The 228,460-nt window shown below is 72.4% G+C and carries 199 protein-coding genes, 1 tRNA gene, 3 rRNA genes, 1 pseudogene and 1 riboswitch (1 of these 205 running past the window's edge); of the genes and pseudogenes, 44 read left to right on the forward strand and 160 right to left on the reverse strand.

The features are described 5' to 3' along the window. The 30 genes and pseudogenes from ACF3NS_RS13440 to infC all read right to left on the reverse strand — a co-directional run. A protein-coding gene (locus tag ACF3NS_RS13440) for a hypothetical protein (RefSeq protein ID WP_392466613.1) crosses the window boundary here: on the reverse strand, nt 1-666 show its 5' portion. 213 nt of this gene lie to the left of the window's left edge; the window shows 666 of its 879 coding nt (coding positions 1-666); it begins with the start codon at nt 664-666; its stop codon lies off the left edge, out of view. Nucleotides 667-671: 5 nt separating this feature from the next. Further along, complete coding sequence (locus tag ACF3NS_RS13445) at nt 672-1,271, reverse strand: copper transporter (protein WP_392466615.1); 600 nt, start codon at nt 1,269-1,271, stop codon at nt 672-674. 38 nt (nt 1,272-1,309) lie between these two features. Further along, nucleotides 1,310-1,591 (reverse strand): annotated as a pseudogene (locus tag ACF3NS_RS13450) (copper transporter); the annotation flags it as partial. A gap of 41 nt (nt 1,592-1,632) precedes the next feature. Then, nucleotides 1,633-2,814 (reverse strand): putative cytokinetic ring protein SteA, encoded by a 1,182-nt coding sequence (steA, locus tag ACF3NS_RS13455; protein ID WP_392466617.1) that lies wholly within the window; start codon nt 2,812-2,814, stop codon nt 1,633-1,635. Nucleotides 2,815-2,851: 37 nt separating this feature from the next. Beyond that, nucleotides 2,852-4,606: a DNA repair protein RecN gene (recN, locus tag ACF3NS_RS13460; protein WP_392466620.1), complete on the reverse strand. Its 1,755-nt coding sequence runs from the start codon at nt 4,604-4,606 to the stop codon at nt 2,852-2,854. Between the two features lie 3 nt (nt 4,607-4,609). After that, nucleotides 4,610-5,515 (reverse strand): NAD kinase, encoded by a 906-nt coding sequence (locus ACF3NS_RS13465; protein ID WP_288798257.1) that lies wholly within the window; start codon nt 5,513-5,515, stop codon nt 4,610-4,612. Continuing rightward, the gene (locus tag ACF3NS_RS13470; RefSeq protein WP_392466623.1) at nt 5,512-6,405 is read right to left on the reverse strand and encodes a TlyA family RNA methyltransferase; all 894 of its coding nucleotides are present in this window, start codon (nt 6,403-6,405) and stop codon (nt 5,512-5,514) included. Before ACF3NS_RS13470 ends, ACF3NS_RS13465 begins: the two co-directional genes overlap by 4 nt. 2 nt (nt 6,406-6,407) lie before the next feature. Then, the gene (locus ACF3NS_RS13475; protein WP_154593107.1) at nt 6,408-6,602 is read right to left on the reverse strand and encodes a hypothetical protein; all 195 of its coding nucleotides are present in this window, start codon (nt 6,600-6,602) and stop codon (nt 6,408-6,410) included. Between the two features lie 68 nt (nt 6,603-6,670). Beyond that, nucleotides 6,671-7,732 (reverse strand): HAD-IIA family hydrolase, encoded by a 1,062-nt coding sequence (locus ACF3NS_RS13480; protein WP_392466625.1) that lies wholly within the window; start codon nt 7,730-7,732, stop codon nt 6,671-6,673. After that, entirely contained in the window at nt 7,725-8,456 is a 732-nt protein-coding gene (locus ACF3NS_RS13485) for a hypothetical protein (protein ID WP_392466627.1), read from the reverse strand. The genes ACF3NS_RS13480 and ACF3NS_RS13485 overlap by 8 nt, the downstream gene beginning before the upstream one ends. A gap of 551 nt (nt 8,457-9,007) precedes the next feature. After that, nucleotides 9,008-9,124: ribosomal RNA gene (gene rrf / locus ACF3NS_RS13490) — 5S ribosomal RNA — on the reverse strand. A gap of 71 nt (nt 9,125-9,195) precedes the next feature. Further along, nucleotides 9,196-12,300 (reverse strand): 23S ribosomal RNA (locus tag ACF3NS_RS13495). A gap of 355 nt (nt 12,301-12,655) precedes the next feature. Next, a 16S ribosomal RNA gene (locus tag ACF3NS_RS13500) occupies nt 12,656-14,176 on the reverse strand. The 16S, 23S and 5S rRNA genes sit together here, the layout of an rRNA operon. Before the next feature lie 538 nt (nt 14,177-14,714). Next, entirely contained in the window at nt 14,715-15,980 is a 1,266-nt protein-coding gene (tyrS, locus tag ACF3NS_RS13505) for a tyrosine--tRNA ligase (RefSeq protein ID WP_392466629.1), read from the reverse strand. Nucleotides 15,981-16,041: 61 nt separating this feature from the next. Then, nucleotides 16,042-16,599 carry a GNAT family N-acetyltransferase gene (locus ACF3NS_RS13510; protein ID WP_154593067.1) on the reverse strand — a complete coding sequence of 186 codons (558 nt, stop codon included), beginning with the start codon at nt 16,597-16,599 and terminating at the stop codon, nt 16,042-16,044. A 40-nt stretch (nt 16,600-16,639) separates the two neighbouring features. Continuing rightward, nucleotides 16,640-17,257, reverse strand: coding sequence for a DNA-3-methyladenine glycosylase (locus tag ACF3NS_RS13515; RefSeq protein WP_392466631.1), 618 nt, complete (start codon nt 17,255-17,257; stop codon nt 16,640-16,642). Continuing rightward, nucleotides 17,257-18,687, reverse strand: a complete 1,431-nt coding sequence (gene argH / locus ACF3NS_RS13520; protein ID WP_392466634.1) for an argininosuccinate lyase — start codon at nt 18,685-18,687, stop codon at nt 17,257-17,259. Before argH ends, ACF3NS_RS13515 begins: the two co-directional genes overlap by 1 nt. A gap of 69 nt (nt 18,688-18,756) precedes the next feature. Then, a complete protein-coding gene (gene argR / locus ACF3NS_RS13525; protein WP_154593064.1) occupies nt 18,757-19,257 on the reverse strand; it encodes an arginine repressor in 501 nt (166 codons plus the stop codon). Then, nucleotides 19,254-20,459, reverse strand: a complete 1,206-nt coding sequence (locus ACF3NS_RS13530) for an acetylornithine transaminase (protein WP_392466636.1) — start codon at nt 20,457-20,459, stop codon at nt 19,254-19,256. The genes argR and ACF3NS_RS13530 overlap by 4 nt, the downstream gene beginning before the upstream one ends. Beyond that, a complete protein-coding gene (gene argB, locus ACF3NS_RS13535) occupies nt 20,456-21,424 on the reverse strand; it encodes an acetylglutamate kinase (protein ID WP_154593062.1) in 969 nt (322 codons plus the stop codon). Before argB ends, ACF3NS_RS13530 begins: the two co-directional genes overlap by 4 nt. After that, on the reverse strand, nt 21,421-22,572 hold the full coding sequence (gene argJ / locus ACF3NS_RS13540; RefSeq protein ID WP_392466639.1) for a bifunctional glutamate N-acetyltransferase/amino-acid acetyltransferase ArgJ: 1,152 nt from the start codon (nt 22,570-22,572) through the stop codon (nt 21,421-21,423). The genes argB and argJ overlap by 4 nt, the downstream gene beginning before the upstream one ends. Continuing rightward, nucleotides 22,569-23,615, reverse strand: a complete 1,047-nt coding sequence (gene argC, locus ACF3NS_RS13545; RefSeq protein WP_154593061.1) for an N-acetyl-gamma-glutamyl-phosphate reductase — start codon at nt 23,613-23,615, stop codon at nt 22,569-22,571. The genes argJ and argC overlap by 4 nt, the downstream gene beginning before the upstream one ends. A gap of 68 nt (nt 23,616-23,683) precedes the next feature. Continuing rightward, nucleotides 23,684-24,481, reverse strand: a complete 798-nt coding sequence (locus tag ACF3NS_RS13550; protein WP_288797700.1) for an SDR family NAD(P)-dependent oxidoreductase — start codon at nt 24,479-24,481, stop codon at nt 23,684-23,686. A 1-nt stretch (nt 24,482) separates the two neighbouring features. Further along, nucleotides 24,483-27,050: a phenylalanine--tRNA ligase subunit beta gene (pheT, locus tag ACF3NS_RS13555; protein WP_154593060.1), complete on the reverse strand. Its 2,568-nt coding sequence runs from the start codon at nt 27,048-27,050 to the stop codon at nt 24,483-24,485. Continuing rightward, on the reverse strand, nt 27,050-28,144 hold the full coding sequence (gene pheS, locus ACF3NS_RS13560; RefSeq protein WP_154593059.1) for a phenylalanine--tRNA ligase subunit alpha: 1,095 nt from the start codon (nt 28,142-28,144) through the stop codon (nt 27,050-27,052). The genes pheT and pheS overlap by 1 nt, the downstream gene beginning before the upstream one ends. Nucleotides 28,145-28,218: 74 nt before the next feature. Beyond that, nucleotides 28,219-29,325: an ATP-binding protein gene (locus tag ACF3NS_RS13565; protein WP_392466643.1), complete on the reverse strand. Its 1,107-nt coding sequence runs from the start codon at nt 29,323-29,325 to the stop codon at nt 28,219-28,221. Nucleotides 29,326-29,369: 44 nt separating this feature from the next. Continuing rightward, entirely contained in the window at nt 29,370-30,185 is an 816-nt protein-coding gene (locus tag ACF3NS_RS13570; protein ID WP_392466646.1) for a TrmH family RNA methyltransferase, read from the reverse strand. Between the two features lie 107 nt (nt 30,186-30,292). Next, a complete protein-coding gene (rplT, locus tag ACF3NS_RS13575) occupies nt 30,293-30,673 on the reverse strand; it encodes a 50S ribosomal protein L20 (RefSeq protein ID WP_311966494.1) in 381 nt (126 codons plus the stop codon). Nucleotides 30,674-30,713: 40 nt separating this feature from the next. Continuing rightward, nucleotides 30,714-30,908, reverse strand: a complete 195-nt coding sequence (rpmI, locus tag ACF3NS_RS13580; protein ID WP_019287233.1) for a 50S ribosomal protein L35 — start codon at nt 30,906-30,908, stop codon at nt 30,714-30,716. A gap of 64 nt (nt 30,909-30,972) precedes the next feature. Beyond that, nucleotides 30,973-31,605: a translation initiation factor IF-3 gene (infC, locus tag ACF3NS_RS13585; protein ID WP_289032440.1), complete on the reverse strand. Its 633-nt coding sequence runs from the start codon at nt 31,603-31,605 to the stop codon at nt 30,973-30,975. A gap of 457 nt (nt 31,606-32,062) precedes the next feature. Between infC and ACF3NS_RS13590 the strand changes: the two genes are divergently transcribed. Then, nucleotides 32,063-34,546 carry a phosphoketolase gene (locus tag ACF3NS_RS13590; RefSeq protein ID WP_154593056.1) on the forward strand — a complete coding sequence of 828 codons (2,484 nt, stop codon included), beginning with the start codon at nt 32,063-32,065 and terminating at the stop codon, nt 34,544-34,546. Between the two features lie 108 nt (nt 34,547-34,654). Here the strand turns inward: ACF3NS_RS13590 and ACF3NS_RS13595 are convergent, their stop codons facing one another. After that, nucleotides 34,655-35,161: a pentapeptide repeat-containing protein gene (locus ACF3NS_RS13595; protein WP_392466649.1), complete on the reverse strand. Its 507-nt coding sequence runs from the start codon at nt 35,159-35,161 to the stop codon at nt 34,655-34,657. Between the two features lie 187 nt (nt 35,162-35,348). Here ACF3NS_RS13595 and ACF3NS_RS13600 point away from each other — a divergent pair, with 187 nt between their 5' ends. From ACF3NS_RS13600 to ACF3NS_RS13610, 3 genes are read left to right on the forward strand one after another with little or no spacing between them, the layout of a single operon-like run. Further along, a complete protein-coding gene (locus ACF3NS_RS13600; protein ID WP_239265818.1) occupies nt 35,349-35,894 on the forward strand; it encodes an SRPBCC domain-containing protein in 546 nt (181 codons plus the stop codon). Between the two features lie 55 nt (nt 35,895-35,949). Continuing rightward, a complete protein-coding gene (locus tag ACF3NS_RS13605) occupies nt 35,950-36,462 on the forward strand; it encodes a TetR/AcrR family transcriptional regulator (protein WP_392466652.1) in 513 nt (170 codons plus the stop codon). Continuing rightward, nucleotides 36,459-38,036: an amidohydrolase gene (locus ACF3NS_RS13610; RefSeq protein ID WP_392466654.1), complete on the forward strand. Its 1,578-nt coding sequence runs from the start codon at nt 36,459-36,461 to the stop codon at nt 38,034-38,036. Before ACF3NS_RS13605 ends, ACF3NS_RS13610 begins: the two co-directional genes overlap by 4 nt. Nucleotides 38,037-38,040: 4 nt before the next feature. Here ACF3NS_RS13610 and ACF3NS_RS13615 read toward each other — a convergent pair whose 3' ends face one another. The 10 genes from ACF3NS_RS13615 to hisD form a co-directional block, all read right to left on the reverse strand. Beyond that, a complete protein-coding gene (locus tag ACF3NS_RS13615) occupies nt 38,041-38,652 on the reverse strand; it encodes a serine O-acetyltransferase (protein ID WP_392466656.1) in 612 nt (203 codons plus the stop codon). Between the two features lie 94 nt (nt 38,653-38,746). After that, a complete protein-coding gene (locus tag ACF3NS_RS13620; RefSeq protein WP_239264879.1) occupies nt 38,747-39,562 on the reverse strand; it encodes an SseB family protein in 816 nt (271 codons plus the stop codon). Nucleotides 39,563-39,567: 5 nt separating this feature from the next. Further along, a complete protein-coding gene (gene priA, locus ACF3NS_RS13625; RefSeq protein ID WP_029211419.1) occupies nt 39,568-40,308 on the reverse strand; it encodes a bifunctional 1-(5-phosphoribosyl)-5-((5-phosphoribosylamino)methylideneamino)imidazole-4-carboxamide isomerase/phosphoribosylanthranilate isomerase PriA in 741 nt (246 codons plus the stop codon). Between the two features lie 44 nt (nt 40,309-40,352). Beyond that, entirely contained in the window at nt 40,353-41,690 is a 1,338-nt protein-coding gene (locus ACF3NS_RS13630) for an esterase-like activity of phytase family protein (RefSeq protein ID WP_392466660.1), read from the reverse strand. 128 nt (nt 41,691-41,818) lie between these two features. Continuing rightward, a complete protein-coding gene (locus tag ACF3NS_RS13635; RefSeq protein ID WP_392466663.1) occupies nt 41,819-43,021 on the reverse strand; it encodes a cysteine desulfurase-like protein in 1,203 nt (400 codons plus the stop codon). Between the two features lie 52 nt (nt 43,022-43,073). Further along, complete coding sequence (gene hisH / locus ACF3NS_RS13640; protein WP_392466665.1) at nt 43,074-43,721, reverse strand: imidazole glycerol phosphate synthase subunit HisH; 648 nt, start codon at nt 43,719-43,721, stop codon at nt 43,074-43,076. Continuing rightward, entirely contained in the window at nt 43,718-44,278 is a 561-nt protein-coding gene (locus ACF3NS_RS13645; protein ID WP_154593048.1) for a hypothetical protein, read from the reverse strand. Before ACF3NS_RS13645 ends, hisH begins: the two co-directional genes overlap by 4 nt. Before the next feature lie 59 nt (nt 44,279-44,337). After that, complete coding sequence (gene hisB, locus ACF3NS_RS13650) at nt 44,338-44,964, reverse strand: imidazoleglycerol-phosphate dehydratase HisB (RefSeq protein ID WP_288797689.1); 627 nt, start codon at nt 44,962-44,964, stop codon at nt 44,338-44,340. Then, nucleotides 44,964-46,115, reverse strand: a complete 1,152-nt coding sequence (locus ACF3NS_RS13655; protein ID WP_239264863.1) for a histidinol-phosphate transaminase — start codon at nt 46,113-46,115, stop codon at nt 44,964-44,966. Before ACF3NS_RS13655 ends, hisB begins: the two co-directional genes overlap by 1 nt. Beyond that, nucleotides 46,112-47,479: a histidinol dehydrogenase gene (gene hisD, locus ACF3NS_RS13660; RefSeq protein ID WP_392466670.1), complete on the reverse strand. Its 1,368-nt coding sequence runs from the start codon at nt 47,477-47,479 to the stop codon at nt 46,112-46,114. The genes ACF3NS_RS13655 and hisD overlap by 4 nt, the downstream gene beginning before the upstream one ends. A 74-nt stretch (nt 47,480-47,553) precedes the next feature. Here hisD and ACF3NS_RS13665 point away from each other — a divergent pair, with 74 nt between their 5' ends. Together ACF3NS_RS13665 and ACF3NS_RS13670 are read left to right on the forward strand one after the other, a co-directional pair. Further along, complete coding sequence (locus ACF3NS_RS13665; protein ID WP_392466673.1) at nt 47,554-48,630, forward strand: CPBP family intramembrane glutamic endopeptidase; 1,077 nt, start codon at nt 47,554-47,556, stop codon at nt 48,628-48,630. Nucleotides 48,631-48,637: 7 nt separating this feature from the next. Beyond that, nucleotides 48,638-49,429, forward strand: coding sequence for an ABC transporter permease (locus tag ACF3NS_RS13670; protein ID WP_286960513.1), 792 nt, complete (start codon nt 48,638-48,640; stop codon nt 49,427-49,429). Between the two features lie 2 nt (nt 49,430-49,431). On the opposite strand, the gene ACF3NS_RS13675 is transcribed toward ACF3NS_RS13670, so the two are convergent. From ACF3NS_RS13675 to ACF3NS_RS13710, 8 genes are all read right to left on the reverse strand, one after another. Beyond that, nucleotides 49,432-49,998 (reverse strand): hypothetical protein, encoded by a 567-nt coding sequence (locus ACF3NS_RS13675; RefSeq protein WP_392466676.1) that lies wholly within the window; start codon nt 49,996-49,998, stop codon nt 49,432-49,434. Then, on the reverse strand, nt 49,995-51,071 hold the full coding sequence (locus tag ACF3NS_RS13680) for a site-specific integrase (RefSeq protein WP_392466679.1): 1,077 nt from the start codon (nt 51,069-51,071) through the stop codon (nt 49,995-49,997). Before ACF3NS_RS13680 ends, ACF3NS_RS13675 begins: the two co-directional genes overlap by 4 nt. A gap of 12 nt (nt 51,072-51,083) precedes the next feature. After that, nucleotides 51,084-52,136 carry an FRG domain-containing protein gene (locus ACF3NS_RS13685; protein WP_392466682.1) on the reverse strand — a complete coding sequence of 351 codons (1,053 nt, stop codon included), beginning with the start codon at nt 52,134-52,136 and terminating at the stop codon, nt 51,084-51,086. A gap of 624 nt (nt 52,137-52,760) precedes the next feature. Continuing rightward, nucleotides 52,761-53,339: a hypothetical protein gene (locus tag ACF3NS_RS13690; protein ID WP_392466685.1), complete on the reverse strand. Its 579-nt coding sequence runs from the start codon at nt 53,337-53,339 to the stop codon at nt 52,761-52,763. A 10-nt stretch (nt 53,340-53,349) separates the two neighbouring features. Continuing rightward, nucleotides 53,350-53,604, reverse strand: coding sequence for a hypothetical protein (locus ACF3NS_RS13695; RefSeq protein ID WP_239264848.1), 255 nt, complete (start codon nt 53,602-53,604; stop codon nt 53,350-53,352). Beyond that, a complete protein-coding gene (locus ACF3NS_RS13700) occupies nt 53,601-54,578 on the reverse strand; it encodes an SPFH domain-containing protein (RefSeq protein ID WP_288797712.1) in 978 nt (325 codons plus the stop codon). The genes ACF3NS_RS13695 and ACF3NS_RS13700 overlap by 4 nt, the downstream gene beginning before the upstream one ends. Nucleotides 54,579-54,831: 253 nt before the next feature. Further along, nucleotides 54,832-55,656, reverse strand: a complete 825-nt coding sequence (locus tag ACF3NS_RS13705; protein ID WP_392466689.1) for a shikimate 5-dehydrogenase — start codon at nt 55,654-55,656, stop codon at nt 54,832-54,834. Beyond that, nucleotides 55,653-57,809, reverse strand: a complete 2,157-nt coding sequence (locus ACF3NS_RS13710; RefSeq protein WP_392466691.1) for a S9 family peptidase — start codon at nt 57,807-57,809, stop codon at nt 55,653-55,655. Before ACF3NS_RS13710 ends, ACF3NS_RS13705 begins: the two co-directional genes overlap by 4 nt. A gap of 29 nt (nt 57,810-57,838) precedes the next feature. Here ACF3NS_RS13710 and ACF3NS_RS13715 point away from each other — a divergent pair, with 29 nt between their 5' ends. Next, nucleotides 57,839-58,093 (forward strand): hypothetical protein, encoded by a 255-nt coding sequence (locus ACF3NS_RS13715; RefSeq protein WP_392466693.1) that lies wholly within the window; start codon nt 57,839-57,841, stop codon nt 58,091-58,093. A gap of 11 nt (nt 58,094-58,104) precedes the next feature. Here ACF3NS_RS13715 and dnaE read toward each other — a convergent pair whose 3' ends face one another. The 21 genes from dnaE to mraZ form a co-directional block, all read right to left on the reverse strand. Continuing rightward, nucleotides 58,105-61,665, reverse strand: a complete 3,561-nt coding sequence (dnaE, locus tag ACF3NS_RS13720) for a DNA polymerase III subunit alpha (protein ID WP_392466695.1) — start codon at nt 61,663-61,665, stop codon at nt 58,105-58,107. Between the two features lie 93 nt (nt 61,666-61,758). Next, nucleotides 61,759-62,691, reverse strand: coding sequence for an RluA family pseudouridine synthase (locus ACF3NS_RS13725; protein ID WP_392466697.1), 933 nt, complete (start codon nt 62,689-62,691; stop codon nt 61,759-61,761). Then, on the reverse strand, nt 62,684-63,253 hold the full coding sequence (locus ACF3NS_RS13730; RefSeq protein ID WP_392466699.1) for a signal peptidase II: 570 nt from the start codon (nt 63,251-63,253) through the stop codon (nt 62,684-62,686). The genes ACF3NS_RS13725 and ACF3NS_RS13730 overlap by 8 nt, the downstream gene beginning before the upstream one ends. Next, entirely contained in the window at nt 63,250-63,675 is a 426-nt protein-coding gene (locus ACF3NS_RS13735; protein ID WP_392466701.1) for a TraR/DksA family transcriptional regulator, read from the reverse strand. The genes ACF3NS_RS13730 and ACF3NS_RS13735 overlap by 4 nt, the downstream gene beginning before the upstream one ends. A 127-nt stretch (nt 63,676-63,802) precedes the next feature. Further along, a complete protein-coding gene (locus ACF3NS_RS13740; RefSeq protein WP_392466703.1) occupies nt 63,803-64,714 on the reverse strand; it encodes a DivIVA domain-containing protein in 912 nt (303 codons plus the stop codon). Between the two features lie 72 nt (nt 64,715-64,786). Next, nucleotides 64,787-65,068, reverse strand: a complete 282-nt coding sequence (locus ACF3NS_RS13745) for a YggT family protein (RefSeq protein WP_392466705.1) — start codon at nt 65,066-65,068, stop codon at nt 64,787-64,789. A gap of 139 nt (nt 65,069-65,207) precedes the next feature. After that, nucleotides 65,208-65,783, reverse strand: a complete 576-nt coding sequence (locus ACF3NS_RS13750) for a cell division protein SepF (RefSeq protein WP_392466707.1) — start codon at nt 65,781-65,783, stop codon at nt 65,208-65,210. A gap of 43 nt (nt 65,784-65,826) precedes the next feature. Further along, nucleotides 65,827-66,606, reverse strand: coding sequence for a YggS family pyridoxal phosphate-dependent enzyme (locus ACF3NS_RS13755; RefSeq protein WP_392466710.1), 780 nt, complete (start codon nt 66,604-66,606; stop codon nt 65,827-65,829). Then, nucleotides 66,606-67,352 carry a peptidoglycan editing factor PgeF gene (pgeF, locus tag ACF3NS_RS13760; protein ID WP_392466712.1) on the reverse strand — a complete coding sequence of 249 codons (747 nt, stop codon included), beginning with the start codon at nt 67,350-67,352 and terminating at the stop codon, nt 66,606-66,608. Before pgeF ends, ACF3NS_RS13755 begins: the two co-directional genes overlap by 1 nt. Before the next feature lie 134 nt (nt 67,353-67,486). After that, complete coding sequence (ftsZ, locus tag ACF3NS_RS13765) at nt 67,487-68,785, reverse strand: cell division protein FtsZ (RefSeq protein ID WP_392466714.1); 1,299 nt, start codon at nt 68,783-68,785, stop codon at nt 67,487-67,489. 184 nt (nt 68,786-68,969) lie between these two features. Continuing rightward, on the reverse strand, nt 68,970-69,707 hold the full coding sequence (locus tag ACF3NS_RS13770; protein WP_392466715.1) for a cell division protein FtsQ/DivIB: 738 nt from the start codon (nt 69,705-69,707) through the stop codon (nt 68,970-68,972). Then, on the reverse strand, nt 69,704-71,164 hold the full coding sequence (murC, locus tag ACF3NS_RS13775) for a UDP-N-acetylmuramate--L-alanine ligase (RefSeq protein ID WP_392466716.1): 1,461 nt from the start codon (nt 71,162-71,164) through the stop codon (nt 69,704-69,706). The genes ACF3NS_RS13770 and murC overlap by 4 nt, the downstream gene beginning before the upstream one ends. 4 nt (nt 71,165-71,168) lie before the next feature. Further along, a complete protein-coding gene (murG, locus tag ACF3NS_RS13780; protein WP_392466718.1) occupies nt 71,169-72,302 on the reverse strand; it encodes an undecaprenyldiphospho-muramoylpentapeptide beta-N-acetylglucosaminyltransferase in 1,134 nt (377 codons plus the stop codon). Next, nucleotides 72,299-73,543, reverse strand: a complete 1,245-nt coding sequence (locus ACF3NS_RS13785; RefSeq protein WP_392466720.1) for a putative peptidoglycan glycosyltransferase FtsW — start codon at nt 73,541-73,543, stop codon at nt 72,299-72,301. The genes murG and ACF3NS_RS13785 overlap by 4 nt, the downstream gene beginning before the upstream one ends. Beyond that, a complete protein-coding gene (gene murD / locus ACF3NS_RS13790) occupies nt 73,540-75,048 on the reverse strand; it encodes a UDP-N-acetylmuramoyl-L-alanine--D-glutamate ligase (RefSeq protein WP_392469134.1) in 1,509 nt (502 codons plus the stop codon). The genes ACF3NS_RS13785 and murD overlap by 4 nt, the downstream gene beginning before the upstream one ends. A gap of 5 nt (nt 75,049-75,053) precedes the next feature. Continuing rightward, on the reverse strand, nt 75,054-76,139 hold the full coding sequence (mraY, locus tag ACF3NS_RS13795; protein WP_392466722.1) for a phospho-N-acetylmuramoyl-pentapeptide-transferase: 1,086 nt from the start codon (nt 76,137-76,139) through the stop codon (nt 75,054-75,056). After that, the gene (locus ACF3NS_RS13800; protein WP_392466723.1) at nt 76,136-77,752 is read right to left on the reverse strand and encodes a UDP-N-acetylmuramoyl-L-alanyl-D-glutamate--2,6-diaminopimelate ligase; all 1,617 of its coding nucleotides are present in this window, start codon (nt 77,750-77,752) and stop codon (nt 76,136-76,138) included. Before ACF3NS_RS13800 ends, mraY begins: the two co-directional genes overlap by 4 nt. Nucleotides 77,753-77,763: 11 nt before the next feature. After that, nucleotides 77,764-79,653 (reverse strand): peptidoglycan D,D-transpeptidase FtsI family protein, encoded by a 1,890-nt coding sequence (locus ACF3NS_RS13805; RefSeq protein WP_392466725.1) that lies wholly within the window; start codon nt 79,651-79,653, stop codon nt 77,764-77,766. Between the two features lie 126 nt (nt 79,654-79,779). Beyond that, entirely contained in the window at nt 79,780-80,346 is a 567-nt protein-coding gene (locus tag ACF3NS_RS13810; RefSeq protein WP_154593026.1) for a hypothetical protein, read from the reverse strand. After that, nucleotides 80,343-81,398, reverse strand: a complete 1,056-nt coding sequence (rsmH, locus tag ACF3NS_RS13815) for a 16S rRNA (cytosine(1402)-N(4))-methyltransferase RsmH (RefSeq protein ID WP_392466728.1) — start codon at nt 81,396-81,398, stop codon at nt 80,343-80,345. Before rsmH ends, ACF3NS_RS13810 begins: the two co-directional genes overlap by 4 nt. Nucleotides 81,399-81,602: 204 nt before the next feature. Beyond that, nucleotides 81,603-82,034: a division/cell wall cluster transcriptional repressor MraZ gene (mraZ, locus tag ACF3NS_RS13820; RefSeq protein WP_154593025.1), complete on the reverse strand. Its 432-nt coding sequence runs from the start codon at nt 82,032-82,034 to the stop codon at nt 81,603-81,605. A 355-nt stretch (nt 82,035-82,389) separates the two neighbouring features. Between mraZ and ACF3NS_RS13825 the strand changes: the two genes are divergently transcribed. The 3 genes from ACF3NS_RS13825 to ACF3NS_RS13835 are packed head-to-tail and all read left to right on the forward strand — an operon-like array spanning nt 82,390 to nt 87,056. After that, complete coding sequence (locus ACF3NS_RS13825) at nt 82,390-83,394, forward strand: AAA family ATPase (RefSeq protein ID WP_392469135.1); 1,005 nt, start codon at nt 82,390-82,392, stop codon at nt 83,392-83,394. A gap of 15 nt (nt 83,395-83,409) precedes the next feature. Beyond that, nucleotides 83,410-84,723, forward strand: a complete 1,314-nt coding sequence (locus ACF3NS_RS13830; RefSeq protein WP_392466730.1) for a DUF58 domain-containing protein — start codon at nt 83,410-83,412, stop codon at nt 84,721-84,723. Then, the gene (locus ACF3NS_RS13835; RefSeq protein ID WP_392466732.1) at nt 84,720-87,056 is read left to right on the forward strand and encodes a transglutaminaseTgpA domain-containing protein; all 2,337 of its coding nucleotides are present in this window, start codon (nt 84,720-84,722) and stop codon (nt 87,054-87,056) included. Before ACF3NS_RS13830 ends, ACF3NS_RS13835 begins: the two co-directional genes overlap by 4 nt. Before the next feature lie 86 nt (nt 87,057-87,142). On the opposite strand, the gene ACF3NS_RS13840 is transcribed toward ACF3NS_RS13835, so the two are convergent. The 5 genes from ACF3NS_RS13840 to ACF3NS_RS13860 form a co-directional block, all read right to left on the reverse strand. Further along, on the reverse strand, nt 87,143-88,771 hold the full coding sequence (locus ACF3NS_RS13840; protein WP_392466734.1) for an RNA polymerase sigma factor: 1,629 nt from the start codon (nt 88,769-88,771) through the stop codon (nt 87,143-87,145). Nucleotides 88,772-89,077: 306 nt separating this feature from the next. Further along, entirely contained in the window at nt 89,078-89,473 is a 396-nt protein-coding gene (locus ACF3NS_RS13845; protein ID WP_288798139.1) for a universal stress protein, read from the reverse strand. A gap of 45 nt (nt 89,474-89,518) precedes the next feature. Then, a complete protein-coding gene (locus ACF3NS_RS13850; RefSeq protein WP_392466737.1) occupies nt 89,519-90,742 on the reverse strand; it encodes a DUF4192 domain-containing protein in 1,224 nt (407 codons plus the stop codon). A gap of 109 nt (nt 90,743-90,851) precedes the next feature. Next, nucleotides 90,852-91,262, reverse strand: coding sequence for a YkvA family protein (locus ACF3NS_RS13855; RefSeq protein ID WP_288800144.1), 411 nt, complete (start codon nt 91,260-91,262; stop codon nt 90,852-90,854). Between the two features lie 146 nt (nt 91,263-91,408). Beyond that, entirely contained in the window at nt 91,409-92,116 is a 708-nt protein-coding gene (locus ACF3NS_RS13860; protein WP_392466740.1) for an EcsC family protein, read from the reverse strand. Nucleotides 92,117-92,199: 83 nt separating this feature from the next. Between ACF3NS_RS13860 and ACF3NS_RS13865 the strand changes: the two genes are divergently transcribed. Both ACF3NS_RS13865 and ACF3NS_RS13870 read left to right on the forward strand, forming a co-directional pair. Beyond that, nucleotides 92,200-92,652, forward strand: coding sequence for a SufE family protein (locus ACF3NS_RS13865; RefSeq protein ID WP_288800140.1), 453 nt, complete (start codon nt 92,200-92,202; stop codon nt 92,650-92,652). Between the two features lie 2 nt (nt 92,653-92,654). Beyond that, nucleotides 92,655-94,379, forward strand: a complete 1,725-nt coding sequence (locus ACF3NS_RS13870; RefSeq protein WP_392466742.1) for a DNA polymerase — start codon at nt 92,655-92,657, stop codon at nt 94,377-94,379. Between the two features lie 15 nt (nt 94,380-94,394). Here the strand turns inward: ACF3NS_RS13870 and ACF3NS_RS13875 are convergent, their stop codons facing one another. Next, nucleotides 94,395-95,309, reverse strand: coding sequence for a PAC2 family protein (locus tag ACF3NS_RS13875; protein WP_392466744.1), 915 nt, complete (start codon nt 95,307-95,309; stop codon nt 94,395-94,397). A gap of 176 nt (nt 95,310-95,485) precedes the next feature. Between ACF3NS_RS13875 and ACF3NS_RS13880 the strand changes: the two genes are divergently transcribed. Then, nucleotides 95,486-98,164: a multicopper oxidase domain-containing protein gene (locus tag ACF3NS_RS13880; RefSeq protein WP_392466746.1), complete on the forward strand. Its 2,679-nt coding sequence runs from the start codon at nt 95,486-95,488 to the stop codon at nt 98,162-98,164. 128 nt (nt 98,165-98,292) lie between these two features. Here ACF3NS_RS13880 and hrpA read toward each other — a convergent pair whose 3' ends face one another. From hrpA to ACF3NS_RS13895, 3 genes are read right to left on the reverse strand one after another with little or no spacing between them, the layout of a single operon-like run. Beyond that, nucleotides 98,293-102,285 carry an ATP-dependent RNA helicase HrpA gene (hrpA, locus tag ACF3NS_RS13885; RefSeq protein WP_392466748.1) on the reverse strand — a complete coding sequence of 1,331 codons (3,993 nt, stop codon included), beginning with the start codon at nt 102,283-102,285 and terminating at the stop codon, nt 98,293-98,295. A gap of 38 nt (nt 102,286-102,323) precedes the next feature. After that, the gene (locus tag ACF3NS_RS13890; RefSeq protein ID WP_392466751.1) at nt 102,324-104,339 is read right to left on the reverse strand and encodes a DUF6541 family protein; all 2,016 of its coding nucleotides are present in this window, start codon (nt 104,337-104,339) and stop codon (nt 102,324-102,326) included. 5 nt (nt 104,340-104,344) lie between these two features. Continuing rightward, a complete protein-coding gene (locus ACF3NS_RS13895) occupies nt 104,345-105,037 on the reverse strand; it encodes a hemerythrin domain-containing protein (RefSeq protein ID WP_392466752.1) in 693 nt (230 codons plus the stop codon). A gap of 111 nt (nt 105,038-105,148) precedes the next feature. On the opposite strand from ACF3NS_RS13895, the gene ACF3NS_RS13900 reads away from it, so the two are divergent. The 4 genes from ACF3NS_RS13900 to ACF3NS_RS13915 all read left to right on the forward strand — a co-directional run bounded on the left by ACF3NS_RS13900 (nt 105,149) and on the right by ACF3NS_RS13915 (nt 110,591). Further along, a complete protein-coding gene (locus tag ACF3NS_RS13900) occupies nt 105,149-105,838 on the forward strand; it encodes a helix-turn-helix transcriptional regulator (protein ID WP_392469136.1) in 690 nt (229 codons plus the stop codon). Nucleotides 105,839-105,905: 67 nt separating this feature from the next. Then, a complete protein-coding gene (locus ACF3NS_RS13905; RefSeq protein ID WP_392466754.1) occupies nt 105,906-106,772 on the forward strand; it encodes an alpha/beta fold hydrolase in 867 nt (288 codons plus the stop codon). Nucleotides 106,773-106,824: 52 nt separating this feature from the next. Then, nucleotides 106,825-108,702 carry an AMP-dependent synthetase/ligase gene (locus ACF3NS_RS13910; protein ID WP_392466756.1) on the forward strand — a complete coding sequence of 626 codons (1,878 nt, stop codon included), beginning with the start codon at nt 106,825-106,827 and terminating at the stop codon, nt 108,700-108,702. A 95-nt stretch (nt 108,703-108,797) separates the two neighbouring features. After that, a complete protein-coding gene (locus ACF3NS_RS13915; protein ID WP_392466758.1) occupies nt 108,798-110,591 on the forward strand; it encodes an AMP-dependent synthetase/ligase in 1,794 nt (597 codons plus the stop codon). Here ACF3NS_RS13915 and ACF3NS_RS13920 read toward each other — a convergent pair. The 11 genes from ACF3NS_RS13920 to ACF3NS_RS13970 form a co-directional block, all read right to left on the reverse strand. Continuing rightward, nucleotides 110,577-111,374: a peptidyl-tRNA hydrolase gene (locus ACF3NS_RS13920; protein ID WP_392466760.1), complete on the reverse strand. Its 798-nt coding sequence runs from the start codon at nt 111,372-111,374 to the stop codon at nt 110,577-110,579. The two genes, ACF3NS_RS13915 and ACF3NS_RS13920, sit on opposite strands and share 15 nt — an antisense overlap. Before the next feature lie 31 nt (nt 111,375-111,405). Next, nucleotides 111,406-112,293: a hypothetical protein gene (locus ACF3NS_RS13925; protein ID WP_392466763.1), complete on the reverse strand. Its 888-nt coding sequence runs from the start codon at nt 112,291-112,293 to the stop codon at nt 111,406-111,408. Between the two features lie 187 nt (nt 112,294-112,480). Further along, nucleotides 112,481-112,957 (reverse strand): hypothetical protein, encoded by a 477-nt coding sequence (locus ACF3NS_RS13930; protein ID WP_392466766.1) that lies wholly within the window; start codon nt 112,955-112,957, stop codon nt 112,481-112,483. 70 nt (nt 112,958-113,027) lie between these two features. Beyond that, nucleotides 113,028-113,162, reverse strand: a complete 135-nt coding sequence (locus ACF3NS_RS13935) for a hypothetical protein (RefSeq protein ID WP_392466769.1) — start codon at nt 113,160-113,162, stop codon at nt 113,028-113,030. Nucleotides 113,163-113,329: 167 nt separating this feature from the next. Further along, entirely contained in the window at nt 113,330-114,172 is an 843-nt protein-coding gene (locus ACF3NS_RS13940) for an ATP-binding cassette domain-containing protein (protein WP_353889930.1), read from the reverse strand. Beyond that, nucleotides 114,169-115,173, reverse strand: a complete 1,005-nt coding sequence (locus tag ACF3NS_RS13945; protein WP_154593006.1) for an ABC transporter ATP-binding protein — start codon at nt 115,171-115,173, stop codon at nt 114,169-114,171. The genes ACF3NS_RS13940 and ACF3NS_RS13945 overlap by 4 nt, the downstream gene beginning before the upstream one ends. Further along, nucleotides 115,170-116,006, reverse strand: a complete 837-nt coding sequence (locus tag ACF3NS_RS13950; RefSeq protein ID WP_392466772.1) for an ABC transporter permease — start codon at nt 116,004-116,006, stop codon at nt 115,170-115,172. The genes ACF3NS_RS13945 and ACF3NS_RS13950 overlap by 4 nt, the downstream gene beginning before the upstream one ends. Beyond that, on the reverse strand, nt 116,003-116,953 hold the full coding sequence (locus ACF3NS_RS13955; protein WP_392466773.1) for an ABC transporter permease: 951 nt from the start codon (nt 116,951-116,953) through the stop codon (nt 116,003-116,005). The genes ACF3NS_RS13950 and ACF3NS_RS13955 overlap by 4 nt, the downstream gene beginning before the upstream one ends. A 25-nt stretch (nt 116,954-116,978) precedes the next feature. Then, a complete protein-coding gene (locus ACF3NS_RS13960) occupies nt 116,979-118,514 on the reverse strand; it encodes an ABC transporter substrate-binding protein (protein WP_392466776.1) in 1,536 nt (511 codons plus the stop codon). Between the two features lie 97 nt (nt 118,515-118,611). After that, nucleotides 118,612-119,808 carry a phosphoglycerate dehydrogenase gene (gene serA / locus ACF3NS_RS13965; RefSeq protein ID WP_154593002.1) on the reverse strand — a complete coding sequence of 399 codons (1,197 nt, stop codon included), beginning with the start codon at nt 119,806-119,808 and terminating at the stop codon, nt 118,612-118,614. 92 nt (nt 119,809-119,900) lie between these two features. Continuing rightward, nucleotides 119,901-121,034: an ROK family protein gene (locus tag ACF3NS_RS13970; protein WP_392466778.1), complete on the reverse strand. Its 1,134-nt coding sequence runs from the start codon at nt 121,032-121,034 to the stop codon at nt 119,901-119,903. Nucleotides 121,035-121,156: 122 nt separating this feature from the next. On the opposite strand from ACF3NS_RS13970, the gene ACF3NS_RS13975 reads away from it, so the two are divergent. Continuing rightward, nucleotides 121,157-122,440, forward strand: coding sequence for a DUF1479 domain-containing protein (locus ACF3NS_RS13975; RefSeq protein WP_392466781.1), 1,284 nt, complete (start codon nt 121,157-121,159; stop codon nt 122,438-122,440). 10 nt (nt 122,441-122,450) lie between these two features. Here the strand turns inward: ACF3NS_RS13975 and ACF3NS_RS13980 are convergent, their stop codons facing one another. The 5 genes from ACF3NS_RS13980 to ACF3NS_RS14000 all read right to left on the reverse strand — a co-directional run bounded on the left by ACF3NS_RS13980 (nt 122,451) and on the right by ACF3NS_RS14000 (nt 129,458). After that, a complete protein-coding gene (locus ACF3NS_RS13980; RefSeq protein ID WP_392466783.1) occupies nt 122,451-123,554 on the reverse strand; it encodes a GNAT family N-acetyltransferase in 1,104 nt (367 codons plus the stop codon). 101 nt (nt 123,555-123,655) lie between these two features. Then, the gene (locus ACF3NS_RS13985; RefSeq protein WP_392466786.1) at nt 123,656-125,329 is read right to left on the reverse strand and encodes a S8 family serine peptidase; all 1,674 of its coding nucleotides are present in this window, start codon (nt 125,327-125,329) and stop codon (nt 123,656-123,658) included. A 121-nt stretch (nt 125,330-125,450) separates the two neighbouring features. Further along, on the reverse strand, nt 125,451-126,404 hold the full coding sequence (locus ACF3NS_RS13990) for an oxygenase MpaB family protein (protein WP_392466788.1): 954 nt from the start codon (nt 126,402-126,404) through the stop codon (nt 125,451-125,453). A 215-nt stretch (nt 126,405-126,619) separates the two neighbouring features. Continuing rightward, nucleotides 126,620-127,570, reverse strand: coding sequence for a homoserine O-succinyltransferase (gene metA / locus ACF3NS_RS13995; RefSeq protein ID WP_392466790.1), 951 nt, complete (start codon nt 127,568-127,570; stop codon nt 126,620-126,622). Nucleotides 127,571-127,727: 157 nt separating this feature from the next. Beyond that, a complete protein-coding gene (locus ACF3NS_RS14000; protein WP_392466791.1) occupies nt 127,728-129,458 on the reverse strand; it encodes a GMC oxidoreductase in 1,731 nt (576 codons plus the stop codon). Nucleotides 129,459-129,669: 211 nt separating this feature from the next. On the opposite strand from ACF3NS_RS14000, the gene ACF3NS_RS14005 reads away from it, so the two are divergent. The 4 genes from ACF3NS_RS14005 to ACF3NS_RS14020 are packed head-to-tail and all read left to right on the forward strand — an operon-like array spanning nt 129,670 to nt 134,297. Beyond that, nucleotides 129,670-131,064: an extracellular solute-binding protein gene (locus ACF3NS_RS14005; protein WP_392466793.1), complete on the forward strand. Its 1,395-nt coding sequence runs from the start codon at nt 129,670-129,672 to the stop codon at nt 131,062-131,064. Next, nucleotides 131,061-132,011: a carbohydrate ABC transporter permease gene (locus ACF3NS_RS14010; protein ID WP_392466796.1), complete on the forward strand. Its 951-nt coding sequence runs from the start codon at nt 131,061-131,063 to the stop codon at nt 132,009-132,011. Before ACF3NS_RS14005 ends, ACF3NS_RS14010 begins: the two co-directional genes overlap by 4 nt. A 10-nt stretch (nt 132,012-132,021) precedes the next feature. Then, complete coding sequence (locus ACF3NS_RS14015; RefSeq protein WP_392466799.1) at nt 132,022-132,936, forward strand: carbohydrate ABC transporter permease; 915 nt, start codon at nt 132,022-132,024, stop codon at nt 132,934-132,936. Nucleotides 132,937-132,989: 53 nt separating this feature from the next. Further along, on the forward strand, nt 132,990-134,297 hold the full coding sequence (locus tag ACF3NS_RS14020) for a glycoside hydrolase family 32 protein (protein WP_392466802.1): 1,308 nt from the start codon (nt 132,990-132,992) through the stop codon (nt 134,295-134,297). A 32-nt stretch (nt 134,298-134,329) separates the two neighbouring features. Here ACF3NS_RS14020 and ACF3NS_RS14025 read toward each other — a convergent pair whose 3' ends face one another. The 7 genes from ACF3NS_RS14025 to ACF3NS_RS14055 all read right to left on the reverse strand — a co-directional run bounded on the left by ACF3NS_RS14025 (nt 134,330) and on the right by ACF3NS_RS14055 (nt 142,117). Further along, nucleotides 134,330-135,406: a LacI family DNA-binding transcriptional regulator gene (locus ACF3NS_RS14025; protein ID WP_392466803.1), complete on the reverse strand. Its 1,077-nt coding sequence runs from the start codon at nt 135,404-135,406 to the stop codon at nt 134,330-134,332. Nucleotides 135,407-135,513: 107 nt separating this feature from the next. Beyond that, nucleotides 135,514-136,782: an alcohol dehydrogenase catalytic domain-containing protein gene (locus ACF3NS_RS14030; protein ID WP_392466805.1), complete on the reverse strand. Its 1,269-nt coding sequence runs from the start codon at nt 136,780-136,782 to the stop codon at nt 135,514-135,516. Nucleotides 136,783-137,085: 303 nt separating this feature from the next. Continuing rightward, on the reverse strand, nt 137,086-137,979 hold the full coding sequence (locus ACF3NS_RS14035) for an ROK family protein (protein WP_392466807.1): 894 nt from the start codon (nt 137,977-137,979) through the stop codon (nt 137,086-137,088). Between the two features lie 353 nt (nt 137,980-138,332). Next, nucleotides 138,333-139,136 (reverse strand): ABC transporter ATP-binding protein, encoded by an 804-nt coding sequence (locus ACF3NS_RS14040; RefSeq protein WP_392466809.1) that lies wholly within the window; start codon nt 139,134-139,136, stop codon nt 138,333-138,335. Further along, nucleotides 139,133-140,152 (reverse strand): iron chelate uptake ABC transporter family permease subunit, encoded by a 1,020-nt coding sequence (locus tag ACF3NS_RS14045; protein ID WP_392466811.1) that lies wholly within the window; start codon nt 140,150-140,152, stop codon nt 139,133-139,135. The genes ACF3NS_RS14040 and ACF3NS_RS14045 overlap by 4 nt, the downstream gene beginning before the upstream one ends. Beyond that, nucleotides 140,142-141,149 (reverse strand): ABC transporter permease, encoded by a 1,008-nt coding sequence (locus ACF3NS_RS14050; protein WP_288799461.1) that lies wholly within the window; start codon nt 141,147-141,149, stop codon nt 140,142-140,144. The genes ACF3NS_RS14045 and ACF3NS_RS14050 overlap by 11 nt, the downstream gene beginning before the upstream one ends. After that, entirely contained in the window at nt 141,146-142,117 is a 972-nt protein-coding gene (locus tag ACF3NS_RS14055) for a siderophore ABC transporter substrate-binding protein (protein ID WP_392466814.1), read from the reverse strand. The genes ACF3NS_RS14050 and ACF3NS_RS14055 overlap by 4 nt, the downstream gene beginning before the upstream one ends. A gap of 262 nt (nt 142,118-142,379) precedes the next feature. Between ACF3NS_RS14055 and ACF3NS_RS14060 the strand changes: the two genes are divergently transcribed. Beyond that, nucleotides 142,380-142,634: a hypothetical protein gene (locus ACF3NS_RS14060; protein ID WP_392466817.1), complete on the forward strand. Its 255-nt coding sequence runs from the start codon at nt 142,380-142,382 to the stop codon at nt 142,632-142,634. 4 nt (nt 142,635-142,638) lie between these two features. After that, nucleotides 142,639-143,118, forward strand: coding sequence for a hypothetical protein (locus ACF3NS_RS14065; protein ID WP_392466818.1), 480 nt, complete (start codon nt 142,639-142,641; stop codon nt 143,116-143,118). Nucleotides 143,119-143,348: 230 nt separating this feature from the next. On the opposite strand, the gene ACF3NS_RS14070 is transcribed toward ACF3NS_RS14065, so the two are convergent. Next, nucleotides 143,349-143,567: a GTP-binding protein gene (locus tag ACF3NS_RS14070; protein ID WP_392466821.1), complete on the reverse strand. Its 219-nt coding sequence runs from the start codon at nt 143,565-143,567 to the stop codon at nt 143,349-143,351. Between the two features lie 134 nt (nt 143,568-143,701). On the opposite strand from ACF3NS_RS14070, the gene ACF3NS_RS14075 reads away from it, so the two are divergent. After that, a complete protein-coding gene (locus ACF3NS_RS14075) occupies nt 143,702-144,904 on the forward strand; it encodes a Fic family protein (RefSeq protein WP_392466823.1) in 1,203 nt (400 codons plus the stop codon). A 366-nt stretch (nt 144,905-145,270) separates the two neighbouring features. Here ACF3NS_RS14075 and ACF3NS_RS14080 read toward each other — a convergent pair whose 3' ends face one another. From ACF3NS_RS14080 to nrdR, 6 genes are all read right to left on the reverse strand, one after another. After that, nucleotides 145,271-146,119, reverse strand: a complete 849-nt coding sequence (locus ACF3NS_RS14080; RefSeq protein ID WP_392466825.1) for a siderophore-interacting protein — start codon at nt 146,117-146,119, stop codon at nt 145,271-145,273. 763 nt (nt 146,120-146,882) lie between these two features. Beyond that, nucleotides 146,883-147,467 (reverse strand): hypothetical protein, encoded by a 585-nt coding sequence (locus ACF3NS_RS14085; RefSeq protein WP_392466827.1) that lies wholly within the window; start codon nt 147,465-147,467, stop codon nt 146,883-146,885. Then, nucleotides 147,455-147,979 (reverse strand): hypothetical protein, encoded by a 525-nt coding sequence (locus ACF3NS_RS14090; protein WP_392466829.1) that lies wholly within the window; start codon nt 147,977-147,979, stop codon nt 147,455-147,457. Before ACF3NS_RS14090 ends, ACF3NS_RS14085 begins: the two co-directional genes overlap by 13 nt. Further along, nucleotides 147,976-149,028, reverse strand: a complete 1,053-nt coding sequence (locus ACF3NS_RS14095) for a hypothetical protein (protein WP_392466831.1) — start codon at nt 149,026-149,028, stop codon at nt 147,976-147,978. The genes ACF3NS_RS14090 and ACF3NS_RS14095 overlap by 4 nt, the downstream gene beginning before the upstream one ends. Before the next feature lie 662 nt (nt 149,029-149,690). Next, nucleotides 149,691-152,627: a vitamin B12-dependent ribonucleotide reductase gene (locus tag ACF3NS_RS14100; RefSeq protein ID WP_392466833.1), complete on the reverse strand. Its 2,937-nt coding sequence runs from the start codon at nt 152,625-152,627 to the stop codon at nt 149,691-149,693. Nucleotides 152,628-152,784: 157 nt separating this feature from the next. Continuing rightward, nucleotides 152,785-153,288 carry a transcriptional regulator NrdR gene (gene nrdR, locus ACF3NS_RS14105; protein ID WP_288799863.1) on the reverse strand — a complete coding sequence of 168 codons (504 nt, stop codon included), beginning with the start codon at nt 153,286-153,288 and terminating at the stop codon, nt 152,785-152,787. A gap of 320 nt (nt 153,289-153,608) precedes the next feature. Between nrdR and ACF3NS_RS14110 the strand changes: the two genes are divergently transcribed. From ACF3NS_RS14110 to ACF3NS_RS14125, 4 genes are all read left to right on the forward strand, one after another. Beyond that, on the forward strand, nt 153,609-153,767 hold the full coding sequence (locus tag ACF3NS_RS14110) for a hypothetical protein (RefSeq protein ID WP_154592977.1): 159 nt from the start codon (nt 153,609-153,611) through the stop codon (nt 153,765-153,767). A 69-nt stretch (nt 153,768-153,836) separates the two neighbouring features. Next, nucleotides 153,837-154,460, forward strand: coding sequence for a DUF6318 family protein (locus ACF3NS_RS14115; RefSeq protein WP_392466836.1), 624 nt, complete (start codon nt 153,837-153,839; stop codon nt 154,458-154,460). A gap of 262 nt (nt 154,461-154,722) precedes the next feature. Continuing rightward, the gene (locus tag ACF3NS_RS14120; RefSeq protein WP_392466838.1) at nt 154,723-155,340 is read left to right on the forward strand and encodes a hypothetical protein; all 618 of its coding nucleotides are present in this window, start codon (nt 154,723-154,725) and stop codon (nt 155,338-155,340) included. 98 nt (nt 155,341-155,438) lie between these two features. Continuing rightward, complete coding sequence (locus tag ACF3NS_RS14125; protein ID WP_288798311.1) at nt 155,439-156,110, forward strand: TetR/AcrR family transcriptional regulator; 672 nt, start codon at nt 155,439-155,441, stop codon at nt 156,108-156,110. A gap of 280 nt (nt 156,111-156,390) precedes the next feature. Here the strand turns inward: ACF3NS_RS14125 and ACF3NS_RS14130 are convergent, their stop codons facing one another. Further along, the gene (locus ACF3NS_RS14130; protein WP_195849144.1) at nt 156,391-156,786 is read right to left on the reverse strand and encodes a LysM peptidoglycan-binding domain-containing protein; all 396 of its coding nucleotides are present in this window, start codon (nt 156,784-156,786) and stop codon (nt 156,391-156,393) included. Between the two features lie 255 nt (nt 156,787-157,041). Between ACF3NS_RS14130 and lexA the strand changes: the two genes are divergently transcribed. Next, complete coding sequence (gene lexA / locus ACF3NS_RS14135; protein ID WP_154593076.1) at nt 157,042-157,740, forward strand: transcriptional repressor LexA; 699 nt, start codon at nt 157,042-157,044, stop codon at nt 157,738-157,740. A gap of 44 nt (nt 157,741-157,784) precedes the next feature. On the opposite strand, the gene ACF3NS_RS14140 is transcribed toward lexA, so the two are convergent. Then, nucleotides 157,785-158,423, reverse strand: coding sequence for an alpha/beta hydrolase family protein (locus tag ACF3NS_RS14140; protein ID WP_392466841.1), 639 nt, complete (start codon nt 158,421-158,423; stop codon nt 157,785-157,787). A 93-nt stretch (nt 158,424-158,516) separates the two neighbouring features. Continuing rightward, nucleotides 158,517-158,927, reverse strand: a complete 411-nt coding sequence (locus ACF3NS_RS14145; protein WP_311966482.1) for a MarR family transcriptional regulator — start codon at nt 158,925-158,927, stop codon at nt 158,517-158,519. A gap of 160 nt (nt 158,928-159,087) precedes the next feature. On the opposite strand from ACF3NS_RS14145, the gene ACF3NS_RS14150 reads away from it, so the two are divergent. Genes ACF3NS_RS14150 through ACF3NS_RS14160 form a run of 3 tightly spaced genes read left to right on the forward strand, consistent with a single transcriptional unit; the run spans nt 159,088 to nt 162,759 of the window. Then, entirely contained in the window at nt 159,088-160,068 is a 981-nt protein-coding gene (locus tag ACF3NS_RS14150) for a crotonase/enoyl-CoA hydratase family protein (RefSeq protein WP_392466843.1), read from the forward strand. A gap of 34 nt (nt 160,069-160,102) precedes the next feature. Then, complete coding sequence (locus tag ACF3NS_RS14155; RefSeq protein ID WP_392466845.1) at nt 160,103-161,293, forward strand: 4-hydroxybenzoate 3-monooxygenase; 1,191 nt, start codon at nt 160,103-160,105, stop codon at nt 161,291-161,293. A gap of 8 nt (nt 161,294-161,301) precedes the next feature. After that, nucleotides 161,302-162,759 (forward strand): aldehyde dehydrogenase family protein, encoded by a 1,458-nt coding sequence (locus tag ACF3NS_RS14160; RefSeq protein WP_392466847.1) that lies wholly within the window; start codon nt 161,302-161,304, stop codon nt 162,757-162,759. Nucleotides 162,760-162,856: 97 nt separating this feature from the next. Here ACF3NS_RS14160 and ACF3NS_RS14165 read toward each other — a convergent pair whose 3' ends face one another. Together ACF3NS_RS14165 and ACF3NS_RS14170 are read right to left on the reverse strand one after the other, a co-directional pair. Next, nucleotides 162,857-164,185 carry a patatin-like phospholipase family protein gene (locus ACF3NS_RS14165; RefSeq protein WP_392466850.1) on the reverse strand — a complete coding sequence of 443 codons (1,329 nt, stop codon included), beginning with the start codon at nt 164,183-164,185 and terminating at the stop codon, nt 162,857-162,859. 76 nt (nt 164,186-164,261) lie between these two features. Continuing rightward, nucleotides 164,262-165,143 carry an NAD-dependent protein deacetylase gene (locus ACF3NS_RS14170; RefSeq protein WP_392469137.1) on the reverse strand — a complete coding sequence of 294 codons (882 nt, stop codon included), beginning with the start codon at nt 165,141-165,143 and terminating at the stop codon, nt 164,262-164,264. 101 nt (nt 165,144-165,244) lie between these two features. Here ACF3NS_RS14170 and ACF3NS_RS14175 point away from each other — a divergent pair, with 101 nt between their 5' ends. Further along, nucleotides 165,245-166,162, forward strand: a complete 918-nt coding sequence (locus ACF3NS_RS14175) for a LysR family transcriptional regulator (RefSeq protein WP_154592966.1) — start codon at nt 165,245-165,247, stop codon at nt 166,160-166,162. A 32-nt stretch (nt 166,163-166,194) separates the two neighbouring features. Here the strand turns inward: ACF3NS_RS14175 and ACF3NS_RS14180 are convergent, their stop codons facing one another. The 4 genes from ACF3NS_RS14180 to leuS all read right to left on the reverse strand — a co-directional run bounded on the left by ACF3NS_RS14180 (nt 166,195) and on the right by leuS (nt 173,864). After that, nucleotides 166,195-168,360, reverse strand: a complete 2,166-nt coding sequence (locus ACF3NS_RS14180; RefSeq protein ID WP_392466854.1) for a ComEC/Rec2 family competence protein — start codon at nt 168,358-168,360, stop codon at nt 166,195-166,197. A gap of 497 nt (nt 168,361-168,857) precedes the next feature. Continuing rightward, nucleotides 168,858-169,865 (reverse strand): ComEA family DNA-binding protein, encoded by a 1,008-nt coding sequence (locus tag ACF3NS_RS14185; protein WP_392466856.1) that lies wholly within the window; start codon nt 169,863-169,865, stop codon nt 168,858-168,860. Nucleotides 169,866-170,063: 198 nt separating this feature from the next. Further along, on the reverse strand, nt 170,064-170,927 hold the full coding sequence (locus ACF3NS_RS14190) for a DegV family protein (protein WP_154592965.1): 864 nt from the start codon (nt 170,925-170,927) through the stop codon (nt 170,064-170,066). A 3-nt stretch (nt 170,928-170,930) separates the two neighbouring features. Next, nucleotides 170,931-173,864: a leucine--tRNA ligase gene (leuS, locus tag ACF3NS_RS14195; RefSeq protein WP_392466860.1), complete on the reverse strand. Its 2,934-nt coding sequence runs from the start codon at nt 173,862-173,864 to the stop codon at nt 170,931-170,933. Nucleotides 173,865-174,168: 304 nt separating this feature from the next. On the opposite strand from leuS, the gene ACF3NS_RS14200 reads away from it, so the two are divergent. Further along, nucleotides 174,169-175,005, forward strand: coding sequence for a Cof-type HAD-IIB family hydrolase (locus ACF3NS_RS14200; protein ID WP_154592963.1), 837 nt, complete (start codon nt 174,169-174,171; stop codon nt 175,003-175,005). A gap of 219 nt (nt 175,006-175,224) precedes the next feature. Here the strand turns inward: ACF3NS_RS14200 and ACF3NS_RS14205 are convergent. The 5 genes from ACF3NS_RS14205 to ACF3NS_RS14225 form a co-directional block, all read right to left on the reverse strand. Continuing rightward, a tRNA-Ala gene (locus ACF3NS_RS14205) sits at nt 175,225-175,297 on the reverse strand. 129 nt (nt 175,298-175,426) lie between these two features. Further along, nucleotides 175,427-176,077 carry a histidine phosphatase family protein gene (locus ACF3NS_RS14210; RefSeq protein WP_392466862.1) on the reverse strand — a complete coding sequence of 217 codons (651 nt, stop codon included), beginning with the start codon at nt 176,075-176,077 and terminating at the stop codon, nt 175,427-175,429. A 5-nt stretch (nt 176,078-176,082) separates the two neighbouring features. After that, nucleotides 176,083-176,523, reverse strand: coding sequence for a ribosome silencing factor (gene rsfS / locus ACF3NS_RS14215; RefSeq protein WP_311966480.1), 441 nt, complete (start codon nt 176,521-176,523; stop codon nt 176,083-176,085). Continuing rightward, on the reverse strand, nt 176,520-177,233 hold the full coding sequence (nadD, locus tag ACF3NS_RS14220; protein ID WP_154592961.1) for a nicotinate-nucleotide adenylyltransferase: 714 nt from the start codon (nt 177,231-177,233) through the stop codon (nt 176,520-176,522). The genes rsfS and nadD overlap by 4 nt, the downstream gene beginning before the upstream one ends. 17 nt (nt 177,234-177,250) lie before the next feature. Then, a complete protein-coding gene (locus ACF3NS_RS14225) occupies nt 177,251-177,472 on the reverse strand; it encodes a hypothetical protein (protein WP_392466864.1) in 222 nt (73 codons plus the stop codon). Nucleotides 177,473-177,595: 123 nt separating this feature from the next. Here ACF3NS_RS14225 and ACF3NS_RS14230 point away from each other — a divergent pair, with 123 nt between their 5' ends. Beyond that, nucleotides 177,596-178,741 (forward strand): glycosyltransferase family 2 protein, encoded by a 1,146-nt coding sequence (locus ACF3NS_RS14230; protein WP_392466867.1) that lies wholly within the window; start codon nt 177,596-177,598, stop codon nt 178,739-178,741. A 169-nt stretch (nt 178,742-178,910) separates the two neighbouring features. Here the strand turns inward: ACF3NS_RS14230 and ACF3NS_RS14235 are convergent, their stop codons facing one another. The 8 genes from ACF3NS_RS14235 to ACF3NS_RS14270 all read right to left on the reverse strand — a co-directional run bounded on the left by ACF3NS_RS14235 (nt 178,911) and on the right by ACF3NS_RS14270 (nt 189,864). Continuing rightward, nucleotides 178,911-179,612, reverse strand: coding sequence for a class I SAM-dependent methyltransferase (locus ACF3NS_RS14235; RefSeq protein ID WP_392466869.1), 702 nt, complete (start codon nt 179,610-179,612; stop codon nt 178,911-178,913). Nucleotides 179,613-179,678: 66 nt separating this feature from the next. Further along, entirely contained in the window at nt 179,679-180,977 is a 1,299-nt protein-coding gene (locus ACF3NS_RS14240) for a glutamate-5-semialdehyde dehydrogenase (protein WP_392466872.1), read from the reverse strand. A 252-nt stretch (nt 180,978-181,229) separates the two neighbouring features. After that, nucleotides 181,230-182,372, reverse strand: a complete 1,143-nt coding sequence (gene proB / locus ACF3NS_RS14245) for a glutamate 5-kinase (RefSeq protein ID WP_392466874.1) — start codon at nt 182,370-182,372, stop codon at nt 181,230-181,232. 6 nt (nt 182,373-182,378) lie between these two features. After that, nucleotides 182,379-183,902 (reverse strand): GTPase ObgE, encoded by a 1,524-nt coding sequence (obgE, locus tag ACF3NS_RS14250; protein WP_392466876.1) that lies wholly within the window; start codon nt 183,900-183,902, stop codon nt 182,379-182,381. A gap of 102 nt (nt 183,903-184,004) precedes the next feature. Next, nucleotides 184,005-184,259, reverse strand: a complete 255-nt coding sequence (gene rpmA, locus ACF3NS_RS14255; RefSeq protein WP_019284283.1) for a 50S ribosomal protein L27 — start codon at nt 184,257-184,259, stop codon at nt 184,005-184,007. Nucleotides 184,260-184,306: 47 nt separating this feature from the next. Then, nucleotides 184,307-184,615 (reverse strand): 50S ribosomal protein L21, encoded by a 309-nt coding sequence (gene rplU / locus ACF3NS_RS14260; protein ID WP_288800096.1) that lies wholly within the window; start codon nt 184,613-184,615, stop codon nt 184,307-184,309. 220 nt (nt 184,616-184,835) lie between these two features. Beyond that, nucleotides 184,836-188,690: a ribonuclease E/G gene (locus ACF3NS_RS14265; protein WP_392466879.1), complete on the reverse strand. Its 3,855-nt coding sequence runs from the start codon at nt 188,688-188,690 to the stop codon at nt 184,836-184,838. A 406-nt stretch (nt 188,691-189,096) separates the two neighbouring features. Beyond that, nucleotides 189,097-189,864, reverse strand: a complete 768-nt coding sequence (locus ACF3NS_RS14270) for a TIGR03936 family radical SAM-associated protein (protein WP_392466882.1) — start codon at nt 189,862-189,864, stop codon at nt 189,097-189,099. 288 nt (nt 189,865-190,152) lie between these two features. On the opposite strand from ACF3NS_RS14270, the gene ACF3NS_RS14275 reads away from it, so the two are divergent. After that, entirely contained in the window at nt 190,153-191,070 is a 918-nt protein-coding gene (locus ACF3NS_RS14275) for a sulfite exporter TauE/SafE family protein (protein WP_392466884.1), read from the forward strand. 63 nt (nt 191,071-191,133) lie between these two features. Here ACF3NS_RS14275 and ACF3NS_RS14280 read toward each other — a convergent pair whose 3' ends face one another. Beyond that, nucleotides 191,134-194,007 carry an FAD-binding and (Fe-S)-binding domain-containing protein gene (locus tag ACF3NS_RS14280; RefSeq protein WP_392466887.1) on the reverse strand — a complete coding sequence of 958 codons (2,874 nt, stop codon included), beginning with the start codon at nt 194,005-194,007 and terminating at the stop codon, nt 191,134-191,136. A 72-nt stretch (nt 194,008-194,079) separates the two neighbouring features. Here ACF3NS_RS14280 and ACF3NS_RS14285 point away from each other — a divergent pair, with 72 nt between their 5' ends. Then, the gene (locus ACF3NS_RS14285) at nt 194,080-194,616 is read left to right on the forward strand and encodes a YbaK/EbsC family protein (RefSeq protein WP_154592954.1); all 537 of its coding nucleotides are present in this window, start codon (nt 194,080-194,082) and stop codon (nt 194,614-194,616) included. A gap of 147 nt (nt 194,617-194,763) precedes the next feature. Here the strand turns inward: ACF3NS_RS14285 and ACF3NS_RS14290 are convergent, their stop codons facing one another. Continuing rightward, nucleotides 194,764-194,898: a hypothetical protein gene (locus ACF3NS_RS14290; protein ID WP_288799398.1), complete on the reverse strand. Its 135-nt coding sequence runs from the start codon at nt 194,896-194,898 to the stop codon at nt 194,764-194,766. A gap of 35 nt (nt 194,899-194,933) precedes the next feature. Next, on the reverse strand, nt 194,934-197,030 hold the full coding sequence (locus tag ACF3NS_RS14295; RefSeq protein ID WP_392466891.1) for a TIGR03960 family B12-binding radical SAM protein: 2,097 nt from the start codon (nt 197,028-197,030) through the stop codon (nt 194,934-194,936). A 94-nt stretch (nt 197,031-197,124) separates the two neighbouring features. Here ACF3NS_RS14295 and ACF3NS_RS14300 point away from each other — a divergent pair, with 94 nt between their 5' ends. Continuing rightward, the gene (locus ACF3NS_RS14300; protein ID WP_288799400.1) at nt 197,125-198,345 is read left to right on the forward strand and encodes a toxic anion resistance protein; all 1,221 of its coding nucleotides are present in this window, start codon (nt 197,125-197,127) and stop codon (nt 198,343-198,345) included. Further along, a complete protein-coding gene (locus ACF3NS_RS14305; protein WP_392466895.1) occupies nt 198,342-199,934 on the forward strand; it encodes an AAA family ATPase in 1,593 nt (530 codons plus the stop codon). Before ACF3NS_RS14300 ends, ACF3NS_RS14305 begins: the two co-directional genes overlap by 4 nt. A 325-nt stretch (nt 199,935-200,259) precedes the next feature. Here ACF3NS_RS14305 and ACF3NS_RS14310 read toward each other — a convergent pair whose 3' ends face one another. The 15 genes from ACF3NS_RS14310 to rimP all read right to left on the reverse strand — a co-directional run bounded on the left by ACF3NS_RS14310 (nt 200,260) and on the right by rimP (nt 216,813). Then, the gene (locus ACF3NS_RS14310) at nt 200,260-200,778 is read right to left on the reverse strand and encodes a DUF4442 domain-containing protein (protein ID WP_392466898.1); all 519 of its coding nucleotides are present in this window, start codon (nt 200,776-200,778) and stop codon (nt 200,260-200,262) included. Nucleotides 200,779-200,858: 80 nt separating this feature from the next. Then, nucleotides 200,859-201,815, reverse strand: coding sequence for a bifunctional riboflavin kinase/FAD synthetase (locus ACF3NS_RS14315; RefSeq protein ID WP_288800190.1), 957 nt, complete (start codon nt 201,813-201,815; stop codon nt 200,859-200,861). A 238-nt stretch (nt 201,816-202,053) separates the two neighbouring features. Continuing rightward, entirely contained in the window at nt 202,054-203,898 is a 1,845-nt protein-coding gene (locus tag ACF3NS_RS14320; protein ID WP_154592951.1) for a long-chain fatty acid--CoA ligase, read from the reverse strand. A 371-nt stretch (nt 203,899-204,269) separates the two neighbouring features. Continuing rightward, nucleotides 204,270-205,082 (reverse strand): ABC transporter permease, encoded by an 813-nt coding sequence (locus tag ACF3NS_RS14325; RefSeq protein ID WP_154592950.1) that lies wholly within the window; start codon nt 205,080-205,082, stop codon nt 204,270-204,272. Beyond that, nucleotides 205,079-206,275, reverse strand: a complete 1,197-nt coding sequence (locus ACF3NS_RS14330; protein WP_154592949.1) for an ABC transporter substrate-binding protein — start codon at nt 206,273-206,275, stop codon at nt 205,079-205,081. The genes ACF3NS_RS14325 and ACF3NS_RS14330 overlap by 4 nt, the downstream gene beginning before the upstream one ends. Beyond that, nucleotides 206,268-207,047, reverse strand: a complete 780-nt coding sequence (locus tag ACF3NS_RS14335) for an ABC transporter ATP-binding protein (RefSeq protein WP_288799205.1) — start codon at nt 207,045-207,047, stop codon at nt 206,268-206,270. Before ACF3NS_RS14335 ends, ACF3NS_RS14330 begins: the two co-directional genes overlap by 8 nt. After that, nucleotides 207,023-208,096, reverse strand: a complete 1,074-nt coding sequence (locus ACF3NS_RS14340; RefSeq protein ID WP_230082763.1) for an acyl-CoA dehydrogenase family protein — start codon at nt 208,094-208,096, stop codon at nt 207,023-207,025. Before ACF3NS_RS14340 ends, ACF3NS_RS14335 begins: the two co-directional genes overlap by 25 nt. Nucleotides 208,097-208,106: 10 nt before the next feature. Then, on the reverse strand, nt 208,107-208,628 hold the full coding sequence (locus ACF3NS_RS14345; RefSeq protein WP_154592947.1) for a DUF4242 domain-containing protein: 522 nt from the start codon (nt 208,626-208,628) through the stop codon (nt 208,107-208,109). A gap of 127 nt (nt 208,629-208,755) precedes the next feature. After that, nucleotides 208,756-209,736 (reverse strand): tRNA pseudouridine(55) synthase TruB, encoded by a 981-nt coding sequence (gene truB, locus ACF3NS_RS14350; protein WP_154592946.1) that lies wholly within the window; start codon nt 209,734-209,736, stop codon nt 208,756-208,758. After that, nucleotides 209,729-210,364 (reverse strand): 30S ribosome-binding factor RbfA, encoded by a 636-nt coding sequence (rbfA, locus tag ACF3NS_RS14355; protein ID WP_154592945.1) that lies wholly within the window; start codon nt 210,362-210,364, stop codon nt 209,729-209,731. The genes truB and rbfA overlap by 8 nt, the downstream gene beginning before the upstream one ends. A gap of 68 nt (nt 210,365-210,432) precedes the next feature. Beyond that, the gene (locus tag ACF3NS_RS14360; RefSeq protein ID WP_288799206.1) at nt 210,433-211,455 is read right to left on the reverse strand and encodes a TRM11 family methyltransferase; all 1,023 of its coding nucleotides are present in this window, start codon (nt 211,453-211,455) and stop codon (nt 210,433-210,435) included. Nucleotides 211,456-211,650: 195 nt separating this feature from the next. Next, the gene (gene infB, locus ACF3NS_RS14365) at nt 211,651-214,635 is read right to left on the reverse strand and encodes a translation initiation factor IF-2 (protein ID WP_392466905.1); all 2,985 of its coding nucleotides are present in this window, start codon (nt 214,633-214,635) and stop codon (nt 211,651-211,653) included. 171 nt (nt 214,636-214,806) lie between these two features. Beyond that, entirely contained in the window at nt 214,807-215,256 is a 450-nt protein-coding gene (locus ACF3NS_RS14370) for a YlxR family protein (protein ID WP_392466908.1), read from the reverse strand. Further along, complete coding sequence (gene nusA, locus ACF3NS_RS14375) at nt 215,195-216,289, reverse strand: transcription termination factor NusA (RefSeq protein WP_154592551.1); 1,095 nt, start codon at nt 216,287-216,289, stop codon at nt 215,195-215,197. Before nusA ends, ACF3NS_RS14370 begins: the two co-directional genes overlap by 62 nt. Beyond that, the gene (gene rimP, locus ACF3NS_RS14380) at nt 216,289-216,813 is read right to left on the reverse strand and encodes a ribosome maturation factor RimP (protein ID WP_154592552.1); all 525 of its coding nucleotides are present in this window, start codon (nt 216,811-216,813) and stop codon (nt 216,289-216,291) included. The genes nusA and rimP overlap by 1 nt, the downstream gene beginning before the upstream one ends. A 194-nt stretch (nt 216,814-217,007) precedes the next feature. On the opposite strand from rimP, the gene ACF3NS_RS14385 reads away from it, so the two are divergent. Further along, complete coding sequence (locus ACF3NS_RS14385) at nt 217,008-218,036, forward strand: hypothetical protein (RefSeq protein WP_392466910.1); 1,029 nt, start codon at nt 217,008-217,010, stop codon at nt 218,034-218,036. Further along, the gene (locus tag ACF3NS_RS14390) at nt 218,033-218,989 is read left to right on the forward strand and encodes an aminoglycoside phosphotransferase family protein (protein WP_392466916.1); all 957 of its coding nucleotides are present in this window, start codon (nt 218,033-218,035) and stop codon (nt 218,987-218,989) included. The genes ACF3NS_RS14385 and ACF3NS_RS14390 overlap by 4 nt, the downstream gene beginning before the upstream one ends. Before the next feature lie 38 nt (nt 218,990-219,027). Here ACF3NS_RS14390 and ACF3NS_RS14395 read toward each other — a convergent pair whose 3' ends face one another. From ACF3NS_RS14395 to ACF3NS_RS14410, 4 genes are read right to left on the reverse strand one after another with little or no spacing between them, the layout of a single operon-like run. Beyond that, on the reverse strand, nt 219,028-219,912 hold the full coding sequence (locus ACF3NS_RS14395; RefSeq protein ID WP_154592555.1) for an energy-coupling factor ABC transporter ATP-binding protein: 885 nt from the start codon (nt 219,910-219,912) through the stop codon (nt 219,028-219,030). Then, complete coding sequence (gene cbiQ / locus ACF3NS_RS14400; protein ID WP_311966409.1) at nt 219,909-220,712, reverse strand: cobalt ECF transporter T component CbiQ; 804 nt, start codon at nt 220,710-220,712, stop codon at nt 219,909-219,911. The genes ACF3NS_RS14395 and cbiQ overlap by 4 nt, the downstream gene beginning before the upstream one ends. 1 nt (nt 220,713) lies before the next feature. After that, complete coding sequence (locus tag ACF3NS_RS14405) at nt 220,714-221,028, reverse strand: energy-coupling factor ABC transporter substrate-binding protein (protein WP_154592556.1); 315 nt, start codon at nt 221,026-221,028, stop codon at nt 220,714-220,716. A 2-nt stretch (nt 221,029-221,030) separates the two neighbouring features. Further along, entirely contained in the window at nt 221,031-221,783 is a 753-nt protein-coding gene (locus tag ACF3NS_RS14410; RefSeq protein ID WP_154592557.1) for an energy-coupling factor ABC transporter permease, read from the reverse strand. Between the two features lie 56 nt (nt 221,784-221,839). Continuing rightward, nucleotides 221,840-221,916: riboswitch (cobalamin riboswitch) on the reverse strand. Between the two features lie 90 nt (nt 221,917-222,006). Here ACF3NS_RS14410 and ACF3NS_RS14415 point away from each other — a divergent pair. After that, a complete protein-coding gene (locus ACF3NS_RS14415; protein ID WP_392466920.1) occupies nt 222,007-222,684 on the forward strand; it encodes a GNAT family N-acetyltransferase in 678 nt (225 codons plus the stop codon). A 19-nt stretch (nt 222,685-222,703) separates the two neighbouring features. Here ACF3NS_RS14415 and ACF3NS_RS14420 read toward each other — a convergent pair whose 3' ends face one another. From ACF3NS_RS14420 to paaA, 6 genes are read right to left on the reverse strand one after another with little or no spacing between them, the layout of a single operon-like run. Then, complete coding sequence (locus tag ACF3NS_RS14420; protein WP_392466923.1) at nt 222,704-223,546, reverse strand: hypothetical protein; 843 nt, start codon at nt 223,544-223,546, stop codon at nt 222,704-222,706. Continuing rightward, nucleotides 223,543-224,664, reverse strand: coding sequence for a 1,2-phenylacetyl-CoA epoxidase subunit PaaE (gene paaE, locus ACF3NS_RS14425; protein WP_392466925.1), 1,122 nt, complete (start codon nt 224,662-224,664; stop codon nt 223,543-223,545). The genes ACF3NS_RS14420 and paaE overlap by 4 nt, the downstream gene beginning before the upstream one ends. Continuing rightward, nucleotides 224,664-225,212 (reverse strand): 1,2-phenylacetyl-CoA epoxidase subunit PaaD, encoded by a 549-nt coding sequence (gene paaD / locus ACF3NS_RS14430; RefSeq protein ID WP_311966410.1) that lies wholly within the window; start codon nt 225,210-225,212, stop codon nt 224,664-224,666. Before paaD ends, paaE begins: the two co-directional genes overlap by 1 nt. Further along, nucleotides 225,209-226,012: a 1,2-phenylacetyl-CoA epoxidase subunit PaaC gene (gene paaC / locus ACF3NS_RS14435; protein ID WP_154592561.1), complete on the reverse strand. Its 804-nt coding sequence runs from the start codon at nt 226,010-226,012 to the stop codon at nt 225,209-225,211. The genes paaD and paaC overlap by 4 nt, the downstream gene beginning before the upstream one ends. Continuing rightward, nucleotides 226,009-226,296, reverse strand: a complete 288-nt coding sequence (paaB, locus tag ACF3NS_RS14440) for a 1,2-phenylacetyl-CoA epoxidase subunit PaaB (RefSeq protein ID WP_154592562.1) — start codon at nt 226,294-226,296, stop codon at nt 226,009-226,011. Before paaB ends, paaC begins: the two co-directional genes overlap by 4 nt. Beyond that, on the reverse strand, nt 226,293-227,345 hold the full coding sequence (paaA, locus tag ACF3NS_RS14445) for a 1,2-phenylacetyl-CoA epoxidase subunit PaaA (RefSeq protein WP_288799298.1): 1,053 nt from the start codon (nt 227,343-227,345) through the stop codon (nt 226,293-226,295). The genes paaB and paaA overlap by 4 nt, the downstream gene beginning before the upstream one ends. 114 nt (nt 227,346-227,459) lie before the next feature. Here paaA and ACF3NS_RS14450 point away from each other — a divergent pair, with 114 nt between their 5' ends. Next, nucleotides 227,460-228,077 (forward strand): N-acetyltransferase, encoded by a 618-nt coding sequence (locus tag ACF3NS_RS14450; protein WP_311966411.1) that lies wholly within the window; start codon nt 227,460-227,462, stop codon nt 228,075-228,077. On the opposite strand, the gene ACF3NS_RS14455 is transcribed toward ACF3NS_RS14450, so the two are convergent. Beyond that, nucleotides 228,074-228,442: an FCD domain-containing protein gene (locus ACF3NS_RS14455; RefSeq protein WP_154592564.1), complete on the reverse strand. Its 369-nt coding sequence runs from the start codon at nt 228,440-228,442 to the stop codon at nt 228,074-228,076. The two genes, ACF3NS_RS14450 and ACF3NS_RS14455, sit on opposite strands and share 4 nt — an antisense overlap. Between the last annotated feature and the right edge of the window lie 18 nt (nt 228,443-228,460).

Raw genomic sequence — 228,460 nt, forward strand, 5'->3', positions numbered from 1 at the left:
CAGGTCGTCCGGCAGCATGCCCAGCGAGGCTCCGGCGGCAGCGGCGGCGAGCGTCGCGGGGCCGGGACCGAGGACCGCGGTGATCGGAGCCGTGAGCAGGACGACCTTGAGGGCCCTGCCGGGCCGCAGGTCGAACAGGTTGGCGAGGTTGGCCGAGGCCGCCACGACGCCCGCCCCCACGACCGCCTCCACCAGCTCGGTCGTCCCACCCCGTGTGGAGCGGTGCCGTCGGGGCCTGTCGATCACTGCGGTGGCGAGGGCCCCGGCGGCGGCCAGGCCTACGATCTTGACCGCGCCCGTGGTGATCTCGCCGCGACGGAGGGCGCCGAGGTGGCCGCGCAGCCCCTTGACGGAGGTCGTGCCGGCGTGGTCGTCCAGGGCGCCGAGGGCGGCGGCGGCGGCGGTGGCGAGCAGCCCTGCGCATGCGGCGCGGGACGGGTCGAGGGCGAGGGGCACAGCGGCTCCCAGCGCCCAGGCGGGCCCCTCGAGGAGGGTGACCGCGCGCCCCGCGTGGTTGGTGCGCTCCCAGACCGCGTGGCCGAGCGGGGGGTGGCGGCGCGCGACGGCGGCGGCGCACCGCGCCGTGACGGCGGACAGTCCGGCCGCGACGATCGGTCCCGGTCGTGGCGAGGCGGGCAGGGACGGCCGGGCGGGCAGGGCGGGCACGCCGGTCACCGACCGAGGTCGGGGACGACGGACTCGGCGTCCGAGCCGGTGCCGTACCGACCGGCACCACCTTGCTGCTGGGCCGCGAGCGCGACGGCGGTCGCGACCTGCCCGACGGCGCGGTCCGCGTCGTCGACGGTGGAGACAGCGGCCGCCGCGGCCCGGTCCGCGCGGACGCCGCTCACCACTGCGGCGGCGCTGAGGTTGTCGGGGTCATCGGTGGGGCGCGTCGGCGACACGAGGACGGAGCCGTTGGACACGGCGTCCGCGCCCCGGACGAGCCGGGCATAGGCCCGCACCTGCGGGCCGGTGCCCGTCGCGGTGCTGGCCACCATGGGGGCGGCCACCGTCACCATGAGGGTGGCTTCCGTCGGGTCCTCGCCGCGCACGCTGACCAGACCCTTGCCGCGGAGCACCTCGAGGGCCTGGCGGGCGCGGGCGGCGTCGCCCTGGCCTCGGCCCTGGGTCGTCCCGGTGAGGGTGGCCCGCCCGAGGACCGTCCCGGGCAGCAGGCCCTCACCGACGGTGCGCGCGTCGATCTGCAGGACCTCGGCGGCCTGACGCACGGAGTCGGTGAGCTCCCCGAGGAGTCCGGGCGCGTCCACGCGTCGCTGAGCCGCACGACGGAGGCCACGGCAGCGCCCGACTCGGTCAGGGCCGTCTGCACCCCGCTGACGACCTGCTCGTCCGCACCCGCGGCGGCGACCACGACGACCCGGCGGTCGGCGAGCCGGCCAGCGAGCAGCTGCGGGCGGCTGGCCGTGGCGTAGCTCTCGCCCGCCGCGACGGATCGGCGGGCGGCGGTGAGCTCCTGGTTGAGGGCGGTCTTGTCCTCCCGGAGCTTGGTGATCTCGGAGGTCAGCGTGGTGCCGATGTCCTCCTTGAGAGGGCCCGCGCCCAGCACGATGCCCACGGCCAAGGCCATGAAGATCGCGATGACGGACACGAGGTGGTAGCGGAAGTCGATCACGTGGGGAGCCCCCCGAGCCAGGAGATGAGGTCGTCCCACCGTGCCATGACCGCCTGCAGCATCGCCTGGCCGCCGGGCGTGACCGACAGGGCGACGCCGAGCGCCAGCAGGCCGGCGAGGACGAGCAGGACGAGCGACGCGCTCGAGATGCGCGTGCGGTAGAGCCGCGACACCCCCTTGGCGTCGACGAGCTTGCCGCCGACCCGCAGGCGGGTGAGGAAGGTGCTGGCCATCCCCTCGCGCCCCTTGTCCAGGAACTCGACGAGCGTCGCATGCGTGCCGACGGCCACGATCAGCGTGGCCCCGGCGTCGTCGGCGAGGAGCATGGCGATGTCCTCGCTGGTGCCGGTGGCGGGGAAGACGACGGGGGCCAGGCCCAGCGCGCGGACCCGGTCGAGGCCCGGTGCGCGACCGTCGCGATAGGCGTGGACGACGATCTCCGCCCCGCTGGTCAGGGCCTGGTCGCTGACGGAGTCCATGTCGCCGACGATCAGGTCGGGCCGGTGCCCCAGCTCGAGCAGGGCGTCGGCGCCGCCGTCGACCCCGATGAGCACGGGGCGGTACTCCTTGACGTAGTGCTGCAGGGCCCGCAGGTCCTCCTTGTAGTGGTAGCCGCGCACGACCACCAGCACGTGCCGACCGGCGATGGCCGTGTCGATGTCGGGGATCCCGACTCCGTCGAGGAGCAGCGCGCGCTCCTTCTTGAGGTACTCCATCGTGTTGGCCGCGAAGGCCTCGAGCTGGTTGGACAAGCCGATGCGCGCGAGGGTCTGGGCGGCCTCGATGCTCTCGGCCGACTGCCGGTGACCGGTCACCACGCTGCGCCCGTCGACGACCAGGGTCGCGTCCACGAGCTCGGCGACCGTCCCCTCCTTGACCTGCATGACCTCCGGGCCGAGACCGTCGACGTGCGGTATGCCGGCGTCGAGCAGGATCTGCGGACCGAGGTTGGGGTAGCGCCCGGTGGTGGAGCGTGCGGCGTTGAGCACGGCGGCGGGCCGGCAGGCCACGAGCGCCTCGGCGCTGACCCGGTCGATGTCCGCGTGGTCGATGACCGCGATGTCCCCGGGCCGCAGGCGCTTCGTGAGGTCCTTGGTGCGACGGTCGACACGGACCGTGTGCGTGCCGGCCGTCGGATCCTCGGGGAGGGATCGACGGAAGTGGGGAAGCTGGGACATCGTCATCCATCGTGCCACGGTGTGCTGCGGGCCATGATCAGGTGCCCTCCCGCGGCTCGTTGACGCGCTCCTGTGCGCTCGCCAGGAGCTGCTGGGCGTGCTCGACCGCGGCGCCGCTCTCGTCCCCGCTCATCATCCGCGCCAGCTCGCGCACCCGCTCGTCGCCGGCGACCTCCACGACGCCGCTCGCTGCCACCTGACCGTCGTCCGCCTTGCGGACGACGAGGTGCCGGTCGGCATAGGCCGCGACCTGCGCAAGGTGGGTCACGACGATGACCTGGGCCTCGCGCGCCAGCTCGGCGAGCCGGGCGCCCACCTCGACCCCGGCCTTGCCGCCGATGCCGGCGTCGACCTCGTCGAAGACGAAGGTCGGCACGGTGGAGGAGCCGCCGTGGGTCACGACCTCGATGGCGAGCATGACGCGGGACAGCTCGCCCCCGGAGGCGGCCCGCGTCACCGTGCGCGGCGGCGCTCCGGCGTTGGCCGCGAGCGCGATGTCTACCTCGTCGATCCCGTTGCGAGAGTAGCGGACGCGTTCGCCGGACGGCAGCTCCAGACCGCGCTCGTGGGCCTGGGTGGTCACCCCCACGACCAGGTGGGCGCGGGGCATGGACAGTCGTCGCAGCTCGGCCGTGACCGCGGCGCCGAGTCGCTCGGCCGCGGCGGCTCGGGCGTCGTGCAGGGCCGCGCCGGCGGCACCGAGCCGGGGCGTGAGCTGGGCCAGCCGGGCCTCGATCTCCTCGATGCGGGCGTCGTCCCCCTCGAGCGTCAGCAGGGTGCGGCTGGCATCCCGGGACCAGGCCAGGACCTCCTCCACGGTGTCGCCGTACTTGCGCTGGAGACGGGTGAGCTCGGCCCGGCGCTCCTGCACCCACGACAGTCGCCCCGGGTCGACCTCGACGTCCGTGAGGTAGCCCGCGACGTCGGTCGTCAGGTCGGACGCGACGTAGGTCAGCTCGGCGAGCCGACGGTGCAGGTCCGCCAGCGCCGGGTCGTGCCCGGTCCACGGCTCGAGCGCCGAGACGGCCTCGCCGAGGGCGGCCAGCGCTCCGCCCGAGGCACCGTCCCAGGCGCTGTCGTCGCCCGCCAGCAGGGCGTGCGCGCGGGACGCGCCGTCGCGCAGGGCGTCGGCGTGGGACAGGCGGTCGTCCTCGCCCCGCAGCTCCTCGTCCTCACCCGGCTGCGGGTCGACGGCCTCGATCTCCTCGAGGGCCACGCGGAGCCCTTCGGCCTCTCGGGCGCGCTCGCGGGCCGCCGACCGCAGCCGGTCCGCCTCCGCCGCCAGGGCGTGGTGCTCGTCATACCGCCGCTGGAAGTCCTCGAGGAGCCGACCGACCTCGGGCTCGAAGCCGTCGAGCACCACGCGGTGCTCCTCGGCGCTGCGCAGCCGCCACTGGTCGGCCTGGCCGTGCACCGCCACGAGCCGCTCCCCCACCTCGGAGAGGGTGCTGATGGGCACGGACCGGCCGCCGAGGTGCGCCCGCGAGCGCCCCTGGGCCGCGACGCTTCGGGCCAGGATGAGCCCGTCGGTGACGTCAGCGCCGGCCTCCGCGGCTCGGACGAGCGCCGGGTGGTCGGCCTCCAGGTCGGCGAAGCCCTCGACGCTGGTGCGGTCGGCGCCGGTACGCACGAGCTCGCTGTCAGCGCGACCGCCGAGCAGGAGCCCGAGACCGGTGACGACCATCGTCTTGCCCGCGCCCGTCTCGCCCGTGACGACGTTGAGGCCGGGCGCGAGGTCCAGCACGGCCTCGTCGATCACCCCGAGACCGCGGATCGTGATGTCGCGCAGCATCGCTCACTGCTCCCGCACGCGGCCCTGGCCGCGCCAGCCGACGATGGACAGGTCGAACTTGCGCACCAGGCGGTCGGTGAAGGGCGCGGTCGCGAGACGGGCGAGGCGCACGGGTGTCTGCCCCCGGCACACCTCCACCCGGGCCCCGCGCGGCAGGTCCACGGTCCGGCGCCCGTCGCACCACAGGACGCCCGTGCCCTCCTGGTCCGGCAGCAGCTCCACGGCGACCTGGGCCGACGGGTCCAGCACCAGGGGCCGGGCGAACAACGCGTGGGCGGACAGCGGCACCACGAGGATCGCCGCGACGGTGGGCCACACGACCGGGCCACCCGCGGAGAAGGCGTAGGCCGTCGACCCGGTGGGGGTGGCCATGACGACGCCGTCGCAGCCCCAGGTCGACAGCGGGCGTCCGTCGATCTCCATGGCCAGCTCGAGCATCCGTTGGCGCGAGGCCTTCTCGACGGTGGCCTCGTTGAGCGCCCAGGTGCGCTGCACCTCGTCCTCGCCCTGCCGCACCACCACGTCCAAGGTCATGCGCTCCTCCACGACGTAGTCGCGGTGCACGATGCGCTCCACCACGTCCGGGAAGTGCTCGCGCTCCGCCTCCGCGAGGAAGCCCACGTGGCCGAGGTTGACCCCGAGCACCGGGGTGCCGTGCTCGCGAGCCAGCTCGGCGCCCCGCAGGATCGTGCCGTCGCCGCCCAGCACGCACACGAGCTCGCACCCGGCCGCCTCGTCGTGGCCCGCCGCCTCCACGACGTCGTCCAGCCGCCGCGCGAAGCCGCGCAGGTCCGCGGCGTTGATCACCGAGGTGACCCCCGCCTCGCGCAGCCGCTCGGCGAGCGCGCGCGCCAGGTCGAGCGCCTCGGGGCGGCGGTGGTGGACGACCAGCAGGACTCGGCGGCTCACGGATGCTCTCCTCGATAGGTCTGCGGCGTGTGGTCGACGTGCGCGGCCGCGACGGGCGGCGGGGGCCCGGCCGGTGACGGCGCCGCGTCGTCCGCCCCGCGTCCGGTGGTCAGGACCTCGGCGCGGGCCCGCCAGGGCGCCAGGGGTGGCGCCGGCCCGTCCGACCGCACGCACCACAGAAGGTACTCGTCGTTGCCGTCCGTCCCGCGCAGCGGGCTCGCGGCGAGGCCTCGGGGATGGAGCCCGGCGCCCGCCAACGACTCCAGCACCGCCACCACGGCGTCGCCGCGGTGACCGGCGTCGCGCACGACGCCACGCTTGCCGCGGCGGGTGCGTCCCACCTCGAACTGTGGCTTGACCAGCGCCACGGCCTCGCCTCCCACCTGCACCAGGTCGGCGAGGCGACCGCTCACGAGGGTCAAGGAGATGAAGCTCAGGTCCGTGACCAGCAGCTCGAAGGGGCCGGCGAGGTCCTGCGCACCGACGTCGCGCACAGACGTGCCGCTGCGCTCGTCCACGCGCGGATCACGGGCGAGGGAGGGGTCCAGCTGGCCGTGCCCGACGTCGAGCGCGCACACCGACGCGGCGCCGCGGTCGAGCAGCACCTGGGTGAAGCCCCCGGTGCTGGCGCCGACGTCGATGCACCGTCGGCCGCGCACCTGCACCGCCGGGAAGGCCTCCAGCGCACCCAGCAGCTTGTGCGCCGCCCGGCTGACCCACGGGTCGATCTGCCCGGCGACCTCCACCGCGTCGTGCACCTCGACGGGATGCGAGGCCTTGCGCACCTCGCGCCCGCCCACGCTGACGCGACCGGCGTCGACCAGCTCCCGGGCCTGGCCCCGTGACCGTGCCAGTCCGCGGCGCACGAGCTCCGCGTCCAACCGGGCCACGCTCACGCCCCGCTGACCCCGGAGAGGCGACCCTGCAGGACGTCATGGACGTGCTGGGCCGCCGCGATCTGGGCTTGGGGGTCGTCCCCGCCGGCCGCCTCCTCCAGGGCACGCAGGGCGGCCTCGACGGTCGGGTCGCGCCCGTCGGGGCCGGCACCCATCGCCGCCGGGGTGGCGCTCCCAGGGGACTCGGTCATGGCGCTCCTTCGGTGGTCGTCATGGCCACCCTAGCCGCGGGGTCGGACAGCCTCGGGGATGACGGTGGTCACCGGGGGTCGAGCGCGTCCAGGACCGCGGTCAGGGACGAGGACAGAGGTATGCCGACCCGCCCGTGGTCGCGGGCCGCCCAGACCGCGGCGACCGCCGCGCGGGCCCGCTCGACGACCGCGCCGTCGTCGACCGCCAAGGACGCCTCGTCCCCGCTGCCGGAGACGGTTGCCTGCGTGTCGCCGCAACGCGCCGTCACCTGCTCCGCGGCCACCTCGACCCGCGCTGCGACATACGGCTCCCGCAGGGCGCGCAGGTCCAGCCCGAGATAGGTCGGCCGGAGCTGCTCGTCGGCACCGGCCAGGGCCACGAGCCCGTCGACCCCCGTCAGCACGTGCAGGCTCTGCATGCCGGCGGCGTTCGCGCCCTCGATGTCCGTGTCGAGCCGGTCGCCGATCGCGAGCATGCTCGTGACGTCCCCGCCCGCTCGCTCGGCACACATGAGGTACAGCGGCGGGTGCGGCTTGCCCGCAACCTGCGGGTCGCGCCCCACGGCGTTGACGACGGCTTGCACGGCAGAGCCGTTGCCTGGGGCGATCCCCCGGTCCGTGGGGATGGTGAGGTCGACGTTGGTGGCCATCCAGACCGCGCCCGCCGCCACGGCGTACGCCGTCTCCTTGAGGTCGGACCAGCTGAGCTCGGTGCCGTAACCCTGGAGGACGGCCGCAACCCGTCCCGCGACGGCGGGATCGTCGATCCGGTCCTGAGGGCTGACTGGGGTCAGGCCCACCTGCCGCAGGGCCGTCGCCACGCCCGGGCCCCCGACGGCGAGGACCGTGGAGCCGGGCTCCACCTGCCGCGCCAGGAGCGCCGCTCCTGCCTGGGCGCTCGTCACCACGTGCTCGGGGTCGGTGCGGACGCCGAGCTCGTGCAGGTGCTGCGCGACCGCGTCCGCTGGGCGCCCGGCGTTGTTGGTCGCGTACATCACCTGCAGGCCGTCGGCCACCGCCGCGCCCAGCGCGTCCGCGGCGTGAGGCACGGGGTGGGGTCCGCGGTAGACGACGCCGTCGAGGTCGACCACCAGGCCACGAAAGCCCTCGATCAGGGCGCGGTCAGACACGAGGACCCTCCGTAGAGCCGTCGGTCCGGGCGTCGGCTTCAGCCTCCGGATCGTCGTCCTCACCCTCCAGCAGGTCGGTGAAGGTGAAGCCCTCGAGCTCGGCGATCCGCTCGTCGGCGTCGGTCTCGGCCTCGTGGTCGGTCGACGCGGAGCGGTGGAACCACTCGAGGGCGCCCGCTTCGTCCCCGAGGGCCAGCAGAGCATCCGCGTACGCGTAGGCGAGCCTCGGATACCACGGCTTGGTCGTCCCCTGCCGCAGGGCCGGGACCTCCAGCTCCACCTTGGCGGCATCGAGCTGACCAAGGTCGCGGCGGATGCCGGAGATGACGATGAGCAGCTCGATGCGGTCCTCCTGCGGCAGCGCCCCCGCCTGGGGGCTCTGCGCCAGCTCGAGGGCCTTGTCCGGCCGGCCGAGGGCGCGCTCGCAGTCGACCATGAACGGCAGCAGGTGGTTCGAGCCCGAGAGGCGACGTGCGGTGCGGAACTCGTTGAGCGCCTTGGCCCACTCCTGCCGTCGGTAGTGCACGAGGCCGAGGGCCTCACGCGCGGCCGCGACCCGCCCGGCGCGGCGCACCGCGGTCTCCGCGTGGGCCAAGGCGCCGTCCTCGTCCACGTCGAGCAGTCGCGCCGCCATCACCAGGTGCTGACCGACGCCCTCGGCATTCTCCTTGCTGAGCGTCCGCAGCTGGTTCTTGACGGCACGGTCCAGCTCGAAGCCCGTCACGTCCTCGTGGATGGCCGGCTCGGGCAGCCGCCCCTGGGTGGGGACGAGACGTGAACCACCCCGCTGCTCGGGCGCCGCGGCCTGGCCCTCCCGCCGACGGTCGCGGCTGCCCTGACCGCCGCGCGGGGCATGACCACGGCGTTCACCACCATCACGCTGTTGGTAGGGACGCCGCTCTCCACCCTCACGCTCGGGCCGGCCAGCCCCGCCACCATCACGCCGCCGATAGGGACGACGCTCTCCACCCTCACGCTCGGGCCGGCCAGCCCCGCCACCTTCGCGCCGCTGGTAAGGGCGACGCTCCCCCCCGCGCGGACCTGACGGTCGACGCGCACGGTCCCGGTCGCTCTGGTGGGCGTTGTCCGTCACGGTCCTTCTCCTCCACGTCGCCGGCGCGTGCCGGGCAGGTCACTATGCAGGTCGTCGTGCTCCAGTATGCCGCAGCCGCGGGGCGCCGCCGGAGCTCAGAGCCAGGCACGACCGAAAAGCAGAGCGGATCGGAACGCAGAAAAGCCCCGGACCTGGTGGTCCGGGGCTTCCCCACAATGGTTGTCCGGCGGCGTCCTACTCTCCCACACCGTCTCCAGTGCAGTACCATCGGCGCTGTCAGGCTTAGCTTCCGGGTTCGGAATGGGACCGGGCGTTTCCCTGACGCTATGACCGCCGTAACTCTATCGACTTGTCAAACCACCTGAATGGTTTGTGTGTCGGGAACTACACAGTGGACGCGAGCAATCTTCGGGTCAAGTCATCGGCTTATTAGTACCGGTCAGCTCCACACATTGCTGTGCTTCCACATCCGGCCTATCAACCCAGTAGTCTAGCTGGGAGCCTCTCACCCACAAGGGGCATGGAAACCTCATCTTGAAGCGTGCTTCCCGCTTAGATGCTTTCAGCGGTTATCACTTCCGAACGTAGCTAATCAGCGGTGCCCTTGGCAGAACAACTGACACACCAGAGGTTCGTCCATCCCGGTCCTCTCGTACTAGGGACAGCCCTTCTCAAGTTTCCTACGCGCACAGCGGATAGGGACCGAACTGTCTCACGACGTTCTAAACCCAGCTCGCGTACCGCTTTAATGGGCGAACAGCCCAACCCTTGGGACCTACTCCAGCCCCAGGATGCGACGAGCCGACATCGAGGTGCCAAACCATGCCGTCGATATGAACTCTTGGGCAAGATCAGCCTGTTATCCCCGGGGTACCTTTTATCCGTTGAGCGACGGCGCTTCCACAAGCCACCGCCGGGTCACTAGTCCCGACTTTCGTCCCTGCTCGACATGTCTGTCTCACAGTCAAGCTCCCTTGTGCACTTACACTCGAAACCTGATTGCCAACCAGGCTGAGGGAACCTTTGGGCGCCTCCGTTACCCTTTAGGAGGCAACCGCCCCAGTTAAACTACCCACCAGGCACTGTCCCTGATCCGGATCACGGACCGAGGTTAGATATCCAGAACGACCAGAGTGGTATTTCAACGATGACTCCACACACACTGGCGTGCATGCTTCACAGTCTCCCACCTATCCTACACAAGCCGTACCGAACACCAATACCAAGCTATAGTAAAGGTCCCGGGGTCTTTCCGTCCTGCTGCGCGTAACGAGCATCTTTACTCGTAATGCAATTTCGCCGAGTTCGCGGTTGAGACAGTGGGGAAGTCGTTACGCCATTCGTGCAGGTCGGAACTTACCCGACAAGGAATTTCGCTACCTTAGGATGGTTATAGTTACCACCGCCGTTTACTGGCGCTTAAGTTCTCAGCTTCGCCGTAAGGCTAACCGGTCCCCTTAACGTTCCAGCACCGGGCAGGCGTCAGTCCGTATACATCGAATTACTTCTTCGCACGGACCTGTGTTTTTAGTAAACAGTCGCTTCCCCCTGGTCTCTGCGGCCACTCACGCTCAACACGCAAGGTGCGTCACGATCATGGCCCCCCTTCTCCCGAAGTTACGGGGGCATTTTGCCGAATTCCTTAACCACGATTCACTCGATCGCCTTGGTATTCTCTACCTAACCACCTGAGTCGGTTTGGGGTACGGGCGGCTCAGTCCCTCGCTAGAAGCTTTTCTCGGCAGCATAGGATCACCCTCTTCCCGCATACGCGGTCACTATCAGATCTCACCCGTACAGTGTGCGGATTTACCTACACACAGGGCTACATCCTTGGACGTGGACAACCATCGCCACGCGGAGGCTACCTTCCTGCGTCACTCCATCGCTTAACTACTACTGGCTCAGGTCACCTCATCCACTCCTCACCCACCCGAAGGCGGTTAAGAGAAGCTTCACCAGGTTTAGTATCACCAGCCTCGCTAGGGGCGGTACTGCGCCGGTTCCGGAATATCAACCGGATGTCCATCGACTACGCCTGTCGGCCTCGCCTTAGGTCCCGACTTACCCAGGGCAGATTAACTTGACCCTGGAACCCTTGGTTATTCGGCGGACGGGTTTCTCACCCGTCATTCGCTACTCATGCCTGCATTCTCACTCGCGTAGCGTCCACGGCTGGATCACTCCGCCGCTTCACTCGCCACACGACGCTCCCCTACCCATCGACACGCCTGAACCACAAAGGCTTGGCAATGTGTCAATGCCACAGCTTCGGCGGTGTGCTTGAGCCCCGCTACATTGTCGGCGCAAAATCACTTGACCAGTGAGCTATTACGCACTCTTTAAAGGGTGGCTGCTTCTAAGCCAACCTCCTGGTTGTCACAGCAACTTCACATCCTTTTCCACTTAGCACACGCTTAGGGGCCTTAGCTGGTGATCTGGGCTGTTTCCCTCTCGACTACGGAGCTTATCCCCCGCAGTCTCACTGCCACGCTCTCACTTACCGGCATTCGGAGTTTGGCTGACGTCAGTAACCTGGTGAGGCCCATTAGCCATCCAGTAGCTCTACCTCCGGTAAGAAACACGTGACGCTGCACCTAAATGCATTTCGGGGAGAACCAGCTATCACGAAGTTTGATTGGCCTTTCACCCCTACCCACAGCTCATCCCCCCAGTTTTCAACCTAGGTGGGTTCGGTCCTCCACGCGGTCTTACCCGCGCTTCAACCTGGCCATGGGTAGATCACTTCGCTTCGGGTCTAGACCCAGCGACTCTGACGCCCTATTCGGACTCGCTTTCGCTACGGCTTCCCCACACGGGTTAACCTCGCCACTGAGCACTAACTCGCAGGCTCATTCTTCAAAAGGCACGCTGTCACCCCACAAAGAGGCTCCAACGGATTGTAAGCGCACGGTTTCAGGATCTATTTCACTCCCCTCCCGGGGTACTTTTCACCTTTCCCTCACGGTACTAGTCCGCTATCGGTCACCAGGGAATATTTAGGCTTAGCGGGTGGTCCCGCCAGATTCACACGGGATTTCTCGGGCCCCGTGCTACTTGGGATACTCATCCACAGTCTCGAACGTTTCGGCTACGGGGGTAACACCCTCTATGCCCGGCCTTTCAAGACCGTTCGCCTACGAACAAGATTTCTCACTGTGCGCCCGCATGTCAGTACGGGCAGACAAGTCCCACAACCCCGACCGTGCAACCCCTGACAGGTATCACACACGACCGGTTTAGCCTCTTCCGCGTTCGCTCGCCACTACTGACGGAATCACTGTTGTTTTCTCTTCCTGTGGGTACTGAGATGTTTCACTTCCCCACGTTCCCTCCACACACCCTATATATTCAGGTGCAGGTGACTGGACATAAACTCCAGCCGGGTTTCCCCATTCGGAAATCCTCGGATCACAGTCTGGTTATCGACTCCCCGAGGCTTATCGCAGATTCCTACGTCCTTCATCGGTTCCTGGTGCCAAGGCATCCACCGTGCGCCCTTAAAAACTTGGCCACAAAGATGCTCGCGTCCACTGTGTAGTTCTCAAAACACAAACCCCAACCACCTACACACCCAAGCACACGCTCGAGCTATCAGCAGTCCAGGCACAACCAAGACAACCAGTCCCACCACCAGCACGACCCCCACACAGGAGACCCCACCAGCAGCCGGCCCGATGTCTCAGGACCCAACAGCGCGCCACCACACCCAGCCAACACCACCAACTTTCCCCACCACCACACTCCCCACCAGGAGAAGCATGACAGCCGTACTCGCCAGCAGCGCCAACCAGACGCGACCCATTCGATGTTCCACCCTTGAGCACCCCCACCACACGAACGGTGGTGCAGAGGCATATGCTCCTTAGAAAGGAGGTGATCCAGCCGCACCTTCCGGTACGGCTACCTTGTTACGACTTAGTCCCAATCGCCAGTCCCACCTTCGACGGCTCCCCCCACAAGGGTTAGGCCACCGGCTTCGGGTGTTACCGACTTTCGTGACTTGACGGGCGGTGTGTACAAGGCCCGGGAACGTATTCACCGCAGCGTTGCTGATCTGCGATTACTAGCGACTCCGACTTCATGGGGTCGAGTTGCAGACCCCAATCCGAACTGAGACCGGTTTTTTGGGATTCGCTCCACCTCGCGGTATCGCAGCCCTTTGTACCAGCCATTGTAGCATGCGTGAAGCCCAAGACATAAGGGGCATGATGATTTGACGTCATCCCCACCTTCCTCCGAGTTGACCCCGGCAGTCTCCTATGAGTCCCCGCCATCACGCGCTGGCAACATAGAACGAGGGTTGCGCTCGTTGCGGGACTTAACCCAACATCTCACGACACGAGCTGACGACAACCATGCACCACCTGTACACCGACCTTGCGGGGCACCCATCTCTGAGTGTTTCCGGTGTATGTCAAGCCTTGGTAAGGTTCTTCGCGTTGCATCGAATTAATCCGCATGCTCCGCCGCTTGTGCGGGCCCCCGTCAATTCCTTTGAGTTTTAGCCTTGCGGCCGTACTCCCCAGGCGGGGCGCTTAATGCGTTAGCTGCGGCACGGAACTCGTGGAATGAGCCCCACACCTAGCGCCCAACGTTTACGGCATGGACTACCAGGGTATCTAATCCTGTTCGCTCCCCATGCTTTCGCTTCTCAGTGTCAGTTATGGCCCAGAGACCTGCCTTCGCCATCGGTGTTCCTCCTGATATCTGCGCATTTCACCGCTACACCAGGAATTCCAGTCTCCCCTACCACACTCTAGTCTGCCCGTACCCACGGCAAGCCCAACGTTAAGCGTTGGGATTTCACCGCAGACGCGACAAACCACCTACAAGCTCTTTACGCCCAATAATTCCGGACAACGCTCGCACCCTACGTATTACCGCGGCTGCTGGCACGTAGTTAGCCGGTGCTTCTTCTGCTCCTACCGTCACTTTCGCTTCTTCAGAGCTGAAAGAGGTTTACAACCCGAAGGCCTTCATCCCTCACGCGGCGTCGCTGCATCAGGCTTTCGCCCATTGTGCAATATTCCCCACTGCTGCCTCCCGTAGGAGTCTGGGCCGTGTCTCAGTCCCAGTGTGGCCGGTCGCCCTCTCAGGCCGGCTACCCGTCGTCGCCTTGGTGAGCCACTACCTCACCAACAAGCTGATAGGCCGCGAGTCCATCCTCCACCACAAAAGCTTTCCACTCCCACCCCATGCGAGGAGGAGTCATATCCAGTATTAGCCCCGGTTTCCCGGAGTTATCCCAGAGTGAAGGGCAGGTTACTCACGTGTTACTCACCCGTTCGCCACTAATCCACCCAGCAAGCTGGGCTTCATCGTTCGACTTGCATGTGTTAAGCACGCCGCCAGCGTTCGTCCTGAGCCAGGATCAAACTCTCCGTAGAAAAATTTGCAACCCCAGCAAAAAGACAAAACAACATGACGTTGAATCGTCCATCTACCAAAGGAACCTCAAACGAGGTCAAAAACTTGGCATCGAATTTCGGCACGCTGTTGAGTTCTCAAACATCGGACGCTCACGACATCCCGAACCACATGTGTGGGCCTTCGTGCCGAGGCTGTCAGTTTCCGAATCACATCTTGGGCTTCTCGGACCAGATCAGTGACCTGCGGAGCGCGCTTGGCGTGTTCGGTTCCTCTACTGTAGCAGGTGTTTCTCCCGCTTCCTAATCGGGCGTTTCCGCTCATCAGGACATACCGAAGTACCTTCTCGGTAGAGGTTGTCATCCGCGGGACCGGCCTACTTCGCTGCGAGGTTTCCCTGCTAGCAGTGGTGTCCGTTCCTCCCTGTCCGGGCGACATCGAGAACATTACGTGAAGGTGTCCGGGGAGACAAATCCGCTGGTCAGCACGCCGATGGCCCCGGCCAGCCACCCTCGGGGATGTGACTGGCCGGGGCCATCGGGCCGGCACGCTCGCGGGTCAGGCCTCCGGCATACGACCAGCAGCCATGGACTTGCGGCCCCGCTTGAGCAGGACCACCCGGCCGTGGAGGAAGTCCTGCTCCCCCAGCACGGCCTCGGGGTCGGACACCTTGGCGTTGTTGACCGAGGCGCCGCCTTCCTTCAGCGCGCGCCGAGCCTCGTTGCGGGACGCCACCAGACCCACCGACACCAGCGCGTCGACCACGGTGTCCCCGGGGGACAGCTCTCCCCCGGGCAGCTCCGCCGTCGCGTCCAGCAGGGTCTGCCGGTCCAGGGCCGCGATGTCCCCCTTGCCGAAGAGCGCCTCGGACGCGGCCTGCACGGCCGCGGTCGCCTCGGGTCCGTGCACGAGCGTGGTCACGTCGGCCGCCAACGTCCTTTGAGCCGTGCGCCGGAAGGGCTCCTCGGCGACCTGACGCTCCAGCCCGACGATCTCGTCGCGCGTGCGGTCGGTGAAGACCTTGAGCAGCTTGACCACCGAGGCGTCCTCGACGTTGATCCAGTACTGGTAGAAGGCGTAGGGCGAGGTCATGCTGGGGTCCAGCCACACGGCGTTGCCCGCGGACTTGCCGAACTTCTCCCCGGAGGAGTCGGTCAGCAGGGGGGTGGTGAGCACGTGCACGGACGCGCCCTCGACGCGACCGATGAGGTCCACGCCGGCCGTGAGGTTGCCCCACTGGTCTTGGCCACCGGTCTGCAGGGTGCAGCCGTACTGCCGGTAGAGCTCGAGGTAGTCCAACGCCTGCAGGATCTGGTAGCTGAACTCCGTGTAGGAGATGCCCTGGTCGGAGTTCAGGCGCGCGGCGACCGCGTCCTTCTTGATCATCTGGTTGACCCGGAAGTGCTTGCCGTAGTCGCGCAGGAAGTCCAGGGCCGAGATCGGGGCCGTCCAGTCGAGGTTGTTGACGAAGATCGGCGGGTTGCCGGAGTCGTCCGACAGGATCGCCCGCACCTGCACGGCGATCCGCTCGACATCGGCGGCGGTCTGCTCCTTGCTCTTGAGGACGCGCTCGCTCCACGGGCGCGGGTCGCCCACCAGCCCGGTCGACCCACCCACCAGGCCGATGACCCGATGACCGGCGCGCTGCAGGTGCCGTAGGGCGATCAGCTGCACGAGGTTGCCGAAGTGCAGGGACGGCGCGGTCGGGTCGAAGCCGCAATACACGGTGATGGGTCCGTCCTCGAGGGCCTGGCGCAGCTCGGCCTCGTCGGTGGTCTGCGCCACCAGGCCGCGCCACTGCAGCTCGTCGAGGATGTCGGTCACGGTGGATCACTCCTTGCGTCGGGTGCCCGCCGCCGGACGGGCGAGCCGGGACCAGCCTGCCCTATCCCCGGCGGTCGGCGTAGTCCGTGTCGAGCACCGAGTAGTAGTACTCGTCGAGCCAGCGGTCCTCGTGCCGCGTCGACTTGCGCAGGACGGCCTCGCGCGTCATGCCGAGCGTGGCCATGAGCCGGCACGCCGCGTCGTTGCCCTCGACCGTGGTCGCGAACACCCGGTGGGCGCCCAGGTCACGGAAGGCGTGGTCCAGCAGCGCCCGCCCCACCTCGGTGGCATAGCCACGACGGTGGTACTTGGGGTGCAGCACCCAGGAGATCTCGTAGACGTCGGGGTGCTCGTACCGGTGGAAGACGACGTGCCCCACGACCTTGTCCTTGCCCCGCCTGACCAGCGCCAGCACCGGCGGGTCGTCCCCCACCCAGCGGGACAGGAAGCGCCTGACCTGCTTGTCGGAGTAGGGATCGTCGACGTAGCGCATCACCTGCGGGTCGCTGAGGTAGCTGCGCACGGCCTTGAAGTCGTCCTCGCCGAAGGGGCGCAGCGCCAGCCGCTCGGTGCGCACGGACGCGCTGACCTGCCTGCTCCCCCGGTGGTCCCTGCTCACGGTGTCGTGCTCCTGCCCGGGGCGAGCCCCGCTTTGCCGATCAGAGGCGCGGCGGCCGTCGCCGCACCACGGCTGGACGATACGCCGAGACGGTGGGCTCGTTCGCCAGCCAGTAGCGCCAGGGGAACCTGTCGCCGTCTCCACCGGGGCCCGACACACCGACCCGGGGGCCGGTGCGGATCATACCCGCCTCGGGATCCAGTGTGCCCGGCACGAGGCGCACCGCGGCGGCGGGGTCCAGCAGGTCCAGCCCGTGGTGCCCGAGGTCCAGGCCGAGGGCCTTGGTCAGTCGCCCCGGGCCCCGGGCCAGGTCGCGGGGCCGTATGCCGGAGCGTCGCTCCGCGACCTGGTCGTGGCCGGCGACCACCTCGCCGGCGCGCAGCAGCACCGCCGAGGCCTCGCCGATGGGGCCGCACACGACGTTGACGGCGTGGTGCATTCCGTAGGACAGGTAGACGTAGAGGTGCCCCGCCTCGCCGAACATGACCTCGGTGCGCGGTGTGGGGCCACGGAAGGCGTGCGAGCCGGGGTCCCGCTGACCGGCATACGCCTCGACCTCGGTGAGCCGTAGACCGACCGGGCCGTGCCACAGGACGCACCCGAGCAGGTCGGGGGCGACCTCGAGCACCGGGCGCGCGAAGAACTCGCGCGTGAGCATCAGGCGCGCACGTCCAGGGCGGAGCCGGCGAACTCCCGGAGGCGATCGGCCCGCTCGGCGACGCGGGCGCGCTGCTCGGTCACACGCTCCGGGGCGGTGCCGCCCTTGGCCGACCGGGACGCCAGGGATCCCTCGACCGACAGGACCGACCGGACGTCGGGCGTGAGGTGCTCCGAGACGCGCCGCAGGTCGTCGTCGTCGAGGTCCCACAGCTCCATCCCGCGCTCCTCGCACACGCGAACGCAGGCGCCGGCGACCTGGTGGGCGACGCGGAAGGGCACGCCCTCGCGCACGAGCCACTCGGCGACGTCGGTGGCGAGGGAGAAGCCCTGCGGCGCCAGGGACTCCAGCCGGTCGTCGTGGAAGGTCAGGGTCGCGACCATGCCGCTGAAGGCGGGGAGCAGCACCTCGAGGGTGTCGACGGCGTCGAACACCGGCTCCTTGTCCTCCTGCAGGTCGCGGTTGTAGGCGAGCGGCAGGCTCTTGAGCGTGGTGAGCAGGCCCGCGAGGTCACCGACCAGTCGGCCGGCCTTGCCACGTGCGAGCTCGGCGACGTCGGGGTTCTTCTTCTGCGGCATGATGCTCGACCCCGTCGAGTAGGCGTCGTCGAGCGTGACGAAGCTGAACTCCTTGGTGGCCCACAGGACGACCTCTTCGGCCAGCCGGGACACGTCGACCGCCGTCATCGCGCACACGAAGGCGAACTCGGCCACGACGTCTCGCGAGGCCGTGCCGTCGATGGAGTTCTCCACGCTCGTCGCGAAGCCCAGGTCGGCCGCGACCGCCTCCGGGTCCAGGCCGAGGGACGAGCCGGCCAGGGCGCCGGCGCCGTAGGGCGAGACCGCGGCCCGGACGTCCCAGTCGACGAACCGCTCGACGTCGCGCAGCAGGGCCCAGGCGTGGGCGAGCAGGTGGTGGGCCAGCAGGACGGGCTGCGCGTGCTGCAGGTGCGTGCGCCCGGGCATGGCGGTGGTGGCGTGCCCCTCGGCCTGGGCGACCAGCGCGTCGACCACGTCGAGGACGAGGCCGGCCACCGAGCGCGCGTGGTCGCGCAGGTACATCCGGAAGAGGGTCGCGACCTGGTCGTTGCGCGAGCGGCCGGCCCGCAGGCGTCCCCCGACGTCGGCGCCGGCGCGCTCGATGAGCCCCCGCTCGAGGGCGGTGTGGACGTCCTCGTCGTCCTCGGCGGGCGCGAACGCCCCGGACTCCACGTCCTCGCGCAACCGCCCCAGGGCCTCGAGCATCGCGTCGAGCGTGGCGTCGTCCAGCAGCCCGGCGCGGTGCAGGACGCGGGCGTGGGCCCGCGAGCCGGCCAGGTCGTAGGGGGCGAGCCGCCAGTCGAAGTGGGTCGACTTCGACAGTGCTGCGAGGGCGTCGGCCGGTCCACCGGCGAAGCGACCGCCCCACAGGCTGGTGCGCTCGGAGGTCATGCGGGTCCTTTCGGAGGGGAGGAGGGGGACGGTGCGGCCGGCGGGCCCGGCGGCTGCGGAGGGGTGGGGTCAGTCGTCGTTGACGCCGGCGAGCCCGAGGAGCTTGGCGGCGACGGCCTCGCCGCCGTCGGGGGCGGCCGTGATCACCAGGATCGTGTCGTCGCCGGCGATGGTACCGACGATGTCGCCCTCGCGGGCCATGTCGATCGCCGACGCCAGGAAGCTCGCCGCCCCCGGGGGCGTGCGCACGATCACGAGGTTGGCCGACGCGCGCGCGGAGACGAGCAGCTCCTCGCACACCTTGCGCAGCCGGCCCGACACCTCGGCCATGTCGGGAGCGATGCGGGGCGTCTGGTCCCCGCCGAGGCCGGGAAGTGCGTAGACGAGCGTGCGCCCCTGGCGCACCTTGACGGCCCCGAGGTCCACGAGGTCGCGCGAGAGCGTCGCCTGCGTGATCTCCACGCCCTCGGCCGCCAGGAGCTCGAGCAGCTCGTTCTGCGAACGCACCGTCGTCCGGGCGAGGATGTCGGCGATCAGCTGGTGCCGGGCCCCGCGGGTCTGGGCGATCATGGGTTTCCTCCCTCGGAGGCGACGATCCCGTCGAGGACGACGGACAGGTCCGTCACGAACTCGTCGACCTCGTCCGTGGTGAGCACGAGCGGCGGCGCGAGCCGGACGGCATCCGGGCGTACCGGGTTGACGATAGGCCCTCGGGCCTCGAGGGCTGCGGTGACCTGGGCGGACACGTCCCGGGTGAGGGCGATCGCCCGCAGCAGCCCGGCGCCACGCACGTCGCGGACCAGCGGGTGCCGCAGGCCCTCCACGGCCGCGACGAGGTGCTCACCGGTGGTCTTGACCTGCTCGAGCAGGTCGTCCTCCTCGATGGTGCCGAGGACCGCGAGCGCCGCCGCGCACGCGAGCGGGTTGCCGCCGAAGGTCGTGCCGTGCTGCCCCGGCCCCAGCAGGCCGCTCACCCGCTCGCCGAAGGTCACGACGGCCCCGATCGGCACTCCCCCGGCGAGCCCCTTGGCCAGGGTCATGACATCGGGCCTGACGCCGTGGGCCTGGTGGGCGAACCACGTCCCCGTGCGCCCCACCCCGGTCTGGATCTCGTCGAGGACGAGCAGCGCCCCGGCGGCGGTCGTCGCCTCGCGGGCGGCCCGCAGATAGTCGGTCGACGCCGGTATGACGCCCGCCTCCCCCTGGATGGGCTCGAGCACCACCGCGGCGACCGTGTCGTCGACCGCCGCACGCAGGGCGTCGACGTCGTCGTAGGGCACGAACGTGACGTCCCCGATCAGCGGCTCGAACGGCGCGCGGTAGGCCTCCTTGTGAGTGAGGGCCAGGGCACCGGTGGTGCGCCCGTGGAAGGCGCCCTCGGCGGCCACGATGCGGGTGCGCCCCGTCCGACGGGACAGCTTGACGACCGCCTCGATCGCCTCGGTCCCGCTGTTGCACAGGAAGACTCGCGACCCGGACGGGGCGTCGGACAGCTGCAGCAGGCGCTCCCCCAGGCGCACCTGGTCGGGGGTCACGAAGAAGTTGGAGACGTGGACGAGCTCGCGGGCTGCCCGGCTGACGGCCTCGACCAGGGCCGGGTGGCCGTGCCCGAGGCTGCTGACGGCGATGCCCCCGAGCAGGTCCAGGTGACGACCCCCGTCGGCGTCGTACACGTAGCAGCCCTCCCCCCGGACCAGGGTGAGCCGTGGTCGCCCGAAGACCCCGAGCAGGACCTCCTGGGAGCGGTCGAGCGTGGTGGCGCCGGTCGTCATACGGCCTCCTCGGCAGGGTCAGCTGGATCAGCAGGGGCATCGTCGGAAGGCGCCGTGATCATCGTGCCGACCCCCTCGCTGGTGAAGACCTCCAGCAGCAGGGAGTGGGCCACGCGGCCGTCGATCATGTGGGCCTGGGGCACGCCACCGCGGACGGCGGCGACGCAGGCCTCGAGCTTGGGGATCATGCCGGCGTCGACCCGGGTGGCCAGCTCCGCGGCCTCGTCCACCCCCATCCGCGACACGATCGAGGCGGGGTCCGGGTAGTCGAGGTAGACGCCCTCGACGTCGGTCAGGACGACGAGCTTGGTGGCGCCCAGGGCAGCCGCCAGGGCGCCCGCGGCCGTGTCGGCGTTGACGTTGAGGACCTGCCCGTCGACGTCCAGGTCGGGCGCGACGGTGGATACGACCGGGATACGCCCGGCGTCCAGGATGTCCTGCACCGCGGCGGGATTGACCACCTCGACGTCGCCGACGAGGCCGAGGTCGACGTCCTCGCCATCGACGACGGTGCCCCGGCGACGGGCTCCGAACAGGTGGGCGTCCTCGCCGGACAGTCCGACGGCCAGGGGGCCGTGCTGGTTGAGCAGGCCGACGAGCTCGCGCCCGACCTGGCCGGTCAGCACCATCCGCACGACGTCCATGACCTCGGGGGTCGTGACCCGCAGGCCGCCGCGGAACTCGCTGGCGAGGCCCAGCCGGTCGAGCATGGCCGCGATCTGGGGGCCCCCGCCGTGGACGACCACGGGACGCAGGCCCGCGTAGCGCAGGAACGCGACGTCCTGCGCGAAGGCGGCCTTGAGCTCGTCGTCGATCATGGCGTTGCCGCCGTACTTGACGACGACGAGGGCTCCCCGGAAGCGCTCCATCCAGGGCAGCGCCTCGACGAGGACGGACGCCTTGGCCAGGGTCCGCGGGTGGGACTCGTGCAGGCGCGGGGTGCGGGCGGCGGGTCGGGTCGTCATGTGCTGTAGGCCGAGTTCTCGTGGACGTAGTCGTGGGTGAGGTCGTTGGTCCAGATCGTGGCCGCGGCGTCCCCGGCGTGCAGGTCGACCAGGACGTGCACCTCGCGCGGGGTGAGGTCGACGAGCTCGCGGGGCTCCCCCACCCCCATGGCGCGGCAGACCTGGACGCCGTTGATCGCGACGTCGAGCCGATAGGGGTCGAAGGTCGCCGCGGTGGTGCCGACGGCGGCCAGGACGCGACCCCAGTTGGGGTCGTTGCCGAAGACCGCGCACTTGAACAGGTTGTTGCGGGCGACGGACCGGCCGACCTCGAGGGCGTCGTCCTCGTCGGCGGCGCCCACGACCTCGATCCGGATGTCGTGGTGGGCGCCCTCCGCGTCGCCGATCAGCTGGCGGGCGAGGTCCTGGCAGACCTGCGTGAGGGCGGCGGCGAGCTCGTCCTCGCCGGGAGCGACCTCGCTCGCCCCGTTGGCCAGGAGCACGACGGTGTCGTTGGTGGACTGGCAGCCGTCGGAGTCGATCCGGTCGAAGGACTGCGCCGTCGCCGCGCGCAGGGCCCGGTCCAGGACGTCGGCCTCGACCCTTGCGTCGGTGGTGAGGACGACGAGCATCGTGGCGAGGGCCGGCGCCAGCATGCCGGCGCCCTTGGCCATGCCGCCGACCGTCCAGCCGTCGCGCGTGACCGCCGCCTGCTTGCTGCGGGTGTCCGTGGTCATGATCGCCTCGGCCGCGAGGGCTCCCCCGTCGGCCGAGAGCCGCCCGGCGGCGTCGTCGATCCCGGCGCCCAGCCGGTCCATGGGCAGGCGCTCGCCGATGAGCCCGGTCGAGCAGACGACCACGTCGCCGGCGCTGACGTCGAGCCGGTCCGCGACCTGCTCGGCCGTGCGGTGCGTGTCGAGGAAGCCCTCGGGGCCGGTGCACGCGTTGGCGCCGCCGGAGTTGAGCACCACGGCATCGACCCGGCCGTCGGCCAGCACCTGCCGGCTCCAGGTGACGGGGGCGGCCTCGACGCGGTTGCTGGTGAAGACGGCGGCCGCAGCGTGCTCGGGACCGTCGTTGACGACCAGCGCCACGTCCGGTCGGCCGCTGGCCTTGAGACCAGCGGTGACGCCGGCGGCCCGGAAGCCCCGGGCGGCGGTGACGCTCACGGGGCCACCCCCACCGTCGGCAGGCCCGTCGACTCGGGCAGGCCGAGCGCGAGGTTGATCGACTGCACCGCGGCGCCGGCCGTGCCCTTGGTGAGGTTGTCGATCGCGGCGACGGCGACGACCCGGCGGGTCCGCTCGTCCAGGGCCACCTGCACGTGCACCTGGTTGGAGCCGACGACGTCACTGGTGCGGGGCCACTGCCCCGGCGGCAGCAGGTGCACGAAGTCCTCGCCGGCGTAGCAGGACTCCCAGGCATCCCGCACCTCCTCCGCGGTCGCCGAGGCCACGGCACGGGCGGTGCACGTGGCGAGGATGCCGCGAGACATGGGGGCGAGCGTGGGGGTGAAGGAGACGGTGACCGCGGCGCCGGCGACGCGGGAGAGGTTCTGCTCGATCTCGGGCGTATGACGATGGACGCCGCCCACGCCGTAGGGGGACATCGCCCCCATGACCTCGGCCCCCAGCAGATGGGGCTTCAGCCCCTTGCCGGCTCCGCTGGTGCCGCTCGCCGCGACGATCACGACGTCCTCGGGCTCCAGCAGCCCGGCCGCGTGGCCGGGAGCGAGGGCGAGGGTCGTCGCCGTCGGGTAGCAGCCGGGGACGGCGATGCGCCTGGCCCCCACGAGGCCGTCGCGACCCCGCGCCGACCCCGCCTCGAGCGGCAGCTCGGGCAGGCCGTAGGCCCAGGTGCCGGCGTGCGGGGTGTCGTAGAAGGCCTCCCAGGCGGTCGGGTCCTCGAGGCGGAAGTCCGCCCCGCAGTCCACGACGACGACGTCGTCCGGCAGGTGGGCGGCCACCTCGGCCGATGCACCGTGGGGCAGGGCGAGCACCACGACGTCGTGGCGGGCGAGCACCGCGGGGTCGGTCGGCTCGAGCCGACGGTCGGCGAGGGGGACGAGGTGCGGGTGGACGGTGCCGAGCAGGGCGCCGGCCTGCGACGCGGCGCACACGGCCCCGACCTCGAGCTCGGGGTGGCCGAGGAGCAGCCGGAGCAGCTCACCTCCGGCATACCCGCTGGCCCCAGCGACGGCGACGGACTTCATTGCATGAGCATACGACAAACTGGGTGTTCATGCATGTGGGTCCAGGCGCCGAGAGGAGCCGGCCGAGGTCAGGCGACCGGGTCGTCGTCGCCGTAGGGCAGCAGCCCGATCGTGCGTGCCTCGTCCGGCAGCCCGGCGTCGGCCGCCGCACGCAGGGACCCGGCGGTGTCGACGCCGGCGCGGACCATCCGACCGGACCAGGCGTCGAGCTCACCGGACGCCAGGGCGAGGGCGAGGGCCACCACCTCGCCCGGCTCGGTCCACTCGGTGCGCCCGACGTGCTGCGGCATGGCCGCGGTCATGTCGGTGCGGACCACCCCGGGGGCGAGGTCGAAGGCGCGCACCCCGTGCTCGACGCCGGCGAGATGCAGCCCACCGGTGATGCGGGCGAGGGCCGACTTGGAGGCGTGGTAGGCGCTCTGCTCCGCGTCGGCGCGGGTGCCCGACCCGCTGTTGAGGTTGATGACCCGCCCACCGCCCGCGGCGACCATCCGCGGCACCAGCGCGCGGCACAGCAGGAAGGGCCCGAGGACGTTGGCGCGCTGCACGCCCCACCAGGCGTCGACGTCGGCCTCCCACAGCGGAGCGGGAGGCTCGATCACCCCGGCGTTGTTGACCAGCACGTCGACCTGGGCATGGCGCTGCAGCACCTGGTCGGCGAAGACCTGCACGAGGTCGGGCTCGGTCACGTCGAGCGCGCTGCCCAGGGCGTCCAGACCCTCGCGCGACAGCTCGTCGGCCACCCGACGCGCGCCCTCGCCGTCGCGGGAGGTGAGCTCCACGGCATACCCGGCCTCGGCGAAGCCGCGGGCGAGGTGGGCCCCGATGCCGCGCGACCCGCCGGTGACGACGACGACCGGTCGCACCTCAGGCACCCCGCTGGGTCGCGCCGGTGGCCTGCGCCGCCGCCGAGATCGCGCGGTCGCGCACGGCGCTGACCTCCTCGGTGGTGAGGGTGCGGTCGGCGGCCCGGACCGTGAGGCGGTAGGCCAGCGACTTCTTGCCGGGCCCGAGCTGGTCGCTGCGGAAGACGTCGAAGAGCGCGAGGTGCTCCAGCTCCGCACCGGCGCCGTCGCGCAGCGCCCGCTCGAGCACCGCGGCGGGCACCTGCTCGTCGACGACGAGGGCGACGTCGCTGTGCGCAACCGGGTAGGTGGACAGCTTGCGCGCCTCTGCCACGGCCTCGCCGGCGGCCGTGGCGAGCAGGTCCACGTCGATCTCCGCAGCGCAGGTGCGGGCCGGCAGCTCGAGCGCCGCGAGGACCCGGGGGTGCAGCTCGCCGGCGTGCCCGAGGGTCGGGCCGTCGGGCAGGACGAGCCGGGCGCACCGGCCCGGGTGCCAGGGAGCCTGCTCGTCCTGGACGACCTCGAGGCTCACGCCGAGAGCCCGGGCCGCCTCGACGACCACCGCGACCGCGTCGGTCGCCGTCACGGGTCGGGCCGGGCCCCAGGGACCGGCCGGGGCGCTGTCGCCGGTGAGGACCAGCGCGGCGTGCCACGGCTGGGCGGGCACCGCCTCGTCGATGCGCCGCAGCGTCTCGTCGTCGGGCCGCCGCCCGAGCGGCGGGATGGGCGCCTTGCGGTCGCGGCCGTCGGTGCGGGTCACCAGACCCAGCTCGTAGATCGCGAGGTCCTTGGAGCCGCGCGACACGTTGCGCCGCAGCACGTCCAGCAGGGTGTCGAGCAGGGTCGTGCGCAGCAGCGGCTGCTCGTCGTTGATGGGGTTGGCGAGCCGCACCGTGCGGCGCCGCTCGTCGTCGGGGCCGTAGCCGAAGGCATCGAACCGGTCCGCGGCCACGAAGGGGCTGCTCAGCACCTCGACGAGACCCTGCTGAGCCAGGGTGGCCGTGAGGAGTCGTCGAGACCGCTGCGCCGGCGTCAGGCCACGGCCCCCGGGTGCCTGGGGCAGCTCGGAGGGGATCTGGGCGTAGCCCCGCACCCGGGCGACCTCCTCCACGAGGTCGGGCCCGTTGCGCAGGTCGGGACGCCAGCTCGGCGGGGTCACCTGCACCTGGTCACCGTCGAGATCCTCGATGGTGCAGCCGATCTCGCGCAGCACCTCCAGGACCTCCGGGCGCTCGAAGGTGAGCCCCACGAGTCGGGTGGGCAGGGTCACGTCGAAGCTGAAGGGCTCAGGCAGGGCCACCGAGCCCACGTCGGTGACGCCGGGATCAGGGGTGCCGCCGCCGAGCTCCTCGAGCAGCTGGACGACGAGCTCGGCCGCAGCGGCGGTGAGCTCGGGGTCCACGCCCCGCTCGAAGCGCTTGGCCGCCTCGCTCGGCAGCTTGTGGCGGCGCGCCGACCGGGCGACGCTCACCGGGTCGAAGTGGGCGGCCTCGACCAGGACGTCGGTCGTGGTGCCGGTGACCTCGCAGTCCTCGCCGCCCATGACGCCGGCGATGACGAGCGGGGTCTCGCCGCCGTCGGTGATGAGCAGGTCCTGCGGGTCGAGCGCGCGCTCGACCCCGTCGAGCGTGGTGAGCCGCTCCCCCGGCCGCGCCCGCCGGACCTCGATGGAGCCGGAGAGGCGGTCGAGGTCGAAGGCGTGCAGCGGCTGGCCGAGCAGCAGCATGACGTAGTTGGTCACGTCGACCGTGAGCGAGATCGGGCGCATCCCGAGCTGGGTGAGGCGGGTCGCCATCCACGGCGGCGTCGTGGCCTGGACGTCGACGCCCCGGACCACGCGGGCGACATACCGGTCGCAGCCGGGGCGCCCGTCGAGGGGCGCGTCGTCCGCGAGGCGCACCGGGTAGCCCGAGCCGTCGCCGGCCGGCGCGGTACGGGCCGGCTCGGCAGCGGGGTCCGTGAAGGGGGCGCCGAGGGACAGGGCGAGGTCGCGGGCGATCCCCCGCATGCTGAAGGCGTAGCCGCGGTCCGGGGTGATGTTGACCTCCACGACCTCGTCGCCCAGGCCGAGCAGCTCGACGGCGTCGGCGCCGGGGACGGCCCGCGCCAGGCGCTCAGGGTCGTCGGCCAGGTAGTCGCCCAGCACGATGACGCCGCTGTGGTCCTCGCCGAGCCCGAGCTCGTCGACGGCACACATCATGCCGTTGGAGACGTGGCCGTAGGTCTTGCGGGCGCTGATCCGGAAGCCGCCGGGCAGGGTGGCGCCGGGAAGCGCCACGACGACCAGGTCGCCGACGGCGAAGTTGTGTGCGCCGCAGATGATCTCCTGGTGCTTGCCCTCGGTGACCATCTGGCCGTGCCGGCCCACGTCGACCGTGCACCAGCGGATGACCTTGCCGTTGCGCTGCGGCTCGTCGGTGAAGTCCAGGACGCGCCCGACGACGAGCGGTCCGGTGACGTCGCCGCCGTGCAGGCCCTCCTCCTCGAGGCCGACCTTGACCAGGGCGGCGGCCACCTCCACGCCCGTCGCCGTGACGGGCAGGACATCCTCCCCGACCAGCTCTCGCAACCAGGACACGGGTGCGCGCATCAGATCTCCATCCCGAACTGCGTGCTGAAACGGACGTCGCCCTCGACGATGTCGAACATGTCGGGCACCCCGTGGCGCAGCATGATGGCGCGCTCGATGCCCATGCCGAAGGCGAACCCGGTGAAGCGCTCGGGGTCGACGCCCGCCGCCGACAGGACGTTGCGGTTGACCATGCCGCAGCCACCCCACTCGATCCAGCCGGTCCCGCCGCACACCCGGCAGGCCGGGTCCTTGCCGAGGCAGATGGGGCACTGGAAGTCCATCTCGGCGCTCGGCTCGGTGAACGGGAAGAAGGCGGGCCGCAGCCGCGTGGTCACGTGCGGGCCGAAGAGCTCGGCGGCGAACCGGTCGAGCGTGCCCTTGAGGTGCGCCATGGTCAGACCCTCCGCGACCGCGAGCCCCTCGACCTGGTGGAAGACGGGGGTGTGGGTGGCGTCGAGGTCGTCGGTGCGAAAGACCTTGCCGGGGCACACGATGAACAACGGCAGGTCGCGGGTCAGCATCGCTCGCATCTGGACGGGCGAGGTGTGGGTCCGCAGCACCAGGCCGGCGTCGCCGGGCTCGACGAAGAAGGTGTCCTGCATGGCCCGGGCCGGGTGGTCGGGGCCGAAGTTGAGGGCGTCGAAGTTGAACCACTCGGCCTCGACCTCGGGGCCCTCGGCGACCTCCCAACCGAGCCCGGTGAAGATGTCCTCGACCCGCTCGATGGTGGTCGAGATCGGGTGGCGGGCACCGAGCGGGCGACGGGGTGCCACGACGGTCATGTCGAGGCGCTCGTCCACGAGCATGCGCTCGTCCCGCTCGGCCTCCAGCGCCTCCTGGCGCGCCCGCAGGGCCGCCCCTACCCGGCCGCGGGCCTCACCGACCCGCCTGCCCGCCTCGGCCTTGGCCGACGGCGGCAGCGCCCCGATCTCGCGGTTGGCGAGGGCCAGCGGCGACCGGTCCCCCGCGTGCGCGAGCCGCACGGCCTTGAGCGCATCGAGGTCCGTCGCGGCCTCGATGGCGGCCAGTGCGTCGGCGACGTTGGCGTCGACGGCGGCGGGGTCGAGGGCGCTGACCTCCACCGGGTCGTACTGCGTGTTGGGTCCTGACATCGCTCTCACTCGGATCGGGTCGGTGGCTGCGGCGGCCATCCTAGTGGGCCGCTGCCGAGGCTCGCCCCGACGGCTCAGGCCACGTGGTCGGGTGCCCCGGCGGGCAGGGTGAATCGGAACCGCGCGCCACCGGAGGGCGCCCGGCCCACGGTGATGTCCCCGCCGTGCGCCTCGACCAGGCCGCGCACCACGTAGAGCCCGAGGCCGGTGCCGCCGCGGCGGGTCGTGTGCCAGAACCTCGTGAACACCATGGGGTAGTTCTCCTCCGGGATGCCGTCGCCCTCGTCCGACACCGTGACGACCAGCTCGGGACGCTCCTCGCCGGGGGCGAGGTCGACGGTGACCGTGCCGGCGCCGTGGCGAAGGGCGTTCTCCACGAGGTTGGCCATCACCTGCTCGACGCGGTCGGGGTCTGCCCAGACCTCCGGGAGGGTCCCGTGGACCCGGACCTCGAACCTCTCGTGCGGGTGGCCGGCCGCGATCAGCCCGTCGACGTGACGGTCGAGCAGGCGCGGGAGGTCCACCGGCTGGCGCCTCAGCTCGAGCCGGCCGCTGTCGATGCGGGAGACGTCCAGCAGCTCGGCCACGAGGCGGGTGATGCGGTCGGTGTCGGCCTCGATCGTCTCGAGCATGAGGCGCTTCTGGTCGTCGGAGAAGCGGTCCCAGCGGCGCAGCAGCGTGGAGGTGAACCCCTTGACGCTCGTCAGCGGGGACCGCAGCTCGTGCGCCACGGTGGAGATGAGCGCGGAGGACTTCTGCTCGGCCCGACGCCGGGCCTTGGCGTCGCGCAGCGTGATGATCACCTGCTGCACCGGGCCCCGGGGCACGAAGCGCACCAGCGAGGCCGTCAGGAAGACCTCGTGCCCGCCGGGGAGCACGAGCAGTGACTCCGAGATGCGGGTCCGCGTCACCAGTCCGCCGAAGGGGTCGGCGCAGGTCCACCAGCTGCGCCCCTCGAGGTCCTGCAGCGGCACGGCCTGGCGGGCATCCACGCCGGCCAGCGTGCCGGCCGAGGCGCCGAGGAGGCTCGCGGCCCGGGTGTTGAAGGACAGCACCCGGCCGTCGGCGTCGACCACGACGACTCCGTCGGGCAGCGCGTCGAGGTCGCAGCCGCACCGGCAGTCACCGATCCGGGGCTCCGCGGGGCGCGAGTCATCCCGTCGCGCGATCTCCGTGGTCATGGGAGAACCATAGTCAGCGCGTGACAGCTCTCCACCCGAACGGCCTAGTGGGCTGTGCTTGGGTGGAGCATCCGCGCCGAGGAGTAGAGGCAAACCGTTGCAGCCATGGCGAGGTTGAGCGACTCGGCGTGCCCGTGGATGGGGACCCGCACCACGTCGTCGCACAGGGCGCGCGTCTGCGGGGGCATCCCCCAGGCCTCGTTGCCCATCACCCAGGCGTGCGGCCGGGCGAGCCTCGCCTCGACCGCGGCATCGGTCAGCAGCTGGTCCCCGTGCCCGTCGGCGGCGATCAGCCGTATGCCGCTCCCCCGCACCGCCTCGAGGGCCTCCGCCACGTCCACCCCCGTCACGACGGGCAGGTGGAACAACGAGCCCACCGTGGACCGGACCACCTTGGGGTTGTAGACGTCGACGCTGGCCTCGCTCACGACGACGGCGTCGGCCCCCACCGCGTCCGCGCCGCGCAGGACGGTGCCTGCGTTGCCGGGGTCGCGCACGTGGGTGAGGACGCACAGCAGGCGCGGCCCTTCGGCCAGGACCGAGTCGAGCGAGACGTCGAGCCGGCGGCAGACGGCCACCATCCCCTGCGGGGCCCGGGTGTCGCCCATCGCCGCGAGCACCTCGTCGGTGACCTCGTGGACGGGCAGGCCGGCGTCACCGGCGTCCTGGAGGATCTGCTCGTGCCGCTCGCGGGCGGTGGCCGTCGCGTAGACCTCGCGGACGACGTCCGGGCGGTGGGCCACGGCCTCCCGCACGGCCTGCGGGCCCTCGGCGAGGAAGGCCTGCTCCCGCTCGCGCACCGACCGGCGGGTGAGCGCCCGCACGGCTCTGACCCGCTCGGACCGCACGTTGCTCAGCACGACATGCCCGTGGGGGCGACCACGGTGGTGGTCGCCCCCACGGGAGCGGAGCTCGTCAGGCCCGGAGGACGGCATACGAGCGGGTGCTGTCGCAGGATCCGGGCGGATCAGGCGGCGTCGGTCGCGGCCTGGGCCGGGACGTTGGCCTTGGCGATCTCGACGAGCGCGGTGAACGCAGCGGCGTCGTTGACGGCCAGCTCGGCCAGCATGCGACGGTCGACCTCGACGCCAGCGGCCTTGAGGCCCTGGACGAAGCGGTTGTAGGTCATACCGTTGGCGCGGGCCGCGGCGTTGATGCGCTGGATCCACAGACGACGGAAGTCACCCTTGCGGGCGCGGCGGTCGCGGTAGGCGTACCCGAGGGAGTGGGTCACCTGCTCCTTGGCCTTGCGGTAGAGACGGGACCGCTGACCGCGGTAACCGCTCGCGCGCTCGAGGACGACCCGGCGCTTCTTCTGGGCGTTGACTGCCCGCTTCACGCGTGCCACGTGAGTACTCCTTAGCTAAGACTGAACAGGGGAAAGGGGCTCACTTGCCCAGGAGACGCTTGATCTTCTTCTCGTCGGCCTTGGCGACGACGACGTCAGGCACCAGGCGGCGCGTCTGACGCTTGGCGCGCTCCTCGAACTTGTGCACGTGGTGCGCACGCTCGCGCATGACCTTGCCGGAGCCGGTCAGGCGGAACCGCTTCTTGGCACCGGAGTGCGTCTTGTTCTTCGGCATGGTGGCCGATCTCCTCTAACTCGTTGTGCGGGCGGGGAAAAAAGATGGGTGGAGGCGAGGCGCCTCACTCAGGACGGGCAGCCTCTGCGACCTCGGCCACGGGCGCCTGAGCCTCGGCCTCGTGCGGCTCGTCGTCGTGGCGGGAGGCGTCCTCGCGGCGCTTGCGCTGCTCCGCCTTGGCGTCCGCCTTCTTCTTGGTCGGGCCCAGCACCATGACCATGTTGCGGCCGTCCTGCTTGGGTGCGGACTCGACGAAGCCGAGCTCGGACACGTCCTCCGCGAGGCGCTGCAGCAGCCGGAAGCCCAGCTCGGGCTTGGACTGCTCGCGACCGCGGAACATGATGGTCACCTTGACCTTGTCACCGCCGTTGAGGAACCGGACGACGTGGCCCTTCTTGGTGCCGTAGTCGTGCGGGTCGATCTTGGGACGGAGCTTGATCTCCTTGATGACCGTGTTGACCTGGTTCTTGCGGGCTTCACGGGCCTTCTGCGCCGCTTCGTACTTGAACTTGCCGAAGTCCATGAGCTTGGCGACCGGAGGCTTGGCCATGGGTGCCACCTCGACGAGGTCGAGGTCCGCCTCGGCTGCCAGGCGCAGGGCATCCTCCACGCGGACGATGCCGACCTGCTCGCCGTTGGGTCCAACCAAGCGCACCTCGGGGACCCGGATGCGCTCATTGATACGAGGCTCGCTGATGTGATGCTCCTTAAGTCGTCCGTACCGGGACCGCGGCCGGAGATGCCGAAAGGCCCCTCGCGACCAGCACGAGGAGCCTTGGGTTTCCGCACAGACACCTGGGCAGGACGTCACCCTGGTGGGAGACGCACCGACGGTCGACGAGGACACCTCGACGACTGCCGCACCTGCGACAGGACCTGGGACCCGGCTGCCTGCTGCTCGACTGGCGTCGATCGGTCGGCTGCCTGGGTGGAAGCGGGGCTTCTCTTGCACGTGGCATCCACGAGGGTGCCACCGGTCAGGGATCAAGGCTACCAGGTGGGCCGCACCGACCCTAATCGCGGGCGGGCGAGGGTCGCCGGGAGCGAGAACCCGCCCATGTGAACATCGCGTGACGGGAGCCGTCCCGCCTTGCCTGCCGCTGGTGGCCGGGCAGAGGGTGGACGGAGCGACGCTACGAGGAGGACGAGAGACGATGACGACCCACCCGACCCAGCCGAGCCCGGGGGTATGCCCCGAGCTCACCCCCGCCGCCCCGCTGACGGAGGAGGTCCGCGACCGGCTCGCCCACCCGGACGAGGCTGAGCTCGCCGCCCTGGACGCCTGGTGGCGCGCCGACAACTACCTCACGGTGGGCCAGATCTACCTCCAGGCCAATCCCCTGCTGCGGGAGCCGCTCTCCCCCGAGCACATCAAGCCGCGGCTCCTCGGTCACTGGGGCACCTCCCCCGGGCTCGCGTTCGTCTACGCCCACGCGTCCCGGCTCGTGCGGCACACCGGCCAGCAGCTGATCTACCTCGCCGGCCCCGGCCACGGTGGTCCCGCGCTCGTGGGCGCCGCCTACCTCGAGGGCGAGTACACCGAGACCTTCCCGGAGATCACGCAGGACGTCGACGGGCTGCGGCGGTTCTTCCGGCAGTTCTCCGCTCCCGGCGGCATCCCCTCGCACGCCTCCGTGACGACGCCGGGCTCGATCCACGAGGGTGGAGAGCTCGGCTACGCCCTCATCCACGCGTTCGGCGCGGTCATGGACAACCCGGACCTGGTGGCGCTGACGGTCGTCGGTGACGGCGAGGCCGAGACCGGTCCGCTCGAGGGCTCCTGGAAGGGCATCTCCTTCCTCAATCCCGCCCGGGACGGCGCCGTGCTGCCGGTCCTGCACCTCAACGGCGCCAAGATCGCCGGCCCGACGGTGCTCGCCCGCAAGGACCCGGAGGAGGTCAGGCAGCTCTTCCGTGGGCACGGCTACGAGGTCCTGGAGGTCGAGGGCGACGACCTCCCCGGCATGCACCAGCGGTTCGCCGAGACGTTGGCGACGGCATACGGCCTGATCAGGGACATCCAGGACCGGGCGCGCGCGGGAGAGGCCCCGACGACCAGGCCGCGCTGGCCCATGATCGTCCTGCGCTCCCCCAAGGGCTGGACCGGTCCGCACGAGGTCGACGGCACGCTGATCGAGGGCACCTGGCGGGCCCACCAGGTGCCGCTGTCCGGAGTCAAGGACGACCCGGACCACCTGCGGCTGCTCGAGGAGTGGCTGCGCAGCTATCGCCCCGAGGAGCTCTTCGACGAGGCTGGGGCGCCCACGGAGCTGGTGACGCGCAACAACCCCGCGGGGCCGCTGCGGATGAGCGCGAGCCCCCACGCCAACGGCGGCCTGCTCACGCAGGACCTGGACCTGCCCGACGTGCGCGACTTCGAGATCGACGTGCCGGCGCCCGCGGTCGTGCGGCACGAGTCGACGCGGGTCCTCGGCGAGCTCATGAAGGCGCTCTACGAGCGCAACCCCCGCACGTTCCGGCTGTTCTGCCCCGACGAGACCAACAGCAACCGGATCGGCGCCGTCTTCGACGTCTCGGACCGGATGACGATGGAGCGGGTCACCGAGGACGACGTGAAGCTCTCGGCCGACGGGCGCGTGATGGAGGTGCTGTCCGAGCACAACTGCCACGGGTGGCTGGAGGGCTACACGCTCACCGGGCGGCACGGGCTCTTCGCGACCTATGAGGCGTTCGCGATGGTCAGCGCCTCGCAGACGATCCAGCACTGCAAGTGGCTCGAGGAGGCGCACCACCTGGACTGGCGGGCCGACATCCCCAGCCTCAACATCCTGCTGAGCTCGACCGCGTGGCGCAACGACCACAACGGCTTCAGCCACCAGGGACCCGGCCTGATCCAGAACGTCCTGCAGATGCGCGGGGACGTCGCCCGGATCTATCTGCCCGCCGACGCCAACACCCTCCTGGCCGTCTCGGACCACTGCTTCCGCTCGCGGTCGCACGTCAACCTGATCGTGCAGGACAAGCAGCCGCAGCTGCAGTACCTCACCCTCGACGAGGCCCGGGAGCACTGCGAGCGCGGCGCCTCGATCTGGGACTGGGCGGGCAACGAGCTCGACTCGCGCGAGGAGCCGGACGTCGTGCTCGCCTGCGCCGGCGACGTCGTCACCATGGAGACGGTCGCCGCCGCGCAGATCCTGCGCGAGCGGCTGCCCGAGCTGTCGGTGCGCGTCGTCAACGTCGTCAACCTCATGACGCTGGCGCGGCGCAAGGACCACCCCAACGGGATGTCGGACATGTTCTTCGAGGAGCTGTTCACCACCTGGCAGGACGTGGTCTTCAGCTTCCACGGCTACCCGGGGGCCATCCACCAGCTCGTGCACGGCCGCAACGACGCCGACAGGTTCCACGTGCGCGGGTTCATCGAGCAGGGCACGACCACCACGCCGTTCGACATGGTCGTGCGCAACCAGGCGTCGCGATACCACCTCGTGATGGACGCGCTCAACAACTCCCAGCGGCACCCGCGCGGCTCCGCCGAGCTCAAGGCCTGGTGCGAGGCGCAGCTGGACCGGCACGAGGAGTACATCCGCGAGCACCTGCAGGACATGCCCGAGGTGCGCGACTGGGTGGCCCAGGACCCGGGCTCGGAGGTCAGCGGGCGGCCGGTCGAGGCCTGAGGACGGTCGTCGCGACGGACCCGAGGCACCCCGAGCGCGCGAGGCGCCCGACCCCGCCCGGCGGCTGCGCTAGCCGCCCTCGGCGCGGACCTCAGACCCGACGCCACCTCACACGACCGTGGCGCCACGGGACTGCGCGACCAGGGCCGCCTGCGCCAGGTCGATCGTCACGCCGCGCAGGTCGACCTCGTCGAGCCGCACCCCCGCCAGGTCGCTGCCGACGAGGGAGGCGCCTCGCAGGAGGGCGCCCCGGAGCACGGCGCGCGCCATAAGGCAGGAGTGGAGCGAGGCGCCGGTCAGGTCCGCCTCGGTGAGGTCGGCCTCCTCGAGGTTGAGCCCGGTCAGCTCGACCCGGCGCAGGTCGGCCTGCCGCAGCGAGACGTAGGACCAGTCGCCGCCCTCGACCGTGAGCGGCAGCAGCGTGCAGGCGACGAGCTCGGAGCCGGTCAGCTTGCAGCCGACCAGGGTCGCGTCGAAGAACGAGGTCCGCTCGAAGGTGCAGCCGGTGAGCCGGGTGCGCTCGAGGCGCGCCGCGTTGAGCCGGACGTTGCGGAAGCGGGTCCCCTCGAACGCGCAGTCCGTGATGGTCGCCTCGGTCAGGTCGACGTCGACCATCTCGCAGTCGACGTAGCGCCGGCCCACTAGCTCGCGGGCAGTCCTCGCCCGCGAAGCGTCGACCGAGCACGTCGGTGGTCATGGCGCCAGTGTGGCAGGGCGGTGGGCCGGGGGTTGACACCGTGGAGCTAACATAGTTAGCCTCAAATAACGGCTAATGTCGTTAGCCCCTGGAGAGGAGCAGCCCATGTCCGTCCGACCGATCGTCACCGTTGCCGGGTCCGTCGCGCTCGCCGCCGTGCTGGTCGCCGGGGCGTCCTACCTCTGGTCCCGCCACCGGCCGCACGTCATCGAGGCCGTCAGCGAGATCCACGCCACGCCCGCCGAGGTGTGGCAGGTCCTCGCCGCCAACGACCGCTACCCCGAGTGGAACCCCTCGATCATCCGCAGCGACGGCCGCTTCGAGGTCGGCGGCCACGTCACCAACACCGTGCGCTTCGGCGACGGCACGATGACCTTCACGCCCGAGATCCTGGCCGTCGAGCCCGGTCGCGAGCTGCGCTGGGTCGGGCGCACCTACCTGCCGCTGGTCGCGGACGGCGAGCACGGCTTCGTGCTGGAGGAGGTGCGCCCGGGGGTCACGCGGCTCGTGCAGCGGGAGGAGTTCACCGGCGTCATCGTGCCGTTCGCGTCGGGCCTGCTGGCCGGCATGGACCAGGAGTTCGCCGCCCTCAACGACGCCCTCGCGCGCCGCGTCGAGGCGGTCCGGGGGTCCGTCGTGGCCGGCGGCTAGCGTCGACCTCGTGACCACGCCTCCCCCCGCTCCCCCGGCCCCCCCGGCTCCCCCCGTGCCGAGCCGCACGGCCCGCCAGACGCAGATCGTCGCGGCGGCCCGAGCGCTGCTCGACCACGGGGGGTGGTCGGCGGTCACGGCCCGCGCCGTGGCCGACCAGCTGGGGATCAAGGCCCCCTCGCTCTACAAGCACGTCGGCGGCCTGGACGACATCCGCGTCGCCCTGCTCACCGACGCGTTGGTCGAGTCCGGGACCCGGCTGCACGCGGCGGTGGCGCAGGACCCCTCGGTCGCCTCGGTCGCGCGGGCCTACCGCGACCTGGCGCGGAGCGCGCCCCACCTCTACCGCCTCGCCACCGTGGAGCCGCTCGCCCGCGACGCCCTGCCGGACGGCCTCGAGCAGTGGGCCGGATCGCCGTTCTGGCTCGTCAGCGGCGACCCCGTGCGCGCCCAGGCCCTGTGGGCGTGGTGCCACGGCATGGCGATCCTCGAGATTGACGACCGGTTCCCGCCGGGGTCTCCCCTCGACCAGACCTGGGCCGTCGGGGCGGCGGCGTTCGCGTCATGACGCGGACCCTGTGGATCGACGCGACCTTCCGGACGCTCGACCCCGACCGGCCCACGGCGACCGCGCTGCTGACCGAGGACGAGCACGTCCTGGCCGCAGGAGACGTGGCCGAGCTGCGCGCCCACACCACCGGCATCACCAGCACGATCGGGCTGGGTGGCGCGACGGTGACCCCGGGCCTGGTGGACGCCCACATCCACACGGCGGGCTACGCGCGCGACCTGACCACGGTCGACCTGCGGGGCTGCACCACCCAGCGGGAGGCGCTCGCCGAGATCGCGCGGTTCGTGGCGGGGCTCGAGCCCGGGCGGTGGCTCTTCGGTGGACGCTGGGACGCCAACGACTGGCCCGAGGGACTGCCGGACCGCGACGTCCTCGACCGGGTCTGCCCCGACCGACCGGCCATCCTGCCGTCCATCGACGGCCACACCCACTGGGTCAGCTCCCTTGCCCTGCAGCAGCTCTCGATCGACGACCACACCCCCGACCCGCCCGGCGGCACCATCGAGCGCGATGCCGTGGGCCGGGCGACGGGGATCCTGCGCGAGTCCGCCACCCAGGCCGGCGAGCACCTCATGACGCTCCACTCCGGCGACCTCACCGACCAGCTGCGGGTGGCCCAGCAGCGCCTGCTCGCCGTGGGCCTCACCGGCGTCCACTGCTTCGACGGCGAGGACGCCAGGGCGGCATACGAGACCCTGCGAGCCGCATTCGAGCTCGCGATCCGGGTCCACAAGTCCGTCCCGCTGACCGCCCTGGCCCAGGCGATCGACGAGGGCCGCCGCACCGGCGACGGGGACGCCTGGCTGTCCACGGGGCCGGTCAAGGTGTTCAGCGACGGTGCCCTCGGGTCGCACACGTGCCACATGGGCGAGCCGTTCCCGGGCGGCGGGCACGGGATGGAGGTCATGAGCGTGCCCGACCTCGTGGACGTCGTCGTCCGGGCGACGCGCGCCGGCCTCGGCGTCGCCACGCACGCCATCGGCGACGAGGCCAACCATCGGGTGCTGACGGCGTATGCCGAGGCCCGGCGCCTCGCGGGGCCGCCGGCCGTGCGCCACCGGGTCGAGCACACCCAGCACCTGCGGCCGGGCGACGTGGCACGGCTCGCGGCCCTCGACGTGGTCGCGAGCATGCAGCCGACCCACTGCACCAGCGACCTCCGGCTCGTGGAGCGGCTGCTGGCGGGCCGGGACCTGCGGTCCTATGCCTGGGCGAGCCTGCTACGGGCCGGGGCCCTGGTGGCGCTCGGGTCCGACGCGCCGGTCGAGGAGCCCGACCCGATGGCGGGGATCCAGGCAGCGGTGACCCGTCAGGAGCCCGAGACGGGCCACCCCGCAGGGGGATTCGAGCCGCACGAGACACTCACGATCGACCAGGCGGTGCACGGGTTCACCGTCGCCCCGGCCCGGGCGGCCGGTCTGGCGGCACCTACGGGGACGCTGCGCCCGGGAGCGCCCGCCGATCTCGTGGCCTGGAGCGGAGACCCCTGGCGGGTGCCGGCCACCGAGCTGGGTGCGCTGCGCGCCCTGACGACGGCGGTCGGCGGCGTGGTGCGTCGCACCACGGCATGACGGGTCAGGCCCCGGACGCCCCGACGCGCTCGACGTTGCTCGACAGCCCCTGGATGACGCGCGGCTTGGGCGCGATCACCGTGGCGGCCGGCGGGACGTCGCGCAGGACGGCGACGTTGGGCCCGATGGCGGCATGGTCGCCCACGGTGACCTTGCCGGCCACGACCGCGTTGACGCCGATGCTGACGCCGTCGCCCACGACAGGAGCCTGGTCGCCGAAGGTCTCGCCGCCGGTCGTCCCCCCGATCGTGCAGCCCTTGCGCAGCACGCAGTCGTCGCCGATGACCGATCCCGGGTGGATGCCGATGGCGGCTTCCTGGACGACGACGCGCCGACCGATGCTGGCGGTGCGCGGGATGTCGATGCCGTAGACGTTGACCGAGACGCGATGGCCGACGGTGTAGGCCAGCTCGGCGCCGCGACGCCTCCAGGTCGGCTCGTGGTCGGAGTCGAGGGCCCACCGACCGAGGCGATAGGCGGCCAGGGCGTGGAAGCCGGGCTCGAGCCACCCGAGGTTGGTCTGGCGGTCCTCTCGGATGGTCCTCAGCAGCTCGGAGCCGGCAAGCAGGCGCGCCTTGATGGGATTGGCCGGCCGTGCGGCGTCGTGCTGCGTCATCGATGCTCCTTCGCGTGCCGCGGCCCGGCTCGTGACGTCACGATCGCGATTACGCCGCGTGATGGGGTGGCGACATCCACACCTGGGGTTCACCCTAACGGGGAACCTGGGCGGATCCGGGACCCGCCACGACCGAGAACGTCAAACCGTCGATGCGCGTCCGCAGCTCGGCGTCCTCGGACAGCTGGCGACCCACCTCGGCGAGCACCAGGTGCAGGGTCTCGCGGTCCAGCCCCCGCGGCACGACCACGTCGACCCGCAGCTCGCCGGAGGGGGTGAGCCCTCCGACTCGGACGTCCTGGACGAGACCCGCCAGCCGCTCCTCGGCGAGCACCACCCGACGACCGCCGTCGATCGACTCCTGCACCACCACGTCGCGGTCGGCCGGCACCCAGGCCCGCCCCTGGGCGAGGGCGTAGACCATGGACGGCCGCAGGACCCGGTGCTGGTCCGACCCCAGGTCGAGCACGAGCAGGTCGCAGCGCTCCTGGACGGCAGCCTGGCCGAGGGTCTGAGCGGTCACGGGGACGGGTCGGGCCGAGGGATCCCATGCGGCCAGGGTCGCGAGACCGGTGAACGCCGGCAGGGCTCGCTCACCATCGGGGCTGGTCAGGACGACGGTGGCCATGTCCGCCACGGAGTCGGTGCCCACAGCCGCCCCCTCGCCCGGCGCCGCGACGACGGGCACGAAGAACCGGGCCGCCGACACCGCGCTCATGAGGGACTCGTCGTCCACGTCGCGGTCCAGCGCCGCGGCGAGCCGCGGGTCGACCTCGCCCCGGTCGTCGCTGAACGGGTTGTCGGTCAGCTCGCGGTCGTGCCACGGCACCCCACCCGTGTCGTGGCCGTGGGAGGCGTCGTGGCCCGCCATACGGCGCTCGATCCGTGGGTCGCGCTCTCGGTCGCTCATCGCCGTCAGCTCGGCCGGCCGGCCGCGTCGAGGGCCTCGGGGAGCGTGAACGCGCCCTTGTAGAGCGCGGACCCGACGATCGCGCCCTCGACCCCCTCGGCCACGAGACCCCGGATGGCCACGATGTCGTCGAGGGTGGAGACGCCCCCGGAGGCGACGACGGGGCGGTCGGTCGCGGCGCAGACCTGACGCAGCAGGTCGACGTTGGCGCCCGCCATCATGCCGTCCTTGTTGACGTCCGTGACGACGTAGCGGGCGCAGCCCTCGGCGTCCAGGCGCGCCAGCGTCTCCCACAGGTCGCCGCCGTCCTTGGTCCAGCCGCGGGCCGCCAGGGTCGTGCCGCGGACGTCGAGGCCGATCGCGACCCGGTCACCGACCTCGGCGATCGCGCGCCGCGTCCACTCGGGGTCCTCGAGCGCGGCCGTGCCGATGTTGACCCGGCGGCAGCCGGTCGCGAGCGCCCGCTCGAGGCTCGCCTGGTCGCGGATGCCACCGCTGAGCTCGACCTTGAGGTCCAGCCGCCCGACGATGTCCGCCAGCAGCTCGTGGTTGGACCCGCGCCCGAAGGCGGCGTCCAGGTCGACGAGGTGGAGCCACTCGGCGCCCTGGTCCTGCCACGCCTTGGCGGCCTCCCAGGGATCGCCGAACTCGCCCCCGGAGCCGGCCACTCCCTGGACCAGCTGGACGGCCCGGCCGTCCACGACGTCGACGGCGGGCAGGAGCTCGAGGCGGGGTGCGTCAGTCACGTGACCGACGCTATCGCGCTCGCCCGGCGTGGCGCCGCGGGCGGTCACCGGGTGGGCAGCAGCCGCTTGTCGACGTCGAGGCGACCACCGAGGCGGATCTCGAGGTACTCGTTGCGGTCCGGCTGGGTCGCCGAGCGGCCGCCGGTGCCCGGGAAGTTGTTGTCGTTCATCACGGCGATCGTGCGTGCGTCGAGGATCTCGACGTCCTCGATCGTGACGAACGGGAAGGTGAACGGGTCGCCGGCACCGCCCAGCTGCCGAGGGTTGGCGAGGTCCATGAGGTCGACCAGCAGGTGCTTCTCGACGTAGCCGTCGTTGTCGCGGTCCCGCAGGTCGACGAGGTAGACGCGCTTGACCTGCGCGGTCGGTCCGGCCCCGCCGTCGCGTTCGATGACCATGCCCTGGTGGTCGTTGATCATCGCGAAGTCACCGATGGCGTGGGCCTGGTCCTCCATGCGGTAGCGCACGACCTCTCCGGTGTAGCGGGCGCCGGCACGGCCGCCGAGGCGGACGGTGTGGATGCGCAGGTCCTCCGGGTGCCCGGCGGCCTTGTCCTCGGCCGTCGCCCCCTCGAGCAGCGGGTAGAGGGTGAGCCCGTCGGGGCTGATCGCCATGCCCTCGTAGCCCTTGGAGTCGGGGACCTGCGGCGCCTCGCCCGGCTTCAGCGTGGGATTGGACGGGGACTTCACGCCTGGCGTGGGGATGGGCGCCTGGAGCAGCCGGCCGCGCGCGTCGGTGTGCAGGAGATAGGGGCCGAACTCGTCGCCGAACCAGAAGGTGCCGTCGGGGGCGATCTGCATCGACTCCGGGTCGAAGTCCCAGCCGGTGAGGCGGCGGTCGGGCGTCGGGCACGTGTAGCCCTGGGGCAGGGACGTGGCTGCGAGGCAGGCGCCGTCGCGCCAGATGGGCCACGGGACGAGGCGGCCGGGGTCGGACAGCTGCATCGGGGTGCCGAGGTAGCGGGTGCGCCCCGTCCGGGTGTCGGGCTTGATGCGGTGCACCGCGAGCAGCGCGTCGGCGGAGTTGGCCTTGGTGCCGAAGCCGTTGTCGCTCATCACGAGGTAGGACCCGTCCGTGGACCGGTGAGTCGCGGAGAAGCCCTGGACCGGCTGGCCCTTGAAGGGTGCCGGGACGGCGGCGTTGCCCGTGACCCAGCGACCGCTCGGCTCGCTGCCGGGGACATAGGTCTCGGTGGGGAGCACCGACCAGCCGGTGAGCTGCGCGGCCGAGGCGTGGGGCAGCGGGCGATCGTGGGACGGGCCCCTCCCCTTGCCGCGGTGGTCGGGTCCCGCGCTGTCGGGACCCGCGGTGGCCGCGGTGGCAGGGAGGGCCGCGGCTGCGGCGAGAGCGAGGGCGAGGACGGTGGTGGCGAGGCGGCGCATGGCGACTCCTGTGGCGCGGTCGGGTCCGGGTGGGTCTGCTCCCCCATCCCAGCCGCCGTCCGCGACCTGCGCGTCGCGCCCGGTCGACGACGGGGCGACGAGCAGGTGACGGGCACGCGTCGCGACGGTCAGCGCCCCAGGGCGCCCAGCGCCTCGACGAGCCGGTGGACGTCCTCGTCCGAGGTGTATGGCGCCAGGCCCACCCGCACGCCGACGTCGGGCTCGAGGCCCAGCCGCCGCCAGGCCTCGTAGGCGTAGAAGTGCCCGGCCGGCGCAAGGACGCCCCGCTCGAGGAGGCCGCGGCTGACCTCGTCGCCGGGCACGCCGTCGACGACGAGGTAGGACGTGGGTGTGCGCTCCGGCGCGCGGGACAGGACACGCACGCGAGGCAGCTCGACCAGGCTGTCCTCGAGGAGGCGGTGGAGGCGGTGCTCGTGCTCGTGGACCGCCTCCCACGAGGCGCGGAGCCGGGCCCGTCGGGTGGGGGCGTCGCCGGGTGCCAGCCCCGCGATCAGGTCGACCGTGGCCGTGACCCCGGCCAGCAGCTCATAGGGGAGGGTGCCCAGCTCGAAGCGCTCGGGGACCTCGTCGGTCGACGGGAGCATCTTGTCGGGGTGCAGCTCGTCCAGCAGCGCCGGGTCGGCGGCGAGGACGCCGCAGTGCGGCCCGAGGAACTTGTAGGGAGAGCACACCAGCGAGTCGGCGCCGAGGGCCTCGCGGTCGACCAGGCGGTGCGCCGCGAGGTGGACGGCGTCGACGTGCAGGAGGGCGCCGGCGTCGTGGGTGATCTCGGCGGCCCCGACCACGTCGGGGATCGTGCCGAGCAGGTTGGACGCGCCGGTCATGGCCACCAGGCGCGTCCGCTCCCCCACGACCTCGCGGAGCGCGGCGAGGGGCAGCTCTCCCGTGGCCGGGTCGAGCTCCCACCACCGTATGACGGCGCCGACGCGCTCGGCGGCCTGGACCCAGGGCCGGACGTTGCTGTCATGGTCGAGGCTCGTCACGACGACCTCGTCGCCCGGCTGCCAGGTCGCCGCGAGCGCGCGGGCCAGGTCGTAGGTCAGGGCCGTCGCGCTGCGCCCGTGCACGACGCCGCGCGGGTCGCTGCCGAGCAGGTCGGCGCCCGCGGTGCGGAACTGCTCCACGTGCCGCTCGGCGTTGCGCTGCGACGCGGCGCCGGTGCCGCGGTTGGACAGCGGCGCGCACAGCGCCTCGGCGATCGCGTCGCCGATCTCGCGCGGCGTCTGCGTGCCGCCGGGCCCGTCGAAGTAGGCCGTGCCCTCCTCGAGGGCGGGGATGCGCGCGCGGAGGGCGGCCACGTCATGGGTCATGGCGCCATCCTGCCCCTCGGACGCGCCGGCCGCGCAGTGATCCCCGGCGCGGTCAGCGGAGGGTGGCGACCCAGTTGGCGAGCAGCTGCTTCCCGGCGTCGCCGGACTTCTCCGGGTGGAACTGGGTCGCGGACAGGGGGCCGTTCTCGACGGCAGCCACGAAGCGCGTGCCGTGCTCGGCCCAGGTCACGCGGGGGGCGACGACCTCGAACGGCCCGTGCGGGTCGAGGGTCCAGTCCTGCACGCCGTAGGAGTGGACGAAGTAGAACCGCTCGTCCTGGACCCCGTCGAACAGGACGGTGCCCTCGGGCGCCTCGACCCGGGACCAGCCCATGTGCGGCACGACCTCGGCCGGCAGGCGGTCCACGGTGCCGGGCCACTGGTCCAGGCCGGGGACGGCGCCCTGCACGGACGGCTCGCTGGACCCCTCGAACATCGCCTGCATGCCCACGCAGATGCCGAGCACGGGCCGGGACCCGGAGAGGCGGACGTCGATGAGCCGGTGACCATCGACCGCCCGCAGCCCCCGCAGGCAGGCGTGGAAGTTGCCCACCCCGGGGACGAACAGCCCGTCGGCGTCCAGCACGCTTCGCTCGTCGGCGGTCAGCGTCACGTGCGCGCCCACGCGCTCCAGAGCGCGCACGGCCGAGCGGACGTTGCCGCTGCCGTAGTCGAGCACGACCACCTCGGGTGCGGTCACAGACCCTCCTCCACCTCGGCGTCCAGACGCTGCTCGTCGGACACCACCTTGTCGAACCGTCGGACGGACTCGTCCTTGGGCGTCACCAGCTCGGCGCCTGGCAGGTCGGCGGCGGACACGCCGCGAACCAGCTCGGCGCCTGGCAGCCCCAGCAGGACCGCCAGGTCGATCAGCACCTCCTCGGCCGTGCCCCCCGGGTCGGCGAGCACGTCATGGATGGCGCCCGGCGCGCCCTGGTCCCGGGAGAATCCCGCGGCCCGGGCGAGGTCGGTCGGGCGCGCCAGGGGGAAGCCGGGCACGGGGCCGGGCCCCTCGCCCGGGGTCCACAGGACCCAGCGCGCTCCCCCGCGCCAGCGGCTCGGCCAGCACGTGACCACCGCTCGGCCGTCGTCGACGAAGAGCCCCACGGCGGGGCGCAGGTCGTGCCGGACGGGGTGCGCTGCGAGCATGGCGACGCCGTCGCGGTAGGGGGCCATGGCTCGGCTGGGGCCGGCTGCGGCGAGGGCGGTCCAGGGGGTGCCCGCAAGGACGTGCACCGGCAGGGTGCCGCGTCGCACCCACCGGATCACGCGATCGCGTCGGCCCCTGACCAGGAGCACCCCGTGCTCCATGACCGTCAGAGGGCTCCCTTGGCGCTGGGGATGCCCTGGACCCGAGGATCGGCCTGGCACGCGAAGCGCAGCGCGCGGGCGAAGGCCTTGATCTGCGCCTCGACCACGTGGTGGGGATCGCGGCCGGACAGGACGCGCACGTGCACGGCGATCTGGGCGTTGTGCGCGATGGACTCGAAGACGTGGCGCGTGAGCGAGCCGACGTACTGCCCGCCGATGATGACGTACTCCTGGCCGGCGGGCTCGCCCTCGTGCACGACGTAGGCGCGGCCCGCGACGTCGACGACGGCCTGGGCGAGCGCCTCGTCGAGCGGGACCATGGCGTCGCCGAAGCGGGAGATGCCGCGCTTGTCGCCGAGCGCCTCGCGCAGCGCCTGGCCGAGGCAGATGGCGACGTCCTCGACGGTGTGGTGGGCGTCGACGTCGACGTCGCCCTCCGCGCGGACGGTGAGGTCCATCAGCGAGTGCTTGGCGAGCGACTCGAGCATGTGGTCGTAGAAGCGGACGCCGGTCGACACGTCGCCGCGGCCGGTGCCGTCGAGGTCGAGGGTGAGCTCGATGCGCGACTCGGACGTCGCGCGCGTGACGGTGGCGGTGCGGTGGGTCGTGCTCGGTGCCTGCAGGTCGGTCATCAGGACTCCAGTCGGTGGGTCGGGGCGAGCTCGCGCAGGGCGTCGAGGAAGGCATCGGTCTCGGCCGGTGTGCCCGCCGTCACCCGAAGGTAGTGCGGGATGCCGACGTCGCGGACGAGGACACCCCGGTCGAGCAGGGACTGCCAGGTGCCGTGGGCGTCCGCGACGTTGCCGAAGAAGACGAAGTTGGCGTCGCTGGCCACGGGGGTGAAGCCCATCGCGGACAGCTCGATGACCATGCGGTCGCGCTGCTGCTTGATGGCCTCGACGGTGCCGAGCATGAGGTCGGCGTGCTCGAGGGCGGCCCGTGCGACGGCCTGCGTGACAGACGACAGGTGGTAGGGCATGCGGACCAGGCGCAGCGCGTCGACCAGCGCCGGGTCGGCGACCAGGTAGCCGAGACGTCCCCCGGCGAGCGCGAAGGCCTTGCTCATGGTGCGGGTGACCACGAGTCGCGGACGGCCGGCCAGCAGCGTCAGGGCCGACGGGGTGCCGGGGCGGGCGAACTCGGCATACGCCTCGTCGACGATCACGACGGCGCGGGGGGCCGCGTCGTGGACGGCCACGACCGTGTCGAGGTCGAGGGCGGTGCCGGTCGGGTTGTTGGGCGAGCAGAGAAAGACCAGGTGCGGGTCGACCTCGCGGACCTGCGCGACCGCGGACGCCGTGGACAGGTCGAACCGGTGCGCCACGTCGTCGAAGCCCTCGCCGCGGCGACCGTGCACGAAGGCCGTGCCGGTCGTCTCGGTGATGATCGGATGCATGGAGTAGGCCGGGGTGAAGCCGAGGGCGCGGCGGTCGGGGCCGCCGAAGGCCTGCACCAGGTGCAGCAGCACCTCGTTGGAGCCGTTGCCGGCCCACACCTGCGCCGCCTCGACCGCGACCCCGGACGTGCGGGTCAGGTAGCCGGCGAGCGCCTCGCGCAGCGCGGTGAACTCGCGGTCGGGATAGCGGTTGAGGTCGGGGACGACCTTGGTGACCGCCTCGGCCACCGCGTCCACGACGACCTGCGGCACGGGGTAGGAGGACTCGTTGGTGTTGAGCTGGACCGGGACGTCGAGCTGCGGCGCGCCGTAGGCCGTGCGACCGCGCAGGTCCGGGCGCAGCAGCCCCTCGATCTGGACGGCCGCGCGAGAAGCGCTGTCGCTCATGCGCGCTCCCCCGCCGGCGCCGGGACCTCGTCGCCGAAGCGCGCCGTGACCGCCTGCCCGTGGCCGGGCAGGTCCTCGGACTGGGCGAGCGTGACCACGTGCCGGGCGACGTCGCGCAGCGCCGCCTCCGAGTAGTCGACGACGTGGATCCCGCGCAGGAAGGACTGGACCGACAGGCCGCTGGAGTAGGCCGCGGACCCTCCGGTGGGCAGCACGTGGTTGGATCCCGCCGCGTAGTCGCCGAGGCTCACCGGCGAGTAGGGGCCGACGAAGATCGCGCCGGCGTTGCGGATGCGAGCGGCAACCGCGGCGGCGTCACGGGTCTGGATCTCCAGGTGCTCGGCGGCGTAGGCGTCGACCACGCGCACCCCCTCGTCGAGGTCGTCGACCAGGACGATGCCGGACTGGGTGCCGGTCAGCGCGGTGCGGACCCGCTCGGCGTGCTTGGTCTCGGGGACGCGCCGCTCCACGGCCGCGACGACGGCCCGGGCGAGCTCCTCGGAGTCGGTGACCAGCACGGACCCCGCGAGCGGGTCGTGCTCGGCCTGGCTGATCAGGTCCGCCGCGACGTGCTCGGGGTCGGCCGAGTCGTCGGCGAGCACGGCGATCTCGGTCGGCCCGGCCTCGGCGTCGATGCCGATGACGCCCTGCAGCAGCCGCTTGGCCGAGGCGACGTAGACGTTGCCCGGCCCGGTGACCAGATCGGCGGGCTCGATCGCGGGGGTGCCGGTCGCGTCGTCGGCGGCCACGCCGTAGGCGAACATCGCGACGGCCTGGGCCCCGCCCACGGCATACACCTCGTCCACCCCGAGGAGGGCGCACGCGGCGAGGATCGTCGGGTGCGGGTAGCCCGCGAACACCCCGGAGCTCTCGCGCTGGGGCGGGCTGGTCACCGCGAGGGAGCCGACGCCGGCCTCCTGGGCGGGCACGACGTTCATCACCACGCTGGAGGGATAGACGGCCAGACCGCCGGGGACGTAGAGCCCCACGCGCTCGACCGGCACCCACCGCTCGGTGACCGTCCCGCCCGGCACGACCTGGGTGGTGACGTCCTCGCGACGCTGGGCGCGGTGGACCCGGCGAGCCCGCTCGATGGAGACCTCGAGGGCGGCCCGCACGTCGGGGTCGAGCCGCTCGACGGACGCCGCGAGCACCTCGGCCGGGACCCGCAGGCTCGGGGGACGGACCCCGTCGAAGCGCTCCCCCAGCTCCAGCAGGGCCTGCGCCCCACGATGACGCACGTCGTCGCAGATCGGACGGACGACGTCGAGGGCGGCCTCCACGTCGAGCTCGGCCCGGGGCAACGCGTCGCGCAGCGCGCGTGCGTCGAGCACGCGACCGCGCAGGTCATCGATCGAGAGCATGCGGGCCAGTCTAGGTGGTGGGTCGGACAGGCCCGCCGCCCGTCTCACCCGGGTCGGTCGGTCACAATGAGCCTATGACCTACCCCTACGCCACGGCTCCGCCACGGCCGCGGATCCCGGACCTGCCCCCGCGCGCGACGGAGTACCACCAGCTCCTGCGCGGGCCGAGGCACCGCTGGTGGCGGCCGTTGCTGTCGGTCGTCATCGTGGTCGCGTCCCTGCTCATGGTGGTCATCGCCGTCTCCGGGATCGCGGCCGCCGTGGTGGTCGGGTCCGGTGGCGACCTCGAGGAATGGATGGACTCGGCGGCGTCCGGCCGGATGTCGCCGTCGGCCTTCCTGTCCACCAACCTCATGCTGGCGGCGCTGATCCCGGTCTCGCTCTTTGCCATCTGGGTCGGGCACACCGTCAACCCCCGGTGGGTGCAGTCCGTGACCGGGCGCTTCCGGTGGGGCTGGTTCGCGCGCTGCCTGGCGGTCCTCACCCCGCTCTGGCTCGCCTACCTCGCCGTCGGGACCCTGGTCGACGGCCTGCCGGACGGCGGCCGCTCCGCGGACTGGGTCGCCCTGCTCGCCATCATGCTGCTCACCACGCCGCTGCAGTGCGCGGGCGAGGAGCTGCTCTTTCGCGGATGGGTGCTGCAAAGCCTCGGGTCGTGGTTCTCCCACCGCTGGGTCGCGCTCGCGGTGCCGACGGTGGTCTCCTGCCTGGCCTTCGGTGCGGCGCACGGCAGCTCGGACCCCTGGACCTTCGCCGACCTGGCGGTGTTCGCCGTCACGGCGTGCCTGCTGACCTGGCGGACCGGCGGCCTGGAAGCGGCTATCGCCCTGCACGTCGTCAACAACATGCTGGTGATGGCGCTGTCGCTCGCGCTCGGCGGCTTCGACGAGGGCTTCATCGACGGCGACACCAAGGGCTCGCCGCTCGCCGTCCTGACCTCCGTCGTGATCATGGCCATCGCCTACGCCCTGGTCGCCTGGCAGGCGCGACGCGTGGACCTGCAGCGCCGCAGCACCCCGCAGATCCCGCCACCACCCGTCGTGCCCCTCGCCCCGGGCCCGGTGCCCCCGGTGCCCCCGGTGCACCCGGTGCCGCAGCCGGGGCTGGACGGCGGCCACGCCGGCGGGTGGCACCCGCCATACGGCAGCTGAGTCAGGCATGGGTCCTGCAACGGGCTCCGGCTCCTCGCTCGTCTCGGTCGGGAGCACCGCCGACGTCGTCCGCCTCGTCCTCGTCGTCGCGCTGCTCGCGCTCGCGGCCGCGGGCGTCCACCGGTGGGGCGGCCTGGGTCACTCGGGCGCGACCCTCACCGCTGCGGGCCGGGCAACGGTCCAGCTCGCCGTCGTGGGCCTGCTCATCGCCGCGGTGCTCGAGAGCTGGTGGCTCACCCTGGGCTTCGTCGCGCTCATGCTGGGCGTGGCGTCCGTGACCGCCGGCCGACGGGTGCTGCCCGGCCGCGGGACCTGGTGGGCGGCGCTGCCGGTGTGCCTCGGCGCCGTCCCGGTCGGGCTCGCGCTCGCCGTCTCCGGCGTGATCCCCCTGCGGCCCGTGGCCCTGGTCCCGATCCTCGGCATCCTGATCGGCAACGCCATGACGGCCACCACGCTGGCCGGCAAGCGCACCCTCGACGCGCTGGCGACCCGGCACGGGGAGTTCGAGGCCGGCCAGTCGATCGGCCTCGTCGACCGCGACGCGGCCCTGCTCGTCGCCCGGGAGGACGCCGCCCTCGCGCTCGTCCCCGGCATGGACCAGACCCGCACCGTGGGTCTCGTGACGCTGCCCGGGGCGTTCGTCGGGACGCTGCTCGGTGGGGCGACGCCGCTCGAGGCCGCCGCCGTCCAGCTCGTCGTCCTGGCGGCGCTGCTGCTCGTGCAGGCGCTCGCCGTCGTGACCATGCTCGAGCTGGTCGCGCGTGGCCGCATCGGCGACTACGGCCGCCGCACCGACTGAGGTCAGGCGCTCCAGGCGATCCTGTCCACGAGCATCGAGAGCGGCTCGGGCAGCTCGTCGCGCGACAGCTCGGCGGCGAGCACCCCGGCGACCTGCTCCTTACGCCCGGACGCGACGCCGCAGAAGCGATGGAGCTGCTCGGCCAGCGGACGGTCGGCCCACGCCGGCTGGATCTGCAGCGCCTCGAGCTTGCCGCCGAGCCCCGCGCTCTGGATCGCCTCGACGGCGCGACTCGTCCCGAGGGCGCGGATCAGCTCGTCCTCCAGGTCCGCCTCGCACACGAAGAAGCCGTACGCCGGCAGGTCGCTCGCGTCGCTGACCGGGCAGCCGTCGGCGACGAGCGCCCGCTCGACGAACCTCACCTCGGCCGCGTCGCACATCCCCACCACGTCGGCGTCGGGCTGGAGCTGCCGGATCTCGGGGAGCACACGCCCGACGTTGGTCACTCCCTGCAGGTTGCGCAGCTCGACGTGGTCGCCGCCGATCTCGTTGCGGCGCATGATCGCTCGCACGGCGGCGACGTCGCTAGGGCCTTCGAGCAGGGCGATGAGGGATGGCGTGGCACTCATGCGGCCACCCTAGACTCACCCCTCCCCCGGCATGAGCCCGTATGACGTCCGCCCGCTGGCGGGTCGGCCGGCAGCAGCGCGTCATACGTGCAGGCCTCGGTCCTCACGCGAGCCTGCGTCAGCCCACCGCAGCACTCGCAGGGCGCGCAGGGTGTTCCACCGGCTGGGGCGGCCGTCGCCGTACTCCATCTCGAGGTGCACCAGCCCCGGGGTGGGTGTCCTCCAGCAGCCATCGCCCGTCGGACTGGCGCTTCGACCGCAGCACCTCGATCGCCTCCGCGGCGCGCGGGTCCGGCCGGGCGCCGCCACGACGGGTCGGTGACCCCCGCGAGGGTCAGCCACGCTTCGAGTGCGGTGACGGGGCACCGGTCGGTCCTGGAGGCGCGGGGGAGGACCACGAGCTCCGGCCGGTCGCCAGTCTGGTTGGTCTTGGAGCGGGGGAGGGTCAGGACCAGCCCGTTGGCGTGCGCGCCCACGTCACGGACCCGCAGGCCCGCGAGTTCGCTGCGGCGTAGTGCGCCGACGAACCCGACGAGTAGGAGCGCTCGGTCGCGGGCACCGGCCAGGTCCGGCTCGGGTGGGCGGCCTTTGGTCTTCCAGGTCTTGGTGACCGGGCAGGCCTCGAGGATGTCGAACAGCTCGGGTGGCATCAATGGGCGGGCTTGGTCCGGGGGAGCGGCGTGGGTGCGCCGGATGCCTTCCCACACCGTCATGACGCGGGCGTTCGAGGTCGGGTCGGGAAGGCCGCGGCCGGCGTGGACGAACTTCAGCGCTGACAGTCGGCGGGACATAGTGCCGACCTTGGCTCCTGCGGCGGCCAGGTCTGACAGGTATGCCGTCACGGTCGAGGCGGCCGCCGGCAACGGGGCACGGTCGTGCTGGGCGCACCACGCGGTGAACTCTCGCCAGTCCGAGGCGTACACACGCATCGTGTTCTGGGCCCGAGCGGCCGCGACGTATGCGGCTTCCTCGGCCGACAGGGGCTCGCCGGCTGCTAGCTCTTCGACCACTCGGCCCGGGTCCGAGACGGGGGGGCGGTCGGGGTTGCGAGTGGACGGGAGATGAGGGTGCACGGACGTGGTCTCCTACAGCGGGCCGATGGCACGCATCTGTTCATCGACCCGGTCATCAAGCTTCTTCATGAAGCCGTCAGAGACCGTAGGCCCGTGCCGGGGGGCCCACTGCGGCAGGCGGACAGCCTGCTGACGCACGGCATCGGCCAGGCCGGCGGGGTCGGGCAGCAGCGCCCGGTAGGTCTTGTCGTACTGGTCCAGGACCACCTCGCAGACCTCGCGGACGAGCGCTCGGGGGATGACCACGGCGGCGAACGGGATGTGCACTGGCTCGCTCGGTTTCTCGTGCTCCAGCAGCGCCCTCAAACTCGGTCCGCTTGACGACGCCTCGACCTGGTCGTAGGTAACGGCGCGCAGGCCGGGGATCGGGTTCACGCAGCGCTCATCGTCCGCGGCCCCCTCCGGTGCCTGCGAGGCGGGCTGTCCGATGAGGAACCGCCCGGACTGGGCGAGCATCCGCGCGTCAGGAAACGCGGGCCGGACCAGGACCGGACGCGAGGCACCAGCGCTCAGCGCCTGGTTCAGGGACCATGCCAACCCATCGTCGAGCTCGCTAACGGTCCCTTCCGGGACGGTCATGGTGAGCTCTTCCTCTCCTGCTGTGGCGAACGCGAACAGGGCGGCGTCCTCGCTCTCATCTTCGCCCCTCGACGGTGGGAAGGCGCAGGCGAACCACAGCGCAGTCACCGGGTCGGTGGTCACATCCAAGAGGCGGGTCGGGACGCCGTGGTGCTGCAGGGTGGCCAGGACCTGAAGGTCGGTGTGGAAGGCGCCGTTGTTGGCTCCGATGCCCCAGTCCCTGGCCAGCGTGATCAAGGAGCGCTCAGCCTGTCGCAGCAGGTCGGGCCCGCGTTCGTGGCGTGCCGCCTCGTAGTAATCCGGATCGGTGCGGATGGCGCGCTGCAGGGACGACTCGATCCGCCAGGACGCGCACCGCACCCCACGCCAGACGATCCGTTCGCCCAGAACGCGGGTCAGTGTCAGCCGAGAGACGAGGCGCATGAGCTCGTCGACCGAGCTGATGCGCAGCCCCCAGCCCGAACTCTCCCAGTCGATCGTGGTCATGCGACCCAGTGTGCCCTGCGAGACGCCAGGCAGTCGTTATGACACGGGATTCCATGCATTATCCCGGGCAATAGGACTGCACGACTGGACCGGAGCGGCCAGGGTAGCGGCTGCTCTGATTGCCGACTTGGACGCTGTGCGTCAGCTCTCGAACACAGTCCACACTAGCCATTTCTCCAGCCCGCCCCGGGCGCATCCGCCCGGCCGTACGGGCACCCTTTCGATAGCCCGATACATATCGGAGCCCTATTCCAGAAAAACCGAAAGTCGCGAGGCGGTGAGATCGATTTCGGAGGCCTCTAAGAGAACCGTGAAGGAGAGACTATCTGCGTTTTCTCTTGTCAATAAGGCGGCGAAGAAGCGCAGATTATGCCCGTAGGAAAGACACTCTATGGACAACTTATGAACTTTCGCGCCGATCCACACAAGCTTGATTCGTGTGGGGCCGTCTACTCCACGTGGAGAAGTGAGTATGATCTCAAAGGACTCACCATCGTATAGGACGGTGTCCGTGGCGTAGTCGTTCTTTAAGTCAAGAGGGATGGGATGGAAAGGCACCTCGATCTCATCGTAGTTGAGTCTCCAATCGCCCAGGTTACCGGGACTCGCCGACGTAATCATTAGCTACCTCCGGTAGTGTAAATGGATTCGGACGCGTGCCAGGTCAAACCAGCCCATGGGAGTGGTGGGTGAGCGGAAGTTCGGCTGACCCTTCCCGTTGAATCGAATATGATATTTGTGGGGAGTATGAATATACCTCTGGGTCGACTTCTCGAAGTGTGCGTCGCCCGCCACGTCGTAATGGTATTGACGCCCGCGGAGGTGGTCCAGCCCCCACAGCACGTCGTAGTGCCACTGCGCCGGGAACGAGAACAGCAGGAAGGACGGGTCGACCACCTCCCCGGTCGACAACCGCCGGAACAGGCGCCGCCCCAGCAGGTAGTCCTCGCCCCACCGCAGGGCGTCGCTCACGTCCAGCGCGCCGGTGGCGCGCTCATACACCGCGAGTCCGTCCAGCACGCAGATCGTCGAGTGGTATGACGACCGCACCGACCCACGCTCGGCCCCGCAGTTCCACCCGCCGTCAGCCAGCTGCTCGCCCAGCAGACGCTCGACCACGCCGTCGACCGGCACACCGAAGTAGGCCCCCAGCGCCACCGTGCCGCCGTTGATGCACGGCTCGACCTCGCCGTCGACGATCATGCTCGCCACGCTACGAGGGGTTGCGGACGTCGTCCTTCCGGTTGTCGCCGGCAGGGGGACGCCCGCGCCGAGGCAGCGGCCCCGCGTCCTTCGGCATACGGCCCGATCTCTTGAGGGCGTCGCGCAGGACCACCTCGACCTGGGCGTTGACGCTGCGCAGCTCGTCACCCGCCCAGCGGGTGAGGGCGTCGTGGACGGCGGGATCGAGGCGCAGCAGCACCTGCCTGCGCTCGGCCCCGCCGCGACGCTCCCGGGGAGGGGTCACTGGTAGAGCGATCCCGTGTTGACGATCGGGGTGGCCTTGGACTCGCCGCACAGGACCACGAGCAGGTTTGACACCATGGCAGCCTTGCGCTCGTCGTCGAGGGCCACGATGTCCTGCTCCTCGAGCCGGGCCAGGGCCATGTCGACCATCCCGACGGCACCCTCGACGATCCGGGACCGGGCCGCGACGATGGCCGACGCCTGCTGGCGCTGCAGCATCGCCTGGGCGATCTCGGGGGCGTAGGCGAGGTGGGAGATGCGCACCTCGACGACCTCGACGCCGGCGACCACGACCCGCTCGGCGACCTCGCGGGCCAGCTCGCCGGACACGACGTCGGTGGACCCGCGCAGCGACTCGACGTCCTCGAGGTCGCTGTCGTAGGGGTGGGAGATCGCCACGTGCCGCAGCGCCGACTCGGACTGGGCGCGCACGAAGTTCTCGTAGTGCTCGACCGAGAAGCTCGCGCGGGCCGTGTCGGCGACCTGCCAGACGACGATGGCGGCGATCTCGACCGGGTTGCCGTCGGCGTCGTTGACCTTGAGGACGTTGGTCTCGAAGTTGTTGACGCGCACGGAGACTCCGCGCTTGGAGGTGAACGGCATCACCATCGTCAGGCCCGTGCGGCGAGCCGTCCCGACATACCGTCCGAAGAACTGGATGACCTTGGTCTGGCCGGGCTGGATGATGACGACGGCGCTGGCCACGACGGCGGCGAGGAGGATGACGACGGCGCCGCCGACGAAGCGACCGATGGGCGGCTGGCCCGTCTCGTTGGCCGCGAGGGCGCCGCTGACGATCAGCCAGACGCCGCCGACGAACAGCAGCAGCGACAGGGCCAGCGCCAGGAAACCGTCGACCGCGAAGGCCGGTCGCTCGCTGACGTCGACGCGCGTGCCCTGGTGACCGACAGGCCGGGCCGAGGGCGGCGCGGCCTGCGGGTCGATGGTCTCGTCGTGCGTCTGCTGCGTGCTCATGGTCTCCCCCTGGGGGTTCGTCGTGTGACATCTTTTTGATATCACTTAAACCTGAGACGCGGCTAGGGAGCGGGGGGTTCCGGGCACGTTTCTTGACCCGGCTCCCGCTCGGACGTCGAGGCACGATGACGGCGTGCCCCCGGACGAGCTGCGAGCGGTCGGACAGACCACGTCGAGGTCACCGCCGACGACGCTCGGTCGACCGCCGAGCTGGTCCGCACCCCCGACGAACCCCCCTGCTGAGTCGTGTCGACTAGACGGTCTCGCGTGAGTAGGCGGACGCCCGGGCGACCTGCTCGTCGCTCGGGCGCACCCCGGTGTAGAGCACGAACTGCTCGGCCGCCTGCAGCGCGATCACCTCGGCTCCGGTGATGACCTGCCGGTCCAGCTCACGCGCAAGGCGGATCAGCGGGGTCTCGGCGGGGAAGGCCACCACGTCGAACACCGTCCGCGCTGCCTCCACGGCGGGCCGTGGCACCGGCAGCTCCTCGGCCTGGGGCCCGCCCGCCATACCGACGGGAGTCGCGTTGAGGATCAAGGCCGGTCGCAGGTCACCCAGTGAGTCCGCCCACCGGTGGCCGTACTTCGCGGCGAGGGCGGGTCCGGTCCGCGAGTTCCGCGCCACGACATGGCCGTTGGTGAAGCCCGCGTCGGTCAGGGCGGCGACCGCGGCCTTCGCCATACCGCCGGAGCCGAGGACGGCGAAGTCGTCCGACGGCGAGACCCCGTGGGACGCAAGGAGGTTGCGGATGGCGAGGTAGTCGGTGTTGTAGGCGACGAGGCGGCCGTCGTCGTTGACGATCGTGTTGACCGACTCGATCGCCGCCGCGGACTCGGTCATCTGGTCGACCAGAGGTATGACGTCCTCCTTCCACGGCATCGAGATCGCGCAGCCGCGGATCCCGAGGGCGCGCACGCCACCGATCGCCGCCGTGATGTCCGAGGTCGTGAACGCCTTGTAGACGTAGTCCAGCCCCAGCTCGCGATAGAGGTAGTTGTGAAATCGCGTGCCGATGTTGGACGGTCGCGCCGACAGCGACATGCACAGCTGCGTGTCCTTGGTGATCCGCTCCGTCATGCCGACGCTCCCGCCTGGTCGATGAGCCACGCGTACTCGAAGGCCGCCTGGCGCCAGGCGTGGTAACGGCCGCTGACGCCGCCGTGCCCGGCCACCATCTCGGTCTTGAGCAGGATGGGCCGCGTCGCCAGGTCGTCGGTGGCGCGCTCGCGCAGCCGCGCCACCCACTTCGCGGGCTCGACGTAGTAGACGCGGCTGTCGTTGAGCGAGGTCGTCGCCAGGATCGCCGGGTAGGGGCGCGCCGCGACGTTGTCGTAGGGCGAGTAGCCCTTCATGTAGGCGTAGACCTCGGGGTCGGCGAGGGGGTTGCCCCACTCCTCCCACTCCCCCACGGTCAGCGGCAGGCTCGGGTCCAGGATCGTCGTCAGCGCGTCGACGAACGGCACCTGCGCGTGGATCGCCCGGAACCGCTCGGGGGCGAGGTTGGCGACCGCCCCCATAAGCAGCCCGCCCGCCGAACCGCCCTCGGCGACCAGCCGATCCGGCGCCACCCAGCCGGTGTCGACGAGGTGCTCGGCGCACGCCATGAAGTCCGTGAAGGTGTTGCGCTTGTGCAGCCTCCGACCCTGGAGATACCACTGGCGGCCCATCTCGCCGCCGCCGCGCACGTGCGCCAGCGCCCACACGAAGCCACGGTCCAGCAGCGACAGTCTCGCCACCGAGAACCACGGGTCCATGCTCGCCTCGTAGGACCCGTAGCCGTAGATCAGACCGGGGGCCGTGCCGTCGGCGACCACGTCCTTGCGGTGCACCACCGAGATCGGGATGCGCGTGCCGTCGGCCGCCGTCGCCCACTCCCGGTGCTGGACGTAGTCATCGAGGTCGACCCCGCCGAGCACGGGCGTCTGCCGCAGCAGGGTGCGATCGCCGGTGACGAGGTCCACGTCGTAGACGCTGCGCGGCGTCACCAGCGACGTGAAGCCGATCCGCAGCACGTGCGATCCGTAGTCCGGGGTGTCGCCCACGCCGATGGTGCCGAGCTCCTCGTCCAGGCCGATCGGCCGCATCGGCCCGAACCCGCTGCCGTCCGGCCCGACCGGGTCGCCGGTCCGGTCCATGACGGCGAGCGCGGTCAGGCCGTCACGTCGCAACGAGACGACCACGTGCGCCTCGAACGCGTCGACCCCCACGACGCGCTCGCCCGGCGCAGCGGCATACAGGCTCTGCCAGTCGTCCGCCGAGGTGCTGCCCAGGGGAGCCTGGGCCAGCTCGAAGTCCTCGTGGGTGGCGTTGTGGGTGATCAGCAGCCGGTCGCCGGCGGGCTCGGCGTCGTACTCGACGCCCTCGCGGCGCGGCGCCACGCAGCGTGGCTCGCCGCAGGGGTCGTCGGCCGGTAGCAGCCAGGTCTCCGAGGTGTCCTTGGAGCCGGCCGCGATGATGATCCACGCGTCGTCGCGGCTGGACCCGACACCCACCCAGAAGCGCTCGTCGGTCTCCTCGTGGACGAGCACGTCCTGCTCCGCGGGAGTGCCGATCTCGTGCCGCCAGACCTGGAACTGACGCCACGCGTCGTCGTTGCGGGAGTAGAAGATGTGCCTCCCGTCGCGGGAGAAGGCCAGGCCGTAGCCCACCTTGCGGACCGCGTCGTCAATCACCTCGCCCACCGGGCCGGTGCGGGTGGGGTCATCGCCCACCCGCGTGACGACCAGGTCGTAGATCTCGTCGCCGGCCGTGTCGACGGCGTAGGCGTAGCAGGTGCCGTCGTGGCTGATCTCGCTGGACCCGACGGCGAAGAAGTCCGCATCCGCCGCGAGCGCCTCGGCGTCGAGCAGGACCTGCTCCCCCACGGGCGGGGCGCCGTCGGTGAGCGCGGGCGGCTGCTCGCCGGGCCGCACCGGCACCCGGCACTCGCGGCCGTACTGCTCCCCGGCGGTGATGCGCGAGTAGTACCACCAGCCGCGGTAGGCCGAGGGGACGCTGAGGTCCGTCTCCTGAGTGCGGGTGCGGATCTCGTCGTAGACCTGCTCGGTCAGCGGCGCGAGGTGGGCGGTCATCGCCTCGGTGTAGGCGTTCTCCGCCTCGAGGTGGGCGAGCACCTCGGGGGACGTCTTGTCGCGCAACCACTCGTAGTGGTCGACCACGCGATCGCCGTGGTGCTCGCGGATGGTCTCGACGCGACGCGCGACGGGGGGCTCGGGGGAGGCAGTGGTCACCTGCGCACGGTAGCCGATAGGAACGGGGCATGACCGTGACCGAGCTGACCGACGGCGTGGTGCTGCTGCGGGCCCACACCGAGGGCGACGTCCCGGCGATCGTCGAGCAGTGCACCGACCCCGAGAGCCTGCGGTGGACGACCGTCCCGCGACCCTATGACACGGGCGCCGCCGCGAGCCGGAATCCTGCGCCCGCGACGACGGGTCGCACGACGACCTGCGGCACTGGGTGCTGCTGCGCGACGACTGACCGGACGGACACCCTGGTGCGCGGACAATCTTGATGCGCACCGGCTCAGCCCGTCAGGCAGGCCGGGCCGAGCAGGGCCTTGAGGTCGCCGAACAGCGCCGACGTCGCGTCCACCCGGAAGTTGTCCTCCAGCCGCATCAGCACGGACCGGCCCGGCTGGGTGAGCTTGACGTGAACCTCCGTGGTGCCGGGGTGGTTGAGCAGGACGTCCTTGAGCGCCTCGGCCATGCCGTTCGTCGCCCGCGTCATCGGCAGGTTGAGCACGACCGGTCCACGTGGCCCCTCGTGCAGGTCGGGCAGCGTGAGGTCCTGGGCATAGACGGAGGTCGTCTCGTCGCGCTTGTTGACCCGGCCGCGCACGACCACGACGGTGTCCGGGGACAGCATCGTCGCGACGGTCATGTAGGTGGAGGGGAAGAACAGGCACTCCACCGCGCCGTCGAGGTCCTCGACCGTGGCGATGGCCCACAGGTCGCCCTTCTTGGTGCGCTTCAGCTGCAGCCCGGTGATCAGGCCCGCGATCGTCACGGTCGCCCCGTCGGGCTTGCCGTCCTCGGCGTTGAGCGACGCGATGGACGTGTCCGCCGCCTGGTGCAGGATGTGCTCGATCCCGAAGAGCGGGTGGTCGGAGACGTAGAGCCCGAGCATCTCGCGCTCGTACTGCAGCGTGACCTGCTTGTCCCACGAGTGCGTCGGGACCGGCGGCATGCCGGCGAACGCGTCGGCGCCACCGGCGTCGTCGTCGTCCGCCATCGCGAACGCCGCGAACAACGAGTCCTGGCCGGCCGCCTCGCGGCGCTTGACGTCCACCAGTGCCTCGACATACGGCTCGTGCACCTCGGCGAGGCCGCGGCGGGACTCCCCGAGGGAGTCGAACGCGCCGGCCTTGACCAGGGACTCGATGGTGCGCTTGTTGCACACGACGGCGGGGACCTTGTGCAGGAAGTCCTTGAAGGAGGTGAAGTCGCCCTTGTCCTCGCGGGCCTTGATGATCTCGACGACGACGTTGGCGCCGACGTTGCGGACCGCCTCCAGGCCGAAGCGGATGTCCTCGCCGACGGCGGCGAAGAAGCCGATCGAGTCATTGACGTCGGGCGGGAGCACCTTGATGCCCATGTGGCGGCACTCGTTGAGGTAGAGCGCGGACTTGTCCTTGTCGTCGCGCACGCTCGTGAGCAGCGCGGCCATGTACTCGGCGCGGTAGTTGGCCTTGAGGTAGCCCGTCCAGTAGGACACGACGCCGTACGCCGCGGTGTGGGCCTTGTTGAAGGCATAGTCCGAGAAGGGCAGCAGGATGCTCCAGAGCTTCTCGACGGCATCCTTGGAGTAGCCGTTGTCGAGCATGCCCTTCTCGAAGTTGGCGTACTCGGCGTCCAGCACCTCCTTCTTCTTCTTGCCCATGGCGCGACGCAGCAGGTCGGCGTTGCCAAGGGTGTAGCCCGCGAGCTTCTGCGCGATCTCCATGACCTGCTCCTGATAGATGATCAGGCCGTAGGTCATGGACAGGATCGGCTCGAGCGCCTCGGTCAGCTCGGGGTGGATGTAGTCCACCTCCTGCTTGCCGTTCTTGCGCAGCGCGAAGTTGGTGTGCGCGTTGGCGCCCATGGGGCCGGGGCGGTAGAGCGCGAGGGCCGCGGAGATGTCCTCGAAGTTGTCCGGCTGCATCAGCCGCAGCAGCGAGCGCATGCCGCCGCCGTCGAGCTGGAAGACGCCGAGGGTGTCGCCGCGGGCCAGCAGGTCATAGGTCGCCGGGTCGGTCATGTCCTTGGACAGGGCGTCCAGGTCGATGGTCTCCCCGCGGTTCATCTCGACGTTCTTGATGGCGTCGTCGAGGATCGTCAGGTTGCGCAGGCCGAGGAAGTCCATCTTGACCAGGCCGAGCGTCTCGCAGCTCGGGTAGTCGAACTGCGTGATGATCTGCCCGTCGGCCTCGCGGCGCATGATCGGGATGAGGTCGATCAGCGGCTCGCTGGACATGATGACGCCGGCGGCGTGCACGCCCCACTGGCGCTTCAGCCCCTCGAGGCCGCGCGCGGTGGCGACGACCTCCTGGGCCACGGGGTCGGAGTCGTGCATCGCGCGGAAGTCCGCGGCCTCGGCATACCGCTTGTGCGCGGGGTCGAAGATCCCCGACAGCGGGATGCCCTTGCCCATGACGTCCGGCGGCATGGCCTTGGTCAGCTTCTCGCCGACGGCGAAGGGGTGGCCGAGCACGCGTCCGGCGTCCTTGACGGCCTGCTTGGCCTTGATCGTGCCGTAGGTGACGATCTGGGCGACGCGCTCCTCGCCGTACTTGTCCGTGACGTACTTGATGACCTCGCCGCGGCGGCGCTCGTCGAAGTCGACGTCGAAGTCGGGCATGGACTGGCGCTCGGGGTTGAGGAAGCGCTCGAAGATCAGACCGTGCGGCACGGGGTCCAGGTCGGTGATGCGCATGGCATAGGCGCACATCGAGCCGGCACCGGAGCCACGGCCCGGGCCCACCCGGATGCCGTTCTCCTTGGCCCAGTTGATGAAGTCGGCGACGACGAGGAAGTAGCCGGGGTAGCCCTTGCCGATGATGACCTCGGTCTCGAAGGCCGCCTGCTTGCGGGCGTAGTCCGGGATGCCCTCGGGGAAGCGGGCGTGCAGGCCGCGCTCGACCTCCTTGACGAACCAGCTGGTCTCGTCCTCGCCCTCGGGGCAGGGGAAGCGGGGCATGTACTGCCCCTCGCCCTCGCTGAAGGAGATGTCGCACATGTCGGCGATGAGCAGGGTGTTGTCGCACGCCTGCGGCAGCTCGCGCCACAGGTGGCGCATCTCCTCGGGGCTCTTGAGGTAGAAGTCGTCGGCGTCGAACTTGAACCGGTTGGGGTCCATCAGCGTCGAGCCGGACTGCACGCACAGCAGGGCGGCGTGGGCCTTGGCGTCCGCGGCGTCGGTGTAGTGGAGGTCGTTGGTGGCGACCAGCGGCAGGTCGAGCTCCTTGGCCAGGCGCAGCAGGTCCTTGTGGACACGCCGCTCGATGTCCAGGCCGTGGTCCATCAGCTCGCAGAAGAAGTTCTCGGCGCCGAAGATGTCGCGGTAGTCGCTGGCCGCCTGGCGGGCCTCGGCGTACTGCCCGAGGCGCAGCCGGGTCTGGACCTCGCCCGAGGGGCAGCCGGTGGTGGCGATCAGGCCCTTGCCGTAGGTCTGGAGCAGCTCGCGGTCCATGCGCGGCTTGAAGTAGTAGCCCTCGAGGCTGGCCAGCGAGCACAGCCGGAAGAGGTTGTGCATGCCCTCGTTGTTGCGCGCCCACATCGTCATGTGGGTGTAGGCGCCGGAGCCCGAGACGTCGTCGCGACCGCCGTCGCCGAATCTCACCCGCGTCTTGTCGGTGCGGTGCGTCCCCGGCGTGAGGTAGGCCTCGATCCCGACGATCGGCTTGACCCCGTGCCGGGTCGACTTCTTCCAGAACTCGTAGGCCCCGAAGATGAAGCCGTGGTCGGTGGTCGCGACCGCCGGCATCCCCATCTCGGCGGACCGGGCGAAGAGGTCGTCGATGCGGGCGGCACCGTCGAGCATGGAGTACTCGGTGTGGTTGTGCAGGTGCACGAAGGACTTGCTGGAGGCTGCTGGCGAGGACATCGGCGGCAGTCTATGCCCGCGGTCCGACAGACCCCTCCCGGACATCCCGTATGCCGTCCCGGCGCCTCGACAGGTCGCCGCCAGGCGCCTCGGTCACCCCTCGCGGAGCAGGTCCAGCGACCGCTGCAGGTCCGCCGGGTAGGGGCTCTCGTAGGTCACCCACTCCCCGCTGCCGGGGTGGGTGAACCCCAGCTCGCGGGCGTGCAGCCACTGCCGGTCGAGCCCGACCCGCCGCGCGAGAACGGGGTCGGCGCCATACAGCGGGTCGCCGACGCAGGGGTGCCGCAGGGCGCTGAAGTGGACCCGGATCTGGTGGGTGCGGCCGGTCTCGAGGTGGATCTCCAGCAGCGACGCGTGCCGCATCGCCTCGAGCACCTCGTAGTGCGTGACGGAGTGGCGCCCCTCCTGGCGGACGGCGAACTTCCAGTCGTGGTTGGGGTGCCGCCCGATCGGCGCCTCGATGGTGCCCACCATGGGGTCCGGCAGTCCCTGCACCACCGCGTGATAGGTCTTGGAGACGGTCCGGTCACGGAACGCCTGCTTGAGCACGGTGTAGGCCCGCTCGGACTTGGCCACCACCATCAGACCGGTGGTGCCGACGTCGAGGCGCTGGACGATGCCCTGGCGCTCGGCCGCGCCGGAGGTGGAGATGCGGTAGCCCTCGGCGGCGAGCCCGGACACGACGTCCGGCCCGTCCCAGCCGACGCTCGGGTGGGCCGCGCAGCCAGCGGGCTTGTCCACGACGACGATCTCGGTGTCGTCGTGCACGATCGCGAGGCCCGGCACCTCGCGCGGGACGACGGCCGGCGCGTCGTCGAGCACGGGGTCGGGCAGGGTGGCCTCGAGCCAGGCGCCGGCCGTGACCCGGTCGGACTTGCCGGCGCCCCTGCCGTCGAGCTGGATGTGGCCGTCCGCGGCGAGCTCGGCCGCCTTGGTGCGGGAGACCCCGAAGAGCCGGGAGACGGCGGCGTCGACCCGCTCGCCCTCCAGTCCGTCGGGGACGGGGAGCATCCGGACGTCAGGCATGGGTGTCCTCCTCGGAGGGGGCGTGGTCGGGGGCCCGGGTGCCGTCGTAGGAGATCCCGACGAAGGACAGCAGCGCCACGAGGATCGCCGCGGAAACGATCGCGATGTCGGCGACATTGCCGATGAAGAACCCGCTGTAGTCGAGGAAGTCCACGACATGACCCTGCCCGAAGGAGGGCGGCCGGAACAGCCGGTCGTAGAGGTTGCCGAGCAGGCCCCCCATCACCAGCCCGCCGGCGACGGCCCACGGGACGCTGACGATGCGGCGGGCGTGCCAGGCGACGAGCACCCCGATGACAACGGCGACGATGGTCAGCAGCCAGGTCGTGCCGGCGCCCAGCGAGAACGCGGCGCCGGAGTTGAAGATGAGGTTGAGCCGCAGGACCGAGCCGACCAGGTCTCGTGGAGCCCCCGGCACGAGGGCGTCCAGGGCCCAGACCTTGCTGGCCTGGTCGGCCGCGAAGGTCACGACCGTGAGCAGGACCAGCAGGGGCCAGACGCGACGCCGCGACGCTCGGGTCGCCCCGGCGTCGCGTGCGTCGTCGTCGACGGGTGAGGTCACCGCTTCTGCGCGGACTTGCACGCCACGCACAGCGTGGCGCGGGGGAAGGCCTGGACCCTCAGCTTGGGGATGACCCCTCCGCAGCTCTCGCACACGCCGTGCAGGTCGGCGTCGACCCGCTCGAGCGCGTGCTGGTACTGCGCCAGGACGTCACGAGTGTTGGCCGCCATCGCGGCCTCGTGCTCGCGCTCGATCGCCTTGGACCCCACGTCGGCCTGGTCGTCGCCCACGATGTCCTGGGTGTCCTGCACCAGGTCGACCAGGTCGATCTGCGCCTCGGCGAGCTCGCGCGTCAGCCGGTCGATCTCACCCTGCAGGGTCTGCCGCAGCTCGGCCACCTCGGCCGTCGACCAGGTGCCGTCGTCAGCGCTGCCCTTGGTCGAGGTCGCGGTCGTCGACTGCCCTCCGGACTTGCCAGCCATGATGCCCTCACTTGCTCGTGGTGAGGTCGACGCCCCCCGGCGTCGACCGGCTCGACACGCCGACGGCGCGCGAGGTCTGCACAGGGTAGCCGGTCGGCTCCCTGCACGACAGACATGCCTCGATGTCTCAGTGCTGCTGCTGGTGCTGCGGCGGAGCGAGGCGTGCCTGCTCCACCTCCTGCAGCTGAGTCCTGAGGAAGGTCTTGATGCTCTCGCGGTAGGAGGCCTCGTAGGCCTGCAGGGAGGCGACCGCCTGCTCCAGCGTGGCCTTCTCGGCCACCATGTCGGACAGGATGCCCTCCCGCTGCCGGGTCGCCTCGCCCACCATGGTCTCGTGCTTGGCGGTGCCGTCCGCGATGAGCTTCTTGTGACGCTCCTGCCCCTCGGCGATGAGCTCGTCGTGGCGGCGCTGCGCCGTCGTGACGAGCTCGTCGCGCTTGCGGGTGCCCTCGCCGATCAGCGTCTCGCGCTGCTGCCGCGCCTCGGTCAGGAGCCGCTCGTGCTCCGCCTTGCCCTTGGCGACGTGCTCGTCGTGCAGCCGCTGGGCCAGGGCGATCAGGCCGGCGGCCTCGTCGGCGTCGCCCGACTTCTCGGCGGCCTTGGCCTGCTGCGCCTGCGCGGAGCGCGCCTTGGTCAGCTCGGCGCGGGTCGACTCGAGGTCCTTCTCGACGGCCTGCAGACGCTGGCGCAGCTGGGTGACCTCGGTGCGGGCCGCCGCGCTGGTGGCCCCCTCGTCCGTGGCGGACCTGCGGGTCGCCTCGTCCGCGCGCTTGTTGGCGGCTGCCACCTCGGCCCGGAGCTTGTCCAGCTCGGCGGACGGGGCGGTTGCCGCCCGACCGGCGGCCGGCACCGGCGTCTGGCCCTTGCCGCGGGCGGTCTCTTCGTACTTGCGCTTGTAGTCGTCGCGCTCCGCGATCAGGTCGCGCAGCTCGCTGACCACCTCGTCCAGGAAGTCGTCGACCTCGCGCTCGTCGTAGCCCCGTCGGAACTGGGTCGCCCCGAAGCTCTTCTTGAGCACGTCATCAGGCGTGAGCGCCATGAGTCCACCTCTTCGTTCGTCGTGCGGTCGGGCCCGGAACCGTCGGGGTCCCGGGTCCATTCGTCGGAAAACCTACACCCTGGCCACGACCTGCATGAGGACGATCACGATGAGGAACAGCACCATGAACGCCAGGTCCAGCGCCATGCCTCCCAGCCGCAGCGGGGGGATGACCTTGCGCAGCGCGCGCAGCGGCGGGTCGGTCAGGGTGTACACGCCTTCGACCAGCACCAGCACCACACCGCGCGGTCGCCAGTCACGGGCCAGCATCACGACATAGCTGAGGACGAGCCGGGCCATCAGCACCAGCCAGTAGAGCCACAGGAGGTTCAGCAGCAGGCCACGCAGGCTCATGTCTCAAGGATCCTTTGCACCGGCCGGGTCACCGGGCGGTCGTCGTCGGGTGCGGGTTGCTTCCAGCACAACGGCGCAGGTCCCCTGGGCGTTCCCGTGGGGACCTGCGCCGTCTCCCGGCTGGGGCCGAGCGGTGCGATCAGCTCTGGTTGAAGAAGCCGCGGGTCGACTGGGGCGCCTCGGACTCCTCGGAGGACACCTCGACGTGCTGCGGCGTGAGCAGGAAGACCTTGCTCGTGACGCGCTCGATGGCCCCGTTGAGCCCGAAGACCAGGCCGGCCGCGAAGTCGACGAGGCGCTTGGCGTCGTCGTCGGCCATGTCGCCGAGGTTCATGATGACCGGGGTGCCCTCACGGAAGGACTCGCCGATCGTCTTGGCCTCGTTGTAGGTGCGGGGGTGGATCGTCGTGATGCGGTTCATCGGGCCGACCTCCGGGTCGCGGACGACGCGCGCCACAGGGGTGCGCTGGGGCAGGTGGGCGACGGAGGCGCGGTGCTCCCCGCGGACCGACGTCGCTCCCGCTCGGACTTCGGCCTCGGCCCCGGCCTCGGAGCGGGCCTCGACCAGGTGCGGCTCGCGACGCGACGGCTCGGCCGTGCGCGCCTCGGCGGGTCGCGTCTCGCGCGCCACGGCGTCCTGGCGGTCGTAGGTGTCGTACTCGTCGTCCTCGGCCAACCCGAGGTAGACCATGGTCTTGCGCAGCGCCCCAGCCATCGCGCATCTCCTGCTCAGTCGTCGATCGTCGTCGCGTCGAACGCTACCGGGGCGCCGGTCGAGGTCCGAGGATTGCGGAGCCGACACGCAGGTGTGTCGCGCCGTGCGCGATCGCCTGCTCGAGGTCGCCGCTCATGCCGGCCGAGACCATGGTCGCCCGGGGGTGGGCGGACCGCACCTGGTCGGCCAGCCGGGCCAGCTCGGCGAAGGCGACCGCCGCGGTCGAGGAGGGGCCGGCGTCGTCGGCGGACCGGCTCAGGGGGGCGACGGCCATCACGCCACGCAGGTGCAGGTGCGCCGCTCGCCCGACCTCGTCGGCCAGGGCCGGTATGCCGTCCGCCGGCGCACCTCCGCGCGACCCGCTCGCGCGGGGTCGCCCGGAGCGTGGGGCGTCGGCCAGATCCACGTGGTCGTCCAGATCCACCTGCAGCAGCACGTCGAGGTCGCGGCCCGCCTGCTCGGCGCCCCGGTCGAGAGCGGTGACCAGACGGCTCCGGTCGACGGTGTGGACGACGTCGGCCCAGGAGGCCACCTGGCGGGCCTTGTTGGTCTGCAGCTGCCCGACGAAGTGCACGGTGAGAGCCTCGCGCTCGTCGTCATCGAGCCCGGCGAGCTTGGCGGCGGCCTCCTGCGCCTTGTTCTCCCCCACTTCGGTGACCCCGAGACCGATCAGCCGCCGCACGTCCTCGAGGGGAAAGAACTTGGTGACCACGACGAGGTGGACGTCGTCACGGTCCCGGCCCGACGCGGCGCAGGCCGCGACGATGCGCTCCTCGACCCGGGCCAGAGACTCGGCCAGCGCCGCGGTGCGGACCTCGCCCATCACGCCACCTCTCGCCGCAGCACGACTCCCCCGAACCGTCCCGTGGTGCCGGACCGGCGGTAGGAGTAGAAGCGGTCGTCCTCGTAGGTGCAGCCGGGCACCCAGGTCACCACGACCCCCAGGTCGGCGAGCTGAGCGACGACACCGGTGGCGACGTCGATGGCGGGCGTGCCGCCCCAGGAGCGGGCCAGGCACTCCGGGACCAACCTGCCCGCCGCCTGCTGCATGTCGGCCGGCACCTCGTAGCAGCGGCCGCACACCGAGGGACCCACGACGGCGCTGATCACGCGGGCACCGAGGTCGCGCATGGCGGACACGGTCGCGGGCACGACCCCGGCGAGCATCCCGGGGCGCCCTGCGTGGGCCGCCCCGAGGACCCCGGCCTCCGGGTCGGCGAGGAGCACCGGCGTGCAGTCGGCCACGAGCACGGCGAGCGCCAGCCCGGTCCGCGTCGTGACCATGGCGTCGGCCACGCCGGCCGGCCCGCGGCACGGCCCGTCGACCTGGACCACGTCGGCGCCGTGCACCTGGTCGACGAGCACGAGGGCGTCGGGGGCGACGCCGGCCGCCTCGGCGACCCGACGACGGTTGGCGGCCACGGCGGCGGGGTCGTCACCGACGTGGCTCCCGAGGTTGAGGCCGCCGGCGGCGCCCCGGCCGCCGGCGTAGGGCGCGTCGCTGACGCCGCCGCGGGCATCGGTGAAGGCCCGCCACACGGACCCGTCCTGCTGCTGGTGGGCGAACACCCCACGAGGGTAACGGCACGAGGGCGCACGATCGGGGCGGTAGCGCGAGAGGCCCCCGCCTCGGTGGCGGGGGCCTCACGTGGCGGCGGCTCGTCGAGCGATCGGGAGACCGTCGCGCCGCAGGGTCGACGGACCTACTTGAGGAAGTCCGGGACGTCGAGGTCGGCCGCGTCGTCGAAGGTCACCTGTCGCGGCGGTCGCTGCTGCGACTGCTGCTCCTGCTCCGCGGGCCGGACCTGACCCGGGGTGCCCTGCTGCTGCGGCTGACCCTGCTGCTGCACCGGCTGAGGCTGGCCCTGCCCCTGGGCCGGCTGCTGCGGCCGGCCCTGCTGCTGCGCCTGCTGGGGCTGCTGCTGTTGGGGCTGCTGCGGTGCCGGACGCTGCTGCACCGGCTGCTGCACCGGTCGCTGGGGCTGCTGCTGGGCGGGACGCTGCGGCTGGGACTGAGGGGCCTGGCGCTGCGGCTCCTCGCGGCGGGGCTGCGGGTCCCCGCCGTCGAAGCCGGCGGCGATGACGGTCACGCGGACCTCGTCGCCCAGGGCGTCGTCGATGACCGAGCCGAAGATGATGTTGGCCTCGGGGTGCGCGGCCTCCTGCACCAGGCGGGCCGCCTCGTTGATCTCGAAGAGCCCGAGGTCCGAGCCACCCTGGATGGACAGCAGGACGCCGTAGGCGCCGTCGATGCTGGCCTCCAGCAGCGGGGAGGAGATGGCGAGCTCGGCGGCCTGCACCGCCCGGTCCTCGCCGCGCGCCGAGCCGATACCCATGAGCGCCGACCCGGCGCCCTGCATGACGGACTTGACGTCGGCGAAGTCGAGGTTGATCAGGCCCGGCGTCGTGATGAGGTCGGTGATGCCCTGCACACCGGACAGCAGCACCTGGTCGGCGCTGCGGAAGGCGTCGAGCATCGAGACGTTGCGGTCACTGATCGACAGCAGCCGGTCGTTGGGGATGACGATCAGGGTGTCGACCTCCTCACGAAGGTTGCCGATGCCGGACTCGGCCTGGTTGGCGCGACGGCGGCCCTCGAAAGTGAACGGGCGGGTCACGACGCCGATGGTCAGGGCGCCGAGACCGCGGGCGATCTTGGCGACGACGGGGGCGCCGCCGGTGCCGGTGCCGCCGCCCTCGCCGGCGGTGACGAAGACCATGTCGGCCCCCTGCAGGACCTCCTCGATCTCCTGCGCATGGTCCTCGGCGGCCTTCTTGCCGACCTCGGGGTCGGCGCCGGCCCCCAGCCCGCGGGTCAGCTCGCGCCCCACGTCGAGCTTGACGTCCGCGTCGCTCATCAGGAGGGCCTGGGCGTCCGTGTTGATCGCGATGAACTCGACCCCCTTGAGGCCGACGTCGATCATGCGGTTGATCGCGTTGACACCGCCGCCGCCGATACCGACGACCTTGATGACGGCCAGGTAGTTCTGTGGTGCTGCCACGGTGGGGCCTCTCCTGCTGGGGGCAACCAACCCTTAACCCTAAAGGTTGAGTGCAAGGTTATGGTTCTGTTATGGAACGTCGAGAGAAAGGTACGTCCTGCCCGAGGCGCGGGGCAACCTCCGACCAGGCGTGTTGCTACCCGCATGGACCGGCCGACGAGCGCTCCTGCCGACGTCCCGCGCGTCAGGTGGTCGCCGGTGCGTGCGGCGCGCTCACGTTGACCGTGGCGGGACCCGACTTCAGCAGCGCGGTCAAGACCTTGACCTTCAGCTGAGGTTCAGTGCTGTCCCCCCAGAGGACCTTGGTTCTGCCGGCCTGGAAGGTCACCATGCTCGGCCCCTCGAGCCGCACGGCGGACACGGTGGAGCGCAGCTCCTGCGGGAGCGCGGACAGCACGGAGATGGCGGTCGTCAGCCCATCCGGGGTCGCCGCGCCCTGACTGGTCACGACGGGCACCCCCTTGGGCGCCTCGGGCGCGGTGAGGTAGGCGACGCCCGACGCGTCGACCAGCTGCACGTCGCCGCCGCGGTCGAGCGCCAGGACCGGTCGGCGCGGCTCGACGCGCACGAGCACGGTGCTCGGCCACTTCCGGGCCACGTCGACGGAGGCGTAGAGCGGGGATCGCGTCACGCGCTGCCCCGGCCCCGCCAGGTCGACCCGGGCGAGCGGCACCCCGAGGGGGATGTCGGCGGCCCGCCGGACCGCCTCGGCCTGCGACCCCTGCACGCCCTCGACGACGACGGAGCGAACGGCCAGCACCGGGCTGAACCACACGAGGTAGACGAGGCCGCCCACCAGGGCCGCCGCCAGGACGGCGAGCAGGATCGGGCGCCAGCGCAGCCGCCGGGCGGTGCGTGCCCGGTCCTCGAACCGCGCCCGGGTCGACCCGCCCTCGCCGCGGCCAGGACGTCGGGACCTCACGACCGGACGCCCTCCCCCAGCGCCGCGAGGATCCGCGGGCCCAGCTGGGTCACGTCGCCGGCGCCGACCGTCAGGACCAGGTCGCCGGGCCGTGCGAGGTCCGCCGCGAGCGGGGCGGCGTCGGACCAGCCCGGCACGTAGTGCACCTCGCACGCGGGGCCGCCGTCGGTCGCCGCCAGCGCGCGCACCGCATCGGCCACGAGCGCGCCCGACACCCCGGTCACCGGGTCCTCCCGCGCGGCGTACACGTCCATCACGATGACGACGTCGGCCGCCCGCAGGCCCGCAGCCAGCTCGGCCGCGAAGTCGCGCGTGCGGGAGTAGAGGTGGGGCTGGAAGATCACGACGAGCCGCGAGGGCCGGTGCACGAGGGACGCGGCGGTGCCCACGACGGCCGCGACCTTGCCCGGGTTGTGGGCGTAGTCGTCCACCAGGGTGACCCCGCCTGCCTCCCCCTTGAGCTCGAACCGCCGGCGGGTGCCGGTGTAGGCGCCCAGCCCCCGGGCGGCCAGGTCGGGGTCGAGGCCGAGACCGTGGCGGGCCGCGGCATACGCGGCGGTGGCGTTGAGGATGTTGTGCGAGCCCGGTATGGCGATCCCCAGACGCACCTCGTGGTCCCCGTCCAGGACACGGGCCACGGTGCGGAAGCCGTCCACCTCGTGACCGAGCACCCGCACGTCGGCGGCGGAGCCCGTGCCGTAGGTGACCACGCGCACCCCGCTCGCGCAGGCGCGGCGGGCGAGCGCGGCGGACCCCGCGTCGTCCGCGCAGGCCACCAGCAGGCCGCCGGGACGGATGCTGCCGGCGAAGGCGAGGTAGGCGTCCTGCACGGCCTCGAAGGTGCCGTAGTGGTCGAGGTGGTCGGGCTGCACGTTGGTCACGATCGCGACCTCGGGGTGGTAAACGAGGAAGGAGCCGTCCGACTCGTCGGCCTCGATCACGAAGGCCTCTCCCCGGCCGGCGTGCGCGTTGGTGCCCAGCCCGGCCAGCTCGCCCCCGATGGCGAACGACGGGTCGGCGCCCGCGTCGAGCAGCAGGGCGGTGAGCATGGACGTCGTCGTGGTCTTGCCGTTGGCGCCGGCGACGGCCAGCACCCGACGGGCGTCGGCGGCGCTCGCCAGCGCCTGGGACCGGTGCAGCACCCGCTTGCCCAGCGCGCGCGCCCGGGCCAGCTCGGGATCGGTCTCGCGGGTGGCCGACGAGACCACGACGGTGTCGACCTGATCCACCGACTCCGGACGGGCGCCGACGTGCACGTCCGCACCGGCCTCGCGCAGGGCATCCAGGATGGGCAGGTCCTTGGGGTCGGAACCGCTGACGACGACGTCCCGGCCGAGCAGCACCCGGGCCACGGCCGACATGCCCGCGCCGCCCACGTTGGTGACGTGGACCCGCCCCAGCTCGGAGAGCGGGACGACGGGGGCCCTGAAGTCGAACCGGTCCTGGTGGACGCTCATCGACTCACCGACCCTCTCTGGACGTGGCGGCGAGGGCCTCCTCGACCAGGTCCGCGAGCCGGCGGTCGCCGTCGCGGGTCCCGACGTGGGAGGCGGCGGCCGCCATACGGTCCAGTCGCTCGCGGTCCCGGACCAGGGGCACCAGGACGCTGTCGACCCAGCCGGGGAGCAGCTCGGCGTCGTCCACGACCAGGCCGCCGCCGGCGGCCACGACCTCGGCGACGTTGAACCGTTGCTCGCCGTTGCCGATGGGCAGGGGGACGTAGACCGCGGCCAGGCCCACGGCAGTCAGCTCGCAGACCATCCCCGCCCCGGCCCGGGAGACGACCAGGTCGGCGGCGGCGAAGGCCAGGTCCATGCGGTCGGAGTACTCGCGGACGACGTAGGGCGCACCGTCCCCGACAAGCACGGGCTCGAAGGCCTTGCCGACGCCGGTGACGTGCAGGACCTGGATCCCCGCGTCGGACAGCTCGCGCACCCGCGCGGCGAAGGTGTCGTTGAGGCGCTTGGCCCCGCTCGAGCCGCCCGTCACGAGCAGGACTGGGCCGCCGCCGACGTCGAGCCCGAAGTGCTCGAGGGCCTCGGCGCGCCGGGCGCCGCGGTCGAGGCCGGAGATCTCGGTGCGCAGCGGCATCCCGAGGTGGCGGGCACCCGCGAGCCGCGTGGCGGCGAAGGTCGTCGCGACGAAGCGGGTGAGGCGGGCGCCGAGGCGGTTGGCCAGACCGGGGCGGACGTTCTGCTCGTGGACGACGATGGGCAGACCCCGGCGGCGGGCCGCGAGGTAGGCGGGGGTGGACACGTAGCCCCCGAACCCGACGACCACGTCCGCGTCGACCTCGTCGAGGATCGACCCGGCGGCGTCGACCGCCCCCTTGAGGGACTGCGGCAGCCGCAGGAGCGCTGCCGATGGCCTGCGGGGGAAGGCGACCTTGGGAATGGTGCGCAGCGGGTAGCCGCGCTGGGGGACGAGTCGCGTCTCGAGCCCGGTCGCCGTCCCGAGGACGGTGATGCGGACGTCGGGGTCGCGTCTTTGGAGCTCGTCGGCGAGGGCGAGCAGCGGCGAGACGTGCCCTGCCGTGCCGCCGCCGGCGAGGACGACGGACGTCGCACGGTGACGGGGCGAGGGGGTCGAGGTCATCGGTCGATCCTAGGTCGTGCGTCGCGGGCGGGCCGGGACCGGCGCAGGCTGCGGGCCTCGCGGGCGCCGGGCTCCTCGCGCGCGAAGGCCATGAGCATGCCCAGCGCCGTGAGGGTGGAGATCAGGGCGGTGCCGCCGCCGGAGATGAGCGGCAGGGGGACGCCGATGACGGGCAGGAGCCCGGTGACGGCGCCGATGTTGATGCTGGCCTGCACCACCAACCAGGTCAGGACGCCGGCCGAGGCGATCCGGACGAAGAAGTCCGACGACCGGAAGACCAGGCGGTAGCAGGCATAGGCCAGCAGGGCGAGCAGCAGCAGGACCGTGAGGGTGCCGGGCAGCCCGAGCTCCTCGCCGATGATGGCGAAGATGAAGTCGTTGCGGGACTCCGACAGCCACCCCCACTTCTCGGCGCTCTCCCCCAGCCCCTTGCCCCACCAGCCCCCCTCGGCGAGGGCGTACTTGCCGTTGACGACCTGGCGGCACAGGTCGAAGTTGGTGGCGCACCCGTCGCCGATCCAGGCGTCGATGCGGCCGAGCCGGTTGCGGCTGGTGAACGTCATGACGGTGACGGCGGCCACCCCCAGCAGCCCCGCGATGCCGAAGAACCGGGCCGACACGCCCGCGGCGAAGAGCATGCCCGCCACGATGGCGAGCAGCACCAGGCCGGTGCCCAGGTCGTTGCCGGCGAGCTGCAGGCCGAGGAGCAGGACGGCGACCGGGCCGAGCGGGATGACCGCGTGCCAGAAGTCCGCGAGGCGGTCCTTCTTGCGGTCGAGGATCGCGGCGCCGAAGACGACGATGGCGATCTTGGCGAACTCCGAGGGCTGCAGCTGCACCCCGGCCACCTGGATCCAGTTGCGGTTGCCCTGGAACTCCTGGCCCAGACCGGGGACGAAGATCAGCCCCTGCAGGGTGATGGACAGCAGGATCCCCGGCCAGGCCAGCCGCTTCCACAGCCGGACCGGCAGGCGCGAGGCGATGACGCACAGGACCAGGCCGATGCCCGCGAAGAGGAGCTGGCGCAGGAACAGGTCGTAGCTGCGGATGCTCGAGGCCGAGAGGTACATGACCAGACCGACGATGGTCAGCGCCGCGGTCACCGACGCCAGCAGGTGGTAGGTCGTCAGCGGGGTGTCGATGCTGTCGAGGAAGTCCACCACCCGGTCGGGCAGCGTCTCACGCCCCGTGCGTCGCGCGCGGGACGCACCCGTCGGCGAGGCTCCGGGGCGGGTCGTCATACAGTGCTCCCTCCGAGCCGGCGCACCGCCTCGGCGAAGGCGTCGCCGCGGGCTCCGTAGTTGGTGAACATGTCCATCGAGGCCGCAGCCGGAGCGAGGAGCACCACGTCCCCCGGCTGGGCGAGGGTGGTGGCCTCGCGGACGACGCGCGCCATGGCACCAGTGTCGGTGCTGTCCACGTCGACCACGGGCACATCGGGTGCGTGTCGAGCCAGGGCCTGCGCGATGCGGGCGCGGTCACGGCCCATGAGCACGACGCCCACCAGCCGGTCCGCGCGCGACCGGACCAGCTCCTCGACGTCGGCCCCCTTGAGCAGCCCGCCCGCGATCCACACGACGCGTCCGAAGGCGGCCAGCGAGGCCGACGCGGCGTGCGGGTTGGTGGCCTTGGAGTCGTCGACGTAGCGGACCCCGTCGACCGTGCCGACCTCGGCGATGCGGTGCGCCTCGGGACGGTAGGCCCGCAGCCCGTCGCGCACGGCCATCGGGCCCACGCCGAAGGCCCGCGCGAGGGCCGCGGCGGCCAGCGCGTTGGCGACGTAGTGCGGCGCCACGTCCGGCGCGTCCCCCTGCAGGTCGGCGAGGGTGCCCAGCTCGGCGGCGCTGGAGTGGCGCTGCTCCACGAAGGCACGGTCCGCGAGGACGTCGTCCACCAGGCCGACCATGCCGGGGGCGGGGACCCCGATGGTGAAGCCGACGGCCCGGCACCCCTCGACGACGTCCGCCTCCATGACCAGCAGCTCGGTCTGCGGGTCCTGCACGTTGTAGACGCACGCCACCTGAGTCTTGTCGTAGACGCTGCCCTTGGCGCGAAGGTAGTCGTCGTAGGAGCCGTGCCAGTCGAGGTGGTCCGGGGCGACGTTGAGGCACGCGGACGCGAGCGGCGACAGTGACCTCTGCCAGTGCAGCTGGAAGGAGCTGAGCTCGACCGCGATCACGTCGTACGGCGTCGGGTCGAGCATCACCTCCATGATGGGCGTCCCGACGTTGCCGGCGGCGACCGCCCGGGCCCCCGAGTGCCGCAGGATCGACTCGAGCATCGTGACCGTCGTGGTCTTGCCGTTGGTGCCGGTGACCACGAGCCAGGGCGCCGCGCCCTCGCGGGGGCGCATGCGCCAGGCCAGCTCGACCTCGCCCCACACGGGGATGCCGGCCTCCGCAGCGCGCGCGAGGAGGGGGTTGTGGGGCGGCACGCCCGGCGAGGTCACGACCAGCTCGGTGCCCTCGGGGATCTCGTCGGTCGCCTGGTCCCCCAGGCGGATGTCGACCCCGAGGATGTCGAGGATGCGCGCGTGCTCCTCGATCTGCGGGGTCACGTCCGGGCTGTATGCCGTCACCACCGCGAGGCGCTCGCGCAGCGCGTCGGCCGCGGCGAAGCCGGAGCGGCCGAGGCCGACGACCAGGACGCGCAGCCCTGCCCAGTCGGCGTCCTTGTGGGTGAGGCCCGGCCGCGGCTCGTAGCTCGCGTCGGCGACGCCCTCGTGCCCCTCGTCGTTACCCTGCACGTCCGTCACGCTCCCACGACCCACTCTGCGTAGAACAACCCGATGCCGAGCGCGACGAAGAGCCCGGCGATGATCCAGAACCTGATGACGACGGTGATCTCGGCCCAGCCGAGCAGCTCGAAGTGGTGGTGCAGCGGCGCCATGCGGAACACCCGCTTGCGGGTGGTCTTGAACGAGCCGACCTGGATGATGACCGACAGCGCCTCGAGGACGAACAGTCCTCCGAGGACCACCACGAGCAGCTCGGTGCGGGTGCAGATGGCCAGGCCCGCCAGGGCGCCACCGAGGGCGAGGGACCCGGTGTCGCCCATGAAGATCTTGGCGGGCGAGCCGTTCCACCACAAGAACCCGAAGCACGCGCCCATCAGGCAGGCCGCGACCACCGCGAGGTCGCGGGGGTCACGCACCTCGTAGCAGCCGGCGCTGGGGGTGATGGCGCAGCTCTGGTTGGTCTGCCAGGTGCCGATGATCACGTAGGCGGCGAAGACCATCGTGCTGGCCCCGGTCGCCAGCCCGTCGAGGCCGTCGGTGAGGTTCACCCCGTTGCTGGTGCCCGCGATCATGAGGTTGGCCCACAGGACGAACAGCAGGACACCCACCCAGGGCAGGGTCGAGCTCACGTCGAGGTCGAGGTTCGTATCCCGCACCGACGAGATGACCGTCGAGGCGGGGGTGAGACCTCGGGAGTTCGGGAACTGCAGCACGAGCCAGGAGAAGACCAGCCCGACGATGCCCTGCCCGGCGAGCTTCTGCCAGGATCGCAGGCCGAGGCTGCGCTGCTTGGAGATCTTGATGTAGTCGTCGAGGAAGCCGACCAGGCCCAGGCCCGCCATGAGGAACATCACGAGCAGGCCCGACGCCGACGGGGGCCACCAGGTGAGCAGGTGAGCGAGGGCGTAGGCACCGAGGGAGGCGAGGATGATGACGGCACCGCCCATGGTCGGGGTGCCGCGCTTGGTGTGGTGGCTCGTCGGTCCGTCGTCCCGGACGAACTGGCCGTAGTGCTTGCGCACCAAGAAGTTGATGTAGGCGGGCGTGCCCAGCAGGGCGATCAGCAGCGAGACACCGGCGGCGATCAGGACGGCCTTCACGAGCTGGTCTCCTCGGTGGTCGAGATCTCATCCTGCACGTGCGGTGCACGCTCCTTCAGGTCGGTGCCGGCTCGGTGCTCCCGGAGCGCCGCGGCCAGCTCCTCCCGGTCGTCGAAGGGGTGGGTCTGGCCGGCGATCTCCTGGCCCTGCTCGTGGCCCTTGCCGAGCACCACCACGGTGTCCTCGGCGCCGGGAGCGGCCGCCGCCGCAGCACGGATGGCCGCGGCGCGACCCGGCACGACCTGCACCCGGACCTGCAGGTCCTCGGGGACCCCGCCGGCGACCGCCGCGCGGATGTCCGCCGGGTCCTCCGAGCGGGGGTTGTCGTCCGTCACCACCACGAGGTCGGCGGTCGCGGCAGCGGCGGCGCCCATGTGGGGTCGCTTGCCCGGGTCGCGGTCACCGCCCGCCCCGAGCACGACGACGAGCCGTCCTCGGGTCTGGGGACGCAACGCACGCAGTGCGGCCCCCACGGCCTCGGGGGTGTGGGCGAAGTCGACCACGGCGAGGGGCTGGTCGGGCAGCCCGGTCTCGACCCGCTCCATCCGGCCGGGCACGTGGGGGTCCTCGCAGACCGCGCGCGCGGCCCGGGCGAGCTCCTCGCCACCGAGGTGCAGCAGGATGGCGGCCACGGCGGTGTTGACCTGGTTGAAGTCGCCGGGCAGGGGGCAGACAAGCTCCAGGCTGGTCTCGTCCCCGTCGGTGAGCACGAACGCCCGGCCACCGAGGTCGCGCACCTGCCAGTCGGCCTCCGCGCCGGTCGCCGACACCGTGACGACCGGGATCGTCGCCTGCTCGGCCAGCCTCCTGCCCCACGGGTCGTCCACGACCACGACGCCACGTCGCGCGCGCTGCGGGGTGAACAGCGAGGCCTTGGCGGCGAAGTAGTCCTCCATCGTCCCGTGGAAGTCCAGGTGGTCCTGGGACAGGTTGGTGAAGGCCGCGACGTCGTAGACGACGCCGTCGACCCGATGCATCACGAGGGCGTGGCTGGAGACCTCCATCGTGCAGCGCTGCACACCCCGCTCGGCCATGACGGCGAGCAGCGCCTGCAGGTCGCTGGCCTCGGGCGTCGTGCGGGTGCTGCGCAGTCGCTCGTCGCCGACGCGGGTCTCGACCGTGCCGACCAGACCGGTGCGCAGGCCGAGGGAGCGCAGCCCGCCGTCGACCAGGTAGGCCGTGGTGGTCTTGCCGTTGGTGCCCGTGATGCCGTAGACCGCGATCTGCGTCCCGTCCGGCCGGGCGTAGACCTCGGCGGCGGCGCGGCCCAGAGCCGCCCGGGCGTCTGCTGCGACCAGCAGCGGCAGGTCGGCGGCGGCGGGTCCCAGCTCCTCCCCCACGACGGCCGCGCCGGCCTCATCGGTGAGCACCGCCACCGCCCCGGAGTCCAGGGCCTGCGCCAGGAACCTGGCGCCGTGCACGTTGGCTCCCGGCAGGGCGGCATACAGGTCACCGTCGCGGACCGACCGCGAGTCGAGGGTGACGCCGAGGATCGCCGGGTCGGCGCAGGGTGCGCCGGAGACGGTGCGCAGGACGACTCCGTCGAGCCGGCGCGCGAGATCGGTCGCGGCGAGGGCTCGCACGTGCGAGGGGCGGGGGAAGGGGGTTGCCACGAGCACCGAACCTATCGCGTCCCAGTGCTGGAGCGGGCCCGCGAGGGGTTCGCGGTGGTCGACGACGAGGTCTTGTCCTCGTGCAGCCGGAAGCCGCCCCAGGTCGCGGGCAGGTGCGGCGCGGGGCTGCCGCTCGGCGGGACCTGGTACTTCTCCAGCGCGGACTTCATCACCTCGGTGAAGACCGGCCCGCAGGTCTGGCCGCCGTAGTGGCCCCTGATGGGACGTTGGAGGGTGCAGGCCACCACGAACCTCGGCTCGTCCGCCGGCGCGAACCCGATGAACGAGGCCGTGTGACCGACGTAGCCGCCCGCCTGCTCGTCGTAGCGGTCGGCGGTCCCTGTCTTGCCGGCGACCCGGTAGCCCGGGATGGAGGCATAGGCGCCGGCGGTGCCCTCGTCGGAGACGACCGACTCCATCATCTCCCCGAGCGTCTTGGCGACGGGCCCCGAGATGACCTGCTGCCGCTCCGGGGCCTTGGCCGGCGTGAAGGTGCCGTCCGGCTCGGTCTGGCCGTTGATCAGGGTCGGCGGGATGCGCACGCCGCCGTTGGCGATCGTCTGGAAGACGCTGGCCGACTGGACCGCGTTGAGGCTCATGCCCTGACCGAACATCACGGTGTAGCGCTGCGACCCCGTGGGGTTCTTGGGGACGATGCCCGCCTGCTCGCCGGGATAGCCGATCCCGGTGAGGTGGCCGAGCCCGAACCTGCCGAAGTAGTCCATCACCTTTGCCACCGGGAGCTTCTCGCCGGCGAGGATGGTGCCCATGTTGGACGAGGTCGCGAGGACGCCGCTGAGGGTGAGCTGCTGCACGCCGTGCTCAGAGGAGTCCTTGAAGACCCTGTCGGAGCGGGGGAGCTCGGACGGCACCGTGACGGGGGTGTCCGCCGTGGCGACGCCCTCCTGCAGCACGGCCGCCATGGTCATGACCTTGGCGGTCGACCCCGGCTCGAAGTTCTCCTGGAAGGCCTTGTTGGAGACGGTGCCCCCACGGTTGAGGCTGCTGAGGTCGGCCGGGTCGAAGGTCGGGTAGCTGGCGACGGCCAGCAGCTTGCCGGTGCGGACGTCCTGCACCACGACGTAGCCGTTGAGCGCCTCGCGCTGCGTGACGGCGCGCGCGAGGGCGTTCTGCGCCACGAACTGCAGGTCGGCGTCGATGGTGGTCTGCACGTTGCGGCCCGGGACGGCCGGCGTGTGGGACTCGGTGCCGGTCGGGATCTTGAGCCCGCTCGGGGTGGTCTCGTAGCGCTGCTCGCCCGGCTTGCCGGCGAGCACGGAGTTCATGAGCTGCTCGACGCCGCCGACGGGCGCCCCGGCGTTGGTCATGGCGCCGACCAGCGAGGCGGCCCCTGTGCCGGCGGGATAGACGCGCTTGGTCGTCAGCTCGGCGGTGAGGCCGCCGATGCCGAGCTTCTTGATCTGCCGCCAGGCGACCGGCGTCATGTCGGTGGCCACGGGGTACCACCGACGCTCGCCGGTCAGCCGCGCCTGCACGTCGGCGACGGGCAGGCCGAGCAGCGGGGCGATGTCGGCGGCCGCGCCCTGCGCGCCCACCTTGGTGCGTGGCCCCTTGGGGGTGAGGCGCTTCTGGTACTCCTTGACGGCCTGCTGGTCGACGATCAGGGTGTAGCGCTCGATCGACTCGGCGAGGACGGTGCCGTTGCTGTCGGTGATCTGCCCTCGCGCGGCGGGGAGGGTGCGCTTGGCACTGCGCTGCTCGAGCGCCTTGGCGGACATCGCCGCCGCGTCGAACCCCTGGAGTCGCACGAGCTGGGCGGCGAAGACCGTCAGCACGAGCAGGGAGACGATGAACATCGAGCGGACCCGACGCCGGGGGTGCATCCGCGCCCGGGACCCCGTGACCGGCTGTCCCTGACGGGTGGGTCGCGTCGCGGTCACGCGCTCACCTCGATCCTTCGTGCGCCCGGGGCGCGTCGGTTGTCCGTGGGTCTGGTCGTGCTTCTGGCGGTGCCCACCGCCTCCATCATCGACCGTGAGTCGCCGATCGGCCGGTTGCGACGCGGCTCAGCGGGTCGCGGCCGGGGCGGCGAGAGCGGCGAGCCCGCCCACCAGACCGTTGCCGAGCCCGAGGCCGGAGACGGCGGACGCGGCGGCCAGGGTGGAGTCGTCGGGTCGGGCCTGGGGGGCGACCGCCTGGCTGCCGGTCATCACCGTGAAGTCGCCCGTCCGGGTCGCGGGCCTCGCCAGGCCGGAGACCTTGCCGGTGGCCGGGTCGAGGAAGGCCGGGGAGTCTGCCGGGCCCATGCCCAGCTCCTGGGCCTTGGTCGCGAGGTGGTTGGGCGACGACACCGCGTTGATGTCCTGGCGCAGCGCCGCCGACTGGTCCCGCAGCGTCGCGGACCGGTCCTGCAGGTCGTTGAGGGCGTAGGAGCCCTGCGACAGCGTGATGTTGAGCAGCAGCGCGGCGAGCAGGCCCAGCGTCAGGAGCACGGCACCGAGGACCACGAAGGGGACCTGGGAGGCTCGGCGGCCAGCCATGCGCACGACCTCCAGGTGGGGACGCTGCCCGACGGCACGATCGTAGGTGCGGGTCGGCCCTGGGCGCGGGCTGACGGTCTGCAGCAGGCTCATGAACGGTGTCCCTTCCGGTGGGCTGGCCGGGTGGTGCGGTGCGGGCGGGCGGTCGGCGTGGTGGGCGGGGACGTGCGGACGCGCTCGGCGGCCCGGAGCCGGGCCGAGGCGGCGCGGGGGTTGGCGGCCGTCTCCTCGGCGTCGGGCTCCTCACCACCGCGGGTGAGCAGTCGCAGGTAGGGGGCATGCTCGGGCAGCTCGACCGGCAGGTCGGGTGGCGAGGTGCTGCGCGCACCCGCGGCGAGGACCTGCTTGGTGAGCCGGTCCTCGAGGGAGTGGTAGGACAGGACGGCCAGGCGACCCCCCACGGCGAGCGCGTCGACGGCTGCGGGCAGGGCCGCCTCCAGCGAGGCGAGCTCGCCGTTGACCTCGATGCGCAGGGCCTGGAAGGTGCGCTTGCCCGGGTGGCCGCTCTGCCGCTGGGAGGCGGCCGGGATGGTGCGGCGCAGCAGCTCGACCAGGCGTCCCGACGAGCTGAACGGCTCGATCTCGCGCTCACGGACCACGGCCGAGGCGATCTGCTTGGCGAACCGCTCCTCGCCGTAGGTCCGCAGGACGCGAGCGAGGTCGCCGTGGGCGTAGGTGTTGAGGACGTCGGCGGCTGTGCGGCCGGTCGACTGGTCCATGCGCATGTCGAGAGGTGCGTCGACGCGGTAGGCGAAGCCGCGGTCCTCCTCGTCGAGCTGCAGGGAGGACACCCCGAGGTCGAGCAGGACGCCCTGGACGCCGTCGACGCCGAGGTCGGCCAGCACCTCGCCGATCTCGTCGTAGCGGGCGTGCACCAGGTCGACCCGGTCCCCGAAGGCGGCGAGCCGCTCCCCCGCCAGCCGCAGGGCCTCGGTGTCCCGGTCGATGCCGACCAGACGAGCGCGGGGGCAGCCTGTGAGCACCGCCTCGGCGTGCCCGCCCATGCCGAGCGTCCCGTCGACGTACACCGGCCGGGCGCCGTCGACGTCCTCGGCGAGGGCCGGGGAGAGCAGGCCCACGATGCGGTCGCGCAGGACCGGGACGTGACGGCCCGCGGCACCCGTGCGCGCGTCGTCCTGCTGCACGTCGGCCCCTCTCTGTGCGTGACTGCGTCGTGCTGGTGGGTGGGTCGTGGTGGTGGGTGGGTCGTGGTGGCGGGTGGTGAGTGGTAGTGGGCCCTCGGACGAGGGGCCCTGGCGTCCGGTCCCCAACCGCTCCGCTCGAGGTGTCCCGAGACCGGGGAAGGTGCCGCGGGGCACGAGGAGCGGGTGGAGGCCGGGCGCCAGGGATCACAGCAGTCCAGGGACCACCTCCTCGGCCTGGTCGGAAAAGGCCTGCTCGGTGGAGGACAGGTAGCGCTCCCACGCCTCGGTGTCCCAGACCTCGACGCGCTCGCCCGCACCGATGACGGTGCAGTCGCGGCTCAGCCCGGCGTACTGCCGCAGGGCCGCCGGGATCGTGATGCGGCCCTGCTTGTCGGGGACCTCGTCCGAGGCCCCCGACAGGAAGACGCGCAGGTAGTCCCGCACGGCCTTGCTGGTCATCGGCGCGGCGCGCAGCTGCTGGGACACGCGGACGAACTCGTCCATGGGGAACACGTAGAGGCACCGCTCCTGGCCGCGGGTCACGACCAACCCCTCGGCCATGCGCTCGCGGAACCTGGCGGGGAGGAAGAGCCGGCCCTTGTCGTCCAGGCGCGGGTTGTGGGTGCCGAGAAACATCGTGGCCCCTCCCCCGTGGCTCGCCGCGTGCTCTGATGTCCCCCACTTTACTCCACCACTCACCACGGTCAATCGTGGATCGCGCGGTTTGCCGTTATTTTTTCGTCATACATGCTGGTCAGAGGACGTGGTAGGAAGTGGAGGGCGGCGGGAGCCCCGGGGCCGCCACAGGCGGCCCAAGCGGCACAAAGCGCCCTACTCCCGTCCCTTCACCCCCCGCGGCACCCGTCGGTGGACCAGGGGTGGTGGGAAGTGGGGAACGAGCGGTCCGCCTTGGCAGCGGGCGCGATGTCCATAGAGTTGCCCTGACGTCCCGGTGGACCCGGCACCGGACCGCACAGACGGGGGCACCGTGATCCATCGCACCGAGACGCACCGCGCGAGAACGTCGACGGAGGTCGCCGAGACCGCCGAGGCCGTATGCCGCGCCGTCGCCACCGTCATCGCGGGCAAGGACGAGCAGGTCCGCACCGCCGTCACCGTCCTGCTGGCCGGGGGCCACCTCCTGCTCGAGGACGTGCCGGGCGTGGGCAAGACGATGCTCGCCAAGGCGCTGGCGGGCGCCATCGATGCCACGGTGCGTCGCGTGCAGTTCACCCCCGACCTGCTGCCGAGCGACATCACCGGCATCTCGGTCTTCAACCAGGAGAACCGCACCTTCGAGTTCCGGCCGGGGGCCGTGTTCACCAACCTCGTCATCGGCGACGAGATCAATCGCGCGTCCCCCAAGACGCAGTCCGCCCTGCTGGAGGCCATGGAGGAGGGGCAGGTCACGACGGACGGGGTGAGCCGCCCCCTCCCGCGGCCGTTCATGGTGCTGGCGACCCAGAACCCGCTCGAGATGGAGGGCACCTACCCCCTGCCCGAGGCCCAGCGCGACCGCTTCATGGCCCGACTGTCCATGGGCTACCCCACGGCCGACGCCGAGACCGCCATGCTGGCCGCGCACGGTGAGCACCGTCCGCTGCGGGACCTGTCCCCCGTGACCGACGCCACCACGGTCGAGCAGCTCGTGGAGTCCGTGCGGCACCTGCACGCGGGCGAGGCGGTCCAGCGCTACGTCGTCGAGCTCGTCCGCGCCACCCGCACCTCCTCGGGCCTGCGTCTCGGCGCCAGCCCGCGGGCCGGGCTCCACCTGCTGCGCGCGGCCCGGGCCCGCGCCGCGATGTCCGGGCGCGACCACGTGCTGCCCGACGACGTGCAGCAGCTGGCCGTCCCCGTCCTGGCCCACCGCGTCCTGCCCGCCGGGGGCGCGGGCGGCCTGGGCGGCGCCCACGGTGCTGCGGTGGACGTCATCGAGACCCTGCTCGCGCAGGTGCCCGTGGTCGGCGTCACCGGTCGCCGACCCGGCTCGCGCTGAGCCCACCGCCGGCTCATGCCCCGACACGATGCCGCCCTCACGACCCGAGGCCAGTCCTTCCTGGCCTCGGGGGTGGTGCTGCTCGGCGCCGGTGCCGCCCTCGGGCTGGGCGACCTGCTGCGCATCGGGACGGTCCTGGTCATCCTCGCCGTCGGTGCCTGGGCGCTGTCGCGCCGTCCTGCGAGCTGGCTGCACGTCGAGCGCGAGGTCGAGCCCGGCCGGCTCGCGGTCGACGAGCTCGGCACCGTCACCCTGACCCTGCGCAACACGGGACGCCGACGCTCCCCTCTCGTCCTCGCGCAGGAGCACGTGTCCTACCCGCTGGGTGACCGGCCACGGTTCGTCGTGCCCTCCCTGCGCCCTGGTGCGCACCAGGTCGTGCACTACCCGATCGGCTCGGTCGTGCGGGGTGAGCACGTGCTCGGCCCCCTCTCGGTCCGGGTGCGCGACGGGTTCGGGCTGACCAGCCGGCTGACCCGGCTGACCGGGTCCCGCACCGTGCTGGTGGTCCCCCAGGTGCTCCCCCTGGAGGCGTCGGCGCTCCCGGGGTCGGGACCCGGCCAGGACGACGACGTCGCCGACACCGTCGCCCTGCACGGAGAGGACGACGTCACCATCCGCCAGTACCGCCAGGGCGACGAGCTGCGCCGCATCCACTGGCCCGCCAGCGCCCACACCGGGTCGCTCATGGTGCGCCAGGAGGAGCAACCGTCCCGGCGCCGGGCCGCCGTGCTCCTCGACCGCCGGGTCACGGCGCACGCGGGCGACGGGCCGCACAGCTCCTTCGAGTGGGCCGTCACGACGGCCGCCTCCGTCGTGGGCCACCTGCAGGACCACGGCTACGACGTCGACCTGGTGACCGACCCGGTCAGCGGGCACGAGCGCCCCGCGACCCTCGACGAGGCGCTGACCACCCTCGCCCGCGTCGTCCCGGTCGAGCAGGACGGGCTCGCCGGTGCGGCCGACGTCCTGGCCCGCGGCACGGCGGGCCTCGTTGTGGCCGTCGTCGGGCCCGGCAGCCGGGCCGACCTCGAGGCCCTCACGGCGAGCCACCGCACCGGCACGACCTCGCTGGCCGTCGTGGTGGACAGCCCGACCTTCGGTCGAGCTGCCGACGGTCGAGCTGCCGAGGCCCCACCGGAGGGCCTGCGCCCCGCCTCCCGTCCGGACGACGCCCCGCACGCCGGGCCGCGCCCCGGGCGTCTGTCGGCAGCCGCGAGCGTCGAGCTGCTGCGGCGCTACGGCTGGCGCGCCGTGGTCGCCGGCCACGGCACCACCCCCGCCCAGGCCTGGCGAGAGATCGCGTCCACCCGCAGGAGCGTCCGATGACGCGGGCCCACCTGCGCGAGACCGCCCTGTCCTCGCTGGCCGTGGTGGTCGCAGCCTGGCCCATCGGCACGCTCCTGCGTGACTCCAGCTGGACCGGCCCCATGCTGCTCGTCGTGGGCCTGGTCGCGCTCGTCGGCGCCGGCCTGCGCTCGATGCGCGCGCCGGCGTGGGGCGTGGTCCTGGCACAGCTGCTCGCCGTGAGCCTCGCCGTGTGCCTGCTCCACGACCTCGGCAGCGGCCCTGGCGGACTGCCGTGGACGGACGTGGGGTCCCGGCTCGTCGACCGCCTCGAGGAGGCGGGACGCACCATCCGCTCCTACGCCGCCCCGGCCCCGGCCACCCGGGGCCTGGTCACGCTGATCTCGCTGCTGACGGGACTGGTCGCCATCCTCGTGGACCACCTCGTCGTCGCGCGGCGCGCCGCGACCGTGGCGGGGTTCCCGCTCCTGGTCGTCTACCTCGTCTCCGTCGTCAACACCCCCGTGGCTCTGCCGGCGGTGTACTTCCTCCCCCTGGCGCTCCTGTGGCTGCTCCTGCTCGTCGAGCAGCACGGCTCGCAGCTGCGCCGGTGGGCCACGCTCGCCGCAGCCCCGTCGCGCAGCTCCGACGTGGACGACGCCGCCACCGTCGTCAGCAGGTTCTCCGGGCGGTCCCGGGCCGTGGCGGTGGCCGTCGTCCTCGCGGCCGTCGGCATACAGGCCCTGCTGCCCGACCTCCCGACCCGGTTCCTCAGCGAGGGGCTCGGTCGTCAGGAGCAGGCGGGTCGAGGCACCCTCAGCTTCACCTCGGACGTGGACATCACGCGCAGCCTGGGCTCCCGCGACCCTCGCCCGGTGCTCACCCTCCGCACCAGCGACGGGAGCGAGCCGCCGCCGCTCGCGGTCACGATGGCCAAGCAGTATGTCGACGGCCACTGGCGCATGATCCCCACACCGCCCCCCGCGGACCAGGCCCAGCCTGCTCCCGGCCGCACCCTGGGCCTGCCGGACGGCATCGCGCCCGATCTGCCGCATCGCTCGGTCACGGCGCGCGTCAGCGACAACACCGTGATGCGGCCACCACAGCTGGCGGCACCCGTCCCGGCGCTGTCCGTGGGAGCGGACGTGCCGTGGCGCCGGGATGCGACGACCGGCCTCGTCTCCGTCGGCCGCGCGGCCGAGGACTACTCCGTGTCCTATGCCGTGCCCACGCTCACCCCCGCGCAGCTGGGCGGCGGGACCAGGGGGTCTGCCTCGCAGCAGCCGTACGCCACCTCGGCCTACGACGACACCGACTACCTCGACGTCGACCCCGCCTCCCGCGAGCTCGTCGACCGCACGGCGCAGGAGGTCCTGTCGTTGGCCGAGGTCGAGCGCTACGGCACGCCGGACGGCGCCTACGCCAAGGCCATGGCCATCCAGCAGTACCTCCGATCCCCGTCCTTCGTCTACAGCCTCACCCTCGCCCCCCTCACCGAGGACGAGCGTCGCCGCGGCGTCGAGCCCGACGCGGTGAGCCACTTCCTCCGGACGCGCCGGGGATACTGCACCCAGTTCTCGACGGCCATGGTCATGATGGCGCGCTCGCAGGGGATCCCCGCACGTGTCGTGTTCGGCTTCCTGCCGGGCTCTCTGCAGCCTGACGGGACCCGCGTTGTGCGGGCCGCCGACGCTCACGCCTGGCCCGAGCTGTTCATCGACGGGGTGGGGTGGACCCGCTTCGAGCCCACGCCGGGCGGCCGTGCGGGTCTGCCCCCGGCCTGGGCGACCCCTCCGACCGCTCCCACCGCGTCGACGTCCACCGCCGCCCCGACGACCACCTCCACCGCCCGGCCGCGACCCACCGAGACGGATACCACCCCCGCCGCGGAGGCCGAGCCCGGTGCGCTGGACCGGCTGCGGGGCTGGTTCACCCCCGCACGCACCCTCACGCTCGGGCTGCTGCTGGTCGCGGCCATCGCCCTGGCGGTCGCTCCGCTGCGCGCCGCCCGGGCGCGCCGGCGGAGGCTGGCGCGGGCGGGCACCCCCGCAGCAGCCGTGGAGGCGCACTGGACGAGCCTGGCGGAGCAGCTGCACGACCTCGGGCTGGGCCCGCCCACCGGGCTCACACCCCGGGCGCTCGCCGGCCACTACGACCGCTACGCGCTGCTGCCGGACGACGGGAAGCGCGCCCTCACCCGCGTGCTGTCGGCGGTCGAGCGCGCCCGTTATGCCCCGCCCGGGGCGTCGGCGTCACCTCGCCAGGTGGCGGCGGACGTCCAGGTGGTGCGGCGCACCTTTGCCCGCACGCGGTCCTGGCCACAACGGCTGCGGGCGGTCCTGCTGCCCACCGCGGGTCGGGGTCGAGCAGACTGACGACGCGGGGATGACGAGGCAGGCAGGACTCAGCGAGGCCGGCACCCGACGGGGTGCCGGCCTCGGCCGTCTGGTCGCGGGAGCCGTCAGTCGAGGTAGTCCCGCAGCACCTGGCTGCGGCTGGGGTGCCGCAGCTTGGACATGGTCTTGGACTCGATCTGCCGGATCCGCTCTCGCGTGACGCCGTAGACCTTGCCGATCTCGTCCAGGGTCTTGGGCTGGCCATCGGTGAGGCCGAACCGCATCGACACCACGCCCGCCTCGCGCTCGGACAGGGTGTCGAGCACCGAGTGGAGCTGCTCCTGCAGCAGGGTGAAGCTCACGGCGTCGGCCGGCACCACGGCCTCGGAGTCCTCGATGAGGTCGCCGAACTCGCTGTCGCCGTCCTCACCGAGGGGGGTGTGCAGCGAGATGGGCTCGCGTCCGTACTTCTGGACCTCGACGACCTTCTCGGGGGTCATGTCGAGCTCCTTGGCGAGCTCCTCCGGGGTGGGCTCGCGCCCGAGGTCCTGCAGCATCTGCCGCTGCACGCGAGCCAGCTTGTTGATGACCTCGACCATGTGCACGGGGATGCGGATGGTGCGCGCCTGGTCGGCCATGGCCCGCGTGATGGCCTGACGGATCCACCACGTCGCGTAGGTCGAGAACTTGTAGCCCTTGGTGTAGTCGAACTTCTCGACCGCGCGGATCAGACCGAGGTTGCCCTCCTGGATCAGGTCCAGGAACAGCATGCCGCGGCCGGTGTAGCGCTTGGCGAGCGAGACCACGAGGCGCAGGTTGGCCTCGAGCAGGTGGTTCTTGGCCCGCTTGCCGTCCTGCGCGACCCACCACAGCTCGCGCTTGAGCTTCATGTCGATCTTGTCGCCGGAGTTGAGCCGCTCCTCGGCGAACAGGCCGGCCTCGATGCGCTTGGCGAGCTCGACCTCCTGCTCGGCGTTGAGGAGCGCGACCTTGCCGATCTGCTTGAGGTAGTCCTTGACCGGGTCGGCGGTGGCCCCCGCCGTCACGACCTGCTGCGGCGGAGCGTCGTCCTCGTCGTCCTCGCGGTAGACGAAGCCGCCGTCGGTCTCCTCCTCGTCGTCCTTCTTGACCCCCTTGGACCGGGCCGCGCCCGCGTCGCCCTGGGGCGCCTTGGGGTCGACGACGCTCTCGTCGTCGTCCGCGTCCTCGGTGCTCGCGGCGTCGTCCTCAACCACGACGTCCTCGACGTCGTCCAACGTGGCCGGGCCGTCGTCCGACACGTCCACGTCACCGGTGGGCTCCTCGGGCTCCGTCGCCTCGGGATCCGTGCCCGCGGCGACCTTGCCCGCCGCCTTGGCGGCCGCGCCCTTGGCGGCCGCAGCGGTCTTGGCGGTGGACTTCTTGGCCGGCGCGGCGGCGTCAGCGGCGGCACGCGTCGTGGCGGCCTTCTTGGCGGGGGCCTTCTTGGCAGGAGCCTTCTTGGCGGTGGCCTTGCGCGTGGAGCTCGAGCGACCACCGGCGGAGGCTGCGACGGCCCGCGCGTGGTCGGGGTCCAGGGTGACCGTGATGCCCGCAGCATCGATGGCCCGCAGGACGGCCTTCATCCGACGGGGCTCCAGGGCGACCTCGCTGAGGGCGGCCCCCAGCTGCTGGGAGTCGATCGAGCCGTGGGTGGCGCCGAGCTGGAGCAGCGCCTGCAGGGAGGGGTGCGCGAACTCCGGAGGAAGGGAGGCGGCATTGGGTACAGTGGTCACAACAACCTTTCGTCGCATGACGTGGGCGCGTGGAACCATCGATCGTCGCAGGACGAGACGCAGGAGCCACGGGACGGCGGGTGCGCTGTGGGCTGGTGCAGCCTGTCGTGGCAGGGTCTGCGGGGGGCTGACCATGGCCTCCGGTGCGCTTCCCCACCATTATAAGTCGACCGGAGTAGTCGGGGCGACGAAAGCACGGGGAAGGCGCACCCAGCCTGCCCCCCGGCGACACGGCCCGAGCAGTCGACCAGCGCGGCGAATTGGCGGCGCAGAGACTCAGCGACTGCGACTCAGCGACTCAGAGACTCAGCGACTCGGTGGCTTGACGGTCAGCACCGGGCAGGTGGCGTCGAGCAGGATCCGCTGCGCGCTCGACCCGAGGATGAGCTTGCCGACCGGCGAACGCCGCCGCAGTCCGATGACCAGGCAGCTGGCGTCGACCTCCTCGGCCACCCCGACCAGCTGCTCGGCGAGGTCCTTGCCGCCGGGGGCCCGGCGCTCCAGGCCCAGGCCCGCCGCGGACACCTCCGCCGTGACCTCCGCCACCACCGCCTCCATCGCCGCGCTGCTCTCGGCGTCCGGTGCGGCGCGACCCGTCTCGACGAGGACCAGGGGCACGGAACGGATGACGGCCTCCTGCGCGGCACGGGCCAGAGCGGCGCGACCCTCGGGCGTGGCGACCAGGCCGACGACGATGGTCATGACAGTCCTCCGAGCAGGTGGGGGCGAACGATGATCGCCCCGAACCTATCCCATCGGCTCGACGGCGCGCGCGCCCCGCCCCCGACCGTCGTGGTCGTCCCCGCGGCGACCGACCACCTCGGAGTACACCGCGAGGGACTCGACGGCGGGCAGGACGAGTCGCGCCATCGTCTGCCCGGGGTCCACGGCGAGTGCCCGTCGCAGCGCCGCGACGGCGATCATGTGGTCGCCCAGGGACCACGCGACGACCCCCGCGACGGTCAACGACCCCCCGGCGTGCTCCGGCGGGACGACGCGGCCGACCAGCAGCAGACGCTCGAGCAGCGCCTCACGCCGCCCACGGTCGGCCGACCCCCACCGCACGGGGCGGCCGAGGTGGCGTCGGCAGAGGTCCAGCAGCTCCTGAGGCAGCAGGGCCCCCGGGGCCAGGCCGGGCGAGCACCAGGCGAGGAGCGCGTCGCGGACCACCTTGTCCCGGGCCACCGCGACGGCGGAGACCAGGTCGCGGGCTGTCCAGTCGTCGCGCGTCGGCACCGACGGCAGGCCGCCGTCCACGCAGTGCTCCTCCCCCACTCCCAGCAGGCGGGCCCATGCCCGCAGCCCCTCCTCCACGTCCCCCGGGGCCGGCACCGTCCGGGCGGTCAGGGCGGTCAGGGCGGACCGGACGTCGCGACAACGGTCGTCCTCCGGTGCGGCCCGCACCCGGGCCAGCGCGGCCTCCCGGTCGGCGAAGGGCGCGGAGCCAGCGAGGACCAGGTCGGTGACGGCCTCGACCTGGCTCGGGTCGGGCAGCGGCTGCAGGCGGGTGGGCCGGCACCCGGCCTCGGGAGACAGCATCGACCACCAGCCCCCCGCGCCGATCACGACGGCGTCGACGACCTCCATCTGGGCACGCCTCGCCAGCTGCAGGACCTCGTCCATCAGGGCGCAGCCCCAGGCCGAGGCAGCGTCGTCGCGACCTCCGCTGCCGGGCAGGTACCCGGCGACCACGAGGTGGCGGCTGTGCCGCGCCATACGGCCGTGGACGGCGTCCCAGAGGACGGCGGCGGGGGTGCCGACCGGCGGCAGGTCGATCCGCGCGCACGGGCCCACGCGCAGGCTCCCGGTCGAGGAGGGGACGAGGCCGAGGACCACGAGGCTCTCGGTCGGGTGGAAGCCGAGCAGGTAGGGCAGGGTCGCCACCAGCTGGCTGCTGTCACGCACGTACGCGACGGGGGTGTCGGCGGGGGCGCTCGGGGACGGGACGGAGGTCTGGGGGAAGGACGTCATGCCCCGACCATGGACGCCACGAGGCGCGCCGACCAGGGGCGGTCGGCGCGCCTGTGGACAGGGACGCGGATTGACTCGTCGCGGACGGCGGCCTGTGGACGGAGGACCGTCAGCGCACGACGCGCCCGTCGACGGTGACCGTGGCGGGATCGCCCTGCCGAGACCCGCGGGGGCTGCCAGCCTGCTCCCAGCGCAGGAAGTCCTCGGTGGTGCTGATCAGCTGGGCCGCGGCCCAGGCCAGGACGAACGCGTCGTCCCCGACGCCGAGCAGGGCGAACAGTCCCTCGGGCACGAGGTCGACCGGGCTGATGACGTAGGCCACCGCCGCGGCCAGCGCCAGCAGCTGGGCACGCGTCGCGCCGGAGTACTCCCCCGACCTGACGGCGCCGACCAGCCGGGGAAGCGCCTGGAGCCGGGTCGAGAGGCTCGGGGAGCCGGGGCGCGCGGCCGTGCGCACGGCGCGGCCGAACGACCAGACGGACGCCCAGCGCGCGGTGGGGCGGGATGCTCGGGGGCTCACGGGACCTCCAGGTGCTTCGACGGCTCGAGCGTTTCGACAGCTCGAGTGCTGCGACTGCGTGGGCTGTGCGGACTGGACGGGGGTGGAGCACCACGTGGCGCTCCACCCCTCTCAACGAACCACCCGCGAGGGGGATTCCCCCGCGGTCAGGCCGCGGTGGCCGGGAACTGCTGCTGGGCGTCGGAGGCGATCTTGGCGAGGAGGTAGTAGTCCATGCCACCGCCCACGACGCCGCCCACGAGCGGCAGGCCCTTGCCGACGACCTTGGCGAAGCCCTTCTGCCCCAGGGTGGAGATGAGCCGGAAGCCCACGCCCTTGTTGATCATCATCACGGCGGAGGCCGGCAGGTGCTGGCTGGCGAGGCTGGATAGGCGCCCCGACGTGAGCACGCCCGCGCGGCGCAGCAGGTCGTCGTCGGCATCCGCACCCACGAGCGTCAGCAGGATCGCCGAGCGGACCTCGGGCCGGGTGATGTCGTAGCCGCGCACCCGCGCGATCGAGGCGACCATGCGCGTGGCGGTGAGGTAGAACTCCACGACGTTGGCCGGGAGGGCCACCGGCATGGTGATGAAGCCGCCGAGCCCGGTGACGAAGCCACCGGTGGCGGCGACCCGCTTGTGGTCCTTGATGATCTCCGCTACGGCCTGCTCCGGGGTGCGGCCACGCAGCGCCTTGTCCGCGACCTTGGCCGCGCCGTCGAGCGGGCCGGCGCCGTCCACGCCCACGTCGAGGAGCTTCTGCACGAGGTCCTCGACCGGGCCGTTGAGCCGGGACTCGCCGGTCCTGGGGTCGGTCGCGTGCTGGCCGACGGCCTTGTTGATGAGGGAGCCGGTGATCCTGTCGAAGATGCCCACGGGCAGTCCTTCCTGTCTGTGGCGGTGCTGGTGCGCTGGCGGGCCGCGCTCGCGGAAGGAGCGTGGTGGCGCACACTGGGTCGGTGAGCGACATACCCGGCACCTCCCCGTCCGACACCTCCGGGCTGCCCGAGACCGTCAGCGAGCTCGTCGAGGACCTTGCCGGGCTGACGCCGAGCGAGCGCCTGGACCTGCTCCAGGAGCTCGCCGACGACCTGCCCTCCCCGCCCGAGCGGGTCCAGGGCGACCCTGGGTTCGAGCGGGTCGAGGAGTGCCAGTCTCCCGTCCACGTCCTGGCCCGGGTCGAGGAGGGGGTGGTCCGGCTGTATGTCGATGCGCCGCCCTCCGCCGCGGCCACCCGGGCCCTCGCGGCGATCCTGCACGAGGCCGTGGACGGTGCCCCGCCGGCGCAGGTGCTGCGGCTGCCGGCCGACCTGCCCCTGCGTCTCGGCCTGGACGGCACCGTCTCCCCGCTGCGGCTGGGCGGCATGGCCGGCATGCTGGCGCGCGTGCAGCGCCAGCTCGCCGCGGCCTGACCGTGCCTGGCGGGCTACCGGGGGCCCTGGGCCTCGCCGTCGCCGAGGGGCGCGGCGTCGTCGTCGCCCCCTCCGGCGCGGTCGTCGTGGCGCCGTGCACGCTGGGCGAGCTCGTGCCGCGGCTGCGGCAGCTGGAGCAGGAGCAGCGGCCGCGGTGGGTGTGGTGGCAGGCGGGCCGTGACGCCCGTCCCGTGGTGGAGGCCGGCGTGCACCTCGCCCGGTGCTGGGACGTCGCCGAGGTGCACCGGGTGCTGGCGGGTGGCCTCGCCGCGGACCCCGGCACGGTGTGGGCGCACCTGCGCGGGCTGGACCCGGCGGGCGTGCCCCAGGTCGCGGAGCCGGACCTGTTCGCGCTCGTCTCCCCCGCCGCGCAGCTCGACCCCGAGACGCTGACGACCGCCGACGGCCACCTGCGCGCGGACGCCGTCCAGGGCAGCTGGATCACGACGCCCGCGCGGCTCGCCGCGTGGGCGCGGGCAGCGCTGACCGCCGCGGAGCAGCAGCGCGCCGCCCTGGCCGGCGCGCCGCGTGTGCCGGACTCCGGCGGCAGCCCGCGCGACGCCCGGCGCCTGCTCGCCACGGCCCTGTCCGAGTCCGCGGCGGCCCTGCTCTGCGTCGAGCTGGAGGTCCACGGCCTGCCCATCGACCGCGCGGCGGCGACCGCGCTCATCACGGCGGCCGCCGGACCACGCCCTCGCGACGAGGCGCAGGCGAGCGCCATACGAGCCGAGCGGGACCGAGCCGTCCTCGTGCACGTGCCCGGGCGCGAGCGCACGGACCTGCGAAATCCGCTGCAGGTCAAGGAGATGCTGGCGTCGGTCGGGGTCAACGTGGACAACACGCGCAAGTGGACGCTGGCGGCCCATCGCGGCTCGCACCCCGTCGTCGAGGCTCTCCTCACCTGGCGCAAGGCCGAGCGCGTCGCCACGACCTATGGCTGGCACTGGCTGGAATCGCACGTCGGGGAGGACGACCGCCTGCGGGGTGCCTGGACCGCCTGCGACGGCGGAGCGGGTCGGATGACGGCCGCCAACGGCCTGCACAACCTGCCCGCCGAGCTGCGACCCGCCGTGGCGGCGCACCCCGGTCACGTGCTCGTGCGCGCCGACCTGGGCCAGATCGAGCCGCGGGTGCTGGCGGCGGTGGCCCGCGACCCGGCCTTCGCGGACGCCAGCCAGGCGGCCGACCTCTACTCACCCGTCGCCGCCGAGCTGGGGGTCGACCGACCGGTCGCCAAGGTCGCGGTCCTGGCCGCGATGTACGGACAGACGTCGGGCTCCGCGGGCGAGGCTCTCAAGCGGCTGGACCGGGCCTACCCGACGGCCATGGCCTACCTGCACCGGGCCTATGACGCGGGGGTGCGCGGCGACGCCGTGGTGACCTGGGGCGGGCGGCGGGTGCCGATGTGGCAGGGCCCGCTCTCGGAGGCGCAGCGCGCGGCGCGCGGGAGGTTCGCCCGCAACGCGGTCGTCCAGGGCGCGGCCGCGGAGCTGTTCAAGGCGTGGGCCGCGACCGTGCGCGCCGGCGGGCACCCCATCGGGGCTCGGATCGTGCTGTGCCTGCACGACGAGCTGCTCGTGCACGTCCACGATGCGCACGCCGAGGAGACGGTCGCCCTCGTGCACCGCAGCCTCGACGAGGCGGCGGCGCGATGGACGGGCACGCACCGGGTGCGCTTCGTGGCGGACGTCAGCGTCGTGCGCCGGTGGTCCGAGGCCAAGGCCTGAGGCTCAGGCGGCGCCTCAGCCCTCGCCGTCGCTGTGGGTGCGCAGGAACTGCTCGAACTCGGCGCCGATCTCGTCGGCCGTCGGCAGCTCGCCGATGCTCGGCGCCAGGAGGGTGGGCCTGTCGAGACCGCGGGTCCACTGGTCGTACTGCCCCTCGAGGGCACGCACCACCTGCAGCACCTCCTCGCTGCCGCCGATCTCGGAGTCGATGGCCTCGCGGTTGGCCCCGGCGACGGCCGCCAGCTCGGCGGTGGGCAGGGCGAGCCCGGTCGCGCCGGACACCGCCCGCAGGCCCGTGAGCGCGGCGTCGGCGAAGTCGGTCTGGGCGAGGTAGTGCGGCACGTGCACGCTGAACCCGATGGTGTCGTAGCCGGACTCGCCGAGCCGGAGCTCGAGCAGGGACGCGAACGACGCGGGCACCTGGACCTCGCCGAACACCGGGTTGTTGTCCGGGATCAACGCCGCGTCGGAGGCGTGCGCGGTGAGGCCGATGGGGCGGGTGTGCGGGACTCCCATGGGGATCCCGTGGACGGACACGGTGAGGGACACCCCGAAGGTCCGGACGAGCCCGCGCACCGCCTCGGTCATCCGCTCCCACTGGTAGTCCGGCTCGGGGCCCGTCAGCAGCAGGAACGGCGTGCCGTCGACGTCGAGCACGCGGTAGAGCACGATCGCCGGGTCGTCGTAGGTCGTGTAGCGGTCCCGGTCGAAGGTCATCAGCGGTCGCCGACCGCGGTAGTCGAGCATCTGGTCCACGTCGAAGGACGCGACGACGGAGTGGTCCAGCGCACCCAGCAGGTGGTCGGAGATGAGCTTGCCGGTGTGGCCGGCGTCGATGAACGCGCCCATGGCCACCACCAACGACGACGCACGCATGTGGGTGGGGTCGCAGTCGGTCTCGAAGCGGTAGAGACCCGTGGGGTCCTGCACGGTGTGCCTCCTGGTGGTTCGGCCGAACCGGGTCCTCCGGCTCGGCGGCGTCACCCGCGGTGGGGCGCCTGCTCCCCCTCGGCAACGCCCGGCACGGCAACGGCATTCCGCCCTGCTGGCATCCAGCACCGACCCCCGCGCCGGGCCCCCGCCACCAATTTACTACACTATCAGCTGTGAATATTCAGCAGGACGGCGCCCAGGGCTTCTCGGACCGCGCCCGGTGGCACGTGCGGTCCTTCCTCCCCGTCCTGGGCTGGCTCGTCGCGACAGCCGTCGTGTCGGTCGTGCACCGCTTCGTGCCCGGCTCGCGCTGGATGCTCGTCCACTTCCTGCTGCTCGGCGCCGCCGGCAACGCCATCGTCACCTGGACCTGGCACTTCACGGGGGCGCTCGTGCGCCGCCCCGCGTCCACGACCGAGACGCAGCACCAGGTCGTGCGGCAGGTCCTGCTCAACGTCGGCGTCCTCGGCGTGAGCGCGGGTGTGGTCGGTGGCCGGCTGGGGACGACGGTCGCGGGTGCGGTGGTCGTGGGTGGGGTCCTCGCGTGGCACGGGGTCGCGCTCGGCATACGGGCCCGTCGCTCCTTGTCCAACCGGTTCCGTCGCACCATCACCTACTACACCGCCGCCTGCCTGCTCCTCCCGGTCGGGGCGACCCTCGGGGCACTCATGGCGGCCGGGCGCTCGGACGAGTGGCAGTCGCGCCTGGTCCTCGCCCACCTGGCCCTCAACCTGCTGGGCTTCGTGGGGCTGACCATCCTCGGGACCCTGGTCACCCTGTGGCCGACCATGCTGCGGACCCGCCTGGAGGAGGGTTCGGAGCGCACCTTCGCAGCCGTGCTGCCGATCCTGCTCGGCGCGATCGCCGTGACCGTGACCGGCTCGCTCCTCGGGCTCACCTGGGTCGTCGCGGCCGGCGTCGTGCTGTATGCCGCCGGCACCGTCACCTTGCTCGTCCCCCTCGCCCGCACCGCCGTCCGCAAGCCGCCGTGGCAGTTCTCGACCTGGTCGGTGGGCGCGGGGCTGGTGTGGCTCCTCGTCACCCTCGGCCAGCTGGTGTGGCTCCTGGTCCGCACGCCGCGGGTGGCGCGGGTGCACGAGGACCTGGGGCTCGTGGTGTCCTCGTTCGCCGTCGGGTTCGTGGCGCAGGTGCTGTTCGGCGCCCTGTCCTATCTCCTGCCGGTCATGCTCGGCGGGGGCCCGGCCGCGGTGCGGCACACGACCGGGATCACCCAGCGGTTCGGGGCCTGGCGGGTGACGGTCACCTCGCTCGGGCTGCTCGTCTGCCTGGTGCCGGTGCCCAGCCTCGTGCGGGTGACCGCCTCCGTGCTCGTCCTCGTGGCCCTCTGCCTCACCCCACCGCTGCTCGTCCGGGCCGCCGTCGTGGCCCGGAGGCTGCGCACCCACCCCGAGCTCACGCGGGCGCTGCCTCTCCCGGAGCGCCGCGCCGACGGCACCCCCACGCCCAGCCACGAGCGGGAGCGCGGCCGTCCCCTCGGCGGTCTCGCGGCGGGGTTGGCGACGATCCTGCTGGTGGTGGCGGTCGGCGTGGCCCTGGACCCCGCGGTGGTCTCTCGCAGCGACGCGGCCGGGGGCGTCACGCCCACCGGGCGCACGATCACCGCCAAGGTGACCGCCCAGGGCATGCACTTCACCCCGGACACCGTGACGGTGGACCCCGGCGACCGGCTCGCCATCACGGTCACCAACACCGACGCCGACGTGCACGACCTCACCCTCGAGACCGGCGAGCAGTCCGGGCGCCTCGCGCGCGACCAGAGCGCCACGATGGACGTCGGCATCGTCGGCCGGTCGGTCGAGGGCTGGTGCTCCATCGTCGGCCACCGCCAGATGGGCATGGTCCTCCACATCCGCACGACCGGCGACGACCGGGCCGCGGCGCCCGGGGTCGCCGCGGCGCTGGCCGGGGGTGGGCACGGGGGGCACGCAGTCGGCGGCGCGGCCGCACCCACGGTCGACCTGCACGGCACCTTCCCCACCGACTTCACGGCCCGCGACGCGACGCTGCCCCCCGCCCCGGCCGGGGCCCTGCACAAGCTCACCCTCCGGGCCCAGGACATCGACCTGCCCGTCGGGCCCGGCGTCACCCGGCGCAGGTGGACCTTCAACGGGCAGGCGCCGGGTCCCGCCATCCGGGGCAAGGTCGGCGACCGGTTCGAGATCACCCTGGTCAACGAGGGCACCATCGGGCACTCCATCGACTTCCACGCGGGCGCCCTGGCGCCCGACGGGCCGATGCGCACGATCCAGCCGGGCGAGAGCCTCGTCTACCGCTTCACGGCGACCCGCTCGGGGATCTGGATGTACCACTGCTCGACCATGCCCATGTCGGTGCACATCGCGAGCGGCATGGCGGGCGCGGTGATCATCGACCCGCCCGGCCTGCCCAGGGTCGACAAGGAGTACCTCGTCGTCCAGTCCGAGCTCTACCTGGGGGCGGGCAGCGAGCCCGCGGACCCCGCCAAGATCGCCGCGCACCGGCCCGACGCCATCGTCTTCAACGGCACCAGCGGGCAGTATGACGCCCGCCCCTTCACGGCGAAGGTCGGTGAGCGGGTGCGCTTCTGGGTGCTCGACGTGGGTCCGGACGAGCCGACGACCTTCCACGTCGTGGGCACGCAATTCGACCGGGTGTTCAAGGAAGGCGCGTGGCTGCTGCGCGCCGCGCCGGGCGAGCCGGACGCCCCGGGTGGCTCCCAGGCCCTCGATCTCGGGGCCGCGCAGGGAGGCTTCGTCGAGATGACCTTCCCCGAGGCCGGGCGCTATCCCTTCGTCAACCACATGAGGAGCCGGGCCGAGAGCGGCGCGCACGGGATCGTCCAGGTCCGCTGACGATCGTGGGCGCGCCGCCCCTGCGGGGCCAGGATCAGCGGCGGCGCCCGCCGGGCCACCCGGGGTCGGCCACTCCCCCGGCCGCTGCACCCAGCCCTCGCCTGCACGAGAGCCGGGCACCGGCGCGCTCAGCGGGCCTCGGCCGCGTCCATGGCCTTGTAGATCCGCTGCTCGCTGACCGGGTGGGCCGTCCCGAGCGACTGGGCGAACAACGACACCCGCAGCTCCTCGATCATCCACCGGATCTCGACGACGTCCGGAGCGTCCACACGGGCGGGCCGCAGCCCTGCGAGGAACTTCGCGTACTCCCGCTCCACGGTCGCCACCACGGCCTGCCGCTCGTCGTCCCGGCGCAGGTCGTCCGGCCCCTTCTGCGCCCGTATGACGATCGCGCGGACGTAGCGCTGCAGGTGCCGCAGGCGTGCCCGACCCGTCTCGGCGACGAACCCGGGATGGACCAGCGCCTCGAGCTGGCGGGTCATGTCCTCCTTCATGGGGCGCGCGGCCGGCGACAGGCGGTCCAGCGCCAGCCGGGCCTCACGGGCCGCCACCAGGATCGGCTCCACCTGCTCGATGATCTCGATGACGCGGGCGGAGACGAGCTGGCGGACCCGGCGCAGCACCTCGGCGTACTGCTCCTGGTCCCGCACGATCCCCGCGGCACCGGTGGTGAGCGAGGGTGTCTCCGCGACGATCGAGTCGACCGTCGCGGCGAGGCAGTCGTCGAGCAGTGCGGGCACGGACCCGTGGGGGTTGTGGCCGAGGGCGATCTTCTGCTGGTTGGTGAGGACGGCGAGGACGCGCTTCCACGGCGGGGTGATGTCGAGCAGCAGCAGGCGCCGCAGGCCGAGTCGGGACGCCACCTCCGCCTCGTGCTCGGTGGCGAGCACCTGCACCGACACGGAGGTGCCGCGGTCGACGAGGGCGGGATAGCCGTGCAGGGTGCGGCCATTCTTGACGCGCTGCTCGAAGGTGGCCGGCAGCTCGCCGAAGTCCCACGTGGTCAGGCCGGTTCGCTCGATCGAGGAAGCGGCGGACGCCATGGTCTGCCGGACCCTCGGGGCGAGCTGGCGCCGCAGCGACTCCAGCTCCTTGGACTCCCCGAGGGACCTGCCCCGGACGTCCTCCACGCGGAAGGTCATGCGCAGGTGGTCCGGCACCTTGGTCCAGTCCCACTCGTCGCCTCGTACGCCGAACCCGGTGCGGCTGCGCAGGGCCGCGGCGAGCTCCTCGACCAGGTCCCGCCCCGACGCCGGATCCGCCTGCGCCAGAGCGGCTCTCGCGTGGTCCGGCGCGGGCACGAAGTTCTTGCGAGTGGCCTTGGGCAAAGACTTGATCAGCGCGGTCGCGAGCTCCTCGCGCATCCCTGGCACGAGCCAGTCGAAGCCCTCGTCGCGCACCTGGTTGAGCACCTCGACGGGGATGTGGCAGGTGACCCCGTCCGCGTCGGCGCCCGGCTCGAACTGGTAGGTCAGGCGCAGCTCCAGCTCGCCCTGCCGCCAGGTCTGGGGGTAGTCAGCGCTCACGGAGGTGTCGGCGCCCTCCGCGACGACGACGTCCTCGGTGAAGGTCAGCAGGTCCGGGGTCTCGTGCCGCGCCGCCTTCCACCACGCGTCGAAGTGCCGCCCGGACACGACTGACTCGGGGATGCGGGCGTCGTAGAAGTCGAACAGCTCGTCGTCGTCGACCAGGATGTCGCGGCGGCGGGCCCGCTCCTCGAGCTCGGCGACCTCCTTGAGCAGGCGCCGGTTGTCGTGGAAGAAGTGGTGCCGCGTGTCCCAGTCGCCCTCGACGAGGGCATGCCGGATGAACAGCTCGCGCGCGAGCACGGGGTCGACGCGGCCGAGGCTGGCCTTGCGGCCCGCGACGAGGGGTATGCCGTAGAGGGTGACCCGCTCGAGGGCGACCGCGCCGGATCGCTTGCGCTCCCAGTGGGGTTCGGCATACGTCCGCTTGACCAGGTGGGATCCGAGGCGCTCCGCCCAGGCCGGGTCGATGCGCGCGTTGGTGCGTGCCCACAGGCGTGTCGTCTCCACGAGCTCGGCGGCCATCACCCAGTCGGGCTGCTGGCGATGCAGCACGGAGCCGGGCTGGATGGCGAAGCGCGCACCGCGGGCCCCGGTGTACTCCCGGCGCTCCGGGTCGCGAAGCCCGATGTGTGACAACAGCCCTGACAGCATCGCCTGGTGGATCGCGTCCGGCGTGCCGGGGCTCTTGTTGGGCTCGAGGTGCAGCGCCTTGCAGGCCTGCCGGAGCTGCAGGTGCAGGTCCTGCCACTCGCGGATCCGCAGGTAGTGCAGGTACTCCTGCTTACACATGCGCCGAAAGGCGCTGCCGCTCAGGGCCTTCTGCTGGTCGCGGAGGTAGCCCCACAGGTTGAGCCAGGTGATGAAGTCGCTGTGCTCGTCCTTGAACCTCGCGTGCTGCTGGTCCGCCTGGGCCTGCTTGTCGACCGGACGCTCGCGCGGGTCCTGGATCGACAGCGCGGCCGTGATGACGAGCACCTCTGCGAGACAGCCGTTCTCGTTGGCCTCGAGGATCATGCGTGCGAGGCGGGGGTCGACGGGTAGGGCGGCGATGGACCGGCCGTATGCCGTCAGCCCCCTGCCTCGCCCGGCGTCGCGCCCCGCCGAGTCGGCGTCGATCGCACCGATCTCGAGGAGCAGGTTGAGGCCGTCCGTCACCTGGCGCGAGTCCGGCGGGTCGACGAACGGGAACCGCGCGACGTCGCCGAGCCCCAGGGAGATCATCTGCAGGATGACCGATGCGAGGTTGGTGCGCTGGATCTCGGGATCGGTGAACTCCGGTCTGGCGTCGAAGTCCTCCTCGGAGTAGAGCCGGATGCAGACGCCGTCGGCGACGCGGCCGCACCGGCCGGCACGCTGCGCGGCCGAGGCCTGCGAGACGGGCTCGATGGGCAGCCGCTGCACCTTGGTGCGCTGGCTGTAGCGCGAGATGCGGGCGACGCCGGTGTCGACGACGTAGCGGATGCCGGGGACGGTCAGGGACGTCTCGGCGACGTTGGTCGCCAGGACGACCCGACGACCGGCGTGACGCGAGAACACCCGGTGCTGCTCGGCGCTCGACAACCGGGCGTACAGCGGCAGGATCTCCGTCCCCGGCAGCCTCAGCCCCTCGAGCGCGTCTGCGGCGTCCCGGATCTCACGCTCGCCGGAGCAAAAGACGAGGACGTCCTGGTCGGACCCGTCACCGGACCCGGCCTCGGTCCACAGCTCCTCGACGGCGTCGACGATCCCGGTGACCTGGTCGACGGTCTCGAGCAGATCCCCTGCGGGAGTGAGGCGTTCGAGGGGGCGATAGCGCACCTCGACCGGGTAGGTGCGTCCGGACACCTCGATGATCGGGGCGGGTTCGCCTGCGGCGGAGGCGAAGTGCTCCGCGAACCGCTCCGGGTCGATCGTGGCCGAGGTGATGATGACCTTGAGGTCAGGTCGTCGTGGCAGCAGCTGCTTGAGGTAGCCGAGGATGAAGTCGATGTTGAGCGACCGCTCGTGCGCCTCGTCGATGATGATCGTGTCGTAGCGCCGCAGGTCCCGGTCGCGCTGGAGCTCGGCAAGCAGGATCCCGTCGGTCATGACCTTGACGAGCGTGTCCCGGGTCGAGTGGTCGCCGAAGCGGACCTGGTAGCCGACGGGTCGCTCCTCGTCCGCCGCCCGCTCCCCCGTGATGGGGTGACCCAGCTCCTCGGCTATGCGCTCGGCCACCGAGCGGGCGGCGATGCGGCGGGGCTGCGTGTGGCCGATCAGGCCATGGATCCCGCGACCCAGCTCGAGGCAGATCTTGGGGATCTGGGTGGTCTTGCCGGATCCCGTCTCACCCGCGACGACGACCACCTGGTGGTCTCGGATGGCCGCCGCGATGTCGTCCTTGCGGGCGACGACGGGTAGCTGTTCGGGATAGGTGATCTCGGGGACCAGCGCCCGACGCCGGGCCTCGCGCTCCAGCCGCCGCGCCGTGGCGGCCTCGCGCTCCTCGGCGGTGCGGGCCGGGCGCCGCCCGGAGCCCTGGCGTCCGGACCGCCGGTGCCCGGACCCCTGACGTCCGGGGCCGCGACGTCCGCGAGCGGGCTGCTCGCTGGGGTGGGGGGACTCGTCAGGCACGCTCTCCAGGATAGGCGCCCGCGCAAACCCGCCCCCCTTCAGGAGGGAGAGGGGGCAGGTTGGGCGCAGCCCGTGACCTGGTAGACCGTCACCGACCCGCCGTGCCCGATCGGCTGCAGCCCGGGGACCCCCGCGAGGCCGCGGAGCCCGGCATACAGCGGATAGCGAGGGTCGTTGTCCCACACCTTGTCGGTGTCCTCCACGACATAGCCCACGTGCAGATCACGCACCGCCCGGCACACCTGCGGCGTCATCTCGCGCAGGTGCCGGCGCAGCAGGTCGTGGTCGCCGACGAGCACCCCGCCGAAGTGCGTGAAGACGCTGGGGTGCCCGCTGAGCACCCCCGCCCACTGCCCTCCGCCGAAGGGGTCGCCCGCCACCGACAGCCCGTCCGGCCGCGCCCCCAGCACCCTCCCGTAGAGCGCCGCCTCACGCTGCGACACCACGGTCCGCCACCACGGCTGGTCCCCGTAGTTGTGGCTCACCAAGCGCTCGGACGAGGCCGCCCCCGAGGGGATCCCGGCGGCGATCGCCACCGCGACGACGACGGCCACCACCCCGCGCGCCACGCCGGGGCGGGAGGGGGCCAGGCGCGCGCCCAGCCCCACGAGCGCAGAGACCCCGGTCCCGGCGAGCACGAGGGCCGGCACGGCGAGCGGCGCCACCACGCGGTAGGGCTCGCGGTCCCACAGCGCCGTGAGCAGCGTGCCCCACCCCGTCGAGATCGAGGCGGCGCAGACGTACAGGCAGGCCGTCAGCACCAGCCCCACCACCAGCCAGCCACGGCGGGTGCGGCTCGCCTGCCCGGCCCCCACCGCGACGAGCAGGGCCAGCACCAGCCAGCCGGGGGTCAGGTGGGTGCCGAGGGTGAGCACCTCGCGCACGGCGTCGCCGGTCTCGGTGACGGTGCGGGTCCGGCTCGTCAGCAGCGACCGGACCGTGGGCGTGCGGGCGACGAGCACGACGCCGACCCCGGCGACGAGCAGCGCCGGCCCGGTGGCCCAGGTCACGACCCGTCGGGCGTTCGGGTGGTGCCGGGCGACGTCCTGCAGCTGGCGCCACGCGGCCGGCACCAGCAGCGGCACCCCCAGGACCAGGACGCTGAGCACCGCCGACGGGTGGACCAGGGCCAGCCCGAGGCCGGCACCGGTCGCGACGACGGACCAGCCCGCCCGCCGGGTGAGCCTCACGTCGCGCCGGCAGATCGCCACCAGCAGCGCCAGCAGTCCTGGGGCCAGTGCCAGGCCGGCGGCGTTGGACCACAGCACCCCGAAGTGCAGCAGGAGGGTCGGGAAGACCAGCGTCACGGGCAGCATGGCCGCGACCGCCCACCGCGCCACAGGGTCGGGCCCGAGGATCTCCCGCACGAGCAGCAGCATCCCCACCGGCCACACCACGGCGGCGAGCACGAGCATGACGACGTTGAGCACCACCACCGGGTGCGCGCCGGTGAGCTGGGCGACCAGCGCGGCGTGCGCGTGCAGCCCGGGGGGATAGAAGGTCGTGCTCGACGCGGGCGCCGAGGTCGCGCCGACGGAGTACCACCCGGCGTCACCGACGGCCAGGACCCGCGCCAGGGCGTTGACGTGGAAGCCCGCGTCGTGCGACTGCTGGAGGGCCGCCGGCGACGCGATCCCGCGCACGAGGACCCACCACGACCCGGCCACGGCGACGAGGACCGGGCCCACCGTCGCCAGGGCCGGGGTCCCGGCGGACCGAGGCGTCGAGAGCGGCCCGAGCCGCGCGCCCGCCGACGCCGCCTCCGGTCCTCGTGGCTCCCGACCGCCGAGACGGCGCACCACCAGGAGCGTCAGCCCGCCCAGCACCACGGTGGTGAGCAGCAGCGGTATGGCGCCCCACCGCACCCCCGTCCACGTGGTCCACGCGACGGCGGCCCCCACGACACCGGCCGATACCACCGGGGCCGCGCCGAGGATCATCCGCGGTGCGGCGCGGGCAGCGAGCAGCACGAGGGCGCCGGGGAGGACGTGGAGGACCAGGGAGACCGCTGCCACGGGCAGGGCGGCCCACCACGTCGTCCCCGCCGGCAGCACGACCCTCAGTCGACCCGGGTGACGGTGACGGCGGCCCGGTCGGCGGCCCGCTCCTCGTCGGTGCGTGCGTCGTCCGCAGCGCCGCAGCCGCCGCCGCTGCCGCACCCACCGCAGCCGCCGCCGCCGCACCCGCCCGTGGGCTGGGCGTGCGATGCCTCCACGTCGGCGGCGACGTTCGCGGCGTACTGCTGGGCGAGGGCGTCGGCGGCGCGGCGGGTCTCGGCATACGCCTCGGCGGCGCCGTCCTGGGCCTCGAGCAGGCCCGCGAGCAGCTGGTCCTCCTTGGCGAGGTGCGCGCGGAGCAGGACGCGCAGGGCCTGCGCGTCGCCCGCGAGCTGGGCGGCGTCCTGGGCCGCGTTGACGGCGTCGACCAGGCCCGCGATGACGCGGTGGTCCGCCACGAGCCCCTGCACGAGCAGGGACGCCTCGGCGACCTGGGCGGCGCGGGGGTAGAGCACCTGCTCCTTGGCCACGGCGGAGGGCACGAGCTCGAACTGGCACCAGGTGGCGAGGTCGGCGTGCGCCTGCCCGAACGCGGTGGCGTCGGCTGCCCCGATCGCCCCGATCAGGGCCTCGACCGTCTGCTCGACGGTCTGCGCGAGGGCGAGGTTGTCCGCCCGCAGTCCCTGCTCAGCGGTGCCTGAGCCCCCGCTGGTCGTGGTCGGTGCCGTGTCGGCGACGTCGGCGACGCTCGTCATCACGTCAGCTCCTCACCGGGCCCTGCGGCCCGTCGTGGCCGGGGCGCCGGCTGCGGTCGCCCCGGGGGTCTTGGTGGTTCGGTCGGGGTCCCTAGACTAGTCGGCGTGTCCATGACATCTCCGCAGCGGCCGGCTCCCGGCCCGCTGCCCGGTCCCGAGGGCACCGAGCCCCAGGTGCTGACGTCGGCACGCCAGGCGGTCCTGCGGGTCCTGCGCGAGCACGCCGCCCCCATGACGGTCGACGAGGCCTCGCACGCGTGCGGCCTGCACAACAACACCGTCCGGGCACACCTGGACGCCCTGGTGGAGGCCGGGTTCGCGCGGCGCTTCCGGGCCCCGATCACGGGCCGCGGACGACCGGCCTGGCGCTACGAGGCGACGCTGGCCGGCTCCGAGGCCGGCGCGGAGTATGCCGCGCTCGCGGTCGCCCTGGCCGACCAGGTCGCCGAGCTGCCGGACGCCCGTGCCGTCGCGCACGCCGCGGGTGTCGCGTGGGGCGGCTCCCTCGCCCGCGACCGGTCCGCCCCCGCGCAGGCGTCGCCGCGCGAGCAGCTGCGGGAGGACTTCGACCGCATGGGCTTCGCGCCCGACGAGGCCTCCGCCGGGCACCAGGACCTGGTCCTGCGGCAGTGCCCCATGCTCGACGCCGCCCGACGCGTCCCGCACGTCGTGTGCACCGTCCACCAGGGGCTCGCCGCCGCGCTCGTCGAGGCGGCCGGCGCAGACCCCGGCTCCGTGCGGGTGGAACCCTTCTCGGTCCCGGGAGGGTGCCTGGTGCGGATCGAGGGCGCCGGGTCCTGACACCAGGGGCCCCGAGCGCCGAGACCTGGTCGGGCGACCACCCGGTCCAGCGGTATCGTTCGACCACGTGAACGACGCCTACCGCTCCCCCGCCGCACGGGACACCGTGCGCGAGTGGTGCACCGCAGCGCTCGCCGGGTGGAGCGTGGCGCACGAGTCCCGGACCCTGCAGGTGCCGGTCCACGACACACAGGTCCAGACGCACGTCGTGGCGGTGGGCGAGGGGCTGCCCCGTCTGGTGTGGCTCCCCGGGACGGCGATGAGCGCGTCGTCCAGCCTCGACCAGGTCCGCGCACTGGCGGAGCACGGGACCGTCTGGGCGCTGGACCTCCCGGGCCAGCCCGGGCTCTCCGACCCCGCTCGCCCACGACGTGACACCACCGCCTGGTACTCCGCCTGGCTCGAGGCGGCCCTGCACCTGATCGCCGCCGAGTGGTCCGACGCCCGCGAGCTGACCCTGGTGGGCAGCGGGCTCGGCGCGGCCGTCTGCCTGAGCGCCGACTCTCCCGTGGTGACCGGACGATTCCTCGTCGGCCCGGGAGGGCTCCTCCCCCCGCGCACCTCCGCGGGCCAGGTCCGCGACCGGACGCGCTGGTCCCTGCACTCGACGCCGGCGACCGCCCGGGCCGTGCTGGGCCACCTGGTCGAGCCCGGCGGCGCCATCCCGGAGGACCTCGTCGAGTGGCTGACGCTCGTGGGCCGCACCTGCAAGACCATCAACCACCCCCGTCCTGTGCCCCAGCACTACCTCGACCGGATCGACGGCGCGCCCCTGACGGTGGTGGTCGGCGAGGAGGACACCCTCGTCCCACCGCCCGCGCTGTCGGCCATCGTCGCCCGCCGCACGAGCGCCACCGTGGTGGTCGTCGACGGCTGCGGACACCTGCTCCCCCCGGAGCGCTGGGAGCAGGTCCTGCGAGTGCTCCCCGCGTGACGCCACCGGCCCCTACGCTGGAGCCGATGCGTCCAGGACGAGGGAGCCCGCCGTGACCGAGCACCTCGCTGCCCTGGTCCTCGCCCGCGCGGACGCCCACCCCGACGCCGTGGCCCTGCGGGGACGGACCGACGACGGGTGGGCGCAGCTGACCTACGCCGACCTCGCCGCCCAGGTGCGCCACGTCTCCCACGGCCTCATCGCCACCGGGCTGCACCCGGGCGACGCGGTGGCGATCATCGCCGACAACCGCCCGGAGTGGCTGGTGACCGAGCTCGCGGTCGTCGCGGCGGCCGGCGTCGTGGTGCGCCTCGGCCCCGCGACGCCGGTCGAGGAGCTCGCCGTGGTCCTGCGCGAGACGGAGGCGCGGGCCGCGTTCGTGGCCGGCGACGTCCTCGTGGACAGCATGCGGCGGCTGTCCGGGCGGCTGCCGTCGCTGCGCGTCGTCGTGTGCTTCGACGAGAACCCTTCCGTGGTCCCCCTCCTCGACGACTTCGTGGGCCTGTCCTTCGGCAACGCCGTGGACGACCTCGGTGCCGAGGTGGGCACCCACGGCACCTTCTCCTTCGACCGTGTGCTGGCGGCGCCGTTCGACATCGCCACGGCCGCCGAGGCCGCCCGCCGCCGCGACGCCTGGTCCCCCGACGACATCGCGTTCATCGACTACACCGTGGGGGGCGCGGGCGAGCTGCGCGGCGTCGTGCACACCCACCGCTCGGCGCTGACCACGGTCAAGGCGATCGCCGAGGCCTTCCAGGTCAGCGAGCCCCTCCACGAGGTGACCACCCTGCCCCTGCACCACTCCGTGCAGCACGGCAGCAGCCTGATCGCCCTGCTGTCCGGCGGCTCGGTGTCCTGCGTGGGCGACCCCGACGACGTGCGCGACGCCATCCGTGAGCTGCGGCCGACGATGCTCATGACCTCGTTCCCGGTGCTGCGTCGGCTCGTCGACGAGGCGCTCGAGCGGGCGGGCGACGAGCTGCCCCTCGGAGCCACGCTCGTGCCCTGGTGCCGTCGCGTGTCGGTCGCCGACTCGGCGCGTCGGGCGGAGCAACGGGGGGCCGGGTCGGTGCTGGACGAGCTGCGCTCGCGCACCGCCCGCCTCCTCGTGGGCACGCGGGTCGCGCGCGCGCTGGGCGGACCCAAGGCCCTCTTCCTGGTCGCCGGCGTGGGGGCACCACCGGAGGTGATGAGCCTGCTCGAGACGGCGGGGCTCCCGGCATACCGGTGCTGGGGTCCGCTCGAGTCGGGGGTCCTGGCCACGGTCAACGCCCCCCATGCCGCCAAGGACGGGTCGGTGGGCCGGCCGCTGTCGTGCCTGTCGCTGCGCATCGACGACGACGGTCAGGTGCTGCTCGCCGGGCCCGGCCTGATGCGGGGCTACTTCGGGCTGCCGGCGGAGACGACCCGGGTGCTGCGCGACGGCTGGCTCCACACCGGTCAGATCGGCCGGGTCGACGACGACGGCTACCTGCACCTCACCAGCCGGCTCGACGACCGCATCGTCACCGAGTCGCTGCGCTACGTGTCACCACAGGTCGTCGAGGAGCGGCTGCGCTCGATGCCGATCATCGCGGACGTCGTCGTCGTGGGTGACGGCCGGCCCTGCCTGACCGCCATCGTCGAGGCGGACGTCGATCTGGCTCGCCAGGTGCGGCTGGCGGGCGGGGACCACTCCCTCGCGGACGACGAGGCGCTCGCCACCGACCCCCTCGTCGTCCGCGCCGTCGGTGACGCCATCCGGCTGGCCAACGCCTCCCTGTCCCCCGACCAGTGCATCCAGGGGTTCCGGCTGACCGCCTCCCCGCTGGGGCGTCTCGGCGGACCCGCCGCGGCCGGGTTCATGCGCCGTCAGCGGGTGGAGCGGGAGTGCGCCGCCGCGATCGAGGAGATGTACTCCTCCCTCGCCATCGAGCCCTCGCGACGCTAGCCCTCGCGATGCTCACCATCGCCGCCGGCCGGGTCCACGGCGGGTGGCGTGGGTTACGGTGAACCCGACCCACCCTCGACGGAGCTGGAGCCCGGATGCCCGTGCCTGCAAGCGCCCCCGCGGGAGCCGGTGCCGCCGTCGTCCCGCCGCCCCGGTTCTCGGAGGACCACCTGGCCCGGGTCTACGCCCGGGTCGTGCGCGAGCACGCCGACCGGCCCGCGATGCGAGTCCTGGGCGACGGCGCGGTCACGCTGTCGTATGCCGAGGTGGGTCGCCGCGTCGAGGCCGTCGCCAGGGCCCTGGTGGCGTGCGGCGTGGAGCCCGGCGACCGGGTCGCGATCCTCGCCCCCAACTGCCCGGAGTGGTCCCTTGTCGACCTCGGGGCCCTGGCCGCCGGCGCCGTCCCCGTGCCGGTCTACCCGACCTCCACCCCCGACCAGGTCGCCTACGTCCTCGAGCACAGCGGGGCGACGGCGGCCTTCGTGGGTGACGCCGAGCTGCTGGGCCGGCTCGGGGACACGACGGGCTCCGGGCTGCGCCTGGTCGTCGCCTTCGACGACGCCCCCGGGGCGGAGCCCTGGTCACGGGTCATCTCGGCGCAGGACCGCGAGCACGACCACGACCTGTCGGCCGAGGTGGCCCGCCGCACGCAGGCCGGGCACGGCGACGACATCGCGACCATCATCTACACGTCGGGCACCACCGGCCGCCCCAAGGGGGTCGCGCTGTCGCACGCGACGATGCTGCACCAGCTGCACGCGGTGGACGCCTTCTTCGACATCGGCCCCCACGACTCCAGCCTCGCGTTCCTGCCGCTCTCGCACGCCCTCGAGCGCGCCTGGACCTATGTCGTCCTGTCCCACGGCGCCCTCAACACCTACGTCCGCGACCCCAAGACCGTCGCCGACCAGCTGCGGGAGGCGCGGCCGTCCGCGCTGGTGGCGGTGCCCAAGCTCTACGAGACGGTCTACTCCGTCGCGCACGCCATGGCCGACAAGAGCCCCGTGCGCCGCCGCGTCTTCGACTGGGCCTTCGGCGTGGGCCGCCGCGTGGGCGAGCTGCGCCTCGCGGGCCGGCCGATCCCGACGCACCTACAGGCCCGGCTGCGGCTCGCGGACCGGCTCGTCCTGCACAACGTGCGCGACGCCATCGGCGGCCGGAAGTCCGTCCTCGCCGTCGGCGGCGCCCCGCTCCGACCGGAGGTCGCGGAATTCTTCTGGGCCGCGGGGGTGCTCGTGTGCGAGGGCTACGGCATGACCGAGACCGGCCCGCTCATGACCTTCAACTGTCCTGGCGCCGTCCGCTTCGGCACCGTGGGACGGGTCATCCTGGGCGGTGAGCTGCGGCGAGGCGAGGAGGGCGAGCTGCTCTATCGCGGGCCCAACCTGATGGCGGGCTACTGGCGCGACGAGGAGGCCACGCGCGAGGTCATCAAGGACGGGTGGCTGCGCACCGGTGACGTCGGCGAGATCGACGACGACGGCTTCGTCCGGATCACCGACCGGCTCAAGGACCTCATCGTCACGCAGCAGGGCAAGAACATCGCCCCCGCCCCGATCGAGTCCCGCATCGCCGAGCACCCGGGCGTCGAGCACGCCGTCGTGATCGGCGACCGACGCGTCTGCCTCGTGGCGCTGGTCCAGCCCGGTCCTGACGCCGGGGACGACGTCCTCGCGGACGTGCGTCGTCACGTCCAGGCCCTCAACGCGGACCTGCCCCACCAGGAGCAGGTCCGCGGCGTGGAGCTGCTGGCCGAGCCGCTGACCATGGACGCCGGGCTGCTGACCCCGACCCTCAAGGTCCGTCGGCGTGCCGTCGAGGAGAGGTTCGCCGAGCAGATCGACCGGATGTATGACGAGATCCGGCGTGCGCGGTCAGCGGGCCGCTGACCACCAGGCCCGCACCGTCTCGGTGGGACCGTCGAGCTCGGTGAAGCCCGCGTCGACCACGGTCACGGGGGCGTCGGCGCACGCTCGCCAGCCGGCCTCGTCGGGCCTGGCGACCTGCACGCGGTAGCCGTCCTCGGCCCAGGCCGGCAGCGACGGGTCGCCCTGCGCCCGCATCGTCTCCCAGGCGAGCTGGGCCCCGTGGCCGCACTGGGCGGCCGCCTTGCCGCTGGTCATCTCGGCGTGCGGCGACAGGGCCACCGTCACGACGGCCGCTGGACGGGCGTCCCGCTGGGCGGGCGTCGTGGGGGGAAAGGTCGTCCCGCTCACCTGCAGGGCGTCCAGCTCCGGCGGCAGGGGCCGGGTCGGCATGGGGACGTAGGCCCGCACCGCCGCCGCACCGTCCGTCACCGTCACGCCCGGCACCACCTGCGCGCGCTCCCACCGCACCCCGCGGGCGCGACGCACGAGCTTGCGGATGCGGCCGTCCCGCCAGCGCCGGACGGGCGCGGACCACTCACCGCGCTCGGCCCGGGAATCGGCCAGCAGCGTGACGACGGCGCGGGCGGTGGTGGCCGCCACGAGGTCCTCGTCCGGGAGCGCCGCCTTGTCGTGGCGCACGACCACCTGCATGGCCCATGGCACGTCGGTCTCGGCGTCATGGGCGATACCGCGGGCGTCGGCATCATCAGCATCGGCATCAGCATCGATGTCGACGTCGATGTCGGCGTCGATGTCGATCTCGATGTCGGGGCGAGCGACGGGCTGGTGGTCGGGCGCGGCCATGAGGTCCTCTCGGGAGACGGTACCTCTCAGGCTAGTGCGCTCGCGGCCCGGTCCCCTGGCGCCCGCGGCGCCCCGGCTCGTGCTGGGCCCCCCGGCCCGGTGCAGTCGGGCGCGCCGCAGGTCTGGCCCGTCGCACCCCGGGCGGGGCGTCCTCGGCGCGGGGGCCTGGTCCGGCGCCTGCGCGGGAGCGCCGTGGCGGGGTCGATCGGACCTCGTGCCCCTCGGCTCGGCCCTGGGGCCCGTATGTCGCGCCGCGCCCTCGCCCCGAGGACGGCGTCGCACCGGGGCCGGTCGTGGTCCGTGGGAGACGCAGGCCGACGACACCCCTCGGGGGACCGGCGAGCGGGGCCCTCAGGACCGGCGGTGCGGCGACGCGGGGCGGCGCGGCCGACGAGGCTGCGGCCGACAAGGCTGCGGCCGACAAGGCTGCGGCCGACAAGGCTGTGGCCGACGCCGGCCGGGTCTGGTCCCCCGTCGGGGTCGTGCGTGCGGTGACCCGCACCCCGGCCGAGGCGGACGGCGCCATCGTGTTGGCCGTCCGCGCGACGCGGGGGTTGGCGGAACCGGCGGCGGAGCGAGCCGTCACCGTGCCGGGTGCGGAGGTCGTGCGTGGCGTCCGCGTGGCGCCGCGCACCTGGAGGTGGGCGACGGGTGCCGGTCCCGCGGCAGGCACGAGACCGCGCAGGTCGACGCCGGGTCGGGACGCGAGGCCGGCGACCGCCGCGGTCAGGACGACGGCGGTCAGCAGCACCACGCAGCCCACGACGACGGACCGGACCGTGCTGCCCTGCTCAGGATCGACCTCGGCCTCGGCGTACACCGCACTGCGGTGCAGCGGGGCCATCGGGTCGACGACGGGGCCGTCGAAGCGAGCCTCGTGGTCTGCGGGGCCCTCGGCCCACCACGGCTGCTCGATCATGACTTCCTCTCGAAAGAGGCGCGACGCGGGGCTGGCGTCGGGACACATCATCGTCCCCGTCATTCACCGAGCGTGCGCACCCATGGCCTCGTCGTCATCCGTTCACCCGGACGACCCCCCACCACGGCGGACAATACCGGACAGTAGGGGCAATCGCCAGAGGTGGTTGAACGAAGACCGACCGCCCTCAGGCGACCCGGCGACGCGGTCGCAGCACCGCGCGCACCGCGGCGCCCACCACGCGGTCATCGTCGTCGAGCCCACCCGGCAGGTGATCCTGCACGGCGTCGTCCGCCTCGGCCAGGTAGGCCATGGCGGTCGCGAGGACGATGCGCTCCTCGTCGCCGAGGTGCTGCCACCCGGCCATCAGGGCCATGAGGTCGTTGGCCAGCTCACGCAACCGGTCGGCGGAGCCGGGCATGAGCACCACGTGCCGCTCCAGCCGGTGCGACAGGTCGAGCATCGCTACGTCGTCCGCGGGGCGCACGAGCGGCTCGAGGTCCTCCCACAGGTCGGCCAGCTCGTCGCGGAAGCTCTGGAGCGCCGAGGTGGCCGTGAGGGTGGTGTCGAGCCGTGATCCTGCGCGACCGTCCCCCGTCGTGCCGAGCTCGGTCGTGGGGCGGGCCGTCGTGCCCGCGTCGTGGGTGCCGTCGGTGGTCCTCACGCCCTCGACCCTAGGCCGGACGCCTGGGGATCCGCTGGAGATCCGCCGCATTCCCCTCGGGCCTGATCGATCAACCGCAGTGCAGGTGCTCCTGCACCAGGGCGGCCAGGGCGCCGGCGTCGCCGAGGAGTCGTGCGGACAGGTCTTCGTCCTGGTAGGCCCGCAGCATGGCCGCCTGGGCGTCGATCAGGCCGGGAGGGAACACGCCCCCTCCTCGTCGGCCTCCCGATCGGCGAGCAGCGCCTCCGCCGAGCGCGCGCACGAGGCCGGCAGCTGCGCGAGCCCCTCGACGCGAGAGGCGTCCTCGCCGTGCGACACCCCCATCGTGCCCACCGGCCCCGGCGCCCCTCCCCCGGGGTGGACCTGCTGGACCTACTCCGGCCTGCCGGCGGCGAGGTCCGCGGCCGTCACCCCGGCGAGGGCGCGCCGCACCGACGGGACCGCCGCGACGAGGCGCCGGGTGTAGGCGTGCTGCGGGTCGTCGTAGACCTGCGCCGTGGGCCCGCTCTCGACCAGCTGACCCTCGTGCATGACGGCGACGCGGTCGCACACGTGCCGCACCACGGTCAGGTCGTGCGAGACGAAGACCAGGGTCAGCGCCAGCTCGCGGACCAGATCGTCGATGACGCCCAGCACCTGCGCCCGCACGGACACGTCCAGGGCCGAGACGGGCTCGTCGGCGAGCAGTATGCCGGGCGACGGCGCCAGCGCCCGCGCGATCGCGATGCGCTGCCGCTGCCCCCCGGAGAACTGGTGGGGGTAGCGCCGCGCGGCGTCGGGCGTCAGGCCCACGGACGACAGCAGCTCGGCGACCCGCGCGTCGACGTCGAGGGTGCGCCCGAGCCCGAGGGCATGCAGCGGCTCGGCGACGATGGTGCCGACCCGGTGGCGCGGGTCCAGCGAGCTCATCGGGTCCTGGAAGACGACCTGCAGGCGGTGGCGCAGCCAGGCCAGCTCACGGTCGGAGGCACGGGTGACGTCGCGGCCGTCGACGGCCACGGTGCCGCCGGTCGCGCGGTCGAGCCCGGCGACGATGCGCAGCAGGGTGGACTTGCCGGAGCCGGACTCCCCCACGATGCCGAGCTTCTCCCCCGGCGCGACCTCGAGGCTCACCCCGCGCAGCGCCCGGACGACCGGGGCGGGCTCGAGCAGGCGGCGACGCGGGCGGGGGTAGTCCCGCGTGAGCTCGCGCACCGCGATGGCCGGGGGCGTCATACGACCGTCTCCGACCGCGCGGGGTGGTGGCAGGCGAAACCGCGCGCCGCCAGGCCCTCGGGGTCGCTCGGCCCGCCGCCCTCCACGGTCCAGGGCGGCGTCGTGCGGCACTCGTCCGTGGCCTTCCAGCAGCGCGTACGGAACACGCAGCCGTCCGGGAGCTCCCCCGCGGGCGGCACGGAGCCCGCGATGGTGCGAAGGCGCCCGGTCGCGGGGTCGACCGCGAGGTCGCAGGCCGCGAGCAGTCCCTGGGTGTAGCGGTGGCGGGGGCGCCGGAACACCTCCTCGACGGGGCCGGCCTCGACGATGCGCCCGGCGTACATCACGGCGACGGACTCGCACACGGTCGCCACGACGGCGAGGTCGTGGGTGATGAAGAGCAGGGCGGCGTCCCGGGACTCGACGCCCCGCACGACCAGGTCGAGCACCTGTGCCTGCACCGTCACGTCGAGCGCGGTCGTGGGCTCGTCGCAGATGAGCAGCGCCGGGTCGTTGGCGAGGGCGATGGCGAGCACGACCCGCTGGCGCTGGCCGCCGGACAGCTGGTGCGGATAGGCCCGGGCGAGGTTCGCGGGGTCGGGCAGGCGCACGGCGTCGAGCAGCTCGACGGCTCGGGCCCGGGCCGCCGACCGGGACGGCTGGGTCCCGTGGATGGTCATGGCCTCGGCCACCTGGTCGCCGACGCGCATCGTGGGGTTGAGGGCGGTGAGGGGCTCCTGGAAGACCATGGCGACGTCACGGCCCCGCACCCGCGACAGCTCCTCCTCGGAGGCGCCGACGACGTCGTGCGGCACCCCGGCCAGCCGGATCGACCCGCTGGCGTGCAGCGACCTCGGCAGCAGCCCCATGATGGCCAGGGAGGTGATCGACTTGCCGGAGCCCGACTCGCCGATCAGCCCGACCCGCTCGCCCGGCGCGATCGTGAGCGACACGTCGTCGAGCAGCCGGGTGCCGCCCGCGTCGATGGCCAGCCCCGTGATCGCGAGCACGTGACCGCTCATCGTCGGTCTTCCATCGTCGGATCGAGCAGGTCGCGCAGACCATCGCCCAGGAGGTTGAAGCCGAGGACGGCCGCCGCGATCGCGAGGCCCGGGATCCACGCGAGCCGCGGGGTCTGCCAGAGGGTGGCCTGGCTGTCGTAGAGCATGCGGCCCCAGCTCGGCACGTCCGGCGGTGTCCCGACCCCGAGGTAGGACAGGCCCGCCTCGGCGAGGATCGCCATCCCGAAGGCCACCGAGGACTGCACGACCACCAGGTTGGCGACGCCGGGCAGCACGTGGTGCCAGGCGATCCCGCGGGGCGCGCGGCCGGCGGAACGGGCAGCGAGGACATACTCGCGCTGCATGATCGACAGCACGCCCGACCGCGTCACCCTCGCGAAGGTCGGGATCGAGGCGATGCCGATCGCGACCATCGCCACCGTGGTCGAGCCGCCCCGCACGGCCGCGAGCATGATCGCCAGCAGCAGGGCGGGGAACGCCAGCAGCAGGTCGTTGGCGCGCATCACGAGGCGCCCGACGAGCCCGCCGCGCATCCCGGCGAGGACGCCGAGCGGCACCCCGACGACGGCGGCCAGCCCGACCGCGACGATGCCGACCAGCAGGGTCGTGCGGGCGCCCACCATGAGGCGGGACAGCTCGTCCTGGCCCAGCCGGTCGGTGCCGAGCGGGTAGCCGGGCATGGGTCCGCGCAGGGCCACGGACCCGTCGGTGAGCCCCGGCGGGTGCGGGGTCCAGACGAAGCTGACCAGGGCGGTGAGCACGACGAGCCCCACCAGGACGGCACCGACGACGAGGGATGCGTCTGCCCGTCGGCCGCGGGCCCGGGCGCTCATCGGGTGCCCGTCCGCAGGCGCGGGTCGAGCACGAGGTAGAGCAGGTCCACGAGCAGGTTGATCAGCAGCACCGCCACGACCAGGACCATGACGACGTCCTGGACGACGACGAGGTCACGGGTGCCGACGCTGTCCAGCAGCAACGAGCCCAGCCCCGGTATGACGAACACCCGCTCGACGACGACCGCCCCGATGAGCGTCGTCGCCAGCTGCAGCCCGAGGACGGTCATGACGGGCACCGACGCGTTGCGCAGGCCGTGCCGCACGAGCGCCGGCCCGGGACGCAGGCCCTTGGCCCGGGCGGTCCGCAGGTAGTCCTCGTGCAGCACGTCGAGGATCGCGGACCGCACGTAGCGGGCGAGCACGGCCGCCTGCACGATGCCGAGCGACAGCGAGGGCAGGATCAGCTGCCGGACGAACATCACGGGGTCCCGCGCGGGCGGCGTCCACCCGTTGGCCGGGAGCCAGCGCAGCTGCACGGAGACGTGGCTGATGAGGAGCACGCCGACGAGGAACGCCGGCACGGCCACCCCGACCTGGGACAGCGCGGCGAGCACGACACCGGCCGGCCGTCGGTGGTGCAGCGCCGTGAGGGTGCCGAGCGGTAGGGCGACCACCACCGCCACCACCATCGCGGCGAGCACGAGGAGCAGGGACACCTGGAGGCGGTCGGCGACCTGCGGGGCGATGTCGGCGCGGGAGACGTAGGACCGGCCGAGGTCGCCGGTCACGAGTCCGCGCAACCACTCGGCATACTGCACGACCAGCGGTCGGTCGAGCCCGAGCTCGTGCCGCAGCGCGGTCACGGCCTCCTCGGTCGCGTTGGTGCCGAGAGCCACCCTGGCGGGGTCGCCCGGCAACAGCACCATGAAGCCGAAGACGAGGACGCTGCTGACGAGCAGGGACACGAGGAAGGTCCCGACGCGGCGCAGCAGTCCGAGGAGCATGGGGCGTGGGGTCGGCGGGCCGGCGTCAGGACCGCGACAGGTGCGCGAGATCGAGGGTCTCGCCCACGGCGTTGGTCGGCAGGCCCTGGATGTCCTTGTCGGCGACGACGAGGTTGGGCATGAGGAAGAGCACGTCCGAGGCCGCGTCCTCGGCGGTGAGGCGGGCGACCTCCTTCATGTGCTCGACCTGCTGCGCCTCGGTGCCCGCGTCGGCGGCGGCGAGCTCGGCCTGGACCGCCTTGTTGTCGTACCTCGTGTAGTAGTCCGGGTTGCCGAACATCCGGCCGATGTCGCGGGGCTCGACGTGCGCGACGATCGTCAGGTCGTAGTCCGCGCCCTTGAACACGTCGGACAGCCAGGTCGGGAAGTCCATCTGGTCCATGGTCACCTTGAGCCCGGCCTGCTCGAGGTCGGACTTGACCACCTGGCCGCACGTCGTGGCGTAGGGCGCCGCCGGCAGGCGCAGGCGCAGCGTCCGGCCGGCCGCGCCGGCGTCCTTGAGCGCCTGGGTGGCCTTGGCGCGGTCGAACGGCGCGACGCCCGTGAGGTCTTGGTACCACGGGTCGGTGGGCGGGACCATCGCGCCGAGGAGCGTGCCGTGTCCGGCCCAGCAGGTCTGCAGCAGCGACCTGTGGTCGATGGCCTGGCGGATCGCCTGGCGGACGGCCCTGTCCTTGAGGAGCGGGCGAGAGGTGTTCATCGTGAGCATGACCTCGCCGTTGGTCGTGCCCTCGATCACGCGGTAGCGGTCGTCGGTGGTGAACTGCTGCAGCGACTCGGGCGACTGGACCGTGCCGATCACGTCGATGGTGCCGGACAGCAGGGCGTTGTTGAGCGCCGCCGCGTCCTTGATGTAGCGCAGCGTCACCTGCCCGAAGTACGGCTTGGCGCCGTGGTAGGCGTCGTTGCGGCGCAGCACGATGGCGTCGCCGCGGCGCCACTCGCCGAGGGTGTAGGGACCGGTGCCGACGGGCGTGGTGGCGAGCTCGGCGACACCGGTGCGGCTGAAGACGGCCCCGACGCGCGTGGTCATCGCGTAGAGCCAGGAGTTGCTGGGGCGCGAGAGCGTGACCTGGACCTTGGTGGGCGAGAGCGCCGTGGCCGAGCTCACCACGTCCATGGACCGCTTCACCGCGACGGCCCAGTCGGTCTTGACCCGGTTGATGGAGAAGACGACGTCGTCGGCGGTCAGCGGTGCGCCGTTGCTGAACCTCGCGCCCTGCACCAGGTCGAAGGTGTAGGTCCGGCGGTCGGGGCTGATGGTCCAGCTCGTGGCGAGGGAGGGCTGGATGGCGCCCTTCTCGTCGACCTTGACCAGGCCCTCGTAGACGTTGCCGAGCAGCGCCTGCGCGATGGCGGCGCCGTCGGACCGGGTGAAGTCCATGCTCGTGGGCTCGAGCACCAGACCGATGGCGACGCTCTGGCCGGACGCGCCCCCACCGCTGCCCGTGGCGCTCCCGCTCGACCCGGTCGAGGAGGAGCCGGCGTTGCACGCCGTCAGCGCGAGGACGCTCGCGGTGGCGACGGCGGCGAGCGCGCGTCGGCGGAACTGCTGGGTCATGCGCGTCTCCTGCTCACGGGTGGTGCTGCCGGCCCCGCCTGCGTCGGCGCCGTGGGTGCGCCAAGTCTGACACGGCGTGCCGGGCCGTCCGGCGAGGTCAGTCGATGACGCGCAGCCGGATGGTCTCGGGCAGGTCGTGCAGCTCCGCCAGGGCGTCCTCGTTGAGGGGCGAGTCGACGTCGGTCACGACATACCCGACGTGGCCCTGGGTGCCGAGGAGCTGGCCCCCGATGTTGACGCCGTGCGAGGCAAGGATGTGGTTGACCTTGGCGAGGACCCCGGGGGTGTTGGTGTGGAAGTGGGTGAGCCGGTGGTCGCCGGGGACGTGCTGCAGCGTCAGCGCCGGCAGGTTGACCGACAGGGTGGTCGTGCCATAGCTGACGTAGTCGCGCAGCTTGCCGGCGACGAACCGGCCGATGTCCTCCTGCGCCTCCTCGGTCGAGCCGCCGACGTGCGGGGTGAGCACCGTGTTGGGCAGGCCCTGGAGCGGGGAGGTGAACGGGTCCCCCGACTTCTTGGGCTCGACCGGGAACACGTCGACCGCGGCGCCCGCGATGTGCCCCGACTGCAGGCCGTCGCGCAGCGCCTCGTAGTCCACGAGGAAGCCGCGCGAGAGGTTGAGGAACAGCGAGCGCGGCCGCATCCGCTCGAACTGCTCGCGCCCGAAGAAGCCGGCGTTGCCGTCGCGCCCGTCGACGTGCAGGGTCACGGCCTCGGCGATGTCGAGCAGCTCCTCCAGGCTGCCGCAGCGGCGCGCGTTGCCCAGCGCGAGCCGGTCCTGGATGTCGTAGAAGTAGACCTCCATGCCGAGCATCTCGGCCACCACGGACAGCTGCGAGCCGATGTTGCCGTAGCCCACGATGCCGAGCCGACGACCCCGGATCTCGTGCGAGCCCTTGGCGTCCTTGCGCCACACGCCGTCGTGCAGCGCCCGGTCCTTCTCGGTGAGGCGCCGCGCCATGACGATGATCTCGGCGAGCGCGAGCTCGACCACGGACCGGGTGTTGGAGTACGGCGCGTTGAACGCCGGGATGCCGCGCTCGGCGGCGGGGGCGAGCGCGATCTGGTTGGTCCCGATGCAGAAGGCCCCGATGGCCAGCAGGTCCTCGGCGGCCTCGACGACCGCGGGGGTCACCTCGGTCTTGGACCGTATGCCGAGAAGCTGCACGCCGCGCAGCGCCTCGACCAGCTCGGCCTCGTCCAGGGCTCCGGGACGGTGGTCGACCTCGATGCCCGCCTCGGTCAGCAGGGTCGTCGCGAGGGGGTGGACGTTCTCGAGCAGCAGGGCCTTCATGGCGCCATGGTGACAGTGCCCCGGCCCCGGGCGTGGGAGGCGTCCGGCATACGACTGCCGGGCTCGCGACCGGCCGGCAGGTCGGGACGCCGTCAGGGCACGCGGGACAGCAGGGCCGCGCGGGCCAGCTCCACGGACCGCTGCCGGGCGCCGTCGAGCGGCGCCTGCGTCCCCGTCACGCTGGTCACCACCTCGACGGGCAGCACCGCCGCCTCCGCCAGGTGGGTCCTCAGCGCGTCGACGAGCCGCGGCTCGCACCCCCACGGGCCGCTCAGCACGACGCGGCCGGGATCCACGAGGGCGATCGCCGAGCACAGCACGTCCCCGACGGCTCCCACGACGCGAGCGGCCGTGCCCTGCGCGGCACCTCGCCGCATCAGCGCTGCGACGGCGGCGACGTCGACGACCGTGCCACCGTCGACGGTGAGCCCCTCCTCGACCAGCACGTCGAGCAGGCGGGGGGACGACCGGCGACCGGTCCGACCCGCCGCCGTCACCGCGTACGCCGCCTCGCCCGCCAGCCCGCGCGCCCCCCGCACCAGCCGACCGTCGGCGACCAGCGCCGCCCCGATGCCGGCCCCCAGGTACAGCTGCAGGAAGGTGTCCGTCTGCCCCTGGTGCAGCTCGGCCACCGCGGCCCAGTGGACGTCGTTGTCGATCTCGGCGGCCCCGCCGACGACGTCGCGCAGGCACGCCTCCCCCCGCACGAACGGCGACCCCGGCACGTGCACGAGGCGCCCGCTGCGGTGCTCGACCGGGTCGGCGACCGAGACAGTCGTTGCAGCCACGGACGAGGCCCCCCGGGTGCCGTCGGAGGCGGTGAGGGCGGACAGCGCGCCGGCCAGCTCGCCCAGCAGCTCGTCGGCGGTGACCGTGAGGCCGACCGGCCGCTCGACCCGCCGCACGAGGCCGCCACGCACGTCCCGCGACTCCCCGACGACGAGGTGCGGACCGGCGTGCAGGGCGACGGCGAGGCCCGCCCCGGCGGCGAGCTCGTAGTAGATGCCGGACCTCCCCCGCGTGCCTTCCTGCCGGCCCGCCTCGGCCACGACGCCGAGCTCGCCGAGGCGGCGCACCGCCTCGGACACCGTCGGCTTGGACACGCCGGTGGCCTGGGCGATCTCGGCCCGGGTCTGCCGCCCGGCGTCGACCAGCGACTCGAGCACGATCCGGTCGGTGGCGCCCCGGACGAGGCCGAGGCCCGTGGGGGCGGTGGCTGACGTCATACGGCCCTCGTCTCTCCCGTGTCCGGGGGCGGCCCGGAACGGTTAGTTAGGAACCCTTGCAAAATAGCAGACGCCCTGCCACCCTTTCAGTAAGGAGCCACAACGAAGTCGTAGGAGCAGCCATGACGGTCACCGACCTGCCCGCCCTCCCCCACTGGGAGACCACGCCGGCGGACCTGCCCGCCGCCATCCGCGAGATCAAGGCCGCGCTGCGCGCCCGCATCGCCGCGAGCGGCCGCACCGTCGAGGAGGTCTTCGCCGTCGTCGAGGCGAAGGTCCGCGAGGAGGTGGAGGCGATCCGCGCCGACCGGGAGGCCGGCCGCCCCGTCTGGCCCGAGATCGACTACGCCGACATCGAGTCCGGCACGGTCTCGGCCGAGCAGCTCGCCCTGCTGCGCCGCCGCGGCTGCGCCGTCGTCCGCGGGCACTTCCCGCGCGAGCAGGCCGAGGCCTGGGACCGCGAGGTCGTCGACTACGTGGACCGCAACCGGTTCTTCGAGGACTACCGCGGACCGGGGGACGACTTCTTCGGCACGGTGGGGTCCAAGCCCGAGATCTACCCCGTCTACTGGTCGCACCCGCAGATGGAGGCCCGCCAGCACCCGCGGATGGCGCGCGTCCAGGCCTTCCTCAACGGGCTGTGGACGCACGAGTCGGAGGGGCGCAGCTGGTTCGACCCGGACCGCGACTCGCTCTATCCCGACCGCATCCGTCGTCGTCCGCCGGGCGCGTCCAGCAAGGGCCTCGGCTCCCACCTCGACCCCGGCACCCTCGACCTGTGGATGAGCGAGGGCTACCAGCGCCACTTCCGGCACCTGTTCGACGGGCGCCCGGAGGAGTACGACCCCTGGGACGCCGCCTACCGCACCGAGGCCGCGCAGTACCCCGGCTCGACGATGTGCTCGGCCTTCCGCACCTTCCAGGGATGGACCGCGCTGTCCGAGATGCGCCACGACCAGGGCGTGCTCTACACCGTCCCGATCCCGCACGCCATGGCCTACCTCATGCTGCGGCCGCTGCTGGCGGACGTGCCCGAGGACTCCATGTGCGGCGTCACGGTCAACCAGGTCTTTCCCGCCGACGAGCAGTGGCACCCGCTGCTCCTCGAGGCCACCGCCGGGATCCCGGACGTGGCGCCCGGCGACTCCGTGTGGTGGCACTGCGACATGATCCACGGCGTCGAGCCCGTCCAGGACCAGCAGGGGTGGGGCAACGTGATGTACATCCCCGCCGCGCCCTGGTGCGCCAAGAACGAGGCGTACGCCGACCACGTCCGCAAGGCCTTCCGCGCCGGCGAGTCCCCCTACGACTTCCCGGAGGAGCACTACGAGGCGAGCTGGCCGGACCGCTTCCGCGAGGACGAGCTCAACGACGCCGGGCGCCGCGGCATGGGTCTGGTCGACTGACTGCGGCGGCTCACACCTCGACGTCCCGGTGCCAGGAGCAGGTGCGGTAGGCCGTCTCCCAGCCGAGCGAGCGATAGAGCGCGTCGGCGCCCGTCGGGGAGTCGTCGTCGACCTCGAGTCCGACCCGGTTGCGGTCCTGCAGCGCGGCGTTGCCGATCGCCGTGTGCAGCAGCGCCTTGGCGACGCCGCGTCCCCGGGCGCGGCGGTGCACGCCGATGTAGTCGACATAGCTGCCCAGCACCCCGTCGCGGTCCGGGGCGAGGACCGTGCCGACGAGGGCGCCGCCGGCGAGCCAGCCGCCGCCCCCGGCGTTGTCCCCTGCAGCTTCCCCGGCGCCGCCGCGCACCTCCGCCAGCCACCACGAGTCCCAGCGGTGCCCCGGGTCCTCCTGCAGCCGCTGCACGAACTCCGGGAAGCTCTCGCGATAGCTGTTGAAGTGGTCGGCGAACGACTCCTCGAGCATCTCGTGGATGATCTGGATGTCCTCGGCGAGGGGAAGTCCGTTGGTGTGCAACCGGACCCGCCGCACCCGGACCCCCTCCCGCGGGGCGGGGAGGGTGGCCGGGTGGTCGCCCTCGGGGTCGACCGGCCGGCTCATCTGCAGCCACGTGCGCGTGGGCCGGAAGCCGGCGCCTCGCAGCCACCCCGCCTGACGCTCGTCACCGGCATACGAGCCCGTGTCGATCTGGGTGGAGCCCAGGCGTCGCAGGTGGGCGACGGCGCGAGCCGCGTCCTCCACCCAGCCGAGCAGGGCACGCGCCACGGCGTCCTCGGTCCCCGCGCCGAGCTGCTCGTCGAGGTCGGGCTCGACGGTGACGTGCGCGAGGACCCGCCCGGCGGCGCGGTCGTGCACCGCGGACCACCCGCGGACCATCCCCACGGGGTCGACGACCACGGCCTGGCGCCGGGTCCAGGACGCGACGCCGGTGATCTCGAGCAGCACCGTGCGGACGTCCGGAGTCGCCCCGGGCACCGACCGGTCCGTCACGGCGCAGCGGAGCCAGGCGAGCCGATGGACGTCCCGCTCGTCCGGGACCCGGAGCGCCCACCCGGGGGGCAGCCCCTCGACGGGCAGGGTCGCGCGGCGCAGGGACGGCGGTGTCGTCTCGGGCATGCGTCCCATCATCGCAGCCGGTGCCCCAGCCGCACGCGGCGTGGGCGCCCGCCCCGGTGACCCGGTGACGAGCGCCCACGACGTGCAGGAGCAGGTGGCGGTCAGTGCTTCTTGGTGACCGCGCTCAGGGCGTCGACGATGCCGTCGCCGTAGAAGCTGTTGAACGCCGTGGTGCCGGTGCAGGTGGCGGTGTAGCGGTCGGCGACTCCGGGGTAGACCATCGTGGCCGGGGTCGGGCACGCGTGGTCGGTGGCCGTGCGCATCAGGATCTTCTCGGTCTGGTTGGGGTTGAGCGTCTGACCGCCCTGACGCGGGTCGCGGTGGCCCCAGCGGTCGACGATCAGGGCGGCGACGCCGGAGGCGTGCGGCGCGGCCATCGAGGTGCCCTGCATGTAGGTGTAGTAGCCCTCGCCCTGCTTGATGACGAACTCGTTGGTCGGCGCGCCCGTCACGGGGTCGATGTCACCCTCGGCGATGCCGACGCCCTTGGGCATGGCCGCCAGGATGATGTTGGACGGCTTGCGGTACTCCGGGGTGCCGTAGAAGTCGCGGATGTCGCCACCCGGGGCGGCGACGTCGACCGACTTCAGCCCGTAGCTCGAGTAGTAGGCCTTGCGCGTGGACGGGCCGACGGACGTGACGGTCAGGACGTGGTCACCCTCGGTCGGCAGGTCGAGGCAGGAGTTGTCGATCTGGCGGGTCTTGGCGGCCCCCTCCGGGTAGTCCGGCGAGGAGGCGTCGACCGTGGGGTTGTCCAGGTCGGTGGCGGAGTTGCCGGCGGCGGCCACGAGCGTGACGCCCTTGCCGCGGGCGTAGCGCAGGGCGCGGTTGGTGGCCTCGATGGTGAGGCGCTGCTGGGCCTGCTCCTCCGCGGAGTCGGCCGGGTTGTTGGCGCAGTTGAACGCCCACGGGTCGATGTAGTAGCTCATGTTGACGACGTCGATGCCGTGGTCGCCCGCATAGGTGAGCGCCTTGACGGTCGGCTCGAGGAAGAAGTAGCCCGAGTCCTGACCAGCGCGCAGGTTGACGATGGTGGCCTCGGGCGCGACGCCCGCGATGCCCTGGCGGTTGACCGGCGAGGCGATGGTGCTCGCGACGTGCGTGCCGTGGCCGCCCTCGTCGACGGTGGCCGGGTCGTCGCAGGAGCCGTCCGGGTCGTCGGCGCACGCGCCGTCGATGTCGGGCATGTCGCGGGTGAAGTTGCGGGACAGCGCGAAGTCGAAGTTGGGGCGGATGTCGGGGTGGGACGCGTCGACGCCGGTGTCGATGACGCCCACCCGGACCCCGCGGCCCGTGGCGATGCGGTGGGCCTCTGCGGTGCGGATCATGCGCATGTCCCACTGCAGGGGTGCGAGCGGCTCGCCGTTGGTGTCGACGCTCGGGGCCGGGGCCTTCTTGCCACGGGCCTGGGCGCGCTCGGCCTTCAGCCGCTCGATGTCGGACGCGGACGCCTTGGCCGGCTTGCGGCTGAAGCCCACCACGCGGTCGGCGGCGGCGGTCTCGACCGCGTCCGCGCCGCGCACGTCGCTGGTGAAGCGGGACCTGGTGGTGGTGACGGTGTAGAGACCGATGGCGGAGTCGACGGCGGTGACGCTGCCGCCGGCGCGGGTGATGGCGTCACGGACGGCACCGTCCGCGGCGCCGGACCGGGCGAGCACCAGGACCGAGCGAGCGGGTCCGTCCTGGTCTGCGGAGGCGGGGGTCGCCGCGGCCAAGCCGGCGAGGACCGTCGAGGCACCGAGAGCGGCGGCCAGGACACGTCGTTGTGCGATCACGATGAGCTCCTGCGGGGATGGGGTGGGGCCCGTCCGAAAAGGGCGGGATCGCCCGATCCTGCCCGTCACCCGCCCGGGGGGCAAGCGCCAGAGGGGTGGACCTGCGCCACGCGGGACACGCTCAACGGCGCTGGTCACCCTGCCCGCCCGCGGCGAGCGCCGCGCGCGAGCGTGACTCGTTGGCCACCGCCGGGTCGGACATCACCCACCGGGTGGTCGCCGTGGAGGCGCGCCCGAGCGGGAGCCCCACCACCCGGTCGAGCACCCCGGTCACGGGGTCGGGCAGGACGGACAGCCCCAGCATCCGCCGCGCCCAGGGCGGCAGGGTCGCGATCGCGCCCACCGCGAGGGTCCAGTAGCCGAGCCGGGCGGCCGGGTCGATCGGTGGCGTCAGCAGCAGGAACCGGGCGGCCTCCGTCGCGGCCGCCGTCGTCACCAGCTCGCCGCGGTAGGACTCGACGGCCTGCAGCAGCTCGGCGTAGGTCTGCGGCAGGTCCGCGAGCGGCACCCCGAGCCGCGAGGACACGTGCGCCGACTGGGCGACGTACTCGTCGAGCCCGGCCGGGGTCAGTCGGCTCGCGCCGAAGGCCTGGTAGGTGGCGAGGAAGCTCTCGGCCTCGGCGACGTGCACCCACCGCAGCAGGTGCGGGTCGTTCGCGGCATACGGGAGGCCGTCCGGGGTGCTCCCGACCACCCGTCCGTGCAGGTGCCGGATCGCCTCGATGGTCGCCTCCGCGTGCCGCACCGTGCCGTAGGTCGTGATGGCGATGTAGTGGCTGGTGCGCTGCAGCCTGCCCCACGGGTCGCCCTTGTAGCCGCTGTGGTCCGCCACGCCGGCCATCGCCAGCGGGTGCAGGGACTGCAGCAGCAGGGCTCGCAGGCCGCCGCTGAACATGCTGGTGTCGGCGTGGACCTGCCAGATGGCGTCGTCCGGCCCGAACCACCTCTCCCCCACCGCGCCCCAGATCTGGTCGGCCCGGCGGTCGGCGTCGGTGCCGGCGATACGCTCGCGCAGCCCCAGCGCCACCCGGGTCCGCAGCCGTGCCGTGTGGTCCTGCACCCTCCCCAGTCGCATGCTCCTAGCCTCGCAGGCTCTCGGCGGGTTGACGACCCGCGACACCTGTCGTCGTCGACCACGAGGCGCTGCTGCTGGGTGGCCGGTCAGCGAGCGCCCGGGCGCGGCGGCCGCGGCGAGCGCGGTGACCCACGTGCACGCCGGCGCTCCGGCATACCTGCTGGTCCACGCGGACGCCGATCGGCTGGGCGCCAGCCCGCTCCGATGACGCCCGCTCAGATGACGTACGAGTCCGCCCGTCTGGCCGCGCGCTGCATCTCGGCCAGGTCGTACGGCGTGCGCTGGTAGACGTAGTAGTTGAGCCAGTTGGCGTAGAGCAGGAACGCGTGGCTGCGCCAGGTGACTCGCGGTGGCTGCGTCGGGTCGTCGTCCGGGAAGTAGCCCACCGGCACCTCGATCGGCAGGCCCTTGGACGCGTCGCGGTGGTACTCCAGCGCGAGCGTGTCCGCCTCGTACTCCGGGTGGCCGGTGACGAAGAGCTGCCGCCCGTCGCGGGACTGCGCGAGGTAGAGGCCGGCGGTCTCGGACGTGGCGAGCACCTGCAGCTGGGGATGCGCCTGCACCTCCTCCAGGGGCGTGCCCGTATGCCGGGAGTGCGGCGCGGTGAAGGTCTCGTCGTAGCCGCTGACGATGCGGGCGCGAGGGTCGAGCACCCGGTGCTCGAAGACGCCGAACATCTTGTCCGGCAGCTCGACCTTGCCGATGCCGTAGTGCCGGTAGAGCCCGGCCTGCGCGCCCCAGCACACGTGCATGGTCGAGTAGACGTGGTCGGCGCTCCAGTCGAGGATCGCGCACAGCTCGTCCCAGTAGTCCACCGCCTCGAAGGGCAGCTTCTCGACCGGGGCGCCCGTGATCACCAGGCCGTCGAAGCGCTCGTCCCGGATCTGCTCGAAGGTGCGGTAGAAGGTGTCCAGGTGCTCGGTGGAGGTGTTGCGGGACTCGTGCGAGCACATCCGCACGAGGGTGATCTCGACCTGCAGCGGGGAGTTGGCGAGCAGCCGCAGCAGCTGGGTCTCGGTGACGATCTTGGTCGGCATGAGGTTGACGATGGCGATGCGCAGCGGGCGGATGTCCTGGTGCCCGGCGCGCTCGCTCGACATGACGAAGACGTTCTCGGACTCGAGCGTGCGGCGCGCCGGCAGGGCGCGAGGGACGTTGACCGGCAACGGGATCGACCTCCTCGATCGGGCTGGACCTCGACCGAGGCCCGCGTGACCGCGTCGACGGTGGCCGCGCGGCCGGGTCTGCCCTCGAGAGGCACCGGCGCGGAACCGGGTGCCGAGCGACCTCCTCGAGGTGATCGGTCGCTGCTCTGGACCCGCCTCAGCCTGCCACAGACTCGGCGTCGGAGCCGATGACCTCCCATGAGGCGAGACGTCGGTAGGGCTCCCCCTGCGCCGGCCGCCGGTCCTGCTCCCCGCGCCGCGGCCACAACGCGCACGCCCGCTCGGCCTGGGCGGTGATCGTCAGCGACGGGTTGACGCCGAGGTTGGCGCTGACGGCGGCGCCGTCCAGCACCGAGATGCCGGGGTATCCCCACACCCGCTGGTAGGGGTCGACGACGCCGGTCGCCGGGTCGTCCGAGATGACCGCGCCGCCGAGGTAGTGCGCCGTCATCGGCATGTCGACCACCTCCCCGACGCTGCCGCGCGCGTCCGCCGGCACGCCGGTGAGCGCCTGGAGGTGACGGGCCATGGTGCGCAACGCCGTGTGCCCCACCGGGATCCACGTGGGGTTGGGCTCGCCGTGGCCCTGCCGGCTGGTCATGGAGTGGCCTCCGAGCAGGCCCCGGCGATAGCTGGTCGTCAGCGAGTTGTCGCAGCTCTGCATGACCAGGCCGATGACGGTGCGCTCGCTCCAGCGCCGCAGCCACAGCGACCGGGCCGCGCCGAGCGGGTCGCGAGCCACCTCGCCGAGGTAGCGCACGACCCTCGGCACCCGGCCGCCCCCGGGCACGAGCAGCGCCGTCAGCGCCCCCATGAGGTTGGACCCGACGCCGTAGCGGCAGTTCTCGACGTGCGTGTCCGCGTCGGGGTGGAAGGACGAGGTGATGGCGACGCCCCGGGTCAGGTCCGCGCCGTGTGGGACGCGGCGGGTGCCGGCGCCGCCGATCATCTCGGAGTTGGTGCGGGTCAGCCGGCCGAGCGCCGGCGACAGGCGGGGCAGGTCGCCGGTGTGCCGCTGCCGGTGGAGCAGGCGGCTCGTCCCGAAGGCGCCGGCCGCCATCACGACATACGTCGCCGTCGTCTCCTGACGGTCGCGGCTCACCCAGGCGCCGGTGCGCTCGTGCTCGACCCGGTAGCCGCGCTCGGGGCGCGCCGGGTCGATCGGTCGCACCCGCGTCACGGTCCGGCGCTCGCGCACGAGCGTGCCGAGCCGCTCGGCGAGCGCGAGGTAATTCTTGACCAGGGTGTTCTTGGCGCCGACGCGACACCCGACCATGCAGTTGCCGCACTCGGTGCAGCCCGTGCGCGCCGGCCCCTCACCGCCGAAGTAGGGGTCGGGGACCGTCTCGCCCGGCGGTCCGAAGTAGATCCCGACCGGCGTCCTGCGGTAGCTGTCCTGCACGCCCAGCTCGCGCGCGACGTCGAGCATCAGCCGCTCCACGGGCCCGTCGCAGGGGTTGACGACGACCCCGAGCATCCGCGTGGCCTCGTCGTAGTGCGGCGCGAGCTCGCTCTCCCAGTCGGTGATGTGGGCCCACTGCCGGTCGGCGTAGAACGGGCCGTGCGGGCGGTAGAGCGTGCACGCGTAGTTGAGCGATCCCCCGCCGACGCCCGCGCCCGCGAGGACGAGCACGTCGGGCAGCCGGTGGATGCGCTGCACCCCGAAGCACCCGAGCCGCGGCGCCCACAGGAACCTCCGTACGTCCCAGCTGGTCTTGGCGAAGTCCTCGTCGGCGAACCTGCGGCCGGCCTCGAGCACCTCGACGCGGTAACCCTTCTCGGCGAGCCGGAGGGCCGCCACCGAGCCCCCGAAGCCGGACCCCACCACCAGCACGTCGACGTCCGTCCGCAGCTCGTTGGTCGGCTGCTCGTCGGTCACCTGCTCCACGCGGCACCTCTCCCTGGGGTCGCACCCCCGGCCGTATGGCGCGCCCGCCCCGTCGCGGGGTCGCCCGTTGCGGCACAGTGTCGCACCCACGGAACGCTGGGTGGGGTGGCGACATGATTCGCGTCATCTCTTGACGAACGTGCTCGCCCGGTCTCACACTCTAGGCACCTAACACGATTTAGGTCCAGCATCTCCCCCGCAGGAGTCAACGATGACCGACCTCACCCGACGCACCTTCCTCGGCCTCGCCGGCCTGGGTGCCGTGGGCGCCACCGCGGCGGCGTGGCCCCGTCTCACGGCCGCCGACATCCCCGGCCGGCGCGACGACGTGCTGAACGTCGCCATCCTCGGCACCAACCAGGACGTCGCCGCACGCCAGTCCCTGGTCAAGGCTTTCAACGCCCACCACCCCGACATCCCCGTCCGGATCCAGGCGATCCAGGGCGCCGACTGGTCCAACTTCTTCGCCAAGATCCTCACGATGGTCGCGGCCGGCACGCCGCCGGACGTCTGCGTCGTCGCGACCGAGGGGGCCCAGCTGTTCGCCGACCGGCTCGCCGAGCCGCTGGACTCCTACGTGCAGCGGGACGCCGCGGTCATGAAGGACTACTTCGACGACGTGCACCCCTCGCTCGTCGAGGCGTTCATGTACCGCGGCAGCCTCTACCAGCTGCCCATCGACTTCAACGCCGCCGACATGTACTTCAACGCGAAGGCCCTGCACCGAGCGGGCGTGGGCCTCCCCCACGACAGGTGGACCCACGAGGACTTCCTGGCCACGGCCCGCGCCCTGCGCAAGGGCAACACGGGGGCGTTCGTCCCCTACTACTGGACCAACCGGCTGTGGGGCGGGGTCGTGCCGTGGCTGTACGCCAACGACACGAGCTTCCTCACCGAGACCAAGGCGCCCGGCGGCGACTGGCTGTGGCAGCGCTTCTACGCCCGCAGCCCGGCGGCGCGGGGACGTCAGGGCGGCTTCCTCTGGGAGGAGCCCAACACCGACGACCCCCGGGTCGTCGAGACCTTCGAGTTCCTGCGGGCGGTCGTCGCCGAGGGCCTGGGCACGAGCCCGGCCCAGGGCGGCGGCAACGAGCTCGTGGCGCAGTTCGCGGGCGGCAGCATCGGCATGACCCCGGCGGGCGGCTACTGGGTGCAGGGCCTCAACGAGGCGGGGATGGGGCCGGACGACTACGACGTCCAGTTCTTCCCCCGCTGGCGCACCCAGCGTCACCAGCTGGGCGCCGCCGGCTACGCCATCATGCGCACCTCACAGCGCAAGGACCAGGCGTGGGAGTGGGTCAAGTTCTGCGTCTCCCGCGAGGGTATGGCGCTGGCCTTCCCGACCCCCAACACCACCCCCACGCGCCGCTCGATGGTCAACGAGACCCTCTACGCCGGCAAGGGCCCCCGCCACTGGAAGGTCTTCTACGACACCCTGGACCGCATGGATGCCGCCCCCATCCCGGCGCCACCGCAGCAGGCGGCGGTGGAGACCGCCCTCATCAAGAACGTCCTCGGCGCGGTCACCGGCCCCGCCGGCAACGTCAGGCCCGCGGTCGACCGTCTTGGCCGCGATCTCGAGCTCGCCCTGAGGAAGTCGTCATGACCGTCACCGTCCCCCCGTCCGCCGACACCCCCGCCACCCCCACGACCTCGTCCCCCGTCGAGACGCGGGCCGCCCGTCGCCAGCGCGGCCTGCTCGCCACCCTCTTCCTCGCGCCCACGGTCGGCGGCATCGGGCTGTTCGTCCTGCTGCCGATCGTCGCCTCGCTCGCCCTGGCGTTCTTCGAGTGGGACATCATCTCCTCCCCGCGGTTCGTGGGGCTGAGCAACTTCGTCGATCTGGTCCAGGACCCGACGGTGCGCCGCGCCTTCCTCAACACGATGGGCTTCGTCGTGGTGGCGGTGGTGCTGCAGCTGGCCATCGCCCTCGGCCTCGCGGTGCTCGTGCAGTCCACGATGCCGACGTGGCTGCGGTCCTTCTTCCGGTCCGTCTTCTTCTTCCCGCTCATCCTGTCCGCGTCGTCCGTGTCGATCATGATGAGCTACCTGTTCAACCAGCAGTTCGGGCTGGTCAACCACCTGCTCGGCAGGGTCGGCCTCCCCGCCGTGCCGTGGCTCAACTCCGAGACCGGCGCCGTCTGGATGGTCATCCTCGTCTACGTCTGGCAGAACTTCGGCTTCTCGTTCCTGCTGTTCCTCGGCGGCCTGGCCTCCATCCCCCGCGAGGTCTACGAGGCCGCGTCGATCGACGGGGCCGGTGGCTGGCGGCAGTTCCGCACCATCACCTTCCCCCTGGTGAGCCCCACGACCCTGGTCGCCTCGGTCATGGCGATCATCTCCGCGCTGCAGATCTTCGACCAGCCGTACGTCCTCACCCGCGGCGGCCCGGGCGACTCCACCCGCACGGCCGTGATGGTGATCTACGAATCCGCCTTCCAGCAGCTGCAGTTCGGCCGGGCCTCGGCCATCGGCGTCGTCCTGACCGTCATCATCATGCTGGTCACGGCCCTCCAGTTCCGCCTGTCCCGACGTTTCGTCTTCTACTCCTGAGGAGCCGACCATGGCCACCCGCACCATCGACCCGGTCGACGCCTCCGGCACCCCCACCGGCCCCGACCACCCCACCACCGACGCCGGGCGGCTGCGCCGCCGGCGCCCGGTCACCGCGAGCCTGCTGGGCCGCGTCCTGGTCCTCCTCGTCGCGACGGCACTCACGCTCGGCCCGGTGCTGTGGACGGTGTCCACCTCGCTGCGTCCGGTCACCGAGTCCCTCGGTGCCACCCCGAGCCTGGTGCCGACGAGCCTGGACCTCTCGTCGTACCGCGACGTCTTCGTCCAGGTCGACATGTGGATGCTGGTGCTCAACAGCGTGCTCGTCACCGCGGCCTGCGCGATCGGTCAGATGATCACCGCCGCGATGGCGGGGTATGTCTTCGCCAAGATCGAGTTCCGTGGTCGCGGTGCGCTCTTCGCGATCGTGCTCGCGACGATGATGGTCCCCATGCAGGTGACGATCGTGCCGGTCTTCATGCTGATCCGCGGCATGGGGCTCTCGGACACCCTGCTCGCGCTCATCCTCCCCGCGATCCCCACCGCGTTCGGCACCTTCCTCATGCGGCAGTACTTCCTCGGCCTCCCGGACGAGCTCGGCGAGGCCGCCGAGATCGACGGGGCGGGGCCGTGGCGCACCTTCTTCTCGATCTACGCCCCGCTCGCCGCACCCGGCCTCGCCATCGTGGGCATCCTCGCGTTCAACTACCACTGGAACGAGTTCTTCCGACCCCTGATCATGACGATCAGCGAGGAGAACTTCACGCTTCCTCTCGGCCTGGTCTCGCTGCAGGGCAACATGGGCACCGGCAGCGTGGCGACCGTCCTGGCCGGCGTGGTGATCTCGATGATCCCGGCCCTCGTGGTGTTCGCGTTCGGGCAGCGCACCCTGCGCGAGGGGCTGACGGCGGGCAGCAACCGCTGACGCCCCGCACCTGACCACTCGACCCCGACCCACCGACGCTCAGCGAGGAAGTCATGCTCGACCCCCACCCCCACCCCCACCCCCAGCCCGCCCTGCCCGAGCACCACGTGCGACCGCGCCACGGGTGGCTCAACGACCCGAACGGCATGACCCGGCACGGCGGACGATGGCACGTGTTCTACCAGCACAACTCCTCGGCCGCCGTGCACGACCGGATCGAGTGGGGGCACGTCAGCAGCCCCGACCTCGTGCGCTGGACCGAGCACCCCGTCGCGTTCTCCCCCACGGACGACGGCCCCGACCGGCTCGGGTGCTGGTCGGGGGTCTTCGTGCCGGGGCTGGACCGGCCGGCCGTGGCCTACTCCGGGATCGTGGACACGGCCCTCACCAGCACCGTGTGCCTGCGGTGGGCGACGGACGACGACCTGGACGAGTGGACCGAGCCGGTGGTGGTCGCCGCGACCCCGCAGGCGCACGGGGTGCGGGTCATGCGCGACCCCTTCGTCTTCCGGCACGGGGATCGTCGCTGGGCGCTGATCGGGGCCGGCCTCGAGGACGGCACTCCCGCCGTGCTCCTCTACGACTGCGAGGACATCCTGGCCTGGCGCTACGTCGGGCTGTGGCTCACGCACGCCGACCCGGTCGCGCGTCAGGCCGCGCCCGCCGACATCTGGGAGTGCCCCCAGCTGGTCCAGACCGGCGACGGCACGGCGCTCATCCTCAGCGTGCAGACCGACGGACGGCTCGACCGCGCGGTGTGGCTCGTCGGCGACCTCGGCAGCGACCAGGACGGGCGGCCGACCTTCGCCCCCCGCGCCGGCGGTGACCTGGACGCCGGGGACGCGCTCTACGCCCCCCAGGTGCTCCACGACAGCCCGGCACCGCTGCTCCTCGGCTGGGTCCGGCAGGACGGGGTCCCCGCCGACCCCGAGTCACCCGACCTCGACCTCGTGGCGGGCTGCCTGAGCTTCCCTCGTCGCCTCACCGTCGAGGACGGCCGGGTCGTCAGTCGCCTCGACCCCGCCGTCGACACCCTCGTCTGCGACGAGGCGTCGGGCAAGGTCGCCCCGGGCTCGTCTGCGGTCGTCGACGGCAGCGGCCGGGTCCGGGTGGCCGCCGGCCCAGGGGCCTGGCGGCTCCGTGGGCGGGAGGGGACGGTGGGCGCCGACGTCGGCGCCGGCTGGGACCTCTGGATCGACGGCGAGGTGGTCGAGGCCTACCCCCACGACGGCGGCACGCCCGCGACCTGGCGCCAGGTCGGCACCACGTCGTGGACCGTCGAGGTGGACGACGCGCCCGCCCACGTGAGTCCCCTCGTGCCGTCGGTGGCCGTCCGGTCCGAGGGCCGCGCCCGGGCCTGACGTCGGCCCGGGCCGTCAGGCCCGGGGCCTGCTCAGCCCCGGCCGGCGCCCGCGACCACGGGGCCGGTGGACCCGCGCACGACCAGCGGGCATGCCAGCCGCGTCACGGCGGGCGCTGCGCCCCCGGTCCGCCCTGCCAGGTGGTCGAGCAGCAGCTCGGTCGCGCGCCGCCCCATCTCCCGGTGCGGGAGCGCGACCGTCGTGAGCGGCGGCACGACGTGCGCGGCGAGCTGCTCCTGGTCGTCGTAGCCGACCACCGACAGGTCCTCGGGCAGGTCCAGACCGAGTCGAGAGGCCGCGAGCAGCACGCCCGTCGCCACGCGGTCGGTCACCGCAAAGACGGCGGTCGGGCGCCGGCGCGGATCGGCCGCGCGCCCGTCCGGGGCGGCCAGGACCTTCATCGCGGCACGGTAGCCCTCGTCGATCGTCCACCCGGCCGTGACGACGGGAGCCTCCTGAGCGGGCACGCCGGCACGCGTCATCGCAGCCCGGAAACCCTTGGAGCGCACCGGACCAGAGAGGTTGCCACCCTTGGCGGCCCCGGTCCCGGTGAGCATCACGATGCGTCGGTGACCGAGCTCGAGGAGATGCCGGGCGGCCGTGGCCGCTCCCTCGAGGTCGTCCGGGACGACCGCGTCCCGGGTCGGCGTCGGCTCGTAGCAGTTGGCCAGCGTCATCGGCAGGCCGGTCTGCGGCAGCGAGGTCAGCTCCCGCAGCCCCATGGACGCGTAGACCAGCCCGTCGACGCTGCGCTGCGTCAGCTCGTCGATCGCTGCCTGCTCGAGATCCGGATGCCCCTCGCTGTCGAAGGCGACCAGGACGTAGCCCGACTCCTGCGCCCGGTCCATGGCGGCACCGAGGATGCGGCCCGCGAACGGCGAGGTCGCGATCGCGTCGGTGACGAACCCGATGACGTTCGTGCGGCCCAGCCGCAGGCTCCGGGCGAGACGGTCAGGTCGGTAGCCGAGCTCTCGGGCCGCAGCGCGGATGCGCTCCTGCGCCTCCGGGGCGACGTTGCCGTCGCCCCGGCCGTTGAGCACAAAGGACACGGCCGTCCTCGACACCCCCGCCCGGGCTGCGACGTCCGTCGCCCTGACTTTGCGATCCACCGCTCCACAGTGCCACAGGCCGAGGTCTGGCCTGCGGTTTCCCCGCCATACGGCCGCGGCCTCCTCCCGGACCGGGGAGGGGGCCGCACGACCAGCCGGTCAGACGATCACTCGACGCTCGAGGTCGTCTTGTGCGCGAGGAGGTACTTCTCGGCCTCCTCGTTCCAGATGTTGTTGTTGCGGCCGCAGATCTCCGCGAGGCCGGCGAAGAACTCGTCGTCCTTGCCCAGCTCGGCGAAGTCGTCGATCGCGGTGAGCGGCATCCGGACCCAGGGGTAGATGAGCTTCTTGCCGCCGGGGATGTTGGGGTAGTTGAGGACCGTCTCGGGCACGGAGTCCAGGCCGCCGATGTGGGTGACCATGAACGACGGGTTCAGCTCCCCGCGGGCGGACATCTCGAGGGACTCGATCATGTCGCCGGTGGAGCCGCCCGAGGTACCGACGATGTGCGTGGACTCGTAGTGCACGTTGTAGAAGTTGAAGTCGGCGACGAACTTCTTGTCCGTCGGGCCGGCGAAGAAGTTGAGGCAGCCGTCGAAGCCGAGGATCTGGTCGCCCAGCTCGACGAGGGCCTTGACGGGGGCGTAGACGAAGACGTCGTCGTAGCCCTTGCCCTCCGGGGTGATCTCGCGCAGCATCTGCACCGGGTCGCCACCGGTGGTGTTGACGTAGCGCAGGTCGACGCCCTTGGCCTTGGCGTCCTCGACGTTGATCAGGCTGGCGACGCGGTCGAGGCGGGCCTGGTCGATGTCGACGACGACCAGCAGCGACGGGGTGTAGGGGCCGTTGATGGCGTACTCGATCGCGCCGATGCCCATCGGGCCGGCGCAGCCGAGCAGGGCCATCTTGCCGCCCTTGACCGGGCCCATGAAGTGTTCGTAGACGAACGGCTTCGTGTGGTACTGGGCGTGGAACCCGCCGATGATGCACGACATCGGCTCGGCGAGACCGGCATTCGCGAAGTAGGTGCCGTCGTAGCTGAGGACGCAGCCCTTGTCGATCGCGATCTTGGGGATGATCGTGTAGTGGGTGTCGCCACCGAAGTAGGGGTAGGAGTAGCCGCTGGAGTAGCCGTTCTCCAGGCCCATGGCGGGCTGGATGGCGATGAGCTGACCCACCGTGTAGTCGTCCGCGTAGTCAGCGCCGACCTCGACGATCTCGCCGGCGAACTCGTGGCCGGCCATGACGGGGACCTCGGAGATGTTCGGCGGGACGCGCTTGTGGTCCTCGCCGAGGATGGTGGCCTTGTACGTCGACATGCAGATGCTGTCCGACATGACCTTCATGAGGATCTCGTCGCGCCCGATGGGGGGAAGCTCGACGTCGGTGACCTTGATCTTGCCCTTGCCGTGGATGACGGCCGCTTCAGTGCGCATGCCTTCACCGTATGCCGTCGCCCGTCTTTTGTCTAGGGGTTGACTAAAGTGGCGCGCTGGGGACAGGCCTCCGCCCTGGCAGCCTGGGGTGGCTGTCCGGGTGGGCGGGTGTGTCGGGTCAGGCGGTGAGGGCGTGCCCGTGTGGTGGGTCGCTGTCTGGCGGGTTGCCGTCGGGTGGTGGTGCGGGGTCGGGGCTGGTCTCTGGGCTGGTGTCGGGGTCGGGGCTGGCGCTCGCGGGTGGGGCGGGGTGCCAGCCGGTCCATGTGTGGATCACGTCCCAGTGGACGCGGGAGGGAACAAGGCTCAGGACGAGACGAGCCGCGAGATGCGCGCCGGCTCGAAGTAGGCGTCCGCCGCCAGCCGCACGGCCCCGGCCAGCCCGGACCGACCGCCGAGGAGCGTCGTGCGCAGGCTGAGGGTCTGGAGGGCGTACTCCCCCGCACCCTCGTCGAGCGCCCGGCGCAGCGGCGCCATGAGCACGCCGCCGGCACCGGAGAGCGCACCACCGACCACGACGGTCGTGGGGTTGAGCAGGCGCACCACCTCCGCGAGGGACCGGCCGAGGGCCTCCCCCACCTCGCCGACCAGCTGGCAGGCCAGCGGTTGGCCGTCCTCGACGAGCGACACCAGGTCGAAGCTCGTCGTGGCCGCAACCCCATGGGATGCCAGGCGCTCTCGCACGACATACCCGCTGGCGACGTCCTCGAGGCGGCGCAGACGGCCGTCAGGCCCGGGCAGCGTCAGCACGCCCACTCCCCCACGTTCGCCGCGATAGACCCGCCCGTCGAGCACGAACGCGCAGCTGATCCCCATGCCGACCCGCAGCACCACGGTGTGGTCGCCCGCCCCCAGCGCCGCGTGCTCGGCGACCGCCATCGTGTTGACATCCCGGTCGACGACCTGCACGTCGCCGCGGACCGTGAGGAGGTCGGTGAATCGCACCCCCTCCCAAGCGCTCTCGCGCAGCGGCGCCCCGATGACCCCGCTACGGAGGTCGACCGGTCCCGGCACGCCGACCCCGACGGCCCGCACATCGGCGGGCGACCGCCCGATCCCGGCCAGCAGCGCGGTGATGCGTGAGTCGACCCAAGCGGCCACGCCACCCGGCCCGGTGGGGAGCCCGATGTCGGCCCCGTCCTCGGCCAGGAACCCGCCGGCCATGTCGGTGATCCCGACGCGGGTGTAGGAGCCGCCCACGTCGATGCCGACGAGCAGGCCGAGGTCGTCGTCGACGGCGAAGGTCTCGGCGGGCCGACCCCCTCGCTGGCCCCGAGGCCCCGGCTCACGACGAAGCCGGCGGCGAGCAGCTCGTCCAGCCGTTTGCCGACGGTCATGCGCGCCCAGCCGAGGCCGTCCACCAGCCCGCGCCGGGTCGTCGGCCCGTGCTCGCGCAGGTGCGCCAGCACCTCACCGGCACCGGTCTCGGTCGCAGCCATGGGGTCCACCTCCTCGCGGGCGATGTCCCGCCGCCATCGCGTCGGACCAGGTCGGCCAGACCTTTTGAGCATAGCTGCACCAAAAGCCGACGCGCCCCAGGTCAGCGCCCCAGGTCAGCGCCGCAGGTAGTGTCCGACCGGTCGCCCCTGCACGCGCTCCACGGTGATCGGGACGGCGAAGATCTCCTCGAGCAGGCCCTCGCGCATCACCTCGTCCGGGCTGCCGGCGGCGACCACGCGGCCGTCGCGCATCGCCACGATCCGGTCCGCGAAGGCGGCGGCCGCGTTGAGGTCGTGCACGACCACCACGACGGTCTTGCCCAGCTCGTCCACGGCGCGGCGCAGCAGGCGCAGGATCCCGAGGGCGTGCCGCATGTCGAGGTTGTTGAGCGGCTCGTCCAGCAGGACGTAGTCGGTGTCCTGGGCGACGACCATGGCGATCAGGACGCGCTGGCGCTGACCACCCGAGAGCTCGTCGACGAACCGGTCGGCCAGGTCCTCCAGGTCGAGGTAGTGCAGGGCCCGGTCCACGTGCTCGACGTCGACCGGGCGCAGCCGTCCCCCGCAGTGGGGGAAGCGGCCGAAGCCCACCAGGTCACGCACCCGCAGGCGCACCGCGAGGTGGTGCTCCTGGCGCAGGATCGCGAGCCGTCGCGCCAGCACCGAGGACTCGCAGCGCGTGACGTCGAGGTCGTCGACGTGCACCTCGCCCTCGTCGGCGGGCAGGAGGCGGGCCACGATCGACAGCAGCGTCGACTTGCCGGCGCCGTTGGGACCGACCAGGCAGGTCAGACCCCCACGGGGCAGGTCGAGGGTGACCTGGTCGACGACGGTGGTCCCGTCATACGACTTGGTCACCTCCCGTATGGCGATGCCCGAGCTGGTCGCGGCGTGCGGGAGGACGGCGGTGGAGGTCATGCGCGGGCCCTTCGCAGGAGGAGGACGAGGAAGGCGACGCCGCCGAGGAGCTCGACGACCAAGGACAGGGAGCCCTCGAGGCCGAGGAGCTGCTCGAAGACGAGCTGTCCGGCGACGAGGGTGGCGACGGCCGCGCCGCAGGCGGCCGGGAGGACGTAGCGGTGCCGGTGCGTGCCCATGGTCTGGTAGGCGAGATGGGCCACCAGCAGCCCGAAGAAGCTGGTCGGCCCCACGAGGGCGGTCGCCGACGCGACGAGCAGCGCCACCACGGCCAGGACGACGAGCTGGCTGCGGCGGTGGTCGATGCCCAGGGACGTCGCGAGCTCGCGCCCGAGGGCGATGACGTCGAGCCGCTCGGCCTGGCGCAGGGTCCACAGCAGAGCGAGCGCCACGATCACCGCGCTCGTCGCGACGAGCCGGGGGTCGGCGCCATGGAAGTCGGCGAAGAAGCGGTCCTGCAGGACGATGAACTCGGTCGGGTCCATGGCGCGCTGCATCAGGGTGGACAGCGCGCGAAAGAACCCGCCGGCCACGACGCCGACCAGCACCACGAGGTGCAGGCTGCGGCCGAGGCCGACGACGAGCCAGCGGTAGAGGCCGACGGCCAGCAGGGTCATGGCCGTCGCCTCGGCGCCGAAGCGCAGCACCGGGTCGATGGTCACGCTGCCGGTCACCCCGAGCGCCACCATGGCCGCGGTCTGCACGAGCAGGTAGAGCGCGTCGAAGCCCATGATCGACGGCGTCAGGATCCGGTTGGCGGTGACCGTGTGAAAGAGCACGGTCGCGATGGCCACGGCCGCGCCCACGACGGTCATGGTGGCGAGGGTGATCAGGCGTCGCGGCAGGATGAAGCCGACGGCCCCCTCGAGGCCCACGAGCAGGTATGCCGTCGCGGCTGCCGCCGCGAGCAGCCACCACGCGGCGACCCGCAGCGTCGGGGAGGGGGCACGGCGGACGAGAGGTCGACGGGATGCCGCAGGCGTGGCGGGGGCGGCGGTCGTCAGGTCAGCGGACACCGCGAACTCCCTTGACCAGCATGGCGAGGAAGGCTCCCGCCCCGACGACGCCGAGGATCGTGCCGATGGGCAGCTCGTGCGGCGCGACCAGGGAGCGGGCGAGCAGGTCGCACAGGAGCACGAGACCGGCTCCGCCGAGCGCGACCCAGGGCACGCTGCTGCGGGCGTTGCCGCCCATGGCGAGCACCACGAGGTTGGGGACGACCAGGCCGATGAAGCCGAGCATGCCCACCGTCACGACCACGGTCGCCGTCACGACGGCGACGATGCTCATGCCGATCGCCATCGTGCGGCGGTAGTCCAGGCCGAGGTTGGTGGCGACGTCCTCCCCCAGCCCCGCGACGGTGAAGCGGTCCGCCACGACGACCGACACGACGGTGAGGGCGCCCGCGATCCACAGCAGCTCGTAGCGGCCCTGGATCGTGGCCGAGAAGTCGCCGGTCATCCAGGCGCCGAGGCTCTGCAGGAGGTCGTAACGGTAGGCGACGAAGGTGGCCACCGCCCCCACGATCCCGGACAGGACCAGGCCGATCAGCGGCACGACGAGCACGTCCCGGATCGTGACGGACCGGACGAGGCGCAGGAACACGGCGGTGCCGGCGAGCGCGCAGGCGGCGGCGATCGCCATACGGGCCGCGACCGGCGCGTCCGGCCAGCCGATCGCGACCCCCAGCAGGCCGAGGCCGGCGAACTCCATCGTCCCGGTGGTCGACGGCTCGACGAAGGGGTTGCGGGTGAGCAGCTGCATGATCAGCCCGCTCACCGCGAGGCCGGCGCCGGCCAGCACCAGGGCGACGGTGCGTGGGACGCGGCTGACCCCGATGAGGTCGAGGGCGTCGGCGCGGCGGTCGGCGTCCAGCAGCGCGGCGGGCGTCACGTCGGCGACCCCCACGAAGAGCGACCAGACCGCGAGGACCAGCACGACGGCGGCCCCGCCGAGCAGCAGCGCTGCCTGGCGGGGTCGGCGTCGCGCGACGACGGTGGCTGACGCCGTCACAGCCCCGCGGCCACCTCGTCGACCATGGTCGACAGGTTGTCGAGGCCGGCCCCGACGACATACCACCGCTGGCCGTCGAGGTAGGTGATCTGCTTCGTGGCGCCGGCCGGCGTGGCGTCGACGAGGGGGTTGGCGAGGATCTCCTTGGCGGCCTTGCCGTTCTGGCCGATGGCAGCGTCGCGGTCGACGACGAACAGGCGGTCCGGCTTGGCGTCGCGGACGAACTCGAAGCTCACGGCCTGGCCGTGGCGGTCCTCGCTGATCGTGGCGGCGGTGGGCTTGACGCCGAGCGTCTGGTGGACGAGACCGAAGCGGGACTGCGGGCCGAACGCCGAGACCTTGCCCCCGCTGGTCATGAGGATCAGGCCGGTGCCGGCGTTGGCCGCCTTGGCCTTGACGGCCGTGACCTTGGCGTCCAGCGCGGCATGCTTGGCCGCCACCTGCTCCTGCTTGCCAAAGATCTCACCGAGCTGCGCGTTGACCTTCTTGGCCGAGCCCATCAGGTCCTTGGACCCCACCGTCAGGTCGATGGTGGGGGCGATCTTCGACAGCTCCTTGTACTTCGCAGCCCCTCGGGCGCCGACGATGATCAGGTCCGGCCCGGCGGCGGCGAGCTTCTCGACGTCGGGCTCCTTCATGCTGCCGAGGTCGGTGTACCTCGCCTCCTGGTAACCCGACAGGAAGCTCGGCATGCCCTGCTTGGTCACGGCCGTGACCGAGTCGACGCCCAGGGACTGGAGGCTGTCGAGCACGCCCAGGTCGAGGACGGCCACCTTCTTGGGGTGGGCGGGCACCTGCGTGGTGCCCTGCGCGTGCGTGACGCTCACGGTCGTGGCGCTGCCGGACGAGCTGCCCGAGCCGGACGAGCCGGAGCCCGAGGACGCGGTGGCCGAGCCGCACGCGGCCGTCGACAGGGCGACCGTGGCGAGGATCGCGGCGCGGGCGGGGGTGAGCAGGCGGGACGACATTGTGCTCCGATCGACAGAACCGATGAGAAGGATAGCCAAACCTTAGTAAGGCGACCCTATCCTCCACAAGCCCCCGCCGGGGGTAGGGGCATCGACCGGCCTTCGTCCCCCAGGTCGATGCCCCTACCCCCGGCGGATCTGCGCGTGGGTCTGCGCGCGGGCCTCTACTCGGCACGGCACGCGACCCTGCAGGGTTCGCAGGCCTGGGCCTGGGTATGCGCGTCCAAGGACAGCGCGTGACCGATCCGTGGAGGAGAGCACGATGGCCAGCAGCGGGCCGACCCGCACCGACCGGACCCTGGACTTCCTGCGACGTGGCTACGGCTTCTCGGACGCGTGGCGGCGCGAGCTGCGCCACGTCGATCCCCGCTCCGTCGCGCGGATCCCGCTGCGCCTCATGGGCGGCCGGGCCCTGCTCGTCCGCGGCGACGAGGGCGTTCGCCTGATCTACGACGGCACGCGGGTCAAGCGGGACGGCGCGATGCCGTTGCCCATCCGCGTCCTGGCGGGGCACTGACGTCATGGCTGAGCTCGTCATCACCCTGCGGCTGCCCCTCGACCGGGCGGAGGTATGGCGCCGCCTGTGGTCGGCCCCTCGTCATACGGCCGTGATCCCCCTCACCGTGGTGACGTCGTCCGCTCGCCGTGGACGACTGGACGTCGCGGGCGCCCGGGTCCGAGCGCGAACTGCTGTCGGGCCGTGGGGGTTCGACGACGACATGGAGACCGTGGCGGTGTCCACGCCGGAGGGCGACGGGCCATGGCGCTGCCGGATCGTCAAGCGTGGCAAGGTCGTTCGTGGTGCGATCGACGCGACGGCGCGCGCCCTGGAGCTGCCCGGTGGGCGAGCTGCGACCGAGCTGCGATGGCGGCAACGGATCAGCGTGGCAGGTCTCCCGCGCGCGCTCGACCCCGTGACGGCGGCCGTCGCCTGGGTGGCCTATCGCGCGACGATCAGGCGGATCGTGGACGCTCAGGCGGTGCGCGGGCTTCGCAGGTAGCGCCACAGCAGCAGCCCGAACGCAGGCAACCCGCCGAGGAGCATCAGGATCGGCCCGCGGGTCGACGGGCAACGGCGAGTCCACGCTCACGCAACGCCAGTGGTGTGGGCGTGCTCATGAGTGTGGCCGTGGTCCTGCTCATCCCGCAGCAGGCCCACGAGGCTGAGCTGGCCCGTGGGATCGCGCCGTCCGACCGAGTCGTAGAGCAGGTCCGGATCCACCTGCCCGAATCATGCAGGCACCATGGGCTTCTCGCCCATGGACTCATGGGTCACCCTCTCCAGCAGCGCGACTCGGTCAGGATCAACGCGATCCACCTTGTCGAGCACCAGGAGCGAGGCCACCTTGAGGTGATCGCTCGCGACGGGGGGCTCGTCATACGAACCGATCTCGTCCCAGGCCCCGACGTCCACGACCTCGACCGGACCACCGAAGCGGACCCGACGCACCGCGCTGCTGATGATGAGCCGGGCCAGCTCGCGGCTCGGCCAGACCCCACGGGCTGGACAGCGCCATCGGCAGGACCCGAGGTTGAGGTCGTCCACATGTTTACCAGTTTCCTCTGAAGTGGTAAACAAATGGTATGCATGGCACCACGTGGCCGGCGATCGCCCACGAGACTCTCGAGTGGCGTTCGCGCTACGACACCGACGGGCTCAGCCGACGTCAGCGGGTCGACGCTGCCCTGCGGTCGTATGACGCCGCGGTGCCTCCGGTCATCGCGGAGCTCCGGCATGCGCCCCCGGCAGCACTGGCCTCGGAGCTCGAGGAGGCCGCCGCCGAGGCGTCGCGGTTCGACGTGGAGATGGGGATCGAGCTAGCGCCCTACCTCGGCATCCTGCTCCGGAGCGAGTCCGCCGCCTCCTCGACCATCGAAAACCTCACGGCGTCGGCGCGGGCCGTCGCCGCGGCCGAGGTGGGGATCGACTCACGAGGTAACGGCGGCATCATCGCCGCCAACGTCCAGGCGATGCGGCGGGCCCTCGAGGTGGACGGGCCGGTGGACGCGCCGGCGATCCGGCAGATGCATGCCGCCCTCATGGTGGGAGACCGGTGGCACGAGCCCGGTCAGTGGCGCGCCGAGCCCGTCTGGATCGGCGGCTCCAGCATCAGCCCGTGCGGTGCGACATACGTCGCCCCGCGCCACGACAGGGTCCCCGAGCTCATCGACGACCTCGTGAGATTCCTGGCCACGCCTGATGTCTCGGTGCTGCAGCAGGCCGCGCTCGGGCATGCGCAGTTCGAGACCATCCACCCCTTCACCGACGGCAACGGGCGCACAGGCCGGGCCCTGGTCCATGCGCACCTCAGGGCCACGGGGCTGGTGCGCCAGGTCGCCCTCCCGGTCTCGGCCGGGCTGCTCGCCTCGGGCCGCGCCTACGTCGACGCCCTCACCGCCTACCGGGCCGGCGACCCGGACCCGGTGCTCCGGCTGTTCGCCGAGGCGACCTTGCGCGCCGCCACGGAGGGACGCCGCCTCGGCCACGAGGTGCGCGATATCCGAGCGACATGGTCCGCGATCGTCACGGCGCGGCCGCAGTCACGCACCTGGGACCTGCTGGACCTGCTGGTCCGCCAGCCCGTCGTCACGGCCGCCACGCTGCAGACCGAGCTCGGCCTCGCGCCGGGGCACGTCCGCCGCCACGTCGACCCGCTGCTTGAGCTCGGCATCCTCAAGGAACAACGGGTGCACCGCGTCCGGGGCACCTACTGGCGGGCGCCGGAGATCCTCACCGCCCTCGACGATTTCGCGGCCCGATCCGGGCGCCGCCTGCCGCTGCGCTGACCACACCTCGCCGGGACAGGCGTGATGGCCGCGGGTCGCGCCCGCGGCCATCACCGTGAGTCACGGCCGCTGCCAGCCCCCGTCATCGATCTCGACGGTCTTCAGCTTGTCCGTCGTGGGGACCTCGAACATCAACCATCCGTTGACCTCGCCGCCAGGCTTGAGGTCGATGACCGAAGGCTGGGGACGCCGGGGTCGGCGATCGAGGCGATCATCGCGGCCGAGCGCAGCGGCTTGGCCTTCTCGGCGACCTGCTGGGACTCGACCGCGGGCCGCTCCTCGGCGAGGTGAGCGTTCTCGGCTGGTCACCTATCGCGCCCCCAACCCCGCCCACTGGTCAGATCTCGTCGCGTGGGGGTGGGCCGGTCAGAGCCGGGCCTGACCGACCTTCCAGAAGCCGCTGGCCATGACGCGGCGCCGCGGCACGTCACGCTCCCTGACCAGATGACGGCGCACCGCGGCGACGGTGGCCGCCTCGGCGCACGCCCAGGCATAGTCGACGTCGGCAATCCCGCACGCGCGCAGCGCCGGCAGCATCGCGGACCCCGGCTCGCCCTCTCCGCGGTAGACGACGTGCACACCGGCCTCCCGGACCTCGTCGTGCAGGAAGCCCTCGGTCGGCACCTCGACCACGGCAGTGAAGCGTCGGCCGGGATCGTCGGCATACGCGTCGAGGATGGCGAGCTGGCCGGGCAGGCCGGTCTCGTCGGCGAGCAGCAGGTGGTGACCGGTGGGTGGAGCACTGCCGTATGGCGCCGCCTGGATCCGCAGACCGACCTCGTCCCCGACGCAGACCGACCGGATCCACCGCGAGCCCGGGCCGTCGTGACCGGTGCACACGATGTCGACGTCGATCTCGGCGCGCTCGGGGCGGTGGGCGCGGATGGTGTACCACCGCAGGTCCGGCCGCAGCGGCTCGGGCATCGCGGCCAGGGCGGTTCGCGGGTTGAGCATGTTGGCCGGCAGGTGCAGGTTGCCGGCGGGCTGCGGCAGGAACAGCCCGAGGTACTCGTCTGGCCCGGTGAGCGTGAGGTCCGCGAGCCCGCCCGCGGTGATCGTGACGCGGCGGAAGGCCGGTGACAGCTGCTGCAGGGCAGTCGCCTGCGCCTCGAGCTGGGGATAGAAGGCGCGCCGTGGCGGCATCGCCGTCGTCGTCGCATAGGCGGCGGCGTAGGCCGCGGCGGTGGTGCGCTCGAGCACGCCGTACTGAACCATGGGCATGACCTCCAGTTAGTTAGGTATACCTAACCATCTCTACCTGGTCGTCGCCACCCTGTGCACACCCCCCACCAAGGGCTAGTTCGTGAGCATCGGGGACGGCACCTACGTCCATGACGTGGGCTTCTTCTTCGCGTCCGGTCGCTATGGCGCCGCCCTCACGGCGGGGGTGGCGATCGGACGCGCAGTGGGCAACCGCTCTCGCCGTCGTGCGGCGGCAGATGCCACGGTGCCGCGGTGGTGCCTCGTCGACGATGGGCTCGTCCACGTCTCGGACTTCGGCTTCTACCTCCAGTCTCGGCGAGGTTTGTTGCCGTGGGGGTGGGGTGCCGTGACGTCAGCCCAGCTTGTCGGACCAGGGCGCCTCAGGATGTCGGGCAACTCCACGAATGGGCCCGTGCGGTGGATCGTGGACAGTGACTGGGCCGAGTTGATCCTCACGATGTGGGCCCGCGTCCGACATCCGCGGCACCCTCAGCTCGAGCAGGGCGCGTGGATTCCCGAGGGCTGGGCAGCACGGATCACGGCTGATGGCTATCCCCTACCCCCTGACCACTCGGGTCGCTGGGATCGACTGGCGCTCGACCTAGGAGAGGCCGACCAGTAGCCCGACCCCCGCGGCCGCCCCGGCCCCCGGGTCGTCGAGCTGACGCGGCTGAGCCCCGCAGGGGCGAATCCCTGCGGGGCTCAACCGGACTCGTCACGCAGACGCGGGGCAGACCCATCATCAACCCAATCGCGGCGTTGTTGCGTGGCCGGATCAGGCGTCCATCCGCCAGCAGCGCCGTGGTAGCAGCCGTCGCCAGCCGAAGCGGTAGGCGATCGCCCGCTCAAGGCGCCCAACGTGCGGCCACTGGTCCCCGGGACTCCAGCCGTTGAGATTCATCCCGCTCGCGGTCGTGATGGGCGGCTGGTCCCAGGCGTCTCTTGTCGCGGGCTTCACGCTGGCGTCGATGTCGGACAGGGCCTTGTCGAACAGCTCGCCCATGGCGCGATGTTCGGAGTTGACCCAGGTGCGGCAGGCGGCGAGTTGCTCTTGAAGGTCGTGTCCCCGGCTGACGAGGGCCGCGAGCACGTCGGGCTCGTCGGACACACGCCGCCGGACCCGGTACGGGTACTCGCCGCGGGCGATCAGGGAGCGCACCGCGTTCGCGTAGCCTTCACGCCTGGTGGCAGCGGTCGCCCGGAGGTTGCCGAGCACGGTCGTGATGAGGCCGGCGATCACCGAGGAGCCGAGCAAGGTGACCGCGACGACCACCCAGACGTTACTCGAGCCCGTTCCAGTGGGCGCTGCGGCCGCGGGTGTGACCTCGGCGGTGCGCAGGGCTGTAGTCAGGACGCCCATCGGTGCACCTCCCGACGCATGAAGGAGCTGCGGATGGGGTGCGCGCCCGTGAGGGGGTCACCGTGCGGTGCGTCCTCGACGGGCCAGTGGCCCTCCCGGCGGTAGTACTCCTCGTAGAAGACGTGCCTGTAGACGCGGGTGACGTACTGCTCGAGCCCGTCATCCCACTCCCAGCGGAGCGACCGCGGGTCTTGGGGGTACCAGAGGCACAAGGGCCCAGCGAGGTGCCCCAACTGTTGGCCGAGCGGGGACGGGTAGCGGTGGCGCCACGCGCGTTCCGGCCCGAGCGGGAACGCGTAGATGGGGCCGTCCGGCCGGACGCTGACCCTGGCACGCTCGGTGTGATACCCGGCTGCGGCGAGCTCAGGCATCGGGGCGAAGGACATGTCGAGGACGAGGCCGCCGCACCGGGGTGCGAGAGCCCGGTCGCAGACGACGCCGAAGAGCCCGTCCTGGAGGACCCGGCGCGTGCGCGCCGGGTCCTCCAGGACATCCTGCAGTGAGAGCGTCACCAAGACGGGCTCCCGAACGTCGTTGTTCGGCCGACAGCGGTGCCTCGCCTCGGAGACCACGAGCGACCGGGTGCGGCGACCTGCTGCGCGGCCTGGGTGGCGCTGGGCCGGCCAGTGCTTGTCACGCTGCCGGCGGCGAGGGCGGTGAGGACGCTTTGGACCGGCCGGTGCGGAGCGGGCGGGAAAGCGTCCCCGAACAGCGAGTGCCACACGTCGACGGCCGCGCTCACGTCCCCAGCGCGTTCGAGTGCACGCGCCTCCATGGCCCGCTCGGCGGCATGGCCGTACACCCTCACAGCGGTCTGCCGCTGCTCGCTGGTCCACTTCGCCGTGACATCGTCATCGCCGGCCGGCTCGATGACCGGGCCCTTGACGGCGTCCTTGGCGTGGTCGAGGAACCGGGCGACAGCGTCCTGGTCCGGCTCCTTGCGGCTCATAGCCTGGTACGCCAGGGACTCCACCACGATGCCGGAGATGAAATCCAGCTGCTCATGGTGCTGGGTCAGCTCCTTGGCCTCCCGGACGTGGTGCACGAACCGCCCACCGGTGTCCTGGTTGCGCTGGGAGACGCGCTTGAGCTGGATGCGGGTGTTGCTCGGCTCCCACGTGCCTTCGAACCGGTCACCGATGAGGACGTGGTCACCGTCCTGGTCGAATGCGGGCACGAGGTCGATGGTGAAATCGACGCCGGGCAGCGTCACGCGCACCGCCTTACCGGCGGCCTTGTCACCGGCGTCGAACTCGACCTCCGGCCACCGCGCCTCGATGGGCGCCTTGAACGACTCCATGGCGTTGCCCGGGCCGTCGGGTCCGCGCAGGGCGTCCAACGTGTCCTGCGGCAGCAGACAGACGATGTCGACGTCCTTGAGCGGCTTCAGCATGGTCCTACGTGCGAACGAGCCCTGCAGGAAGCTGCCCGCGATGAGTCCGGCGCGGGTCAGGTCCTCGCGGATGGTGTTGTGCAGGTTCTGTGCCTGCAGGCGCACGAGTGGGTTGAGGTTGAGGTTCTCGTCCAGCATGGCGAACGAGCTGTCTATGGTCCGCTTCATGGCGGGCCTCCTTGAGGTTGAGAGGGCGCCGCGCCGGTCCGGCGCGGCTTGGGTAGCGGCCCTCCCTACCGGGGAGGGCCGCCGAGGTCACTTCCGCTTCGGCGTCTGCGACAACGCGCTGGCGGCGGCCGACTTCGCGGCCTTGCCCGCCTTCGGGTTGCTCAGCACCTTGCTGGCAGCCGACGCAGCCTTCGCGCTCGTCTGCCTGGTGTTCCTCGTGCTCACTCTCTTCACCTCCGCCCCTGTGCCGAATGGACAAGCCGGCACCGGGGGTGGTCAGATACGGGTGAACGCCCCGCACTCGGCCACTCGGTCGGTGCCTCCGAGGCCCGGTCTGCCAGGACCGGGCCTCGTGTTGTTGTATGGGCCTGACCGGCCCGCTTCATCACATCACCTCGCGCCGACAGCGGCCGGCCCGGAGAGCTTGTAGTGCCACGTCCGACCTTGGCGCCCGCGATTGGGCAACGCAGCAGCCGTCCGACGTGCCCCGTCCGGGATACGCCGCCAGTCCGGCCCCTCTGCATGAGGGGCAGGACTGGCGTTGTTGTCGATCCTGTGCTCGTCGTCACTGACCTCAGGGGCTCGTGCTGCGTTTACCTGGATGCGCGTTGCTGTTCGGCCGGGGTTGTCCCAACAGGGGGATAACCCTGGTTTACCCACCCTCAGCTGCAGCCGGAGGTGCTGCCGCAGCCCTCGCACACGTAGCAGGACCCGGCGGGGCGCATCTTGGTGCCGCAGGTCATGCAGATCGGCGCGTCGGAGGCCATGCCTTGGAGCTTCTCCATGAGATCGGCGGAGGAGTGGATCTCCTGGGAGACCTCGCGGGCGTCGGCGGCGCCGGCGCCGGACTTCACCTCGGCCGGGCGGGGCGGGGAGGAGCCGAAGCGCTCCCCAGCCTCACGGGCCTTCTCCTGCGGCGTCTTGGAGGTGGCGACGTCCTGCTGGATCTCCTCGTCGTACTCCTCCTCGCTGTCGTCGCCCACCGGCTCGTAGGACCCGGTCTCGAGCTGGCGGGCGCGCTCCTCGGCGGAGTAGATGCCCATCATCGAGCGGGTGTCGAAGTCCAGGTAATCCAGGGCCAGGCGGCGGAAGACGTAGTCCATGATCGACTGCGACATCCGCACGTCCGGGTCGTCGGTGAGGCCGGCCGGCTCGAAGCGCTGGTTGGTGAACTTGTCGACGTAGGTCTCGAGCGGGACGCCGTACTGCAGGCCCACCGAGATGGCGATGGAGAAGGCGTCCATCACGCCGGCCAGCGTGGATCCCTGCTTGCCGAACTTCAGGAAGAGCTCACCCAGGCCACCGTCGGGGTAGGCGCCGGCCGTCAGGTATCCCTCGGCGCCGCCGACCGTGAAGGAGGTCGTCTGCGACGAGCGACGCTTGGGCAGGCGACGACGGGTGGGCCGGTAGACGACCTTCTCGACGACCTTGGCCTCGCCGGACTCGACGAGCTCAGCGGCCTTCTCCTCGACGCGCTCCTCGACCTTCTTCTTGGCGTCCGAGAGGGGCTGGCCGACCTTGCAGTTGTCGCGGTAGACGGCGAGCGCCTTGAGGCCGAGCTTCCAACCCTGGAGGTAGACGTCCTCGATCTCCTCGACCGTGGCGGACTCGGGGAGGTTGACGGTCTTGGAGATGGCGCCGGAGAGGAACGGCTGGCAGGCCGCCATCATCCGGACGTGACCCATGGGGGAGATGGCGCGGGCGCCCATTGCGCAGTCGAAGACCTCGTAGTGCTCGGTCTTGAGGCCGGGGGCGTCGATGACGTGGCCGTGCTCGGCGATGTACTCGACGATCGCCTCGATCGACTCGTCCTGGTAGCCGAGCTTCTTGAGGGCGCGCGGGATCGTGAGGTTGACGATCTGCATGGAGCCGCCGCCGACGAGCTTCTTGAACTTGACCAGCGAGAAGTCCGGCTCGATGCCGGTGGTGTCGCAGTCCATCATGAAGCCGATGGTGCCCGTGGGGGCGAGGACCGACGCCTGAGCGTTGCGGAAGCCGTTCTTGTCGCCGAGCGTGAGGACGTCGTCCCACGCCTGGGTGGCCAGGGCGTGGATGGAGGAGTCCATCTGGTCCAGGGTCGTGACGGCGGCGTTGGCGTCGCGGTGCTGGGCCATGACGCGCTTGTGGGCGTCGGCGTTGCGGGCGTAGCCGGCATACGGCCCGACCACGGCGGCGAGCTCGGCCGAGCGCTTGTAGGACGCGCCGGTGAGCAGCGAGGTGATGGCGGCGGCGAGGGCTCGGCCACCCTCGGAGTCGTAGCCGTGGCCCGTCGCCATCAGCAGGGCGCCGAGGTTGGCGTAGCCGATGCCGAGCTGGCGGTAGTCGCGGGTGGTCTCGCCGATGGACTCGGTCGGGAAGTCCGCGAAGCAGATGGAGATGTCCATCGCGGTGATGACGAGCTCGGCGACCTTCTGGAAGGTCTCGGCGTCGAAGGTGTCGTCGTCGCGCAGGAACTTCAGCAGGTTGAGCGACGCGAGGTTGCAGGAGGAGTTGTCCAGCGACATGTACTCCGAGCAGGGGTTGGACGCGGTGATCCGGCCGGTCTCGGGGTTGGTGTGCCAGGCGTTGATCGTGTCGTCGTACTGGATGCCCGGGTCGGCGCACTCCCAGGCGGCCTTGGCGACCTTCTTGATCAATGAGCGGGCGTCGATGCGCTCGATCACCTCGCCGGTCATGCGGGCGCGCAGACCGAAGTCGGTGCCTTCCTCGACGGCCTTCATGAACTCGTCCGTGACGCGGACGGAGTTGTTGGCGTTCTGGTACTGCACCGAGACGATGTCGCGCCCGCCGAGGTCCATGTCGAAGCCGGCGTCGCGCAGCGCGCGGATCTTGTCCTCCTCGCGCGCCTTGGTCTCGACGAACTCCTCGATGTCGGGGTGGTCGATGTCGAGCACGACCATCTTGGCCGCGCGGCGGGTGGCGCCACCGGACTTGATGGTGCCGGCGGAGGCGTCGGCGCCGCGCATGAAGGAGACGGGCCCGGACGCGGTGCCGCCGGAGGACAGCAGCTCCTTGGAGGAGCGGATGCGCGAGAGGTTGAGGCCGGCGCCGGAGCCGCCCTTGAAGATGAACCCCTCCTCCTTGTACCAGTTGAGGATCGAGTCCATCGAGTCGTCGACGGACAGGATGAAGCAGGCGCTGACCTGCTGGGGGCTGGCCGTGCCGACGTTGAACCACACCGGCGAGTTGAAGCTGAACACCTGGTGCACCAGGGCGTAGGTCAGCTCGTGCTCGAAGATCTCGGCGTCCTCGGGCGTGGCGAAGTAGCCGTTGTCCTTGCCGGCCTTGGCGTAGGTCAGCACGACGCGGTCGATGAGCTGCTTGAGCCCCTGCTCGCGCTTGTCGGTGCCGACGGCGCCGCGGAAGTACTTGGTGGTGACGATGGTGGAGGCGTTGACCGACCAGAAGTCGGGGAACTCGACGCCATGCTGCTCGAAGATCGTCTCGCCGGTCTTCCAGTTCGTCTGGACGACGTCGCGCTTCTCCCAGGTCACGTCGTCGTAGGGGTGCACGCCGGGCGTGGTGAAGATGCGCTCGATGGTGAGGCCCTTCTTGGCCGACTTGCGTGCTGCGGAGCGAGCGCCGACGGTCTCGGTCATGGTGCTGTGCCTTCCGTTCCCTGGGATTACTGGCTGTATGTCGTGCCTGGGTGTCCCCGTCAGGTGTCTCGGCGGGGATGTGGAGATGTCGTGATGAGGGGGTCGGTCGTCATACGGGCAGTCTGAGGGCGACCACTGACAGACCCCTGCTGACCTGCTAGGTCGTGCGCGGCGGGCTGGGTGGACCCACCGCGGCGGGCTCCTCCCCGGTGGGCGGGTGCTCTGCCCGGAGGAGGGTGATCGCCGCCTCGAAGTCCTCGAGGGAGTCGAAGGCCTGGTAGACACTGGCGAAGCGCAGGTAGGCGACCTCGTCGAGCTCGCGCAACGGGCCGAGGATGGCCAGGCCCACCTCGTGGGCATCGATCTCCGCGTGGCCCTGCGAGCGGATCGTCTCCTCCACCCGCTGGGCCAGCCTGGCCAGGTCGTCCTCGCTCACCGGCCGACCCTGGCAGGCCTTGCTCACGCCGTCCTGGATCTTGGCGCGGCTGAAGGGCTCGCTGGCACCGGACCGCTTGATCACGGTCAGGCTCGCGGACTCCACCGTGGTGAAGCGGCGCTGGCACGCCGGGCACTGACGACGGCGACGGATGGCCGAGCCGTCGTCGGTCGTGCGGCTGTCGATGACGCGGCTGTCGGTGTTGCGGCAGAACGGGCAGTGCACGGCTAGGCTCCTCCCCTGGTCGACGGACGCCTGTGGATGCGGCTGTGGATGACGTGTTGACAACCTGTGGTTAACCGACCCCGTCCTGGGGACTACATGTGGACGACTTACATCGGTGTAACCACTAGATGTAGTGATCCTATGCCCGCTCTGCCCCAACGATCAAACACGTCACCCAGCTGACGTGTCGCCCCAGGTCACACGGCGTGTTCAACCCATCGTGTCACCGTTATCACTGTGCGTGACGGCAGGTCGAGCGCCGTGCGGCCCCACCGCGCACCCCACGATCTGGTGGTGGCTCAGAGGTCTAGGCTCGACCCATGGATCGTCGCGCCCTCACCCCTCTCGTCGTCGGCCTCCTGTGCTTCGCTATCGCTCTGATGATCCGCAGCGGCGGCCTGGTGCGCGGCCTGCTGATGTTCGTGGCGGCGGGGTTCATGGTCTACGCGGTGTCGGTCATGACCCGCGATCGCCGCTGATCGCGGGTTATCCACAGACGCCTGTATGACGGAAGCAGGCGACCTCGCCGCACGTCTAGGCTCGACGCCATGCGTGGACACGGACGTCTCCTGACCGCCGCCGCTCTGACCGCCGCGGGGCTGCTGACCGGCTGCTCGGGCGCCACCACGAGCGCCAAGACCACCGCCACCCACGAGCTGCCGCCGACGGCGTCCGACACGACCGCGGGGTCGGCGACGACGCCCCCGACGTCGGCGACACCGACCACGGCGCCAGCGGCGCCGTCCTCCCCGGCGACGACCACCCCCATCCCCGCTGCGGCACGCGCCCACACCCCCGAGGGCGCCGAAGCCTTCACCCGCTACTTCATCGACCAGGTCAACGTCGCCTGGACGACACCAAGGGCTGGCCTGATCTCCGCCCTCAGCCTCCCCACCTGCAAGTCCTGCGCATCCCTCGAAGACCGTGTCGCCAAGTTGACCGACGCCAAGGAGCGATACGCAACCCAGCCATGGTCCGTCTCGAACGTTGCCTACCAGGGAGATACCGATGACAGGCGAGCCGTCGTCCAGATGCAGGGTGCACAAAGGGCCGCCCGAGTCGTGAACCTCGATGGACGGCAGGTGGGCCAACAGCCCCAAGAAGAGTCCGACAGGCAGTTCGTCCTCCGCGAATCGGCCGACGGCTGGCGCGTCGACTCGATCCGGGGCTGATCACGTGATCGCCTTCATAATTGCCTCGCAAGCCGCGCTGCCAGCCGCGGACGGAACAACAATCAACGGCTCTTCGAGTCAAGACGGGCTGAAGATCGAAGGAACGCGCATCACGACCCGTCGTCAACCCGCAAGACCCGAACAGATTTCCTCCCCACGCAGGTCGTCGAACGATCGAGCGGCCGCTCCACAAGCTCAACCCGCGCGCGCGGCAACGGGTTTGGCCGTGAATAGTAGAACTGCAGGTCCTACCCTTGCATTTGTGAGGCAACGGCCGTTGTTGTCTCGGGACGGGCCGGGCGTGTGGGAGACGGCGGTGCCGGGGTTCATCCCGGACCCGGCCGCTCCCGCGGGCCCCGTGCAGGCCGCGCCGGCGGCGCCGGGAGCGCCCGCCCAAGCGGCCCCGCCGCAGCCGGTGCTGACCGAGGCGATGATCGTGCAGGCCTTCCACACCACGCCGTTCGCCAAGCCCGTGGCCGAGGTACAACCGGTGGGTGGGCGCACCCTGGTGACCCTGCCCACCTACGTCCAGATCGCCTGGGACCCGGCAGGGTTCGAGCCTGGCGAGATCAGCACCGTGGGCCTGCTCGGGCACGCGGTGCGCATCCGCCCGGTGGGGCGTAGCTACGTCTACGACTTCGGGGACGGGGGCGCGGTGGGGCCGACGTCGAGCATGGGTGGCCCCTACCCCACCGGCGACGTCACCTACCCTTACCCCAAACCAGGTCGCTTCGCGATCAACGTGACGGCGACGTACTCCGGGGAGTACAGCGTCGACGGCGGGCCGTGGACCGCCATCGCCGACACCGTGCAGATCCCCGGGCCCGACCAGCCCATCGACGTCCGCACCAGCCGCAACGAGCTGATCGACCAGGGCTGACGCTCACCGTGCGGCGGCGTCGGTGCCGCTCACCGCACGGACGCGACCGGACATCGCAGAGCCTTCGGCCATGTCCGGCCAGCGAGTAGGGTCGGCCCATGAGCACGGACGCGACGCGGGTCCGTCGTGGCCCCGGACGCCCCCGCGGCAGTGACGGCGCCGCCACACGCGCCCGCATCGTCGCGGCGAGCCTCGAGCTGTTTGCGAGGCAGGGCTTCCGCGCCACCGCGCTCGCTCAGATCGCCAAGGGGGCGGACCTGTCCCCCACCGCTCTCACCCATCACTTCCCCCACAAGGAAGCCCTGCTGACCGAGGTCCTCGCTCTGCGCGACCAGCGCGACCGTGACGACCTGATCGCTCTCGAGCCCTGTGCGCCGGAGGGGTGGCGGGCCCTCGAACGGCTAGGTCGCCTCGTCCTGCTCAACAGCACACGGCCGCAGCTCGTGCGCCTCTACGTGACGGTCTCCAGCGAGGCGCTTGACGCAGACCACCCGGCTCACGACTGGGCCCAGCGCCACTACGCAGAGGCGCGCCAGGCCATCGTCGACGACCTCGCCTCCGGGGTGCGCGCGGGCACGGTAGCGCCGGAGACGCCGACCGAGCAGGTCGCCAGCTCCTCCCTCGCCATGATGGACGGGCTACAGACGCAGTGGTTGCTCTCGGGCGGGACGCTCGACATGGCAAGCGCCTTCGCGACCTACGTGCAGACACTGCGCCAGGCCTACGGTCGTCCGCCGGACAGCTCGCCGGACGCCACAGGCTCCTCCTGACGGGCCGCCCACCGGGGCACGATCGGCCTGACTGGACAGAGTTGCGCCGTGGCGTCACCACCCCCTGATGGTGAGCGCCACGACGCAGGTCGTGGGCCCCGCTCGCCTGCTGCGACAGGCGACCGTGTCCGCTCGACGGCGAGATGCGCCGAGGGTCTTGCAGCGGGCACGTGCAACGTGCCCGGATGCCCAGTGGCGCGACATCGGTCGGGGCCGTTCGTGAGGATCAACGCTCGAGCGGACGGAAAGGATCCTGCGGAACGATGCGAGGTCGGCCGGATCAGCGAGCCGGGACGACCAGCGTCTGGCCGGTCATGATCTGGTCGTTCTGCAGGTGATTGGCTGCCACGAGACGCAGGACGGCGTCGTCGGTGCGGACGCCCGGCATCTCGCGAGCAGCGATCTCGGACAGGGTGTCGCCGCTCGCGACCGTCACGACGTGGGCGGGCACGCCAGTCGGGGCCGCCGAGGCCAGCGAGGACCAGGCGGAGAACGCCGCGACGGCGACGAGCACAGCCACGGTGATGGTCATCGCGAGCCGGCCGCGACGCGTGAAGCGGAGACGACGGGGCGCTCGGGCCGGGACGGCGTCACCGGTCGGCACCAGGTGCAGTCGGGGACGTCCGGGCACACGTGCCGGTGCGGTGGTGTCGCCCCACGCAACAGCTGCACTCATAGGGTCCTCCTTGTCGGCGAACCGAGGTGGCTCGCTCATCCGTTCGATAGAACGCTTGTACGAAAGTACAGCATCCCTGGGGTCGATGTGAAGACTCGCGTCGAACGAGTGTTTGAAACACGCCTTCGACCCCGGTAGCCTGGGTGGCCACGGGAGACACTCAACCAGCGACCACTGACATACCCCCGCCCCCGAGGGTCTCCGACCGACATCAGCGCAGGTCAGAGGCCTGCAGCCACCGAGGGAGCGAGCATGATGGCCAAGGTCACCTCCTTGCCCGAGCGCGACGGCGGGCAGCGGCTCACCGTCCGCCAGCGCAAGATCCTGGAGTTCATCCGCGACACGGTCGAGCGCCGCGGCTATCCCCCGAGCATCCGCGAGATCGGCGACGCCGTGGGTCTCGCCAGCGTGAGCAGCGTCTCGCACCAGCTGCAGACCCTCGAGCGCAAGGGCATGCTGCGACGCGACCCCAACCGCCCGCGCGCCATCGAGGTCGTCTCCCCCGACTGGGCGCCCGAGGCCTTCCACGCCGACGCCGACGACAGCACCGACGTCACGGGCGTGCGTGACCAGCGGCCCCAGGCGTCATACGTGCCGGTCCTCGGCCGCATCGCCGCCGGTGTCCCGATCACGGCCGAGGAGGTGGTGGAGGACGTATTCCCGCTCCCCCGCCAGGTCGTGGGCGAGGGCCAGCTGTTCCTGCTCAAGGTCGTCGGTGACTCCATGGTCGACGCGGCGATCTGCGACGGCGACTGGGTGGTCGTGCGCCAGCAGCCCGACGCCGACAGCGGCGACATCGTCGCGGCCATGATCGACGGCGAGGCGACGGTCAAGACCTTCAAGCGCAAGCTCGGGCACCCGTGGCTGCTCCCCCACAACCCCGCCTTCGAGCCCATCGACGGCAAGCAGGCGACGATCCTCGGCAAGGTCACGGCGGTGCTGCGCTCCGTCTGAGCGCCGCGCCGGCCGGACCTCGCCGAGGGCCAGTGCCGGGCGATTCAGGCCAGCGGCGCGGGCCGTAGGGGTCGCGGTCGGCCCGGTCGTTGACGTACGCGCCCGCCCGATAGCTCACGAACGCCGCGCCGCCGAGGTTGGATGCCTCGGCGACCCGCTGCAGCGGCGGCGGCCTGACGGCCCGGGTCCACCGACCGGCGGCGAGTCGCTCCCGCATCGCCGGCACCGCGGCGACGTTCTCGGCAGGGGTGAACGTGCAGTGCCCCGTCCGCTGCCCGTAGGCCTGACCCAGCAGGGCGCCAGAGCCCGCCCGCTCGACCTTGGCGGCGGCCGCAGGTGCTGATCGCCCCGTCGATGGCGGCGTCCCGGCGCTCCGCGAGCAGGCTGCTCACCAGTCCGCCCATCGACCGTCCCATGGCCAGGGTGCGCCGCGGCTCACCGACGCGGGCCCGGAACTCGGCGAGCACGCCGATCTGGTCGTGGACCGCGCTGCCGAGTGCCCACCCGGTCCGGGCGTATGACGACTGCGCCACGGCATACCCGCGTGCCTGCAGGGCCGCAGCGGTGGGGGCGAGGCCCGCGTCCACGGTGGGGTTGGCGGGTCCGGTGCGGAAGCCGTGGCTGAACAGCACGAGGTCGCCGTTCCACCCCGCGGGGAACCGCGATGTCCCACGTGGAGCCATCGGGCAAGGTGCCCTGCTCGTGACGTGGCTCGGTGGTGCGGGGCGAGACGACCGGCGCCGCGGCGACAGCGCCTCGGGCGCGGCGCCGCGGAATCAGTCGGCGTCGAGCGGCAGGTCACTCATGGCGCCGCGACACAGCTGCAGGGCCTCGGCAAAGCTCTCGCGCTGGTCCGGGTCGAGGTCCTTGAGCATGTGCGCCTCCAGCGCGGCGACCGGCTCCGCCTGCCGGCGCAGCAGGGCGCGCCCCTCGTCGGTGAGGCTGATCAGACGGCGACGGCGGTTGGCCGGGTCGGGGTCGCGCCGGATGAGGCCGCGCCGCTCCAGACCACCGACCAGGTCGGCCGCCGACTGGGCCCGCACGAAGGAGTGACGCGCCAGGTCGGCCGAGGTCATGCCCTCCCGGCGCTCCAGCACCGTCAGGGCGGTGTACTGCAAGGCCGTGACTCCCGACTCGCGGACGATCGCGTCAAGGTGGGCCCGCGTCACCAGCTCCAGCTGCTTCACGACGTAGAGCAATGGCGGCGCCGGCGCACGATCACGGTGTGTCACTCGGCCATTCAACCTCATCGCGCAGCGCGAAATTCGCCGCCGCACCCTTGCGCACCCGGGCGCCACGGTGTCAGTATCAGGAATCCTGCCATTCGCCGAAGAACGGGGAGAGACCATGAGTTCCGGTGTCGTGCACGATGGTTGCGAGGTCCCCGAGACCCTGTCGCTGCATCGCGAGGGTGCCGTCGGCATCATCACGCTGAGCCGCCCCGCCCAGCGAAATGCCTTTTCCGACATCACCATCCTTGGCCTGGAGCGCATCTTCACCGATCTGCTCCCCGAGGTCCGTGCGATCGTGCTGGACGCCGCGGGCGACCACTTCTGCGCCGGGCTGGACCTCGCCGAGATGGCGGAGCGGGACACCTTGGCGGGCGTCGCCCACTCACGCCTGTGGCACCGCGCGTTCGAGACCATCGAGGACTCGGTCGTCCCGGTCGTGTCGGTGCTCAAGGGCGCGGTCGTCGGCGGCGGGCTCGAGCTGGCCTCGGCCACCCACGTGCGCGTCGTGGAGCGCTCCACCTTCTACGCCCTCCCCGAGGGGCAGCGCGGCCTGTTCGTGGGCGGCTGCGGCTCCGTCCGGGTCCCTCGCCTCGTCGGCGCACACCGCATGGTCGACATGATGCTGACGGGGCGCCGCCACGACGCCGTCGAGGGCCACGCGGTGGGCTTCGCGCACTACCTCGTCGACGACGGCGCCGGCCTGGACCACGCGCTGGGGCTCGCCGCACGCATCGCGGACAACGCGCCGCAGACGAACTTCGGTCCACCGATCGGCGAGTTCCAGGGCGTGGCCTTCATGCTCGCCGACATGGAGATGCGGCTGCGCGCCGCGCGCCTGCTGACCTACGCCGCCGCGGAGGAGGCCGAGGCCGCCGGCCCCGACATGAGCGTCGCGGGCGCCACCGCCAAGCGCTTCGCCCCGGACGCGGCCATGTCCATCACCGTGGACGCGGTCCAGGTGCTGGGTGGAGCGGGCTACACCGCGGACTTCCCCGTCGAGCGGATGATGCGCGACGCCGAGATCACCCAGATCTACGAGGGGACCAACCAGATCCAGCGGATCGTCGTCTCGCGAGCGCTGCTCGGCGCCCGGTGACAGACTGCTCCCACGACCAGCCAGGAGGCTAGGCATGACCGTCAGCACCACGCCCGTCGCGATCGTCGGGGCCGGGCCTGCCGGGCTCATGCTCTCCCACCTGCTCGCCCGGCGAGGTGTCGAGTCGGTGGCGATCGACACCCGCACCCGCCAGGAGATCGAGACCACCCACCGCGCGGGCATCCTCGAGGCCGACAGCGCCCGGATGCTCCTCGACGGGGTCAGCGACCGGATCCTGCGCGACGGCTACGAGCACGAGGGGGTCGAGCTGCGGCTGCACGGACAGGGGCACCGGATCGACTTCCAGGAGCTGGTGGGCGCCTCGGTCTGGCTCTATCCGCAGACGGACGTCTTCATCGACCTCGCGGACGCTCGGGAGCGCGACGGCGGGGACGTGCGCTTCGGGGTCACCGAGGTGGAGGTCGACGGCGTCGAGACGGACTCTCCCACGGTGCGCTTCACGGACGCAGGCGGTGAGCGTCACGAGCTGCGGGCGACCTATGTCGTCGGGGCAGACGGGTCGCGCAGCCAGTGCCGACGGCTGGTGCCCGAGGCCCGCCGACGCATCTACGGCAAGGAGTACCCCTTCGCGTGGTTCGGGATCCTGTGCGAGGCGCCGATGAGCGCCCCCGAGCTCATCTATGCCCAGTCCGGCCGCGGCTTCGCCCTGATCAGCCAGCGCACCGACAGCATCCAGCGCATGTACCTCCAGTGTGAGCCCGACGAGGACGTGCACGCCTGGAGCGAGGACCAGATCTGGTCGGAGCTGCAGGCGCGCGTCGCCGGGGACGGCTTCGAGCTCGAGACCGGCCCGATCTTCGAGCGGGCCCGGCTCAACTTCCGTTCCTTCGTGCAGGAGCCCATGAGTCACGGCCGGCTCGTGCTGGCCGGCGACGCCGCCCACACGGTGCCGCCCACCGGCGCCAAGGGCCTCAACCTGGCGCTCGCCGACGTCAAGGTGCTGGCGGACGTGCTCGAGCAGGCGCTCGACACCCAGGACGTCGAGGTGCTCGAGACCTACGGCCCGCGGGCCCTGGCTCGGGTGTGGCGCTCGCAGAACTTCTCCTACTGGATGACCCAGATGCTGCACACCCCGCCCGGCGCCGACGCCTTCGACGTGCGTCGGCAGATGGGCGAGCTCGAGACGGTGACGTCGACCCAGCAGGGCCGCGCCTACGTCGCCGAGTGCTACACCGGCTGGCCCAACCACCCCATCGGAGGATGACCACAACCATGACGAGCGCGACGACGCCCTGGGAGGGCAAGGTCTGGTCCGGCGACTGGATCGACGGCTCCGGAGGTCCGGCAGACGTGACCGACAAGGCGACCGGCGAGACCCTCGGGCAGGTCGGCACCGCCACCACCGAGGACCTCGACCGCGCCGTGGAGCAGGCCCGCGACGCCCAGCGCGAGTGGGCGGCGCAGCCCTACCCCGCGCGAGCCGCCGTGATGCACAAGGCCGCTCAGCTGCTCGAAGCCGCCCCGGACCGGCTGGCGCCGTGGCTGGTCCGCGAGGCGGGGTCCGGTCAGGGCAAGGCCGCCTTCGAGGTCGGGCTGGTCGTCGCCGAGCTCCAGGAGGCCGCCGCGACCGCTGCCGCGCCCTACGGAGAGGTGCTGCGCTCGGCCAAGCCCCGCCTGTCGGTCGCGCGCTACGTCCCCTACGGCGTCGTCGGGGTCGTGTCGCCGTTCAACTTCCCGGCGATCCTGTCGATGCGCTCGGTCGCGCCGGCCCTCGCCCTCGGCAACGCCGTGGTCCTCAAGCCCGACCCGCGCACCACGGTCGCCGGCGGTATGGCGCTCGCCCAGCTCCTCGCCGACGCCGGGCTCCCGGCGGGGCTCCTGCACGTCCTGCCGGGCGGTGGCGAGCTGGGCGAGGCGATCGTGGCCCACCCGCACGTGCCGTGCCTGACGTTCACCGGCTCCACGGCGGTCGGACGCCGCATCGGCGCGACCGCCGGCGGCCTGCTCAAGCAGGTGCACCTCGAGCTGGGCGGTAACAACGCCCTGCTGGTGCTGCCCGACGCCGACGTCGAGGCCGCTGCCTCGGCCGGGGCGTGGGGGTCCTTCCTGCACCAGGGCCAGATCTGCATGACGACCGGGCGGCACCTCGTGCCCGTCGCCCTGGCCGAGGACTATGCCCGCGCGCTCGCGGCACGTGCCGAGCGGCTCACCGTCGGCGACCCGACCGACCCGGCCAACGTGCTCGGCCCGATCATCGACGAGCGCCAGCGCGACCGCGTCCACGACGTGGTCACGCGTGCGGTCGACGGCGGCGCACGGCTGGACGCCGGCGGCACCTACGACGGTCTCTTCTACCGCCCCACCGTCCTGTCCGGGGTGGCGGCGCAGAGCCCGGCGTTCACCGACGAGATCTTCGGCCCCGTCGCCCCCATCACGACCTACGAGTCCGTGCACGAGGCGATCGACCTGATCAATGCCAGCGAGTACGGCCTGTCGGTGGGCGTCCTCACGGGTGACGCGCTCGCGGCATACGAGCTCTCCGACCGCATCGAGACCGGGATGCTGCACATCAACGACCAGACGGTGGACGACGAGGCGGTCATCCCCTTCGGCGGGGTCAAGGCCTCCGGCAGCGGCGGCCGCTTCGGCGGCGCCCGGGCCAACCTCGAGACCTTCTGCCACCTGCAGTGGGTGACGATGCAGAGCCGGATCGCGACCTACCCCTTCTAGACGTCCCCGACGAGCGACGCCGAAGGGTCACGAGTGCCCCGTCACGCGGCGTGTCGTGCACATTTGTGACCCCTCACAGACCCGACCCAGGCGGGGCTCAGGCCGTGCTGCGCGGCGGCCGAGCAGCGTGCGCCGGTCGGAGCCCCCGCAGGATCCGGCGCGCCACCTCGGGGTCGGCCACCTCGGGGTGGGGCGGGTCCAGTGCCGCCTCCACGGCGACCAGCTCGGGCGCGTGCTCCCGGAGCAACGCGTGGGTCACGAGGTAGCCGTGCCGCTCGAGCACCATCTGCTCCCCCTGCGAGAAGGCGTCGAGGTCGGTGCGGATCGCGTTGACGAGCTCGACGACGTCGGGTGGATAGCCGACGACCTCGTCCAGTGCCCAGGTCGCGCCCGCCAGCTCGCCCGCACTCATCGAGGAGTGCAGCCAGCGCAGCCGCACCGACGTGCCGCCGTCCGAGGCGATGGACATCGTGCGCAGCATCTGGCCCAGCGGCGTGCGGGTGGTGCGGGCGCGAAAGACGTTGCCGCCGTCCGAGACCAGGACGGCGGCGTGGTCCTTCCACACGGGCTCGAGCCCGAGGTTGTCGTAGACGCCGCCGTCGGACAGGGGGATGCTGCGGCGGATGGCCTCGCGGGTCGAGGACGGCTCGCGTCCCGCGACCCCGCCGCGCAGGTCGAGCCCGCGCCCGTCGAGGCGCCACGGGCCGAAGACGGGCGGGAACGCGCAGGACGTCGCCACCACGTCGGCCACCCGCAGCCACGCCGGAGGTGGGCCGAAGCCGAGCCGGTAGTCCCCGATCCACCCGCCCGGGCGCACCGCGGTGGGGTCGTAGAACCGCCAGTCCACCCCGTAGGCCACGTCGGTGGCCCCGGTCACGGTGGCGGCTCCCACGACCCCGAGGTCGCGCAACGGCGTGGCCCACCAGCCGATCTCGCGGGCGAACCCGTCGGCCATGGCACGCACCGCCCCGTCCTGGACCAGCCACCGGTCGGGCCGCAGGCGGCTCAGAAGCGCCGGCGTGCGGACGTTGGTCGAGGCCAGCCGCCGCGCCGGTCCGGCGACCAGCTCCTCGAAGCCCTCCAGGCGCTCACCGCCCGCGCCGTCGCGCGGCCACCCGAGGCGCGGGTCGCCGAGCAGGTTGGCGATGATCGAGCCGCCCGACACGCCCGACACGGTGCGCAGGCGCCCGAGGACCCCCAGCTCGTCCAGCCGTCGCGTGGACCCGAGGTGGAACATCGCGGCCCGGTAACCGCCGCCGGACAGGCACAGCCCCGTCCCGTGCCGCTCGACCCAGGGCACCTCGACGGGCCTGCCGAGGTCGCTCCCCGGTCGCTGGTGCTTGCCCGCGTCGAGCTGGTCCGAGGCGGCGCGGCCGGCCTGCGGTGATGGGTCGAGAGGCGTGCGCCAGGATGAGGATTCGCTCACGGGCCCACCCCATCACAGACCACCGACACAGGGTCGTCACCGGCGGTCCGGTATGCCGAACTGCGCCTGCCGGCCGTCATACCAGGCCGAGCGGCAGCCCCGTCGCGTACTCCACGTCCACCACCGGACCCAGGTCGTCGTCGATCCCCAGGCGTCGCGCGAGCCCGGTGAGGGAGGGCCCGAGCGGCGCGTCCAGCTGCCAGGTCGCCTGGTCGTCGCCCCGGGTGCGTCCCCGGGTGATGATGCCGACCGGCAGGCCCAGCGCATCCGCCCGGCGCACGAACCGGTAGCCGCTCATCACCTGCAGGCTGGACCCCAGCACGAGCAGCGCCGAGGCGGTCTCGACCCGGCGATAGGCCTCGTCGACCCGCTCCCGCGGCACGGACTCGCCGAAGAACACGACGTCGGGCTTGAGGGCGTCCGACCCGCAGACGACGCAGTGGGCTAGGTGGAACCGCTGGACGACCCCGTCGGGCAGGGCGATGTCACCGTCCGGACGCACCTCGTCGCTGTGGACCTGGAAGTCGGGGTTGGCCTCGGCGAGACGGCGCTGCACCTCCTCGCGGGAGGTGCGGTCCTCGCACGTCAGGCAGCGCACGACCGAGAGGGTGCCGTGCAGCTCGAGCACGTCCTGGGTGCCGGCCTGCTGGTGCAGCCCGTCGACGTTCTGGGTGATCACCCCGTCCACCAGGCCGGCCCGCTGGATCGCGGCGAGCGCCCGGTGGCCGGCGTTGGGGCGGGCGCCGGTGAACCGCTCCCAGCCGACGTACGCCCGCGCCCAGTAGCGGCGCCTGGCCTCGGGGCCGCTCAGCAGCTCGGAGTACTGCATGGGCTGGACCCGCCGGCGTCCGTCCGGCCCGCGATAGTCCGGGATCCCCGACTCGGTGCTCATGCCCGCTCCAGTGAGCGCCACGACCCCGCCGTCGTGGACGAGCCGGGCGAGCTGGTCGAGGATCATGGGCTGCACCCGTCAAGTATGCCGGGCGACGCGCGACTCGAACCATAGGCGCACGTGTCGCAATCTCGACATTCGATAACACCCTGTTATATAATCGCTGCATGATCGACGCCGCCGGACTTCGTGTCATGAAGGCCATCGCCGACGAGGGCAGCTTCACCGGGGCCGCCGCCGCACTCGGCTACACCCAGCCCGCCATCTCGCAGATGGTGCGGCGCCTCGAGCAGCGCACCGGCACCGTCCTCATCGACCGGGTGGGCCGTCAGGTGCGCCTGACCCAGGCCGGGCAGGTGCTCGCCCGGCACGCCGGTGGCGTCCTGGCCGCGCTCGACGCCGCCGAGGAGGAGGTCGCGGCCATCGCGGGGCTGCGCGCCGGACGGGTGCGGATCATGTCCTTCCCGTCCGCGACGGCCACCATCGTGCCGCCGGCGCTCGCGGCCCTGCACCGCCAGCACCCCGACCTGACGGTGACCTTCAGCGAGAACGAGCCCCCCGAGGCCATCGCGGCGCTGCGCGAGGGCGACTGCGACCTCGTCGTCGGCTTCTCCTACGAGAACGGCTCCACGCCCGCCGACGACACCGACCTCGACCTGCTCGTGACCACGCCCCTGCTCGTCGATGAGGTGCGCCTGGCGCTGCCGTTGGACCACCCCCTCGCCGCGCAGGAGACGGTCGACATGGCCGACCTCTCCTCCGAGGCCTGGGTGGCCGGCTGCCCACGCTGCCGCGTCCACATGGTCGGGCTCGCGTCGGAGTCCGGCTTCGCACCCAACCTGGCCTTCGAGACCGAGGACTACGTCGCTCAGCTCGGCCTGGTCGGTGCCGGTCTCGGCGTGGCCCTCATCCCCGACCTCATGCTGCGCCGAGCCGTCAACCCGCACACCGCGATCCGCGACATCACGCCCTCCTCGCGCCGCCACATCATGGCGATCACCACCCCCGACCTGCAGAAGGTCCCCGCCGTCCAGGCCACCATCGACGCCCTGCAGACCAGCGCCCGCGAGTTCCAGGAGTCCTGACACCAAGTCCTGACCCCGGGTCCTGTCCCCGGTCAGCGCCCGCGCCGGGCGACGCGCAGCTCAGCGCCGTGCCCGAGCACGGCGAGGTCGCCGGACCGGTCCGTCCGCTCGATGTGGAAGCCGTTGCGCTGCAACGTGGTCAGTGCCGCGGCTGCCGGCTGGCCGTAGTCATTGCCCTCCCCCACGCTGATTAGGGCCAGCGGCGCATCGAGGTCGGCGAGCAGTCGGGGGTCCTGCTTGGCCGAGCCGTGGTGCGCGACCTTGAGCACGTCGAGCTGCGGGTGGATCGCCCTGCGCGCCAGGGTCGTCCGCACGTCCGCCGCGAGCTCGGGCTCCGCATCCCCGGTGAGCAGCGCGGTCGTGCCGCCGATGTCGGCGAGCAGCACCAGGCTCGCGTTGTTGGGCACGGACCCCTCTCGGATCTCACGGGTCGGCGCGACCACCTCGGCGTGCACCTGGCCATAGGTCAGCCGGTCCCCTGCCGCCAGCACCTGCGGCCGCAGCCGATGGTCCGCCGCGAGACGCTCCACCCGGCTCGCCTGGTCGGGAGGGTCTCGGGTCGCGGTCACGAGGACCGCGCCGACGGGCCAACCGTCCAGCACCTCCTCCAGCCCGCCCACGTGGTCGTCGTGGAAGTGGGACAGGACGACGGCGTCGATGCGCTCGATCCCCAGGCGGGACAGGCACGGTCGTATGCCGGGGTCGGCCGGCCCGACGTCGACGACGACGGCTCGTCCGGGCCCGGATGCGAGCGCGATCCCGTCGCCCTGACCCACGTCGCAGACGATCATCCGCCAGTCGGCCACCGGCCATGCGGTCGACCCGACGGGCGCGACGAGCGAGAGGGCGAGGAGCACGACGGCGATCGCCGCGAGCGGGCGGGCGCGGGTCCACCACGCCAGTCGGGGACCGCTCACCACCAGGATCACGGTGACGAGGGCGAGCAGCAGGGCTCCGCGCCCGTCATCGGGCCACGGCACCGCGCCGTACGGCACGTCCGCCGCCACGCGCGCCACCCGGGCGATGAGCCAGGCCGGCAGGGCCGCCGCCCACGCCACGACGTGCGCCGCGGGGACGCTCACGACGGCGACCACCGCCGTGACGATCCCGAGGACGGTCGTCGGTCCCACGAAGGGCGCTGCCGCGAGGTTGGCGGGGACGCCGACCAGGCTGACCGACGGCTGCAGCATGATGGTCACGGGTCCGCAGGCGACCTGCGCGGCGACCGGGATCGCGAGCGCCGGCCCCCACGAACGGATCTGGCGCGGGAGCACCCTGCCGATGCGCTCGCCCCACGGCGTCGCGAACAGCAGCAGCCCGAGCGTGGCCAGCGAGGACAGCGCGAAGCCGTAGGACCGGGCGAGCCAGGGGTCGTAGCAGAGGAGGACGACGATCGCGGCGCCGAGTGCGGGCAGGGCGGCACGACGACGTGAGGTGGAGATGCCGAGCAGGCCGACAGCCCCCATGACGGCCGCCCGCACGACGCTGGGCTCGGGCCGCGCCAGCACCACGAAACCGGCCAGGCCGACCAGCGCCACGACCGGCCGCAGGCGGCGCGGCAGACCGAGCAACGAGCACAGACCGAGCAGGGCGGCCAGGACGATGCTGACGTTGGACCCGGAGACGGCGCTGAGGTGGCTCATCTGCACCTCGGTCATGTCCGCCGTGAGGTCGGGCGGCGTCAGGCTCGTGTCCCCGATGACGAGCCCCGGCACGAGCCCGGCGGCGTCCTCGGGCACCCCGGTGACCGCGGCGCGCAGGGCGGCCCGCACGTGCTCGGCTCCGGCGAGCACCGCACCGGGCTGCCCCACGACACGGGGTGGCCCGCGGACGGTGACCGTGGCCAGGACGTCGTCGCCCGGCTCCGCGGGCTTGAGCCTGCCGGCCAGCTCCAGGCGCTGTCCCCAGCGCACCTGGGCCCAGCGCTCGTCACCGAAGACCAGCAGGGGTGCCGAGACCTGGCTGACGGCGCCGCGACCCTGCACGGTGAGCACGCGCAGCCGCACCATCGTCGCGGGAGCGCGTTCGGCACCACCGCCCACGACCCGCGGGTCCGACACGACCTCCGCCGTCAGGCGCACGCTGGCGCGCTGCGCCGCCAGCTCGTCGATCGTGCCGGCACCGCGCAGCTCGCGATGCCCCACGAGCGCCGTCAGCGTCAGGGCGACCACCACGCCGGTGATCCCGACGACCGGCACCCATGACCGACGGCCGCCACGCCCAGGACGCCCCAGCGGCACAGGGCGGCCAGGAGGCACCGGAGAGACTGGAGGCACCGGAGAGACTGGAGGCACCGGAGGGACAGGCGGCACATGACGCGCATGACGCACCGCCCACCGCGCCGACGTCACGGTGAGGACGACGCCCGCCGACGCCACCATCCCCAGCACCCAGGTCGGCCGGTCGAGCAGCGCCGCGGTCAGGGCCCACGCGACGCAGGCCGGCAGCAGCAGACGGACGTCCGAGGGCGTCTGCGGGCGGATGTCGTCGAGCCACCTCGACGGTCGCCGTCCCTGTCCCTGGGAGGGCCCGAGACCGAGGAGTCGTCGGGCCTGGTCCTGGCGCTCGTGGCGGCGGGCAGCCTGCACCTCCCGTGCACCGGCGGGCGCCGACGACTGCGGCAGCTTGCGGGCAGGGGGTGTCCCGGCCGCGCCGGCGCCGGTCGCGTGGCCCGGTTGGAGAGGGTGGGGGGTCGTCATACGCGCACCTGGGGTCGGAGCCGCTCGAGCAGCTTGGGTCCGATCCCCTGCACCTCGCCGAGCTCGTCGACGCTGCTGAACCGGCCGTGCTGGGTGCGCCACTCGATGATGCGGCCCGCGATGGCGGGACCGACCCCGGGCAGGGTGTCCAGCTGCTCGACGGTCGCCGCGTTCAGGTCGACCGGGGCACCCGGCGCCCCGCCACCCGCCACGCCGCCACCGCTGGGTGACGTGCCTCCCGCCGCCGGCACCCCGCCTGACGGTCCGGCCGGAGCCGGGACCTTCTCGCCGGGGCGCGGCACATAGACCTGCTCGCCGTCGACGAGGACCCGGGCCTGGTTGAGGCCCCCGAGATCGGCCCCCGGCAGCGCCCCACCGGCGGCCGCGAGCGCGTCCACCACGCGTGCCCCGGGATCCAGGCGGACCACCCCGTGCCGCCGCACCTGGCCGCCGACGTCCACGATCACCCCGGTGGACGACGGGGACGGTGCGGCCGCGGGGCCGACCGCTGCGGGGGGTGCCGCGCCGCCTCGTCCGGACGACGTCGCCACTGCAGTCGCCCCGCCCCGCCTCACCCCGTCACCCGACTCGCGGTCCGCGCCCGCCGACGGGACCGGCTCGGGCTCCCCCTGGCTGCGGGCCATGGCCACGCGCACGCCGAAAGCGACGCCCGCGAGCACCAGCACCAGGAGCAGGGCGAGCACCGCCGTCCAGCGCGGCTGCCAGGTGGCGCCGACCAGCCGGGACGGCAGCGACACCACCGCTGGCGCCGGTGGACGATGCCGCCCGGAGCCCTCGGGCGGGGACGGCGACAGCCGCCCACGACGCTCCAGCGCGTCCTGGCCGTAGACGCGCTCCACGACGTTGTCGGGCAGGTGGTCCAGCGACTCGACCGCTGCCGGTCGCGGCAGCTCCATCCGCCACGCGGGGTCGCCCGCGCGCGCCTCGGTCGCGGTGATCCGCCCGAGCCGCTCCAGGTCCGGTGGTGGTGGTCGACGTGCCATGAGCGCGACGCTAGGTTCGCGCGCCCACGCCTGGGCGGGCACGCGCTTCGCCTGTGGACGGGCGTCCTCGCGTCGCGTCAGGGTGTGGACAAGTCGGCGGGCAGACGGGTTCCGCACTGAGGTGCATGGCTCGAGGTCGGACGAAGCCCCCCGGCCACCCCGACCAACCGGACCTGATCGGAGCGCCGTCCGAGTCAGTCAGGGGCGCGGCGAGACGACCACAGCCGTCGTGCCGGGCCCGACGTGGCAGGCCGCCACCGGTCCCAGGGGATAAACCTCGACGGGGGTGCCCGCGGGGCAGCGGACGCGCAGCGCCTCGACCACCTCGTCGGCGCGCAGCTCGGCGTCGAGCTGGTGGACCGCGATCTCGCAGCCACGCTCCCCGCACGCCTCGGCGGCCGCGACGGAGCGGTCGACCATCTCCTTGATCGCCCGCGTGGACGTGCGGACCTTGGCGACCGGCTCGATGTGGCCGTCGTCGATGCCGAGCAGCGGCTTGATCGACAGGGCGGTGCCGAAGAAGGCGGCGGCTCCCCCGATGCGGCCGCCCTTGCGCAGGTAGTCCAAGGACTCGACGCAGAAGGTCAAGGTGGCGTCCTCCGCCCGGCGCCGGGCCGCCACCCCCGCCTCGGCGGCGCCCGCCCCGTCCTCCACCATCTCGGCGGCGGTGAGCACGCCGAAGCCCATCGCCATACCGATGGAGCGGGAGTCCACCACCTCGACGGGGATCGGCGAGCGGGTCGCAGCGAGGACCGCGGCCTCGACCGTGCCCGACAGCTCCGAGGACAGGTGGATCGAGAGGATCTGCTCGCAGCCCCGCTCGGCAGCCCGGCGATAGGCCAGGAGGAATTCGGCGGGCGAGGGACGTGAGGTACCGAGCTTCTTGGCGCGGCGCAGGATGCCGGGCACCTGGTCCTGCGCGAGCTCACCCTCGATGTGCTGCTCCCCGTCGGCGACGAGCACGAGCGCCACGACGTCGATGCCGTGGCGGGCCACCGTCTCGGCGGGCAGGTAGCCCGTCGAGTCGGTGACCAGCCCGACGGAGGGGAACAGGGTGGTCATCGGTCAGCCGACGACGATGTTGACCAGCTTGGGGGCCCGCACGATGACTTTGCGGACCGTCTTGCCGTCGAGCAGCCCCTGGATGCGCTCGCTGGCCAGGGCCGCGGCCTCCAGGTCGGCGTCGCTGATGTCGGCGGCGACCTCGAGGCGGTCACGCACCTTGCCGAGCACCTGCACGACGCACGTCACGGTGTCCTCGACGAGCAGCGCGGGGTCGGCTGCGGGGAAGGTCTCGTGCACCACCGAGGACTCGTGGCCGAGACGGGACCACAGCTCCTCGGCGAGGTGCGGTGCGACCGGCGCGACCATGAGGATCAGCGCCTCGGCGGCGGACCGCGGCACGACGTCCAACTTGGTCAGCGCGTTGTTGAGCTCGATCAGCTTGGCGATGGCTGTGTTGAAGCGCAGCCCGTCGTAGTCCCGCGCCACCTGGTCGATCGTGCGATGCAGGAGCCGGGAGGTCGCGTCGTCCAGCGGCCCGTCACCGACCCGCACCTCCCCCGTCTGCTCGTCGACGACGTTGCGCCACACCCTCTGCAGGAAGCGCTGCGACCCGACGACCGCGCGCGTCTCCCAGGGCTTGCTGAGCTCGAGCGGTCCCATGGCCATCTCGTAGACGCGGAAGGTGTCGGCGCCGTACTCGTCATACATCTCGTCGGGGGAGACGACGTTCTTGAGGGACTTGCCGATCTTGCCGAACTCACGGTGCACGACCGAGCCCTGCCAGGTGAAGACGCCGTCGGCGCTCTCGGCCACCTCGGCGGCGGGCACCGGCTGACCCCGGTCGTCGCGGTAGGCGGCGGCCTGGATGTATCCCTGGGAGAAGTAGCGCCGGAACGGCTCCTCGGAGGTCAGGTGGCCGAGGTCGTGCAGCACCTTGACCCAGAAGCGGGCGTAGAGCAGGTGCAGCACCGCGTGCTCGACACCACCGACGTAGAGGTCCACGCCGCCAGGGTCGGCGGCCCCGGCCGGCGCCCCCGCGACCGCGGTCGCCTGCGGCCCCATCCAGTAGCGCTCGACCTCGGGGTCCACCATCGCCGTGGCGTTGGCCGGGTCGAGGTAGCGGAGGAAGTACCAGCACGAGCCGGCCCAGTTGGGCATGGTGTTGGTCTCGCGGCGGTAGCGGCGCACGCCGCGCCCGTCCCCGAGGTCCAGCTCGACCTCGACCCAGTCCCCGGCGCGGGACAGCGGCGGCTCCGGCTCGGACGAGTCGTCGTCGGGGTCGAAGGTCTTGGGCGCGTAGTCCGGGATCTCCGGCAGCTCCAGCGGCAGCATCGACTCGGGCAGCGCGTGCGCCACCCCGTCCTCGTCGAAGACGATGGGGAACGGCTCGCCCCAGTAGCGCTGCCGGCTGAACAGCCAGTCGCGCAGCCGGTAGGTCACGGTCCCCTGCCCGCGGCCGGTGCGCTCCAGCCACGAGATCATCGTCGCCTTGGCCTCGTCGAGCCCCAGGCCGTCGAGGCTCACCTCGTCGTTGCGGGAGTTGACGGCGACCCCGGGGGCGACATACGCCTGGCCGTTGTTGACCGAGCCGGGCCACGACGAGTCCTCCTGCGGCGCAACGACATCCAGGATCGGGATCATGAACTCCGTCGCGAACTCGAAGTCGCGGGCGTCGTGCGCCGGGACCGCCATGATCGCGCCGGTGCCGTAGCCCATGAGGACGTAGTCGGCGATGAAGACCGGGATCTCGCGCCCGTCGACCGGGTTGGTCGCGTAGGCGCCGGTGAACACGCCCGTCTTGGACTTGTCGTCCATCTGGCGCTCGACGTCGCTCTTGCGGGAGGCCGCCTGCTGATAGGCCGCGACCGCCTCGCGGGGCGTGTCGGCGCCACCGGTCCAGTGCATCGGGATGTCGCTCGGCCAGGCGTCGGTGACCAGGTCGGCGACGAGCGGGTGCTCCGGCGCCAGCACCATGAAGGTCGCCCCGAAAAGCGTGTCCGGCCGCGTCGTGAACACCTCGATGTCCTCGCCGCCAGGCCCGGTGAAGGTGACGCGAGCGCCGTGGGAGCGGCCGATCCAGTTGCGCTGCATGGTCTTGACCTTCTCGGGCCAGTCCACGCGGTCCAGGTCGTCGGCGAGCCGGTCGGCGTAGGCGGTGATCCGCATCTTCCACTGGCGCAGCGCCTTGCGGAAGACGGGGAAGTTGCCGCGCTCGGAGCGGCCGTCGTTGGTGACCTCCTCGTTGGACAGGACCGTGCCGAGGCCGGGGGCCCAGTTGACGGGCGCCTCGTCGGCGTAGGCCAGGCGGTGGCCGTCGATGACGGCAGCCTGCTCGGTGGCGTCGAGGTCGCTCCAGGCACGGCCGGCCCACTCCCCCGGCAGGGGACGGGACCCGTCGGCCAGCTGCGCGACCAGCTCGGTGATCGGCCGCGCGCGGCCCAGACCCCCGTCGGGGCGGCGGGCGCTCTCGTCATACCAGCTGTTGAAGATCTGCAGGAATATCCACTGGGTCCAGCGGTAGTAGTCCGGGTCGATGGTGCGGATCGCGCGCCGGTCGTCGTGGCCGAGGCCGAGGCGACGCAGCTGGCGCGCCATGATGACGATGTTGTCCTCGGTGGTCGTGCGCGGGTGCTGGCCGGTCTGGACGGCGTACTGCTCGGCGGGCAGCCCGAAGGCGTCGTAGCCGAGGCAGTGCAGGACGTTCTTGCCGGTCATGCGGTGGTAGCGCGCGTAGACGTCGGTCGCGATGTAGCCGAGCGGGTGCCCGACGTGCAGGCCCGCGCCGCTCGGGTAGGGAAACATGTCGAGGACCAGCAGCTTCTGCGCCTGGGTGAGCGGGTTGTCCGGCTCGGCCCACGGACCGGCGGGGTTGGGCGCGTGGTAGGTGCCCTGCTCCTCCCAGCGATCCTGCCAGCTGGTCTCGATCTGCCCCGCCAGCGCGGCGGTGTAGCGGTAGGGGTGCTCGTCGCGCGTCTCGGTGGCCGTGTCCGTCATCGTCTGTCTCCCTGGGTCCTCGGTGTGGCTCGCTGCTGCTGCGGACTCGCATGCCTCCAGACACACGAACGCCCCTCACGCAGAGGGGCAGCCGCGCTGATGTCCGACTCGCTCAGCGCGGCCCGACAAGGAGCTGCTGGTGGGCCACCCGCCCAGGCTACCGCAGGGTCATCGGGGCTGGACGAGCAGGCCGTATGCCGAACCGCCCGTGACGCGGGGTCGCCGTGTGATCGGGTGGGGCGTGGTGGCGGCGGGGCGCCATACGATCGGGACATCCCCGCAATCGCCCACCGAAAGGTGCCCCATGCCAGCCCGCCCCTGGACCACGATCGCCCCCGGCCCGCACGACGTGCGACTCGTGGTCGCCGACATGGACGGGACGCTGCTGGACGAGTCCGGGGCGGTGCCCGCGGACTTCTGGGGGCTGCTGACGCTGATGGGTGAGCGCGGGATCACCTTCGTGCCGGCCAGCGGTCGCCAGCTCGCCACGCTGCAGCGCGTCTTCGAGCGCGCGCCGCAGGGGCTGTCCTACGTCGCCGAGAACGGCACCCTCGTGGTCCACGACGACGAGGTCGTCTCGACGACCACCGTCTCGGCCGAGATCACGCGCTCGGTCGTAGGCACGGTCCGCGAGGCCGCCCGCGACCACGACCTGGGCCTCGTGGTGTGCGGCGTGCGCAGCGCCTACGTCGAGCGCAACGACCGGGCGTTCCTGGCCGAGTGCGACAAGTACTACGCCAGGCTGGAGGTCGTGGAGGACCTGCACGCCGTCGAGGACGACGTGCTCAAGCTCGCCGTCTACGACTTCGAGGACTCCGAGCGCCACGTCGACCCGATCTTTGGCGAGGTCGCCCGCACCCACCAGGTCGTCGTGTCCGGCAAGCACTGGCTCGACATCATGGTGCGCGGCGTCGACAAGGGCCAGGGCGTGCGGGCGCTGCAGGCCCGGCTCGGCGTGACCCCCGCCCAGACCGTGGTGCTGGGCGACTACCTCAACGACCTGCAGATGCTCGGCACCGCGGAATGGTCCTTCGCGATGGCCAACGCCCACGACGACCTGATCGAGCAGGCGGCCTATCTGGCTCCCGCCAACACCGAGGACGGTGTGGTGCGCGTCCTCACACGGCTGCTCGGGGCCTGACGGCGGCCCGTACCAACCGGCGGCTGTGCAACCAGGCGCTCGTCACCGAGGTCTACATCGACGAGGACGACGAGCTGCGCGTCGAGCACAACCGGCCCTTCGAGATGCTCCCCGACCCGCAGGTCGACGCCAACGCACTGACCTGGGCCGCAGACGTGAACAAGGCCCGAACCTCCACCGACCTTTCCGTTGGCGAGGGTTCGAGCCTTGTGCGTGGGGTGGAGCTGAGGGGACTCGAACCCCTGACCCCCTCCATGCCATGGAGGTGCGCTACCAGCTGCGCTACAGCCCCTCACGAGACGAGTCCCGCGGGTCGTCGTCGCGGGCTCACGCTCGCTGCGACTGGATCACTTTAGCCAGAGTTCACCGCTGCGACCAAATCGACGTATGCCGTGCCGGTCGCCCCTCCCGGACCTCGGCCTCAGCGCTCCGTCGGCCACGAGGCGCCCTCGTCGGCGTCCGGGGAGCCGAGATTCCAGGTCTCGATGCGCCAGCCGCCCGAGGGCATCTGGGCGAGCTCGGCCCAGTGGCAGTTGCGCAGTCCGCCCAGGACGAGCCAGGCCTGCTTCTGCGGCAGGCCGACGAGCTCGGCAGCGAGGGCGCGGGCGGCCACCCCGTGCGACACCACGACGGCGAGGCCGTCCTGCGGCAGACGACCCACCAGGTCCTTCGCCCCGGCGAGGACGCGGGTCGCCACGTCCGCCACGGACTCCCCGTGACCACCGCGCTTGAAGTCCTCGCCGGTCAGCATGCGCTCGGCGTCGGCGGGATACTCCGCGCGCACCTCCGCACCCGTACGACCCTGCCACTCCCCCGCATGGATCTCGCGGAAGCGCTCGTCGCGCTCCACCTCGACGCCCAGCAGATCCCCGAGCGCGTCGGCGGTGGCCGCGGCCCGCAGCAGGTCCGAGCTGACGATCAGGTCAGGACGCCGTACCGCGAGGTGCGGGGCCGCCGCAGCGGCCTGCGCGCGCCCGGTCTCGGACAGCTTGATGTCGAGCTGCCCCTGCCAGATGCCCGCGGCGTTGTGGGCGGTCTCGCCGTGCCGCCACAGGATGAGTCGCCTGGCCATGCGGGTCAGTCGCGCAGTCCCGGCCACCCGGTCGTCCGGGCGGGCGCGTCGGCATACGGGTCGTCCTCGTCTTGTCGACCGGCGGGGTCCGGCAGCCCGAGGTCGACCGTCGGGCAGTCCTTCCACAGCCGCTCCAGGCTGTAGAACTCGCGCTCGTCGCTGTGCTGGACGTGCACCACGACGTCGACGAAGTCGATGAGGACCCAGCGACCGTCCTTCTCGCCCTCGCGGCGCACGGGCTTGGCGCCCAGGTCGCGCAGGCGGTCCTCGACCTCGTCCACGATCGCGCGGACCTGGCGGTCGTTGGGCGCCGACGCGAGGACGAAGATGTCGGTCAGGGCGAGCTGGTCGCTGACGTCGAGCGCGATGATGTCGCGGGCGCGCTTGTCGTCCGCCGCGAGGGCGGCGGCCTTGGCGAGCTCGATGGCACGGGGGGTGGCGGTCACGCAGGATCCTTCGGGGTGATGGTCGGTGACGGCGCGGACGCCGAGGTGGAGGCGGACGCCGCGGTGGAGGCGGACGTCGCGGGATCGGTGAGCCCGCCGTTGACCGACACCCCGGACAGGGCCGGGTCGGTCGAGACCACGGGCGCGGACGCGGCATACAGCCGGTACTTGTTGATGTGCTGCACCACCCCGTCCGGCACGAGGTACCACACGGGCTTGCCCTCGACGACGCGCTCGCGGCAGTCGGTGGAGCTGATCGCCATGGCGGGGACCTCGGTGAGGGTCACGCCGTCCGCCGGGAGCCCGGACTCCGACAGGTGGTAGCCGGGCCGGGTGACGCCGATGAAGTGCGCCAGGTCCCACAGCTCGTCGACGTCCTTCCACGACAGGATCCGCGACAAGGCATCCGCGCCGGTGATGAAGAACAGCTCTGCGTCGGGGTTGAGCCGCCGCAGGTCGCGCAGCGTGTCGATCGTGTAGGTCGGCCCGTCGCGGTCGATGTCGACGCGCGACACCGAGAACCTCGGGTTGGAGGCCGTCGCGATCACCGTCATCAGGTAGCGGTGCTCTCCCGGGGAGACGCTCGACGCGGCCTTCTGCCACGGCTGGCCGGTCGGCACGAAGACGACCTCGTCGAGGTCGAACAACGCCTGGACCTCGCTCGCGGCGACCAGGTGACCGTGGTGGATGGGATCGAAGGTCCCGCCCATCACGCCGATCCGCTGTCTCAGTGCCCGCTCCCGGGCGAGCTGTGCGAGCCGTGCGACGCGTCGTTGACGCCGCCATGGCTGAGCTTGGCGGCGGTGTTGCGGAACGCGAAGGTGATGGCGAGCAGAGCCATGAACAGCGCCAGCGCGATGACCCCGAACCAGAAGTCGGCGAACGGCAGCGTCATCGCGTGCTCGGAGTGGTGCTCGCCCTCGGCGAGGATCAAGGCGGCAGAAGTCATGCGGCCATGCTACCTGCTTGGTGCGCGGCCGCCCCCGATGCCGGTCTCGAGGGCGCAACGGCACAGCCGACGCACAGCACCCGCTTCGGCCATTGCCAACGCCACGGTCCTAGGCTGGCACGCATGGTCCCTGAGCTATCCGTCGTCATCCCCATGTACAACGAGGAGCAGGTGCTCCCGCTGCTGGTGCAGCGGCTGCGCCCGGTGCTCGACGGCCTAGGCACGAGCTACGAGGTCGTCGCGGTCGACGACGGGTCCAAGGACCAGACGGCCGTGCTGCTGCAACGCTACCGCCGCGAGTGGGAGCAGCTGCGCGTGGTGCGCCTGCGCGCGAACTCCGGCCACCAGGCGGCGATCTCGGCCGGTCTCGTGTCCGCCCACGGCGACTTCGTCGTCACCTTGGACGCCGACCTGCAGGACCCCCCCGAGACGATCGCCGACATGCTGCGCGTTGCCCACGAGGAGGGTGTCGACGTCGTCTACGGCGTGCGCTCGGACCGCTCCACGGACACCTTCTTCAAGCGCGAGACGGCCAAGGCGTTCTACTCCGTCCACTCCCGCCTGACCGGCATGGAGACCGCAGGCAACGCCGGCGACTTCCGTCTCATGTCGCGCGCCACCGTCGACGCCGTCAACGCGCTCCCCGAGCACGGGCGGGTGCTGCGCTTCGTCGTGCCGGCGCTGAACTTCCCGTCGGCGAGCGTCCCCTACAAGCGTGAGGAGCGGGCGGCCGGCGAGTCGAAGTATCCGTTCATGAAGATGGTGATGCTGTCGGTCGACTCGATCATCGGCTTCAGCCTCAAGCCGCTGCGCCTCGCCACGTGGTTCGGCTTCGGGGGCTTCATCGCCTCGCTGCTGCTGATCGCGTATGCCGTGATCGGCCGCTTCACCGGTCACGCCATCGCGGGCTGGGCCTCGACCGTGGGCATGATCGCCCTGGTGGGCGGGCTGCAGCTGCTCTGCCTCGGGATCCTCGGCGAGTACCTCGGCCGGATGTACCAGCAGCTGCAGGAGCGCCCCAGCTACTTCATCGCCTACGACTCGGCGCGGGACCGTGACGACCACCGGTTCGCCATACCGCGCAGTGCTCGTATGGCGACCGGCCGCCCGACGGGCGCAACGGCGTCTCGGCCCGAGGTCGCCCTCGGCGGGGGGACCGCGGCTGCCGGGGCGAGCGCGCGAGGGGCCGACCCGACGATGCGGGGAACCGACACGAGCGAGGGCACCCTGGACGCCCACGGCCTGGCGGGCGAACCCATCGACCGCTGACCTACCGGGGGTAGGGGCATCGACCGGCCTTCGTCCCCCAGGCTGATGATCCCGCCGGGGGTAGGGGCATCAGCCGGGCTTCGTCCCCCAGGCTGATGATCCCACCGGGGGTAGGGGCATCGACCGGGCTTCGTCCCCCAGGCTGATGACCCCGCCGGGGGTAGGGGCATCAGCGCCGGCGCGCGACGACGAACTCGCTGACGCCAGGCAGGTCCTTGACCGGCAGGTAGCGCTCCACCGTGATGACCGCCCGCAGCGCCGCGTTGACCGCCCAGTGCGTGTCCTGCAGGTCGCTGCCCTGGCTCGTGCGGCGGCGCATGGACACGACCGGCCGCAGCAGGACGTTCCAGGCGAAGCGTCGCTCGATCTCGAAACCGTTGCGCTGCAGCAGGTCCAGGATCTCGGCGCGGTGATAGCGCCGCACGTGACCGACGGCGAAGTCGTGGTCGGACCACAGCTTGGGGTCGACGGGCACGGCCACGAGGAACGGAGCACCCGGCTTGAGCACCCGGTGCACCTCCTGCACGCACGCGTCGTGCTCGACCAGGTGCTCGAGCAGGTCGAAGGCCATCACCAGGTCCAGCGACCCGGTGTCCACGGGCAGGTTCGTCGCGTCGGCCCGCATCACCGGCACCGAGCGCTCGTCGGCAGCCAGCGCGCCGTCCTGGGTGTACTCCAGCGCCACGGCCTGCCACCCGTGCTCGATCAGCACGCGGGTGTTGCCTCCCCCGGCGGCCCCGATGTCCAGGGCCCGGCCGGGCGTCATACCGGAGATCATGCGAGCGAGGATGTGCCTGCGCTCGCGGTACCACCAGTGCGCGTCCTCCAGCCTGGCCAGCTTGCGGACCTCGTGACCCTCCACGTGCGGCACGTCCTCTCGTCGTCGAACGCCACAAACCTAGAGGAACTCACCGTCCGGGGCGCGCAGATCACGCCGTCAGACGCGGACCTGTCCGTCGCCCTCGACGACCCACTTGGTGCTCGTGAGCTCCTCGAGGGCCATGGGGCCGCGGGCATGGAGCTTCTGGGTGGAGATGCCGATCTCGGCACCGAAGCCCAGCTCACCGCCGTCGGTGAACCTCGTGCTCGCGTTGACCATGACCGCTGCCGAGTCCACCTCGTCGACGAATCGCCGCGCGGCTCCACGGTCGTCGGTCACGATGGCGTCCGTGTGGCCGCTGGACCACCGGCGCACGTGCTCGATCGCGGCATCGAGCGAGGGCACCACGCGGACGGCCATGTCCAAGGAGAGGTACTCCGCCGCCCAGTCCTCGTCGGTCGCCTCCACCCAGCGCGCGCCGGCCTGCTCGGCGACGTCCTTGAGGTCCGGGTCGGCGTGGATGACGACGCCCTCGCTGCCGAGCGCCCGCAGGATCCGAGGCAGCGCCTGATCGGCGACGGCCTCGTGGACGAGCAGCGACTCGGCGGCGTTGCAGACGCTGGTGCGGTGGGTCTTGGAGTTCAGCGTGATCCGCTCGGCCATGTCCAGGTCGGCGCCGGCGTCGACATAGACGTGACAGTTGCCTACCCCCGTCTCGATCGTGGGGACGGTCGACTCGGTGACGACGGTCTGGATCAGACCCGCTCCCCCGCGCGGGATGAGGAGGTCGACCTCGCCGCGGGCCGTCATGAGGGCGCGCACCGCGTCGTGCCCGGGCGCGTCGAGCAGCTGGACGGCGTCGGGGTTGAGGTCGAGGGTGCGCAGGGTCTCGCGGAGGACCTCCACGAGCACCCGGTTGGTGTGCTCCGCGGCGCTGCCGCCGCGCAGGATGCAGGCGTTGCCGGACTTGAGGGCCAGGCCGGCGGCGTCGACGGTGACGTTGGGGCGCGCCTCGTAGATCATCCCGACCACGCCCATCGGAACGCGAACCTGCCTGACCTGCAACCCGGTCGGGGTGGTGCTGCCACGGACGACGTCACCCACCGGGTCGGGGAGCCCGGCCACGTCGCGCAGCCCCTGGGCGGTGGCGGCGACGCGCGGCTCGGTGAGGGTGAGGCGGTCCAGCAGGTTGGCCCGGGTGCCGGCGGCGGTCTCGCGCTCGACGTCGAGGTTGTTGGCCGCGACGATGCGATCGGTCGCCGCGAGGAGCGCGTCAGCCATGGTCCGCAGCGCGTCATCCTTGCGGCCTCGTGGCAGCAGCGCCAGCTCGCGGGCGGCGGTGCGCGCGCGGGCGGCGAGCCCCGAGACGAGCTCGCGAGCGCCGGGATCGATGGGCTTGGCGGCCGGGGTGGTCATGCTCCCATCCAACCGCAACCGGCCGTATGACGCCCCCACCGTCTCGCGGGGCTGGGCACACGCCCGGAACCACGCCCGGCCGATGCCCCTACCGGGGGCGGGATCATCAGCCTAGCGAACGAAGGCCGGCCGATGCCCCTACCCCCGGCGGGATCATCAGCCTGGCGAACGAAAGCCGGCCGATGCCCCTACCGGGGGCGGGATCATCAGCCTGGGGGACGAAGGCCGGTCGATGCCCCTACCCCCGGCGGGTCAGAGGAGGGCGAGGTCGTCGCGGTGGATGACCTCCCGGCGGTACTGCTCCCCCAGCTCGTCCCCCAGGTCGTGGGTGCTGCGACCCAGCATGGCGGGCAGCTCGGACGAGCCGTAGTTGACCAGCCCCCGCCCCACCACGAGCCCGTCCGGCGCGACCAGGTCCACCGCGTCGCCCTCGTCGAAGCGGCCGCTCACGCCCACGATCCCGGCGGGCAGCAGCGAGCGACGGTGCGCCACGACCGCGTCGACGGCCCCGGCGTCCAGCTCGAGCCGCCCCCGCGCCGTCGAGGCGTGCCGCAGCCAGAGCAGCCGGCCGCGCGGCCGCACCGCCGGCGCCTCGAAGACGGTCCCCACGTCCTCGCCGCCCAGCGCCTCGGCGGCCAGCGCGGCGGACGTGACCAGCGCCGGGATGCCGGCGCCGGTGGCGATGCGGGCGGCCTCGATCTTGGTCGTCATCCCGCCGGTCCCGACCTTGCTGCCGGAGCCGCGCACGACCACGTCGGCCAGGTCGGCCGCGCCGCGCACCACGGGGATCCGACGCGCGCCCGGGCGCGAGGGCGGTCCGTCATACAGCGCGTCGACGTCGGAGAGGAGCACCAGGGCGTCGGCCTTGACCAGGTGCGCGACCAGGGCGGCGAGCCGGTCGTTGTCCCCGAAGCGGATCTCCTGCGTGGCGACCGAGTCGTTCTCGTTGACGACGGGCACGACGCCGAGGTGCAGGAGACGCACGAGCGTGCGGCGCGCGTTGACGTAGTGCGAGCGCCGCGTGACGTCCATCTCGGTCAGCAGCACCTGCCCGACGCGGGCCCCGTGACGCCCGAAGCTGGCGGTGTAGGCCGCCATCAGGGCACCCTGGCCCACGGCGGCGGCGGCCTGCTGGGTGGCGAGGTCACGGGGGCGCTTGGGCAGGGCCAGGGGGTTGAGCCCGGCGGCGATGGCGCCCGACGAGACGAGCACCACCTGCGCGCCACCGCGCCAGCGGCCAGCCAGCGCGTCGACGAGCCGACCGATGGCGAGGTCGTCCAGGTCACCGTCCCCGCCGGTCAGCGAGGACGAGCCGACCTTGACGACGATGCGCTGCGCACCGGCGATGCGCTGCCGGGTGCCCGTCCCCCCGGTGAGGTCGACCTCGTCCGTCACGGCCGGTCAGTCCTCGTCGCGCAGCGTCGCCCAGTGGCCGGACCGGCGCTCGGCGTCAAGCTCGGCGGCGGTCTTGCGGCGGGCGGCCTTGAGGTCGGCGAGCTCCTCGCGCTTCTCGGCGCGGGTGGCGCGACGGGTGCCCTCCGCCTGCTCCAGGCGCAGGTCGGTGCCGCGACGGCCGAGCAGCTCGGCGCCGGCGGCGAGGGTCGGCTCCCAGTCAAAGACGACCGCGTCGTCCTCGGCCCCGATCACGACGGTGTCCCCGGCGACCGCCCCGACCTTGAACAGCTCCTCCTCGACGCCCAGCCGGCCCAGCCGGTCGGCGAGGTAGCCGACGGCCTCGTCGTTGCTGAAGTCGGTCTGGCGCACCCACCGGGCGGGCCGGTCGCCGACGACGCGATAGATGACCCCGTCGGAGGTGTTCTCCTTGCGGACGGTGAAGCCGGTGTCGTCGACGGCCTTGGGCCGTATGACGACGCGCGGGGTCACGACCTCCTCCAGCTCGGCGCGGGCCGCCTCGACGTGGCGCGCCAGGGAGAAGGTGAGCTCCTTGAGCCCGGTGCGGGCCACCGCGGAGACGACGTGCACCTCGAGGCCGCGGGCCTGCAGGTCGGGCTTGACGAACTCGGCGAGCTCCTCGGCCTCGGGGACGTCGGCCTTGTTGAGCACGACGATGCGCGTGCGCTCGGTGAGGGGCTTGCCACCCAGGGTCGCGTCGGGGACGTAGAGGCTGAGCTCGCGCTCGATCGCCTCGAGGTCGGACATCGGGTCGCGGTCGGGCTCCAGGGTGGCGCAGTCCACGACGTGCACCAGCACCGAGCAGCGCTCGACGTGGCGCAGGAACTCCAGGCCGAGGCCCTTGCCCTCGTGAGCGCCGGGGATCAGCCCGGGCACGTCGGCGATCGTGTAGCGCGCGGAGCCCGCCGTCACGACGCCGAGGTTGGGCACCAGCGTGGTGAAGGGGTAGTCCGCGATCTTGGGTCGGGCGCTGGAGAGCACCGACACCAGGGACGACTTGCCGGCGGAGGGGAAGCCGATCAGGGCGACGTCGGCGAGCGTCTTGAGCTCCAGCACGACGTCGTGCTCGTCGCCCGGCTCACCGAGGAGGGCGAAGCCGGGGGCCTTGCGGCGGGTGGACGCCAGCGCCTTGTTGCCGAGGCCGCCGCGACCGCCCTGGGCGACGACATACTCCCCGCCCATCTCGACGAGGTCGGCGAGCAGTCGGCCCTGCTTGTCCTTGACGACGGTCCCCTGCGGCACACCGAGCACCAGGTCGTCGCCGTCGGCGCCGTTGCGCTCGGCGCCCTCGCCCGGCTTGCCGTTGCCGGCCTTGCGGTGCGGGGTGTGGTGGTAGTCGAGGAGCGTGGTCTTCTGCGGGTCGACGCGGAGCACGACCGACCCGCCGCGACCACCGTTGCCCCCGTCGGGGCCGCCGAGCGGCTTGAACTTCTCGCGGTGCACGGAGGCCACGCCGTGACCACCGTTGCCCGCCTGCACGTGCAGCGTCACCCGGTCGACGAAGCTCGCCATGTCCTGGTCCTTATCTCCTCGGTGGCAAACCGCGCGAGGGTGCAGGCTCGTGGCCTGCACCCTCGCGCAAACATGTGTGCTGAGCGGAGGCTCAGCGGTGCGTCACTCGCCGGCGACGATGTTGACGACCTTGCGGCCGCGCTTGGTGCCGAACTCGACGGCACCGGCGGCGAGGGCGAACAGCGTGTCGTCCTTGCCGCGGCCGACGTTGGCGCCGGGGTGGAAGTGCGTGCCGCGCTGGCGGACGATGATCTCGCCGGCGTTGACCTCCTGGCCGCCGAAGCGCTTGACGCCGAGGCGCTGGGCGTTCGAGTCGCGACCGTTCTTGGAGCTGGATGCACCCTTCTTGTGTGCCATGACTAAGCCTGCCTTCGTCGAATCGTGAGCTGGGGGTGCGAGGAGGCTCAGGCCTCGATCGCGGTGACCTTGATCTGGGTGGTCGGCTGACGGTGACCCTGGCGCTTGCGGTAGCCCGTCTTGTTCTTGTACTTCATGATCGTGATCTTGGGGCCCTTGGTCGCCTTGACGACCTCGGCCGTGACCTTGACCTTGGCAAGCGTGGCTGCGTCACTGGTGACGGTGGAGCCGTCAACGAGCAGCAGGGGCTGGAGCTGGATGGACTCGCCGGGCTTGTCGTTCACCTTGTCGACGATGAGGACGTCGCCGACGGAGACCTTCTCCTGGCGCCCGCCTGCGCGAACAATCGCGTACACGTTGCAGACTCGCTCTCTTGATGAGGGTGTGGAACCGGCCGCCGCTTCGTGACCGGCCTCCGATCGCGCCTGGCACTTCGCCTGGGCAACGCGGGGGACGGTGGACGCACCGACTCACCAGAGTACCGGGGCGGGGGTGCTGTGACCAAATCCCCGGCCCGGCCCCTCGTGGGGTGGTCCGGACACCGATCCCGGTGCCCGGACCACCCCACGAGACCAGTCAGGCGTCGGTCGCGGGCGAGGGCTCGTATGCCGACCCGCTGGCCTCAGCGGCCTTGGGCGGTCCCGCGGGGGCGACGACTCGACCGCGGCGCCGGCGGGGGCGCTGCTCGGGCTCGGGGCTGGTCTCGGCCTCGGGCGCGTTGTCGGTCGGGGCGACGGTCTGGTCCAGCGCCTGGTCCCGCTGCTGGGCGATCGCGGCGGCGACCACCCCGGCGGGAGCGTCGACGTCGGCCACGGAGGTGTCCGCGCCCCAGCCGGCGCCGGCCGTGGCGGCTCCGGGACGGGGCGTGCCGGACTCATCCTGCGACCCCCAGCCGAGACCGGGGTGGTCGGCGCTCGCCGCGGCGTCGGAGGCGGCGTTGGCCGCCGACTCGGCGTCGGAGCCGGGCGCGGCGCCCTCGGCAGGATCCGCACCGGGCCCTGCCTCGGCCGGCGCCGGTGCCGGAGCGGGCGCGCCGGCCGCCTTGGAGGCGCGTCCCTTGCGGGCGGAGCGGCGCCCACGGGCGGGGCGCTCCTCCTCCTGCGGGGCGTCGTGCGCGCTGGCGTCCGTGGCCGCACCGGCCGGAGCCGACGAGGCGGCCGGCTCGTCGCCGAGCACGGAGGACATGGCGTCGTCGATGGCCCGGGCCACCTCGTCGGGCGACGCGGGCTGCTCGTCCTCGGCCACGGCCTTGGAAGCGGCCATCGCGGCGGCGTGCGCGGCCGCGGCGATCTGGGCGGGGGTCGGCCCGGCGTCCTCGGCCTTGCCGGCGCCGGACCCGTTCCCGCCGTTGCCACCGTTGCCGGAGCCGCCGTTGCCAGAGCCCCCGTTGCCGGAGCCGCCGTTCGAGCCACCGTTCGAGCCGCCGTTGCCGCCCTTGCCCTTGCGGCCACGACGGCCGCCCTGCTCGTGCGAGTGGTCGACGCCTGACTCCGTGCCCGGAGCGACCGGCGTGGAGGAGACGAGGATCCCGCGGCCGTTGCAGTGCTCGCAGGTGGTGGAGAAGGACTCGATCAGTCCGGTCCCCACGCGCTTGCGGGTCATCTGGACCAGGCCCAGCGAGGTGACCTCGGCGACCTGGTGCTTGGTGCGGTCACGGCCCAGGCACTCGACGAGCCGCCGCACGACCAGGTCGCGGTTGGACTCGAGGACCATGTCGATGAAGTCGACGACGATGATGCCGCCGATGTCGCGCAGCCGCAGCTGGCGCACGATCTCCTCGGCCGCCTCGATGTTGTTCTTGGTGACGGTCTCCTCGAGGTTGCCGCCCTGGCCGACGAACTTGCCGGTGTTGACGTCGACCACGGTCATCGCCTCGGTGCGGTCGATCACCAGGGAGCCGCCGGAGGGCAGCCAGACCTTGCGGTCCATCGCCTTGGCGAGCTGCTCGTCGACGCGGTGCTCCGCGAAGACGTCCTTGTCACCGGTCCACCGCGTCAGCCGCGGGGCCAGGTCGGGGGCCACGGACTCGACATACGAGCTCACGGTCTCCCAGACCTGGGGCCCGGACACGACCAGCGAGCTGAAGTCCTCGTTGAAGACGTCGCGGATCACCCGGACCGTCAGGTCCGGCTCGCCGTGCAGCAGCGCCGGGGCGTTGGTGCCGCGCGCGCCGGCCTTGGCCTGGATGTCGTCCCACATCGAGGTGAGGCGGGCGACGTCGGCGCGCAGCTCCTGCTCGCTGGCCCCCTCGGCGGCCGTGCGGACGATCACGCCGGCGTCGGCGGGCATGACCTCCTTGAGGATCTTCTTGAGCCGGGCGCGCTCGGTGTCGGGCAGCTTGCGGCTGATCCCCGTCATCGAGCTGCCGGGGACGAAGACGAGGTAACGGCCGGGCAGCGAGATCTGCGAGGTCAGGCGGGCGCCCTTGTGACCGATCGGGTCCTTGGTCGCCTGGACCAGGACCGTCTGCCCGGACTTGAGGGCGTTCTCGATGCGGCGCGGCTGGCCGTTCTCCAGACCCGCGGCGTCCCAGTTGACCTCGCCGGCGTAGAGCACGGCGTTGCGGCCCTTGCCGATGTCGACGAAGGCGGCCTCCATCGACGGCAGGACGTTCTGCACGCGCCCGAGGTAGATGTTGCCCGCGATGCTGGTCGAGCTCGCCGACTGCTCCCGCGAGACGTAGTGCTCCACGAGGACGCCGTCCTCGAGCACGGCGATCTGGGTGCGGTCGCCGCTGTCGCGGACGACCATGGTCCGCTCGACACTCTCGCGGCGGGCGAGGAACTCGGCCTCGGTGATGATCGTGCGGCGACGCCCGGCCTCGCGGCCCTCGCGGCGGCGCTGCTTCTTGGCCTCCAGGCGGGTCGATCCCTTGATACCGGTGGCGGAGTCCGAGCGACGGGACTCACGCACCTTGGTCACGGTGCCGGGCGGGTCCTCGTCCCCACCGCCGGAGCCGGAGCGACGACGGCGGCGACGCCGACGCGAGGAGCTCGACGAGTCGTCGTCGTCCTCGCCCTGGTCGTCCCGGCCGTTGCGGGAGCTGCGGCCGTCGCGGCCCTCATCGGAGTCGTCCGGCTCGTCGTCGCCCTTGTCGTCGCTGCGGTCGTCGCCGTCGGAGTCCGCGCGTCCGCCGGAGCGACCACGGCCGCGGCGGCGGCGCGAGCGGCGGGAGCCCCCGGACTGCTCGCCGTCGTCGCCCTGGTCGTCGGTGTCGTCTGCGTCGTGCGTGTCGTCTGCGTCGTTCGTGTCGTCTGCGTCGTTCGTGTCGTCGTCGACCTGGCGGTCGTCGCGGTCGCCGGTGCGGCCGCGGCCGCCGCGGTCGGCGCTGTCGTCATCGCCGTCGGCCTGCTCGTCAGAGGCGCCCCGGTCGTCGGAGCCCGACCGGCCGCGGCGGCCCTTGCCACCACGACGACGACGACGCGGGGCCTGGTCGTCGTCCTGCTCGTCCGCGTCATCGACGTCGGGTCCGTCGGTGCGACCGGTGCTCCCCGCGCCGCGGCTGTCGCCCTCATCGTCCTCCACGTCGCGGCCACGGGCGTCCCGGCCGCGCAGGTCCCGCTCGTCGCGTGAGCGGGAGACCCGGCCACGCGGCCGGCCCCGAGCCGGGTCGTCGAGGTCGTCGTGCTCGTCGCCCTCGGCGTCGTCGGTCTCGTCGCGCTGGATGGTGGAGGGGTCGACGCTCGGCGAGGTGGCGCGCCGCGAGCGACGGGCCACCGTGGGGTCCGGCGCCTGGAAGAGCAGGCCGAACGGCGAGACGGCCGGCGCGGCGGCGTCGCCGGCAGAACGCACGGGCAGCTCGTTGATCAGGTCGTTGAGGTGGTCCTCGTCCAGCACCGCCAGCGCGATGTCGACGACCTCCTCGTCGCTGTCGTCGGCGTCCCCGTCGGCCGCGGCGGCCGCGATCTCGGGGGCGTGCTCCACGGCGTCCGCCTGCGCGGCGGCCCGCTCGGCGGCGTGGTCGGGCACCCCGGAGGTGAGGCCGGGCGCGTCATACGCATCATCGTCGGCGTCGGTGCCGGCGACGGACTCGGTCACGGAGGGGGCCGACGCCTTCGTGGTGGCGCGGCGGGTGCGCTTGGCGGCCTTCTTGGCGGGGGCGGCGGCGGTGACGGCGTCGACCGCGGCGCGGGCGTCGCCCTCCTCGGCCTCGGTGCCGGGCGTGCCGAGCAGGTCGTCAGCGTCGCTGATGCTCGGGCGGTGCGCCTCCTCGGCGGCGGGGGCCTTCTTGGCGGCCTTGCGCGGCGCCCGCTTGGTGGCGGCGGCCTTGCGGGGGCGGGTGGCCTTCTTGGCAGGCGCCGTGGCCTCGGAGGTGTCGGGGGCTTCGGCGGTGTCGGGGCCCCCTGCGGTGTCGGGGGCTTCGGCGGTGCCCGTGACGTCGGAGGCGTCTGCGGCGTCGGAGGTGGGGAGGGTGTCGTTGTCGGGTGCCATCGGGGGCGTTCCCTTCTCGACCACGAGGCCACGCCCACTGCCGGCGCCAAGCGCCTCGTCGCCGCGTGGTGCGCGGTCGTCGTCGTCAGCGGAGCAGGTTGCCCCGACGACGGAAGTCGTCTGCTGCACCGCGTGGCTCGCGCCAGGCGCGTCACTCACGTGGTGCCGCCGCCATCACGTCGACGGAGCCGGTCGGCTCGGTCGTCGGGCGAGACGGGCGACCAGATCGGTCGCGACGCCGCACGTCGCCGTGATGTCGTCGGGTCAGCGGCACGAAGTGGGTCGCACCGTGACCTCCAGCAGTATCGCACAGCGCGCCGGACCCGCCCCTAGGCTCGCCGGGCCACGCGCACCCGGGCGTGGCACTCCCGGCATGCCCGGCGGGCCCGAGGGGCCCGGCGGGCGCTCAGCGCAGGGGGTCGCCGACCGTGGCGTCGGCGTCCGACCAGGGGCCTTGCACCAGCCTGGTCATCAGCGGGGTGACCTGCGGCAGGCCCTCCCCCGTCGCCGCGAGCGCCGCGATCACGTCGTCGGGACGGACCGTCGGGGTCGTATGCCGCAGCAGGACCCGCAGCAGCTGCGCGTCCGCGCTGACGGTGACCCCGCTCGCCGCGGCCCGCTCGCCGGCACCCTCCAGGTCGAGGCCGAGCACCGCCGATCGGACGTCGAAGGTGCGGTTGCCGCTCTTCGTCATACGGCTGATCTCGACCGACCCGGCCAGCAGGAAGGCCGCCACGGTCCGCTCGACCTGTGCGCGCTCGTCGTCGTCGAGCCCGCGCAGCTCGACGATCCACTCCGAGGCTTGCAGCCGGTCGGCCAGCGACCCCGGCAACGCATCCGCGGCCTCGAGGACGTCGAGGCCGTGCGGCAGCGCCTCGTCGAGGGCGGCGGCCACACGCGCCGGGTCGACCGGCTCGGTCACGGAGATCTCGAAGTACTCGGCCTCGCTCGCCGTCCCCGTCGGCGCCGCGTTGGCGTAGCTGATCTTGGGGTGCGGGTGGAAGCCCGCGGAGTAGGCCATCGGCACGCCCGCCCGGCGCAGCGCCCGCTCGAGCGCCCGCTGGAAGTCCCGCGCCGAGGAGAAGCGCAGCCGACCGCGCTTGGCGTAGCGCAGCCGGATCTTCTGCACCGCGGGGGGCGGAGGGGGGCCTTCGGGGGTGCGCTGACGAGCCATGAGGCCCAAGGTTACGGGAGCCAGGCTGGGCGGTGGCCTGCTGCCGACGGGCTCGGCGCACGGGCGGCGTCGGCATACCGCAACCCAGATCGTGAGACATAAGCCGATGTTATTGACTCCATAAGAACCGCCTCCCTACTCTCCTCGCATGCCCCCCTCCCCGAGGACAACGCCATGCACCTGATGCGCGTCGTGCGCCGGCACGTGGACCTGCAGCGCGTTGCCAGCCAGCTCTGTCGCTGACCCGCTTCCGCCCCCAACCCATCGCGTGTCCCCAGGAGCCCCCGCATGCCCTCCCTCATCATCCTTGCGATCGTCGGCCTGATCGCCCAGCTCATCGACGGCAGCCTCGGCATGGCGTACGGCGTCACGTCGTCCACCCTGCTGCTCGCCGCCGGGATCAACCCCGCCTCTGCCTCCGCCACCGTGCACCTCGCCGAGATCGGCACCACCCTCGCCTCGGGCGTCAGCCACTGGAGGTTCGGCAACATCGACTGGAAGGTCGTCGCCCGCATCGGCGTGCCCGGCGCGATCGGCGCCTTCCTCGGCGCGACCGTCCTGTCCTGGCTGTCCACCGAGGTCGCCGCCCCCGTCATGTCGCTGGTTCTGCTGACGCTCGGCATCTACATCCTGGTGCGGTTCACCGTCCAGAGCGTGACGACCGAGCACCTCGGCAAGCCGCTGCGTCGACGCTTCTTGTCGCCGCTGGGCTTCGTGGCCGGCTTCGTCGACGCCACGGGCGGCGGCGGCTGGGGCCCGGTGGGCACGCCCGCCATCCTCGCCAGCGGCCGCCTCGAGCCGCGCAAGGTGATCGGGTCGATCGACGCCTCCGAGTTCTTGGTGGCGATCGCCGCGTCCGTGGGCTTCTTCGTCGGGCTCGGCGGCGGCGCCGTGGTGCCCGGCATGGCGCTCGCGCTGCTGATCGGCGGCCTGATCGCGGCCCCGATCGCGGCCTGGCTGGTCCGGCACCTCCCCCCGCGCATCCTCGGCTCGGCCGTCGGCGGTCTGATCGTGCTGACCAACGTCCGCACCCTGCTGCGCAGCGACTGGATCGACGCCTCCGGCGCCGTGCAGAACCTCTCGTATGCCGTCATCGCCGCCGTCTGGGCGGGTGCCGTCGCGTGGTCGCTGCGTGCGCACCGGCGCGAGCAGCGCGAGGTCCTCGCGGCCGACCTGCGCCGGGCCGACGCGCTCGACCCGGCCTGACCACGGGTCCGCCCGAGGTCGTCACCTCCGCCTGGCGTGCACCACGCTGCCGGGCGGAGGTGACTACCTCGGGTAGGTCGCGAGGAGGGTCGCCAGGTGCACGCCCTCGCGGTGGGCGAGGTCGTCGAGCTGGGTGCGGCAGCTGAAGCCGTCGGCGAGCACCACGGCCTGCGGTCCCGCCTCCCGCACCGCGGGCAGCAGCTGCTGCTCGGCCACCGCCACCGACACGTCGTAGTGCCCCTGCTCGACCCCGAAGTTGCCGGCCAGGCCGCAGCATCCCCCGAGCCGGACCACGTCGGCACCCGCGCGCTCCAGCAGGGCCGCGTCCGCCCCCCAGCCGAGGATCGAGGCGTGGTGGCAGTGCGGCTGCGCGACGACCTCGACCCCGGTCAGGTCCGGTGGGGTCCACCCCTCGGTGCGGTCGAGCAGCTCGGCGAGCGTCAGCACTCCCCCGGCGACGCGCCGGGCGGCGTCGGTGCCGAGCAGGTCGACGACGTCGTGCCGCAACGCCGCCGTGCAGCTGGGCTCGAGGCCGACGATCGGGATGCCTTGGACGACATACGGATCAAGCTCGCGGACCGCCTTGGTGAGGATCCGACGGGCGCTGTCCAGCTGCCCCGTGGAGATCCACGTGAGGCCGCAGCAGACCTGGCGTCCGGTCACGATCGGGGTGTAGCCGGCCGCGCGCAGCACCCGCACCGCATCGATCCCGACCTGGGGCGAGAAGTGCTCGACGAAGCTGTCGACGAAGATGACGACGGGTCGGCCGGGCGAGCCCTCGGCGGCGGCATCGGCGCCGTGCTCGGCGAACCACCCGCGGAAGGTCTGCTCCGCGAACCGCGGCAGGGATCGGCGCGGGTCGACGCCGGCGGCCTTCATGCCGACCTTGGCCACGCCGGGAGCACCCATGAGAGCGTTGGTGATCCGCGGGCTCCGGCTGGCGAGCCGCGACCACGCGGGCAGCCACCCCAGGGCGTAGTGCGACGGTGGGCGCAGCCGGCCGCGATAGCTCTGGTGGAGCACCTCGGCCTTGTAGGTCGCCATGTCGATGCCGGTCGGGCAGTCCGACGCGCACCCCTTGCACGACAGACACAGGTCCAGGGCCTCGTGCACCTCGGGCGCCCGCCAGTCCTTGATGGCCGAGAACGGGCTCAGCATCTCCTGCAGGGCGCGGGCCCGGCCTCGGGTCGAGTCCTTCTCCTCCCGGGTCGCGAGGTATGACGGGCACATCACCGACACGGCGCCCGGGGCATGGTCGGCGCGGCACTTCCCGACGCCGGTGCAGCGGTGCACGGCCTGCGTGAAGTCCCCCGCGTCGGCGGGGTAGTGGAAGGCGAGCCGGTCGCGGCCCGTCGAGACCTGCTGCGCCACAGCGACTCTCACGTGGGCGTCCACCGGGCCCGGGTCGACGAGCACGCCCGGGTTGAGCAGGTTGTCGGGGTCCAGCGCGCGCTTGAGCCCGCGGAACAGGTCGATCGCGCCGGGCGAGTACATCCGCGGCAGCAGCTCGGAGCGGGCCCGTCCGTCACCGTGCTCGCCAGACACTGACCCGCCATAGCGCGCCACGAGATCGGCTGAGGCAAAGAGGAACTCGCGGAAGCGTTCAGTGCCGCCGCGCCTCTCGAGGTCGAAGTCCAGGCGAATGTGCAGGCACCCGTCCCCGAAGTGGCCGTACGGCAGGCCCGTGAGGTCGTGCTGCTCTAGCAAGGCGTCGAACTCGCGCAGGTAGGCGCCGAAGGACTCGGGTGGCACCGCGGCGTCCTCCCACCCTGCGTGGCCCGGGCGGTCACGCGGCGTCCGTCCCGCGAGCCCCGCCCCGTCCTCGCGGATGCGCCACAGGGCCCGGCCCTCGACCGGGTCGCCGACGACGCGGTGCGAGCGCGCCCCGACGGCGCCGACGAGATCGGCCACGCGCGTACGGAGCTCGTCGACCGACTCGGCCACCGGCTCGACGAAGAGCCAGGCGTTGCCCTCGGGCAGGTCGGGGACGGCGTTGTCGCCCAGCCGAGCCCGCACGACGTCGACGATGCGCCGGTCGATCCCCTCGGAGGCCACCGCGCCCAGCTGCTTCATCAGTGGGGCGACGTCGCCGGCGGCATAGATGTCGTCGAACCCCAGCACCACCAGGGTCTTCTCGGCGGGATCGGTGACGAGGCGCACGGTGGCCTCGGTGACGACGGCGAGGGTCCCCTCGGACCCGACAAGCGCCCGCCCCAGGTCGAATCCCCGCTCGGGGAGCAGGTGCTCGCACGCATAGCCCGACACCTGCCGACCGAACCGGCCCAGCTCGGTGCGGATCGTCGCGAGGTTGGCGCCGACGAGCGAGCGCACGGCCTCGACCTGCGCGGCGCCGCCACCGTCGCCGGTCGTCGACACGGTCGGCGCGTCACCGAGCACCCCTGTCGTCAGGCGCAGCTCGTGCCCGAGGCCCGTCAGGGCGACCATCCCGGCGACGTTGTCCGACGTGCGGCCGTAGCCCAGCGCCCGGTTGCCGCACGCGTTGTTGCCGATCATGCCGCCGACCGTGCACCGGGTGTGGCTGGACGGGTCGGGTCCGAAGCGCACCCCGTGCGGCACCGCGGCACGCTGCAGGGTCGCGTGGATCGCGCCCGGCTCGACCACGGCGGTGCGGGCCTCGGCGTCGATCGACAGGACCCGCCCCATGTGGCGCGAGAAGTCCAGGACGACCCCCGGACCGACGGCGTTGCCCGCGCAGCTCGTGCCCGCGCCCCGACTCGTGAGCGGCACCCCGGTGCGGCGGCACACGTCGAGCACGGCCGCCACCTCGGCGGCGTCGTGCGGGCAGACGACGACCTGCGGGACCACGCGATACAGCGACGCGTCGGTGGAGTACATGCCCAGCGTCAGCGCGTCCGCACGGATGTCCCGCACCCCCGCGCGCTGCAGCTCCGGCACCAGGTCAAGGGCGGTCGTCATACCGGCATCCTCCCCGATCACCAGGCGAGACGACAGCGGCGGGTCGCGCTCTGGGACGGTTAGCGTCGACCCATGCCCAGCGCCGAAGGAAATCTGACCTGGCTCCCCCTCGCCGACCGCGCAGACCTGGTTGCCCCGCCCGTGGCCGCCGCCGCGCACCTGGTCCCGGGCGCCCGCGTCGCCGAGATCGACCCGCACCTCGCGGACACCGCGACCTTCTGCGAGACGTATGACGTCGCGCCCGACGCCTCGGCCAACTGCGTCGTCGTCGCGGGCCGCCGCGGCGACGAGGTCACCTACGCCGCCGTGATGGTCCTGGCCACCGACCGCGCCGACATCAACAAGGTGGTGCGCAAGGAGCTGGGGGTGCGCAAGGTGTCCTTCGCCGACCAGGAGGACGCCGAGACGCGGACCGGGATGATCCAGGGGGGCATCACCCCGATCGGGCTGCCCGAGGACTGGCTGATCCTCGTGGACGACGGGGTGGTCGCGGCCGGCCCGGTGGTGGTGGGCGGTGGGGTGCGGGGCGCCAAGGTCCTGGTGGAGGGGTCTGCGCTCGCCTCCCTGCCCGGCGCCCGGGTCCTGCCCCTCGCCCTCCCCCGCGCCTGACCCCGCCCCCCAACCCCCAATCCCGCCGACTGGTCAGTTCCCGGGCCAGTTCCGGCATGCGGCTGTCGACGAACAGCGAGACCATGCCCACCGGCTCGTCCTCGCTGAACGCCGCCCAGATGCGTCGCGACTCGCCCTCGGCCGCAATCAGCCCACGACCTGGCGCCGCAGCTCGGCGAGGTCCCCCGCACGCCCGTGGTCCGAGGCCCACGACGCCCGCAGCTCGACGATGACGTCGAGGTCCGCAGAGTCGCGGGGCTGCAGTCGCTCGACGGTGACCATGCGCCGAGCCCAGGGTCCGTATGCCGACCCGCCCCTCAGGCGTCGGAGCCGTCGTCCGTCGAGACCCGCATCCCGGCGCCCTCGCCGCCGACGGCCGACGGCACGCCCACCGACGCCGCGCGCAGCGCCGCCGTGCCTGGGTTGGCGACCGACAGGGGCAGGAGCTTGCGCCCCGTCGGCCCGGTCTCGATCGTCGTGCCCATCTGCGGGCACACGCCGCACTCGAAGCACGGCGTCCAGCGGCAGTCGTCGACCTCGTTGAGGTTGAGTGCGTCCTGCCAGTCGTCCCAGAGCCACTGCTTGTCGAGCCCGGAGTCGATGTGGTCCCAGGGCAGGACCTCGTCCTCGTCGCGCTCGCGCTGGGTGTACCAGCCGACGTCGACCCCGGTCCCCGCCAGCGCGACGTCGGCGCAGCGCATCCACCGGTCGTAGGAGAAGTGCTCGCTCCAGCCGTCCATCCGCCCGCCGTCGCGGTAGACCGCCTCGATCACACGCCCCACGCGCCGGTCGCCGCGGGACAGCAGGCCCTCGACCTGACCGGGCTCGCCGTCGTGGTAGCGGAAGCCGATCGAGGAGCCGAACCGCTTGTCGGAGCGGATCGACTCGCGGAGCTTGGCCAGGCGCGCATCGGTGTCCTCGGGCGAGAGCTGCGAGGCCCACTGGAAGGGCGTGTGCGCCTTGGGCACGAACCCGCCGATCGAGACGGTGCAGCGGATGTCCTTGCGGCCCGAGACCTGGCGCCCCGTCTCGATGACGCGCTTGGCGAGCTCGGCGATCTGCAGGACGTCCTCGTCGGTCTCGGTCGGCAGCCCGCACATGAAGTAGAGCTTGACCTGCCGCCAGCCCGCGCCGTAGGCCGCGGCCACGGTCTTGATCAGGTCCTCCTCGGTCACCATCTTGTTGATGACCTTGCGGATCCGCTCGGACCCGCCCTCGGGGGCGAAGGTCAGCCCGGAGCGCCGCCCGTTGCGGGTCAGCTCGTTGGCCAGGTCGATGTTGAAGGCGTCGACGCGGGTCGAGGGCAGCGACAGCCCGGTCTGCGTCCCCTCGTAGCGGTCGGCGAGGCCGCGGGTGATGTCGCCGATCTCGGTGTGGTCGGCCGACGACAGCGACAGCAGCCCGACCTCCTCGAAGCCCGTCGCGGCCAGGCCGCGCTCGACCATCTCGCCGATGCCGGTGATGGACCGCTCGCGCACGGGACGGGTGATCATCCCGGCCTGGCAGAACCGGCAACCACGCGTGCACCCGCGGAAGATCTCGACCGACATGCGCTCGTGCACCGACTCGGCGAGCGGCACCAGCGGCTGCTTGGGGTAGGGCCACGCGTCGAGGTCCATGACGGTGTGCTTGGACACCCGCTCGGGGACCCCGGGTGCGGTGGGCGTGACCGCCTCGATCTGCCCGTCGGGGCCATAGGTCACGGCATACAGGCTCGGGACATAGACACCGCCGGTCTGCGCGAGCCGGAGCAGTATGCCGTCGCGCCCGCCCGGTCGCCCGGCGGCCTTCCACGCGCGGACCAGCTCGGTCGCGCGCAGCACGGCCTCCTCGCCGTCACCGACGATGGCGCAGTCGACGAAGTCCGCCATCGGCTCGGGGTTGAACGACGCGTGCCCGCCCATCACCACGATGGGGTCGTCCTCGCCACGGTCGGCGGCGTGCAGCGGGATGCCCGCGAGGTCGAGGGCCGCGAGGAGGTTTGTGTAGCCCAGCTCGGTGGAGAAGGAGATGCCGAACAGGTCGAAGTCCCGCACCGCGCGGTGCCCGTCGACGGTGAGCTGCGGCAGACCGGCGGCACGCAGCTGCTCCTCCATGTCGGCCCACACCGAGTAGGTCCGCTCGGCCAGCGCGAACGGCTGCTCGTTGAGCACCTCGTAGAGGATCATCATCCCCTGGTTGGGCACGCCGACCTCGTACGCGTCGGGGTACATCAGGGCCCACCGCACGGTCAGGTCCTCGCCGGACGGCCCGTGACCGCCGCAGTGCCAGTCCTTGACGGTGGAGTTGAGCTCGCCACCGACATACTGGATGGGCTTGCTGACCCGCTCCAGCAACGGTTCGAGGGCCTCGTAGTACGAGGCGCCAGGCGTCTCGTGACGCAGGGCGCCGGGGGCGTTCTGGGTGATGGGCATGACTCCAGGGTAAGAGACGACCACGTCCACCCAGGACTCGTCGACTCGTGACAGGCTGGAGCCAGACCGCCACCGGACCGTTCGAGGAGACCCCATGACCGAGCCGCTCACGCCCCCTCCGGCGACCGCCACCGCCACCGAGCCCGCCCTGCGCCTCGAGGCCCCGCCCGCCCCGGCGCCCGTGCAGGCCACCCAGGCCCCCAAGATGGCCCCGGCGGTCGACCCGTCGGCGATGCCGGGCCTGGACGCCAAGGTCGACGACTACCTCTCGGCCCTGACCGGCGCGCAGGCCAAGTCGCCGGAGTTCGAGGCCAAGGCGGCGGACGTGCGCACGATGGGGGACGCCGAGATCCGCAAGGCCGCCGAGACCTCCAACCGCCTGCTCAAGACCCCCGTCACCGCCCTGCAGAAGGGGGGCCTGTCGCAGGAGTCGGGCGTCGGCAAGACGCTGCTGGACCTGCGCCGCACGGTCGAGGACCTCGACCCCAGCCAGGCGCGCGGCTCCAAGAAGTTCCTCGGGATGATCCCCTTCGGCGACAAGGTCACCGACTACTTCCGGCGATACGAGTCCGCGCAGGGGCACCTCGACGGGATCCTCCAGGCCCTCAAGAACGGCCAGGCCGAGCTGCAGCAGGACAACGTCGCGCTCAACCAGGAGAAGCAGCAGCTCTGGACGACGATGGGCCTGCTCAACCAGTACATCTACGTCGCGGAGCGGCTCGACGCCAAGGTCGCGGCGCAGATCGCCGAGCTCGACGTCAGCGACCCCGACAAGGCCAAGGCCCTGCGCGAGGACGTGCTCTTCTACGTCCGCCAGAAGCACCAGGACCTGCTCACCCAGCTGGCCGTGTCTATCCAGAACTACCTGGCCATCGACATCGTCATCAAGAACAACATCGAGCTCATCAAGGGCGTCGACCGTGCCTCCACCACCACGGTCTCCGCCCTGCGCACGGCCGTCATCGTGGCGCAGGCCCTCAACAACCAGAAGCTCGTCCTCGAGCAGATCACCGCGCTCAACCAGACCACCTCGACGATGATCGAGCGCACCTCCGAGCTGCTGCGCGACAACTCCGTCGAGATCCAGCGCCAGGCGGCGTCCGCGACGATCGGGCTGCCGCAGCTGCAGGCGGCCTTCCAGAACATCTACACCACCATGGACGCCATCGACAGCTTCCGCAACGAGGCCCTGGACACCATGGCCACGACGATCGGCACGCTCGAGGGCGAGGTGTCCAAGAGCCAGGAGTACCTCGCTCGCGTCCGCCAGACCGACGAGCGCCGCGCCGCCGGCTCGCTCGACCTCGGCCAGTGAGCGGGTCGGTCCCCGGCGGTCTGCGGGCGTCGGTCGACGCCCTGGTCGAGGTGGGTCGCACGGCCGGGCTCGACCCCGGGCAGGTCCGCGACGAGGGCCTGGCGATGTCGGCCGCCGTGCTCCAGACCTCGCGCCCGGGCAGCACCGTCCACGCCTCCTGGGCGGCCGAGCTCGGACGGTCGGCGTCGGAGTTCTTCGAGCACGCGCCGCGCGGTCGCCGGTTCGCCTCGTCCCCGTCGACGCTGCTGACGGGCCTGCTTGCCGACGGCTCGTTCCACACCGCGGCCTATGCGTCCGCCCTCGCCGAGGTCGCCACGGCCGCGTGCACCGTGCCGGGTGCCGACTCCGGCGCCGTCGGTCGCGCGACGACCTCCGCCGGTGCCCAGCTGGCCGCGGCGGGTGCACCGGGCTCGCCGGGGCCCGGGGCGGGGACAGCACCACCCGGCCGTATGCCGGACGCGCCGGCCCCACCCGGGGTCACCCCCACGCCGCGGGGCGCCGCGCCGACGTCGTCCCCGTCCTCGTCGTCCGACTCCGTGCGCGAGCAGCTGCGGGCGCTCGAGGCGGCGACCCTGCAGGCGCTGCGCGGGCTGCGCCCCGCGTCCGTGGCCGATGCGCCCCACCCCGCCCCGCCGACGCCACCCGGCATACCGGCCGGTCCTCCTCCGACCGACCCAGGCGCACCCGGCGCACCCGGGCCGCCGACCGCCCCCGGCGCCGCTGCCACCAGCCCGAGCGAGCCTGCCGAGCCGGTGGCGCCTCCCGAGCCGGAGAAGTCCGTCGACGAGCTGCTGGCCGAGCTCGATGCCCTGGTCGGGCTCGCCCGGGTCAAGCGCGAGGTGCACCGGCAGGTCGCCCTGCTGCAGATGGAGGCCAAGCGCGAGAAGGCCGGGCTGCGGTCCGCCACGCTGACCCGCCACCTCGTCTTCACCGGCAACCCGGGCACCGGCAAGACCACCGTCGCCCGCCTGGTCGGTGGGATCTATCGCGCGCTCGGTCTGCTGAGCAAGGGCCAGCTCGTCGAGGTCGACCGCTCCGAGCTGGTCGCGGGCTACCTCGGGCAGACCGCGACCAAGACCTCCGAGGTCGTCCGATCCGCGCTCGGCGGAGTCCTGTTCATCGACGAGGCCTACGCGCTCAACGGCGACCAGTACGGCAAGGAGGCCATCGACACCCTCGTCAAGGAGATGGAGGACCACCGCGCCGACCTCGTCGTCATCGTGGCCGGTTACCCCGAGCCGATGGCGGAGTTCATCCGCACCAACCCTGGGCTGCAGAGCCGGTTCAACACAGTCATCGAGTTCGAGGACTACACCGACGACGAGCTCGTGGGGATCATCAAGGACCTGTCGGCCAAGAACGACTACGACCTGTCCGAGGGCGCGATCACGCGCTTCCGCGAGATCCTGGCCGCGACGCCGCGTGGGGAGTCCTTCGGCAACGGGCGGTTCGCCCGCAACACCCTCGAGGGCGCCATCGGGCGGCACGCCTGGCGGTTGCGTGAGGAGGACGACCCCTCCGTCGAGCAGCTGCGCACCATCGAGGCCGAGGACCTGGACGATCGCGAAGGGGTCGATCTCACGGTCTGACCTCGGTCGGACTGGGTGTCCTGCCAGTGATGTCTGGTCACGCCCTCCCCCTCGGTGTGGCCGCCGCAGCCGGACCCGACGCACGCCCCGATCCACAAGGTCGTCACGTCCGGCGACTCGGTCGCCGAGAGGCCTGCGACCGGTGGCCGATCCTTCGGAGACACATTCGGCGCGGCGGCGCTGAGCGCGGCCGTGCTGTGGGGGGGCCGGTGTGGCGGGGCTACCTCACCGAGTGGACGCGGGCCAACAAGGGTCCGCGCGGTCCTGTCGGTGGGCGGCGGCATCGCGCTGATCGTCAGCTCGGCGACCAACCCGTGAGCGGCGTTCAGCCGGTGACGAGACCCCGGTCGCGCTTGCGCCGGACATAGACCTGCTTGCGCACCCGGGCCACCACCGTGCCGTCGGTCCCGACGACCTCGTTGTCGAACCACACGAGGCACTTGTCGCCGCCCGCGGTCTCGTGGCGGATCTGCTCGAGATGGGCGTCGGTGAGCCGGAACTCGGTGGACACCTCGGTGCGGCCGGGCGAGACGAACTCGATCTCGGCGGCCCTGTCCCACACCACGTAGTCCGAGCCGAGGTTGCGCAGCACCAGCAGCATCCAGAAGGGGTCGGTCATGGAGTAGAGCGAGCCGCCGTACTGCGTCCCCACGTAGTTGGCCGTGAGCCGGTGCTTGCGCAGGCGCACGGCGACGTGGCGGAAGTCCTCGCTGATCGCCATGATGTGGATGCCGGAGCACAGGAACGGCGGCCAGAGGTTCATGAGTCTCCGCATGGCCTCGGCGGACCGGAGGAAGGCGGTCAGGTCGGCGTAGGTGCGGGGGAGGCGTCGGGGCAGCGGCATGAGCCGACCCTACCTACTCACCGGTAACGGAGCGAGGACGGACCACGTCGCGCCACGCCCCGGCCGCTCGAGCGGCACGGTCAGGCCGGCACGATCGAGGAGAGCACCTCGCGGCAGCGCTGCACGTCGTCTGCCATCACTTTCAGCAGCTCCTCGACGGAGTCGAACTTCAGCGTGGGACGCAGCCGCTCGACGAACTCGACCGCCACCTGCTCGCCATAGAGGTCGAGGTCGGTGCGGTCGAGGACATAGGCCTCGACGCGCCGCTGCGTGCCCTCGAAGGTCGGGTTGGTCCCCACCGAGATGGCGGCGGGCAGCACGCGTTCCTGGTCGTCGTCCAGGGCGACCCGCGTGAGCCACCCGGCATACACGCCGTCCGCCGGGATCATGCCCTCGGCGTCCTGGGTGAGGTTGGCGGTCGGGTAGCCGAGCTCGCGACCGCGGTGGTCGCCGTGCACGACGGTGCCCATCACCCGATGCGGGCGCCCCAGCACCGCTGCTGCCCCGGCCACGTCGCCGTCGCCCAGCCGTTGGCGGACCAGGCTCGAGGACCAGCGCTGCCCCTCCCCCAGGTCGGCGACGGTCAGCACCTCGAAGCCGTAGCGGGCGCCGAGCTCGCGCAGCGTCGCCGCGTCGCCGGAGTTCTTGTGGCCGAAGCGGGTGTCCTCGCCGACGACCACGGCGCACGCGTGCAACGCGTCGACGAAGACCGTGCGGGCGTAGTCCTCGGGCGACATCTGGGCGAGCTCGCGGGTGAACTCCTGCACGAGGACCGCGTCGAGGCCGACGTGCTCGATGAGGTCGAGGCGGTGCTCGAGGGAGGTGACGGGGGCGGGCGCACGCTCCGGGTGCAGCACCGCGACGGGGTGGGGGTCGAAGGTCACGGCCACCGTCTGCGCACCGCGCTCGGACGCCAGCTGCAGGACCGCCTGCAGGACCGCCTTGTGCCCCCGGTGGACCCCGTCGAAGTTGCCCAGCGTCACGACCGTCGGGCCGAGGTCCGCGGGGATCTGGGACAGGTCATTCCATCGATGCACGTCCCAACTCTAGTCGCCCGGGCGACGGCGCCGGCCCACGTCGGCCAGCACCTGCGCCCGTCGCTGTGCCGCGGGCAGGGAGACGGCCTGCGTGTATGCCGCCGCCTCCTGCCTCCCCGACCCACGCAGCTCGGCGATCTCGGCCCATGCGTGACAAAGCTGCTGGGCCGACGCGCTAGCGCCACGCTCGGACCGCCCACACGTGACCAAGCTGCTGGGCCGACGCGCCAGCGCCACGTCAGGTGCTGTAGTTGCTCTCGACCTGCTCGGCGAAGCGCTCGGAGACCACCTTGCGCTTGAGCTTGAGGCTCGGGGTCAGCTCCCCGTCCTCCACGGTGAGGTCGCGAGGCAGGATCGAGAAGCGCTTGACCGTCTCCCAGCGGTTGAGCCCGCTGTTGAGCCGGTCGACATACCCCTGGATCAGCTGCTCCGCCTCGGGCGAGGCGACCACCTCGGCGTAGGTCCTGCCGGCGAGGCCGTGCTCCTCGGCCCAGGGCATGATCATGGCCTCGTCCAGCGCCACCAGAGCTGTGACGTAGTTGCGCTCGCTGCCGTAGACGATGAACTGGCTCGCGTAGGGGCACAGGCCCTTGAACTGGATCTCGATCTGCGAGGGTGCGACGTACTTGCCGGCGGAGGTCTTGAAGACGTCCTTCTTGCGGTCGGTGATGCGGACGAAGCCGCGCTCGTCGATCTCGCCGATGTCACCGGTGTGGAACCACCCGTCGGTGAAGACCTGCTCGGTCAGCTCGGGGGCGTTGTGGTAGCCGCGCATGACGCCCGGGCCCTTCATCAGGATCTCGCCGTCCTCGCCGGTCTTGAACTGGGTCCCCGGCACCGGCCACCCCACCGTGCCGAAGGTGTAGCTCCCTGGGGTCGGCCGGTTGACAGAGGACGCGGAGCTCGTCTCGGACAGGCCGTAGCCCTCGATGATGAGCAGACCACAGGAGGCGAACCAGCGCGCGATCTCGGGGTCCAGCTTGGCCGAACCGGACACCATGGACTTGATCCGACCGCCGAAGCGCGCGCGAACCTTGCTGAGCACCAGACGGTCCGCCACGCGGTGCTGCAGCCGCAGCGGGACGGGGATCGGCTCGCCCCGCTCCTTCAGCTCGGCCACCCGACGCCCCACCCCGAGGGCCCAGGTCGCGATCTTGACCTTCTGCGGCGACCCCTCCATGAGGACGGTGTTGATGCGGGCGTAGGCCTTCTCGAAGATCCTGGGCGCCGCTCCCATGAAGGTGGGCTTCACGATCTCCATGTTCTCGACGATCTTGTCGATGCGGCCGTCGATGCAGGTGGGGAACCCCACCTGGAAGGACAGCGCGAGCAGCAGCTTGCCCATGACGTGCGAGAGGGGCAGCCAGAGGTACTGCAGGTCGTCCTGGGTGACGAGCTGCACCGCGTCGACGGCGGCGCCCTCGTAGACGATGCAGTCGTGGGTGAGGATCGCGCCCTTGGGCCGGCCCGTCGTGCCGGAGGTGTAGATGAGCGTGGCCATGTGGTCGCGGGAGATCCCGTCGATGCGCCGGTCGACCAGGTCGGGGTCCTCCGCGAGCGCCGCCCGCCCGAGCTCGGCGAGCTCGTCGAGGGTGATGACCCAGTCCCCGTCCGAGGTCCCGTCGAAGGTCACGACCTTGATCACGTCGGGGAGCTGGTCGCGCTGCTCGCGGACCTTGGCGACCTGGGTGTCGTCCTCGGCGAAGACGACCCTGCTGCCCGAGTCGGCGATGATGAACGCGACCTCGCTGGCGATGGTCGTCGGGTAGACGGTGCTCGTCGCGGTGCCGCTGCACATGATGGCCAGGTCCGCCAGGGCCCACTCCAGGCGGGTGGTCGACGCCACGGCCACCCGGTCCTCGTGCTGGACGCCGAGGACGATGAGCCCGGCGGCGAGGTCGTAGGCACGCTCCTTGACCTGCCTCCAGGTCAGCGTCTGCAGCTCGTCACCGCGGAAGTGCTGGAACCCGGCTCCGTCGGGCGTCCTGGCCGCCCGGTCACGGAAGACGTGCGCGACGCTCTCCATCCGGTTGTCGATGACGGCCCAGTCGACCTTCTCGTCCTTGGCGGACAGCAACGGCATGACTTCTCCTCCACGTCGAGGGTGGGTGCGGGGGTGACCCATGGGTAGCTTTGGGGCGAGTGTGCCTGGTCGCACCGATAAAAGGAAGGATGCATCTCACACTCTCCCCTGTTCGGAGCCTCGGCGTCCCCCGAGCCTGTGAGCAAGTCCGGGGGCAGGTCCGGGAGGACCGAGCCGTCCTCCGACCAGTCCGGGGGTGCGGCGAGGACGCTGGTCGGGGCCACGTGCAGCCGGTCCGGACGTCTTCCGCGACCGGGAGGTGCTCCTGCCGCGGCCCCAGATGCTCCTCGCAGGCCGTCAGCAGCAGGTCGGCCAAGCGGCGGTGGCCGACGTGGGCCGTAGCCCCGCGCTGAGGGCGACCACGCGGATCGTCATACGAGAGCCTCCAGGGGGTCGTGGGTGGGGCGGGTGACCGAACGTCGCTCCTCGTCACGCTCCCGCCGGCTGCGCAGGGCCCGGCGCGCCACGAGGTCCACGGCGAAGCCGATCGTGCCGATGACGACGATCAGCGCGGTGACGTGGTGGTAGGCGAGCTGGTCCTTGGAGTTGAGGATCTCGTAGCCGAGCCCCGAGGTGACCCCGAGCATCTCGGCGGGCACGAGCACCACCCAGGCGATGCCGATGGCGGCGCGCAGCCCCGAGAGCACGAAGGGCTGCACCGACGGCACGACCACCGAGCGCACCGTCTCGCGGCGCGAGGCCCCGAGGGTGCGGGCCACCTCCAGGTGCCCGGCGTCCACGCGCCCGACGCCCTCGACCGTGGCCATCAGGACGGGCCAGACGGCCGTGGCCGCGACCAGCGCGATGACGGGGACGTCCCCGATGCCGATCAGCGCGATGGCGACGGGGGCCCAGGACAGGGGGGACACCATGCGCAGGAAGAGCAGCACCGGCCGGGTCGCCGCGTCGATCCACGGGACCAGCCCGACGAGCGCGCCCACGAGGACACCCACCGTGGTGGCGATCGCGAGACCGCTGGCGAGCCGGAACACGCTGATGGAGGCGTCGGTGAGCAGCCGCCCGTCGCGGGCGAGCTCGACCAGCCCCTGCCAGGTGCGCACGGGCGAGAATTGCGGGATCAGTGGCCACCGCGCGAGCAGCACGTCGGTCACGAGCCACCACACCGCGACCGCGGCGAGGAGGCCGACCACGGCGGGCAGCGCCCGGTGACGGGGATCGGTCATGGGGCGACCTCCTCGGGAGTCGTGACGGGCAGCGGCAGGTGCAGGTCGCGGGCCGCCTGCCGCACGAACCGCTCGTCGACGAGACCGGCGTGCACGGTCCCCGGGTCGATCCCGCGGAGGAATCCCCGGTCGCCGTCGACGGTCGTGGCCTGCATGAGCGAGGCCAGCTCCGCCGTGTAGCCGGGCCGGGGGTAGGCGCTGAAGCCCAGCCGCTGGCCCTGCCAGCCGGGGTGGCGGGTGATCGTGGCCGGTGGCCGCCGCCCCGTGATCACCCGGGACACGGCTGCGGCGGGCTGGGGCAGGTAGCCGCCCTCGGCCCCGAGCACAGCCGCGGCGTCGGCGCGGTGACCCTCCAGCCACTGCTGGGCCTGGACGACACCGGTCGTGAGCGCCTGGGCCGCGGCCGGGTGGGCGTCGACGAGGTCGCCGCGGACCGCGATGCCGCAGCAGGCGTGGTCGTGCCAGACGTCACCGAGGAAGCGCAGCACGCGCCCGACCCCCTTGACCTCCGCCACGGAGCAGAACGGCTCGGCCACCACGAACCCACTGACCCGCCCTGACGCCAGCGCGGGCACCATCTCCGCCGGAGACATCACAACGAGCTGCACCGTGCCGGCGCTGACGGACGGTGCCTGGCGCACCACGGCTCGCAGCCCGGAGGCCGCGAGCAGCCGCTGCAGCAGCACGTTGTGCACGCTCCACCAGTAGGGGATGGCGACCGTCGTCCCGGCGAGCTGCTCGGTGCGGGTGATGGACCGGCCCACGGTCAGGGCCGAGCCGTTGGTGTGGCCCCAGGCCAGCACGCGCACGTCGGCATGCTGGGCGAGGCGCAGCTGCAGCGCAAAGGGCATCAGCAGGTGGACCACGTCGACGTCCCCGACCAAGAACGCCTGGGCCAGCGACTCCCAGCCGCGGAAGAGCACCGGGCGTGCAGCGGGCAGCCCCGCGTCGGCGAGGAAGCCACGCTGGTGGGCGGTCAGCAGCGCCGCGGCATCGGTGATGGGCAGGTAGCCGATGCGCAGCTCCCGGCCCAGCGCACCCGCGTCGTCGCGCCAGCCGGACACGGTTGGCGCCACGGCGATCCGGGCGCCGTTGGCGGTGAGGCCGGCCAGGCCGAGCGCCGCGCCGCCCCGCGCCGTGGCCAGCAGCAGCTCGCGACGGGTCGGCGTCGGACGGGCGTGGCGCTCAGACATGGATCCGGCGCCCGTGCCGCCCGCGGTCGCTGCCGGGCTCGGGCGCGCCGTTATCGTGGGCGGGTTCGTCGTATGCCGCGCGCACCTGCGCCCGCAGCGGGTGGCTGGCCGCCGTGACGTGGTTGGTCGCGGGGGTGATCGACCAGCGCCGCGCGACCGTGCCGCCGGCCCGCAGCACGACGACGTCGTCGGCGAGGACGAGCGCCTCGTCGATGTCGTGCGTGACGACGACGCTGCTGAGCCCCCGCTCCGTGAGGTGTCGGCGCAGCCAGCCCTGCAGCTCGCCGCGGGTCGCCGGGTCCAGGGCGCTGAACGGCTCGTCGAGCAGCAGCAGGTCAGGGCGCACCGCCAGGGCGCGCCCCAGCGCGACACGTTGCGCCTGGCCGCCGGAGAGCTGATCCGGGTAGGCGTCGGCGTGCGCGGTGAGGCCGAGCAGGTCCAACAGCTCGTCGACCAGCGGGGCGTCGCGCACGTCGGCGTTGGCCGCGTAGGCGTGGCCGAGCGCGAGGTTGTCCCGCACGGTGAGCCAGGGCATCAGCCGCGCCTGCTGGAAGACCATGCCGATGCGGGGCGTGCCCGGACGGTGCACCGCGCCGGCGCTCGGGTGCAGCTCCCCCGCGAGGAGGTGCAGCAGCGTGGACTTGCCGGCCCCGCTCGGGCCGAGCAGGGCCAGCTGGCGGCCATGCTCGACATCGAGGTCGACCCGGCGCACGGCGACCCGTGATCCGTAGGTCACGGCGACGTCCGTCAGCTGGACGAGGAGAGCTCCCACCGCAGGTGTCCTTCCGAGGGCGACTGGACGGGCAGGAAGGCGGCCTCCCGCAACCGGCGCGAGGCGGTGCTGGTCGCGACGTAGCCCCCGCCGCCCGCGAGGGTCGCCGCCAGCCGCGTCGCGTCCTGGCACACGTGGCTCGCGTCGAGCCGCAGGCGCAGCAGCTCGTGCCGGGTCACGGCCGCCGGGTCGGCGACGGCCTCCTGCCAGCGCCGCTCGACCTCGTCGGCGCGGGCCTGGAGCTCGTGCACCTCGCGGTCGAGGGCGCGGGTCTCCGGGCGTGCGACCCCGGCCAGGGCGTCGGCCACGCAGCATCGGGTCAGCCCCACGCAGAAGGCACTCTGCAGGAGCAGCAGCGTCGGCCGGAAGCCGGCGGCGTAGCTCGGCACGTCCTCGGACAGCACCGCCTCGACGGGGGTGCGGACACCCTGCAGCACCACGCGGCCGGAGGCGGTGCTCTCGAGCGCGAGCAGGCCCCGGGCGGGCTGCACCTGCACGCCCGCGCTGCCGACGGTGAACCACGTGACGACCGGCGGCTCCCCTGCCAGGTCCACCGCCGTCACCACGACGGCACCGGGGACCAGGTTGGAGGCCCAGGCAATCGACCCGTCCAGGACGATCTCGTCGCCTTCGCGCCGCCCGGTGACACCGAGGTCGCCGAGCCCGGAGGCCTGCTTCATGGCCGCCGCCATCGCGGAGCACCCGACGACCCGGCCGGCGCGCAGCTCGGCGAAGGCGTCCTCGGACAGCGCCGAGCGCCGCCCCCGGGCGAAGTACTCGATGGCCATGCGGTGGCCCCAGATGCTGAACGCCGAGCTGAGGCACTCCTCCGCCACGGCCGCGATGACGTCGCCCATGGCCCGCAGCGGCACGGCGGCCTTGGGGCCGGCGGCCGCGACGGCGGCGGCGGTGTCGTCTGCGCCCAGGTCGAGCAGGCCGTCGGCCGCCAGCAGCGCGACCGCCTCGGAGGCGGCCAGCTCCCCGCGGTCCACCTGCTCGGCCCGTTGCGCGGCCCAGGTCCGGACCGGGTCCACGGTCACTGTCGTCATGGGGCGACCCTCAGGCGAGCTGGTGCAGGCGGTCGATGGGGGTCTGGACAACCTCGCGGGCCCGGACCACGGTGTCCTGGTCGGGAGCGTCGTAGAAGCACAGGCACTTGAGCATGTCCTCGCGCACGTAGGTGCGGAGGAAGGCCACCTCGGGCACCTGCGCGTAGCGCGGGGACTTGGCCTTCTTGTTGGCCAGGTAGGTGTCCATGTCGAGAGTGGCCGGCAGGTCCCACTCGACGAGGTAGCCCGCGTGCGGACGGGCAGCCTTGATGTCGGCGAGCTCGGCGCCGACGAGCCGGACCTCCGCGGGAGCGGTCACCTCGGCGGCGCCGTCGACGCTCGCGAGGGGGGCGAGGGCCTCGGCCTCGTCCGCCTCGAGCACCGCGAAGACCCGGCCGGCGTCGGCGGTCACCTGAGACTCGATGAGCTCCGCCCCGGTGCCCGTGCTCTGCGAGGCCAGGGTCTCGATGAGCGCCTGGGCGCCCTCGCGGGTGGGGTCGGCGGGGACGAGCTCGATGAGGAACAGCGACATGGGGGTCTCCTGATCGGTGGAGGATGGGTGCCCACGCCAGGACAGTGGCTTTGGACACCCATAACCATCACTTATGGATGACCTGTCCCGCAGACCGTCTCGACGGGCGGACGCGAGGTCGCAGGCGTCAGGTCGCGGCCGGCGCCAGCACGACCAGGCTGCGGGCCTGCGGCCGCGTCTCGTCCAGCAGCGCCACCAGGCGCCCGTCCGGCGCGAACCCCGCCACCACGCCCTGCCCCGAGCCCGACGTCGACGCAGCCGACGCGATCCGCTGGCCGTAGCCCAGCGCCGTGGCCTCCTCGGCGCTGAGCTCGTGCGCCGGGAACTGCGCGCGCGCCGCGGTGGCCAGGTCGAGCAGCGGCAGGCTCGGCAGGTCCGCGCGGTCGAGCCGGTCCACGCCGAGGCGGGTGCGCGCGGCGTCATACGCAGCCGTCAGGTCCATGAGGTCGGCCGCCACGTCCAGGGCGTAGCCGCCCACCCGGGTGCGGCGCAGCGCGGTGAGGTGACCACCGACGCCGAGGGCCGACCCGAGGTCGCGCGCGAGGGCGCGCACATAGGTGCCGGAGCTCACCTCGACGGTCACGTCCAGGTCGTAGGCCGTCTCCCCCGCCACGCGCTGGTCGTGGATGTCGAAGCGGGACACCGTGACCGGGCGCGCAGGCAGCTCGACGTCCTCGCCCGACCGGACCCGGGCGTAGGAGCGGCGACCGTCGACCTTGATCGCGGACACGGCGCTCGGGACCTGCTCGATGGCGCCGGTCAGGCCCGCGACCGCGGCCGCTACCCGCTCGGGCGTGACCCCCTCCACCGGTGTGGCCGCCGTCAGCTCGCCCTCGGCGTCATCCGTGACCGTCGCCTGCCCCAGCCGGATCGTGGCGTCGTAGGCCTTGTCGCAGCCGACGAGATGGGTCAGGAGCCTGGTCCCTCGCCCGAGCCCGAGGACCAGGACCCCGGTGGCCATGGGGTCGAGCGTGCCGGCGTGACCGACCTTGCGCGTGCCCGCCAGCCGGCGGACCCGCCCGACGACGTCGTGGCTGGTCCAGCCGGCCGGCTTGTCGACGACGAGCAGCCCGTCGGGGCCGTCGTCGGCGCCCCGGCTCCTAGCCATCGGCGCGCCCGGTGCCCTGGGCGGCGTCCTCCTCCTGGTCGGCCAGGTCCAGCGCCGCAACGTCCTCGAGCTGGGCCGCCTCCTCGGCGTCCACACCGCCGTCCCGGACCGATGGGGGCGGTGGGACCGGGGCATAACCGTCGTCGGTGTCGACTGAGTCGTCGCTGTCGTCGGTGGCATCGGTGGCGTCGGCGGGCTCCGAGGAGGCGTCGGCAGGCTTCTTGTAGGGGTCGGCGTCGCCGGCGTAGGCGGCCTGCTCACGCCGGCGGGCAAGCTCCTCGTCCCGCTCGCGCGCCTTGCGCAGGGCGTCCTCGATCTGCGAGGACGTCTCGGGGAGGGCATCGGCGATGAACTCCAGGCTCGGGGTGAGCCGGATGCCGAGCGCCTTGCCGACGTAGGACCGGATGCGGCCGAGGTTGTCCTGCAGCGCCGCGGCAGTGCCTTCTCGCTCCTCGTCGGAGCCGAAGACGGTGTAGAAGATCGAGGCGTGCTGCAGGTCACCGGTCACGCGGACGTCCGTGAGGGTGACGAAGCCGAGACGCTCGTCCTTGAGGCGGTACTCGAGGTACTCGGCCGCGACGACCTTGATGCGGTCGGCGATCTTGCGGGCGCGTGCCGGGTCTGCCATGAGAGTGCCCCTTCGTGATGGGTCGAGTCCCGCCGGCGTGGGTGCCGACGGGCTGGTCGTACGTGTGGTCAGCCCTTGCGGGCGACCACGATGTCGCGGTCGATGGAGGCGTCGACGCGGTGACGCAGTCCACCGTAGCCACCCGCCTCGACGACGGTGAGCCCGTGCCGCGCGAGCAGGTCGGTGACGGCAGCGCGCGCAGCGACGTGGCGGTTGACGGCGAGCCCCACCGCGCCCCCGGTGCGCAGCGCCCGGACCCAGCCGGGCAGCGCCGCGTCGAGGAGGTCGAGCGGGCTGCGGGCCAGGCGGTCCCCGTGGCTGCCGTGCTGCACGCCGTACGGCGTGTCGGCGACGACCACGTTGGTCTGGCCGGCGGGCAGGAGGCCCTGGAGCCGGGTCGTGTCGACCCCGAGGTAGGTCACGTGCTGCACGCGCCCCGCCTTGTAGTCGTCCTTGTCGGCCGCCAGCTCGACGTCGAAGCGGTGACCGAGGGTCTTGCCGCTGCGGCGGACGGCCCCGGACGTCAGCCGGTGCTTGATCCGGTGCTGGCGCAGGTAGGTGCTGAGGAAGGCCTGGTAGGCCTCGCGGTCCTTGGCGTCGAGGTCGATCCCGGTGACGTCCAGACCGAGGGTGATGGCGGTGCTGAGCGTGGTGCCGCGACCGCACATGGGGTCCAGGACGGTCATGGTGCCGTCGAGGTAGCGCTCGGGCCAGGCCGTCGCCATCGCGGTCACGGTGAGCAGCAGTCGGGTGAACTGCTCGTTGGTCTTGCCCTGGTACTTGAGGATGGTGACCAGGTCGCTCGGGAACCGGTCGGGCCGGTCCAGCGCGACCGGGCGGAGCAGCTCGCCATGCTCGTCGCCCGCACGCAGATACAGGGCCTGTATGCCGGACAGCACGCTCACCGCCCGGAGCGGGTCGCCGGTCAGCGGGGCCGCCGTCTCGAAGCCCAGGTAGGCCACGCCCGCCACCTCGACCGGCGCGATGTCCCCGACGCTGCCCGGCAGGAGCGCGTCCGCCACACAACGCAGCTCGGCCGCCATGAGGGCGGGTGCCTGGTCGGCATACACCCGGTTGTGCGACGGGGACACCAACGCAAGATAGGACGACAACTCACTTGCCTTTCAGCCGCACGAGGTGAGGCGCCCGGACCCGCTGGGGGCGCCAGGGAGCGGTGGCCGGGCCGTGGTGGGCCTGGCGGGAGCCGCGAGGGACGAGCGGCGGAGGATAGGCCCGGCCGCCGCACCCGGAGCCCCCCGAAGGAGGGGCTCCGGGTCGACCGACGATCAGTCGCGCGGCTTCTCGCGCATCTCGTACGTCGCGATGAGGTCACCGACCTGCAGGTCGTTGTACGACCCGAGGTTGATGCCGCACTCGAAGCCCTCGCGCACCTCGATGACGTCGTCCTTGAACCGCCGCAGGCCGGCGACCTCGACATTCTCGGAGACGACGACCCCGTCGCGCGTGATGCGGGCCTTGGCGCCGCGCCTGATCTCGCCGCTGCGGACGATCGATCCGGCGATGTTGCCGAACTTGCTGGAGCGGAAGATCTCGCGGATCTCGGCGGTGCCGAGCTCCACCTCCTCGAACTCAGGCTTGAGCATGCCCTTGAGGGCCGCCTCGATCTCCTCGATCGCCTGGTAGATGACCGAGTAGTAGCGGATCTCGACGCCTTCACGGTCGGCGTACTCGGCGTTCTGGCCCTCGGCGCGGACGTTGAAGCCGATGATGACCGCGTTGGAGGCGACGGCGAGGTTGATGTTGTTCATCGTGATCGCGCCGACGCCGCGGTCGATGATCCGCAGGTCGACCTCGTCGCCCACGTCGATCTGCAGGAGGGCATCCTCCAGCGCCTCGACCGAGCCGCTCGCGTCACCCTTGAGGATGAGGTTGAGCGTCTCGACCTTGCCGGCCGCAAGGGCCTCGTTGAGGTCCTCGAGCGAGATGCGCTTGCGGGCCTTGGCCAGGCTGGCCTGGCGGTCGGCGGCCTCGCGCTTCTCGGCGATCTGACGGGCCGTGCGGTCGTCGGGGGCCACCACGAAGGTGTCGCCGGCGCGGGGCACGGACGCGAGACCGAGCACCTGGACCGGACGCGACGGGGTCGCCTCCTTGACCTGCTTGCCGTGCTCGTCGAGCATCGCGCGGACGCGGCCGTGGGCCGACCCGGCGACGATGGCGTCGCCGACCCGCAGGGTGCCCTGTTGGACGAGGACGGTCGCCGTCGCGCCGCGACCACGGTCGAGGTTGGCCTCGATGGCAACGCCGCGGGCGTCGGTCTCGGGGTTGGCGCGCAGGTCGAGGGCGGCGTCCGCGGTGAGCAGGACGGCCTCGAGCAGCTGGTCGATGTTCTGACCCTGCTTGGCCGAGATGTCGACGAACATCGTGTCGCCGCCGTACTCCTCGGCGATCAGGTTGTACTCGGTCAGCTGCTGGCGCACCTTGGCCGGGTTGGCCCCGTCGACGTCGATCTTGTTGACGGCGACGACGATCGGCACGTCCGCGGCCTGGGCGTGGTTGAGCGCCTCGATGGTCTGCGGCATGACGCCGTCGTCGGCGGCCACGACGAGGATCGCGATGTCGGTGACCTTGGCGCCGCGCGCACGCATGGCCGTAAAGGCCTCGTGACCCGGGGTGTCGATGACGGTGAGTTTGCGCTCCTCGCCCTCGTGCTCGACGGCGACCTGGTAGGCACCGATGTGCTGGGTGATGCCGCCGGCCTCGGTGGCGATGACGTTGGCGTTGCGGATCGCGTCCAGCAGGCGGGTCTTGCCGTGGTCGACGTGACCCATGACCGTGACGACCGGCGGCCGGGCCTGGAGCTCCTCGTCGGCGTAGTCCTCGCCCTCGAGGTCGATGTTGAAGGACGCGAAGAGCTCCTGCTCCTCCTCCTCCGGCGACACGACCTGGATGTCGTAGCCGAGCTCCGCGCCGAGCACCTTGAAGGTGTCCTCGTCGAGGGACTGCGTGGCCGTGGCCATCTCACCGAGGTGGAAGAGCACGGTCACCAGGGACGCCGGGTTGGCGTTGATGCGGTCGGCGAAGTCCGTCAGCGACGAGCCGCGACGCACGCGCACGACGGTGGAGCCGTCGCCACGGGGCACGGTGACGCCACCGATGGACGGCGCCTGCATCTGCTCGAACTCCTGGCGCTTCGCGCGCTTGCTCTTGCGTCCGCGAGCGGGCTTGCCGCCACGACCAAAGGCACCCTGGGTGCCACCGCGACCGGCGCCGCCGCCGGGACGACCACCGCCACCGGGACGGCCGGCGAAGCCACCGCCACCACCGGGACGAGCACCGTAGCCACCACCGCCGGGGGCGCCGGGACGACCACCGCCGCCACGGGCGGGACGCTCGCCGGGACGGGGCACCGACGACCGGGTCGGCATGGCGCCGGGCGTGGGCCGCGGGCCACCGGGACGAGGTGCGGCGGGACGCGGGCCGCCCGGACGGGGCCCGGCCGCACCGGCCTGGCCGCCACCCTGACCGCCGGGACGCGGCGCCTGGGGGCGGGGCATGCCCTGCGAGGGGGCGAAGGGGTTGTTGCCCGGGCGGGCCGATCCCTGGCCGCCGCCGGGGCGGGGAGCCCCGCCGGGACGCGGCGCGCCGCCGTCGCGAGCGGGGCGGTCGGTCCGCTCCGGACGCTCGGTACGGTCGGTGCGCTCGCCGCGCTCCGGACGCTGACCCATGCCCTGGGAGGACGCGAAGGGGTTGTTGCCGGGGCGCGGGGCTCCCGGACGACCACCCTGACCACCGGAACGGCCGGGGGCCTGCTGCTGGCGCGGGCCGGGGGCGGCAGGACGTGGACCGGGCTGCGCGGGGCGCGGGCCGGGCGCCGCGGTCTCGGCCGCGGGCGCCTTGGCGGCGGGCGCCGCGGGGGCGGGCGCCGCGGGCGAGGGAGCCTGGGGGGCGGACGTCGCCGGAGCGGCCGGCGCCTGCGGAGTCGCGGCAGCGGCCGGCTTGTCCGAGGCGGGGGCCGGCTTGGCGGCGGGTCCCGGCGTCGGCCTCGACGTGCTGCCGGCGGCGGGTCCCGGCGTCGGCCTCGCCGTGGTGCCGGCGGCGGGCCTGGGGGCCGCCGCAGGGCTCTTGGGGGAGCCGCCGGCCTTGCCGGCGAGCTCGGCCGGGAAGGACTCCCGGATGCGGCGCACGACCGGCGCCTCGATGGTGGAGGACGCCGCGCGGACGAACTCTCCCTGGTTCTTCAGGTGCTCGAGCAGAACCTTGCTCTCGACTCCGAGCTCCTTGGCGAGCTCGTAGACCCGGACCTTAGCCACAATTCTCCTTGATCTCGGTCCGGGCGGGCGCGGAGAGGTCCTCCGCCGGTCACGGACCGTCGTTAGTGCTGGGGCATGCTCATCGCTGAGTACTCATCGGGTGCTCATAGCGTCAAACCCGCTTTCGGTTCTCATCGGACGGTGCTGTCACGGCCTCGACGGCGGGTGCCGTCAGGACCGGTCGTGCTCGCTCTCCACCCACGCCCGCAGCGCGGCGACGTCGGTCGTGACCTCCGCGCGCAGGGCACGCCCGAACGCCTTGCGACGCACGGCGAGGTCCAGGCAGGAGGGGTCCGGGTGGAGCCAGGCCCCACGTCCGGCCCTGCGCCTGCGCGGGTCCGGAACGACGTGGAGCGACCCACGCTCGTCCGGCTCCGCCACCACTCGCAGGAGAGCCGCCCGGTCACCGACACCACGGCAGCCCACGCACGTTCGGGAGGGACCCGGGGCGGACGAGGACGCGGTGGTCGCTGGACCAGACTGACCCATCCTACCGCGTCCCCGGGCGTGTCGTCGCACCGTGACGACCGGCTCGACGTGCTCCCGGGGGTGAGGGACCTCAGGCACCCTGCTCGGAACCGGCCGACGGCTCAGCCGACTCATCCGACCCGGCCGACTCATCCGACCCGGCCGACCCGGCCGACCCGGCCGCTGCCTGACCGCCACCCGCGGGGGTGTCGGGGTGGATGTCGATGCGCCACCCGGTGAGCTTGGCGGCCAGGCGGGCGTTCTGGCCCTCCTTGCCGATGGCCAGGGACAGCTGGTAGTCGGGCACCACGACCCGCGCGGCACGCAGCTTGGGGTCCACGACCTCGACCGACAGCACGCGGGACGGCGACAGCGCCGCGGCCACGAACTCGTCGGGCTGGGCGGAGTAGTCGACGATGTCGATCTTCTCGCCGTGCAGCTCGGTCATGACGGCCCGGACACGGGCCCCCATCGGACCGATGCAGGCGCCCTTGGCGTTGACCCCCGGGGTCTTGGCCGTGACGGCGATCTTGGTGCGGTGCCCCGCCTCGCGTGCGAGGGCTGCGATCTCGACGGTGCCGTCCGCGATCTCGGGCACCTCGAGGGCAAAGAGCTTGCGCACCAGGTTGGGGTGGGTGCGGGACAGCATGATCTGCGGGCCGCGGTTGCCCCGCTTGACGCTCACGCAGTAGCAGCGGATGCGATCCCCGTGGGCGTAGCGCTCACCCGGCACCTGCTCGGAGACGTGCAGCTCACCCTCGACACCTCCACCGAGCGCCACCTGGACGACGCGGGGGTTGGAGCTCTGCTGCACCACGCCGGAGAGGATGTCCCCCTCCTTGCCGCGGAAGTCGCCGAGCACCGACTCGTCCTCGAGGTCGCGCATGCGCTGGTGGATGACCTGCCGCGCCGTCGAGGCGGCGACCCGGCCGAAGTCGGCAGGCGTGTCGTCATACTCCCTCGGCTCGGGACGGGGCTCGCCCTCGGCGACCGGCTCGAGGTCCTCCAGGGCCCACACCGTGACCTTGCCGGACTTGCGGTCGAGCTCCACTCGGGCCCGGCGCGCCGCCCCCTCGGTCTTGGAGTACGCGAGGAGCATGGCGTCCTCCATGGTCTTGACGAGCACCTCGAGGGGGATCTCGCGCTCGGTGGCGAGCATCCGCAGGACCGCCATGTCGATGTCCATCAGTTCTTCTCCTCGGTCGCGCGGGTGAACTCGACCTGCACCTGGGCGCGGGCGATGTCGGGGTAGGCGAGCTGCCGGGTCGACGACGCCCCCTTGGTGGTGACCTCCAGGGCCACCTGCTCCGGGCCGGCGGCGACGATGCGTCCGGTGACCTGGCCGTCGGGGGTCGATGCCTTGACGAGACGACCGACGTTGCGGCGGAAGTGCCGCGGCTCGGTGAGCAGCCGGTCGACACCGGGCGAGCCCACCTCGAGGACGTAGGGCTGCTCGCCCATGACCTCGGACTCGTCGAGGAGCTCGCTCACGCGGCGCGTGGCGTCCGCCACGAGGTCCAGGTCCAGGGGCTCGATGGCCGTCGTGTCGTCGGCAGGGGGCGCGGTCACCAGGTCGGTGTCGACGGTCAGCCGCACGAGGCGACGCTTGCCCACCTGCTGCACGGTGAGCTGCTCGACCATGAGCCCCAGCTCGGCGAGCGCGGGGTCCAGCAGCGTGCGGACGTCCTGCTCGGTGCTCCGGGTGACCATCGTTTCCTCCGCTGTCGGTGATGTGCGCCTGCGCCGCGTCACGGCTGCGCGCGGGCCGGCAAAGTCCACACCCTATGCCATCGACCCTGCTGGAACTCTATCGAGCGGGCGAGCGGGATGACAGCGCGCGTCCGGCTGCTCTCGGGCTGTGTCACGTCCACGGGAGCCCGCTCACGGGTGGCAGGATCGCAGGCATGGTCGACCGGTCGTCCCCGCACGCCCCGCGCACCTCGCGCGACGTCGCGGCCGTGCCCTCGCGGCGCGCGGTGGTGGCGGCTGCCTCGCTCGTCCCGCTGGGGCTGCTGACCGCCTGCCGCGTCCGGCTGGAGGACGACGCGCCGCGGATCCCGCTCGTCCCGACCCGCGAGCCCACCGAGGACGAGGCGCTCCTGCTCGCGGCCTGGCGCACCGCGACGGACCTCGGCCGTATGACGACCGGCCTGGCCGGTGACGGGGCTGCGGCACCGCGCCTGCACGCCGTCCACGCCCGCACCTTCGACCAGCTGCTGCGCGACCGACGGGTGCCGCAGGCGCAGCGCGTCACGACTCCGACCCCCTCCGTCTCGACCAGCGGGTCCGACGCCGGCGCGTCCGGCACCGTCGGCACATCCGGCGCATCCGGCGCATCCGGCGCATCCGGCACCCCGGCGGACCGGGGCGCCGCCGCCCGGGCCGAGGCCGCCGCCGTGTCACCCGCCGCCCTCGCGGAGCTGGCGTCGGCCCACGCCGGCCAGCTGCCGCTGCTGGGGTCCTTCGGGGCGTGCCGCGCCCGCCTGGCGGGCCTGCTCGGGTCCCCTGCCCGCTGGCCGGAGTGGGGCACGGCTGCCTCCCCCGCCGACGGCGGGCTGCTGGCCGCGCACCGGCGAGCGCGCTACCACCTCGAGGTGGCCGCCGCCCGCACGCCGGACGACGACCGTGGAGCGGTCTCGCGCGAGCTGGCCCGGGTCGCCGGTGTCGTCGTGCGGCTGGAGTCGCGAGGCGGCTCCTCGGGGGCGCCTCCCGCCGGCTACCCGCTGCCCTTCCCCGTGCGCGACGGCGCCGCCGCACGCCGCCTCGTCACCCACGCGCTCACCACGCTCGAGACGGCCTGCGGCACGACCTGGGCTGCCGGCTCGGGGTCGACGGAGGCGGTCACGACCACCACCCGCCTCGTCGTCGACGCCGTGACCGCCGGGGATGCGTGGGGGGTGCCGCTGCGGGCGTTCCCGGGGCTCTTGTCGTGAGCGGCGCGACCCGAGACCTGGTCCCGGCATCTCTGACCGCGCTGGTGTCCGGCCGCCCGGCGGACGAGGGGGTCCGCGACCCGGTCGATGGTGACACCTGGCTGCGGCGGCTGCCCGGCACCCTGGACGAGATCCTCGCCGCGCAGGACCTCGCCGTGGACGGGCGACCACGGCACGGGGTGTCCGCGATCGTCCTACCGGTGCGCAGGCAGGGCAGACCGGCCGTCCTCAAGGTGAGCTGGCCGCACGCCGAGGCGGCGCACGAGCACCTGGCGCTGCGCGCGTGGGACGGCACGGGGGCCGTGCGCCTGCTGGCGGCCGACCCCGCCCGCTGGGCGCTGCTGCTCGAACGGCTGAACCCCGACCAGGCGCTGAGCAGTGAGCCCGTGCTCGACGCGTGCGAGACGGTGGGCCGGCTGCACGCCCTGCTCGACCGGCCAGCGCTCCCCCGCCTCGACACGGCGAGCGCCTGGTGCGGGCGCATCCGTGAGCGCCTCACGAGCTCACCCCCTCCCGTCCCGCCCAGGGTGGTCGACCAGGGGGTCCGCCTTGCCGCGGAGCTGGCCGAGGACGCAGAGGTCGACGCCCGGCTCGTGCACAGCGACCTTCACGACGGCAACGTGCTGCGCGTGCCGGAGGAAGTGGCGCCGCGGGTCGGCACCGTCGACGGCTGGCTCGCCATCGACCCCAAGCCCCTCGCCGGCGAGCTCGCCCTGACGATCGCCCCTCTGCTGTGGAACCGCTGGGACGAGGCCGTCCGCGCGCACCACCTGCGCAACCACCTGAGGTTCCGGGTGGACTACGCCTGCGACGCGGCGGGGATCAACCCGGCACGGGCGCGCGCGTGGACGATCCTGCGGGAGCTGGACAACGCCTGGTGGGCCGCGCGGGAGCCCGACGGGCACGAGCGCATCACGCAGGCCGTCGCGATCATCAAGGCCATGCAGGACTGACGCACTCGTCTGCGCCCCTCGACGCACCCGACCCGCGCTCAGGACGTGGTCGCGGCCCGTCCCGACAGCGCCGCAACCAGCCCGTCGACGTCGCGCGGTCGGGCGTCGGCGTCGAGCAGCCCGGCCCGCGCGAGGCGGGCGGCCAGCTCGAGCGGCCAAGGGCGGCGCAACCGGGCCCGCGCGACGAGCAGGTCGTCGCCGAGCACCTCCTCGACCAGGCCCTGGGTGACCGTCCCGTCGACCACCACGGCCGCGTCGTCCGCCCACGACAGCGCGAGGTCGACCTCGTGCGTGGCGAGCACCACCGTGGTCCCGTGCTCCTCGAGGCGGGTCAGGGCACCCAGCATCTCCTCGACGCCGGCCGGGTCCAGGCCCGCCGTGGGCTCGTCGAGCAGCAGCACCGCGGGGCGCATGGCGACGGCGCCCGCGGTGGCCGCACGCTTGCGCTCGCCGTAGGACAGCTGGTGCGTCGGACGATCCGCGAGATGCTCGATGCCGAGCAGGGCGAGCGCCTCGGCCACCCGCTCGCGCACCTCGGCCACGGGCAGGCCGAGGTTCATCGGCCCGAAGGACACGTCCTGGGTCACGTCGGCGCTGAACAGCTGGTCGTCGGGGTCCTGGAGCACGAGCTGCACGCGCTGCCGGTGCTCGCGCAGACCCTTGCGGGAGTAGTCGACCCGCCGGCCGTCGACCTGCACCTCGCCGGCCGAGGGCTGGTGCCCACCGCTCAGGCAGCGCAGAAGCGTCGTCTTGCCGGAGCCGTTGGCCCCGAGCAGCGCGGTGCGGCGCCCCGCCCCCACCTGCAGGTCCACCCCGGTGAGCACGGGCGGACCCCCGGGATAGGCCGCGTGCAGCGCCGTGGTGGCCAGCCGCTGCCCAATCGCCGCGAGCGGGGGGTGGTGGCAGTCCTCGCGGTGGCTCATGGCCCTCCCACCCCCGCTGAGGTGGCGAGGGACAGCACCACCAGGGACACGAGCAAGAGCATGCTGGCGACGAGGAAGCCGGCCGAGCGTCGCTGCTCGCGCGGCAGGGTGAGCAGCGCGGACTCGTAGCCCCGCCCCGCCAGCCCCTCCTCCATGCGGCGGGCCCGGTCCCACGACCGGGTCAGGGCGGCGGCGGTGAGCATGCCCGCGGAGCGCAGCGCGGCTCGGCGGCCGTGGTAGCCGAGCCGGCCGGACTGCGCCTCCCGGATCGAGCGCACGGAGTCCAGCAGCACGAACAGCAGGCGATAGGTCAGCGCCGCGATCTCCACGCAGGCGTCCGGCACGCGCACGCGACGCGCGGAGGCGAGCAGGTCGACCATGGGTGTCGTGCTGGCGAGGACGAGCACCGCCAGCGTGCCGGCCACGGCGTGGGCGGTCAGGCCCGCGGCGGCCGCCAGGCTCTCGGGCGTCACCGCGAGCGGTCCCCAGCGCCAGTATGCCGAGGGCCCGGCCCCTCCCTGGGTCGCCTCCTGGGCGCCGACGGTCACCGCCACCGACAGCCCGCTGACGACGATGAAGGCCAAGGGTCCACGAAGCGCGCGCAGCACCAGGGACACCGGCACCCGGGCCGGGCCGACCAGGACGATCACGCTGGTGAGGGCTACCAGCGGTGAGGCCGGCCAGGGGGGCAGGAGCAGCGCGACGAGCACCAGCCCCAGGCTCAGCAGCGCCTTGTCACCGACGGCGCGCGTCCGCCAGGTGCCCGCCCAGGCGGCGTCGTCGATCGCGAGCCCCGCCACCTCAGTCGGAGCCTTGCGGGCGGGGGCGGCTGCGGCCGCGCAGGTAGCCGATGACGTAGCCGAGCACGCCCGCGCCGACGGCGGCCTGCAGGGCGAACAGCCCCGACTCGACCTCGCCGCTGGGCTCGAACACGCTGCGGAACCACGGCTGGTAGTCCGGGTGGGCCTGCTCGATGGCGCTGGTGGCGGCGCTGTCCGTCCCCACGAACCGTTCCTCGGGACCGCTGCGCCGGGCGTCCAGCAGCAGCGGCACGGCGAGCAGCGCCACGAGGGCCAGCAGGCAGACGACGGTCAGCAGGTGTCGGCGTGGTCGCATGCTCAGCCCTCCGTCGTGAGGGACGGAGCGGACGCGCCGGCGCCCGGCCGCCCGGGACCGCCACGCCCGTCGAGGCCGGTCCTCGCGTCGGCCTCGCGCGGCAGCACCCCGAGGCGCCGCAGCTCGGGGGCCGCGACGTCGCGCAGCACACGGATGACGAGGACGCCGAGGACACCCTCGGCGAGGGCCAGCGGGACCTGGGTGAGGGCAAAGATGCCGAGGAACTTCGCGAGCGCCCCGGGGAACCCGCTGGCCGGGTCGGGATGAGCCAGCGCGAGCTGCAGGGCGGTCGTCGCATAGGTCGCGAGGTCGGCGGCGGCCATCGCCACGAACACGCCGCCCAGGAGGGGCAGCCCAGCGCGGCGGCATACGGCGTAGCACGAGTAGCCCACCCACGGACCGACCACGGCCATGCTCATGACGTTGGCGCCCCAGGTGGTGAGGCCTCCGTGGGCGAGCAGGAGCGCCTGGAAGGCGAGGACGATGCCGCCGAGCAGCGCCATGACAGGGGGCCCGAAGAGCACGGCGCCGAGGCCGGTGCCCGTCGGGTGGCTGGAGCTGCCCGTCACCGACGGGAGCTTGATGGCGGACAGCACGAAGGTGAAGGCGCCGGCCGCCCCCAGCAGCAGGCGGTTCTCGGGATGCTCACGGACCTGACGCACGACCTGTCGCGCTCCGTGGACGACGAACGGGGTGGCGACGGCCGTCCAGGCCGCGGCGTGCCAGGGAGGGAGGTAGCCCTCGGCGATGTGCATCTGCGCACTCCTTGAGATCGGGGATCACGCGTCCCCCTCGCGGTGGACCCGACGAGCAGTTCCTGGCTCCCGCGCCCCCGTCGGGGACCCGGTCACAGTGGCGCGACCGCGCCGGTCTCTCACCGGCTTCCTGGCACCGTCGGGCTGGTTCTCGGAGTATGCCACACCAGATGCAGGTGAGAACTCTTATCATCTGGGTGGGGGCGATCGCTAGTCTCGCCGTATGCCGACCGCGCCACCCCCTTCCCCGACCGCCCCCGACGCCGCGGGGACGACGCAGCTGCCCGCCCTCCCCGACCTGCCCGTCCGCCCCCGCACGACGCAGCGGCTGGTCCTGCGGCCCTGGCGCGACCTGGACGCCGAGGAGTTCGCGCGCCTCAACGCCGACCCGGAGGTCATGGCGTACTTCCCCGCCCCGCTGGACCGGGCCGCCAGCGACGAGCTGCTGGGTCGCGCGCGGGGCCACGTCGACGAGCACGGGTGGGGACTGTGGGCCCTGGAGGAGCGCAGCACCGGCGCCTTCGTGGGTTTCACGGGTCTGGTCCGGCCGCGGTTCGAGGCGGCGTTCACGCCGTGCGTGGAGATCGGCTGGCGGCTCGCCCGGTCGGCGTGGGGGCGGGGCTACGCGACGGAGGCTGCCCTGGCCGCCCTGGACGTGGGCTTCCGCGAGCTCGGGCTGCGGCAGGTCGTGTCCTTCACGGCCTCGGTCAACCTGCCGTCGCGGGCAGTCATGCAGCGCATCGGCATGATGCACGACCTCGCCGACGACTTCGACCACCCGCTGATCGACCCGGCGAGCGAGCTGTGCCACCACGTGCTGTACCGCATCGACCGGGCCGACGACCACTCGGGCGGTCCGGACGACCAGGTCGTCCCGGTCGGGGCGGGGCCCGTCGACTGACCCCGTCGCCCAAGGCCACTCAGGACCCCGGGACCGGCGCGACCTCGCGGATCGCGGGTGGGGTGATGCGCGCGACGGCGCCCCACTCGCTGAACGCGATCGTGCCGGCCGTGCGGGGCGCGGAGGAGCTGAGCCGCAGCAGTCGCCCCGACCCGTCTGCTGCCACGATCGCTGTGGTCGGCCCGCCGGAGCGGAGCTCGTAGGCCTGGGTGCCCTCGTAGGAGGTCCGCCCCACGACCGTGCGGTCGCCCGGGTCGCGGAGGGCGGCCTCGACGGCGTCCAGCAGCTCGCTGAGGCTGAGGACGGCGAGCTGGTTGGCCGCCGCACCGGACAGCTGCACGAAGCGGCCGCGGGCGCTGCCGGAGAGGGCCGCGGACCGCACGAACGTCCGCCCCTCGCTGCGCACGATCTCGAACGGCGCGGACACCCCCATCGACACGGTGCCCCGGACGCTCAGCCCGTCACGCGTGCCCCGCAGGTCGAAGGTCATGGGCGCGCCCTGGACGTTGAGGGTGCCCACCGCTCGCACGCTGGTCGCCGCCGCGACGAAATCCGCGGCGGCAGCGGCGAGTCGGTCCGCCTCACCGGCCGTCGCGTCGCCTCCTGGGGCGGCGGGCGAGGACGGCTCCGGCGCCACGTCGTCGAGGCTCGGTGCCCCGAGGTCGGGGATGCTGGTCGTGGGCCCCGCCGAGGTCGCCCCGTCGTCGCCCGTCCCCCGGCCGGAGGAGGACGCGGCGGGCGGGGGACGGTTGGGAGCGCCCTGGCACCCGGCGGTCGTCACCGCGACGAGGGCAGCGACGGCGACGGTCGCCGCCGCGCGCCCCACCGGACGCCCCGGCCCGGCGAGGGCGCGGCGCGTCACGCGTCGTAGTCGAGGCGCACGTGGTCGGTGACCGGGCGCGACTGGCACGCGAGCACGATGCCGTCCGCGACCTCGTCTTCCTCGAGGGCGTAGTTGCGGTCCATGCGGACCTCTCCCTCGACCAGCCGCGCCCGGCAGGTGCCGCACACCCCGCCGGTGCAGGAGTAGGGCGCGTCCGGACGGGCCCGGAGCGTCGCGGCCAGGATGGTCTCGCCGGGGTCGGTCATCGCGATCTCGGTCGTGCGTCCGTCGAGGTTGACCGTGACCCTCGCGAGGACGCCGGTGCGCTCCCCGGCGGCGCCGACCCCGGGGTCGGTCTCGGCCCGCGGCTCGTCGTCGACGTGAAAGACCTCGAAGTGGACGTGCTCGTTGGCGACCCCCTCGGCCGCGAGGACCTCGCGGGCGTTCTCGACCAGGGAGAAGGGTCCGCAGAGGTACCACTCGTCGACCGTGTCGACGGGGACGAGGGAGTCGAAGATCCGGCGCAGCCGCTCCTCGTCCAGACGCCCGCTGAACAGGTCGACGTCACGGGCCTCACGGGACAGGACGTGCATGAGCTGGAACCGGCTGCGGTAGAGGTTCTTGAGGTCCTCGAGCTCCTCCAGGAACATGATCGAGCTCGTCGACCGGTTGCCGAACAGCAAGGTCACCCGGCTGCCGGGCTCGTCCTCGAGGACGGTCGTGAGCAGGGACAGGACAGGTGTGATCCCCGACCCGGCGACGATGGCGACGTGGTGACGGGCGCGGTCGGGCTCCGTGGGCACGAGGAACGAGCCGAGCGGCGGCATGACCTCGATCGTGTCGCCCGGGCGCACCTCGTCGACCAGCCACGGCGAGACGGCACCGCCGGCCACGCGCCCGGCAGCCACCCGCAGGACCCCTCGGTCGGCGGCCGCCTTGCGGGACAGACAGATCGAGTAGGAGCGCCGCTGCTCCTGGCCGTCCCGCTCGACTCTCAAGGTGAGGTGCTGGCCGGGGGCGAAGGTGAACTCCTCTCGCAGCTCCTCGGGCACGGCGAAGGTGATCGCCGCGGCGTCGTCCGTGAGCGGCTCGACCCCGGCCACCGTGAGGGGGTGGAACTGGGGGCGGTGGCGCACGGGCTTGCTGAGCAGGGCCATCAGATCACCTTGAACTCGTCGAAGGGCTCACGACAGACGTCGCACCGGCGCAACGCCTTGCAGGCGGTGGACCCGAACCGGGCCACCTCCGTGGTCTGGTCGCTGCCGCAGCGGGGGCAGCGCACCTGGTGCCGGGTCAGCTGAACGGGCACCGGCGCGTGGGCGCTCCCGGCAGCTCCGGCAGCTCCGGCAGCTCCGGCGGTGGGCGGGGCGATGCCGAACTCGCGCAGGCGTTCGCGCCCCCGCTGGCTCATCCAGTCGGTGGTCCAGGCGGGCGACAGCTGGGTGACGACCTCCGCCGTCATGAGGGCGCGGCTCGCCTCGTGCCGCACGAGGTCCTCGATCAGCCCCATGGCGGGGCAGCCGGAGTAGGTCGGGCTGAGGACGACGCGCACGAGACGCCGCTCCTCGTCGACCTCGATCGACCGCACGATGCCGAGGTCGTCGATCGTGATGACCGGGATCTCGGGGTCGGGGATGGCCCGTATGGCGTCGGCCAGCTGCTCGGCCGAGCGCCCCGACCGGGCCGGCGCCGCCACGGCGCTCACCAGGTGGCGCCGGGGTGCGAGCGTGCGATGTGCTGCATCTCGGCGAGCAGGTAGCCCATCGGCCGCGAGTGGATCCCGCGCCGACCGTCCCGGGCCGTCCAGCGGGACGGCTCGGCTGGGGTCAGGGACGCCTCGGAGAGCACGCTCGCGACATACGCGCGCACCTCGTCCTCGACCTCGCTGGGGCGCACGCCCGCCCCGGACTCCGCGGCGGCGACGGCCGCGTCGTCGTCGGCGAACAGCTCGGCGACGTACGGCTCGACCACCGCGAGGGCCGCCTGCATGCGGCGGTGCGACTCCTCGGTGCCGTCGCCCAGGCGCACCACCCAGCTGCGGGCGTGGTCGCGGTGGTAGGCAAGCTCCTTGACGGCCTTGCCCGCGACGCCGCGTAGCGTCTCGTCCTCGGACCCGGTGAGCCGCTGCATGACCGCCAGCCGAGCGGTGGCGAACCACAGCAGCCGGGCCATCTCCACGCCGAAGTCGCCGCGCTCCATCTCGACGAGGTGGACGCTGCGGAACTCGCGCTCGTCGCGCAGGTAGGCGTAGTCGTCCTCGGAGCGCCCCGTCCCGTCGAGGGACCCGGCGTAGGTCAGCAGGCTGCGCGCCTGGCCCAGGAGGTCGAGCGCGATGTTGCCGATCGCCATGTCCTCCTCGATGGCGGGGGCGTCGGCCACCCACTCCCCCAGGCGCTGGGTGTAGACGAGCGCGTCGTCCGCGAGTCCCAGGACGTAGTCCGCGAGGGTGCCCGAGGTGCCGGGCGGGGGCGGGGCACCGGGCCCGGCGACGGTGCTGGCGTTCATAGGTACTCCACGTCCTCCGGCACGTCGTAGAACGTGGGGTGGCGGTAGACCTTGTCCGCGCTGGGGTCGAAGAGCGGTCCGCGCTCGTCGGGGCTGGACGCCGTGATGCTGTCCGCCTCGACGACCCAGATCGACACGCCCTCCTGCCGGCGGGTGTAGAGGTCGCGGGCGTTGTGCAGCGCCATCGGGGCGTCCGGCGCGTGCAGGGATCCCACGTGGACGTGGGACAGACCCCGCTTGGCGCGGACGAACACCTCGTACAACGGCCAGGTGGCCTCGGTCATGCGGCACTCTCCTTCGAGCGCGAGGCCTGCTTGGCGGCATACGCGTTGGCGGCCTCTCGCACCCACACCCCGTCCTCGTGAGCCCGGATCCGGTTGCTCATGCGCTCGGCGTTGCACGGACCGTCACCCTTGAGGACCCGCCAGAACTCCTCCCAGTCGATCTGGCCGAAGTCCCAGTGACCGCGCTCGTCGTTCCAGCGCAGGTCGGGGTCGGGGAGGGCGATGCCGAGCTTCTGCGCCTGGGGTACCGTCATGTCGACGAACTTCTGGCGCAGGTCGTCGTTGCTGAACCGCTTGATGCCCCACGCCATGTTCTGCGCGGTGTGGCCCTGCTGGGCGGCCTCGCCGGAGTCCTCGGGGCCGAACATCATGAGTGCGGGCCACCACCAGCGGTTGGCGGCGTCCTGCGCCATCGCGCGCTGCTCCTCGGTACCCCGGGCGAGCACCCACAGGATCTCGAAGCCCTGTCGCTGGTGGAAGGACTCCTCCTTGCAGACGCGGATCATCGCGCGGCTGTAAGGGCCGTAGGAGCACCGGCACAACGGCACCTGGTTCATGATCGCGGCGCCGTCGACCAGCCAGCCGATCGCCCCCACGTCGGCCCAGGTCAGCGTCGGGTAGTTGAAGATCGAGGAGTACTTCTGCCTGCCCGCGTGGAGCTTGTCGAGCAGCTCGGCCTTGTCGACGCCGAGCGTCTCGGCCGCGGAGTAGAGGTAGAGGCCGTGCCCGGCCTCGTCCTGCACCTTGGCGATCAGGATGGCCTTGCGCCGCAGGCTCGGGGCGCGGGTGATCCAGTTGGCCTCGGGCTGCATCCCGATGATCTCGGAGTGAGCGTGCTGGGCGATCTGTCGGATCAGGGTCTGGCGGTAGCCCTCCGGCATGTCGTCGCGCGGCTCGATGCGCAGGTCACGGGCGATGAGGTCGTCGAACGACGTCGTGTCCCCCGGAGCTCGGTCCGCGTCGGCCGAGGCCTCGCGGGCCCGGGTGTAGTCGTCGGTCTCGGCCGCGTTCAGCGGCTCGTCCGGGTCGATGACATCGTTGCCATACATGCTGGCCAGTATCCTCGCCCGCGTCAGCGCCTGCAAAGGCGCCCGAGGCCGGTGAGGTGTCGTCCGTCACGCTACCGGCCGGTAGCTCGCAGGTCGGTCTGAGAGGATCGGTCGGTGAGCGACCACGACCACCAGCACGAGCGCGACCACCGGCACGAGCACGACCACCAGCACGAGCACGAGGGCGCCGCCGGCCCCACCGCCGACGCCAGCGTCCGTCAGGCTCGCGTCAACGACGCCCCGGCGGTGGGCACGGTCCAGTCGGCCGTATGGCGCCAGGCCTTCGCGGGGCTCATCCCCGCCGAGGTGCTCGAGGGATTCGAGCCGCTGCCCTTCGCCCGCGCCTGGCGCGCCTCGCTGGAGCAGCCGCCGTCCCCGCGCCACGTGCTGGTCGTGTCCTGCGCCGGCCCCCAGGTGCTGGGCTACGCGGCCATCGGACCGTGCGAGGACCCGGACGCCGAGGACGGCGACGGCGAGATCATCACGCTGGGCGTCCACCCGGACGCGCGCCGTCAGGGCCACGGCTCCCGCCTGCTCAACGCGGCGGTCGACCTGCTCCGCGACGGGGGTTTCGCGCACGCCTACGCCTGGGTCCCGGCCGAGGACGTCACGACACGGGCCTTCCTCGAGGCGGGGGGCTTCGCGCCGGACAGCGCCTACCGCGACCGCGTCGTGGGACCGGGCGACCAGGACCTCCTGCGGGAGATCCGCCTCACCGCCGCGCTCACCTAGCACGACCCACCGACGGGCGAGCACGATCGGAGGATCGCGTACGCCGCCCGGATGTGGGACTCCACCAGGTCTGCCGCCCGTTGGCCGTCCCCGGCGACCACGGACTCGTAGATCGCCTCGAGGTGCTCCTGCGGCTGGCCACCGAACCCGGCCCAGTCGCCGAGCGACCGCTCCGCGTCGAGGATGGGCCGGCGCAGCGACTCGCGGACGGCGACGGTCATGTCGGCCATCAGCCGGTGGCGCCCCACCTCCGCCAGCTCGACGTGGAAGTCGGTGTCCGGCGCGTTGAGCTGGGCGCCCACGCGCTGGGAGCCGGCCAGGATGCCGGACTCGACGTGGTGGACTACGGACTCGTAGCCCTCCATGCGCGCTATTGCGACAAC

Origin of the sequence: Arsenicicoccus cauae, from assembly GCF_043162025.1 — a bacterium.
Taxonomy (GTDB): domain Bacteria; phylum Actinomycetota; class Actinomycetes; order Actinomycetales; family Dermatophilaceae; genus Arsenicicoccus; species Arsenicicoccus cauae.

Bases quoted from the DNA above. Each gene is read 5' to 3' on its own strand.
- steA (WP_392466617.1), bottom strand. From the start codon at position 2,814: ATGTCCCAGCTTCCCCACTTCCGTCGATCCCTCCCCGAGGATCCGACG.
- recN (WP_392466620.1), bottom strand. From the start codon at position 4,606: ATGCTGCGCGACATCACGATCCGCGGTCTCGGGGTGATCGACGAGGCC.
- ACF3NS_RS13475 (WP_154593107.1), bottom strand. From the start codon at position 6,602: ATGACCGAGTCCCCTGGGAGCGCCACCCCGGCGGCGATGGGTGCCGGC.
- ACF3NS_RS13515 (WP_392466631.1), bottom strand. From the start codon at position 17,257: ATGCTCACGCGCGAGTTCTTCGCGCGCCCGGTGCTCGAGGTCGCCCCC.
- argH (WP_392466634.1), bottom strand. From the start codon at position 18,687: ATGACCTCCGAGCGCACCAGCCTGTGGGGCGGTCGCTTCGCCGGTGGA.
- argR (WP_154593064.1), bottom strand. From the start codon at position 19,257: ATGATCGCCCAGACCCGCGGGGCCCGGCACCAGCTGATCGCCGACATC.
- ACF3NS_RS13530 (WP_392466636.1), bottom strand. From the start codon at position 20,459: ATGACGACCGGCGCCACCACGCTCGACCGCTCCCAGGAGGTCCTGCTC.
- argB (WP_154593062.1), bottom strand. From the start codon at position 21,424: ATGACGACCCGACCCGCCGCCCGCACCCCGCGCCTGCACGAGTCCCAC.
- argC (WP_154593061.1), bottom strand. From the start codon at position 23,615: ATGAAGTCCGTCGCCGTCGCTGGGGCCAGCGGGTATGCCGGAGGTGAG.
- pheT (WP_154593060.1), bottom strand. From the start codon at position 27,050: ATGCGCGCACCCGTGTCCTGGTTGCGAGAGCTGGTCGGGGAGGATGTC.
- pheS (WP_154593059.1), bottom strand. From the start codon at position 28,144: ATGTCAGGACCCAACACGCAGTACGACCCGGTGGAGGTCAGCGCCCTC.
- ACF3NS_RS13565 (WP_392466643.1), bottom strand. From the start codon at position 29,325: ATGACCACGGAGATCGCGCGACGGGATGACTCGCGCCCCGCGGAGCCC.
- rpmI (WP_019287233.1), bottom strand. From the start codon at position 30,908: ATGCCGAAGAACAAGACGCACTCCGGTGCCAAGAAGCGGTTCCGCCTG.
- ACF3NS_RS13590 (WP_154593056.1), top strand. From the start codon at position 32,063: ATGACGACCCACCCGACCCAGCCGAGCCCGGGGGTATGCCCCGAGCTC.
- ACF3NS_RS13595 (WP_392466649.1), bottom strand. From the start codon at position 35,161: ATGGTCGACGTCGACCTGACCGAGGCGACCATCACGGACTGCGCGTTC.
- ACF3NS_RS13600 (WP_239265818.1), top strand. From the start codon at position 35,349: ATGTCCGTCCGACCGATCGTCACCGTTGCCGGGTCCGTCGCGCTCGCC.
- ACF3NS_RS13610 (WP_392466654.1), top strand. From the start codon at position 36,459: ATGACGCGGACCCTGTGGATCGACGCGACCTTCCGGACGCTCGACCCC.
- ACF3NS_RS13615 (WP_392466656.1), bottom strand. From the start codon at position 38,652: ATGACGCAGCACGACGCCGCACGGCCGGCCAATCCCATCAAGGCGCGC.
- ACF3NS_RS13620 (WP_239264879.1), bottom strand. From the start codon at position 39,562: ATGAGCGACCGAGAGCGCGACCCACGGATCGAGCGCCGTATGGCGGGC.
- ACF3NS_RS13630 (WP_392466660.1), bottom strand. From the start codon at position 41,690: ATGCGCCGCCTCGCCACCACCGTCCTCGCCCTCGCTCTCGCCGCAGCC.
- ACF3NS_RS13635 (WP_392466663.1), bottom strand. From the start codon at position 43,021: ATGACCCATGACGTGGCCGCCCTCCGCGCGCGCATCCCCGCCCTCGAG.
- hisB (WP_288797689.1), bottom strand. From the start codon at position 44,964: ATGACCGACCTGCAGGCACCGAGCACGACCCACCGCACCGCCACCGTC.
- ACF3NS_RS13655 (WP_239264863.1), bottom strand. From the start codon at position 46,115: ATGAGCGACAGCGCTTCTCGCGCGGCCGTCCAGATCGAGGGGCTGCTG.
- hisD (WP_392466670.1), bottom strand. From the start codon at position 47,479: ATGCTCTCGATCGATGACCTGCGCGGTCGCGTGCTCGACGCACGCGCG.
- ACF3NS_RS13665 (WP_392466673.1), top strand. From the start codon at position 47,554: ATGACCTACCCCTACGCCACGGCTCCGCCACGGCCGCGGATCCCGGAC.
- ACF3NS_RS13670 (WP_286960513.1), top strand. From the start codon at position 48,638: ATGGGTCCTGCAACGGGCTCCGGCTCCTCGCTCGTCTCGGTCGGGAGC.
- ACF3NS_RS13675 (WP_392466676.1), bottom strand. From the start codon at position 49,998: ATGAGTGCCACGCCATCCCTCATCGCCCTGCTCGAAGGCCCTAGCGAC.
- ACF3NS_RS13685 (WP_392466682.1), bottom strand. From the start codon at position 52,136: ATGACCACGATCGACTGGGAGAGTTCGGGCTGGGGGCTGCGCATCAGC.
- ACF3NS_RS13690 (WP_392466685.1), bottom strand. From the start codon at position 53,339: ATGATCGTCGACGGCGAGGTCGAGCCGTGCATCAACGGCGGCACGGTG.
- ACF3NS_RS13700 (WP_288797712.1), bottom strand. From the start codon at position 54,578: ATGAGCACGCAGCAGACGCACGACGAGACCATCGACCCGCAGGCCGCG.
- ACF3NS_RS13705 (WP_392466689.1), bottom strand. From the start codon at position 55,656: ATGACGGAGCGGATCACCAAGGACACGCAGCTGTGCATGTCGCTGTCG.
- ACF3NS_RS13715 (WP_392466693.1), top strand. From the start codon at position 57,839: ATGACCGTGACCGAGCTGACCGACGGCGTGGTGCTGCTGCGGGCCCAC.
- dnaE (WP_392466695.1), bottom strand. From the start codon at position 61,665: ATGTCCTCGCCAGCAGCCTCCAGCAAGTCCTTCGTGCACCTGCACAAC.
- ACF3NS_RS13725 (WP_392466697.1), bottom strand. From the start codon at position 62,691: ATGCCTGACGTCCGGATGCTCCCCGTCCCCGACGGACTGGAGGGCGAG.
- ACF3NS_RS13735 (WP_392466701.1), bottom strand. From the start codon at position 63,675: ATGGCTGGCAAGTCCGGAGGGCAGTCGACGACCGCGACCTCGACCAAG.
- ACF3NS_RS13740 (WP_392466703.1), bottom strand. From the start codon at position 64,714: ATGGCGCTCACGCCTGATGACGTGCTCAAGAAGAGCTTCGGGGCGACC.
- ACF3NS_RS13745 (WP_392466705.1), bottom strand. From the start codon at position 65,068: ATGAGCCTGCGTGGCCTGCTGCTGAACCTCCTGTGGCTCTACTGGCTG.
- ACF3NS_RS13750 (WP_392466707.1), bottom strand. From the start codon at position 65,783: ATGGCTGGGGCGCTGCGCAAGACCATGGTCTACCTCGGGTTGGCCGAG.
- ACF3NS_RS13755 (WP_392466710.1), bottom strand. From the start codon at position 66,606: ATGGGCGAGGTCCGCACCGCGGCGCTGGCCGAGTCTCTGGCCCGGGTC.
- murC (WP_392466716.1), bottom strand. From the start codon at position 71,164: ATGAGCGTCCACCAGGACCGGTTCGACTTCAGGGCCCCCGTCGTCCCG.
- murG (WP_392466718.1), bottom strand. From the start codon at position 72,302: ATGACCTCGACCCCCTCGCCCCGTCACCGTGCGACGTCCGTCGTCCTC.
- ACF3NS_RS13785 (WP_392466720.1), bottom strand. From the start codon at position 73,543: ATGACGACCCGCCCCGGAGCCTCGCCGACGGGTGCGTCCCGCGCGCGA.
- ACF3NS_RS13810 (WP_154593026.1), bottom strand. From the start codon at position 80,346: ATGAGCCTGCTGCAGACCGTCAGCCCGCGCCCAGGGCCGACCCGCACC.
- mraZ (WP_154593025.1), bottom strand. From the start codon at position 82,034: ATGTTTCTCGGCACCCACAACCCGCGCCTGGACGACAAGGGCCGGCTC.
- ACF3NS_RS13830 (WP_392466730.1), top strand. From the start codon at position 83,410: ATGCCCCGACACGATGCCGCCCTCACGACCCGAGGCCAGTCCTTCCTG.
- ACF3NS_RS13835 (WP_392466732.1), top strand. From the start codon at position 84,720: ATGACGCGGGCCCACCTGCGCGAGACCGCCCTGTCCTCGCTGGCCGTG.
- ACF3NS_RS13845 (WP_288798139.1), bottom strand. From the start codon at position 89,473: ATGACCATCGTCGTCGGCCTGGTCGCCACGCCCGAGGGTCGCGCCGCT.
- ACF3NS_RS13850 (WP_392466737.1), bottom strand. From the start codon at position 90,742: ATGACGTCCTTCCCCCAGACCTCCGTCCCGTCCCCGAGCGCCCCCGCC.
- ACF3NS_RS13895 (WP_392466752.1), bottom strand. From the start codon at position 105,037: ATGACGAGCGTCGCCGACGTCGCCGACACGGCACCGACCACGACCAGC.
- ACF3NS_RS13900 (WP_392469136.1), top strand. From the start codon at position 105,149: ATGACATCTCCGCAGCGGCCGGCTCCCGGCCCGCTGCCCGGTCCCGAG.
- ACF3NS_RS13915 (WP_392466758.1), top strand. From the start codon at position 108,798: ATGCCCGTGCCTGCAAGCGCCCCCGCGGGAGCCGGTGCCGCCGTCGTC.
- ACF3NS_RS13920 (WP_392466760.1), bottom strand. From the start codon at position 111,374: ATGGCCGCGCCCGACCACCAGCCCGTCGCTCGCCCCGACATCGAGATC.
- ACF3NS_RS13925 (WP_392466763.1), bottom strand. From the start codon at position 112,293: ATGATCGAGCAGCCGTGGTGGGCCGAGGGCCCCGCAGACCACGAGGCT.
- ACF3NS_RS13940 (WP_353889930.1), bottom strand. From the start codon at position 114,172: ATGACGCCCCCGGCCATCGCGGTGCGCGAGCTCACGCGGGACTACCCC.
- ACF3NS_RS13945 (WP_154593006.1), bottom strand. From the start codon at position 115,173: ATGAGCGGTCACGTGCTCGCGATCACGGGGCTGGCCATCGACGCGGGC.
- ACF3NS_RS13950 (WP_392466772.1), bottom strand. From the start codon at position 116,006: ATGAGCGCCCGGGCCCGCGGCCGACGGGCAGACGCATCCCTCGTCGTC.
- ACF3NS_RS13955 (WP_392466773.1), bottom strand. From the start codon at position 116,953: ATGCTCCTCGGACTGCTGCGCCGCGTCGGGACCTTCCTCGTGTCCCTG.
- ACF3NS_RS13960 (WP_392466776.1), bottom strand. From the start codon at position 118,514: ATGACCCAGCAGTTCCGCCGACGCGCGCTCGCCGCCGTCGCCACCGCG.
- serA (WP_154593002.1), bottom strand. From the start codon at position 119,808: ATGAAGGCCCTGCTGCTCGAGAACGTCCACCCCCTCGCGACGACCCTG.
- ACF3NS_RS13970 (WP_392466778.1), bottom strand. From the start codon at position 121,034: ATGACGTCAGCCACCGCCCCCACGGGCCTCGGCCTCGTCCGGGGCGCC.
- ACF3NS_RS13975 (WP_392466781.1), top strand. From the start codon at position 121,157: ATGACGGTCACCGACCTGCCCGCCCTCCCCCACTGGGAGACCACGCCG.
- ACF3NS_RS13980 (WP_392466783.1), bottom strand. From the start codon at position 123,554: ATGCCCGAGACGACACCGCCGTCCCTGCGCCGCGCGACCCTGCCCGTC.
- ACF3NS_RS13990 (WP_392466788.1), bottom strand. From the start codon at position 126,404: ATGCGACTGGGGAGGGTGCAGGACCACACGGCACGGCTGCGGACCCGG.
- ACF3NS_RS14005 (WP_392466793.1), top strand. From the start codon at position 129,670: ATGACCGACCTCACCCGACGCACCTTCCTCGGCCTCGCCGGCCTGGGT.
- ACF3NS_RS14010 (WP_392466796.1), top strand. From the start codon at position 131,061: ATGACCGTCACCGTCCCCCCGTCCGCCGACACCCCCGCCACCCCCACG.
- ACF3NS_RS14015 (WP_392466799.1), top strand. From the start codon at position 132,022: ATGGCCACCCGCACCATCGACCCGGTCGACGCCTCCGGCACCCCCACC.
- ACF3NS_RS14020 (WP_392466802.1), top strand. From the start codon at position 132,990: ATGCTCGACCCCCACCCCCACCCCCACCCCCAGCCCGCCCTGCCCGAG.
- ACF3NS_RS14030 (WP_392466805.1), bottom strand. From the start codon at position 136,782: ATGCGCACTGAAGCGGCCGTCATCCACGGCAAGGGCAAGATCAAGGTC.
- ACF3NS_RS14040 (WP_392466809.1), bottom strand. From the start codon at position 139,136: ATGACCTCCACCGCCGTCCTCCCGCACGCCGCGACCAGCTCGGGCATC.
- ACF3NS_RS14055 (WP_392466814.1), bottom strand. From the start codon at position 142,117: ATGTCGTCCCGCCTGCTCACCCCCGCCCGCGCCGCGATCCTCGCCACG.
- ACF3NS_RS14060 (WP_392466817.1), top strand. From the start codon at position 142,380: ATGGCCAGCAGCGGGCCGACCCGCACCGACCGGACCCTGGACTTCCTG.
- ACF3NS_RS14065 (WP_392466818.1), top strand. From the start codon at position 142,639: ATGGCTGAGCTCGTCATCACCCTGCGGCTGCCCCTCGACCGGGCGGAG.
- ACF3NS_RS14075 (WP_392466823.1), top strand. From the start codon at position 143,702: ATGCATGGCACCACGTGGCCGGCGATCGCCCACGAGACTCTCGAGTGG.
- ACF3NS_RS14080 (WP_392466825.1), bottom strand. From the start codon at position 146,119: ATGGTTCAGTACGGCGTGCTCGAGCGCACCACCGCCGCGGCCTACGCC.
- ACF3NS_RS14085 (WP_392466827.1), bottom strand. From the start codon at position 147,467: ATGGGCGTCCTGACTACAGCCCTGCGCACCGCCGAGGTCACACCCGCG.
- ACF3NS_RS14095 (WP_392466831.1), bottom strand. From the start codon at position 149,028: ATGAAGCGGACCATAGACAGCTCGTTCGCCATGCTGGACGAGAACCTC.
- ACF3NS_RS14100 (WP_392466833.1), bottom strand. From the start codon at position 152,627: ATGACCGAGACCGTCGGCGCTCGCTCCGCAGCACGCAAGTCGGCCAAG.
- ACF3NS_RS14110 (WP_154592977.1), top strand. From the start codon at position 153,609: ATGGATCGTCGCGCCCTCACCCCTCTCGTCGTCGGCCTCCTGTGCTTC.
- ACF3NS_RS14115 (WP_392466836.1), top strand. From the start codon at position 153,837: ATGCGTGGACACGGACGTCTCCTGACCGCCGCCGCTCTGACCGCCGCG.
- ACF3NS_RS14125 (WP_288798311.1), top strand. From the start codon at position 155,439: ATGAGCACGGACGCGACGCGGGTCCGTCGTGGCCCCGGACGCCCCCGC.
- ACF3NS_RS14130 (WP_195849144.1), bottom strand. From the start codon at position 156,786: ATGAGTGCAGCTGTTGCGTGGGGCGACACCACCGCACCGGCACGTGTG.
- lexA (WP_154593076.1), top strand. From the start codon at position 157,042: ATGGCCAAGGTCACCTCCTTGCCCGAGCGCGACGGCGGGCAGCGGCTC.
- ACF3NS_RS14140 (WP_392466841.1), bottom strand. From the start codon at position 158,423: ATGGCTCCACGTGGGACATCGCGGTTCCCCGCGGGGTGGAACGGCGAC.
- ACF3NS_RS14150 (WP_392466843.1), top strand. From the start codon at position 159,088: ATGAGTTCCGGTGTCGTGCACGATGGTTGCGAGGTCCCCGAGACCCTG.
- ACF3NS_RS14155 (WP_392466845.1), top strand. From the start codon at position 160,103: ATGACCGTCAGCACCACGCCCGTCGCGATCGTCGGGGCCGGGCCTGCC.
- ACF3NS_RS14160 (WP_392466847.1), top strand. From the start codon at position 161,302: ATGACGAGCGCGACGACGCCCTGGGAGGGCAAGGTCTGGTCCGGCGAC.
- ACF3NS_RS14170 (WP_392469137.1), bottom strand. From the start codon at position 165,143: ATGATCCTCGACCAGCTCGCCCGGCTCGTCCACGACGGCGGGGTCGTG.
- ACF3NS_RS14175 (WP_154592966.1), top strand. From the start codon at position 165,245: ATGATCGACGCCGCCGGACTTCGTGTCATGAAGGCCATCGCCGACGAG.
- ACF3NS_RS14185 (WP_392466856.1), bottom strand. From the start codon at position 169,865: ATGGCACGTCGACCACCACCACCGGACCTGGAGCGGCTCGGGCGGATC.
- ACF3NS_RS14190 (WP_154592965.1), bottom strand. From the start codon at position 170,927: ATGACCACCCTGTTCCCCTCCGTCGGGCTGGTCACCGACTCGACGGGC.
- leuS (WP_392466860.1), bottom strand. From the start codon at position 173,864: ATGACGGACACGGCCACCGAGACGCGCGACGAGCACCCCTACCGCTAC.
- ACF3NS_RS14200 (WP_154592963.1), top strand. From the start codon at position 174,169: ATGCCAGCCCGCCCCTGGACCACGATCGCCCCCGGCCCGCACGACGTG.
- ACF3NS_RS14210 (WP_392466862.1), bottom strand. From the start codon at position 176,077: ATGGCCAGGCGACTCATCCTGTGGCGGCACGGCGAGACCGCCCACAAC.
- nadD (WP_154592961.1), bottom strand. From the start codon at position 177,233: ATGGGCGGGACCTTCGATCCCATCCACCACGGTCACCTGGTCGCCGCG.
- ACF3NS_RS14225 (WP_392466864.1), bottom strand. From the start codon at position 177,472: ATGACTTCTGCCGCCTTGATCCTCGCCGAGGGCGAGCACCACTCCGAG.
- ACF3NS_RS14230 (WP_392466867.1), top strand. From the start codon at position 177,596: ATGGTCCCTGAGCTATCCGTCGTCATCCCCATGTACAACGAGGAGCAG.
- ACF3NS_RS14240 (WP_392466872.1), bottom strand. From the start codon at position 180,977: ATGACCACCCCGGCCGCCAAGCCCATCGATCCCGGCGCTCGCGAGCTC.
- obgE (WP_392466876.1), bottom strand. From the start codon at position 183,902: ATGGCGAGCTTCGTCGACCGGGTGACGCTGCACGTGCAGGCGGGCAAC.
- rpmA (WP_019284283.1), bottom strand. From the start codon at position 184,259: ATGGCACACAAGAAGGGTGCATCCAGCTCCAAGAACGGTCGCGACTCG.
- ACF3NS_RS14265 (WP_392466879.1), bottom strand. From the start codon at position 188,690: ATGGCACCCGACAACGACACCCTCCCCACCTCCGACGCCGCAGACGCC.
- ACF3NS_RS14270 (WP_392466882.1), bottom strand. From the start codon at position 189,864: ATGGCTCGTCAGCGCACCCCCGAAGGCCCCCCTCCGCCCCCCGCGGTG.
- ACF3NS_RS14275 (WP_392466884.1), top strand. From the start codon at position 190,153: ATGCCCTCCCTCATCATCCTTGCGATCGTCGGCCTGATCGCCCAGCTC.
- ACF3NS_RS14280 (WP_392466887.1), bottom strand. From the start codon at position 194,007: ATGACGACCGCCCTTGACCTGGTGCCGGAGCTGCAGCGCGCGGGGGTG.
- ACF3NS_RS14285 (WP_154592954.1), top strand. From the start codon at position 194,080: ATGCCCAGCGCCGAAGGAAATCTGACCTGGCTCCCCCTCGCCGACCGC.
- ACF3NS_RS14290 (WP_288799398.1), bottom strand. From the start codon at position 194,898: ATGGTCACCGTCGAGCGACTGCAGCCCCGCGACTCTGCGGACCTCGAC.
- ACF3NS_RS14295 (WP_392466891.1), bottom strand. From the start codon at position 197,030: ATGCCCATCACCCAGAACGCCCCCGGCGCCCTGCGTCACGAGACGCCT.
- ACF3NS_RS14300 (WP_288799400.1), top strand. From the start codon at position 197,125: ATGACCGAGCCGCTCACGCCCCCTCCGGCGACCGCCACCGCCACCGAG.
- ACF3NS_RS14310 (WP_392466898.1), bottom strand. From the start codon at position 200,778: ATGCCGCTGCCCCGACGCCTCCCCCGCACCTACGCCGACCTGACCGCC.
- ACF3NS_RS14320 (WP_154592951.1), bottom strand. From the start codon at position 203,898: ATGCCGTTGCTGTCCGCCAAGGACGAGAAGGTCGACTGGGCCGTCATC.
- ACF3NS_RS14325 (WP_154592950.1), bottom strand. From the start codon at position 205,082: ATGACCGATCCCCGTCACCGGGCGCTGCCCGCCGTGGTCGGCCTCCTC.
- ACF3NS_RS14330 (WP_154592949.1), bottom strand. From the start codon at position 206,275: ATGTCTGAGCGCCACGCCCGTCCGACGCCGACCCGTCGCGAGCTGCTG.
- ACF3NS_RS14340 (WP_230082763.1), bottom strand. From the start codon at position 208,096: ATGACGACAGTGACCGTGGACCCGGTCCGGACCTGGGCCGCGCAACGG.
- ACF3NS_RS14345 (WP_154592947.1), bottom strand. From the start codon at position 208,628: ATGTCGCTGTTCCTCATCGAGCTCGTCCCCGCCGACCCCACCCGCGAG.
- truB (WP_154592946.1), bottom strand. From the start codon at position 209,736: ATGGCTAGGAGCCGGGGCGCCGACGACGGCCCCGACGGGCTGCTCGTC.
- rbfA (WP_154592945.1), bottom strand. From the start codon at position 210,364: ATGGCAGACCCGGCACGCGCCCGCAAGATCGCCGACCGCATCAAGGTC.
- ACF3NS_RS14370 (WP_392466908.1), bottom strand. From the start codon at position 215,256: ATGAGTCGGCCGGGTCGGATGAGTCGGCTGAGCCGTCGGCCGGTTCCG.
- nusA (WP_154592551.1), bottom strand. From the start codon at position 216,289: ATGGACATCGACATGGCGGTCCTGCGGATGCTCGCCACCGAGCGCGAG.
- rimP (WP_154592552.1), bottom strand. From the start codon at position 216,813: ATGGTCACCCGGAGCACCGAGCAGGACGTCCGCACGCTGCTGGACCCC.
- ACF3NS_RS14385 (WP_392466910.1), top strand. From the start codon at position 217,008: ATGGTCGACCGGTCGTCCCCGCACGCCCCGCGCACCTCGCGCGACGTC.
- ACF3NS_RS14395 (WP_154592555.1), bottom strand. From the start codon at position 219,912: ATGAGCCACCGCGAGGACTGCCACCACCCCCCGCTCGCGGCGATTGGG.
- ACF3NS_RS14405 (WP_154592556.1), bottom strand. From the start codon at position 221,028: ATGCGACCACGCCGACACCTGCTGACCGTCGTCTGCCTGCTGGCCCTC.
- ACF3NS_RS14410 (WP_154592557.1), bottom strand. From the start codon at position 221,783: ATGCACATCGCCGAGGGCTACCTCCCTCCCTGGCACGCCGCGGCCTGG.
- ACF3NS_RS14415 (WP_392466920.1), top strand. From the start codon at position 222,007: ATGCCGACCGCGCCACCCCCTTCCCCGACCGCCCCCGACGCCGCGGGG.
- paaE (WP_392466925.1), bottom strand. From the start codon at position 224,664: ATGGCCCTGCTCAGCAAGCCCGTGCGCCACCGCCCCCAGTTCCACCCC.
- paaC (WP_154592561.1), bottom strand. From the start codon at position 226,012: ATGAACGCCAGCACCGTCGCCGGGCCCGGTGCCCCGCCCCCGCCCGGC.
- paaB (WP_154592562.1), bottom strand. From the start codon at position 226,296: ATGACCGAGGCCACCTGGCCGTTGTACGAGGTGTTCGTCCGCGCCAAG.
- paaA (WP_288799298.1), bottom strand. From the start codon at position 227,345: ATGTATGGCAACGATGTCATCGACCCGGACGAGCCGCTGAACGCGGCC.
- ACF3NS_RS14455 (WP_154592564.1), bottom strand. From the start codon at position 228,442: ATGGAGGGCTACGAGTCCGTAGTCCACCACGTCGAGTCCGGCATCCTG.